Raw genomic sequence first — 229279 nt, forward strand, 5'->3', positions numbered from 1 at the left:
TACACTGGCGTCGCAACCTTTTGCAATGTGCGGAGGCGGCTGCAGGCCAGGCTGCGTCGGTTTCAGCGCGCGCCTGCGAGGTTTCTGAAACATTTGCTCATGCTTAGCCATGGCCTGGCCTGATGCTTGTCGATTCACGGCACTGACGTTAGTGGTGCCTTGGCCGTCCGCGGGCCATAGTTAGGCCAAAGCCCTGATAAGAGACTGGCCATGACCAAGACTCTCCACCACCGTGCCTGCCATCTGTGTGAAGCCATCTGTGGCCTGACGCTGGAAACCACCCAGGCCGAGGACGGCAGCCTGGCGATCACTTCGATCAAGGGCGACGCCCAGGACAGTTTCAGCCGTGGGCATATCTGTCCCAAGGCCGTCGCGCTGCAAGATATCCAGAATGATCCCGACCGCCTGCACCATCCCATGCTGCGGGTGGGCAACGAATGGCAGCCGATTGCCTGGGACGAGGCCTTTGCCCTCGTCGCCGAACGGCTGGCGGGGATTCAGGCGCGGCATGGGCAGAATGCGGTGGCGGTGTATCAGGGCAATCCCAGCGTGCATAACTATGGGCTGATGACCCACAGCAACTATTTTCTGGGGCAGTTGAAGACGCGCAATCGGTTTTCGGCGACCTCGGTGGACCAGTTACCCCATCACCTCACCAGCTACCTGATGTACGGCCATGGCCTGTTGCTGCCAATCCCCGACATCGACCACACCGACTTCATGCTGATCCTGGGGGGCAACCCGCTGGCGTCCAACGGCAGCATCATGACCGTGCCGGATGTGGAAAAGCGCCTCAAGGCGATTCAGGCACGCGGCGGCAAAGTGGTGGTGGTCGATCCTCGGCGCAGCGAGACGGCAGCCATTGCCGATCAGCATCTGTTCGTGCGGCCAGGCGGTGATGCGGCGTTGTTGTTTGGGGTGCTCAACACCTTGTTCAGCGAAAACCTGACCCGCGACAGCCATCTACCCATTGAAGGCCTGGAGGATGTACGCCGCGCCATCGCAGGGTTCAGCGCTGAGGCCATGAGTCGCCAGTGTGCGGTGCCTGCTGAACAGATCCGCCAGCTGGCGCGGGACTTTTCCGCCGCCGACAAGGCGGTGTGTTACGGGCGCATGGGGGTGTCGACCCAGGCGTTCGGCACGCTGTGCCATTGGCTGGTGCAATTGATCAACCTGGTGACGGGCAATCTGGACCGTGTCGGTGGCGCGCTGTGCACCACGCCGGCGGTGGATTTGGTGGCAGCGACCGGCGGCGGGCATTTCAATCGTTGGCAGAGCCGGGTTTCCGGGCGCCCGGAGTACGGCGGGGAGTTGCCGGTGTCGGCCTTGGCTGAGGAAATGCTCACTGAAGGCGAAGGGCAAATCCGGGCATTGGTGACGGTGGCCGGTAATCCGGTGTTGTCGACGCCTAACGGCCGTCAGCTGGAACAGGCGCTGGATGGCCTGGAGTTCATGGTCAGCATCGACCTTTATATCAACGAGACCACACGCTATGCCGACCTGATCCTGCCGTCCACGTCGGCGCTTGAAAACGATCACTACGACACCACTTTCAATATGTTTGCGGTGCGTAACGTTACGCGATTCAATCGCGCGATTTTGCCCAAGCCGGAAGGCGCGCTGCATGACTGGGAGATTTTCGTCGGCCTGGCCAAGGCGTTCGCGGCGCAGACGGGGGTTGCGCTCAAACCCACAATGCCGCCTGCACAGATGATCGACTTTGGCTTGCGTGCCGGGGTGTACGGTGACGCGTCCAGCCATAAGCTGTCCGTGGCAATGCTGGCAGACCATCCCCACGGCGTGGACCTCGGGCCGCTCCAGCCCAATCTTGCCGCTCGTTTGAAGACCGCCGATGGCAAGGTGCAAGCGGCGCCGGCGGTGATCCTCGCCGACCTGGCGCGGTTTGCGGCGCAGCCGGTGCCTGTGGCCGACGAACTGCTGCTGATCGGCCGCCGCCATGTGCGCAGCAATAATTCCTGGATGCATAACTATCACCGGCTCGTGAAGGGCAAGCCGCGCCATCAATTGTTGATGCATCCGGATGACCTGGCCCGTCGGCAACTGAGCGATGGCCAGCGCGTGCGCGTCAGTTCGCGCATCGGCATGATCGAAGTGGAAGTGCTGGCCAGCCTGGACATGATGCCCGGCGTGGTCAGCCTGCCCCACGGTTGGGGGCATGGGCGCCCAGGTGTCCAGATGACGATCGCCAGTGGGCAACCAGGCGCGAGTGCCAATGACTTGACCGACGAGCGGCAGCTGGATGAGTTATCGGGCAATGCTGCGTTGAACGGTGTTCCCGTGCAGGTAGCAGCCGCCTGAGCACCGCGCTGGAATTTTGCGTTACAATGCGCCACCGTGCCGACCTGTGAGTCGCAAAGTTCCAGCCGAGGTGTTCCATGGATATCATCGAAACGATCAAAGAGCAGATTGCCAACAACACCATTCTGCTTTACATGAAGGGCGCGCCCAACGCTCCTCAGTGCGGTTTCTCCGCGAAGGCGTCCCAGGCCATCATGGCGTGTGGCGAGAAATTCGCTTACGTGGATATCCTGCAAAACCCTGAAATCCGCGCCAACCTGCCGAAGTACGCCAACTGGCCTACGTTCCCACAGCTGTGGGTAGCCGGTGAGCTGGTCGGCGGTAGCGACATCATCGTTGAGATGGCCGCTGATGGTTCGCTGCAAACGCTGGTCAAAGAAGCAGCGGCAAACGCTGCAGCCAAGACTAACGCTTGATGCTTCTGTAAAAAGCCGTGCAATAAAAAGCCCCGCGTCTCTAAGAGAGCGGGGCTTTTTTGTACCTGCGTGCTGGGGCTTATTCGCCCATCTGCGATTGCAGGTAGTTTTCCAGGCTGACTTTGTCGATCAGGCCCAGTTGGGTTTCCAGCCAGTCGATGTGTTCTTCCTGGTCTTCCAGGATGTCTTCCAGCAGCTCACGGCTGCCGAAGTCGCCTTTGGTTTCGCAGTGAGCAATGGCGGCCTTGAGGTCGCTGTGGCTCTTGCGCTCAAAACCCAAGTCGCTGCTGATCATTTCTTGGGTGTGCTCGCCGATGTTCAGCTTGCCCAGGTCCTGCACGTTCGGCAGGCCTTCCAAGAACAGGATGCGCTTGATCAGCGCGTCGGCGTCTTTCATGGCCTTGATGGATTCTTTGTATTCACGCTTGCCGAGCTTTTCCAGGCCCCAATCGTCATACATGCGCGCATGCAGGAAGTACTGATTGATCGCGACCAGTTCATTGGCAAGGATTTTGTTGAGTTGCTGGATGACTGAGATGTCGCCTTTCATGACTGGGGTCCTGCCCTGTAATAGCTGTGTATAAGGCGGAGTTTGAGCGGCGAATTCCTTAGTGTCAAACCTAAGTTATTGAATAATAAATGAAAATTAATCGGAATAAGAATGTTTGTGTTCCGCGTCTTGGCGCTAACTAATTGAATTGCGGGCATAAAAAAACCGGACGTTAAGTCCGGTTCTTTAAAACATGCCCAATCAGGCGTGTGTAAATTCTGCTGAATAGGGGAGCGCGGCCTGCGCTGTCTGCAGCTGCGTCAGGGTTTCCCGTACCACTTGCTTGGCGAGGCAAGCACATTTGCCACACTGGCTGGCAACGCCGGTGGTTTCACGCACTTCCTTGTAGCTGCAGCAACCTTCATAGATTGCTTCGCGGATTTGTCCGTCGGTGACGCCAGTACAGAGGCACACATACATAAGGGAGAACCATCGCGGGTTTAAGGCTTAAGTGCGATGGATCTTAATGTTAACGAGAATGATTGTCAAAGTAGATTCGTAGGGTATTGGCTGGCACCGCGCCCGCACTGACGAACGGTTTTTTCAGTGTATGATGGTCGGTCTTCACGAAGCGTGACTGCGTCACAGGGCTGTCGCTTAAACACGGCAGACTCGGGCCGGTCCTTTTACTTCAATCGTCACCCTCACATCAGGAGATATCCAATGAGCGTACTCGTCGGCAAACAAGCCCCGGATTTCGACGTACCCGCCGTCCTCGGCAATGGCGAAATCGTTGACAGCTTCAAACTGTCTGAAGCCATCAAAGGCAAATACGGCCTGGTGTTCTTCTACCCGCTGGACTTCACCTTCGTCTGCCCGTCCGAGCTGATCGCCCTGGACCACCGCATGGACGATTTCAAGGCGCGCAACGTTGAAGTGGTCGCCGTTTCCATCGACTCCCATTTCACTCACAACGCTTGGCGCAACACCGCCATCAATGATGGCGGCATCGGCAAAGTCAAATACACCATGGCTGCCGACATGAAGCACGACATCGCCAAGGCTTACGACGTTGAATCCGAAGGCGGCGTGGCTTTCCGTGGCGCGTTCCTGATCGACGACAAAGGCGTGGTTCGCTCCCAGATCATCAACGACCTGCCACTGGGTCGTAACATGGAAGAGCTGATCCGTCTGGTCGACGCCCTGCAATTCCACGAAGAGCACGGCGAAGTCTGCCCTGCCAACTGGAAAAAAGGCGACAAAGGCATGAACGCTTCGCCGGAAGGTGTTGCGGCTTACCTGACCGAGAACGCTGGCAAGCTGTAAGCCAGAGTCGAGGTACAAAAAAACCGGCCTGAGAGGGCCGGTTTTTTTATGTGGAGGAAAAGCCCCTGGGGCAAGCGTGCTTTTTGTGGTGAGCGGGCTTGGTGTGGTAAGCCCTTTCACCACAGTAAGCCCGCTCACCATAGCGAGTCCGCTCACCACAAAAGCGCTGTTAGTCGTTGAAGTCTTCCCAGCCGCCCATCTGCTTCCAACGGTTGACGATGCCGCAGAACAGCTCGGCAGTCTTCTCGGTGTCGTAGCGGGCCGAGTGCGCCTCGCGACCGTCAAAGTCGATACCCGCCGCTTGGCAGGCCTTCGCCAGTACGGTCTGACCATAAGCCAGGCCAGCGAGGGTCGCGGTGTCGAAGCTGGAGAACGGGTGAAACGGGTTGCGCTTCATGTCCAGCCGCGCCACGGCGGCATTCAGGAAGCCCAGGTCGAAGCTGCTGTTATGGCCGACCAGGATCGCGCGTTTGCAGCCATTGGCCTTCAACGCCTTGCGCACGCCACGGAAGATATCGGTCAGTGCCGCTTCTTCACTCACCGCCATGCGCAGCGGGTGATCGAGCTTGATCCCGGTGAACTCCAGGGCAGCGGCTTCGATGTTGGCGCCTTCGAATGGCTCCACCCTAAAGAAGTGGGTGTGTTCCGGGAACACAAAACCCTGTTCGTCCATGCCGATGGTGGTCGCCGCGATTTCCAGCAGCGCGTCGGTGGCGCAGTTGAAACCACCGGTTTCTACGTCGATGACAACCGGCAGATAGCCGCGGAACCGCTCGGCCATCGGGTGACGGGAACCGCCACCACTGTGCTCGTGTTCGTCATCGTAATGGTCTTCACTCACTTGCTTTCCTCCAGCAGGCGCCAGCGCAGTGTTTCACCGGCGCGCAGCGGGATAACAGTCAGCTCGCCAAACGGCAGGCTGGCAGGGGCGGTCCAGTCTTCACGGACCAGGGTGATGCGGTCGGTATTCGCCGGCAGGCCGTAGAAGCGCGGGCCATTGAGGCTGGCGAAGCCTTCGAGCTTGTCCAGCGCGTTGCGCTGTTCGAATGCTTCGGCATACAGCTCAATGGCGGCAAACGCGGTATAGCAACCGGCACAGCCGCACGCGGCTTCTTTTGCGTGCTGGGCGTGGGGTGCCGAGTCGGTGCCGAGGAAAAACTTCGGATTGCCGCTGGTCGCCGCATCCAGCAAGGCCACCTGGTGGGTGTTGCGCTTGAGGATCGGCAAGCAATAGAAGTGCGGCCGAATCCCGCCCACCAGCATGTGGTTGCGGTTGTACAGCAGGTGATGCGCGGTGATCGTCGCGCCGACGTTGGCCGAGGCCTCGGTAACGAACTGCACGGCATCGGCGGTGGTGATGTGCTCGAACACGACCTTGAGGGTCGGGAACAGCTCGACCACACGGCGCATATGCTCGTCGATGAAGATCTTCTCGCGATCGAACACGTCCACGTCGCCACGGGTGACTTCACCGTGGATCAGCAGCGGCATGCCGACCTCCGCCATGGCTTCGATGGCCGGCAGGATCTTGTCGATACTGGTCACGCCGGAATCGGAGTTGGTGGTCGCGCCGGCCGGGTACAGCTTGGCGGCGTGCACGAAACCGCTGGCCTTGGCCTCACGAATTTCTTCGGGCTGGGTACGGTCGGTGAGGTAGAGCACCATCAACGGTTCGAAGCGGCTGCCGGCCGGCCGCGCAGCGAGGATACGCTGGCGATAGGCGTCGGCTTGCTCGGCGTTACGCACCGGAGGTACCAGGTTAGGCATGATGATGGCGCGGCCAAACGTGCGCGCTACATCGGCCACGGTGTGGGGTAACGCAGCACCATCGCGAAGATGAATATGCCAGTCGTCGGGACGCAGCAGGGTCAGGCGGTCGGACATTGGGGATTCCAGGCGGGTCAATCTGGTGGGAATGCTACCGGAAAAGACTCTTGCAGGCACTCGCTATCAAGTTTTGCAGGATGCAACCGATAGCCTTTCGTATGCCTTATCGATGTATGACGCTTTGAAGTGTTGTAGAAACCAGTGGAGCCTCCCGTGCGCCAGCATTATCTAGCCCTGCTCAGTGTGTTCGCCAGCCTGCCTGCGATGGCCCTCACGTTCCAGACACGTCTGGAGAATATTGAGTGGAAGGTAGAAGGCGATCAGTTCGAGTGCCGCCTGACCCAACCGATCACCGACTTCGGCTCGGGTGAGTTCGTGCGTCGGGCCGGCGAGCAGGCGACGTTTCGCCTGAAAGCCTACAACGGCTCGCTGGGTGTGGGCTCGGCCACGTTGTTGGCGGCTGCCGCCCCTTGGCAGCCGGGCCGAGGTGATATCAACCTCGGCGCCGTGCGTGCCGGCAGTGGCGACGTCTTGTTCAACAGCTCCCAAGCCCAGGCCGGGCGCCTGTTTACGGGGTTGCTGGAAGGGCGCAGCCCGACCGTCCGACACTATGGGCGTGAGGGCGGCTATTCGGAAATCCGCTTATTGCCGGTGAAATTCAACAAGGCCTACAACGACTACCAGCTGTGCACCACCAAGCTGTTGCCGATGAATTACGACCAGGTCAAGCAGACCGAAGTCGGGTTCCCGGGTGGCGGTATCGAACTGGACGCGGCGGCCAAGAAGAAACTCGACGTGATTCTCGCGTTCATGAAGGCCGACCCTACCGTCAACCATATCGAGTTGAACGGCCATTCGGACAACGGCGGCAACCGCCTGACCAACCGTGACGTCTCGCGCCGCCGTGGCTTGGCGGTGATGGACTACTTGAAGGCCAACGGTATTCCGGAATCGCAGATCACCTTGCGTTTCCACGGCGAAAGCTACCCGCTGGCGCCCAATACCAATGCGGCCAATCGCGCGCGCAATCGTCGGGTGAATATTCAGCTCGAACGTGTCGCAGCCCCCGAGAAACCTGCGCCCCAGGCCAGCGGCCCGAGCAACCCTGCACACACGTCATAATGTGCAGCCTAAGGTGCGACCATCGGTCGCCCTCTCGACATAATCTGTCGCTTTATCTTCATTTGCTGTCGCGCCCCTGTAAATCCACGGTTTTGGTCGGTAGAATCGACGCCTTTCCGTACAACCCCGTGGAGTGATGGCATGGCCGACGTAAACAAGGTCGTTCTCGCGTATTCCGGCGGCCTGGACACTTCGGTGATCCTCAAGTGGCTGCAGGATACTTATAACTGTGAAGTGGTGACCTTCACCGCTGACCTGGGTCAGGGCGAAGAGGTCGAACCTGCACGTGCCAAGGCGCAAGCCATGGGCGTGAAAGAGATCTACATTGACGACCTGCGCGAAGAGTTCGTCCGCGATTTCGTCTTCCCGATGTTTCGCGCCAACACCGTCTACGAAGGCGAGTACCTGCTGGGTACCTCCATCGCACGTCCGCTGATCGCCAAGCGCCTGATCGAAATCGCCAACGAAACCGGCGCCGACGCCATTTCCCATGGCGCCACCGGCAAGGGCAACGACCAGGTACGTTTCGAGCTGGGCGCCTACGCGCTCAAGCCAGGCGTGAAAGTGATCGCGCCTTGGCGTGAATGGGACCTGCTGTCCCGTGAAAAGCTGATGGATTACGCTGAAAAGCACGCGATTCCGATCGAGCGTCATGGCAAGAAGAAGTCCCCGTACTCGATGGACGCCAACCTGCTGCACATCTCCTATGAAGGCGGCGTGCTGGAAGACACCTGGACCGAGCACGAAGAAGACATGTGGAAGTGGACCGTCTCCCCGGAGAACGCTCCCGACAAGCCGCAATACCTGGAACTGACCTACCGCAACGGCGACATTGTCGCGCTGGACGGCGTCGAAATGACCCCGGCCACCGTTTTGGCGACGCTGAACCGTATCGGTGGCGAACACGGTATCGGTCGCCTCGACATCGTCGAGAACCGTTACGTGGGCATGAAGTCCCGTGGCTGCTACGAAACCCCAGGCGGCACCATCATGCTGCGCGCTCACCGCGCCATCGAGTCCATCACCCTGGACCGCGAAGTCGCTCACCTCAAAGACGAGCTGATGCCCAAGTACGCCAGCCTGATCTACACCGGCTACTGGTGGAGCCCTGAGCGCCTGATGCTGCAACAGATGATCGACGCGTCCCAGGCCCACGTGAACGGCGTTGTGCGCCTGAAGCTGTACAAGGGCAATGTGATCGTTACCGGTCGCAAATCTGATGACTCCCTGTTCGACGCCAACATCGCCACCTTCGAAGAAGACGGCGGCGCCTACAATCAGGCGGACGCGGCAGGCTTTATCAAGTTGAATGCATTGCGCATGCGCATTGCGGCCAACAAAGGTCGCTCGTTGTTCTAAGTTTCAGCCTGTCGTGAAGAATGGCCCCTTGTTCAAGGGGCCATTTTTTTTGCCGGTGTATTTTATAGAACGTCGCGATGTTTATAGTGATTAAACATATGTTGATATTTTTCATCCCCACCTTTCTCAAACAGAGGATTTGAATTGGCTGTTGTTGGAAGTGTGTAGGGGGAATGAATTTTTTACACCTATGTAGGAACTGGTCTTACAGAAAATTCACTCATGCAGATACAGCGAATATATAAAGCGCTGAATAGTCTGTAGGAATTAAGGATGTAAGTGAATATGTTAAATGGAACTAAAACAGCCGGATCTTTCCTGCTCGTTCACTCGGCCAACGGCGAGAGGCAAGGGGCATTTCCTGAGAGTTACGTGCGGTACGTTTACCCGACCCCTGATATCCCATGGATATTTCACTCAAAATATGTAAGTCCCCAGAAAGGTCTGAAAGGATCCATAAAGCTTGATAAGTCCGAGATGGCGTTTTTTTGTAGGGTAATTCCTTTATCGCTGTGGGGTGGGTCTCTGCTTGCTGTTGCTTGGGGGGGAATGCTATGCCAACTAGGAAACGACTAGGCTATTGTGCTTGCTCTAAATAATTCGAACAGCGAAATTGGACTTTCTCATGAATAAAGTGCTGATCGTGGATGATCATCCCGTCATTCGTCTTGCTGTGCGTATGCTAATGGAACGTCATGGTTATGAGGTCGTTGCCGAGACCGATAACGGTGTCGATGCGTTGCAACTTGCACGGGAGCATATGCCGGACATTGTCATACTGGATATTGGGATACCCAAACTTGATGGCCTGGAAGTTATTTGCCGCCTGTCTTCGACCAAGCAGGCTGCACCGTTCAAGGTGCTGGTGCTGACGTCCCAGGCCCCTGGTCATTTTTCCATGCGCTGCATGCAGGCGGGGGCTGCCGGCTATGTGTGCAAGCAACAGGACCTGACCGAGTTACTGAGTGCGATCAAGGCCGTCTTGTCGGGCTACAGCTACTTCCCGAACCAGGCGCTCAACTCGGTACGCTCCACCATGGGCAATGCCAGTGAGGCCGATATGGTCGAGCGTCTGTCCGGCCGGGAAATGATGGTATTGCAGCAGTTGGCCCGGGGCAGGACCAACAAGGAGATTGCCGACGGCATGTTCCTCAGCAACAAGACCGTCAGCACCTACAAGACGCGTTTGCTGCTCAAGCTCAACGCCCGCTCTCTCGTCGACCTGATCGAACTGGCACAGCGTAACGGCTTGGTATAGAGGAGGGGATGCCACCGCGTGTTGCCCGGGCAACCGGCAGAAAAAAGCCTCCGTCAGGGAGGCTTCCGGCCGTCGACCTCTCAATCAGAGATCGAAGTCGTAATCGGCCAGTTGTTTTTGCAAGCGTCGTTCTTCCAGAAGATTGTCGATGGTACGGCGTTTGCTCAAATTGGTCTTGGCGACCTCTGCCACAGGCGTCTCCGCCCCATCGTCATCCGATTCAACGAGGTCGTCTTCCACTTCCAGTTGTTCTTTGCCAGTGCTCATAAGGTTCACTCCGGGCTAAGACTGCCGTTGGCGCTCCTTATAACGATAATCCATGACCGGGTAAAAAAGATTTTTTCAATCGACCGATCAATAAAACCAATGGTCCCTCAATCGTCGGATGTCTTGTCCTTGTATTCGCACAGGTCTTCTATCCGACAGCTGCCGCAACGCGGCTTGCGCGCCTGGCAAACATAGCGTCCATGAAGGATCAGCCAGTGGTGGGAATCGAGCAAATACGGCTTGGGCACGAATTTCATCAACTGCTTTTCCACCTCGACCACGTTTTTCCCACGGGCAATGCCGGTTCGGTTACTGACCCGGAAAATGTGAGTGTCCACCGCCATCGTCAGTTGACGGAAAGCGGTGTTGAGCACCACGTTGGCAGTTTTACGGCCAACGCCTGGCAGGGCTTCCAGGGCTTCGCGGGTTTGTGGCACTTCACTGCCGTGCAGTTCCACCAGCAGGCGACAGGTTTCGATGACGTTCTTGGCCTTGCTGTTGTACAGGCCGATGGTTTTGATGTATTCCGACAACCCCTCCACACCCAGGGCATAGATTGCCTCCGGCGTGTTCGCCACGGGATAGAGCTTGGCTGTGGCCTTGTTGACGCCAACGTCCGTGGATTGTGCCGACAGGATCACCGCAATCAGCAATTCGAAGGGCGAGGTGTAAGCCAGTTCGGTCTTGGGTTCCGGATTGTCTTCGTGAAGCCTGCGGAAAATTTCCAAGCGTTTTGCGGCGTTCATGGGGCGGTGGTTTCCTTGCAGGCGTTCGGCATCAATGTGAAGAGTGGGTCTAGGCTTGGGTTCTGTGAGCAATTATCTCGAACAGGATAAACGATCGTTACGGCGCCCGGCAGCGCTCGTAGCGGGTCACGCCTCGACGTAGGCGTCTACTTGGCGCTGCGTTTCCTCAAGCCTGTGTTGTGCGGCTTTCAGTTGATCTGCATTTACGCCCGCTTGGCGTTGTAGTTTGCTCACCTCCGCCCGGGCGTACGCCAGGGCGGTTTTCAGCTGGCGCAGTTGAGCGTCGATGGGGCGTTTTTCCACGCGCTGCAAATCGGGCCGAGGCTGCTGACTGTCAGCCTCTGCATCGTGCAAGGCTTGCTCCGCGCTGGACAGCGCAGCGCTCAGGGTTGCCAGTTGCTGTTCGTCAGCGTTCTGGTCCTGGGCTTTTTTCAATTCGGCGCGCCGCATGGCCAATTGGATTTTTGCGCGTTTGAGTGCGGGGTCTTTCGGCGGCGGCAGGGTCGTCGGGGTGATGACTTCCAATGCTGCAAGTGCCTGCTCTGCTGCTTCGAACTGCTGCTGCAGGACGATCAACTGCGACTGCTGCTCAAAGGTCGGCGGGTGGCCGAACGCCTTCAAGGATTTGTGCAGTTGGGCACGGCTCATGGCGAGCGTGATTTTAGCCTGCTTGACCGCTGCCTCTTGGGCCGCCTGAGCCGCATCGGCTGGCACGGGCTGTGTTGGCGCCGAGCGCTTGGCCCGTGCCAGGCGTTCGGCGAGTTTGTGGGCTTCTTCCCGTTGCAGGCGCGCGTTGCGTTGTTCAAAGCGCCGCCTAGCCCGGTCACGTTTCAGGCCGCGTTCATGATGCTCACGATCATTGGTCGCCAAGCCACCCACAATCGGTAGCACGCGGGTCGCTGGGTGCATCTCAATGCAATCGACAGGGCAGGGCGCAACGCACAGGTCACAACCGGTGCACTCATCAATGATGACGGTGTGCATCAGCTTGGCGGCGCCGACAATAGCGTCCACCGGGCAGGCCTGGATGCACTTGGTGCAGCCGATGCACTCGGCCTCGCGGATATACGCAACCTGGGCTGGCGCTTCCCCACGACGGGTATCGAGGTCCAGCACCGGCACGCGCAGCAACAGCGCAAGGCCGGCGATGGTTTCCTGCCCGCCGGGCGGACACTTGTTGATTGCCTCGCCTCGTGCGATGCCCTCGGCGTAAGGCTTGCAGCCCGGGTGCCCGCACTTGCCACATTGGGTCTGCGGTAGCAGCGCGTCGATACGTTGAATCAGGTTCATGCTGTGATCACGGGTATGCCGATTAAGCGAACAGGCGTGTAATGGATTTGTAGGAGCGCGACTTGCCGGCGATAGCGTCCTTGAGATCGCCATTGCCGGCAAGCCGGGCTCCTACAATAGGCCTAATTTACTCGCCACAGGCCCATAGGCTTACTTGATGCGTTGACCCGGCTTGGCACCGCTGTCAGGGCTCAGCAGGTAGATCTCTTCGCCACCAGGGCCGGCCGCCATCACCATGCCTTCGGAGATACCGAACTTCATTTTCCGTGGCTTGAGGTTGGCGATCATCATGGTCAAGCGACCATCGAGCTTGGACGGGTCCGGATAAGCGCTCTTGATCCCGGAGAACACGTTGCGTTGCTCGCCGCCGAGGTCCAGGGTCAGGCGCAGCAACTTGTCGGCACCTTCCACGGCTTCGGCCTTGACGATCAGCGCGACACGCAGGTCGACGGCGGCAAAGGCGTCGAACTCGATTTCCGCAGAAATCGGGTCCTTGGCCAGCTCGCCGTTACCGGCCGGTGCCGATTCGCCGGTGTCAGTCTGGCTGGCGACCAAGTCTTCTTTCGAAGCGTCGGTCATGGCCTGGACTTTCACCGGGTCGATACGGGTCATCAGCGGCTTGAACTCGTTCAACTGATGGTTGCTGAGCAGGGTGGTGTGATCGTTCCAGGTCAGCGGCGCGACGTTGAGGAACGCCTCGGCATCGGCGGCCAGCAACGGCAGCACCGGCTTGAGGAAGATCACCAACTGGCGGAACAGGTTGACGCCCGTGGCGCAGATCGCCTGGACTTCCGCGTGTTTGCCTTCCTGCTTGTTCAGCGACCACGGCGCCTTGTCGGCGATCCAGGCGTTGGCGCGGTCGGCCAGGCCCATGATCTCGCGCATGGCGCGGGCAAAATCGCGAGCTTCATAGGCGTCGGCGATGCTTGGCGCAGCGGCCAGGAACGCGTCGGTCAGTTCCGGCGCGGCATTCTCGGCCACCAATACACCGGCGTTGCCCTTGTGGATAAACCCGGCGCAACGGCTGGCGATGTTGACGACTTTGCCGACCAGGTCCGAGTTGACCTTCTGTACGAAGTCTTCCAGGTTAAGGTCGAGGTCGTCGACGCCACGGCCCAGCTTGGACGCGTAGTAGTAGCGCAGGTATTCCGGCGACAGGTGGTCCAGGTAGGTGCGCGCCTTGATAAAGGTGCCACGGGACTTGGACATTTTCTGGCCGTTGACCGTCAGGTAGCCGTGCACGGCAATGCCGGTGGGCTTGCGGTAGCCCGAACCTTCAAGCATCGCCGGCCAGAACAGGGCATGGAAATTGACGATGTCCTTGCCGATGAAGTGGTACAGCTCGGCGGTGGAATCCTTGGCCCAGAAGGCGTCGAAATCCAGTTCCGGCGTGCGGTCGCACAGGTTCTTGAAGCTGGCCATGTAGCCGATCGGCGCGTCCAGCCACACGTAGAAATACTTGCCCGGCTCGCCCGGGATCTCGAAGCCGAAGTACGGTGCATCGCGGGAAATGTCCCACTGTTGCAGGCCGGCATCCAGCCATTCGGCGATTTTGTTGGCCACGGCGTCCTGCAGGGTGCCGCTGCGCGTCCAGGTTTGCAGCATTTGCTGGAAATCCGGGAGCTTGAAGAAGAAGTGCTGGGAGTCCTTGAGCACCGGGGTGGCGCCGGAGATTGCCGACTTCGGGTTCTTCAGGTCGGTGGGGGCGTAGGTGGCACCGCATTTCTCGCAGTTGTCGCCGTACTGGTCCTCGGTGCCGCATTTCGGGCAGGTGCCCTTGATGAACCGGTCGGCCAGGAACATTTTCTTTTCCGGGTCGAAATACTGGGTGATCGAGCGCGTGGCAATGTGCCCGGCTTCCTTCAACCGCAGGTAGATCTGGCTCGACAGCTCGCGGTTTTCGTCGGAGTGGGTCGAGTGGAAGTTGTCGAAGTCGACCAGGAACTCGGCAAAGTCGGCGCTGTGTTCAGCCTGCACATTGGCGATCAGTTGTTCCGGGGTGATGCCTTCCTTTTCGGCGCGCAGCATGATGGCCGATCCGTGGGCGTCGTCCGCGCAGACATAAATGCATTGATTGCCGCGATGCTTCTGGAAGCGCACCCACATATCGGTCTGGATGTACTCAAGCATATGGCCAAGGTGGATGGAACCATTGGCATAGGGCAGGGCGCTGGTGACGAGGATCTTGCGTGGCTCGGACATGGGGCTCGGCTACTTGATGAAACGGAGGTCGGCCACTATAAAGCGCCGGGAAATTTATTTCACCCCGTGGCGCTGTTTCCGAATCTTCCCAACCTGCGAAAGCATGCCGTTAAGCCGCTGGAACGGTTAGGATAGCCGCCTGTTTCAGTCAGTCTTTTTTCGGGAGTAGCCCATGAGCGCCGTCAATCGCGCAGCGGTGGAAGCCGTCCTTCGCCAGTACACCGACCCCTATTTGAACCAAGACCCGGTCAGCGCCGGCTGTGTACGTGCCATCGAAATCCAGGGCGACCAGGTGTCGGTCCACATGGAGCTGGGCTATGCCGCAGGTCTGTTCAAGAGCGGTTGGGCGCAGATGCTGCAAATGGCCATTGAGGGCCTCGAGGGCGTGCGTTCCGCCAAGGTCGACATCCAATGCGTGATCGCTGCGCATAAGGCCCAGGCGCAGATCCCGGGCCTGGCCAACGTCAAGAACGTGGTCGCGGTGGCGTCTGGCAAGGGCGGTGTGGGTAAGTCCACCACGGCGGCCAACCTGGCCTTGGCCCTGGCCCGCGAGGGCGCGCGCGTGGGCATTCTCGACGCGGATATCTATGGCCCGAGCCAAGGCGTGATGTTCGGCATCGCCGAAGGCACGCGGCCGAAGGTCAAGGACCAGAAGTGGTTCGTGCCTATCGAGTCACTGGGCGTGGAAGTGATGTCCATGGCCTTTCTTACCGATGACAACACGCCAATGGTCTGGCGCGGGCCGATGGTTTCCGGCGCCTTGCTGCAACTGGTCACCCAGACTGCCTGGGGCGACCTGGACTACTTGGTGATCGACATGCCGCCAGGCACCGGTGATATCCAGCTGACCCTGGCGCAAAAGGTGCCGGTGGCCGGCTCGGTGATTGTCACCACGCCCCAGGACCTGGCGCTGCTCGACGCGAAGAAAGGCGTGGAGATGTTCCGCAAGGTCAATATCCCGGTGCTGGGCGTCGTGGAGAATATGGCGGTCCACATCTGCTCCAACTGCGGCCACGCCGAGCATCTGTTCGGCGAAGGCGGCGGCGAGAAGCTGGCGACCCAATACGGCGTGGAGCTGCTGGCTTCACTGCCGCTGTCGATGTCGATCCGCGAGCAGGCTGACGGCGGTAAGCCCACCGTCATGGCTGAGCCGGATAGCCAGATCGCCATGATCTATCAGGAGTTGGCGCGTCATGTGGGCGCGCGGATCGTCCTGCAAGAGGCGGCGACGCCCGCGATGCCGACCATTACCGTCAGCGACGACTGAGGTTAATGAAGGGAAAAAGCCTCGACTGTGTCGGGGCTTTTTCATGTGTGGAGAGTGGTCAAGCAGTCGCGACGGCGCTTTTACGCAGTGGGTGGTGTAAGCATTTGCTTACTTTTCCGTAAGTGTTTGGTTTTTTCATCCGCCATGTACGTCCCAAAATCCTGAGAGATTTTTCTATCTAATTGAAATATAACAATTAATTGTTCTTTGTTTGACACGAAAGGTTGCCGGCCGGCGGCGTGCATCCCGTTGAACTTACTTTGGAACTCTCTAAGATCAGCCCTGTGTCCACGGATTGGCACAGCCATCAAGGAACGATGGTTTGAAGGAATGTCGCAGGATGCGATTCATCAGGATGATGAAAAGGAATACAGGGACTAGGGAAAAATGTGGGCGGGTCATACCGCCCCTTTTTTTTGCCTGTAGAAAAGTGAAACCCGCCCTCCAGAAACGCAAAAAGGCCCGCAAGGGGCCTTTTAGGGGGGCAACGCTATCAGCGTTCGAGGTCTGCAATCTTACCTTTTTTGCCATCCCACTCCGCTGCATCCGGCATCGGGTCTTTGCGTTCAGTGATATTCGGCCAGATTTCCGCCAGCTCGACGTTCAACTGAATAAATTCCTGCATTTCTGCCGGGACTTCGTCCTCGGAGAAAATAGCGACGGCCGGGCATTCAGGCTCACACAGGGCGCAGTCAATGCACTCGTCCGGGTGGATAACCAGGAAGTTCGGGCCTTCGTAGAAGCAGTCCACCGGACACACTTCGACGCAGTCGGTGTACTTGCACTTGATGCAGTTGTCGGTAACGACGAAGGTCATTTCTAATTTTCTCCTCAGGCGGCGGCAGCGAAACCCTTTGTGGCAGGGCTCGCGAGGTTCGGGAGCGATAGTCTGCAGGCCAGGCTAAAAGCCCACAGCATCCCAAACCGCGCGAGAGTCTACCAGCTTGCAAGCGTCTGCGTTATATCCGAACCTGCAGTGCATATAACATTTCGAGCGCTTTACGGGGCGTCAAGCCGTCCAGGTCAAGTTTTGCCAACTCATCCAGCACCGGATGGGGCAGGCTGGCGAACATGTCACTCTGATGCGGTGCGGCCGGTTTGCTGGTGGCTTTGGTTGGGCTGGTGACCACGGTTTCATGGGGCAGGGCCGTGGTTTCCAGGCGGCTGAGATGTTCGCGGGCGCGGGTAATCACATCGTTTGGCACGCCGGCCAGTTGTGCCACGGCCAGGCCGTAACTCTGGCTGGCAGGCCCCGGCAGCACGTGATGCAAGAACACGATGCGCTCGTTGTGCTCGGTGGCATTCAGGTGCACGTTGGCCACCAGTGGCTCACTTTCCGGCAACACTGTCAGCTCGAAGTAGTGTGTGGCGAACAGCGTATAGGCACGCAAGTGCGCCAGGCGCTCGGCCGCCGCCCACGCCAGGGACAGGCCGTCAAAGGTGCTGGTGCCACGGCCCACTTCGTCCATCAGCACCAGGCTGCGCTCGGTGGCGTTGTGCAGGATGTTGGCGGTTTCGCTCATTTCCACCATAAAGGTCGAACGGCCACCGGCGAGGTCATCGCTGGAACCGATGCGGGTGAAAATCCGGTCCACCAGTGACAGCTCGCAGCTGGCCGCCGGCACGAAGCTGCCGATATGCGCCAGCAGCACGATCAAAGCGGTCTGGCGCATGTAGGTGGATTTACCGCCCATGTTCGGACCGGTGATCACCAACATGCGGGTATCGTCGTCCAGCGACAGGTCGTTGGCGACGAACGGCGTGGTCAACACTTGCTCTACCACCGGGTGGCGACCTTGCACGATGCGCATGCACGGCTCGCTGACAAAACGCGGGCAGTTCAAGTCAAGGTTCAGCGCACGCTCGGCCAGGTTGCTCAGCACGTCCAGTTCGGCCAGGGCTGCCGCAGTGTCCTGCAGCGGCGCCAGTTGGCTGATCAAGTCCTCGAGCAACGCCTCGTAAAGCATTTTTTCCCGCGCCAGGGCACGGCTCTTGGCCGACAGGGCCTTGTCTTCGAACGCTTTGAGTTCCGGGGTGATAAAGCGCTCGGCGCCCTTGAGGGTCTGGCGACGTTGATAGTCGATCGGTGCCGATTCAGCCTGCTTGCTCGGCAACTCAATAAAGTAGCCATGCACGCGGTTGTAGCCGACTTTCAAGTTGGCCAGGCCGGTGCGGGCCTTTTCGCGGGCTTCCAGGTCGATCAGGAACTGCCCGGCGTTTTCGCTCAGGGATTGCAGCTCGTCCAGCTCGCTGTCGTAACCGGTCTTGAGTACGCCGCCGTCGCGGATGATCGCCGGCGGGTTGTCGATGATGGCTTTTTCCAGCAGTGCCGCGAGTTCCGGGTAGGTACCAGCGGTAACCGCAAGCTGTTGCAGGTGTGGCGTATCCAGCTCGGTCATCGCCACTTGCAGTTGTGGCAAGGCCCCAAGGGCATCGCGCAGGCGTGCCAGGTCACGCGGGCGCGCGTTACGCAGGCCAATCCGCGCCAGGATGCGCTCGATATCGCCGATTTCCTTCAGCTGTGGCTGCAGCTTTTCAAAGCGATAGCCGTCGAGTAGGCAGGTAATAGAGGTCTGTCGCGCTTGCAGTATAGTCAGGTCGCGCAGTGGACGGTTCAACCAGCGGGTCAGCAAGCGACTGCCCATGGCCGTCTGACAGCGGTCAACCACCGATTGCAGGGTGTTATCGCGCCCACCGGCCAGGTTGGTGTCCAGCTCCAGGTTGCGACGGCTGGCGCCATCGAGCACTACGGTATCGTCGAGACGCTCGTGACGCAGGCTACGCAAATGCGGCAGGGCGGTGCGCTGGGTTTCCTTGGCGTAGCCAAGCAGGCAACCGGCGGCACCGATAGCGAGTGTCAACGTTTCACAACCGAAGCCTTTAAGGTCCTGCACCGAGAACTGTTGGCACAGGCTTTTCAACGCCGAATCACGCTCGAAGTCCCACGGCGCGCGACGCTTTGTCCCACGGCGTTTTTCCGCCGGCAGATCCTTCGGCCAATCATCCGGAATCAACAACTCCACCGGATTGATGCGCTCCAGCTCCGCCAGCAGGTTCTCCCAGCCCTTGATCTCCAGCACAGTAAAGTTGCCACTGGTGATATCCAGCACCGACAGCCCGAACAAACGCTCATCGCCCAGCACCGCGGCGATCAGGTTGTCGCGACGCTCGTCCAGCAGCGCCTCATCACTCACCGTCCCCGGCGTAATAATGCGCACTACCTGACGTTCAACCGGCCCCTTGCTGGTGGCCGGATCGCCGATCTGCTCACAGATCACCACTGACTCGCCCAGCTTGACCAGCTTGACCAGATAACCTTCCAACGAATGGTAAGGAATCCCACACATCGGAATCGACTGCCCCGCCGACTGCCCACGCGCGGTCAGGGTGATGTCCAGCAACTTGGCAGCCTTCTTCGCGTCTTCATAGAAGATCTCGTAGAAGTCGCCCATGCGATAGAACATCAACTGATCAGGGTGCTGGTTTTTCAGGCGCCAGTACTGCTGCATCATTGGCGTGTGGGAGGACAGATCGGACGTATTTTTACTCATTGGGTCGTAGGCAAATTCGTTGAAGGAGTGGGGCAAATGTGGGGCATTCCGCCCTGCGATTTTGCAATGGGCGCAAGGTTAACACGCGAGGTCGGGGCTTCGCAGGTCGCAAACGGGTAGGTAAAACGCAGGCCGAAAGCCAGAGGTGGAGAGCAGGCTCCAGGCGCCGCTACTTCGCCCTGCGGCCACTGGCGGGGAACAAGCCTCGGATAACCCCGAGAAAAGCGGCAAACAAGTTGATGGAGGTTGCGGTGGTGATAGCGATCAACACGTTGTCGGAAAACGGAGCTTTGCCGGAATAGTAAGTTGACCAACCATTCCACACGAGCAAAACCGCCCAAAAGATCACGCCGCAGGCAGCAAACCAGAAAGCACGCCCCGCATACTTCTTGCGCAGCTGCCTTTCGGCCTTCTGATCTTTCAGGTTTTGGTTTCTTTCATCGTCAGTACCCACTGCCTGCTCGCCCCCAGGTTGGGAGTCCTGGTCGGGCCCTGATGCGGGGGGCAGTGTCAGCTCAAGGTTGTCGAGTTCCTCACTCACGGTTGCGGCTCTTTGGGTGAATGAACTCCGCCATTTCCTTCCAGTCAATGGCGGAACCATCCGCTCCCCTGAGTGCCCAGGCGGTACCTTCCTCGTGGGAGAGGTTGGACAGTTGAGTCCCTGACCACTTGCCGTATTTATTGATAATGCGGTCAATCAGACGCTGGGCGTAGGTATCGCTTTCAGGAATTCTCGGTGTCACGAAGACGATGTCTTCGACGTCGGGTTTAAGGTTGCTGAGCAGCGACGTCACAGGGCGGCTGCCGTAGGACTTCAACTCATGATAGAGCGATGGAATGACCGGGCCGTATTGCCAGCGGGCAAAGTGATCATCCATAAGGGGTAGCTCCCTTTCACGCAGATGCCAGGATTGCGTATAAAACAGCAGCTTTTGAAGCTTCATTGGAGTCAAGCCTGAAAGCTTGCCTTCTTTGGCGCGTTCAATGAAGGCGTTAGCAACAGCTAGAGCTGAATAAGCCATGAGCACCTCCGAAATGGCTGGCTACGTTGTTATAGAGTTTCATATATAGGCTCGGGATTGTCGACATGCAATGGCGTCGGTTGACGGGCGCCGTGTCGTATCCCGGGCAGGCTGGAAAAGTTGAATCAAGTGTGGCGGATAATAGTGGGCTGAATACTGTTTGTATAGACAGTGTTTCGTGAGGATTTTAGCGGAATACTGATAAATGCATAGATTATGCAAATTAGCATTTGCCAACCCCAAAATCTCCCGCCATTATCCCCGTTATGCAAAAACGCAACGTTTCTATCGTCTTAAGAGAACTGCTGGACCGCGACCGGATCTCCCCCACGGAGCTTCACCGGCGTACCGGCGTGCCTCAATCCACGTTGTCCCGGATTCTCAGCGGCAAGATCGTTGATCCGTCGGACAAGCACATCTCCCGCATCGCCGAGTACTTTCGCGTCAGCACCGACCAGTTGCGCGGGCGCGCGGCGGTGGGCGCCCTGCGCGATGACGGGCGCGACCCGATGCATTCGGAACTCAAGGACATAAGCCTGTGGGACGACGACACGCCCGTTAATGATGACGAGGTGTCGATCCCCTTTCTGCGCGAGGTTGAATTGGCTGCTGGATCAGGAAGATTCGTCATCGAGGAAAGCGAGAAGGCCAGCCTGCGTTTCGGCAAGCGCAGCCTGCGGCATAACGGTGTGCAGTTTGATCAGGCCAAGTGCGTGACGGTGCGTGGCAACAGTATGTTGCCGGTACTGCGTGATGGCGCGACGGTCGGGGTGAACGCGGGCAAGAGTGGTATTGGTGACATCGTTGATGGCGATTTGTATGCCATCAACCACAATGGCCAATTGCGCGTGAAACAGCTCTATCGCCTGCCTTCCGGGATTCGCTTGCGCAGTTTCAATCGCGACGAACACCCGGATGAGGACTACAGCTTCCAGGATATCCAGGATGAGCAGATCAGCATCCTCGGTCATGTGTTCTGGTGGGGCATGTACGCCCGTTAACCTCCTTGCGTAAGACAAAGCCCGCCCATGAGCGGGCTTTTTTTCGCCTGTGGGAAACCACCGAACCCTCGACCTGCAGGGCTGCAAATGCATTTGTGCAATTCACGGTAAAAAATAAATGCATTTGTGCATTGACTGTATATGCATACATGCATATTCTTCGTCTCAAGCCAGCCAACAAGGTGGTGGAGGCGGCAAGGATGCTGCCAAGGAAGACAAGGAAGGCACGCAACATCGGCAAGGACGCCATCTGAGCGATGGCAGGGATGCCAGGCAACACCGGCAAGGATGCCGACGCTCTTTAGTGTTACCGCTTCAAGAACAGGCAGCGATGAACCGGCCTTAACGGTTCAGAGGGTTGGCAACTGACCCGGGTGTGCAGCGTAAAGCACCAGAAGCAGTTATCCGGCAGACAGGGATCGTGGTCGGAAAAACATTGAGGAAAGGTCCGTACCGCGCCAGTAGCGCCGAAAAACCGAGGACATCATTACTGAAAAGCCCGGGCAACCGGGCTTTTTGGAATGCCTACCTACACATGGATTTACCCAAGAGCCGGCTCTGTGCCGGTAGTGCTCAGCCAGGAGGCGTGACATGACAAACGAGCAGCAAGCGTTAGCGGAAATGCCTATCTGGCTGGTCATCGTACTGGCCCTGATCGGCGGGGTGTCTGGCGAGATGTGGCGCGCCGACAAAGAGGGAGCCCGTGGTTGGTCGCTGGTACGGCGCCTGGCGCTGCGTTCCGGGGCTTGCATGGTCTGCGGCGTGTCGGCATTGATGCTGTGCTACGCCGCCGGCATGTCGATCTGGACCGCCGGGGCCATCGGTTGCCTGACCGCCATGGCCGGTGCGGACGTGGCCATCGGCCTTTATGAACGCTGGGCGGCCAAGCGCATCGGGGTCAACGAGGCCCCGACCTCTCGCCCGGATCAGCAGTAAACGCTGCAAGGATGCAAGCAGATGACACTTCTTGAAAAACCTTCCCAATTGCCCATAGCGATTGGGGACGCACTGAAAAGCGCGTTCCCACAGCTGCGCGTTGGCAATCACCATGATTTTCCCGACACGGGCGATAAAACCGGCATCTTGATCAGCGTGGAGCGCAACGGCCCTGGCGTTCGCTCCTTTGCTGGGCGTAAGGCCCATGCCTTGTCGGTGTCACTCAGGGCCACGGTCGCCAGCGGGTCGGCACCGTTTGACGCGTGCGACCTGGCCAGCCAAATGATGGACCTGGCCCTGGACAACCGCTGGGGCTTGCCGCCAGACCAGTGCGACCTGCCCACCGCGATTGTCGCGGCACCTTCCGCACTCACCGGCGTGGAAACGGACTACGACACCTGGAGCGTGTCCTTCAGCCAAAACCTCTACCTCGGCCCGTCACTGCTCGACGATCCCACAGGCAAACCGCTGTTTGCCTGCACGTGGGAGGTCACGAACATCGACGATCCGGACCAATATCGCCCGCTGCAGGAGTAGCCCATGTTCGATGCACTGCTACGCATGCAACTGGGGCCGATCGTCGAACGCCTGGCGGAAATGGAAGCTCAGTTGGAAGACCTGTATCGACGCGCAGAGAGCTTTTGCCGGATTGGCGTGTGCCAGGAGGTCGACGCCGCCAGCAATACCTGCAAGGTCAGCCACGGTGATTTGCTCAGCCCGGCGATCCGATTTTTCAACCCAAGCGCTGGAGCGCAAACCGAAACGCGCATTCCTTCAGTGGGCGAACAATGCCTGCTGCTCAATTACGGCGGTGGGGAAGGGGGCGCGCAGTCGGTGGCGTTGTTCGGCCTCAACAGCAGTCTCTTTCCGTCGGTGTCCGCCGTTGCGTCGCTGACGCGGCGTCGCTACCAGGACGGCACCCAAAGCGACTACGACGACGCCAGCCACCTGTTCAATTGGGTTAACGGCCCGACCACGTTCAGCGGCTCCCGCGAGCAGGTCGACGTCAAGGTCGGTGCCGCCAGCCTGACCATGAATGCCCAAAGCATCACCCTGCAACTCGGCGCCACCGGCGTGTTGCTGGATGCCGCCGGCGTGCATTTGAGCGGCCCGGTGGTGGATCACCAAGGCCGCGTGATCAGCAGCGCATAAGGATTTGCCATGATCGGAATCGATAGGAACACCGGGGCAGCCGTCGATGACTGGCTGCAATTCGTGCAGCGCGCCACCCGAGCGCTGACCACCCCGCTGGGCACTCGGCAGAAACGCCCACTGTATGGCTCGATGATCCCGCAACTGCTCGGCCAGAACCTCGGCGGCGACCTGTTGATCCTCGCCCAAAGCCACGCCGCGCAGGCGTTCTACAACGCCCAGAACGGCATCGCCGACTTTCAACCCCAGGTCATCGTCGCCACCCGCCAGGGCGCCGGTTTGTTGCTGCGTTTTGCCGGCACCTGGAAAAACCGCCAACAATCCTTCGAGGTCGTGACATGAGCATGTTGATCCCTGGCCAGAACCAACTGGCGGAACCGGCCCTCATCGCTGTCGATGAGTTCGAACCCTTGTTGGCCGAGTTCAAGGCCTTCGTGGTCGACTACGTCGCCATCCGCGCGCCGCAAAGCGCGGCCAAACTCAAGGTTAGCCTCGACAATGAAAGCGAACTGCTGACCCTGGCCCTGGAAGCGTTTTGCGTGCGCCTGCAAACCCACGAGCGCAAGTACAACGCTCGCATCAAACAGATGCTGGCGTGGTGGGCCGCCGGCAGCAACCTGGATGCACGCCTGGCCGACATGGGCCTGGAGCGCCAGGTGCTCGACCCCGGGGACCCGGCCGCCTTCCCGCCGGTGCCGCCGGTGCTGGAAAGCGACGACGACGCCCGCCTGCGTTACTACCTGGCCCCACACGCCCCGGCGGCGGGTTCGCGCATGCAATATCGCCGCGAGGTGTTCACCCTGGGCGAGCGGCCGTCGGTCAAGGTGCAAAGCGCCACGCCGGGTGTGGTCACCGTCAGCTACACCTTTGACCCGGATGGCTATGCGGCTCAGGTCAAGGACGGCAACGGCCGACGCACCGCCCCCGGCGAGGTGATGGTCACTGTGCTTTCAAGAGACGGTGATGGCACCGCGTCCGCCGATTTGCTTGACGGCGTACGGCGACATTTCGCACGACCCGATGTAAGGCCGGAAACCGATCTCGTCACCGTCCAGGGGGCACAGATCCAGCGCTATAAAATTCGTGTGGTCGCCAAGATCAACGCCGGTCCTGATTCGGGGTTGACCCAAGTGGCTGCTCAGAAACTGCTGCAAACCTACGCCGACTCCTGCCATCGCCTGGAAGGCCGAGTCGACCCAAGCTGGATCGACTACGCCATCCACAGCGCCGGCGCCGCGCAACTGCAGATCCTCGAACCGCTGGAGCCGATCATCAGCTCGGCATTCCAGGCTCCGTACTGCACGGGCGTCGAGGTGGAGGTGCGTACGCTATGAGTGAACCCAAAGCGAGCCTGTTGCCTGCCAACAGCTCACCGCTGGAAAAGGCGTTGGACCTGGGCTTCGGCTATTTGCTGGAACGGGTGACGCCACCCTTCCCTCAACTGATGGACCCGGATCACACACCGGCGGCGTTCTTGCCCTACCTGGCAGCGGACCGCGCGGTGAACGAATGGAGCACCACGGCCCCCGAGGCCGAGAAGCGCCTGACCGTCAAACTCGCTTGGCCTACCGCCCGGCAGGCCGGCACCCGCCAAGCCCTGGAAAACGCCGCCAAGGGCCTGCAACTCAGCCCCGAAGTGCGCGCCTGGTACGAGCAAAAACCGCCCGGCGTGCCCTACAGCTTTGCCGTACGCGCCTGGACCGAATTGCCCTACAGCGAAACCATCGACGCCCGACTCGACCGCCGCCTGGCCGACGCCAAAAGCGAGCGCGACATCCTGTCGATCTCCGTGGGCCTGAGCGCCTCCGGTCGCCACAGCATCGGCGCCGCCACGCTGTGCGGCGAACTCACCACGATCTATCCCAACGTGCTGGCAGGGGTCGAGGCCTCAGGGCGCGCCTTTATGGCGGCCGGCCTCTACACCGTCGAAACCACCACCCTTTATCCACAGGAGCACTAAATGGCTGACTATTACACCCTGCTCACCGACGCGGGGATCGCCTACGAAACCGCCTGCAAGGCTGCCGGCGTGCCGATCAAACTGGCGCAGATCTCCGTCGGCGACGGCAACGGCGCTGTCTATAACCCTGATGCCAGCGCAAAAGCGCTGAAACGCGAAGTCTGGCGCGGGCCGTTGAACGCTTTATTCCAGGATGAGAAAAACGCCAACTGGTTGATGGCCGAAGTCACCATCCCGTCGGATGTGGGCGGCTGGTATGTGCGCGAAGCTGGGTTGTGGACGGATACCGGGATTTTGTATGCCATCGTTAAATACCCGGAGTCGTATAAGCCGGTGTTGGCGACGTCGGGATCGGGGAAGGAGTTTTATATTCGCTCGATTTTCGAGACGAGTAATGCGGCGATTGTGACGTTGTTGATCGACGACACGGTGGTGAAGGCGACTCGGGCTTGGGTGATGGATTATCTGGGGAAGGGGACGTATTCCAAGGCTGAGATTGAAACGCTGATTGCTCAATCCTCGGCGTTGCCGGTGGGTTCTATGGTTGCGTTTCCGGTTGATAAAGTCCCGGTTGGGTTCTTGGAAATTGACGGTAGCGTGAAGAGTGTTGCGGCTTATCCGGACTTGGCGAAGTTCTTGGGGGCTGCGTTCAACAAGGGGGACGAAGGTGCTGGGAATTTTCGACTGCCGGAGTCGCGTGGGGAGTTTCTGCGTGGGTGGGATCATGGGCGTGGAGTGGATGCGGGGCGCTCAGTCGGTAGCTTTCAGACTGACGTGTTCAAAACGCATACGCATGAGTACGACACCATGCAGGGCGGCGGTACAGCAAATAGTGTCTCTGACACCATAGCTGCTCAGAATGATGCAACTTCGCAAACAGGTCGTATTACTGGTGCGGCAGGCGGAAGTGAAACGCGACCGCGAAATATCGCTGTGATGTGGTGCATTAAGGCATGGAATGCCCCTATTAATCAGGGACATATTGATATTGCAGCGCTTGTTAATGAGCTCGATGCATTGAAGTCTGCTGTTCCAGTTGGCTCGATTGTTCCATTTCCCAAAGCAGCTGTACCGCCGGGGTATTTGGAGTTGGACGGTAGTGTGCAAAGCATTGCCGCCTATCCAGACCTGGCTAGGTATCTTGGCACCACTTTCAATACAGGTAGCGAGGCAGCGGGGTTCTTTCGCTTGCCTGAGTCACGCGGTGAGTTTCTGAGGGGCTGGGACCATGGACGGGGAGTAGACGCAGGCCGGGTTCCAGGAAGCTGGCAGAGTGACCAGTTCAAAGCCCATAACCACGGCGTTACTGTCAGAGAGGCGGCTGCGGGAGGAGGCTTTACTACGATTTACCCCAACGGTACGCAAACTAAAAGCAGTACCTATATTCAGTCCGAAGGGGGGACGGAGACCCGTCCACGCAACTTGGCTGTCATGTGGTGCATCAAGGCGTGGAACGCGCCAATCAATCAAGGAACGATCGACGTCTCGGTACTCGCCTCACAAGCAACCGAAGTTAATCAAGGCACTGCAAGAACTGCCACCCTACCCCAAGCCGATGCAGGCATTGATGACACTACAATCGTCACCCCGAAGAAAATGCGCTTCGGCTTCGCAATGAACTTCACCGCCGCCAGTGGATACATCCTGTTTCCAACTTGGTTAGGCGGCCTGCTTCTTCAGTACGGTCGTGCATCTCTGGCGGCGGACCAGTTCACCACATTGACTTGGCCACTGGCCTGGCCCGACGCGTGCTATGCCATTTCTGGCGCGGTGCACTCGTCATTTGCGCGTGTCGACGACGGTATCTCCGCCCAGTACCGAAGCCTCACCAAGACTACGGTCATCCTGGATCGCCAGGACATCGGCACGGCAGTTGCCAATAACCGCGACATGTTCGTTATCGGAATCGGAAAATAACCATGAGTATTTTTTATTGCGCAGAAACGGGCGGTTTTTATCTGCCCGGCATGGAGCCGTCTGACAAGGCCTGCCAGGAAATCACCAAGGCGCGTCACGCCGAGCTTCGTGCCGAAAACGCCGCCGGAAAGATCATTGCGACTGATCATCAAGGTTTGCCTGTCGCCATTGATCCGCCAGAGCTAAGCAGCGAGCAAATGGCCACCAAGGAGCGCGCATGGCGTGATCGACAGTTGACGTCCGCGACCGGTATACGAGATAGGCATAGGGATCAGTTGGAGCTGGGTATCCCTACGACGTTGGTTCAAGATCAGTTCGCTGCGCTGTTGAGCTACATACAAGTGTTACGTGACTGGCCGCAGTCAGCAGAGTTTCCCCGTCTGGAAAAACGCCCGGAGCCGCCTGCCTGGCTTGCCGAACAAGCCGAATAAACTCACCCCCAAAACCGCCTCCCGCGGTTTTTTTTCGCCTGGAGATTCCCTCTTATGCCCACCCGCCAAACCTACACCGTCCTCATCCCATTCCCCACCGGCGCCGGCCATTGGTCCACCGTCGGTCAGGAATTGGAGTTGCTGGACGTTGAAGCATCCGCCCTGCGCACCGCTGGCCGTCTGGAACTCACCAGCGTCCTTAACACCACCCCGGCCAAAAAGGCCACTACCAAGAAGGCTGACTAACCATGGCTGAGGTTCTGAACTTCGAGCACAACGGCATCACCGTGAATGCCACTGAATCTCCCGAGGCCATGGGTGGCCTGGGTGACAACGTGATTGGCCTGGTCGGCACTGCGCCGAAGGCCCATGCGTCGATCCCGAAAAACGCGCCGTTCCGTATCAACAGTTTCACCACCCAGGCACTGCTGGACCCCACCGGTACCGAGTCGGGCACGCTGTTCCACGCGGTCTACCAGATCCTCAAGGTGGTCAAGGTGCCGGTCTATGTGGTGATCGTGGAGGAGGGCGCGACCCCGGCGGACACCCTCAACAATGTAATCGGCGGTGACGAGCCGGTTACCGGTCGCAAGCTGGGCCTGGCTGCACTGGCCAGCGTGCCGGAAGACCTGACCATCATCGGGGCTCCGGGCTTTACCGGTACCAAGGCCGTGGCCGGCGAGTTCGCCTCGTTCGGCAAGCGCATCAAGGCCCGCGTGGTGCTGGACGGCAAAGACGCAAGCGTTGCCGACCAAGTGACCTACAGCGGAGAACTGGGCGGTGCCGACCTGGGCTTCGACCGTTGCCTGCTGGTGCACAACATGCCGTCGGTGTACTCCAAGGCGGCGAAGAAGAACGTGTTCCTCGCGCCATCGTCCCTGGCTATCGCGGCGCTGGCCAAGGTCAAGCAATGGGAAAGCCCGGGCAATCAGGTGACGTTCGCCGAGGACGTTTCCCGCGTGGTTGAGTACAACATCCTCGACACTTCGACCGAAGGCGACCTGCTCAACCGTTATGGCGTGAGCTACTACGCCCGCACCATTCTCGGCGGTTTCTCGCTGCTGGGTAACCGCTCCATCACCGGCAAGTTCATCAGTTACGTCGGCCTCGAAGACGCCATCAGCCGCAAGCTGGTCAAGGCCGGCCAGAAAGCCATGGCCAAGAACCTCACCAAGTCCTTCATGGACCAAGAGGTCAAGCGCATCAACGATTGGCTGCAAACCCTGGTCGCCGACGAAACCATCCCTGGCGGCAGCGTGTACCTGCACCCGGAGTTGAACAGTGTCGAGAAGTACAAGAACGGCACCTGGTTCATCGTCATCGACTACGGCCGCTACGCGCCAAACGAACACATGATTTATCAACTCAATGCCCGCGATGAAATCATCGAGCAGTTCCTGGAGGACGTTCTCTAATGTTTACCAACCGAGTCAGACAGGCCATTGCGGCCACCCTTCAAGGCCTGCCGTTGTCCGCGACGGTGGACTCCTTCACGCCGCCGAAGATCGAGTTCGAAATGGAAGCCATGACCGGCGGCCGTTTCATTGCCGAAGAAATGGCCAAAAGTGGCAAGCCTTTGACCGCCACCTTGATCCTGCAAGGTGCCGGCCCGGAAATCATGCTGGCCCTGGGCGTGCGCCTGGGCGATGACATCCTGCTCAACGTGCGTGAAGCCGGCCAGGACCAGGACGGCAAGACCTATTTCACCTACCACACCGTTGGTGGCAAGCTCAAATCCTTGAGCGAGGCGGCGATGGTGATGAATACCAAGGCCACCACCACGCTGGAGCTGTCCTGCCGCACCTACAACCGCCTGGAAAACGGCATTCCGGTGATCGACATCGACGTGCGCACCCAGAAGTTCGTGCTCAACGGCGTCGACATTCTCGGCGATGCCCGCCGCGCCGTGCTGATGCCGTAATCCCCCGGGGGCGGGTTCGCTCGCCCCCCCTACTTCACCAAGGAGCTGCCCCATGGCCTGGATGCCACCGCTGCACCGCCTGCTCTCGCCGATCAACGCCGACACCGGCGCGACGATCGAACAGGTGCAACTCAAGCCGCTGTACTACGCCGCGCAAAAAGAAGCGCTGGCCCGGGCCGGTGATGACGAGGATGACCAGTTCTTCGAACTGGCGAAACTCGCCACCGGCCTGTCGGAAAAAGAGCTCGACCAACTCAAGCGCCCGGACTACGTGACCATTGCCCAATACGTACACGAGATGTCGACACGTCCCGCGTCGTTTTTCCTCGGCACGCCGGCGGAATCGGGCCACGACCAGCCCGTCCACTTGCTGCTGCCCCTCGATGCTGCCGGCCGTACCTTTACCGAGTTATCCTTGGAAATGCCCGCCCTGCGCGCGACCAAGGTGATGAAGAAACTCGCCACCAACAAAGAGCGCGCCGAGTTCATCACCGCTCACTGCAGTGGCTTGATGATCCCTGATCTTGCCGGCTTGACCGTACCCGACTGGACCGAACTGCAGGCGCGCATCGACGATTTTTTAAATCAACCGGCGGCCTTCTTTCGCAACGCGACATCGAAGTGATTCTCGATGTGGTGCCGCTGGTTTACTCGGTAACTGAAGCGGAGATCCTCGACTGGGATGCCGCCAAAGCGTTGCGCCGCTACGACATCGCGATCACTCGCCTTGGGGTTAAACAGGAGTAGAGCGGGATGCAGGAAACTAAATATGGGATCAAGCTCGCCCAGGAGGACTTCCGCTGGATGATCGGCGAGGCCGATCTCGGCAATGTGCTCGCACCGTTTTCCGCCAGTGCCGCGGCACCTGTGAGCCTGGAGGCTGCCTCGCAGCCACAGTTGGAGCTGCGCTCTACGCTGGTCACACTCAGTGTGGACATCAACGCCTTGACCCAAGAGCAAGTGCGACTGCGCGAGACGTTGGAGACGCTTAACAGTACGTTGTTCATCAACAGCGATTCCCTGGCGCCCAGGGCGGCTGATGTCGCCACGAGTGCGTTGAAAGATGAACCCAAGGCGCCCGCTGAGGGGGCTGTGATGGGCATGGTCAAGGCTGTTGGCGGCGAATTGTGGGATGCGCTGAAAGGCAAACTCGCAGAAAAGGCCATTGACGGGCTTCTGGACCCGATCAGCAAGAAGATCAAAGGTCGCAAAAAAATCGGTGGGCGTGGTTCAGGCCTACTTAACCTGTTCGGGCAAACCCGTCAGGCCCTGGGCAGCTCGCCACCCAGCATTCAGCCGGGTGTCGCCTCGCAAGGCGTTCAATCTTTTGCCGGGGCAAACATCGCAGCGCCAAGGCCCAACCTGCCAAACGGCCCCTCGGGGGCCTTGACCGATACCGTTGCCACACTCGGAACCGTCGGCATCCGGCGGCTCGCCCCCTTGAGAACCGCCGAAGCCGCCCTGGACGTGATCCAGGGCGTGCGCCACGGCGATGCCAACGCCATCGGTTCCGGCCTGAGTACCGCCGGTGGAGCCTGGGCCGGCGCCTCTGCCGGCGCAGCCATCGGCACTCTGGTTTTACCCGGCGTAGGCACTGCCGTCGGCGGCGCGATCGGTGGTCTGCTGGGCAGTGAGGCGGGCGCCTGGTTGGGGGACAAACTGTTCGGTTCGAGTGATCGCTTGCCGTCACCGAACGCGGTCAGCAAAGAACTCAACCATGCGCGCCCGGACAACGTTCAAGTCTCGATCGCCCCCAGTATCCAGATCACCGGGGTCAATCCTGCCGACGCCCAGCAGGTGGTCAACCAGGTTATCCAGGCCCTGCAATTCCAATGTGTGCCGATGCTCACCGATGCGTTGGGGATCCGGCGCAACGCGGCTTTGGCCGATCCAGGAGGTGATTGATGCGACAGCAAATGGTACTGGGCGCCTTTATTTTTGGCCTCTCCCGAGGGTTTGCCTATTCCACGTTGGCCCGTAGCAGCGATGGCGGCTGGAGCGACCTGGCGATAATCGCCAGCAAGCCGCAGTCGCGGCAGAGCGGCCAGAAGCTGGAAAAACTTACGTTCAGTGGCACGGCCATGTACGGCATCGGTATGCAGCGACTGGATGAATTGCGCGCGCTGCAAAATCAGCGCACGCCGTTGCCGCTGGTGGATGGGATCGGCCGTAACTGGGGCTTGTGGCGGATCAACTCGGTGATGGAAACCCAGAACAATGTGATCGATGACGGCACCGCCATGGTCATGACCTGGAGCCTTGAGCTGGAGGAATTCGTCAATGCGTAGAGTGCGAAGTATCGCCGGTGATTCGGTCAACCTGCTGCTCTACCGCGAGCTTGGGCGTTGCGATGATGGCGCCGAAGAAACCTTGTGGCGCCTGAACCCGGCCCTTGCCGAGTACGGTCCGGTGCTTCCGGCCGGTGTGTGGGTGAGCGTGCCTGAAATGCAATCGCGGCCGACTGCGTTGCAGCCTGTTCTGGCATGGGATTGAGGAGGTTTTATGGCACAGGGATTTACGCCGATCGTGGAGTTTTACGGCGCCAACGCGGCGTTGCTCAATCAACGCATCATGCGTTGGAGTCACACTGACGCGGCGGGCATAGAGTCTGACCGGCTGGAACTGACGCTCAATATCGAAGGCCTTGAAGGCCTGCCAAGCTTGAGCGGCAAGGTCGGCATGCGCGTGGGTTACTCCGAGTCGGGGCTGGTAGAGAAGGGCGAGTTCGTCATCACCCAGCGAACCCCCGTGCTGTTTCCCATGCGCCTGATGATCGTGGCGACGGCCGCGCCTTTCAGCGTGGGCGACCCACACGGCTACCGTCAGCGTCGTTCCGCCAGTTACGGGCCTACCACCCTGGGGGCGCTGTTTCGGCAATTGGTCGGCCGGCATGGTTTTTCACCGCGTGTGGCGCCGTCGCTGGAGGGCATTCCGATTGCCCACATCGACCAATCCAACGAAAGCGATATGGCGTTTATCACGCGTCTGGCCAGGCGCTATAGCGCGGTGACCAAACCGTTCAACGAGCTGTATGTGCTGGCAGAGGCCGGGCAAGTCAAATCGCTGTCCCTTCAACAACTGCCGGAGGTGAAATTGTCCGTGACCCAGGACAACCGCCCCGGTGACCACGCCTTCATCACCGCCACGCTCAACGACAACGCGCGCTCCAAATACGGGGGCAGCCGTGTCACCTGGTGGGATGTTGCCGGGGGCAAGCAGCACGTGGTTGAGATCGGGGTCGCGCCGTTCAAGACCGTGCGCCAGCGGTGTCAGAACGAAGAAGAAGCGCGTGCCGTCGCCGAAGGTGAGTTGCGCCGTGTGGGGCGGGAGGGGCTGGAGCTGTTGATCGATTGCCCCGGCAACCCGTTGTTGGCCGCCGAAGGGCTGTTGCGCCTGGACGACACCTGGCCGACGTACATGCAGGGGCAATGGTCGATAACCAAGGTCATCAATGTGGGCGACCCGGTGACGGGTTATCGCAGTTCGATCACGGCCGGTGGTTTGTCCACCTAGGGGGCTTTCAAGGTGAGTGTGGTGGTGATAACTCAGCCTCAATTGATTCAAATCATGCCAGGAGCCCGCCGTGTAGCGGGCCTTTTTTTACCCGCGTTGAATGCGGCTTTTATTCGTTACGAAATCAACAGCATGCAGCGTGCCGCTGCTTTTCTCGCGCAGATCGGCCACGAGTCCGGCGAACTGCACTACGTGCGCGAACTCGGCAGTGACGCCTATTTGAGCAAGTACGATACCGGTGCATTGGCTGCGCGCTTGGGCAACACGCCCGAGCCGGATGGCGATGGCCAAAAGTACCGAGGCCGCGGGCTGATCCAGATCACCGGTCGGCGCAATTACCTGGCTTGCAGCCAGGCGCTGTTCGGTGATGAACGATTATTGCGTGAGCCGGTGTTGCTGGAGCAACCCCAATGGGCCGCCGAGTCCGCCGCCTGGTTCTGGCAGAGCAATGGCCTGAACGAGCTGGCGGATAAGGATCAGTTCACCACCATCACGCGGCGTATCAACGGCGGGCTCAATGGCCTGGAAGACCGTTTACGCTTGTGGGCGCGGGCGAAGGCGGTGTTATGCGCTTCTTAGGCGTAAGCCGCCTCATCGGCGCGTGCTTGCTGGTGGCGCTGACCTGGCAGGTGCAGGCCTGGCGCCATGCTGCGCAGCTTGAACATGTGTTAATGACGCAGGCGCAGGCGTTATCTGCGCAAAGCCAGGCAGCCTTGCATCAACAGCAGGCTGAACACGCCAAACGGCTGGCCCTTGAGCAACAGCTCAACGCCAGTGACCAACACCATGCGCGGGAGTTAAGCGATGCCCAACGTCACCAGGCTGCTCTGCGCGACCGCCTGGCCACTGCTGATGTGCGGTTGTCAGTCCTTCTCGACGCCACCGAGTCCACCAGTGGCTGCACAATGCCAGCCTCCGCCCCCGCCAGCAGCGTGGTTCATGCAGCCACGCGAGCCCGACTTGACCCGGCGCATGCTCAGCGAATTATCGGCATCACCGACGACGGAGACAACGCCCTGATTGCCTTGCGCGCCTGCCAGGCCTATGTGCGCGCGGTCGCCCGTTAATCTCTTGTTCCAGTCTGTCGCTTGCATGAGCGATTTGCTCCTGTAGGGTAGGCAAATCCCCGCCCACTTCTGGAGACGACCGTGAAGGAAATCACTCAATTGGCTGCTGAACTGGGTCGCCGCTTGCAGGTGCTCAATGCGCATGTCACCACCGCCGAGTCCTGCACCGGCGGCGGTATCGCGGAAGCCATCACGCGGGTCCCGGGAAGCTCGGCCTGGTTCGAGGCGGGTTACGTCACGTATTCCAACCGCCAGAAGACCCGGCAGTTGAATGTGCCGGAAACGTTGTTTCCAAAAGTCGGCGCGGTCAGCCAGGAAGTGGTGGAGGCGATGGTCCGTGGTGCACAGGAAAAAAGCCTCGCGCGATTTGCGGTGGCGGTCAGCGGCGTGGCGGGGCCGGACGGTGGTTCGCCGGACAAACCGGTGGGCACTGTATGGCTGGCCTTTGGCGTTGGTGACGAGCTGACGGCCGAGCTGCAGCACTTCCCCGGCAACCGCGACGAGGTCCGCCGACAAACGGTAAAGGCCGCGTTAGAGGGCTTGTTGCGACGAGCTGCAGCAGAAATAGAAAATCAGGGGTAGGCGATCTCCGATCTTTGTGGAACAATACTGTCTACTTATACAGGTGTTGGCCGCCCCGGCCTTATTGATTACGTGAGGACTTTAATGGACGACAACAAGAAGAAAGCCTTGGCTGCGGCCCTGGGTCAGATCGAACGTCAATTCGGCAAAGGTGCCGTAATGCGTATGGGCGATCACGACCGTCAGGCGATCCCGGCTATTTCCACTGGCTCTCTGGGTCTGGACATCGCGCTCGGCATTGGCGGTCTGCCAAAAGGCCGTATCGTTGAAATCTACGGTCCTGAATCTTCCGGTAAAACCACCTTGACCCTGTCGGTGATTGCCCAGGCGCAGAAAATGGGCGCCACCTGTGCGTTCGTCGACGCCGAGCACGCCCTCGACCCTGAATACGCCGGCAAACTGGGCGTCAATGTTGACGACCTGCTGGTTTCCCAGCCGGACACCGGTGAGCAAGCTCTGGAAATCACCGACATGCTGGTGCGCTCCAACGCCATCGACGTGATCGTGGTCGACTCAGTGGCAGCCCTGGTACCTAAGGCTGAAATCGAAGGCGAAATGGGTGACATGCATGTGGGCCTGCAAGCCCGTCTGATGTCCCAGGCGCTGCGTAAAATCACCGGTAACATCAAGAACGCCAACTGCCTGGTGATCTTCATCAACCAGATCCGTATGAAAATCGGCGTGATGTTCGGTAGCCCGGAAACCACCACCGGTGGTAACGCGCTGAAGTTCTACGCTTCGGTCCGTCTGGATATCCGCCGTACCGGCGCGGTGAAAGAAGGTGACGAGGTGGTGGGTAGCGAAACCCGCGTTAAAGTCGTGAAGAACAAAGTGGCACCGCCTTTCCGTCAGGCTGAGTTCCAGATTCTCTACGGCAAGGGTATCTACCTGAACGGCGAGATGATCGACCTGGGCGTGCTGCACGGTTTCGTCGAGAAATCCGGTGCCTGGTATGCCTACAACGGCAGCAAGATCGGCCAAGGCAAGGCCAACTCGGCCAAGTTCCTGGCGGACAACCCGGACATCGCTGCCACGCTTGAAAAGCAGATTCGCGACAAGCTGCTGACCGCAGCACCAGACGTGAAAGCTGCCGCCAACCGTGAACCGGTTGCAGAAGTTGAAGAAGCTGACACTGACATCTGAAGCAAACGATGACTGTTGTACTGGATACACTCGTCGCCGTTCGGCGCACCGCAATGGACCTGCTCGCTCGCCGCGAGCATGGTCGAGTCGAGCTGACGCGTAAATTGCGTCAGCGCGGCGCGGAGCCCGAGATGATCGAAACTGCCCTCGACCGCTTGACGGAAGAGGGGCTGCTTTCCGAGTCTCGTTACCTTGAAAGTTTTGTCTCCTACCGAGCCCGCTCCGGCTACGGCCCAGCGCGCATCCGTGAAGAGCTGAGCCAACGTGGTCTGCAACGTGCGGACATCGACCTTGCCCTGCGTGAGTGCGATATCAGTTGGCAGGCGCAGCTTGAAGACACCTGGCGACGCAAGTTCTCTGGCCATCTACCGATTGATGCCAGGGAGCGTGCGAAGCAGGGGCGATTCCTGAGTTATCGCGGGTTTTCGATGGAGATGATCAGCCGCTTGTTGAGCGGTCGAGACATGGACGACTGAGTATCTCGTTGTACAGACTGTTGTGGTGAGCGGGCGTACCGTGGCTAGGGCGCTGGCAAGGGAGCTTGTTGTGGCAAGGGAGCTAGCTGTGGCGAGGGCGCTTGTTGTGGCGAGGGAGCTTGCTCCCGCTGGGCTGCGAAGCAGCCCCATCACCATCACATCCCCCCCACTGAGCCCCCCCAAAAAAAGACCCACTATGAAAATAGTGGGTCTTTTTTTTTGCCCTCAAAAAATCAAGCCGGCTCCGGTGCCACCCGCTGCTGCGCCTTCCCCTGAGCCTGCGCCCAGTTCTCCGGCAAGTTGATGTAATCCACCAGCTCCCGCAACCGCCCTTGATCGCGACCATTGAAGTTGAACACCAACCGCGTCAAATGGCCGAACCTCGGCTCATCATGCTCCTCGCCGGTGTACGCAAGCTGCTGAAACTCCCCGCTCAACCGCAGGCTGGCAAACTCACTCTGCAGATGGGCCAATGCCCGGTCACTGAGTGGGTGATGCATGCGCACCACAAACTCACGCTTCAACCAGCGTGTGGAATGGAAGTTGGCATAAAACTGGTTGATCTCTTCAACCGCCTCTTCGGCGCTGTACACCAGGCGTACCAGCTTGAGGTCGGTGGGCAGGATGTAGCGGTTGGCTTCCAACTGGCTGCGGATAAAGTCCAGGGCGCCTTGCCAGAACCCGCCGCCTGGCGCGTCCAGCAGCACCACCGGCACCAGCGGGCTCTTGCCGGTCTGGATCAGTGTCAGTACTTCCAGCGCTTCATCCAGGGTGCCAAAACCACCCGGGCACAAGACCAATGCATCGGCTTCCTTGACGAAGAACAGCTTGCGGGTAAAGAAGAAGTGGAAAGACAGCAGGTTCTCCGTGCCATCGATGGTCGGGTTGGCATGCTGCTCAAACGGCAGCGTGATATTGAACCCCAAGCTATGTTCCAGGCCCGCGCCTTCGTGGGCGGCGGCCATGATGCCTCCGCCCCCGCCAGTGATCACCATCAGGTCCGAGCGCGCCAGTGCAGCACCAACTTCTCGGGCCAGGGCGTACAGCGGGCTTTCCACCGGAGTGCGTGCCGAACCGAACACGGTGACCTTGCGTCGGCCCTTGAACTGTTCCAGTACGCGGAAGGCGTGGTCGAGTTCGCGGATGGCTTGCAGGGTGATTTTGGCGTTCCAGCGGTTGCGGTCGTCCTGGGCCATGCGCAGCACGGTGAGGATCATGTCGCGATACAGAGGGATATTAGGGCTGTTGGGAGCGATCAGCTGGAGTTGGGCTTCGACCTGCTGGGTAAGGTCGGCGCCGTTTTCTTCAAAATGCCGGAGCAGGCTGTCATTCGGTTCGTAAGGCATTCAACTTCTCCTTCTTCACAGAGGCGGGGCCTGCGGCGAGAAATTCGTCCGGCGGCCGCGACACTGCATGTGTCGCTGCATGCCCAAGGCATTGCACATGTTCGCCAGGCGGCAAACGGGCTCTGTATGTTCCTTGTGATTTAAAAACCTTTGCACTGCACGTCGCAGGAGGGCAACCCTCTTTTGCCCTGAAAATGTTACAGAACGGCGTGAAAACCGTTGTGAACGGGCGGTTGGGATGGCTTGATCATGGGCCGAAAAACCCTTGGCTGGCAACCGCTTATTGGTCACTCATCAGGGAGTTTAGCCGCGTACAGGGCGTTGAAGCGGGGGGAGTGCGCGCCACCGGACAGCAGCGCGCGACGGTCAGGCCAAGGTTACTTTTTCTTCTTCGCCGCAGCCGGTGCCGGGCAATCCGCTTCGACGAACTTTACCGATGCCACAGGACGGTTGGTCTTGTTCTCGGTGATCTCGTAGCGCATTACCGCGCCCTTGGCCATCAGCTCGCGGTAGCCTTTGTTCAGGCACACGCTCTGGCCCAGTTGGAAATACACCGCCTTGGGGTTGGCGCGCATCTGTTCGGCGCGGTCGGGCAAGACGCTGAGGTGATCGATCAGCTGCATGCCTTCTACGGTGTAGGCGACTTCCAGGGTTTTTTCGTCGATTTCCCGGGGCAGGTCCTTGTTGCTCTCCGCCGCGACGCTTTGCAGCTTGCGGTTCATTTGGGCCTCCAGCAGCGAGGCCGCCTGGGCGCACACGGGCAATACCAGCGCGAGGGCGACGGATGGGGCGACAAAACGCAGCATGGAACGCAGCATGAAACTCTCCTGATTCGGTTACTGGTGCATAGACCAGCCACTGCGCTGTGCGTTCAGTGGCGCGCAATTATAGGTGAGCCCCTGCCACTACAGCCAGGCGTATCGCTGGTAAACTGCCGCCACTTCCGCCTACCACGAGTTTTTACCGTGTCGATTTACCCGTTCCCACGGCGCATCCGATGAGCCACGCCGTTTCCCGCCTGCGCACCCAGCGCCTGGCCCGCGCCGTCCGGCCGTTCCTCAACCGTGGTTCGCGTGCCGAACGTTGCCCCGGCTGCCGGGTCATCCCTGAATACTGTCTGTGTGCCTGGCGGCCCAAGGTCGCGGCGAAATCCGCCATGTGCCTGCTGATGCATGACGTTGAGCCGATGAAACCCAGCAACACCGGCTGGCTGATCGCCGATGTCATCGACGACACCACGGCGTTCGCCTGGTCGCGTACCGAAGTTGAGCCTGAATTGCTCACTTTGCTGGCCGACCCACAATGGCAGCCCTATATCGTGTTCCCCGGCGAATTCGTCGCGCCCGAGCGTGTCGTCAGCGAAGTGACGGTGGCAGAGGGCAAGCGCCCATTGTTCATCTTGCTCGATGGCACCTGGAGTGAAGCGCGCAAGATGTTCCGCAAAAGCCCCTACTTGGAGCATCTACCGGTACTCAGCCTGGCGCCGGAACAGCTGTCACGCTACAAACTGCGTCGTTCCAAGCGCGACGACCACTTCTGTACCGCCGAAGTCGCCGCCCTGTGCCTTGAGCTGGCGGATGACCAGGCCGCCTGCGAAGTACTCGACGCCTACCTGGACGTGTTCAGCACCCATTACCTGGCGGCCAAGTTCCAATTACCCCTAGACCCGACGGACATCGTCCATACTCGTCTTGCGCCCTATGTAACGGCGGTATAACCAGACGACGTTTGCATGATGGCACCCTAAACCCGCACGCCGCTAAAATGCCCATGGGCGTAGTGCTTGACCCCCCAGGCTACGCTGGGCATGCTGGGCGCCGATTGGGGTGCAACCGTGAATTTTTCGACGTCGTTCCAGGGGCTTTTGACGTTGAGCGTGCCCTGTGGCGATAGCTGCCTGGCTGTCGCCTTGTGTACTGGCGAACCCTGAACCCATCAGGGCTCCCATAAAAAACAGGATCATTTAATCAATGGCCACATACGAAATCCTGATAGCCGACGACCACCCGCTGTTTCGCAGCGCGCTGCACCAAGCAGTGACCCTGGGCCTTGGCCCGGACGTGCGCCTGGTCGAAGTGGCCAGCATTGCCGAGCTGGAAGCCCGCCTCACCGAAAAATCCGACTGGGACCTGGTGCTGCTCGATCTGAACATGCCCGGCGCCTACGGTTTCTCCGGGCTGGTGCTGTTGCGTGGGCAATACCCGCAGATCCCCGTGGTGATGGTCTCCGCCCAGGAAGACGCCGATGTGGTGGTGCGCTCCAAGGAGTTTGGCGCCAGCGGTTTCATTCCCAAGTCCAGCGCGATGGAAGAGATCCAGAAAGCCGTACGCGCCGTGCTGGATGGCGATCTGTCCTGGCCGCCGCAGGCGTTTGAAGAAATCAATGTGTCCGACGAGGCCAAGGCCGCCCGTGATGGCCTCGCCAGCCTGACGCCCCAGCAGTTCCGGGTGCTGACCATGGTCTGTGAGGGCTTGTTGAACAAGCAGATTGCCTACGAGCTGAGCGTGTCGGAAGCGACGATCAAGGCCCATGTGACGGCGATCTTCCGCAAGCTGGGCGTGCGTACACGCACCCAGGCGGCGCTGCTCTTGCAACAACTTGAGTCAATTTCGCAGCACTAGGCGTTCACCGCTTCACGCTTTTTTGACTTTGCGTGATCTAGTTTCCCCACTCCTTTGGTTCAGTTGCCTATCTCTATGTCGCCTTTCAAGGGTCAAACCGGTATCAAACGTATTTTCAATGCAGGGGGATATTCCCTGGACGGCCTGCGCGCAGCGTTCACCGGCGAGGCGGCGTTCCGCCAACTGGTGCTGCTCAACGTGATCCTGATCCCGGTGAGCTTTTTCCTGAATGTCAGCCGGGTCGAGCGGGCCTTGCTGATCGCCGTGTGCCTGCTGGCGTTGATCGTCGAGTTGCTCAACTCGGCGGTGGAAGCGGCGATCGACCGCATCTCCCTGGACCGCCATCCACTGTCGAAAAACGCCAAGGACATGGGCAGCGCCGCCCAGTTCGTCGCGCTGACCATGATCACTCTGGTGTGGGCCGTGATCCTGGTCTGACCCTCAGGCAATGCTCGGCAGCACGATCTCGTCGCTGCGCTGGACCCCGGCGGTGAAGGCGCGGCACAACTCCAGGAACTCGCGCATGGCCGAGGTCTGGTACTTCTGTTTATGCCAGATGAAGTAGAACTGCCGGGCCAGGTCCAGGTCCGGGGTTTCCACCGGCACCAGGCTGCCACGGCGGAATGCATCGCGCAGCGCCAGCCGCGAAATGCAGCCGATCCCCAGCCCCGACTCCACCGCACGCTTAATCGCCTCGGTGTGTTCCAGCTCCAGGCGGATATTCAGCGTGCTGCGGTGGTGGCGCATGGCTTGGTCGAACGTCAAGCGCGTGCCCGAACCCTGTTCACGCAGGATCCACGCTTCGTGGGTCAACTCATCCATGCTCGCCATGCCACGCTTGGCCAGATGATGCTGCGGCGCACAAAACACCACCAATTCATCCTCGACCCAGGTTTGCACCTCGATATCCGGGTGGCTGCAGTCGCCTTCGATTAGACCCAGGTCAATTTCGTAATGCGCGACCTGGTGCACGATATGGGCAGTGTTCTGCACATGCAGCTTCACCTGGCTCTCGGGGTGCTGTTGCATGAAGCTGCCGATCAGCAGGGTGGCCAAATAGTTGCCGATGGTGAGGGTAGCGCCGACCGCCAGGGAGCCAAAGCCGGACTTGCCGTTCAGCAGGTCCTCGATCTCCTTGGCCTGGTCCAGCAGCGCCACGGCTTGAGGCAGCAACTGGTGGCCGAGGGCGTTGAGGCTCAGGCGTTTACCGGCGCGGTCGAATAATTGGCAGCTGGATTGACGCTCCAGCTCAGTAATTGAAGTGCTGGCGGCGGATTGAGATAAGGCCAGAAGGCCAGCAGCGCGTGAGACGCTTTCCTGCTGGGCGACGGCGACGAAGACTTGCAGTTGACGGAGAGTAAATCGCATATCGATATAACCGATAACCCTTATCTTAATAATCCAGTTAACAGATATTGTCGCCGCCATTAGAATGCTGTGCAATTGCGCATCCACACCTTTGGCGCAGACCCATTTCCAGGAGTCCCCCGTACATGAGCAACATGAACCACGAGCGTGTCCTCAGTGTTCATCACTGGAACGACACTCTGTTCAGCTTCAAGTGCACCCGCGATCCGGGCCTGCGCTTCGAGAACGGTCAGTTCGTGATGATCGGCCTGCAACAGCCCAACGGCCGCCCGCTCATGCGCGCTTACTCCATTGCCAGCCCGAACTGGGAAGAGCATCTGGAGTTCTTCAGCATCAAGGTGCCGGATGGCCCGCTGACTTCCCAATTGCAGCACTTGAAGGAAGGCGACGAGATCATCATCAGCAAAAAACCGACAGGCACCCTGGTGCTTGACGATTTGAAGCCGGGCAAACACCTGTACCTGCTCAGCACCGGTACTGGCCTGGCGCCATTTATGAGCGTGATCCAGGACCCGGAAACCTACGAGCGTTTCGAAAAAGTGATCCTGTGCCACGGCGTGCGTTACGTCAACGAAGTCGCTTACCGCGAATTCATCACCGAGCACCTGCCGCAGAACGAATTCTTCGGCGAGGCCCTGCGTGACAAGTTGATCTACTACCCGACCGTGACCCGCGAGCCGTTCGAAAACGAAGGCCGCCTGACCGACCTGATGCGCAGCGGCAAGTTGTTCAGCGACATCGGCCTGCCGCCGATCAATCCTGAAGATGACCGCGCCATGCTGTGCGGCAGCCCAAGCATGCTGGACGAAACCAGCGAAGTGTTGAACAGCTTCGGTCTGAAGGTTTCGCCGCGCATGCGTGAGCCGGGTGATTACCTCATCGAGCGCGCGTTCGTCGAGAAATAAACACCGGTCAAAAAAATGTGGGAGGGGGGCAATCCCCCTCCCACATTTTGTTTCCGGTTTATTCAGTTAGCTGGCAGCACTTCAAGCACACAAATCACCCCAGCCTCCGGATAGTGCCAACGCACATCCACATCCCAGAATTGCGCACCGTATTCCCGCTCTGGTCCCGGTGTCTGGTACGCCGGCCGTGGATCCTGCGCCAAACACTGATCGATCAATTCCACCAGCGGCTCGCCAAGGCGCTGGGCATGGCCTTGTGCCTGTTGCAGGGCGGTCTTCAGCCACTGCACGGGGATCAACTGCGGCGCACCGCTGGCGATGTCATTGGTGGCCGTGTCGACGATGTCGGCATACGGCACGTACGGCTTGATATCCAGCACCGGCGTGCCATCCAGTAAGTCGATCCCGGAAATCCACAACCGCCCCGGTTCCACCTTGTCCAGCTTCACCACCGACTGGCCAATGCCATTGGGTCGATGGGTCGCGCGCGTGGCAAACACGCCCATGGACGTGTTGCCGCCCAGGCGGGGAGGGCGCACTTTCAGGCGGGGTTTGTCTTCCAGCGCCTGGTGGAACAGGAACAGCAGCCATACATGGCTGACCTGTTCCAGGCCCTGCACCGCGTCACCGCCGTCGAACGGCGCCACCAGCTCCAACACACCACGGGCGGCCGGCGCCAGCTGTGGTTGGCGTGGGATGGCAAACTTCTCCTTGAAGCAGGAGCGCACGAACCCGACGGGCGAGACGTTGTAACTCATGGCTTACGCACGAACCCGCAGCGTCAGGCCCTTGAGGAAGTTGCGCAGCAGCTGGTCGCCACAGGTCCGGTAGTTGGTGTGGCCGAACTTGCGGAACAGCGCGCTCAGCTCAGGCTTGGACACCGGAAACTCGGCGGCCTTGAGGATCGCATGCATGTCGTCTTCCTTCAGTTCGAAGGCCACGCGCAGTTTCTTGAGGATGATGTTGTTGGTCACCGGGGTCTCGATCGGCTGCGGCGGGCGGCTTTCGTCCTTGCCGCGCTTGAAGATCACCAGGCCATCGAGGAAGTGGGCCATGACCTCATCCGGGCAGAACACGAAGCCTTCTTCCTCATCTTTCTTGAGGTAGGTCAGCAGGTCTTCTTTGGTGACTTCCATGCCGCCGAGCTGGGTGATCTCGACCATCTTGTTGTCGCTGATGTCGAGCATGTAGCGCACGCTGCGCAGTACGTCATTGTGAATCATGGTGGGCAATCCTGGTTTTCAACGGTGGACACCGCCCAGGCAGGCGATGTCGATAATAGGGGAGCGGCTTAGAACTTCTCTTTGCCGGACAGGTACCGCCATTGGCCCACTGGCACTTTGCCGATGGACACGCCGCCGATGCGGATGCGGCGAATAGCGATAACCTTGAGGCCAACCGCTTCGCAGAACAGTGCGATGACACCCGGCTGCGGGTTCTTCATCGCAAAGCGCAGGCGGTTCTCGTTCTGCCAGCTGGCTTTGACCGCCGGCAGCTCTTTGCCTTTGTAGGTCAGGCCGTGGTTAAGGCGGTTGAGGCCGTGGGCAACCATGTCGCCTTCGACTTCCACCACATATTCCTGCTCGATCTTGGCGGCATCGGCGGTCAACTTGCGCAGAATCTTCCAGTCCTGGGTAAATACCAGCAGGCCGCTGGCCTTGGCTTGCAGGTCGGCGCTGGCGGTCAGGCGCAGGAAGTGGCCCTTGAGCGGGCGCTTGCTGAAGCGGTGCTCTTCGGACAGGGTTTCGGCGCTGATCGAGGCCATCGCCGTTTCTGCGTCCATACCTGCCGGCGCGTGCAGCAGGATGGTCACCGGCTCGGGCACGGTGGCCTTCGCTTCGGGGTCGAGTTCGACTTTCTGGGTGGTGACCTTGAACTGCGGCTCGTCGATCACTTCACCGTCCACCGAGACCCAGCCGCCTTCAATGAACAGCTCAGCCTCCCGACGGGAGCAACCGACCAGTTCGATAAGGCGTTTGGAGAGGCGTATGGGGTCAGTCATGACAAGGGCCGTAACAAAAGGGGGCGGCTATTGTACCTGCCTGGCGCCGGTTAATCCCGGCCCCATTTCAGTGCTTTGTCTTTTTGTGGGTGCTGCGTTTCGTCAGCCACTGCGCTGTTGCTGCTGGCACAAACGCATACGCAGTAACGGATACGGCTGTCCCAGGCCATCATGCTCCGTGCGTCCGATCACCTCGAACCCCTGTTTGAGGTAAAAGCCCAGCGCCTGCGGGTTCTGCTCGTTCACTTCCAGCTCGTCGGCGTTCATATGCTCGATCGCATAGCGCAGCAATTGCCGGCCAAGGCCCTGGCCCCGGTATTTCGGGTCGATAAACAACATTTCGACTTTACCTGCGGCCACCCCGGCAAACCCGGTGATGCGTTGGTGCGAGTCTTTGGTGCAAATCAGCATCACCGTGTCCAGATAGTGAGTCAGCACCAGGTGCCTCAGGTGCTCGATGTAGCTATCCGGCAAAAAATCATGGGTTGCCCGCACGGAGGACTCCCATATTTCAGTCAGTTTTTGATAATCGCTGGTTTTAGGTGTGTGGATAACCGAATGCCGACGCATGCTCGCTGCCCCTGCCGATGATTGGCGATGGGCAAACGATAGACCTAAAAAAGCCCCACATCTTGATCAGATGCAGGGCTTTTTACGGGGTTACCGATCAGTCGCGCTTTTCAGCCCACAGGTCGTATTCGTCGGCGTCGGTCACGGTGCACCAGACCTTGTCGCCCGGCTTCAGGCCGCTGGCGTCGTCGATAAACACGTTACCGTCGATTTCCGGCGCATCGAAGAAGCAACGGCCGACGGCGCCTTGCTCGTCGACTTCATCGATCAACACTTCGATTTCCTTGCCGATACGCAGCTGCAGACGCGCCGAGCTGATGGCCTGCTGGTGCGCCATGAAGCGCTCCCAGCGGTCCTGCTTGACGTCGTCCGGCACCACGGCCAGGTCCAGCAGGTTGGCCGGGGCACCTTCGACCGGCGAGTACTGGAAGCAGCCGACGCGGTCCAGTTGGGCTTCGGTCAGCCAGTCCAGCAGGTACTGGAAATCTTCTTCGGTTTCGCCGGGGAAGCCGACGATGAAGGTCGAACGGATGATCAGTTCCGGGCAGATCTCGCGCCAGTTCTTGATGCGCGCCAGGGTTTTGTCTTCGAAGGCCGGGCGTTTCATGGCCTTGAGCACCTTCGGGCTGGCGTGCTGGAACGGGATGTCCAGGTACGGCAGGATCTTGCCGGCGGCCATCAGCGGGATCAGTTCGTCCACGTGCGGGTACGGGTAAACGTAGTGCAGGCGCACCCACACACCCAGGCTGCTGAGGGCTTCGCACAGTTCGGTCATGCGGGTTTTCACCGGCGCGCCGTTCCAGAAACCGGTGCGGTACTTCACATCGACGCCGTAGGCGCTGGTGTCCTGGGAGATCACCAACAGCTCTTTGACCCCGGATTTGACCAGCCGCTGGGCCTCATCGAGCACGTCACCGACCGGACGGCTGACCAGCTTGCCGCGCATCGACGGGATGATGCAGAAGCTGCAGCTGTGGTTGCAGCCTTCGGAAATCTTCAGGTACGCATAGTGGCGTGGGGTCAACTTGATGCCTTGCGGCGGCACCAGGTCGATCAGCGGGTTGTGGTCCTGGCGCGGCGGCACTACGTCGTGCACGGCGTTGACCACCTGCTCGTACTGCTGCGGGCCGGTCACCGCCAACACGCTCGGGTGCACGTTGCGGATAGCGCCTTCTTCCACGCCCATGCAGCCGGTCACGATGACCTTGCCGTTTTCTTTGATGGCTTCGCCGATCACTTCCAGGGACTCTGCCTTGGCCGAGTCGATGAAGCCGCAAGTGTTGACCACCACCACGTCGGCGTCCTGGTAGGTGGACACAACGTCATAGCCTTCCATACGCAGTTGCGTGAGGATGCGCTCGGAGTCGACCAGAGCCTTCGGGCAACCCAGGGAAACAAAGCCAACCTTGGGGTTGGCTTTTGCGATGGTGGTGGACATGTCTAACCTCGGTATTGAATGACGCCGCCAGTCGTGCACGACAGGGCTGCGGATGGGCACTTGGTGTGCCTCTGATCAAAAAGTGCGCAATTCTAGCGACGGGCAGCGCACTTGACCAGCTTTATGCAGGGAAATGCGACGAGTGCTGCAGTGGGTCATTCGCGCGGCCCTTACCCCGCTCTTAAACCCGGATGTCTTGCTCCGCGCGGTGCGAGACAACTTTAGACATGCCTACACCTAACGCCTGAAGCACTTTCAGGAGGGTGGAGAGCTTTGGATCGCCGCCCACAGCGATGGATCTGTAGAGATTTGCTCTATTTACCATTCAGTCAAGGGTGAACACTGTCCTGTGGCGAGGGAGCTTGCTCCCGTTGGACTGCGTAGCAGTCCCTGCATTCTCAAACAATGTACTGGGGCCGCTTCGCGCCCAACGGGAGCAAGCTCCCTCGCCACAAGGTACTTTTTACCCTTTCTACCTCCTAACTGACTGGCATTATCAAAAATGCCCTGTTCTCCAAATCACTTCAACAGCGAAATGCGACGAGTGCTGCGCTATGCTTCGCGCCGTTGCGGGTAGGTAAAATCCTAAGGTCAACAAAACGTCTGTTACGAGAAGTAAAACAGCGCATGCTAGGGTCAGCTTAGATGCGTTGTTTATAAAAGACCTCAGGTCAAAGGGCAGGAGTGGTTGATGGGTCAGGCAAGTAATCAGGCAGCAGGTGCCGAGCAGTCAAACGCCAAGCCGATTGGCATGCTGGTGGCAGCGGTCGGGGTGGTGTACGGCGATATCGGGACCAGCCCGCTCTACACCCTTAAAGAGGTGTTCAACGGCGGTTATGGGGTTCAGGTCAACCACGACGGTGTGCTGGGGATTCTGGCGCTGATCTTCTGGTCACTGATCTGGGTGGTCTCGATCAAATACATGCTGTTCGTGCTGCGCGCCGATAACCAGGGTGAGGGCGGGATCATGGCCCTGACTGCACTGGCACGACGGGCAGCGGGGGAGCGCAAGAAGCTGCGCAGTTTCCTGGTGGTGTGTGGCCTGTGCGGCGCGGCGCTGTTCTACGGTGACAGCATGATCACCCCGGCGATTTCCGTGTTGTCCGCGGTTGAGGGCCTGGAGTTGGCCTTCGACGGCCTGGAAAAATGGGTCGTGCCCATCGCCCTGGTGGTTCTGGTGGCGCTGTTCCTGATCCAGAAGCACGGCACCGACCACATCGGCAAGCTGTTCGGGCCGGTGATGGTGACCTGGTTCCTGGTGCTGGGCGGCCTCGGTGTGTATGGGATCACCCTGCACCCTGAGGTGCTCAGTGCCATGAACCCGATGTGGGCCGTGCGATTCTTCGAGGCTCACCCTGGCATCGGCGTGGCCATCCTCGGCGCGGTGGTGCTGGCGTTGACCGGTGCCGAAGCGTTGTACGCCGACATGGGCCACTTCGGCCGCAAACCCATCGCTCGGGCCTGGTTCATCTTGGTGCTGCCGGCGCTGGTGCTCAATTATTTCGGCCAGGGCGCGATGCTGCTCGGCGACCCTGAAGCCGCGCGCAACCCGTTCTACCTGCTGGCGCCGAGCTGGGCGCTGATCCCGCTGGTGGTGTTGTCCACCCTGGCGACGGTGATCGCCTCCCAGGCGGTCATCTCCGGCGCATTCTCGCTGACCCGCCAGGCGATCCAGCTGGGTTACATCCCGCGTATGCATATCCAGCACACCTCCAGTGCCGAGCAAGGCCAGATCTATATCGGCGCGGTGAACTGGTCGCTGATGGTCGGCGTGATCCTGCTGGTGCTGGGCTTCGAGTCCTCCAACGCCCTGGCGTCGGCCTACGGCGTCGCGGTGACCGGCACCATGCTGATGACCACCATCCTGGTGTCGGCGGTGATGCTGCTGCTGTGGAAATGGCCGCCGGTGCTGGCCGTGCCGGTTCTGGTCTGCTGCCTGTTGGTCGACGGGCTGTACTTTGCCGCCAACGTGCCGAAAATCATCCAGGGTGGCGCCTTCCCGGTATTGGCCGGGATCGTGTTGTTCGTGCTGATGACCACCTGGAAGCGCGGCAAGCAATTGCTGGTGGAGCGTCTCGACGAAGGCGGCCTGCCGCTGCCGATCTTCATCAGCAGTATCCGTGTGCAACCGCCCCATCGGGTGCAGGGCACCGCCGTGTTCCTCACCGCGCGCCCGGACGCCGTGCCTCACGCGTTGTTGCACAACCTGCTGCATAACCAGGTATTGCATGAGCAAGTGGTGCTGCTGACCGTGGTCTACGAAGACATTCCGCGCGTTCCGGCCGCGCGGCGGTTTGAGGTGGATGCCTATGGTGAAGGTTTCTTCCGCGTCATCCTGCACTTTGGTTTCACCGACGAGCCGGATGTGCCCCAAGCGCTGAAGTTGTGTCACCTCGATGAGCTGGACTTCAGCCCGATGCGCACCACTTACTTCCTGAGCCGCGAGACGGTCATCGCCTCGCGAATCAAGGGCATGGCCCGTTGGCGCGAAGCTTTATTTGCCTTCATGCTGAAGAACGCCAACGGCAACCTGCGCTTCTTCAAACTCCCGGTAAACCGCGTGATCGAGCTGGGTACCCAGGTCGAAATGTAGGCTTTTGCAGCACGGGAGCCGGCAATCGGCTCCCGCTTTCCTTTCTGAACCCTGTGCAATCCAGCGTTGTCGACTAGGCTCTAAGCACTGTTTGAATAGTGCCCACAGAACCCAGAAGAGGTGCGCCATGAGTCAGCTGCTCGAACCCTACACCCTGCGCCAATTGACCCTGCTCAACCGCATCGCGGTTTCGCCCATGTGCCAATACTCAAGCGTCGATGGCCTGGCCAATGACTGGCACCTCGTCCACCTCGGCAGTCGTGCCGTCGGCGGCGCCGGGTTGATCTTCACCGAAGCCACCGCCGTGACCGCCGATGGCCGCATCACCGCCGAAGACCTCGGCCTGTGGAAAGATGAGCAGATCGAACCGCTGCAACGCATCACGCGTTTCATCGCGGCCCAAGGCGCGGTGGCCGGCATTCAACTGGCCCACGCCGGGCGCAAAGCCAGTACCCATCGGCCCTGGATCGGCAAGCACGGCAGCGTCAAGCCGGAAGACGGCGGCTGGGTGCCGGTAGGGCCATCGCCGATTGCCTTCGACCCTCAGCACACCCAACCCAAGCCTTTGGACGAAGGGCAGATCCAGCAAGTGATCGCCGATTTTGTCGCCGCCGCCAAGCGTGCCCTGACCGCAGGTTTTGAAGTGGTGGAAATCCATGCAGCCCACGGTTACTTGCTGCATCAATTCCTCTCGCCCATCAGCAATCAGCGTCAGGACCAGTACGGTGGCTCGTTTGAAAACCGTATCCGGCTGGTGTTGCAAGTGACCCAGGCCGTGCGCGAAGTCTGGCCCCAGGAACTGCCGCTGTTTGTGCGGGTGTCGGCCACCGACTGGGTGGAGGATGGCTGGAACCCGGATGAAACCGTGGAGCTGGCACGTCGCCTGAAGGACCTGGGGGTCGACCTGATCGACGTCTCGTCCGGGGGCACGGCTGCCAACGCCGAGATCCCCACCGGCCCCGGCTACCAGACCCGCTTCGCCGAGCGCGTGCGCAAAGAGTCGGGGATGGCCACCGGCACCGTGGGCATGATCACCGAACCCGCCCAGGCCGAGCACATCCTGCGCACCTGTCAGGCCGACATCATCTTCCTCGCCCGTGAGCTGCTGCGTGATCCGTATTGGCCGCTGCATGCCGATGATGACCTGGGCGGGCGCAAGGCCACCTGGCCTGCGCAGTATCAGCGCGCCACCCATCGTGACCAGCCGATCCATGAGTCTGACTTGAGGGATTGAGCCGCTGCGCGCTTCACCAGAGCCCACCCTAACCCGGTGGGTTTTTTTACGGCTGTAGCGTGGGAAATGGCTGTAGGTCTTTGTTACCGCGATACTTTTTTAAGTGAATACTCTAAAAAAATCCCACAAATTTCGAGATCGTTTCTACGCTTAGGGTAAAGCTGACTCCTGGCCCAGGAAGTCAGTCGGTTTGCTCACTGAGGCATTGCGCTTCATGGGAGGCGGGTAATGGGCAACAGGAGTTTTTGATGGATATCAGGAGAAGCAGTCCATGGCCAAGTCCTATGGTGTAGCGGGTGTGGTGGTGTGTTTTCTGACGCGCAGGGTGTCTTTACGGGGGCGAAGGTTGAGTTCGGATGAAGTGGAATTGCTGGCGCAGTACCGCGCCCTGACCGAGAACGATCAGGTGGCAATGCGGTATCTGATTGGGGCGATGAAGAGTGTGTCGCGGTTCTGATGCCTGCCTTTGAGCCCTGTGGGAGCGGCGATGCGCCGCTCCCACAGTTGGCATCATGTGTATTTACGCGCCTCGGGTGCCGGCGGGAAATACTGATACAGCCAGGTTTCACTCAAGGTGCGGTCTTGCGTGCGAATAAACAGGCGCAGTTCCACCGGTTCCACGCTGTCGCTGGTCGGGTACCAGTCAAACAGGATGCGGTAGCCCTTGATGTTGTCGAGTACCAGCACGCTGAAGTCCTTCACTTCGCCGTGGGAACAGGTCACCACTGGCTCGATCCCGGTGCCCGCTGGCAGGCGATCCAGGCCGCCCCCCTTGAAGTCCACGGCAAATCGGCGGGCCCAGACTTCCGGGTAGTGCTCACCCGGTGCCCAGCCTTCGGTAAAGCCGCCCATGCCGGAACGGGTGGCATCGACCTGTGCCAGCGGCGTGCTCACCGGTGGCAGCGCGCTCCAGTACAGCTTGTAGCCGTAGTTCAGCGAATCGCCGGCCGCCACGGGTTTTTTCGGGGTCCAGAAGGCCACGATGTTATCGAGGGTCTCGCCGGTGGTAGGAATTTCCAACAGGTCGATCGAGCCTTCGCCCCATGCTGTGGTCGGTTCGACCCACAGGCTCGGGCGCTTGCTGTACCAGTCCACCGTGTCCTGGTAGCTGGCGAACTCATGGTCGGTCTGCACCAGGCCGAAGCCTTTCGGGTCTGTATCGGCAAACGCGTTGAATTGCAGCTTGGCCGGGTTATTCAGCGGACGGCAGATCCACTCGCCGTTACCGCGCCACATCGCCAGGCGGTCCGAGTCGTGGATTTGCGGGTGGATGGTGTCGCACATGCGGCGCTCGTGGGTGCCGCAGCTGAACATGCTGGTCATCGGCGCGATGCCCAGTTGTTCGATGGTGGTGCGCGCATTGATATGGGCGTCGATGGCCATCACCACCTGGTTGGCCTGGCAGTCGATGTCGAAGCGATAGGCGCCGGTCGCGCTGGGCGAGTCGAGCAGGGCGTAGACCACGAAGCGAGTGGCGTTCTTGTCCGGGGTTTCAAACCAGAACTGTGTGAAGTCGGGGAATTCTTCGCGTTTTTTCGCGTAAGTGTCGATGGCCAGGCCACGGGCCGACAGGCCGTACTGGCCGGTTGAATCCACCGCACGGAAGTAACTGGCGCCGAGGAATGACAGCACGTCATGCCGGTCCAGTTCGGGTGCCTTGAACAGCTTGAAGCCGGAGAAACCGAGATCGCCGGTCAGTTGCTTAGTGTCGACCGTGGTTTTTTCATAATTGAACAGCGAAGGGCGGAAATGCACCTCACGCGCTTCACGGGTCTTGGGGTCGACGCTGTGCATGCGCACCGGCGTCTTGAACCCCATGCCGACGTGGAAGAATTGCACGTCGAGTTGGCCGTTCAATTCCTTCCACAGCGAATGGTTGCCGTCGTAGCCGATGGCGTTGAAATTCTGCGGGGTCATGGTCGCCAGGGTCGGCGGCAGCACCTGTCGGGTGTCTTTGTAAGCGGTTCCGGCGAGTTGTTTGGCCTGGGCCTTGAGCGATTCGAAATCGAACGCGACGGCCTTGCCATCGGCGGCACGGTTCCCGGCCCAGGCCTGGGCGGCGAGCAGGCCGCTGGCGGATAAACCGGTGTAAGCCGCAATGGCCATGGACGCTTTGAGCAAATTCCTGCGGTGCATAGAGACAACCTGTCGTGAGCAAATCCCGCGCCGTTCCTGGCACGTGCTGGATCAGAAATTACGGTTCGGACATGCCTTCGGCCAAACGCAACGGACATTAAACAGACGCCGGATAGCTTAAGCGGTTCGATGACGTAGGAAAATTGATTGATAGCGGGGTGATGGCATTGCAAATGCGACAAGACATTTCCGGCGTGGTGAGTGCTCACATTTCCCCCAAATCATGCACATCCAAATGTGGGAGGGGGCTTGCTCCCGATAGCGGTACATCAGACATACATGTGTTGACTGACACACCGTTATCGGGAGCAAGCCCCCTCCCACATTCAGGCTGTATTTCAGGCGATTTCACCCACTGCGCGGTAAGCCTCATCAATCGCTGCATGCGCATACGCACTCCACGCCGCGTCCGAGTTGGCGATGCTCACGTGCCCCACCGGCTTGCGCGCCAGGTTCATCCACGCTTCGCTTTCATCGGCGTCATCAAACAGACTGTTAGAGAAGCTCGCATACCCATGTGACCAGCGGTTGACAGTGATCGCCAGAATATCGGTCTCATGGTTGAACCCTCCCGGCCCCAGCATGCGCTGCAACTGATCACGCAACTGCGCTTCCAACTGTTCGAACGTCTGCCCATACAACTTGCCCCGCCCGGCACGGGCCTGGTCGCGGGCGTTCATGCCGCTGTTCGGGCTGGTGGGCACGTAGACCATGTGCAAGCCAATCGGCTGCGTCGGGTCACGCGGGTGGTCGTAGCCGCCCATGCTCACCGGGTAGTCCAGCTTGATCCGGCTGTAAGGCTGGGTCGCCGCATAAATCTCATGCACGCCGAGTGTCTGGAACGACTGCCAGTTGCGGATCACCACCTTGGTGTACACCAGCGGGTACTTCACGTTCTGGCTCAGCGCGTGGGCTTGCGGCGCCGGCAAATCCTTCAACAGATACGGAATCATCATGTTGTAGCAGGCCAGGATGCAGCGTTTGCCGCGTACTTGTGCGAGTTGTCCGCCACGGCTGTAGCCGATGTGCACGCCATCGCCGACGTTACGCACGCTGACCGCCGTGCTGTTCAGGCGCAACCGCACGGCCGCCTTGGGCTGGTCGAGCTTGGCGTAGTCAAACGCCGCCAGGACGATATCGTCCATGGTGTGCCCCGGCGCCACACCTGGGATCAGGCTGCGCACCAGCAACCGCGCCACCGACGCATTGCCATCCGGGAAGTGGTAGATGTAGGGCTCTTCCATTTCCGCCGCCGCTTCTTCGCTGATCGGCGCCAGGTTCATCCCGGCAAAGCCCGGGAAACCCACGCTGTAGGCATCGGACGAGGCGACTGCATCGATGCTCAGGGCCATGAAGTCATTGGTACGGCTCTGGAAATACTTCACTGCACCTTCCGACAACCCTACGTTCTTGAGCAGGAAATCGCGGTAGCTGGTGGCCGCCAGGTAGTCGGCCTTTTCTTCGGCAGACTTGCCCGCTAGGTAGTCCTTGGGCGCCGTGTGCAGGGCGATCAGGGCCTGGCGGTCTGCAGGCGGCAATGGGAAGTCATTGATGAAATCGCTGATGGCCCGCGCATTCAGTTGGTCCGGCGCGATGTCATCGGCGACCATCGGCGTCGGGTCGCCGGTCACCAGTTTGTCTTCGCCGAAGTTTTCCTGGTCGAAAAACACCCCGCGCGACAGCCCAAGGCTTGGGTAGAACTGGCGGTCAAAGGCGGTTTCGAAGCGCTTGATGTTTACCCCGAGTTTCTTCAACAGCCCGTTCACTTCCTTGCTGTACAGGTGGTTGGGCGACTGGAACGCCTCGCTGCCGCCGTAGCCGATGAGCATGCGGCCACCGGCCTGGAACTCATTGCGCTTGGCATGGCCGCCGAAGTCGTCGTGGTTTTCCAGGATCAGGATCTTCGCCTTGGGGTGCTTCTCACGGTAGAACCACGCCGCCGACAAACCGCTCAAGCCGCCGCCGACGACCACCAGGTCATAGTCCTCGGTGATCGGCAGCTTATCGGTGTCGAACATCTTCTTCTCCCAGCCCATCTGGTGCGCCACTTCAAACGAGCCGACATGGCTGCCGCGCAAGCCGGTGAGGGCGGGTGGGTAGTAGCGGCCGTCGGGGGCGGCGTGCAGGATTTGCAGTGGGGTCATACCGGCGGCAATAGTGACAGCGACGCCGTTGAGGAAGTCGCGGCGGGTGATATCCATGGGGGAGAACCTGAATTTTATTGTTATGAGAGCGGCGTTGTCGGAGCGCATTGTTATGGCGAGGGAGCAAGCGCCCTCGCCACAGTAAGCTCGCTCCTCGTCAGTGCTTGAACATCACATGGCGAACGGTGGTGTAGTCCTCCAACCCGTACATGGACATGTCCTTGCCATACCCCGACAGTTTCTGACCGCCGTGGGGCATTTCGCTGACGAGCATGAAGTGGGTGTTCACCCAGGTGCAGCCGTACTGCAGGCGCGCGGCCAAGCGATGGGCGCGTCCTACGTCGGCGGTCCACACGGATGACGCCAGGCCGTAGTCCGAATCATTGGCCCAGCCCAGCACCTGCGCTTCATCGGTGAACTTGGTCACCGATACCACCGGGCCGAACACCTCGCGGCGCACGATCTCGTCGTCCTGCTGAGCGTCGGCCAGCACGGTCGGTTCAAAGAAGTAGCCATTACCTTCCACCGCCTTGCCGCCGGTGACCAGGCGAATGTGCGGCTGTGCCACGGCGCGCTCGACAAACCCGGCGACACGGTCGCGATGTTGCGCGGTAATCAAAGGGCCCAACTCGGTGGCCGGATCATCCTGCAAGCCATATTTGATGCTGGCGACCGCTGCGCCGAGCTTCTCGACAAACGCATCGTAGATCTGCGCTTGCGCGTAAATCCGGCACGCAGCGGTGCAATCCTGGCCGGCGTTGTAGAAGCCGAAGGTGCGAATGCCTTCCACGGCCGCGTCGATATCCGCGTCGTTGAAGATGATCACCGGCGCCTTGCCGCCCAGTTCCATGTGCATGCGCTTCACGCTGTCGGCGGTGCTGGAGATGATATTCGCGCCGGTGGCGATGGAGCCGGTCAGCGACACCATGCGCACTTTAGGATGAGTCACCAGCGGGTTGCCCACCGTCGGCCCACGGCCGAACACCAGGTTGAGCACGCCGGCCGGGAAAATATCCGCCGCCAGTTCGACCATCCGCAGCGCGGTCAGCGGGGTTTGTTCCGACGGCTTGAGCACCACGGTATTACCGGCGGCCAGGGCCGGGGCGATTTTCCAGGCGACCATCATCAACGGGTAATTCCACGGGGCGATGGACGCGATCACGCCCACCGGGTCGCGGCGGATCATCGAGGTGTGGCCGGGCAAATACTCACCGCCCGCCGAACCGCTCATGCAACGGCTGGCGCCGGCAAAGAAGCGGAACACGTCGGCAATCGCCGGGATTTCATCGTTGAGCGCGGCGCTGTAGGGCTTGCCGCAGTTGTCCGACTCCAGCTTGGCCAACTCTTCACCGTGGGCTTCGATCGCGTCTGCCAATTTCAGCAGCAGCAGCGAGCGATCCTTGGGCGCGGTTTGCGACCAACCTTCGAACGCCGCATCGGCGGCGCGCACGGCCGCGTCCACCTGGGCTTCGCTGGCTTCCTTGATTTCTACCAGTACGCGGCCGAGGGCCGGGTTGAATACGGCTTGGGCCGGGCCTTCGCCTTCGATCAGTTGGCCATTGATCAGTAATTTGGTTTGCATGGTTCAGCTCTCCACAAACTATTGTTATTTCCTTGAATACACTGGCTCTAAATGTGGGAGGGGCTTGCCCCCTCCCTCATTTGAACCGTGTCCCTTCAATGGCAACGTTATTTACCGCCACTACCGGCCACGCTTTCACCGCCGCGCGTCAGGTAATAGGCACCGAGAATCGGGAACATCGTCACCAACATCACCAGCATCGCCACCACGTTGGTCACCGGCACATCCCGTGGGCGGCTTAACTGGTTGAGCAGCCACAGCGGCAAGGTGCGCTCGTGGCCGGCGGTGAAGGTGGTGACGATGATTTCGTCGAACGACAGCGCAAAGGCGAGCATGCCGCCGGCCAGCAGCGCCGAGCCCAGGTTGGGCATGATGATGTAGCGGAAGGTCTGCCAGCCGTCGGCGCCCAGGTCCATCGAGGCTTCGATCAGGCTGTGGGACGTGCGGCGCAAGCGCGCGATGACGTTGTTGTAGACGATCACCACGCAGAAGGTCGCGTGGCCGACGATGATGGTGAACATCCCAGGCTCAATGCCCAGTGTCTTGAAGGTCGCCAGCAGCGCGATACCGGTGATGATCCCCGGCAGTGCAATCGGCAGGATCAGCATCAACGACACGCCTTGCTTGCCGAAGAACTCGCGGCGATACAGCGCCGCCGAGGCCAGGGTGCCGAGCACCATGGCGATCAGGGTGGCGATGGCCGCAATCTGCAACGACAGCTTGATCGCTTCCAGCACGTCCGGTCGGGCGAAGGCCACGCTGAACCACTTCAGGGTGAAGCCCTGGGGCGGAAAGCTGAACGCGGCTTCTTCGGTGTTGAAGGCGTAGAGGAAGATGATCAGGATCGGGAAATGGAGAAAAACCAGTCCACCCCACGCTGCGATCTTCAGACCCATAGACGATTTTTCAGAGTGCATCGAAGGCCCCCAGGCGTTTGACGATGGACAGGTAAACCGCGATCAGCACGATCGGCACCAGGGTGAACGCCGCGGCCATGGGCATATTGCCGATGGCGCCTTGCTGCGCGTAGACCATGCCGCCGACGAAGTAACCCGGCGGGCCGACCAGTTGCGGCACGATGAAATCGCCCAGGGTCAGCGAGAACGTGAAGATCGAACCGGCGGCAATCCCCGGCACCGACAGCGGCAGAATCACCTGCATAAAGGTCTGGCGTGGCTTGGCGCCCAAATCCGCCGAGGCTTGCAGCAACGAGGGCGGCAAGCGTTCCAGGGAGGCCTGGATCGGCAGGATCATGAACGGCAGCCAGATATAGACGAACACCATGAACCGCCCCAGGTGCGAGGTGCTCAAGGTGCTGCCGCCCACACCGGGAATGCCCAGCACGAACTGCAACACCGGCTCCAGCCCCAGGTGTTGCACGAACCACTGCGCCACGCCGCCCTTGGCCAGCAGCAAGGTCCAGGCATAGGCCTTGACGATGTAGCTGGCCCACATCGGCATCATCACCGCGATATAGAAGAACGCCTTGGTCTTGCCCGTGGTGTAGCGCGCCATGTAGTAGGCGATGGGGAAGGCGACGATGGCGCTGGCGATCGACACCACAATCGCCATGCTCAAGGTGCGCACGATGATGTCGAAGTTTGACGGCTGGAACAGCGCGGCGAAGTTGGCCAGGGTCAGGTCCGGCGTGACCGCCATGGTGAAGTCGTCGAAGGTATAGAAACCTTGCCACAGCAGGGTCAGCAGCGAGCCGAGGTAGATGGCACCGAACCAGATCAGCGGCGGCACTAGCAGCATCGCCAGGTAGAGGTTGGGCTTGCGGTACAGCAGGTTGGAAAACCTGCGCATCGGCGGGTGGGAAAGGGCCAGGCTCATGTCACACCTCGCCTGTGCTGTCGGTCAGCGGGGTCATGGCTTCCCGCGCCCAACGGGCGGTGATGGACTGGCCGACCTGATGGCCGCTGCTGATGTCCAGCCACTGATTGTTGGCCTGGCTGATGTTCAACGCCTGGCCGTTCTCCAGCTTCAGTTCATAGCGGGTGGCGCTGCCCTGATATTGAATATCGTGGAGCAGACCGCTGATTTCCACCTCGCCGGCGCCCAGCGGGCCGTCGGCAAAGCGCACGTGTTCCGGGCGGATCGAGAACGGCTGCGCGCTGCCGCTGAGGCGCTGGGCCAGCTCGCCGCGAATCACGTTGGAGGTGCCGACAAACTCGGCGACGAACGCGGTGGCCGGTTTCATGTAGAGGTTGCGCGGGGTGTCGACTTGCTCGATGCGACCTTTGTTGAACACCGCCACACGGTCGGACATCGACAGGGCTTCGGTCTGGTCGTGGGTCACGAAGATAAACGTGATGCCCAGCTGGCGCTGCAGCTTCTTCAGCTCGCTTTGCATCTGCTCGCGCAACTTGAGGTCAAGGGCACCCAGTGGTTCATCCAGCAGCAATACCCGCGGACGATTGACCAGGGCGCGAGCCAGGGCCACCCGTTGGCGTTGGCCGCCGGAGAGCTGCACCGGCTTGCGGTTGCCGTAGCCGCCGAGCGCGACCATGGCCAGGGCTTCCTCGGCACGGTTCAGGCGTTCGGCCTTGCCGACGCCCTTGACCTTGAGGCCGTAGGCGACGTTGTCGCGCACATTCATATGCGGGAACAGCGCGTAATCCTGGAACACGGTGTTTACATCACGCTGATACGGCGGCAAGCCGGCGGCTTCCTCGCCATGAATGCGGATCGAGCCTGCGCTCGGCTGCTCGAACCCGGCGATCAGGCGCAGGCAGGTGGTCTTGCCTGAGCCGGAAGGGCCGAGCATGGAAAAGAACTCGCCGTCCTGGATATCGATGGAAACCCGGTCAACGGCTTTCACTTCGCCGAACTGACGGGAAACGTGGGTGAATTGGACTGCAAGCGTCATGGTGCGGTGCTCCGAAAAGGCGCGGGTCGTCGCAGCGGCCCGGCCTGGACTTCTGAAAAAACAAAACATCTATGAGTGCGGTCAATGTGGGAGGGGGCTTGCCCCCTCCCACTGGGGACCTAGGTCGTTTGGAAGGCCTTACCTGCCGCCCATGATCGCGATGTAATCCTGGGTCCAGCGGCTGTACGGCACGAACTTGCCGCCTTCAGCTTGCGGGGTTTTCCAGAAGGCGATTTTTTCGAACTGGTCGAAACCATTGGTCTTGCAACCCTCGGCGCCGAGCAGTTCACTTTCCTTGCAGGCCGCAGGCACGGCCGGCAACGAACCGAACCAGGCGGCGACATCGCCCTGGACCTTCGGCTGCAGCGACCAGTCCATCCACTTGTAGGCGCAGTTCGGGTGCTTGGCCTCGGTGTGCAACATCGTGGTGTCGGCCCAGCCGGTGGCGCCTTCCTTCGGAATCGTCGAAGCAATCGGCTGCTTCTCGTTCTGCAGGCCGTTGACCTGATACGGCCAAGCGCTGGAGGCCACCACGCCTTCGTTCTTGAAGTCACTCATTTGCACGGTGGTGTCGTGCCAGTAGCGGTGGATCAGCGGTTGCTGGGCGCGCAACAGATCGAGCACGGCCTTGTACTGGGTTTCGGTCAGTTCGTATGGGCTTTGAATGCCCAGTTCCGGCTTGGTCGACTTGAGGTACAGCGCCGCGTCGGCGATGTAGATCGGCCCGTCATACGCCTGCACGCGGCCCTTGTTCGGCTTGCCGTCCGGCAGGTTCTGCGCGTTGAACAACACGTCCCAGCTGGTGGGCGCGGTCTTGAACACGTTGGTGTTGTACATCAACACGTTCGGGCCCCACTGGTACGGGGTGCCGTAGGTTTGCTGGCCGACCACGTACCACGGCGCATCCTTCAGGCGCGGGTCGATATTCTTCCAGTTGGGGATCAGCGCGGTGTTGATCGGCTGCACGCGCTTGCCGACGATCAGGCGCAGCGATGCATCGCCCGACGCGGTGACCAGGTCATACCCGCCCTTGGCCATCAGGCTGACCATTTCGTCCGAGGTGGCGGCGGTTTTCACATTCACCTTGCAGCCGGTTTCCTTCTCGAAACCGCTGACCCAGTCGTAGGCCTTGTCGCTTTCGCCACGTTCTATATAGCCGGGCCACGCGACGATATCCAACTGGCCTTCACCCGCGCCAACGGCTTTAAGCGGTTCGGCGGCCTGGAGGCTGGCGCTGGCCAGCAGCGCTGTGGTCAGGGCACTGAGCAGTGCGGTCTTGTGCGCAGACATGGGGGTTCCCTCTTCTTTAATTATGGTCGGGGCAGTTGTGTGCAACCGGTAACGCAAGAGCTTAGTTGTTGTTTTAAAGATGTTGGCCGTGGCGCGCCATGATGTGACGTACCACGCTGTAGTCCTGCAGCGAATCGCTGGACAGGTCTTTCCCGTACCCCGAGCGCTTCAAGCCGCCGTGGGGCATTTCGCTGACCAGCATGAAATGGCTGTTGATCCAGGTGCAGCCGTATTGCAGGCGCGCGGCCACTTGCATGGCCTTGTCGAGGTTCTGGGTCCACACCGACGAGGCCAGGCCGTATTCGGAGTCGTTGGCCCAGTCCACCGCCTGTTCCAGCTCGTCGAAGCGCGTCACCGTGACGACCGGGCCGAACACTTCGCGCTGCACGATTTCGTCGTTCTGTTTGCAGCCGGCGAGCAGGGTAGGTTGGTAATAGAAGCCCGCACCGGAATGCACGGCGGCGCCGGTGATGCGTTCGATATGCGGCTGGCCGAGGGCACGTTCGACAAAACTGGCGACGCGGTCGCGCTGGCGCGTACTGATCAGCGGGCCGAGTTCGTTATCGGCATCGCGTTTGCCGGCAAAGCGCAGGCTGCTCACGGCCGCGCCCAGTTCGGCGACCAGTTTGTCGTGGATTCCGGCCTGGGCGTAGATGCGGCACGCGGCGGTGCAATCCTGGCCGGCGTTGTAGTAACCATAGGCGCGCACGCCCTCGACCACGGCTTGCAGGTCGGCATCGTTGCATACGATCACGGGGGCTTTGCCGCCGAGTTCCAAGTGCGTGCGTTTTAGGGTTTTGGCGGCGGCCTGCAGGATCTTCTGCCCGGTGACGATATCGCCGGTCAGCGACACCATGCGCACCTTGGGGTGGCTGACCAGATGGCTGCCAACCCCTTCGCCGCCGCCACACAGAATGTTGATCACGCCGCGCGGCAGCAGATCTTTAAGCACCGGGGCGAGGGCCAGGATCGACAGCGGCGTGTGTTCCGACGGCTTGAACACCAAGGTATTACCGGCAGCCAGGGCCGGGGCGATCTTCCACGCGGCCATCATCAGCGGGTAATTCCACGGCGCGATGGAGGCCACCACACCAATCGGATCGCGGCGCACCATGCTGGTGTAGCCCGGCAGGTACTCGCCGCTCAGTTGCCCGGTCTGGCAGCGCACGGCCCCGGCGAAGAAGCGGAACACATCGACGGTGGCGCTCAAGTCATCCTGGCGCGCCAGGTGCAACGGCTTGCCGCAATTCAGTGATTCCAGGCGGGCCAGGTAGTCGGCTTGTTTTTCGATGGCGTCGGCGATGCCCAGCAGGATGTTCGAGCGTTGCTGCGGCGTGGTCCGTGACCAACCGGCAAAGGCGCGGTGGGCGGCGAGGATTGCGCTTTCGACCTGCTCGGTGCTGGCTTCGGCGATCTGGGTGAGCACTTCACCGGTGGCCGGGTTGAGGATCGGCTCGGCAAAACCCTGGCCCTGGACCAGTTCGCCGTCGATCAGCAACGCAGTGAGCAGCGGGGTGGGCGCGCCGGACATTTTTCGCGATCTCTTTTCTTGTGTGGCCATGGGCGTTCTCTTACAAGGCGCCCGGCCTTCTCTTATGGATTAGCTGAGAGTAGTGGCCAGGCGCGAGGTCAACAAATACTAAATACTGAATGCAGCATTCGATTAAATAGATGGCTTGCGCGGGTGCGGCTGTTCGCGTGCCACGGTCAGGAAGGGGTCGACCAGCGCCGGACGCGCGGTGCCACGGCGCCAGGCCAGGCCCACGTCGAGGGTCTGGCTGAGGTCGGCAATCGGCCGTGCTTCAATAATGTCGCCTTCCAGGGACCAGGGCCGGTAGGTCATGTCCGGCTGAATCGACACGCCGAGACCCGCCGCCACCAGGCTTCGCACCGCTTCGGTCGACGCGGTGCGCAAGGTCACCCGAGGTTGTAACCCGGCTCCAGCCCATAGGCGTTGGGCGTTGTGGCCCATTTCATCGACATTCAGCTGGATCAACGGCTCACGCGCCACATCGGCCAGGTTGATGCTGTCGTGTTCCAGCAATGGGTGTTGCGCCGGCAGCCACAAACGGTGGGGCGAGTGGGTCAACACTTCGGTCTGCAGCGCGTGGCGGTCCTCGAGATTGGAGAGGATCAGCACGCCAACGTCGATCTCGCCGCTGACCAGTAAATGCTCGATATACGGACGTTCATCCTCCATCACGCGGATTTCCACGTTGGGGTAGGCGCGTTGGAAGCGCGTCAGCAGATCGGCCAGATAATAACCGGCCACCAGGCTGGTCACGCCGATGATCAACTGGCCCGCCACTTGGTCGGTGCTCTGTTGCAGGCTGCGCTTGGCGTTATCGACGGTGGCGAGGATCAGGTGCGCCTGGCGCAGGAATTGATGGCCCTGGTGGGTGAGGGTCATGCCCTTGGCATGCCGGTTGAACAGGTTGACGCCGATTTCCTGTTCCAGTTGCTGGATGGCCAGGGTCAGTGTCGACTGGGAAATAAACGCGGTCTGCGCGGCGGCGGAGATCGAGCCGGTCTCGGCCACGGCGATAAAGTGCCGGATTTGACGCAAGGTCATCATGCTGGAATTACCAGTGAGGTGTTTTTATAGATTCACTCGAGTGTATATCGGTTTTTGCGAAGGGCGCCCGCGTTACATCTGGAAGCAATCTAGATCGAGGCTTTTTGGCACTTAGTTTTACGCTGGGGGCCTATTGGTCCTATGAACCCAAGTGTCTGGAGGCTACGAATGAATACCCGTGGATTGCTCGATCAACTGCTCAAGTCTGGCCAGGACATGTTGCAAAACAAGGCTGGCGGCCAACGCAAGCAGGATGACAAAGGCGCTCTCGGCGGTTTGCTGGGCGGTGGCGGGCTGGGGAGTTTGCTCGGTGGAGCGGGTGGCGGCGCCCTGGCGGCCGGCGCCATGGGCTTGCTGATGGGCAACAAGAAGGCGCGCAAATTTGGCGGCAAGGCCCTGACTTACGGCGGCTTGGCGGCTTTGGGGGTGATTGCCTATAAAGCCTATGGCAACTGGCAGGCCAATCAAGCCAATGCGCCGCAGGGCGAACCGCAGACCATCGACCGCCTGCCACCGGCCCAGGTCGAGCAACACAGCCAGGGCATTCTCAAGGCGCTGGTCGCCGCCGCCAAGGCCGACGGCCATGTGGATGCGCGCGAACGCGAGCTGATCGAAGGCGAGTTCACCAAGCTGGATAACGACCGCGAGCTGCAAAGCTGGCTGCACGCGGAACTGAACAAGCCCCTGGACCCGGCCGATGTAGCACGGGCGGCCAGTACCCCGGAGATGGCGGCTGAGATGTACATCGCCAGTGTGATGCTGGTGGATGAGGAGAACTTTATGGAGAAAGCGTACCTGGATGAGCTGGCACGCCAACTGAAACTTGAGCCTGGTTTGAAGCAGGAGCTGGAAAAACAGGTTCGTCAGGCGACAGAGTGATGACCGTCCCCATGGCTGGGAACGATCAGGGTCGTGTTCTCGGTATCAGCTGACTCTGTCGACCATAGAGTGGCCGCCGCCTATGTCTATTTCAAAACGGCGATGGAAGGGTAGGTAATAGTCAATGGCGGACTGCTCTGCGAGTGCATCCGCCCTCGGTAAAATGATGCCGGCTCGCGCGTTGTTACCGATCGTTTCGCTGAGCCCGTAGTAGTCGGGCCGGCTTTTCTTCAAGACATCGTTAAAGACGTCAGGCCCCGTTACTTCAAATATCTTGCTCTCATACTCATTGAATTCCCGTATGGCCTCAGGGCTGGGATTGTCCCTCTCAAGGTAAGGTCGGTGTGTGTCCAGCCATGGTTTGTTTTCCCGGAATCGTTTGTAGGATTCCTCACTGATCTCTTTGAGGACCCGGTTGTTGGGATGGCTGGCGAACACGTTAGTGTTGTAGCCCGTGAACGAGAGTTCGGAATGCTTCACATGGGAGTTGAGCAATAGGTCATCGGTACCTGCTTTGAGCTCGATATCTCCAATCTGCTTGGTGATCAAGTCATCACTGTCCAGGTAGATGCCGCCCCGGTGGTTGATCAGCGGATAGCGCAGAGCATCTGAAGCCGCCGCGTAATTGTGGGTTTTGCCCTGACGAAAATACTGGTACATCTCACCGGCTTGCGTGGTCTTGAACTCTTGGAAGAAAGGATCTTCATTCAGATTTCGCACTTCCAGGTTGGGCGTTTTTTTGTCCAAGGCCGCTTTGATCGATGCAAACTTTTCCGGGCTGTCTGCGTCGACATGGACCACTGATTGGAAACCGGGTGTCTTACGTGCATTCTCCAGCATCAGGCTGAGCCGATCATCCGGAATCATGGCGCCAGCCCATATGTAATTGATTTCCTTCTTGATCGGCGTAACGGCCGTGGGAACGGGGGCAAGGGCTGCGTGAACTGTTTCAAAGGTGGTTGGCTTGGGCAGTGTCGCCTTGACCCGCAAGAACTCATCCAGGCTGCCACTTTTCCACTCGTAGGGGCCTGTTCGCCAAAAAGGGGCACCCAGGGTTTTACCGTCGCCTAGCTTGCGCCAAACGTCATTGGCTACATCAAACTCTACTAAAACGCAAAAATTGGCATAAAGCCTTGTCTTGCCATCATCACTAAGTACGCGGTTGACTTCGTCCATGGGGACTTCATAGCTTTTATAAGGCATTCCCTCGACACCGCCCGGCAGCCCCAGGCGTTGCCATTGATCGGCGCCGGTTTTGTTTAATATGAATTCAGTTTGTCGGTAGGTCTTGGGGTTGATGACACGAACCTGCACCGAACTCATGGGGCTACCGCCCGAAGCTTCTCGAACCTGATAGACAGACGCCTTGCCAGACTTGTCGACGTGGCGGATGTATTGACTCTGGCCATCGAGGCTGTGGTAAACCCCTTGGCTATCCGGGCTCAGGCCGACGAGGCGCGAGGGTGAAACTGTGTATTTTTCGACCACTGCGAGTTCACCCGGCAGGCCGGGTGGATGCTTCAACTTGAACGCGCGAGCAGCCGTTGAAAGCATTTGGCGCGTGCCTTGACCCAAACCCTCGGCCAGCGCGCCAAGGCCGTCCGCTGGGTTAAGAGCGCCGACTGCCGCGGCGCCGATTATTTTGGCTCCGGTGAACAGTTTTGTTCCGAGTTTTCCAGTGAGCTTGGTCGCCTGGCTGACCGCCTTGCCCACCGGAATAACAAAACCCAGCAGGTCCAGAGCGAAGTCCCCAACGGCCCCCCATACATCGCCTTTTACTGCCTTTTCAATACCGCTTTTCAGGGGCAGGAAGTCCATGACGGCGCCCAGTTCATCCACCAACTGTTTTTCTTGCTCTTCAACAGCATTGGTTCCACTGGCGTAGGTCTTGAGCGCGTCGCGGCCATAGAGGACAAACTTTTCGATCTCGTTGGCCAGGTGTTGCTCACGCTCACTGGCCCATGGCGCTGTAGGCGAACGGTCTTGCCCGGTCTTTTCTCCCCATGCCTTTGGAAAAGAAAAAGGCACTGGATCAATGGAAAGGCCTGAAGACACGACTTCCTTTGGCGGCGCGCCGGTTTTGTAGGCGTCCAAGTCAATGTCGAGCGACTTGCCTTTGGCCTTTTCAAGAAAGTAATCATCCGGGTCATCGTAGCCACGTAGGGGCGTTTGATGAACGCTGCTGCCCCATAGCTGATGGTTGCGGCGAACGAGCCCCTGCATCGGCAACACTTCGTAAATCCGCACGTCACCTTTGTTTTTTACACACATCAGTAGACCGTGACGTGCTCTGGACGCGTCGACTTGAGCGGGTGTCTCAGTGTCGCCGTTGGCTTCGCGCACAGAGTGGAAGGTGATGTCGCCGACCGCGATATGTTGGCGTTCATCAAGAGGCAGTTGGGAAAACTGGTATTGCATCGCGGTGTTTATGCCTGTCCTCAATCCCTTGATGTAAGCGTCGAACTGCTCATTGAAAATGGCCGTGATGTCCGGAAGGGGTCTGACCCCCGTGCGGCGGGTCGGGCTCAATACGACGCTCTGGTCAACGATACGGTCCATCTTCCCTGCCGTATAAATGTCTACCAGCGCATGCTTGGTCTCACTGCCGTCAAGGTTGACGATGGGGGTCAGCGGCTGCTCGAAGTCATAGTCGCCATATACTTTCTTCAATTCTGCGCAGGCCAATGCCCTGCGCGTAGGCAGAAAGGCGGTGAGGCCTTTATTGGCAGTGCCTAATGTTTCTAGCAATGCGTTGAATTTGTCTCGCGCAACGGTGATCTGTTCGGGCGTAAACGCATCATCGTTAGCCTTATTCAGGACGTCATTGGCGATGGCCCAATCGATGACGGCATGTGTCTGAGCCCCCGCCTCAATGCCAGCATCCTTAAGCGTGACCGGGCTTCTGTTGCCAAAACTCATGACTTGGCCAAACGTCATGTTACGGGTGGCGCCCGGCTCCAGCGCCTCAATGCGCGCGACAGCGGTGCTCAGGCTGGCCCAGGTGTGGGACCCATACACCAAGCCGCCAGGGAGGTCCTTGACCAGGAACGCAGGTGCTGCACTGGCGAGCAATAGCTGTGCCGCCGCAGGGGCCAGGTCGTTATCGACTCGGCCTTGCTGCTTAAGATGCTCGACGAGTCGCGCTGTTATAACGGGAGGTGACAAGCCCCGGTGAGCTGCCTGGGCCAGGTCGTAACCGGCGACGACATTGCGTTGGGTGCCCACGGCGGGGTCCAGGTCGAGCGCCAGCGCGGTCATCGCCCAGTCGCTGGCTGTGCTGGTTGACCAGGTGTCCGCGAACGCGCTTCGCAGGCGCTTACCCAGCGCCTGTGCCTGCGGACTGGCAATCAGAGCCTGCAGGCGTTGCGCGGGGCTATCAGCGTTGATGAGATCGGGAGTTTTTTTAGCCAGGTGGTTGAGAAGGCAGGTGCCCCCCTCCAACCCATTTCGTGCCTCTTCACTGGCGATGTTCTGGACGCGTTCGCGCTCGTCACGTCCGAGTTGGCGCGTGTCCGACAGCAGTCCCCAGTGCCCCGAGTTGTCAGGCGGTTGTGGCAACGGGTCTGACAGAACGGCAATAAGGTTCGACAGCTCGGCCTTGTCCTGGGGAATCATCAAGCCGTGCGCATGCAAAAACGGCTCAAGTTTCAAACCGTTTTCCGGCATGCCTGGATAAGTCTTCGCGAATACGGAATCCGGGTGGACGGGGACACGGTGCGAATCGATGTGTTCGGCCAGCGTCGTGTTTGAATTCGTTGAGGCCAGCACACTGATACGGGTGAGCGTATGGATAAGGCTTAGGCGGTTGCGTCTGTCACCCAGGTTTTGTTTCTGAAGCTCGAGGGCTTCAGGGGTGCGTGTATGGGGAGGTCTTAACCCATCCGATGGGTCGAGTGGTCGGAAACCCTGGCCTTCATTCAATTGTGCAACACGCGTTGCCACCTGGGCCCGGCTGAGGTTGTCGAGGTTTTCCCCATAGAACCGCCCGATAAGCTCAAAGGGCGCGCTGTGTACAGGTAGCATTGCGGGGTTCCTGATACTGAAGGTATCGGGCGCGATCACCTTGCCGGCTTCGAGTATGGGCCCGGCCACCGCCGCCCAGCGCGCATCGTTGTTGAGGGTAAAACTGACCACGCTCTGGTCGGCTTTTCGCCTGGCGTGTAAGGCGCCTTTGGAGGGAATGATCTCGACAGTGCTGCTATCGAGACCCTCCGAAAGCATCCAGGCGGTGAAGTCCGGGCTATTCAACGTCTCCCGAAAGTATTGCCACCATTTTCCGAACGTCGAGTCGGGGGGAATGCCGGCAACAATCACCTCTCGTTGGCTGTCCCCGCCGCGCGCGCGTGCCAGCGCGTCGCCGTAGTAACCCGCCAGGAGCTTGTCCGGGTAACCCATCGCTAAAGCATTGCCTGCGGCGATGCTGGCTTTCGCTCTATTTGAAGGCAGCAGACTCAACGGCAACGGCGACTTTGCTGGCGTCTTGGCGGCCTCGGGCAAGGAGTCTGTGGAGGCTCTGTCGCTGCGATGCTGGCGGAATGCGTTGCCGGTGGTAGGAGGGGCGATCCGTGTGTTTGGCGGCGGGGTAATGGCTAGCGGGGTAGAGGGGGAGGAAATATTCAATGGTTATGCTCCTTGCAGGGATAGGCGCTGAAGCGCCAGGCGTGGGCAGGCAGTTCTACGCCCTCGTCGCTGTCTCGCAGAGTGCGTTTGTTTTTTCGGGTGTTTCCGAGCGGCTCCAGCCTGCGTAAAACCTGGGTGCGTGGGTTGTATCTTCTATTGTCCACTGTAAAAAAAGAGCACGACTTGACGTTGCTGAGGTGGGTCCCCGCCTTCCGATTTCGGATTCGACCCGTCCTGATATTCAGCGAGGAGCACGTCCGTGGAGGCGGTGTTGAGGTAGGTGGGGGCGGCAATCACCCCGCGAGGATTTTTTGCCTGTCGGGCGTTCTATCCGATAACCCATTGATAAACGATGGCACTGCCTCAGCTATACTCCCCTCCATTTGAATGGCCCTTCGAGGAATTACTGTGAAGAACTGGACCTTGCGCCAACGCATCTTGGCAAGTTTTGCGGTCATTATCGCCATCATGCTGTTAATGGTCGTGGTCTCCTATTCACGGTTGCTGAAGATCGAAACCAGCCAGGAAGCCGTCCGGGACGACGCGGTGCCGGGCGTTTACCTCAGTTCGATGATCCGCAGCGCCTGGGTCGACAGCTATTTGCAGACCATCGACATCATCGGCCTGCGCGACGACAAAACCTTCACCAATACCGATAAGAACGACTACAAGTCGTTCGAAGCGCGTATTGAACAGCAGATGGCCAACTACGAAAAAACCATTCATGGCCAAGCTGACCGCATGGAGTTCGATAACTTCAAGGCGGCGCACATCAACTACAACAAAGTGCTGGCCCAGGTGCTGGAACGCGTTGAAGCCAATGACCTGCCGGGCGCGAATCAATTGCTCGAGGAGCAATTGACGCCGATCTGGACCGAAGGGCGCATGAAGCTCAACGACATCATTACTGAAAACAAGAACGTGTCTGACCGGGCGACGGCGGCGATCGACGAGGCGGTACTGTCGGCCAAGATCAGCATGGCCGTATCGCTGCTCATCGCCATCTTGGCTGCCGGGCTGTGCGGCCTGTTGCTGATGCGCGCGATCATGGCGCCGATGCAACGCATCGTCGATATCCTCGAAACCATGCGCGACGGCGACCTGAGCAAACGCCTTAACCTGGAGCGCAAGGACGAGTTCGGCGCCGTCGAAACCGGCTTTAACGACATGATGACCGAGCTCACGGCCCTGGTGTCCCAGGCCCAGCGCTCGTCGGTGCAGGTCACCACCTCGGTGACCGAAATTGCCGCCACGTCCAAGCAGCAACAGGCCACCGCGACTGAAACGGCCGCGACGACCACTGAGATCGGTGCCACGTCGCGCGAAATCGCAGCCACCTCCAAGGACTTGGTTCGCACCATGACCGAAGTGTCCACCGCCGCCGACCAGGCGTCGGTGGCTGCCGGCTCCGGCCAGCAAGGACTGGCGCGCATGGAAGAGACCATGCACTCGGTGATGGGCGCGGCCGACCTGGTCAACGCCAAGCTGGCGATCCTCAATGAGAAGGCCGGCAATATCAACCAGGTGGTGGTGACCATCGTCAAGGTGGCCGACCAGACCAACCTGCTGTCGCTCAACGCCGCCATCGAAGCGGAAAAAGCCGGCGAGTACGGTCGCGGTTTTGCCGTGGTCGCCACCGAAGTACGCCGCCTCGCGGACCAGACCGCCGTGGCCACCTATGACATCGAGCAGATGGTGCGCGAGATCCAGTCCGCAGTGTCTGCGGGGGTGATGGGCATGGACAAGTTCTCCGAAGAAGTGCGCCGCGGCATGTTCGAAGTGCAGCAAGTGGGCGAGCAGTTGTCGCAGATCATCCACCAAGTACAGGCGCTGGCGCCGCGGGTGTTGATGGTCAACGAAGGCATGCAGGCCCAGGCCACCGGCGCCGAGCAGATCAACCACGCCCTCGTGCAACTGGGCGATGCCAGCAGCCAGACGGTGGAGTCCCTGCGCCAGGCCAGCTTTGCCATTGATGAACTGAGCCAGGTTGCGGTGGGTCTGCGCAGCGGCGTGTCGCGTTTCAAAGTCTGATGAGCGAACTCGCGGCTAAACGCGGCGCCGTCCCGGCAGCGAAAAAGGCGTTGTTCCTGGTGTTCCATATCGGCCAGGAACGCTATGCCCTCAAGGCTACGGAAGTGGCCGAAGTGCTGCCGCGCCTGCCTTTGAAACCCATTGCCCATGCACCGCAGTGGGTCGCCGGGATCTTTGCCCATCGTGGGGCGCTGGTGCCGGTCATTGACCTCAGCGCCTTGACCTTCGGCAACCCGGCCCAGGCCCGCACCAGCACGCGGCTGGTGCTGGTCAATTACCAACCCGACGCCGGGTCCCAAGCGCGTTGGCTGGGACTGATCCTGGAGCAGGCCACCGACACCCTGCGTTGCGACCCCGCCGAGTTCCAGCCCTACGGCCTGGCCAACCGCCAGGCACCCTACCTGGGGCCGGTGCGCGAAGATGCGCTGGGCCTGATGCAATGGATCGGTGTGAACGACCTGCTGACCGATGACGTGCGCGCCGTGCTGTTTTCTGCCGAGCTGAGCGTATGAGCAACGACCCGCGTTTTTTTGCCTTTCTTAAAGAGCGCATCGGCCTGGACGTTGCGTCGGTGGGCGAAGCCATCATCGAGCGCGCCGTGCGCCAGCGCAGCCAGATCGTCCAGGCACCCACGCCGGGCGAATACTGGCAGCACCTGCAAAGCTCCCAGGACGAACAGCAAGCGCTGATCGAAGCAGTGATCGTCCCCGAAACCTGGTTTTTCCGTTACCCCGAATCCTTTGCGACCCTGGCGCGCCTGGCCAAGGCCCGCCTGGTCGATATCAAGCAGATGCGCGCATTGCGCATCCTCAGCCTGCCGTGCTCCACCGGCGAAGAACCCTATTCGATTGCCATGGCGCTGCTCGATGCGGGCCTCGCGCCGCATCAGTTCAAGGTACAGGGGATGGACGTCAGCCCGCTGTCGGTGGAGCGTGCGCGACGCGGGGTGTACGGCAAGAACTCCTTTCGCGGCGGTGACATTGCCTTCCGTGACCGCCACTTCACTGAATACGGCGACGGCTTCCACATCGCCGATCGGGTGCGCGAACAAGTGCGCCTGCAAGTCGGCAACCTGCTTGACCCGGCGCTGCTGGTTAATGAGGCCGCCTATGACTTCGTGTTCTGCCGCAACCTGCTGATCTACTTCGACCAGCCCACCCAGAAACAAGTCTTCGACGTGCTCAAAGGCCTCACCCACGTGGACGGTGTGCTGTTTATCGGCCCGGCCGAAGGCAGCCTGCTGGGGCGCCACGGCATGCGTTCGATTGGGGTGCCGCAGTCCTTTGCGTTCAGCCGGCAGGGCTCGCCGCAGCTGCCCGAGCCAACGTTTATACCGACGCCGGCTCCCACGCCTCCGCGCAGCACTGCGCCGATTTCAGCTAAACCACGGCCGTTCAGCACCGTCAGCGCCCAAGTTTTACCGATCAAGGCTACGCCCTCCGATGCAGGCACCTTGCTCAGCCGGATCGCCACCCTGGCCAACGAAGGCAAAAGTGCTGAGGCTCGGGCCGCGTGTGAAGGCTATTTGAACAGCCACCCGCCGGCCGCCCAGGTGTTTTACTGGCTGGGGCTGCTCAGCGACGTGGCCGGCAGTGCCCTGGAAGCCCAGGGCTATTATCGAAAAGCCTTGTACCTGGAACCCCAGCACCCGCAGGCCTTGATGCACTTGGCCGCGTTGCTCGAGTCCCGGGGCGACAGTGCGGGCGCGCGCCGTCTGCAGGCGCGAGCCGCCCGTAGCGAGCGAGCCGACAGTGAGTCCAAACCATGAGTAACACCGAGGCGCTCGACACCACCGGCCTGGACCTGACCCTGGCCGACACGCAAGCCATCGACGACTGCTGGAACCGCATCGGCATCCATGGCGATAAGTCCTGCCCATTATTGGCTGACCATATCCATTGCCGTAACTGCTCGGTGTATTCCGCCGCCGCCACGCGTCTGCTGGACCGCTACGCCTTGCAGCAGGACGACCGACGCCCGCAGACGGCGGCCGAAGTCGACACGGAGGTGGTCACCCGTTCGCTCTTGATGTTCCGCCTCGGCGAAGAGTGGCTGGGCATCGCTACACGCTGCCTGGTGGAAGTCGCGCCGTTGCAACCGATCCATTCCCTGCCGCATCAACGTTCCCGCGCCTTGCTCGGCGTGGCCAACGTGCGCGGCGCGCTGGTGGCGTGCTTGTCGCTGGTGGAACTGTTGGGCCTGGACGCCACCAGCAGCGGTGCCACCGGCGGGCGCATCATGCCGCGCATGTTGATCATTGCCGCACAGGATGGCCCGGTGGTGGTGCCGGTGGATGAAGTCGACGGCATCCATGCCATCGATGAGCGCACCTTGAAGGCCGCATCGGCGTCCGGCACCCAGGCCAGCGCGCGCTTTACCCAGGGTGTATTGCCGTGGAAAGGCCGGAGTCTGCGCTGGCTGGACGAGGCGCAATTGTTGTCCGCCGTGACCCGGAGCCTCTCATGACCCCCGACCAGATGCGTGATGCCTCGCTGCTGGAATTGTTCAGCCTGGAAGCCGATGCGCAGACCCAGGTGTTGAGCGCGGGCCTGCTCGCCCTGGAACGCAACCCGACCCAGGCGGACCAGCTCGAAGCCTGCATGCGCGCGGCGCACTCGCTCAAGGGCGCCGCGCGCATCGTGGGGGTGGATGCCGGGGTCAGCGTGTCCCACGTCATGGAGGATTGCCTGGTCAGCGCCCAGGAAAACCGCCTGTACCTGCAACCCGAACATATCGATGCGCTGCTGCAAGGCACTGATCTGCTGATGCGCATCGCCACGCCAGGCAATGACGTCGGGCCGGCTGATGTCGAGGCCTACGTCGCGTTGATGGAGCGTCTGCTGGATCCGTCCCAGGCGCCTGTCAACGTCGCGCCGCCACCGCCGGAGCCAGCGCCCGTCGTCGAAGAACTGCCGCCGGAACCCGAACCCGCGCCGCCGGTGACCAGCGAGCCGCCGCGTCAAGGCAAGCGCATGACCGAAGGCGGCGAACGCGTACTGCGCGTCACCGCCGAGCGCTTGAACAGCCTGCTGGACCTGTCGAGCAAATCCCTGGTGGAAACCCAGCGGCTCAAGCCGTACCTGGCCAGCCTGCAACGCCTCAAGCGCATTCAAAGCCAGGGGATACGGGCGCTGGATACGCTGGACGGGCAACTCAAGACCCAGGTCCTGAGCCTCGAGGCCCAGGAAGCCCTGGCCGACACGCGCCGTTTGTTGAGCGAAGCCCAGGCCTTGCTGGCGGAAAAGCACGCCGAGCTGGACGAGTTCGGCTGGCAGGCCGGGCAGCGCGCCCAAGTGTTGTATGACACCGCACTGGCCTGCCGCATGCGCCCGTTTGCCGATGTATTGGCTGGGCAAGTGCGCATGGTGCGCGACCTCGGCCGCAGCCTCGGCAAGCAAGTGCGCCTGGAGATCGAGGGCGAAAAGACCCAGGTCGACCGTGACGTATTGGAAAAACTTGAGGCGCCGCTCACCCATTTGTTGCGCAATGCCGTCGACCACGGCATCGAAATGCCTGAGCAACGCCTGCTGGCGGGCAAGCCGGCTGAAGGCTTGATCCGCCTGCGTGCCTCCCATCAGGCCGGTTTGCTGGTGCTGGAGCTCAGTGATGACGGCAATGGCGTCGACCTGGAGCGCCTGCGCGGTACCATCGTCGATCGGCACCTGTCACCGGTCGAAACCGCCCTGCGCCTGAGCGAAGAAGAGTTGCTGACGTTCCTGTTCCTGCCGGGGTTCAGCCTGCGTGACACGGTCACCGAAGTGTCCGGGCGCGGCGTGGGCCTGGACGCGGTGCAGCACATGGTCCGCCAACTGCGCGGCGCGGTGGTGCTGGAGCAGACGGCGGGGCAGGGCAGTCGTTTCCACCTTGAGGTGCCGTTGACCCTGTCGGTGGTACGCAGCTTGGTGGTGGAAGTCGGTGAGGAAGCCTATGCGTTCCCGCTGGCGCATATCGAACGCATGTGTGACCTCGCGCCCGATGACATCGTGCAATTGGAAGGTCGCCAGCATTTCTGGCACGAGGGCCGGCATGTGGGCCTGGTCGCTGCCAGCCAGTTGTTGCAGCGCCCGGCGGGGCAGAGTCCGTCAGAAACGCTGAAAGTGGTGGTGATCCGCGAGCGCGATACGGTGTACGGGATTGCCGTGGAGCGCTTTATCGGTGAGCGTACGCTGGTGGTGTTGCCGCTCGATGATCGCCTGGGCAAGGTCCAGGATATCTCCGCGGGTGCCCTGCTGGATGATGGCTCGGTGGTGTTGATCGTCGACGTTGAAGACATGTTGCGTTCGGTGGACAAACTGCTTAACACCGGCCGATTGGAACGTATTGCGCGGCGCAGCCAACAAACCACCGAGGCCCCGCGTAAGCGCGTGCTGGTGGTCGACGACTCGCTGACCGTGCGTGAGCTGCAACGCAAATTGCTCCTTAATCGTGGTTATGAAGTGGCCGTGGCGGTCGATGGCATGGACGGCTGGAACGCCTTGCGCTCCGAAGACTTTGACCTGTTGATCACTGATATTGATATGCCCCGCATGGACGGTATTGAATTGGTCACACTCTTGCGCCGTGACAGTCGCCTGCAATCGTTGCCGGTGATGGTGGTGTCCTACAAAGATCGCGAAGAAGACCGACGTCGAGGACTCGACGCCGGTGCGGACTATTATTTAGCCAAAGCCAGTTTCCACGATGACGCCCTGCTGGACGCCGTGGTGGAACTGATCGGAGGCGCACGGGCATGAGGATTGCGATCGTCAATGACATGCCCCTGGCAGTGGAGGCCTTGCGCCGCGCCTTGAGCTTCGAGCCAGCGCACCAAGTGGTGTGGGTGGCCAGCAATGGGCTGGAAGCGGTGCAACGCTGCGCCGAACTGACGCCGGACCTGATCCTGATGGACCTGATCATGCCGGTGATGGACGGCGTGGAAGCCACTCGCCAGATCATGGCCGAGACGCCGTGCGCCATCGTTATCGTGACCGTCGACCGCCAGGCCAACGTGAGCCGGGTGTTCGAGGCCATGGGCCACGGCGCCCTGGACGTGGTGGACACCCCGCCCCTCGGCGTGGGCAACCCCAAGGATGCGGCGGCGCCGTTACTGCGCAAGATCCTCAATATCGGCTGGCTGATCGGCCAGCGCGGCAGCCGCGTGCGCGCCGAAACCGTGCCGGCGCGCGCATCCGGCAAACGTCAAAGCCTGGTGGCTATCGGCTCCTCGGCAGGTGGTCCGGCTGCCCTGGAAATCCTGCTCAAGGGTTTACCTCGCGACTTTCCAGCCGCCATCGTGCTGGTGCAGCATGTGGACCAAGTGTTCGCGGCGGGCATGGCCGAGTGGTTGAGCAGCGCCTCGGGCCTGCCGGTACGCCTGGCCCGCGAAGGCGAGCCACCGCAAAGCGGCGTGGTGCTGCTGGCCGGCACCAACCACCACATTCGTTTATTGAAGAATGGCACGCTAGCCTATACGGCAGAGCCGGTGAACGAGATTTACCGGCCGTCGATCGATGTGTTTTTCGAAAGCGTGGCCAGCCACTGGAATGGCGATGCCGTCGGTGTGCTGCTGACCGGCATGGGGCGCGACGGGGCCCAGGGCCTCAAATTGCTACGTGAACAAGGTTATTTGACCATCGCCCAGGATCAGCAAAGCTCGGCGGTGTATGGCATGCCCAAAGCGGCGGCGGCGATCGATGCTGCTGTTGAAATTCGCCCACTGGATAGAATTGCGCCCCGGTTGCTGGAGGTCTTTGCCAAATGAACATGACCTCTCGCGGCTGGCTTGCAGGCAGTAATTCAGGTGACTGCACATGAATGATTTACAGATCGACGACATCAAGACCGACGAAAACGCCGCCATGGTGTTGCTGGTCGACGACCAGGCCATGATCGGTGAAGCCGTGCGGCGTGGCCTGGCCCATGAAGAAAATATCGACTTCCACTTCTGCGCCGACCCACACCAGGCGATTGCCCAGGCAATCCGTATCAAGCCGACCGTTATCCTGCAGGATCTGGTGATGCCAGGTCTGGACGGCCTGACACTGGTGCGCGAGTACCGTAACCACCCGGCCACGCAGAACATCCCGATCATCGTGCTTTCCACCAAGGAAGACCCGCTGATCAAGAGCGCAGCGTTCTCGGCCGGGGCCAATGATTATTTGGTCAAGCTGCCGGACAACATCGAGCTGGTGGCGCGCATCCGCTATCACTCGCGCTCCTACATGACCCTATTGCAACGGGATGCGGCTTATCGCGCGTTGCGGGTCAGCCAGCAGCAGCTGTTGGACACCAACTTGGTGCTGCAACGGCTGATGAACTCCGATGGCCTCACGGGGCTGTCCAACCGTCGCCATTTCGACGAGTACCTGGAACTGGAATGGCGCCGTGCCATGCGTGATCAGACTCAGCTGTCGTTGTTGATGATTGATGTGGATTTCTTCAAGACCTACAACGATAGTTTTGGGCATGTCGAAGGTGACGAGGCGTTGCGCAAGGTTGCGGCGACCATTCGTGAGGCCAGCAGTCGGCCTTCGGACCTGCCGGCGCGTTATGGGGGGGAAGAGTTTGCACTGGTATTGCCTAATACCTCGCCGGGCGGGGCGCGGTTGGTGGCTGAGAAGCTGCGGATGGCGGTTGCCGCGCTGAAAATTCCGCATATCGCGCCGACTGAGGGGTCGAGTCTGACCATCAGTATTGGGCTGTCGACCATGACGCCGCAGCAGGGGACGGATTGTCGGCAGGTGATTGTGGCGGCGGATAAGGGGTTGTATACGGCTAAGCATAATGGGCGCAATCAGGTGGGGATTGAGTAGGGCTGAGTGCTTCTGTGTACATATCCGTTGCTGCGGTCACGGCCACTAATGGTTCCGCTCTTACAGCGGGTCACTTTTTGAAAAGCGCAAAAAGTAACCAAAAAACGCTTCGCCCCAACACTCGGCACCTCGCCTAGGCTCGGTGTACCCTCACTCCGGCTTGAATCCGTGGGCCGCCGCGATGGGCCATCCTTGGCCCAGCGCGGCTAACCCGGCGTCCTGCCGGGTTACCCACGGATTCAAGCCTGCGTTCGGCCAGCGTGTTTGACGGGGCGCCTCAGATCAAAAGCAAAAGCGCGGCGGCCTTAGAGCCGACCGGGGTTGGGGGTGCGTTACTGGGTTAAAAATGTGGGAGGGGGCTTGCCCCCGATGGCGGTGTGTCAGTTGATGCATCTGTGGCTGTCACACTGCCATCGGGGGCAAGCCCCCTCCCACAGTTTGAACTGCATACATCAGGTAGATATCAGCCTGCTTTGCCCTACTTTTGCCCTGCTTTTGATCTGGCTTTTGATCTTGATCTTAGGCGCCCCGTCAAACACGCTGGCCGGAATTCGGCAGGGATTTGGGGGGTAAACCGGCAGGGATGCCGGTTTAGCCGCCCCGCGCCATGGATGGCGCGTGGCGGCGGCCCCCAAATCGCTGTCGGATTACGGGTACACCGAGCCTAAGCGAGGTGCCGAGTGTTGGGGCAAGAGCGTTTTGCTTACTTTTGCGCTCTTCAAAAGTGAGCCGCTGTGAGAGCGGAACCAATAGTGGCCGTTACCGCAGGAATGGATATGTACTCCAATGATCCAGCCCCGCGCCTTTTCGCCCAGCGGACTGCCGCTCCCCCCCGTTTGCCGTTATACTCGCCGGCTTTCAAAAGTTCGCCAACGAGTGCTGCCCGCCATGGAAATCAACCCGATCCTTAACACCATCAAGGACCTGTCCGAGCGCTCCGAAACTATTCGGGGGTATCTTTGACTACGATCAAAAGCATGAGCGTCTGACCGAAGTCAATCGCGAGCTTGAAGATCCGGCTGTCTGGAACAAACCTGAATACGCCCAGGAGCTGGGCCGCGAGCGTGCTGCGCTGGCACAGATCGTCGACACCCTCGATGAGCTGAACACCGGCCTGGGTGATTGCCGTGACCTGCTGGACATGGCCGTCGAAGAAAACGACGAAGGCGCAGTGGGCGATGTCGTCGCCGAGCTGGCCCGTCTCGAGGAACACCTCGCCAAGCTTGAATTCCGTCGCATGTTCAGCCATGAAATGGACCCGAACAACGCATATCTGGACATCCAGGCCGGTTCCGGCGGCACCGAGGCCCAAGACTGGGCCAACATCCTGCTGCGCATGTACCTGCGCTGGGCCGACAAGCGCGGTTTCGACGCAACCATCATGGAGCTGTCGGCCGGTGAAGTCGCGGGTATCAAAGGCGCGACCGTGCACATCAAGGGTGAGTACGCCTTTGGTTGGCTGCGGACCGAGATCGGCGTTCACCGTCTGGTGCGCAAGAGCCCGTTCGACTCCGGCAACCGTCGCCATACCTCGTTCTCCGCCGTGTTCGTCTCGCCAGAGATCGACGATAAGGTGGAAATCGAGATCAACCCGGCCGACTTGCGTATCGACACCTACCGCTCCTCCGGTGCCGGTGGTCAGCACGTAAACACCACCGACTCGGCCGTACGGATTACCCACGTACCGACCAACACCGTGGTCAGCTGCCAGAACGAACGTTCCCAGCACGCCAACAAGGACACCGCCATGAAAATGCTGCGGGCCAAGTTGTACGAGCAGGAAATGCAGAAGCGCAACGCCGCTTCCCAGGCGCTGGAAGACACCAAGTCGGATATCGGCTGGGGTCACCAGATCCGTTCTTATGTGCTCGATGCGTCGCGGATCAAGGATCTGCGCACTAACATCGAACGCAGCGACTGTGACAAAGTGCTCGACGGCGATATCGACGAATACCTGGAAGCCAGCCTGAAATCGGGCCTGTAAAAGACTGTAGGAGCCGGGGGGACGCAGCGTCCTTGCCCGGCGATCCCCAGCCGAAGGCTGGGGGCAACGAACCTGTGATGGAATTTCAAAAGACATGAGCGACCAACAACTCGACCCGCAAGCCCTGCAACAGGAAGAAAACTCCCTGATCGCCCTGCGCAAGGAAAAGCTGGCTGCCGAGCGCGCCAAGGGCAATGCCTTCCCCAACGACTTCCGCCGCGAAAACTACTGCGATGCCTTGCAGAAGCAATACGTGGACAAGACCAAGGAAGAGCTGGCAGAGGCTGCGATTCCGGTCAAGGTGGCAGGTCGCATCATGCTTAACCGTGGCTCGTTCATGGTGATCCAGGACATGACCGGGCGTATCCAGGTCTACGTCAACCGCAAGACCCTGTCCGAAGACACCCTGGCCTCGGTGAAAACCTGGGACATGGGCGACATCATCGCCGCCGAAGGCACCCTGGCCCGTTCCGGCAAGGGCGACCTGTACGTGGAAATGACCAGCGTGCGCCTGCTGACCAAATCCCTGCGCCCGCTGCCGGACAAGCACCACGGCCTGACCGACACCGAACAGCGCTATCGCCAGCGCTACGTTGACCTGATCGTCAACGAAGACGTGCGCCAGACCTTCCGCGTGCGTTCGCAAGTCATCGCCCACATCCGCAGCTTCCTGATGCAGCGTGACTTCCTGGAAGTGGAAACCCCGATGCTGCAAACCATCCCCGGTGGTGCCGCAGCCAAGCCGTTCGAAACCCACCACAACGCGCTGGACCTGGAAATGTTCCTGCGTATTGCGCCTGAGTTGTACCTCAAGCGCCTTGTGGTTGGCGGCTTCGAGAAGGTGTTCGAGATCAACCGCAACTTCCGTAACGAAGGCGTCTCGACCCGTCACAACCCAGAATTCACCATGTTGGAGTTCTACCAGGCCTACGCCGACTACGAAGACAACATGGACCTCACCGAAGAACTGTTCCGCGAATTGGCGCAGCTGGTTCTGGGCAGCACCGACGTGCCTTACGGCGACAAGGTGTTCCACTTCGGCGAGCCGTTCGTGCGTCTGTCGGTATTCGATTCGATCCTCAAGTACAACCCTGAGCTGACCGCCGACGACCTGAACGACATCGACAAGGCTCGTGCAATCGCCAAGAAAGCCGGCGCCAAGGTGCTGGGCTTCGAAGGCCTGGGCAAATTGCAGGTGATGATTTTCGAAGAGCTGGTGGAGCACAAGCTCGAGCAGCCGCACTTCATTACTCAGTACCCGTTCGAAGTGTCGCCGCTGGCCCGTCGCAACGATGACAACCCGAACGTCACCGACCGTTTCGAGCTGTTCATCGGCGGCCGCGAAATCGCCAACGCCTACTCCGAGCTCAACGACGCGGAAGACCAGGCCGAGCGCTTCATGGCCCAGGTGGCCGATAAGGACGCCGGCGATGACGAAGCCATGCACTACGATGCTGACTTCGTACGCGCCCTGGAATACGGCATGCCGCCCACCGCCGGTGAAGGTATCGGCATCGACCGCCTGGTGATGCTGCTGACCAACTCGCCGTCGATCCGTGACGTGATCTTGTTCCCGCACATGCGGCCGCAAGCGTAACCGTAGCGAAATCCGAAGCCGCCTTTTATAAGGCGGCTTTTTTATGTGGCGTTTATAAGCGTCAAGCAAACAGCGCCAGGTTTTGATCTATTCAAGGATGTGTGTCGTGAACCGCGTAATGGCTCAAGAAGGTGCCGCCGGCATTGCTGCTGCCGTGGCTGAAAGCGTCCAGTACCAGGGCCGCAAGGCCAGCCGTCGGGGCAGCGAGCAGCGCAGGCAAGACATTCTCGATGCCGCCATGCGCATCGTGGTGCGTGACGGCGTACGGGCTGTGCGCCATCGGGCAGTGGCGGCGGAGGCGGGGGTGCCGTTGTCGGCCACCACCTACTATTTCAAGGATATCGATGACCTGCTCACCGATACGTTTGCCCAATACGTTGAACGCAGTGCCGCGTTCATGGGCAAGCTGTGGGTGCGTAACGAAGGCCTGCTGCGTGAAATGGTCGCCTATGGTGACGGCAGCCCCGCCTCGCGCTCGCAGTTGGCCGATGACATTGCGCGGCTGACCGCCGACTATGTGCTACGCCAATTGACCAACCGTCGCGAACACCTGATGGCCGAACAGGCTTTTCGCCAGGAAGCCTTGCTCAACCCGCGCCTGGCGGAACTGGTGCGCTCCCATCAGCAAATTCTGTTGCAGGGCACCGGGCAGTTTTTCCAGGTGTTGGGCTCCCGCGAGCCGCAACAGGATGCCAAAGTGTTGACGGCGATAATCAGTCGGATGGAATATCAGGGCCTGTTGGGCGGCGCAGAGCCTCTGACCGGTGAAGAAATGCTTGAGATCCTCAAGCGTTACATGCATTTGGTGTTGGCCTCGGTCTGACACCGGGGGATGTCCAATGAAAACCTGGCGTTTGGTTGTAATCGCCTTGTCGTTCCTGCTGCTCAGCGGTTGCCTGGTCGCCTTCAAGGAGCCGCTGCCGGCCCATGAAGCCGCGCCGCCGGCCCTGCTGGGCCAATGGACCAGCAAAAACGCCTGGGGCGAGCCGCTCAACCTGCACATCACCCGCGTCGGCGAGCACCGTTATAAGGCCGTGAGCTACCCTACAGCCAAGCCAGGCCAGCGTGACGAGTACCTGTTCAGTGTGTCGCGCCATGGCAACCGCTGGTACCTGTCAGCGCCGTTGCCGGCCAAACTGGGCGGGCATTTCATCCTGGCGGGTTTTGAAATCAGCGAAAAGCACGAATTGGTGGTCTACACCCTCGACCTTGAGCAGATTCATCAAGCGATAGGCCAAAAAAACTTGCATGGCAGTACTGTGGAAACCGTCGAAGGCGCCGGGGTGCTGGTCGACAGCCCCTTGGACCAGGTGTTTGCCTACCTGGATGACCCGGCCAATGCCGATGTATTCGTAGAGGCCGTGCGCTACCGGCGCGCGGGCAAATAACGTTTAAAGAGGAAGCACCGGGTGGACGATTACCAGCAGACGATACGCACCTTGTCTGATCGCATTGTGCTGGCGCAAACACCGATTCGCGTCCTCGACGCCGTGAAGTGGGACGAGAACATTCGTCAGGGGTTCCTCAAGGCCAAAGGCAAGGAAATGCCGGCGGTTGACCGTGATTACTATCTCAACCGGCCACTGGCGTTCGACTCCAGCGCGGTGAAGCTGGAGTTCCAGAACATCGAGCGCGACATCACCCGCCGGCTCGGCCAGTTCAGCCCGGTGGGGCAGATCATGCGCCGCATGTGCCGGGAATATCGCATGGTGGTGCGCATGCTCGAAGCGCGTGGCACCGAGGATTTCGGCCTGATTTCCCAGGAACTGTACGGCGCCGCCTCTGATGCGTTCCACGCCGGCGACCCGACCCTGGCCGACCTGGGCCTGATGCTGTCCGACTACCTGAACAATATCGACGGCCGTGGCGACCTCAAGGACGAAGCCAAGACGCTCACCGCCAAGGACGCCGTCGCTCTGCTGCAAACACGCCTGAATAAAGTATTCGGCGAGGCTGAAGAAACCATCCGCGTGTTCGAGTCCGACGGTATCGTCGCCGACGCGGCGGCGGGCGCGGACTACATCAAGATCCGCGCCGACGCGATGTTCAACGACCGCGACGTGCGTGCCCTGGAAGTGCATGAAGGCCTGGTGCACGTGGGCACCACCCTCAATGGCCAGAACCAGCCCATCTGCACCTTCCTGTCCAAGGGCCCGCCGTCGTCCACCGTGACCCAGGAAGGCTTGGCGATCCTGATGGAAATCATCACGTTTGCCTCCTACCCGAGTCGCCTGCGCAAGCTGACCAACCGCACCCGCGCGATCCATATGGTGGAGGAGGGTGCCGATTTCCTGCAGGTGTTCGAGTTCTTCCGCGAGCAAGGCTTTGAGATGGCCGAAAGCTACGGCAATGCCAGTCGCGTATTCCGAGGGTCGGTGCCGACCGGTCTGCCGTTTACCAAAGATCTGTCCTACCTCAAGGGCTTTATCATGGTCTACAACTACATCCAGCTGGCCGTGCGCAAAGGCAAGCTGGAACAAGTGCCGCTGCTGTTCTGCGGCAAGACCACCCTGGAAGACATGCGCACCCTGCGCCAACTGGTCGACGAAGGCCTGGTGGTGCCGCCCAAGTACCTGCCCGAGCAGTTTCGCGACATGAACGCGCTGGCGGCGTGGATGTGTTTCTCCAACTTCCTCAACCACCTGAGCCTGGATCGGATCGAGGCGGATTACTCCAATATCCTTTAAACCGTGGTATTCGCGAGGCTTCAACGGATGAGAATCCTCGGCATTCTATGCCTGCTACTCACATTGAACGGCTGCAGCTCATTGCTGTTCTATCCCGAACCCGGCCTGCCGTTCACGCCGGAAAAAGCGCACCTGCAATACCGCGACGTCACCCTCACCACCGCCGACGGCGTGAAGCTCCACGCCTGGTGGCTGCCGGCCAAGCCTGGTGTGCCGCTCAAGGGCACGGTGCTGCACCTGCACGGTAACGGTGGCAATCTGGCCTGGCACTTGGGTGGCAGTTGGTGGCTGCCCGAACAGGGCTACCAGGTGCTGCTGCTGGATTATCGCGGTTACGGCTTGTCGCAAGGCAAGCCCTCGCTGCCCGCGATCTATCAGGATGTGGATGCGGCCTTCACCTGGATCGACAAAGCGCCTGAAACCCAAGGCCAGCCGCTGATCGTGCTGGGCCAAAGCCTGGGCGGTGCGCTGGCGGTGCACTACCTGGCCGCGCACCCGGAGCGCCAATCCCGGCTCAAGGCGCTGGTGCTGGACGGCGTGCCTGCCAGTTATCGTGACGTAGGACAATTCGCCCTGAGCACCTCCTGGTTAACATGGCCGTTTCAGGTGCCGTTGTCCTGGCTGGTACCGGACGCCGACAGCGCGATCCATGCCATGCCTCAGCTGACCGGCGTGCCGAAGCTGTTGTTCCACAGCCTGGATGACCCGATCGTGCCCGTGGCCAATGGCATTCGCCTGTACCAGGCCGCACCGCCGCCCAGGGTGCTGCAGTTGACCCGAGGCGGTCATGTACAGACCTTTGCCGACAAGACTTGGCAAACCGTGATGCTGCGTTACCTCGATGACCCGCAGCACTTCAACGGCCTGCGGCGGCTGGGCGAAATTCCGAACTACCCCACTTCTAACGTTGATTCATCAGAGAGCCCGCAATGAGCGAAGAACGCAACATGATCCCGCTGATCCTCACCGGTATCGGCACCATCATCGGTACCGTCGGTTGCCTGTGGTACTACGGTTACCTGCACTTCGCCAAACCGGAAGATGCGCTGTTGCTCAGCGATTTCACCCTGCTCAAGACGGTGCCGGGCGAGGACTACAAGATCTCGCTGACGCCGGCCGCGCAAGTGGCGCAGTGCGTCGATGGGGTGCTGGTCATGTTCGATACCGAGCAGAAAGGCCTGAGCGGCGTGCTGGTCAACAACAAGAAGCAGGCCGTGCGTTGCCTGGGTCAGGAGACCCCACAGTTACAGCAGTAATCTATGCCTCGGCCGCCGCTGCCTGGCCATAAATCCTGGAACCGTTTCGTGTAAGAAGCCACTGAATGAGCTGTCAGCCTTGCTGACAAAAATTACGAATGATTCCAGGAGAATGATATGGCGATTGGTGCAATCGACAGAGCAATGGGCATGGTCAATGGCCAGAACAGCCTTGATCAGGGTGGCGCCAAAGGTCCTGAGGAGCCGAAAGCTAAGGGCGGCGTAGACCAGGAACTGCTCAAGAAGCTGATGGCAATGCTGGGGGGCAGTGGGGGTGCCCAAGGCAGTGGTGGCTCTTCTGGTTCCGGTGGTTCGGAGGGTTCCGGCGGTGAGATGGACCCTGAGCAACTTCGCAAGATGATGAGCGGGCGCCAGGGCATGGAAGCGATGATGCCGGACAGTGACAACGGTCGTAAGGTCGGTGGCTGACAGGCAAAAAAAACCCCACCGTCCGGTGGGGTTCTTTTATTCCAGCATCAATCAGTTAGCAACGGAAGACCGTGGCTTGACCGGCTGGTTGTCGTTGGAGATGGTCACTTCAACGCGGCGGTTCATGGCACGGCCCGATACGCTGCCGTTGTCGGCAACCGGGTATTCCTTGCCATAGCCCTGGGTCACGATGCGCGAGATATCCACGCCCTGTTGGGCCAGTGCGCGTTGTACCGAAGCCGCACGGCGCTCGGACAGGCTCTGGTTGTACGAGTCGGAACCGGTGCTGTCGGTGTAGCCTTCGACGATCACTTTACGGTCCGGGTTGTCGCGCAGGAACTGAGCCAGTTTGGTGATGTTCACCAGGCCGCTGGATTTCAGGTCGGACTTGTTGGTAGCGAACAGCACGTCACCGAACGTTACCAGGGTGCCGCGATCAGTCTGCTTGGCATTCAGGCTGTCTTGCAGTTGCTTGATCTGTGCATCACGGGCGTCCAGCAGGGCGCGGGCGCGTTCGTCACCGGCGTTTTTCAGCTTGGCTTCGGATTCGCGCAGCACGATGGTGTCTTTGGCCACTTCAACGCGCTGGTTGGTCAGGTAGGCCAACTGGTCGACTTTCTTCTCGTCTTCCTTATCGCGGTAGGCCTTGTCAGCCTTGTCCAGCCATTCGCTGGCGTCCTTGGTTTCCAGCGCCGCCAGCTTGGTGGCTTGCGGGTTGGTTTGCAGGGCCGAGAAGTTGGTCCGTGCGTTTTCCAGGTTCGCGTTCGGCGGGGTGGAGCAGGCCGCCAGTGCAACGCTCATCGCCAGCAGGGCAGGGATCATCAATTGTTTACGCATAGTCGTGTCGTCCTTTCAATTCGATATCAGGTGCGATGCGGTCAAGGGGGGCGTCTTACTTCTGCTGGATAGCAGCCGGGCGCATGCCTTCCTTACGCAACTCATCAACAGCCTTCTGGGAATCCTTCACAGCCTGTTCAGCCTTGGCGGCCTGGGACTTACGCTCGGCGACGCGAGCATCCCACTCGGCTTGTTCAGCCAGGCGACGGGCTTCGTCGTAGTTCTTGTCGTGCATGGCAATCTCGGCTTGCTTGAGCTTGTCCTGGGCCGACTTCATTTCTACAGCTGCGTACTCGGTGCCGCCGGCGCTGACAGCGCTGTTGACTGCGGACTGGGTCACCGCGTACTGCTCGGTCGGAGGATTGCCGGCGCAACCCGCCAGAACGAAGCTGGTGCCGATTGCCAGCGCGGCCAATTTGAGCCCGCGCAGGTGGTTAAACGAGGATTTGGCAGTGCTGGTCTTCATCGTCTTCAACTCCATTGGATAACTCCTGAAAAACATTTAAATCCATGTCACTGGAGTGCGGCTGAGGACCTGGCGATAAAGCAGCAGAAGCCCTTTCAAACGGCCGTTCCAAGTGATGGCTTACTGGCTGTGACCGGAGGCTTTTTTCAAAAGTTCAGAGAAGATGGCGATTTGCCTAAAAAAATATCTGACTGATCGGTCAGCATAAAAAACTTGGAACTTCTGCGTTGCGCAGCGGTACGCCGGGCGCGTGAAGTGCCCGGCGTACAAGGGTTTGGCGGGGTCGTATCAGTGCTTCTGTTCGTCGCTGCTGGCGGACATATCATGCAGATAACGCCGCGACAGCGTCAGGAAGCGAGGGGTAGGACCGACGTCTTCATACAACGGATCGCCCTCTTCATCGGTGGCAATCACCTGCTGGCCCTTGATGTACGGAAAGCTGGCTTCCAGCTCTTCGAGGGCGGCGCCGATCAGCTCGCCGAGCAGTTCTTCAGTGTTGCGCTTGGGGTACATTTCGGCGATGGCCGCCAGCCTCGCGGCAGACTCCACATCCAAGTGGATGGCGTACTCGGTCTTGGTCAAGCGACCCTTGGCGTTCTCTTCCCAATGCTGGGCCAGTTCTCGGATTTTCATGGCAACCTCAATAAAGCCCGTGATGGCAGGCGGTGATGAGTGACCAGTCGCTGCATGGATAAACGCAGGCGACTCAGTGTTGAGACTAGCTGCAACTCACAAGGTTTAAAGTCTTGTCATAAATCGACGCCAGCGGCACTCTGACAGACCTGCGCGTCCCGGATTTCTGGCTGGAGATTGGCTGATGAGTGATATCGATGCACGCTTGCGTGAGGATGTTCACCTGCTGGGTGAGCTGTTGGGCAACACCATTCGAGAGCAGTACGGCGATGCTTTTCTCGACAAAATCGAGCAGATCCGCAAAGGCGCCAAGGCCGACCGACGCGGGGCCGGCGATGAATTGAGCGCGAGCCTCAATCAGTTGCAGGAAAACGAACTGCTGCCGGTCGCCCGGGCGTTCAACCAGTTCCTCAACCTGGCCAATATCGCCGAGCAATACCAACTGATTCACCGGCGCGATGAGTCGCAACCGGCACCCTTTGAGTCCCGCGTATTGCCGGAATTGCTCGCCCGCCTGCAAAGCGAAGGGCACAGCAACGAGTCCCTGGCCCGCCAGTTGGGGCGCCTGGAAATTGAATTGGTCCTCACCGCGCACCCGACCGAGGTGGCGCGCCGCACCTTGATCCAGAAATACGATGCCATTGCCGCCCAACTGGCGCTGCAGGATCACCGTGACCTTACCACCGCAGAGCGCGAGCAGATTCGCCAGCGCCTGCAACGCTTGATCGCCGAAGCCTGGCACACCGAAGAAATCCGCCGCACCCGGCCCACCCCGGTAGACGAGGCCAAGTGGGGCTTTGCGGTGATCGAACATTCCCTGTGGCACGCCATTCCCAATTACCTGCGCAAGGCCGACCAGGCCCTGCACGCCGCCACTGGACTGCGCTTGCCGCTCGAGGCGGCGCCGATCCGCTTCGCTTCGTGGATGGGCGGCGACCGTGACGGCAACCCGAATGTCACCGCGCCGGTCACCCGTGAAGTGCTGTTGCTGGCACGCTGGATGGCGGCCGACCTGTACCTGCGTGATATCGATCACCTGGCGTCCGAGCTGTCGATGCAGCAAGCCAGCCCGGCATTGCAAGCCAAGGTCGGCGACAGCGTCGAACCCTATCGCGCTCTGCTCAAGCAACTGCGCGAACGCCTGCGGGCCACGCGCCAGTGGGCACACACGGCGTTGAGCAGCAGCACGCCAGCGCCCGCCGAGGTGCTGCAAAACAATCGCGACCTGCTGGAGCCGCTGGAGTTGTGCTACCAGTCGTTGCACGAGTGCGGCATGGGCGTGATCGCCGACGGGCCGCTGCTCGACTGCCTGCGGCGTGCGGTGACGTTCGGTTTGTTCCTAGTGCGCCTGGATGTGCGCCAGGACTCCAGCCGTCATTCGGCGGCCATGACTGAAATCACCGATTACCTCGGCCTGGGGCGTTACGAAGACTGGGATGAAGAGGTGCGCATCAGCTTCTTGATGAAAGAGCTGGCCAATCGTCGACCGCTGCTGCCGGGGTATTTCAAGCCGTCGGCGGATACTGCCGAAGTGCTCAACACCTGCAAGGAAGTCGCCGCCGCACCCGCCGCATCGTTGGGCTCGTACGTCATCTCCATGGCCGGCGCTGCGTCGGACGTGTTGGCGGTGCAACTGCTGCTTAAAGAGTCGGGCGTGCAACGGCCGAGGCGCGTGGTGCCGCTGTTCGAAACCCTGGCCGACTTGGATAACGCCGGCCCGGTGATCGAGCAACTGTTGCTGCTGCCTGGCTATCGCACGCGTTTGCAGGGCCCGCAGGAAGTGATGATCGGCTACTCGGACTCGGCCAAGGACGCCGGCACCACCGCCGCCGCCTGGGCGCAGTACCGGGCGCAGGAGCGGCTGGTGGATATCTGCCGCGAGCAGCAAGTGGAACTGTTGTTGTTCCACGGTCGCGGTGGCACCGTCGGTCGTGGCGGTGGCCCGGCCCACGCGGCGATCCTGTCGCAGCCGCCGGGTTCGGTGGCAGGACGGTTCCGGACCACTGAACAGGGCGAGATGATCCGCTTCAAGTTCGGTTTGCCGGATATCGCCGAGCAGAACCTCAACCTCTATTTGGCGGCGGTACTGGAAGCGACGCTGTTGCCACCACCGCCTCCTGAACCGGCCTGGCGCCATTTGATGGACGAATTGGCGGCAGACGGTGTCAGTGCTTACCGCGCCGTGGTGCGGGAAAATCCGCAGTTCGTCGAGTATTTCCGTCAGTCCACGCCGGAACAGGAGCTGGGCCGCTTGCCGCTGGGCAGTCGCCCGGCCAAGCGACGTGCGGGCGGGATTGAAAGCCTGCGCGCGATCCCGTGGATCTTCGGCTGGACCCAGACCCGCCTGATGCTGCCGGCCTGGCTTGGCTGGGAGGCCGCGCTGAGCAAGGCCCTGGAGCGCGGCGAAGGCGAACTGCTGGGGCAGATGCGCGAGCAGTGGCCATTCTTCCGTACCCGCATCGACATGCTGGAAATGGTGCTGGCCAAGGCCGACGCCGATATCGCCCGCCTGTATGACGAGCGCCTGGTGCAGCCAGACTTACTGCCCTTGGGGACGCATTTGCGCGACCTATTGTCGCAGGCGTGCAGCGTGGTGCTTGGCCTGACTGGCCAGTCGCAACTGCTGGCGCACAGTCCGGACACCCTGGAGTTCATCCGCCTGCGCAACACCTATCTCGACCCCTTGCACTTGTTGCAGGCCGAGTTGCTGGCGCGCTCCCGTCAGCAGGAAGCGGCACAAGACAGCCCTCTGGAACAGGCGCTGCTGGTCTCCGTGGCCGGTATTGCTGCCGGTTTGCGTAACACCGGCTAAGGTTTTTTGCGTGTTCTCAACGGCTTGCAGATAAACCACGACGGCCGCCCTGAAAAGGGCGGTCGGCGTTTACGAGGCCGGGTTGCACTCAGGCACACCCTACCTATGACGCATGCACGGCGCGGGTTCCTGCGACTTTTGGCGGCTTGTGTGGTTAAGGCCTGCTGTGTATCTTGATCAGCCTTTGGCCGTTTGGGCGGCCCGAATTCTATTTTTACGCGATTGGCCCCCCGCGGCGAATCCGAGCGTCATCTCTATAAAAAAATTGAGGAGCACATCGATGCGCGTCATTCTGCTGGGAGCTCCCGGGGCCGGTAAAGGTACTCAGGCAAAGTTCATCACTGAAAAATTCGGCATTCCGCAAATCTCCACCGGCGACATGCTGCGTGCGGCCGTCAAGGCGGGCACCGAGCTGGGCCTGATCGCCAAGAGCGTGATGGACAGCGGTGGCCTGGTGTCCGATGACTTGATCATCAACCTGGTCAAGGAACGCATCAGCCAGGAAGACTGCAAGAACGGTTTCCTGTTCGACGGCTTCCCGCGCACCATTCCCCAGGCTGAAGCCCTGGTGAAGGCCGGCGTCGAGCTGGACGCCGTGGTTGAAATCGCGGTTGAAGATGAAGAGATCGTCCAGCGCATTGCCGGTCGTCGTGTTCACGAAGCCTCGGGCCGCGTGTACCACACCGTCTACAACCCGCCAAAAGTTGAAGGCAAGGACGATGTGACCGGCGACGACCTGGTGCAGCGCAAAGACGACACTGAAGAAACTGTGCGTCATCGTCTGTCGGTCTACCACTCCCAGACCAAGCCGCTGGTGGATTTCTACCAGAAGCTGTCCGCTGCCCAGGGCAAGCCGAAGTACAGCCACATTCCTGGCGTCGGCTCGGTCGAAGCGATCACTGCCAAAGTGCTGCAAGCACTGAGCTGATCCCTCGACGGCTTCACGGATAACGGCCCGCTTGCGGGCCGTTGTTGTTTATACTGGCGCACTTTTTTTCGACTTGGACACCTACACCGATGAGCACCCTGCTGGCCCTGGACACCGCGACTGAAGCTTGCTCGGTTGCCCTGCTGCACGATGGCAAGGTAACGAGCCACTACGAGGTGATCCCGCGCCTGCACGCGCAAAAGCTGTTGCCGATGATCAAGCAACTGCTCGAAGACGCCGGTACTACGCTGGCTGCGGTCGATGCCATTGCCTTCGGCCGTGGGCCGGGTGCCTTTACCGGCGTGCGTATCGCCATCGGCGTGGTGCAGGGCCTGGCATTTGCGCTGGAGCGTCCGGTGTTGCCGGTGTCCAACCTCGCCGTGCTGGCCCAGCGCGCCTTGCGTGAACATGGCGCCCAGCAGGTTGCGGCGGCCATCGATGCGCGCATGGATGAAGTGTATTGGGGTTGCTACCGCGAAACAGCGGGAGAGATGCGCCTGGTCGGTGTTGAAGCCGTGCAGCCGCCGGAGTCATCGGTGCTGCCTGCCGACGCCAGCGGCGACTGGTTCGGTGCGGGCACCGGTTGGGGTTATGGTGAGCGCATCGCGGTGCCGTTGGTGGGCCAGGACGCAGCGATGTTGCCTCATGCCGAGGACCTGCTGACGTTGGCTCGTTTTGCTTTTGAGCGTGGCGAGGCGATTCCCGCAGATCAGGCCGCACCTGTGTACCTGCGCGATAAAGTGGCGCAGACCAAGGCCGAACGCGGCCTGTAACTGTAATGAGCGGGCTTGCCCCGCGCCGGGCTGCGAAGCAGCCCTAAAAATCCCGAACACGCCTCTAATCTGCACCAATCGTCAGAATTTTCCCCCCGTTTTAAACCTTTTTCAAATTATGTGTTCTAGTTATCACCAGAGCATTTGCGCGTTACGGATTGCGCCACTAAAATGCCATCACCGATACTGAGTTCGCATCGATGCGTATAGACGGCTTTTCCTCACAGTCCTACCCCATCAAGCGTAAGCCGCGTAAGGCCAACGTCACGGTAGACGAGTCCGTCGAAGATTCACCGGACTTCATCGAAGTCCAGCCCGATGCGCAGTCCAACGCTCAATCACGTATCAGCGGTCTTCCCGCCCGTCAGCAAGACATGGTCTTCCCACGCTCAATGAGCAGAAGTGTCGCCACCGCCCTGGCCAGCTACCTGACCACCGCCGGCTTTGTCGAATGGGATATGGAAGTGCTGGGCCTCGACATCCACATCTGATGCGTCTGCCTTACTACCTGGGTTGCCCGTCCTGGAGTGAAAACGCCTGGCGCGAGTACCTGTACCCCGCCGATGCCCGTTCCAGCGACTACCTTGCGCTCTACTCCCAGGTTTTCAACGCCGTTGAAGGCAACACCACGTTTTATGCTCGCCCGTCGGCCGCCACCGTGCAACGCTGGGCCGAGATCATGCCCGAGGATTTTCGCTTCACGGCCAAGTTTCCCGGTGATATCAGCCACAGCGGCAACCTGATTGAGCAGCTCCCGGCAGCGGAAAGCTTTGTGGGCTTGATGAGTCCGTTGGGTGAGCGGGTATCGCCGCTGTGGTTGCAGCTGCCCGCGACGTTCACACCGCAGCGTCTGGGGGAATTGGCCGGTTTCATTGATGGCCTGGAGCGGCCAATGGCCGTAGAAGTACGCCATCAGGAATTCTTCGCCAAGGGCGATGCCGAGCGCATGCTCAACCGCTTGTTGCGTGACCGGGGCGTGGAACGCATCTGCCTGGACCCTCGTGCACTCTTCAGTTGCACGTCGACTTCAGCCGCCGTGCTGCACGCCCAATCGAAAAAGCCCAAGGTGCCACCACGGCCGGCGGCGCTGACGCAGTTCCCCCAAGTGCGTTTTATCGGCCATCCCGAACTCGAAGCCAACGATCCGTTTTTGGTCCCGTGGGTGGAAAAAGTCGCCGGCTGGATCGAAGAAGGCCGTACGCCCTATGTGTTCCTGCACACCTCGGATAACCGTCTCGCCGCGCAGTTGGCCCTGCGTTTCCACGACCAGTTGATGGCGCGCCTACCTGGGCTGCCGCCACTGCCCACGTTGGATCGTACCCCCGAAGTGGAGCAACTGGGGTTACTCTAGGGCTCCTTTTCCCGCCAGGAGCCAGACATGGATGCGCAAACCCTTCGCGCCGAAACCTTCAAGGCCTTGCATGAGCGTGACCGCGCCTTCGTAATGCCTAACCCGTGGGATGCAGGCTCCGCCGTGATGCTGGCCAGCCTGGGTTTTGAAGCGCTGGCCACCACCAGTGCGGGCTACGCGTTCAGCTTGGCGCGCCCGGATGCGGAAGGGGCGCTGTCCCTGGAAGACACGTTGATCAATGCCGGCATGATCGCCAAGGCCACGGCGCTGCCGGTGGCGGCTGACCTCGAAAACGGCTTCAGCGACACCCCCGAAGGTTGCGCCCAGACCATCCTGCGTGCCGCCGCCACGGGGATCGTCGGTGGCTCCATCGAAGATGCCACGGGCGTCGCCGTCGACCCGATCTATCCCTTTGACCTTTCCGTAGAACGTGTGGAAGCGGCCGTTGCCGCCGCCCGTAGCCTGCCATTCCCCTTCACCCTGACGGCCCGTGCGGAAAACCTCCTGCACGGCCGCCTGGATCTGCCCGACACCATCCGCCGCCTGCAGGCCTACGCCGAGGCCGGTGCCGACGTGCTGTATGCGCCGGCCTTGCGCAGTGCCGAGGAAGTGCTGGCGGTGGTCAAGGCAGTGGCGCCCAAGCCGGTGAATGTGTTGATGTCCGGCGGCTTGAGCCTGAGCGTTGCGCAGCTCAGCGAGATGGGCGTGCGACGGATCAGCGTCGGCTCGGCCCTGGCGTTGGCGGCCTACGGTGAGTTCTATCGTGCAGCCCAGGAAGTGTATGAGCTGGGCACATTCACCTTTACCGAGCGCAAGATGCCGTTCAGCCAGGCCAACCAGTTCTTCAAGGACTAAGCCGTGCGTTTTTTCAACGTGATGGGCTTGCTGCTGATCCTGGCGGGCGCCGTTGCCGTGGGCGTCTGGCGTGGCTGGGTGCCAATACCGGCCGATTGGAACCCCTGGGCACCGCTGGACGTACGTGCCAGCCCCAACCTGCTGACCCGTTACAAGCTGGGGCGCCTGCAGGATGACCCGGCGCTGTGCGATCAAGTGCTGGAAACCTCGGGCCTGCGCGTCAGCCATCAGGCGGACTCGCCCGCCGATGCCGCTTGCCCCTTGCGTAATAGCTTGCGCGTCCAGGGCGCAGCGGTCGGGCTGAGCAGCAGCTTCCTCGCCAGTTGCCCACTGGCGGTGGCCTTCGCCCTGTTCGAGCGGCACAGCCTGCAACCGGCGGCCCAGGCGGTATTCGGTCAGGCGGTGACACGGGTCGATCACCTGGGCAGCTTTGCCTGCCGCAATATGTATAACCGTGCCGAGGGGCGACTGAGCCAGCATGCGTCGGCCAATGCGCTGGACATTGCCGGCTTTCGTCTGGCGGATGGGCGCAGTATCAGCGTGCTCAAGGATTGGCCGGGGGAGGGCGATAATGCGCGGTTCTTGCGCCAGGTACGCGATAGCGCCTGTGATGATTTCAATGTGGTGCTGAGCCCGGACTACAACGCCGCGCACCGCAACCATTTCCATCTGGATATGGGGCGTTGGTGGGTGTGTCGCTGAGTGTCAGGCGGCCAGGCGCAGGTTGTGGGTGACCAGCGGGCGTGCCCAGTAGTAATCGAAGTCCAGGGCTTTCTGTTGCGCGACCAGTTCTTCGGTCGGATACGGCGTGGCGGCCGGTGGCAGCAGGTCCAACTCGAATTCGGCGATGGGCAGGTGCAGTGGGCGTGGCTCCGGTGCCGGGCCTGGCTCCGGCAGCGCTTGGCCAGCGGTCAGTACGATTGGGCGGACCCAACCGCTTTCGAAGTTCTGCTGGCGTTGCTGGGCGACGATTTCTTCTTCCGGGAACGGTGTGGCGGCGGGTGGCAGCAAGTCGGTCTCGAACTCGGCGATCGGCAGGAACAGCGGCTCCGGCGGCGCGATTTCGGTGTCTTTCACGTCACACCCACGCTGCGTGAGGATCTGCGACAACAGGTCGGCGCCAGCACTCGGTTCTACCGCGGGGTCTGCCGGCGCAGACGCCTGCACCGCGAGCGCGTCCGGCGTATCGCCAAGCTGTTCGGCCAATGCCCGGGCGAAGAAGTCCTGCCACACATGGCTCACCCCGGCCAGCGCTTGGGTATTGCGCAGGCCGTAGTGGTTGTGGGTCGGCAGTACACCGATGGTTAGGGGAAGAATGTCTGACATTTTTCTCGGTCGACGCTCAGCTCTGGCAAAATACCTGACTGTTGTTTTTATCGGCCGGTAGTTGCCGATCCTTAATATTTTTGAGCGTAGCGATTGATGAGCGAACAACCAGCGGCCAGCCGCATCCAGGTCGAGGCCTTGGGCGACGGTTTCAAGGCCCGTGCCGAGCAGTGGGCGTCACTGTTGGGGCTGCCGTTGCAGGTGGCGGATGCGGACTTTTCCCTGCAAGTCGGCGAACATGGCCTGCAGTTGCAACAGCTTGGGCCTGACGCGCCTGGGCCGGTGCGGGTGGACTTTGTCGAAGGCGGAGCGGCGCATCGGCGCCTGTACGGTGGTGGCAGCGGGCAGATGATCGCCAAGGCCGTGGGCATTGCCCAAGGCGTGCGTCCACGGGTGCTGGACGCCACGGCCGGCCTGGGCAAGGACGCGTTCGTGCTGGCCAGCCTGGGCTGCGAGATGAGTTTGATCGAGCGCCAGCCGCTGATCGGCGCGTTGCTTGAAGATGGGTTGGCGCGTGGCGCGGATGATTTTGAGGTGGCGCCGATCGTGGCGCGCATGCAGTTGCTCAAGGGCAACTCCATCGACGTGATGCGCAATTGGGAAGGTGAGCCGCCCCAGGTGATCTACCTTGACCCGATGTTCCCGCACCGTGAGAAAACTGCGCTGGTGAAGAAGGAGATGCGCCTGTTCCGGCCGTTGGTGGGGGATGATCCGGACGCCCCGGCGCTGTTGGCTGCCGCGTTGGCCCTGGCCAGCCACCGTGTGGTGGTCAAGCGCCCGCGCAAAGCGCCGTGCATTGACGGGCCCAAGCCAAGTCATGCGCTGGATGGCAAGTCCAGTCGGTATGACATCTACCCGAAGAAAGCGCTCAAGCCTTGATCGTGGACCTGTGGCGAGGGAGCTTGCTCCCGCTGGCGGCCTTACAGCCGACCGCTATTTACCTGTTGCCCAGCGATCAAAATGTGGGAGCTGGATTGCCAGCGATGAGGCCCGTCCATGCAACGAGGCTTTAAGGCCTGTACGCCCGCATAAACAACCCCACCACCTCCTGTACATGTTCTTCGGCGGCTTCTTCGCTCAGTTGACCGCCGCAGCCATACAGCAAGCAAAAGTTCGCCGTGCCTTTGAGCAGGCAGAAGAAGTGCTCGGCTGCGGTAAACGGTTTGTCGATGCTCAGCGCGCCGCTCTGGTCGATCTTGCTCAGCAAGCGCTCCATGCCTTGCAACATGCGCATGGGGCCGGCCTCGAAGAAAATCTGTGAGAGTTTCACGTCTTGATTGCCGGTGGTCATCATCAGGCGATGCAGGTTGACCGACTCTTCGCTGTTGATCAGGCGATGGAACCCTCGCGCGATGTTCAGCAACACAGTCTCTACGGGCACACCCACGGGCAGCTCGAAGTACATCACCGGCAGTTGTTCTTCGCACTTGGCCACTACGGCGGCGGTGAATAACGTCTCTTTATCGTTGAAATGACTGTAGACGGTCAGTTTCGACACGCCCGCTTCCAGTGCAACGGCATCCATGCTGGTACTGGCGTAGCCATTGCTCAAAAACAGGATTTTCGCGGCTTCAAGGATTGCCTGGCGTTTTGCCATGTCCTTGGGACGCCCGGGGCTATTGGTGTTTACAGGATTGTCGGACATTTTCACCTTTAATACTGGACTGGTGAGTTTGGTATTAATAACATACCCGCCAGTATAATTATTCCTAGCTCCATTAGCGAAAAGGTCCTACAGCATGCGCAGCATTTTCCTGCCCTTTGCGTTGCCTGCCAGTCTGGTCCTCCTATTGGCCGCCTGTGGCCATGAAGAAGCGACCCAGACCACCATCCGGCCGGCCATGGTGGTGCAGCCACAGCCTTCTGCGCAGTCGATGGACAGCTACCCCGGCGAAGTGCGCGCACGCTATGAGCCGGACCTGGCGTTTCGCATTGGCGGCAAAGTCAGTAAGCGGCTGGTGGAGGAGGGCGAACGGGTCAAGGCCAACCAGGCGCTGGCGGAGCTCGACCCTCAGGACGTGCGCCTGCAACTCGAAGCGACCCGTGCCCAAGTCGCCGCCGCCGAGGCCAACCTGAGCCTGGTGCGTGCCGAGCGCGATCGCTACAAGACCCTGATGGACCGTCAGATGGTCAGCCGTTCCCAGTACGACAATTCTGAAAACCTCTATAGATCCGGTGAAGCACGCCTCAAGCAGATCAAGGCCGAGTTTGACGTGGCCAGCAACCAGGCTGGCTACGCCGTGCTGCGCGCACCCCAGGACGGTGTGGTAGCCAAGCGCGCGGTCGAAGTCGGCCAGGTGGTGTCTGCCGGCCAGACGGTGTTCACCCTGGCCACCGATGGCGAGCGCGAAGTGCTGATCAGCCTGCCCGAGCAAGGTTTTGGTCGCTTCAAGATCGGCCAGCCGGTGTCGGTCGAGCTGTGGAGCCAGCCCGACCAGCGCTTCAGCGGGCGTATTCGCGAGCTGTCACCGGCGGCCGATCCGAAGTCGCGCACATTCGCGGCCCGCGTGGCGTTTACCGGCGGCAAGGTGCCGGCGGAACTGGGCCAGAGCGCCCGCGTATTCATACAGGCTGACGGCGTTATTCCGTTGTCGGTGCCGCTCTCTGCCCTCAGTGCGGAGAACGGTGCGTCCTACGTCTGGCGCGTACAGCCCGACAACACCCTCAAACGCGTGCCGGTCCGTATTGGCGCCTTTGGTGAAAAAACCGTCCCGGTACTGGAAGGCTTGAGCCCGACCGATTGGGTCATTGCCGCCGGTGTGCATGTGCTCCACGAAGGCCAGCAAGTGCGCCCGGTGGATCGCGCCAACCGCGTGGTGAATCTGGCGGCCAAGGAGTAGTCCCCGATGGGTTTCAATCTTTCCGAATGGGCGTTGCGTAATCGCCAGATCGTACTGTTCCTGATGATTCTGCTGGCAGTGGTCGGTACTTTGTCCTACTCCAAGTTGGGGCAAAGCGAAGACCCGCCGTTCACCTTCAAGGCCATGGTGATCAAGACCAATTGGCCGGGCGCTACAGCCCAGGAAGTCTCGCGGCAAGTCACCGAGCGTATTGAAAAGAAACTGATGGAGACCGGTGAGTACGAGCGCATCGTCTCTTTCTCGCGCCCCGGTGAATCCCAGGTGACCTTTATAGCGCGCGACTCCCTGCATTCGGCGCAGATCCCCGAGCTGTGGTACCAGGTGCGCAAGAAGATCAGCGACATCCGCCAGACGTTGCCGCCGGACATCCAGGGGCCGTTTTTCAATGATGAATTCGGCACCACCTTCGGCAACATCTACGCGCTGACCGGCGATGGCTTTGACTACGCCGTGCTCAAGGACTACGCCGACCGTATCCAGATTCAACTGCAGCGGGTGCCGGATGTGGGCAAGGTCGAGTTGCTCGGCCTGCAGGATGAGAAGATCTGGATCGAACTGTCCAACCTCAAGCTCGCCACCCTCGGTTTACCCCTGGCGGCGGTGCAGCAGGCTTTGCAGGAACAGAATGCGGTCTCGACGGCGGGTTTCTTTGAAACCCCGAGCGAGCGTGTGCAACTTCGGGTATCGGGCAATTTCAAGACCGTTGAAGAGATCCGCAGCTTTCCGATTCGTGTGGGTGACCGCACCTTCCGTATCGGCGATGTGGCCGACATCCACCGTGGCTTCAACGACCCACCGGCCCCGCGCATGCGCTACATGGGCGAAGACGCCATCGGCCTGGCCGTCGCCATGCGTGACGGCGGCGATATCCTGGTCTTGGGCAAAGCCTTGGAAGTCGAATTCGCACGCTTGCAGAAGAACCTTCCTGCGGGCATGGAGCTGCGCAAGGTCTCGGACCAGCCGGCGGCAGTGAAAACCAGCGTCGGTGAATTTGTGCAGGTACTGGCCGAAGCGCTGGCCATCGTGTTGCTGGTGAGTTTCTTCTCCCTCGGCGTGCGCACCGGCATGGTGGTAGCCCTGGCGATTCCGCTGGTGCTGGCGATGACCTTTGCCACCATGTATTACCTCGGGATCGGCCTGCACAAGATTTCCCTCGGCGCCCTGGTGTTGGCGTTAGGCCTGCTGGTGGACGATGCCATCATTGCAGTGGAAATGATGGCGATCAAAATGGAGCAGGGTTACGACCGACTCAAAGCCGCGAGTTTCGCCTGGACCAGCACGGCGTTCCCGATGCTCACCGGTACATTGATCACCGCCGCCGGATTCCTGCCGATTGCCACTGCGCAATCGAGCACCGGTGAATACACGCGTTCGATCTTCCAGGTAGTAACCATCGCGTTGTTGGCCTCGTGGGTCGCCGCCGTGGTGTTTGTGCCTTATCTGGGGGAAAAACTCCTGCCGGACCTGGCGAAAATTCATGCGGCCAAGCACGGCACTGATGGCCCTGATCCCTACGGAACACCGTTCTATCAACGTGTAAGACGCTGGGTGGAGTGGTGCGTACGGCGACGCAAAACCGTAATCGTCCTGACGCTGCTGCTGTTTATCGGCTCGGTCGCGCTGTTTCGTTTTGTGCCACAGCAGTTCTTCCCGGCTTCCGGCCGCCTGGAGTTGATGGTCGACCTGAAGCTGGCCGAGGGCGCCTCCCTGAGCAATACCGCCGACCAGGTCAAGCGCCTGGAAGCCTTGCTCAAGGATCACGCCGGTATCGATAACTACGTGGCCTACGTCGGCACAGGCTCGCCGCGTTTCTACCTGCCGCTGGATCAACAGCTGCCGGCCACCAGCTTCGCCCAGTTTGTGGTATTGGCCAAAACCATCGAGGAGCGCGAAACCCTGCGCACCTGGTTGATCGAAACGCTCAACGAACAATTCCCCGACCTGCGTTCACGTGTCACACGCCTGGAAAACGGCCCACCTGTAGGCTATCCAGTGCAGTTTCGCGTGACCGGCGAACATATCGAAGAGGTCCGCGCCCTCGCACGTAAGGTTGCGGCCAAGGTTCGCGAAAATACCCATGTGGTCAACGTGCACCTGGACTGGGAAGAACCGAGCAAGATCGTCTACCTCAACATCGACCAGGACCGCGCCCGTGCCCTCGGTGTGAGCACCGCCAACCTGTCGAAATTCCTGCAGAGTTCGTTGACCGGTTCCACCGTCAGCCAATACCGCGAGGACAACGAGTTGATCGAAATCCTCTTGCGCGGCACCGTGCACGAGCGCACTGAACTGTCGCTGCTGCCAAGCCTGGCCGTGCCTACCGACAATGGTAAAAGCGTAGCGCTGTCGCAGATCGCCACCCTCGAATACGGCTTCGAAGAGGGCGTCATCTGGCACCGCAACCGCTTGCCCACCGTGACGGTTCGCGCGGATATCTATGGCAAGGAACAACCGGCGACGTTAGTCCAACAGATCCTGCCGACCCTCGAAGGCGTACGCGCGGAGCTACCGGATGGCTACTTGCTGGATGTCGGCGGTACGGTCGAGGACTCTGCCCGTGGCCAGAATTCGGTCAAGGCCGGTGTGCCCTTGTTCATTGTGGTGGTGCTGACCCTGCTGATGCTGCAACTGCGCAGTTTCTCGCGCACCGCCATGGTGTTTCTGACTGCCCCGCTGGGACTGATCGGTGTGACATTGTTCCTGCTGGTATTCCGTCAGCCTTTCGGCTTCGTGGCCATGCTGGGAACCATCGCACTGTCGGGGATGATCATGCGTAACTCGGTGATCCTGGTTGACCAGATCGAACAGGACATCAAGGCGGGACTGGCACCCTGGCAGGCGATTATTGAAGCCACCGTCCGACGTTTCCGCCCGATTGTGCTGACAGCCCTGGCGGCCGTACTGGCGATGATTCCGTTGTCGCGCAGCGTGTTTTTCGGGCCAATGGCCGTGGCGATCATGGGCGGGTTGATTGTGGCCACGGCGTTGACGCTGTTGTTTTTGCCGGCGTTGTACGCGGCATGGTTCCGGGTCAAACCGCAGGTCGTGTAAAACCTTGTCGTAGGGATATTCACAAAGGTATTACGGAGCCAGGAACGTTTATTCGGCGAGGGGCCACTCATGAATTACCTGATTGCCAGGTCTTTTGCCGCCAGGGTTTTATCCTTGTCGGCGGAAGCATAAATCTGATGATTCAAGGAGTATTTATGAAAATAGGTATTAATTTTAATGCTTGGAAGCCCGGCTGCGGCAGCAACTCCTGTGCGCCTGCCAAGCCTAAACCCCCTTGCTCCAAACCCCCTTCCTGCAATAAGCCTGAAGACCCTTGCAAGCCCAAGAGCGGCGCGGCAATAGGCTTCGGTGTCATGCCCTTGGGCATGATCGCCTTCGGTGGTCTTGGTATAGGGAAGTTCTTCTAATTACGCCAGAACTGCTTGAATCCGGGCAGGTGAGCCTCCCCCACCTGTCCGGGCTCAGAGCGCGAGCTTACAGGGCGCCGAAGACTTTCTTCGCCAGGCTGGTCGCGGCAGCCGCTGGGTTCTCACGGATGGTTTCTTCCTGCTTCGCAATCATCTTGAACAACCCGTCCAGCGCCTGCTCGGTCACGTAGTTTTCGACGTTGGCGCTCTTGGCATCCACCGCACCAAAGGCTGCGGCTTTACCGGCCAGGGCATTGTACTGCTGAGCCACGCCGACCTTGTCGGTAGCGGCCTTGACGATCGGCAGGAACTTGGCGCGGATGGCCTCGCGACTGCTTTTGTTCAGGTACTGGGTGGCGGAATCCTGGCCGCCGCTGAGGATGCCCTTGGCGTCAGTCACACTCATGTTCTTGACGGCGTTGACCAGGATCGGCTGGGCCTGGGTCACGGCGGTTTCGGCGGCCTTGTTCATACTGGTTTCCAGCTGGGTGACCTGGTCACCCATGCCGAACATTTTCAGTTTGTCGGCCACTTTGCCCAGCTTGCCAGGCAGGCCGATCTTCACTTCCGGGTTGTTGCTGAAACCACCGGGTACGCCCAGTTGCTTCACGGCGATCTGCGCGCCTTGCGTCAGGGCGTCCTTGAGGCCGCCGCTGGCGTCACCCTGGGACAGGCTGCTCAAGTCCAGGGCCATGGCGTTGGCACCGAGCAACAAACCAGCACACAGGGCAGTAAAGCGAAGGGAGTTACGGAGCATGGGCGCTTCCTTTTAATAGGGCTTATGTTCTAGAGACGACTCAGTGGGCTACAGCGTCGACGCGCAGGCGCAGGGGGTGTGGGTCCTGGCCATTGAGCTGCACGGAGTACCGTTCGGTGGTGATAAACAGTAGCTTGCCATCCAGTTCGATGCGAGCGCTCACCGAATAACTGTGGCCGGGTTTGACTTGCGCGGGGTCGTAGCTCAGGTGGAAGGGCAGCGGCACTTGGCCTTTGACCGGGCCTTTCTGCTCGGCGAGGGTCACGGCGGGTGCATCCGCCAGGGACACGTCTTGCAGGCTGACGCTCAAGGTCGCGGCCGGCGGCAGGGCGATACGTTGCAGGTAGAAGACTTCGCCGTCGAGGCTGGCCTTGGGCGCGGGCGTCATGGATTGGCAGGCTCCGAGCAGGGCGGTAAGGCCCAGGAGGATGATCTTTTTCAAGGTGCAGCTCCTTTTCAACGGCGCCGGATTCCATCCGGCGCCTGCTTAAATCTAGCGGCTTTCTTCAGGTTTTGGCGGTTGCGGTTCGACCGAGGCTTCGGCGGCCCCATCCACGCGATGCAAGGCGACCTGACGGATCGACAGGCGAATCTCCGCCGGTAACACGCGCTTGGCCGCGCCTTCGGCCAGTTCGCCGAGCAGGTCGTGGTAGCTCAACTTACCGGCTTCGTCGCGGCGCAGCACATCTTGCTCCAGTAAGGTCTGGATGAAATGTCGGAAAAGGCTCTTGTCGAAGAATTCCGGGGCGTTGAGGCCATGCAGGATCGACAGGCGTTGGGCCATGATCGTGCACAGGTCTTCCAACTCTTCGGCGCTGATGCTGTTCTGGCCGCTGTTGAGCAGCAGCGAAATCGCCATGTAGAAGCGTTGCAGGGTCTGGGCGACAGTCTTGGACAGCAGCGTCAGCAGCACAAAGTGCCGCGAGCTCGGCGCGGGGCGCAGGTACACGTTGTTCTCGAAACGCAGCAGGCCTTGCTCGACAAAGGCTTCCAGCCATTGGTCGACCACGGTGTCCAGCTCGTCCAGCGACCAGCGGATAAACAGCTCCGATTGCAGGTACGGGTACAGCGCATGGGTATAGCGCAGGATCTGATCGCGGCTCATCCGCGAGCTGCTTTGGAAGAAACTGGCCAGCAGCGCCGGCAGCGCAAAAATGTGCAGCACGTTGTTACGGTAGTAGGTCATGAGGACGGCATTCTGCTCGTCCAGGTACAAAATCTTACCCAGCGCATCACTCTGTTCCGACAGCAGGTCCATGTCCTTGACGTGCTTGATCAGCGCCAGGCCATCGCCCTCGGGCAAGGTGGTGTGGGGCGAGTAGGGCACGCGGCGCAGCAGCGCCAGGTACAAATCCAACTGGCGCGCCATGGCTTGTTCGTCGAGGGCCAGGCGCGTGGTGGACAGCAATGCCAGCGCCACCAGGTTCACCGGGTTCACTGCCGCAGCTTCGTTCAAGTGGCGCGCCACCTGTTCGCCGAGGCGGTTGGTGGTTTCATTCAGCCAGGCGGGTTTGTAGTTCGGGCCCAGCTCCTGGGAGCGCCAGTCCGGTTGCTCGGCGTCGAGGAATTCAGCCAGCTTGATCGGCTCGCCGAAATTGACGGCGACCTGGCCGAAGCGCTGCTTGAGCGCGCTAACCACTTTGAAAATATCGAAGATCGACTCTTTCTTCTTGCTTGCGCCACGTAGCTCGCCCAGGTAGGTGCGGCCTTCGAGTACGCGCTCGTAGCCGATGTACACCGGCACAAACACGATGGGCATGCGCGAAGAGCGCAGGAAACTGCGCAGTGTAATCGCCAGCATCCCGGTCTTCGGCTGCAGCATGCGCCCGGTGCGTGAGCGTCCGCCTTCGACGAAGTACTCCACCGGGAAGCCTTTGGTGAACAAGGTGTGCAGGTACTCGTTGAACACCGAGGTGTACAGCGGGTTGCCCTTGAAGGTGCGGCGCATGAAAAACGCACCGCCACGGCGCAGCAGGCTGCCGATCACCGGCATGTTCAGGTTGATCCCGGCGGCGATGTGCGGTGGGGTCAGGCCATTCTTGAACAGCAAATACGAGAGCAACAGGTAATCGATATGGCTGCGGTGGCAGGGCACGTAGATCACCTCGTAGCCCTGGGCAACCTTTTGCACACCCTCGATGTTATTGACCTTGATGCCGTCGTAGATCTTGTTCCAGAACCAGCTCAGCACCACTTCGAGGAAGCGGATCGCCGTGTAGGTGTAGTCCGAGGCGATTTCGTTGCCGTAGCGCAGGGCCTGGGCCTTGGCTTTTTCCGGGGTGATCTTTTCCCGTTCGGCTTCGTCGGCAATGGCCTGGCGCACCAGCGGCATGTTGACCAGGCCCTTCACCAGGTTGCGCCGGTGTGACAAGTCGGGGCCGATCACGGCGGTCTTCAGGTTACGAAAGTGCACACGCAAGATGCGCTGGGCCATGCGCACGGTGCGTTCGTGCCCTTTATTGTGCTCGATCAATTCACGCAGGTTGATAGGCGCGGAGAATTGCACGCGGGTCTTGCGGCCCAGGATCAGGATGCTCAACAGGCGGCGTAGACGCCCGGTGACCGCCCAGCTGTCGGCAAACAGCAGCTTCCACGGGCTGGACTCGCTCTCCGGCGACTGCCCCCAGAACACGCTGACCGGAATGATTTGTGCATTCTCTTCGGCGTGCTCGCTGAGGGTATTGACCAGGCGGGTCAGGGTCGGTGGTGCGCCGCGCTTGTCCTGGCGTCCGAGCCAGTCCGGTTCCGGCGTGAGGTAGAAGAACGCCGCCGGTTCCATCAACGGGCCGACCGATACCGGCAGCACCGGGCGCGGCAGGCCGGCCTTGGTGCACTCGGCATCGACCACGGCCAATTCGCTTAGGGAGGGCGATTGCAGGACGTAGAACACCGGCCGGCTGCGGTCCAGGTTAAGGGTTAAGGACGACTGGTTGATCGTCTCTGAGCGAACCCAGAGGTACAACAGTCGGCGCAAGGTGCCAAACACTAGACGGCGGAACGGAGAGCGGGTCATAGGCGTGCTGCTTCAAGTGGAAAAAACCGAGCAGGCGCTCGGGCGGGTAGTGTGCCGTATTCACCGAAAATCGGCAAAAAAGCAGCGATGTAAACTTGAGTTGAACGTTTTTGAGCCTGTCTTATACTCGGCAGTTCAACGCGACCGACTCAACAATAACAATCAGGTGGGAGTGAACAGATGGCAACGCGCGAAACCGGTAATGTGAAGTGGTTCAATGACGCAAAGGGCTATGGCTTTATCCAGCGTGAAGACGGCAAGGATGTGTTTGTGCACTACCGCGCCATTCGCGGTGAGGGCCATCGTTCCCTGGCCGAGGGCCAGCAGGTGGAGTACGCCGTGGTGACTGGCGAGAAGGGGTTGCAGGCGGAGGATGTGGTGGGGCTGTAAGCCCACCGCTGTGCAGATGTGGCAAGGGGCTTGCTGTGGTGAGCGGGCTTGCCCCGCGCTGGGCTGCGAAGCGGCCCTAAAACATTACGCCGCGGAGTGCGTGACACGACGCGGCGTTCTTGTTGGGGCTGCTACGCAGCCCAGCGCGGGGCAAGCCCGCTCACCACACAAGCACTTCCCACCTATTTTCAGGATTATGCGGTTTTCCAGGTGATCTGCTCTTCACCGTCTTCACTGATGCGAATCCAGGTGTCAGCGCTTTCTTCACCTTCTTCCTCAACCCAGGTGCCCGGTGCGCAACGCACTTCGACGTTCAGCGCGGCAAAGGCTGCGCGGGCACAGGCGATGTCGTCGTCCCACGGCGTCTGGTCGCTTTCCAGGTACAGGCTGTTCCATTTGCCTACAGCTTTCGGCAGCCAGGTAACGGGTACGTTGCCGGCCTTGCACTTGTAGGTCTGGCCCTTCTGGACCCAGTCGGTGCAGGGGCCCAGGGCGGCGCCGAGCCAGGCCGCGATGGCCTTGTAGTCGACGTCGGCGTCCTTCAGGTAAATCTCTATATCGGGTTGGCGCATGGATGTTCCTCGTTGCGGGATTCGAAAATCCATTCGCGGATACTGGAAAGTCTGTTATTGAAGCACGAAATAGTCGTAGCGCATCGATACCGTGACCAGCAGCGGCTCGGCCGCCTCGATCACGTCGGCGCGGCGATCGGCACTGGCGCGCCAGCCGTGGGGTGTCATCGCCAGCAGGTTGGCACGGTCCTGGGGTTCGGCCAGGCTCAGGGCGAATTCCAGTGTTTCGCTGTGCGCCAGGCTCATGCCGTCCGGCACCAGGGCCAGGTGCTTGTCGTCGGTGTAGTCGCGCACTTCGTCGTACAAACGCTCGCGCAGTTCCATCAGGTGGCCGGCGGTAGGGCCGACCTTCATCAAACCGCCGCCGGGGCTGAGCAGGCGCTTGGCCTCTTCCCAATCCAATGGGCTGAAAACGCTGGCGAGAAACTGGCAACTGCCTGAGGCCAACGGCACACGGGCCATGCTGGCGATCAACCAAGTCAGTGCCGGGTTGCGCTTGCAAGCGCGTTTGACCGCTTCCTTGGAGATATCCAGCGCGTAGCCATCGGCGTGAGGCAGGGCTTCGGCGATTTGCGCGGTGTAGTAACCCTCGCCACAACCGATGTCCACCCAGCGCTGCGGCGCACGTTCGGCGGCCAGTTCAGCCAGACGCTTGGCCACCGGGGCGTAGTGCCCGGCGTTGAGAAAGTCGCGGCGCGCCTCGACCATGGCTAGGTTATCGCCGGGGTCGCGGCTGTTCTTGTGTTGTACCGGCAACAGGTTCAGGTAACCCTGGCGCGCGCGGTCGAAACGGTGTCCGGCCGGGCACGCCACGCCATTGTCCACCGCATTGAGCGGCGCGCTGCAAATGGGGCAGGCCAGCATCAGGCGAGCAACTTGATCAGGGTCTGGTAGTAGATTTCGGTCAGCACATCGAGATCGCTGGCCAGGATGCGCTCATTGACCTGATGGATCGTTGCGTTGACCGGGCCCAGCTCGACCACCTGGGTGCCGAGGGTCGCGATGAAACGTCCATCGGAGGTACCGCCGCTGGTGGACGCCTGGGTCTCACGCCCGGTGATCGCCTTGATGCTCGCCGACACCGCATCCAGCAACGCGCCCGGTTCGGTGAGGAAGGGCAGGCCCGACAACGCCCACTCCACGTGCCAGTCCAGGCCATGTTTGTCGAGAATCTCGGCCACCCGTTGTTGCAAGCCTTCAACGGTGGATTCGGTGGAAAAGCGGAAGTTGAACACCGCTGTCAGGTCGCCGGGGATCACGTTGGTCGCGCCGGTGCCGGAATTGAGGTTGGAGATCTGGAAACTGGTGGGCGGGAAGAAGCTGTTGCCGTCATCCCAGTGCTCGGCAGCCAGTTCCGCCAGGGCCGGTGCAGCCAAGTGGATCGGGTTCTTCGCCAGGTGCGGGTACGCCACGTGGCCCTGTACACCGCGTACGGTCAGGGTCGCGCCGAGGGAACCACGACGGCCGTTCTTGACCACATCCCCCACCAGGGTGGTGCTTGACGGCTCGCCGACGATGCACCAGTCCAGACGCTCCTTGCGTGCGGCCAGGCGTTCGATCACGGCTTTGGTGCCGTGGTGCGCCGGGCCTTCTTCATCGCTGGTGATCAGGAAGGCGACCGAGCCCTTGTGGTCCGGGTAGTCGCTGACAAAGCGCTCGGCCGCCACCAGCATCGCCGCCAGGCTGCCTTTCATGTCCGCCGCGCCACGCCCGCAGAGCATGCCGTTTTCGTCGATCAACGCGTCGAACGGGTCGTTCTGCCAGGCTTGCACCGGGCCGGTCGGCACCACGTCGGTGTGGCCGGCGAAGCACAGCACCGGACCTTCATGCTTGCCATGGGTGGCCCAGAAGTTGTCCACGTCTTCGATGCGCATCGGCTCGAGCGCAAAACCGGCGTCGCCCAGGCGCTGCATCATCAGCTTCTGGCAATCGGCGTCGATCGGCGTCACTGAGGGGCGACGGATCAGGTCGATAGCGAGTTGAAGGGTCGGCGAAAGGTCGGCATGGGCCGTCATGGGAAACTCCGGAAGCATGTGATGGGCGCAGGACGTAAGGGGCGTAGATTCAGTGTGGGAGGGGGCTTGCCCTCGATGGCTGAGTGTCAGTCACTGCATCTGTTGACTGGCCCACCGCCATCGGGGGCAAGCCACCTCCCACACAAAGCATTGGCCTGGGCCAAGACTCATAAAACGGCCGTTATCTTATAGCAAAACGGCGGCCAGAGGCCGCCGTTTAGTGCATTGCGCAAGTTTTTACTCAGCGGTTGCCAGCTCGACCTTCGGCGCCGGTTTCGGCAGCGACGACAGGAAAGCCATGACCAGCGCCGCCACATACGGCAGCGACTGGACCAGCAGCATCACCACCCAGAAGCGGATGTCATTGCTGGGCAGGCCCTGCACCAGGTAGATCCCCAGCGCCGCGCCCCACAACAGCAGCATGATGAACATCTCTTCGCGGGCTTCGGAAATCGCGACCCAGAAGCCGTGGTTATCCGCGTTTTTCGGTGTACGAAAGAACGGAATGCTGGTGGTGAAGAAGCCATACAGCACCGCTTTGGCGATGGTGTGGGATAACGCCAGACCGGCCAGGGCTGCGCAGAAGGCATCCTTCAAGTTCACGCCTACCGCACGGCGGTAGAGGAAGATGATTTTGCCGACCTTGAACACAAACAGCGCCAATGGCGGAATCGCGAAAATCAGCAACGGCGGGTCCACCCGCGTCGGCACGATGATCATCGCCGCCGACCACAACAGGGCGCCCACGGTGAAGAAGATGTTCATGCCGTCCGCCACCCACGGCAACCAGCCCGCGAGGAAGTGGTAGCGCTGGCCACGGGTCAGCTCGGTGCCCTTGCCACGCAACAGGCTCGCGGTGTGGCGCTTGATGATCTGGATCGCCCCGTAGGCCCAGCGGAAACGCTGTTTCTTGAAGTCGATAAAGGTATCCGGCATCAGGCCCTTGCCGTAGCTGTCGTGGTAATACGCCGCCGACAGGCCTTTCTCGAACACGCGTAGGCCCAGTTCGGCATCTTCGCAGATGCACCAGTCGGCCCAGCCCAGTTCTTCGAGCACCGAGCGACGGGTCATGGTCATGGTGCCGTGCTGGATGATCGCGTCACGGTCATTGCGCGTCACCATGCCGATATGGAAGAAGCCTTTGTATTCCGCGTAGCAGAGCTTCTTGAAGGTGCTTTCGTTCTGGTCGCGGTAATCCTGCGGCGACTGCACCACGGCGATTTTCGGGTCGGCGAAGTGCGGCACCATGTGTTTGAGCCAGTTCGGCGACACGCAGTAATCCGAGTCGATCACCGCGATCACTTCGGCGTCCTTGGCGGTGTGCGGGATCAGGTAGTTCAATGCACCACCCTTGAAACCCGCCAGCGGCGCGACGTGGAAGAACTTGAAGCGCGGGCCGAGGGTTTCGCAGTAGTCGCGTACCGGCTCCCACACGGCCGGGTCCTTGGTGTTGTTGTCGATAATCAGGACTTCGTAATCCGGGTAATCGAGGGCGGCCAAGGCGTCGAGGGTCTGTTTGACCATCTCCGGCGGCTCGTTGTAGCACGGCACATGGATCGACACTTTCGGGCGGTAGTCCGAATCTCCCTCCACGGGTAGGAATTCACGCCGGCGCTTGTGGGTCCATACCGCTTCCGCCAGTTCGTGGGCTTCGGTCAGCAACACGATAAACACGCCGAGGGCGCCAAGGGCCAGGAGGATCCCCACGGTGACACTGAACCAGGTGCTGTATTGCTGGCTGTAGTCGTAGCCGATCCACACCAGCACCGAACCGCAGAGAAACGCGATAAAGGTCAGGAAGGTGCGGCCACGCTGGCGCAGGGATGAGCCATCGATCATCAGCAGGGTCAGGGACAGCAGCGCGAGCACCACCGAACCGATGGCCAGCACGCGCCATTGCGGAATCGCCACCACCGGCCCGTCAAAGTTGAATTTCTGCTGGCGCGCAGCGTTGTATACACCCCAATAAGCGCCGGCCGAGCCTTCGTCACTGACTTTCCACGGCTGATCGAACGCCTCGATCACGAAGTAGTTGAAACCCTGGCGATTGAGCTTGTTCACCAGTGTGCGCAGATAAATCGCCTGGTCGGCAGGCGACGTTTCATTGCCACCGCGCATGCGGCCATTACTCGGCCAGCCCACTTCCGACAGCAGCAACGGCTTTTTCGGGAACAGTTTCTTCAGGTCCCTGGCGCGGTCGAGTACGTACTGGCCGGCCTTGTCCATCGGAATGTATTCCCAGAACGGCAGGATGTGCGCGGCGATCAGGTCGACGTGCTTGGCCAGTTGCGGGTTCTTTTCCCAGATGTGCCATTGCTCGGACGTCGTCACCGGCACTTTCACGGCGGCGCGGACCCTGTCGAGCAGCACAATCAGCGCTTCAGGGGTGATTTCCTCACGGAACAGGGCTTCGTTACCGACCACTACCCGCACCACACTGCGCGAGCTGTTGGCGATTTCGATGGCGCGCTGGATTTCTCGCTCGTTGCGCTCAAGATCCGGGCTGATCCAGATCCCTAGCGTCACACGCAGGCCGAACTCCTCGGCCAGCTTGGGGATATCCCCCAGCGTGCCGTCGACCGAGTAGGTACGGATGTTGTCCGTCAGCTTGCTCATGATCTCGAGGTCGCGACGCATCTGGTCGTCGGTCGGGTACTGGTCTTTCTGTGGGTACTGGCCTTGCTGGAACGGCGAGTAGGAAAAACCGGAGATCTGTTCAGGCCAGTTGGGGGCAGTGACCGGGCGGTTGATCAGCGCCCAGAAACCGCTGAATAGCGCGGCAATTGCCAGCACTATCACTAGGTTGAGTCCAAATTTACGCGATGCCATGGCTATTTCGGGTTCCAAAGGGTGTGGAACGAAAAGAGGTGTCGGCCTACGCCGAACGGCGCGCATCCTACACCGGCCCTTCCCTGACCGTACAGCAAGCCGAGAAAAACCGGACATTGGGCAGCGAAAGTACATCTAAGTTCTTTACTTGTAACTTGTAGCTTAAAACTTGCCGCTGCGTAGCCCATAATGCGCGCCGGTTTTTGGGGTAATGGTCATGAGTACAGAAGATCCGCGGTTTGCAGGCGTCGCCCGCTTGTATGGCATTGAAGGCTTGGAACGCTTGAAAGCGGCCCATGTGGCGATTGTCGGCGTCGGCGGCGTGGGCTCGTGGGCGGCGGAAGCCATGGCCCGTTGCGGGGTGGGCGAGATTTCGCTGTTTGACCTGGATGACGTCTGCGTCAGCAACAGCAACCGCCAGTTGCACGCGCTGGACAGCACCGTCGGTAAACCCAAGGTCGAAGTGATGGCTGAGCGCCTGCGCGCGATCAACCCGGATTGCACGGTGCATGCGGTGGCGGACTTCGTGACCCGCGACACTATGGCCGAGTACATCACCCCCAACATCGACTGCGTGATCGACTGCATCGACGCGGTCAACGCCAAGGCGGCACTGATCGCCTGGTGCAAGCGCCGCAAGATCCAGATCATCACCACCGGCGGCGCGGGCGGGCAGATCGACCCGACGCTGATCCAGGTCTGCGACCTGAACCGTACCTTCAACGACCCGCTGGCGTCGAAAGTGCGCTCCACTTTGCGCCGCGACTATGGTTTCTCCCGCACCGTGACCCGCCATTACAGCGTGCCGTGCGTGTTTTCCACCGAACAACTGCGCTATCCCAAGCCGGATGGCAGCATTTGTTTGCAGAAGAGTTTCGTCGGGGACGGGGTGAAGCTGGACTGCGCCGGTGGGTTTGGCGCGGTGATGATGGTGACCGCCACGTTCGGCATGGTGGCGGCGACCAAGGCGGTGGACAAGATTGTTGCCGGAGTGCGCCGGCCGTCGGAGCGGGTCAAGCCCACTTAAATCTCGGAACCCTACACAATTCAAATGTGGGAGGGGGCTTGCCCCCTCCCACATTTAGCTCTGTGTATGGCTGAGTTCGCGCATGCGTTGCAGGACCGCGTTGAGGCCATTGCTGCGCGAGGGTGAGAGTTGACTGGAAAGCCCCAATTGATTGAACCAGTCGGGCAGGTCCACGGCCAGTAGCTCGGCAGCAGAAAGCCCATTGACCCGCGCCAGCAGCAGCGCCACCAATCCGCGAATCATCCGTGCATCGCTGCTCGCAGCAAACCGCCAACGACCGTCCTCCAAACGCCCCACCAACCACACCAGGCTTTCACAGCCCTGCACCAGGTTGGCCTCGGTCTTATCTTCATCCGCCAATGCTGGCAGCCGCTCGCCCCATTGCATCAGCATCCGCGCGCGCTGCTCCCAACTGCCCACGGCCTGAAAAGCCTCCAGCGCGGCAACGGCCTCTACCGGCAGGCTCATCGCAGCATTTCCAGCGCCTGGTCCAGCGCTTCAAAGAAGCGCTCCAGGTCATCGGAGTCGTTATACAGCGCCAGGGACACACGGATCGCCCCCGATAAGTGCATCGCCTTGAGCAGCGGCATTGCGCAGTGATGACCGGCGCGTACGGCAATGCCTTGCTCGGTGAGCAGGTGCGCGAGGTCCGCGTTGTGCACGCCATCGACGACAAAACTGACCAGCGCGACCTGCGGTGACCCCAGCACGCGCACGCCATTGCGCGCTTTGAGGCCACGCAACAGGTAGTCATGCAGCGCCGCTTCATGGGCGACGATCGCGGGCTGGTCCAGCGAACCCAGGTAATCCAGGCTGGCGCCCAGGCCGATCACACTGGCAATCGGCGGGGTGCCCGCCTCGAAACCCAACGGTGCCGGGCGGAAGCTGGCGCTGTGGTAGTCCGCCTGTTGCACCATCTCGCCGCCAAACTGCCAGTGGCGCAGGTGATGCAAGGCTTCGTTGCGCCCGAACAGCACGCCGACGCCATCCGGGCCATACAGCTTGTGGCTGGAAAACACATAGAAATCGCAGCCCAAAGCCTGCACGTCGTGACGGCCATGGACGATGCCCTGGGCGCCATCGACCACCGTCAGGGTGCCGTGTGGCTGGGCGAGCGCCAGCAGGGCCTCCAGCGGCTGCCAGGCGCCGAGCACGTTGGACAACTGGCTCACCGCCAGCAGGCGTGTGCGTGGGCCGATCAGCTCGGCGGCGGCCGGCAGGTCGATCACGCCATCATCGTTCAGCGGCAGCACCACCAGCGTGGCGGCGCGACGTTTGGCCAGTTGCTGCCAGGGCAGCAGGTTGGCGTGGTGTTCCAGGGCACTGATGACAATCTCATCGCCCGCATTGAATAAGTGCTCTAGGCCATAGGCCAAGAGGTTCAGCGCTGAGGTCGCGCCGTGGGTGAACACGATCTGCCCGCTGTCGCCTGCATTCAACCACTGCGCGACCTTGCTGCGACTGTCTTCGAAGGCTTGCGTCGCATGGGCGCCTGGCAAATGCTGGGCACGGTGCACATTGGCTGCGCCATTGGCGTAGTAATGGCTGATGGCATCCAACAGGGCCTGGGGTTTTTGCGTGGTGGCGGCGTTGTCCAGGTAAGTCTGGTCTTGCCGTTGCAGCGTGGCGATGGCCGGGAAATCGGCGCGCCAGGGGGAGGGCACTAGCATGGTGTTCAAGACTCGTATAAGCGAGCCCCAGGGGCGGGGCCCGCTAGTGGCATCGAGTGGCTGCTTAGTTGTGAGCGTGCAGCGCTTCGTTCAGTTCGATGGCCGATTTGTGGGTTTTGCACTCCACCGCACCGGTCTCCGAGTTGCGGCGGAACAGCAGGTCCGGCTGGCCGGCCAGCTCACGTGCCTTGACCACTTTGACCAGTTGGTTTTGTTCGTCCAGCAGCGCAACCTTCGTGCCGGCAGTGACGTACAAGCCCGACTCCACGGTGTTGCGGTCGCCCAACGGGATACCGATACCGGCGTTGGCGCCGATCAGGCAGCCTTCGCCCACCTTGATCACGATGTTGCCGCCGCCCGACAGGGTGCCCATGGTTGAGCAACCGCCGCCCAGGTCCGAGCCCTTGCCGACGAACACGCCCGCCGATACACGGCCTTCGATCATGCCCGGACCTTCGGTGCCGGCGTTGAAGTTGACGAAGCCTTCGTGCATCACGGTGGTGCCTTCGCCCACGTAGGCGCCCAGGCGGATACGCGCGGCGTCAGCGATACGTACGCCGCTTGGCACGACGTAGTCGGTCATTTTCGGGAACTTGTCCACCGAGAACACTTCCAGCAGCTCGCCGCGCAGGCGGGCTTCCAGCTGGCGCTCGGCCAATTCCGCGATGTCGATCGCGCCCTGGCTGGTCCAGGCCACGTTCGGCAACTGCGGGAACACACCGGCCAGGCTCAGACCGTGCGGCTTGACCAGGCGGTGGGACAGCAGGTGCAGCTTGAGGTAGGCCTCGGGGGTGGAGGTCAGTGCCGCGTCTTCGGCCAGCACGGTGGCGACCAGCGGGGTGTGGCTTTCAGCCAGGCGGCTCAGCAGCGCGGCTTGGGTGGCATCAACACCTTTGAGCGCGTCTGCCAATTGCAGGGCCTGGGTGACGGTGAACGTAATCGCCTGGTTGCCTTCGCTGTAACCGAGGATCGGTGCGATGGCGGCGACAATTTCAGCCGATGGGTTGAGCAACGGTTGTGCGTAAAACACTTCCAGCCAAGCACCTTGGCGGTTCTGAGTGCCGACGCCGAAGCCCAGGCTGAACAGGGAATTGGACATGCTGTTACCTCTACAAAATGGAAAGGGCTGACCTACTTGAGGGCCGCCGAATAACTATCTGGCTTGAAGCCAATCAGGGTTCTGTCACCGAGATCGAGCACTGGGCGCTTGATCATCGAGGGTTGTGCGAGCATCAATTCAATGGCTTTCGACTGATCGAGATCGGCTTTGCGTTCGTCTTCGAGTTTGCGAAAGGTGGTGCCCGCACGGTTCAAAACCACCTGCCAACCGTGCTCGTTGCACCATTGGGTCAAGTGTTCGCGGTCGATACCGGCCGTTTTGTAGTCGTGAAACTCATAGTTGACGCCGTGCTCATCGAGCCAGGTACGCGCCTTTTTCATGGTGTCGCAGGCTTTGATGCCGAAAAGGTGCAACGTTTTGCTTGAAGCGGTCAAGGAATTGCCCCCCTTTGGGCTGCTTAAAACGAAAGATCACGGATTATGCCACGCCAATTCGCTTGGCGCCGCGACAGTCTGTATACGGGTAGGTGATGACGATTGCGCGACGACAAGAGAGGGTTGCGCCGCCAAAGTCTCAGAGGCGCGGGCATAAAAAGCCCGGCGCTTGGCCGGGCTGTCTCTAGTGAGGCGTCTGTGGGACGCCTCGCGCTATTTCCTGGAGTTTTTGCGCGTTGGGGATGTGCGCACTGATAACCCTTACACCGTCGAATTCAGCCAGTGCCTGGGTTACCTCGTGATAAGCCTTTAAAAGCTTAGCCTTTCCCGCAGCAGGTGGTTCGGCAATGAATAAAGTGTCTTTGGCCAATTTGTCAGCTTTGTTCAGGCGCATGACTTTTGAAAGCCACGCGTCACCATGCTCAAGTATTTTTGCTGGCTCAGCCTGGCCAAAGAAAATCGGTTTTATGGCCTGTTCGGCAACCTGGTCGGCGAGCAGGACAAATGGAAACCTGACATCGTAATCTTTCGTGCCTAAGCGTTGTTCCTTGTAGCGTTGCTTCAAATTCGACGACGCCAAAAGGCTGCCGAGCTGTCGCTCCAGGACTTTTTCCTGGTATTCCTTGTTTGCAAAACTATGGTTCACATAGTGCTCGAACAGCTCGTCCAGAGCCTGTGCAACGTTTTCGGCCGCCATAGATCCAGGTTGACTGAAGCGCATCATCGTTTCGCGTGGGTGGATGAGGTGCTTGAAGGTGCTCGTCAGCAGGCTTGTCTCATTTTTATGGCGGGCGAAGAAATCAGCCAGGCGATTGAACTCGTCTTCAACTTCACTCTTGGCACGAAGATAAACTTTGTGCTCGAGGGTCTCGAAGAATCGGGTAACGCGCTGACGTTTTGCAGCGATTTTGAATCTGAACTCCCCGGTATTTGCGAGCAGTACGATTCCAATATTCACGAACTCGCCCGTTTCCGGGTAAGGCAGGAACCTGAGAATCGAGTAATTACAGATAAATTTCATAGTTGCCCCCAGAATTGCTCATCCTTGAACCTTTCCAGTATTTGAAGCCTTTGCTGAAGGGTTGGTTCGTACTCGTCGTCCGGATCATGGTCGCGCCACAGCCATTCCTCCGGTAGAAGGGAGATGATCCTACCCCAGTCGGCAATGGCAGCGTCAAGCATTGGCAAGTAATCCAGACGAGCGAGCAGGTTGCCCTCAAACGATCCTAGCTGCTCTCTGAAGACATGGTATGTCCTGAACTCTTCGAGGCTAAGGTGTGGATCAAACGCTACATTATGATCAATCACGACGAGATCACCTTTTGGATCAAGAATCAGGTTGACGTTGCCACCAACCTCTCCGAGTCCACGGTCACCGTTGAGAATCCACCAGTCAAAAAGCAGGACAGTTCTTTTCAAGCCGTCTGGCAGAGCATTGAGGTTTGCCCACATGAGATCGGACGCATTTTCGATTTGAAGTGAGGCGAAGGCGGGGCCGCCACTCAGGTCGTCTACACCGTCGATAACGCTGAAGTCGATCAGGCTTTGTGGGATATCCATTACCCTCCAAGGAGGGATGGGCAAGCCCAAATGTTTACCCAGTTCGGCACTTAATGCCTCTGAAACCAGACCATTGCCAAGCGCTCTGGATAGCCCTTTCACGAAGTAGGTTTGATTGTCCTCGGCCCTGATCAGGAATGGCTGAACAGAGATGCCTTGCTGACTCTGCCTGATGATTTCCTTCGCGGTAATGCGTTCTAGCATGTGCATTCCTGGCTGATTTTCGACGGCAGATACAAAAGGGTCACGGATTATGCCACGACCAGCGGGTTTGGGTGCCGCTCGTCAGCGCTGTGCGACTTTTGTGCAAAAGCCACTGCGCGGCATAGCCGCTAACATAGCCGGGTAATATGGCACTTCAACGGCCACTTGTTGCCTGATGTGTGTCGTTGCAAGTCGATTGTCCGGGAAACCTGTTTTATGCAAACCGCCTACACCGTTCTTATCCTGCTGATGCTGGTCAGCGTTTCGCGTCTGGTCGGGCGTATCATCCCTCTGCCGTTACCGCTGGTGCAAATTGCCGCCGGTGCCCTGCTGGCCTGGCCGACGCTAGGGTTGCATGTGGCGTTGGACCCGGAGCTGTTCCTGTTTCTGTTCCTGCCGCCCCTACTGTTTTCTGATGGCTGGCGCATGCCCAAGCGCGAGTTATGGCGCCTGCGCGGGCCGATCCTGACGCTGGCGGTGGGGTTGGTGCTGTTTACGGTGGTCGGTGCCGGCTACTTCATTCACTGGCTGTTGCCTGCGATCCCGTTGCCGGTGGCCTTCGCCCTGGCGGCCGTGTTGTCGCCGACGGACGCCGTGGCGGTGTCGGCCATTGCCCAGAACCGCTTGCCGACGCCGTTGATGCATATGCTCCAAGGCGAGGCGCTGATGAACGATGCCTCGGGCCTGGTGACCTTCAAGTTCGCCCTGGCGGCGGCGCTGACCGGGGTGTTTTCCCTGGCCGATGCGAGCCTGACCTTTGTCCTGGTGGCGGTCGGCGGCCTGGCGGTCGGTGTGGCGCTCAGTTGGCTGGTCGGCCGGCTGCGCGCCTGGATGATTGCGCGGGGCTGGGATGATCCGGCCACCCACGTGGTCTTCATGTTGCTGCTGCCGTTTGCGGCCTATGTGCTGGCCGAACGCCTGGGCGCATCGGGCATCCTGTCGGCGGTGGCGGCAGGCATGATGCAAAGCTGGCTCGACCTGCTGCCACGCCAGACCAGTACGCGCTTGCTCAATCGCAGCGTGTGGTCGTTGCTGGAGTTTGCCTTCAACGGCCTGATTTTCCTGCTGCTGGGCCTGCAACTGCCGGACATCATCAAGGCCGTGGTCAGTCATGAGCCGACGCTGTGGCCCACGCTGTTTTATCGCTGCCTGGATGTGATCGCGATCTTCCTGGTGCTGGTGGTGCTGCGGTTCATCTGGGTACAGAGCATCTGGCGGCTGTCGGGTTTACTGCGGCGGTTACGTGGGAAAAGCGAGCTGACCCTGGTGCCCACAGCCCGTTCGTGCTGGCTGTTGACGGTGGGGGGTGTGCGTGGTGCGGTCACTCTGGCCGGTGTGATGTCGGTGCCCTTGCTGCTGGCGCCGGGCCAGGATTTCCCCGAGCGTGACCTGCTGATCTTCATCGCCGCCGGGGTGATCCTCCTGTCGTTGATCGCCGCTTGCATCGCGTTGCCGCTGTTGTTGCGCGGCATTGAGAAAAGCCCGGATGAGAAGCGTCATAACGAAGTCCGCGAAGCCTGGAAGAAAACAGCCGTTGCCGCGATTCATGCCCTGGAGGCCGAGGAACCTGTTGAAACCGAAACCCAGGACGCTGCCCAAGCCGCACTCGCCGCCGAGTTGAAGGCACGGTTGATGTCTGAGTATCGCCATCAACTGGACGTGTTCAACGACTCGGCGGAAGCCCAGGCGCTGGCGCGGCAAATGGATCTGCTTGAACGAAAGCTGCGTCTCAAGGCGCTGCGGGCGCAGCGGTTGGAGTTGTATAGCTTGAGCCGTCATCACCAGATTGGTGATGATGTCTTGAGGGAGGTATTGGCGGAGTTGGATATGAGTGAGGCGAATCTGGGACACATTAAGTAAGGTCTGTTTGTACCTGGCGGCGCTGGGCTCTCCATCTATCGGGACGTTGTCGCTCAGGGGCTTTTATAGTGTTAAATGCCCTCCTCGTGATCAATAGTGTTCTACATTGATCCTAAGGTCGTTCAGTGTATTTCAGTGATTGACTCGCTTCAGGCTTGAGCGAATAAATAACTGGATGAAATTAAAGAAAATTTTAAGGAGAGAGGTCATGTCTAAAGGCAATGTCGTCTCGTTTACTGAAAAAAAAGCCGAGTTACAGGCAGGTGCCGGTTTCTTGGAGTTGCTTGATGACGACATCAAAGCAAACCCCGACAGTGTCCTGCCTCTACCACGTGGTTTGGTGAAACGAATTGAAACCCTTCGTGCTCAAGCCGATGCTAATCGGCGTCGTGAGCTACAAGAAGGTTGAGCGTGACCGAAAGTACCGTTCATATCGAAAACGGGTGGGCTCTTTATGCTCACCCGTTTTTCGTTCTGCGCCTTGAGGAGCTCACTGTTGAAATAGAGCGGGCCGCTGCCAGTGATCCAGCTGGTTTTCATCATCACCCTGCGTATAAATTGTTTGATGCTGTGACCTGCAATATTCTGCGTAACGTACCCGCCGATCCTGCGCACCCTTGTTATCGTCAGGGTAAGACCCTCGGTCGTGATTTTCTACATTGGTTCCGGGTTAAAAAGCAGGGCATGCTGCCGCGTTATCGGTTGTTCTTCCAGTTCAGGTCGGATGCGCCAAAGACCATCATTTACGCATGGCTCAATGATGAGCGAACACTGCGAAAGGCGGGTGATAAAAACGACGTTTACGCTGTTTTCACTGCGATGTTGAAAAGCGGAAAGATGCCTAACTCCTTCGCTGAACTTAACGCAGCGTGCGAGGGATTGAACCTTGGCAGCGCGGCGTCAGGTACCGAGATAGAGTAGGGCGCTGTGAAAGTAAGAAGCCCAGCGTGATGCGCTGGGCTTTTTTGTATCTGGCTTATCAGCGCCGCTGAATGAAATCCCGAATCCGCTCAGCTGCTTCCACGCATTCCCCCAGCGGCGCAACCAAGGCCAGGCGCACGCGCCCCGCGCCTGGATTGACACCGTCCACCTCCCGCGACAGGTACGAGCCCGGCACCACGGTCACGTGTTCTTCGACGAACAAGTCGCGGCAGAAGGCCGCATCGTCGCCCTTTACCTTTGGCCACAGGTAGAACCCGCCATCCGGGCTTTGTACGTCCAGCACCGGCTTGAGGATCGCCAGTACGGCGTCGAATTTTTCCCGGTACAGGTCACGGTTGGCCTGCACGTGGGCTTCATCTTGCCAGGCCGCGATGCTGGCCAGCTGGGTTTGCACCGGCATCGCGCAGCCGTGGTAGGTGCGGTACAGCAGGAACCCCTTGAGGATGTCGGCGTCGCCGGCCACGAACCCGGAGCGCAGGCCTGGCAGGTTGGAGCGCTTGGACAGGCTGTGGAACACCACGCAACGCTTGAAGTCCTGGCGGCCCAGCTCGACGCAGGCGCTGAGCAGGCCCGGTGGCGGGGTTTGCTCGTCGAAGTACAGCTCGCTGTAGCACTCGTCGGCAGCAATAACGAAGTCGTATTCGTCGGCCAGGGCGATGAGTTTTTTCAGGGTGTCGACCGGGATCAACGCGCCGGTCGGGTTGCCGGGGGAGCACAGGAACAGGATCTGGCAGCGTTTCCAGATGTCCGGCGTCACGGCGTCGAAGTCCGGATTGAAGCCATTGGCGTCCAGGCACGGCAGGTAATGCGGCTTGGCCCCGGCCAGGAACGCTGCGCCTTCGTAGATCTGGTAGAACGGGTTCGGGCTGACCACGAGCGCGTCGTCACCGCGATTGACCACGGTCTGGGTGAAGGCGAACAGCGCCTCGCGGGTGCCGTTGACCGGCAGGATATTGCGCGCCGGGTCGAGCCAGCCCTTGGGCACGTCAAAGCGGCGTTCGCACCAGGCGCCGATGGCCTCGCGCAGGGCCGGGATGCCCAGGGTGGTGGGGTACACCGCCATTTGATCGAGGTTGTTGCTCAGCGCTTCGGCGACAAACGTCGGGGACTTATGCTTGGGCTCACCGATGGACAGCGCGATTGGGCGTTTGTCCGGGTTCGGGGTGACGCTGCCGAGCAGGGCGCGCAGTTTCTCGAACGGATAGGGCTGCAGCTGGTTCAGGGCGTTGTTCATGGAAGTCTCGTTCAATTCGGTTGAAAACATGCGGTCTGCTGGGCTAAGTCATTTAAATGTGGGAGGGGGCTCGCCCCCGATTGCAGTGTGACAGCCAACGCATTTTTATCTGATCCACCGCTATCGGGGGCAAGCCCCCTCCCACACGGGCCCTGTTTTTTAGATAGTCAGGCGTGTCAGTTCCACGCCAGGTTCCTGGGTCACGCTCAATTGCTGGACGATAGCGTCCTGCAGGCGGCGACACAGTTCCGGGTCGGACAGCGGCTGGTTATCGGCATCGGTAATGAAGAACACGTCTTCCACCCGCTCGCCCAAGGTCGCAATCTTGGCATTCTGTAGTGACAAATCGAACTCCAGGAAAATCCCGCCGATCCGCGCCAGCAGGCCAGGGCGGTCCGGTGCGCTGAGCTCCAGCACGGTTACCGGGCGCTGGGCGTCGTTGGAAATGGTCACTTGGGGCGCAAACGCAAAGTGCTTGAGCTGGCGCGGGACCCGGCGCTGGATGATGGTCGGGTAGTCGTCCGGGTTGCGCAGGGCCTCGGTCAGGCCTTCGCGGATCTTCTTCACCCGCACCGGGTTATCGCCGATGGATTCGCCTTCGGTGTCGAGCACGATGTAGGTGTCGAGGGTGAACTGGCTGCTGGAGGTGATGACCCGAGCGTCATGGATGTTCAGGTTGAGTTGGTCCATGGCCGCCACGGTAACGGCGAAGAAGTCGTGCTGGTCGGGGGCATAGATGAAGATCTGCGTGCCGCCTTCGAATTCGCGCTGGGTGGTTTCCTTGATCAGCACCAGCGGGCCCCCATCGGCGGGCTGTTGCAGGATCGCGTCACTGTGCCAGGCCACGTCGCCGGCGGTGTGGCGCAGGAAGTAGTCGTCACCCAGTTGCGACCACAGTTGCTCGACATCATCCGGGTCGTTGCCGCCGCGCACGAGGATATCCAGGGCGGCGCTCTGGGTGCGGCGGATCTGCTCTTCGCGGTCCACCGGGTTTTCCAGGCCGCGGCGCAGGGCACGCTTGGTCTCGGTGTAGAGCTGGCGCAGCAGGCTGGCGCGCCACGAGTTCCATAACGTCGGGTTGGTAGCGTTGATGTCGGAAACGGTCAGTACGTACAGGTAGTCCAGGCGTGTTTCATCCTCGACTATTCCGGCGAAGTCATGGATCACCTGCGGGTCGGACAAGTCCTTGCGCTGGGCGGTAGTCGACATCACCAGGTGGTTTTGCACCAGCCAGACGATCAGGCGGCTGTCCCACAGCGGCAGTTGGTGACGTTGGCAGAACGCTTCAGCGTCGACCGCGCCGATCTCCGAGTGGTCGCCATGCCGGCCTTTGCCGATATCGTGGTAGAGGCCGGCGAGGTAGATCAGCTCGGGCTTGGGCAGCTTGGCCATGAGTTTGCTGGCCAGCGGGAATTTCTCTGACACCTGGGTGTACTGCAGCTTACGCAGGTGTTTGATCAGGTTCAGGGTGTGGGCGTCCACGGTATAGATGTGGAACAGGTCGTGCTGCATCTGCCCGACGATAAAACCGAACTCCGGCAAGTAGCGCCCGAGGATGCCGTAACGGTTCATGCGCCGCAGGTTGCGGTGGATGCCGATCTTGCACTTGAACAGCTCGATGAACAGGCTGGTGTTACGGATATCGTTGCGGAAATCGTCGTCGATCAGGTGACGGTTTTCCCGCAGCAGGCGGATGGTGTCGGCGCGCACGCCTTTGATTTCCGGCTGCTGGGCCATCAGCACGAAGATCTCCAGCATGGCGAACGGTGTGCGGCGGAATACATTGTCGTTGCGCGCCTCGATATAACCGTCGTGCAACTGGAAGCGCGAATTGATCGGTTGCGGCGGCGCCTCGTCTTCGGGGGCCAGGATCACTTCTTCGAAGTGCTGGATGATCAGGTCGCTGAGCTGGGCAATGCTCATGACCACCCGGTAGTACTGCTGCATGAAGCTTTCGATGCTGGTCTTCGCGTCCTCGCCCTCAAAGCCCAGCAGGGTGGCGATGGAGCGCTGGTGGTCGAACAGCAGGCGGTCTTCGGAGCGCCCGGCGAGCATGTGCAGGGCGTAGCGCACTTTCCAGAGGAACTCCTGGGACGAGGCCAGCAGGGCGTTTTCGCTCTCCACCAGGAAGCCTTCGCCAGCCAGGGCGCGAAGGTTCAGGGTGCCGTACTGGCGACGCGCTACCCACAGAATCGTCTGGATATCCCGCAGCCCGCCCGGCGAGCCCTTGACGTTGGGTTCCAGGTTGTATTCGGTGTCGTTGTATTTGTGGTGCCGGGCCTTTTGCTCGGCACGCTTGGCCAGGAAGAAGTCTTTGCTCGGCCACATGTGTGCGGTGCTGGTGACTTCAAGCATGCGCTGGCGCAGGCGCTCGGGGCCGGCGATGGTGCGGCTTTCCATCAGGTTGGTGATCACCGTGAGGTCGGCACGGGCTTCTTCGGCGCATTCATCCACCGAGCGCACGCTCTGGCCGACTTCCAGGCCGATGTCCCACAGCAACGTCAGAAAACGCTCGATGGAATCGCGAAAGATCTCATGATCGGCGCTGTCCAGTAGGATCAGCAGGTCGATGTCGGAGTAGGGGTGCAACTCACCACGACCGTAGCCGCCGACCGCCACCAGGGCGATGTCGGCGTCTTCGCTCCAACTGAACTGTTCCCAGGCTTTTTGCAGGATGTTATCGACGAACCATGCGCGGTCCTCGATCAGCCGGCGGATGTCCCGGCCACTGCGAAAGCGCCCATCGAGCACCTCGCGGGCCTGGCGGATAGCTTTCTTGAACGCAGCGATAGGGCTCGCCTTCAGGGCGAGTTCGGCCTGGAACTGGCCGCGGTCGAAGAGTTCGGGATCCACCTGGGGCATCGATCGGCTTTCCTTTCTATCTATCAGTCAGTCACAACACGGTTGGGGAAAACCTGGGTGATCCTTACGCGGAAACGCGCGGGATCGTGTCGTCCGCACGCAGGGTGAAGATCTCATAGCCGGTTTCGGTGACCAGCAGGGTGTGTTCCCACTGGGCCGAGAGCTTGCGGTCCTTGGTGATGGCGGTCCAGCCGTCGCCCAGTACCTTGGTGTCGGCCTTGCCCTGGTTGATCATCGGCTCGATGGTGAAGGTCATGCCTGCCTTGAGCTCCATGCCGGTGCCGGCACGGCCGTAGTGCAGGATCTGTGGCTCTTCGTGGAAAACGGTGCCGATGCCGTGGCCGCAGAATTCGCGCACCACCGAGAAACCGTTCTTTTCCGCGTGCTTCTGGATCACTTCGCCGATGTCGCCCAGGCGGCAGCCGGGCTTGACGATTTCGATGGCCTTGTACATGCACTCCTGGGTCACCTGCGACAGGCGCTCGGCCCAGACCGGTACGGTGCCAACGTGGAACATGCGGCTGGTGTCGCCGAAATAGCGGTCCTTGATGACGGTGACGTCGATGTTCAGGGTGTCGCCGTCTTTCAACGGCTTGTCACCCGGAATCCCGTGGCAGACCACGTGATTGACCGAGGTGCAGATCGACTTGGGGAAGCCTTTGTAGTTCAGCGGCGCAGGAATGGCGCCCTGCACATTGACGATATAGTCATGGCAGATCTGGTTCAGGGTTTCGGTGGTTACGCCAGGCTTGACGTGCTCGGCGATCATTTCCAGCACGTCGGCAGCCAGTTTGCCGGCGATGCGCATGCCAGCGATGTCTTCGGCGGTTTTCAAGCTAACGGTCATACAGGCTCTCTCTAGCGCGACGCGCTGAAATCAATACGGTTTACGGGCGTGCGACAAAAGGTTACAGAATTCGCACAAGCCTCAAAAAACGCGATTCTAACAGACCATGGCGTCAAATCATGAGCCTCTGATGATCGCTTCTCTCTATAAGGTGGGGGGGTGTTGGCTCTATTCAAAGGGTCGCATGAAAGAGGCTCACGGCAAATGTGATTGCGGGTTCCGTTTTCGCCCTTGCTGTGGTATAAAATGCGCCGCTTTCCGGGGATACCCCGCAAAGCTTAAATCCACACACGTGTCGACACGATGACCTGGGTGCCGGAGGCCTTGATGCCGCTGGTTGGTCATTGGGATACGTGGAGGCCAAACCCGACTTATTAAGGAACTATCATGTCCCAAGTCAACATGCGCGATATGCTGAAGGCCGGTGTGCACTTCGGTCACCAGACCCGTTACTGGAACCCGAAAATGGGTAAATACATTTTCGGCGCGCGTAACAAGATCCACATTATCAACCTTGAAAAAACCCTGCCGATGTTCAACGAAGCACTGACTTTCGTAGAGCGCCTGGCCCAGGGCAAAAACAAGATCCTGTTCGTCGGCACCAAGCGCTCCGCTGGCAAGATCGTTGCTGAAGAAGCAGCACGTTGCGGTTCGCCGTACGTCGATCACCGCTGGTTGGGCGGCATGCTGACCAACTTCAAAACCATCCGTGCTTCCATCAAGCGTCTGCGTGACCTTGAAGTGCAAGCCGAAGACGGTACTTTCGCCAAGCTGACCAAGAAAGAAGCGCTGATGCGCTCCCGTGACTTGGAAAAGCTCGATCGTTCCCTGGGTGGTATCAAGGACATGGGCGGTCTGCCTGACGCACTGTTCGTTATCGACGTTGATCACGAGCGCATCGCGATCACCGAAGCCAACAAGCTGGGCATCCCGGTTATCGGCGTAGTCGATACCAACAGCAGCCCGGAAGGCGTTGACTACATCATCCCAGGCAACGATGACGCAATCCGCGCTATCCAGCTGTACATGGGTTCGATGGCTGACGCTGTAATCCGTGGTCGCAACCACGTTGCTGGTGGTACCGAGCAGTTCGTTGAAGAAGCTCCGGTAGCTGCCGCTGAGTAATTGACGCCCTGGCGTTGACTCAGTAAGCAAAAAGGGGGCTTGGCCCCCTTTTTGCCACCTCGAAAACCATTTGTCGGCTCCCACTTGTGGCAGCGCAACCTAGCGACTGTAACGTGCAGCAGCCTACAAGGGTTATTCGGGAAGAATTGATCGCCCGTTTGATCGGGTGGAATGGTTGAAAACCTATCCAAGAGGATTTTGAAATGGCAGAGATTACTGCAGCGTTGGTTAAAGAACTGCGTGAGCGTACCGGCGAAGGCATGATGGATTGCAAAAAGGCCTTGACCAAGGCCGGCGGCGACATCGAAAAAGCCATCGACGACATGCGTGCCTCCGGCGCCATCAAGGCTGCCAAGAAAGCAGGCAACGTAGCTGCTGAAGGCGCAATCGCTCTGAAAGAAGACGGTAAGTCCGCTGTTCTGCTGGAAGTGAACTCGCAGACCGACTTCCTGGCTCTGCAGGACGACTTCAAGGCATTCGTTGCTGCCAGCGTTGAAAAAGCATTCGCTGACAAGCTGACTGACGCCGCTCCGCTGATCGAAGCTCAAGAAGCTGATCGCCTGGTACTGGTCGGCAAGGTTGGCGAAAACGTCAACATCCGTCGCCTGGTTCGCGTTGAAGGTGATGTTGTCGGCGGTTACCTGCACGGCAACAAAATCGGTGTAGCGGTTGTTCTGAAAGGCGGCAACGTTGAGCTGGCCAAAGACATCGCTATGCACGTAGCGGCCAGCAACCCTGAGTTCCTGCTGCCATCGGAAGTGTCTGCTGACGCAATCGAACGTGAAAAAGCGGTGTTCCTGAGCCTCAACGCTGACAAAATCGCTGGCAAGCCAGAGAACATCGTTGAAAACATGATCAAGGGCCGTATCAGCAAGTTCCTGGCTGAAGCAAGCCTGGTTGAGCAGGCGTTCGTCAAGAACCCTGAAATCAAGGTCGGCGAACTGGCCAAGAAAGCCGGTGCTGAAATCGTTTCCTTCACTTACTTCAAAGTAGGCGAAGGCATCGAGAAGCCGGTCGACAACTTCGCTGAAGAAGTTGCTGCCCAGCTGGCTGCCGCCAAGCAATAAGACAGTCTTCAACTGTCGCCCGAAAGAGGCTGCCCGCTCACGCGCGCAGCCTCTTTTCAAATGGGAAGGTCGATTTTATTTGGCTTCCCCTCGGAACTGGCTTACAAAGCCGTGTTCCGATGGCGCTGTGACAGCGTCCAGCTAGAGTGAACGCAAGCCGTAAAACGGCTCGCCAAGAATTTTTAAAAATACGCCGCAGGAGAGATTCGCAATGGCTCAGCAGGGCAGTGGTTATCAGGCTCGCTATAAACGCATTCTACTCAAGCTTAGCGGCGAGGCCCTGATGGGCTCGGAAGAGTTCGGGATCGATCCCAAAGTGCTCGACCGCATGGCGCTGGAAGTCGGCCAACTGGTCGGTATCGGCGTACAGGTCGGCCTGGTGATCGGCGGCGGTAACCTGTTCCGCGGCGCGGCACTGAGTGCGGCCGGCATGGACCGGGTCACCGGCGATCACATGGGCATGCTGGCCACTGTGATGAACGCCCTGGCCATGCGCGACGCCCTGGAGCGCGCTAATATCTCGGCTATCGTGATGTCGGCTATTTCCATGGTCGGCGTGACCGATCACTATGATCGCCGCAAAGCCATGCGCCACCTGAACGCCAAGGAAGTGGTGATCTTCGCCGCCGGCACGGGTAACCCGTTCTTCACCACCGACTCGGCAGCGTGCCTGCGCGCCATCGAGATCGATGCTGACGTGGTGCTCAAGGCGACCAAGGTAGACGGCGTGTACACCGCAGACCCATTCAAAGACCCGCATGCCGAGAAGTTCGATCATCTGACCTACGATGAAGTCCTGGATCGCAAGCTGGGCGTGATGGACCTGACGGCTATTTGCCTGTGCCGCGACCACAAGATGCCGCTGCGCGTATTTAACATGAACAAGCCCGGCGCCCTGCTGAACATCGTACACGGCGGCGCAGAAGGGACTCTGATCGAGGAAGGCCAACAATGATCAACGAAATCAAGAAAGACGCTCAAGAGCGTATGCAGAAATCCCTGGAGTCTCTGGCGCACGCATTCGGCCAGATTCGTACCGGCAAGGCGCACCCGAGCATCCTGGGTAGCGTGATGGTGCCTTACTACGGCGCAGATACTTCCATCACCCAGGTTGCCAACATCACGGTCAAGGACTCGCGCACCCTGCAGGTCGTGGCCTTCGAGCGCAACATGCTCGGTGCCGTCGACAAGGCGATCCAGAGCGCCGGCCTGAACCTCAACCCTACCAACCTGGGTGAGTTGCTGCTGATCTCCATGCCGGCCCTGACTGAAGAAACCCGTAAGGGCTTCACCAAGCAGGCGCGCAGCGCTGCCGAAGATGCGCGCGTCGCCGTGCGTAACATTCGTCGCGATGCCCTGGGTGACCTGAAGAAACTGGTCAAGGACAAGGAAATCAGTGAAGACGAAGAGCGTCGTGCCACTGCTGATATCGATAAGCTGACCAAGGATGCCGAGGCCCAGATCACTAAGGCCACGGAAGAAAAAGAAAAGGACCTGATGGCCGTATAAGGGGTCAGGACGCCTTCATGGAAAAGACCAAGCAGACTGTACCCTCTGTGGTGCCGCGCCATGTCGCGATCATCATGGATGGGAATAATCGCTGGGCGAAAAAACGCTTTATGCCGGGTGTCGCCGGGCATAAAGCGGGTGTCGATGCGGTACGGGCGGTGATCGAGGTGTGCGCCGAAGCCAAGGTCGAAGTGTTGACCTTGTTCGCGTTCTCCAGTGAAAACTGGCAGCGGCCCGCCGAAGAAGTCAGCGCCTTGATGGACTTGTTCTTCCGGGCGTTGCGTCGTGAGGCCAAGCGCCTCAATGACAACAACATCTGCCTGCGCATCATTGGTGATCGCTCGCGCTTCCATCCGGAACTGCAGGCTGCCATGCGCGAAGCTGAGGCCATTACTGCCGGCGCCAACCGCTTTGTGCTGCAGATCGCAGCCAACTACGGTGGCCAGTGGGATATCGCCCAGGCCGCGCAGCGGCTGGCCCGCGAAGTGCAGGCCGGCCATCTGCGACCCGACGACATCACGCCCGAACTCTTGCAAACCTGCCTGGTAACCGGTGATCTGCCGTTGCCTGACTTGTGCATACGTACCGGTGGTGAGCACCGCATCAGTAATTTCCTGTTGTGGCAGCTGGCCTACACCGAGCTGTACTTCTCCGACCTGTTCTGGCCGGACTTCAAACACGATGCCATGCGTACAGCGCTGGCCGATTTCGCTTCCCGTCAGCGTCGCTTCGGTAAAACGAGTGAGCAGATCGAAGCTGGAGCCCGGGTTTAAATGCTTAAACAACGAATCATCACAGCACTGATCCTGTTGCCGATCGCCTTGTGTGGGTTTTTCCTGCTCGAGGGTTCCGGCTTTGCGCTGTTTATCGGCCTGGTCGTCACCCTGGGTGCCTGGGAATGGGCGCGCCTGGCAGGTTTCAACGCACAGTTGCCGCGGGTGGCCTATGCCGCCGTGGTGGCCGCCTTGGCGTTTCTCTTGTACATCCTGCCCGACATTGCACCTTGGGTGTTGGGTGCGGCAGTACTGTGGTGGGCGCTGGCGACATTCCTGGTGTTGACTTACCCGCGCACCAGCAGTCAATGGTCGAGCGTGGCCTGCAAGTTGGTGATTGGTTTATTGATCCTGCTGCCGGCGTGGCAGGGGCTGATTGAGATCAAGCGTTACCCGATGGGTAACTGGCTGATCCTGGCGGTCATGGTGCTGGTCTGGGGGGCGGATATTGGTGCCTACTTCTCAGGTCGGGCCTTTGGCAAGCGCAAGCTGGCACCGGCGGTCAGTCCGGGCAAGAGCTGGGAGGGTGTATACGGTGGTTTGGCGTTGACGCTGGTGATCGCACTGGTCGTCGGCGTTGTGCGTGGCTGGGCGGTGAAGGACATCTTCCTGGCGCTGGTGGCTACAGCCATTGTCGTGTTTATCTCTGTGGTAGGTGACCTCACCGAAAGCATGTTCAAGCGCCAGGCCGGGATCAAGGACAGCAGCAACCTGCTGCCGGGTCACGGCGGTGTGCTGGACCGCATCGACAGCCTGACCGCTGCCATTCCGATCTTTGCCGTGCTGTTGTGGATGACGGCGTCGTGAGCCGCCTGCAACAAGTGACCGTGCTGGGTGCAACCGGCTCGGTAGGGTTGAGCAGCCTGGATGTGATTGCGCGCCATCCTGATCGCTACCAGGTTTTCGCCCTCACCGGGTTTACCCGCATGAGCGAGCTGCTGGCCTTGTGCGTACGCCATGCGCCGCGATTTGCGGTAGTGCCTGAAGCTGCTGCGGCGCGGACGCTGCAGGATGACCTGCGGGCTGCCGGGCTTGCGACTCAGGTGTTGGTCGGGGAGGAGGGGTTGTGCCAAGTCTCGGCCGATGCCGAAGTTGACACGGTGGTCGCCGCTATTGTCGGTGCTGCGGGGTTGCGTCCAACCCTGGCGGCCGTCGACGCTGGCAAGAAGATCCTGTTGGCCAATAAAGAAGCGCTGGTCATGTCCGGCGCGCTCTTCATGCAGGCGGTGCGCAAAAGTGGCGCGGTACTGCTGCCACTCGATAGCGAACACAATGCGATCTTCCAGTGCATGCCCGGCGACTATGCCCGTGGCCTGAGTCAGGTGGGTGTGCGTCGGATCCTGCTGACCGCCTCCGGGGGGCCGTTCCGGAAAACCCCGCTCGCGGAGCTGGAACAGGTGTCGCCCGACCAGGCGTGCGCTCATCCGAACTGGTCCATGGGGCGCAAAATCTCTGTGGATTCGGCGAGCATGATGAACAAGGGGTTGGAACTGATCGAGGCGTGCTGGCTGTTCGATGCGCGGCCTGATCAGGTCGAGGTGGTGATTCACCCGCAAAGTGTGATTCATTCCCTGGTCGACTACGTGGACGGTTCGGTCCTGGCGCAGTTGGGCAACCCCGATATGCGCACCCCGATCGCCAATGCCCTGGCCTGGCCCGAACGGATCGATTCCGGCGTGGCGCCTTTGGACCTGTTTGCCGTGGCCCGTCTGGACTTCGAAGCGCCCGACGAGCAGCGCTTTCCTTGTCTGCGTCTTGCCCGGCAAGCTGCCGAAGCGGGCAATAGCGCGCCGGCGATGCTGAATGCGGCCAATGAGGTGGCGGTGGCGGCGTTTCTCGAACGGCGCATCCGCTTTCCGCAGATCGCGAGTATCATCGAGGACGTCCTGGCGCTTGAGCCTGTTGTGACGGTGAGCGATCTGGGGGCAGTATTCGAGGCCGATACCAAGGCCCGGGCCCTGGCGGAACAATGGTTGAACCGCAACGTGCGTTAGCCTGTGGGCAGGTTTGAGTCTTGAGGCACTGGATAGGAATGCGGAGAACTTAGATGAGTGCGCTTTACATGATTGTCGGCACCCTGGTTGCTCTGGGTGTGCTGGTTACCTTCCACGAATTCGGCCACTTCTGGGTGGCGCGTCGTTGCGGCGTCAAGGTATTGCGCTTTTCCGTCGGTTTCGGCATGCCGCTGTTGCGCTGGCACGACCGCCGTGGCACCGAGTTCGTGATCGCGGCCATCCCGTTGGGTGGCTACGTCAAGATGCTCGATGAGCGCGAAGGTGAAGTGCCGGCAGACCAACTGGACCAATCCTTCAATCGCAAGACCGTTCGTCAGCGTATCGCCATTGTTGCCGCCGGTCCGATCGCCAACTTCCTGTTGGCGATGGTGTTCTTCTGGGTCTTGGCCATGCTGGGCAGCCAGCAGGTGCGTCCGGTCATCGGCGCGGTCGAGTCGGACAGTATCGCTGCCAAGGCTGGGTTGGTTGCTGGGCAAGAAATTGTTTCCATTGATGGCGAACCCACCACGGGGTGGGGCGCGGTCAATTTGCAGTTGGTACGTCGCCTGGGTGAAAGCGGCACCGTCAACGTGGTGGTGCGCGAGCAGGATTCCACCACCGAAACCCCGCGCGAGCTGGCTCTTGACCACTGGCTCAAGGGCGCTGATGAGCCTGATCCGATCAAGTCTCTGGGCATACGCCCCTGGCGTCCGGCCTTGCCGCCGGTGCTCGCGGAGCTGGACCCGAAAGGCCCTGCCCAGGCTGCAGGCCTGAAAACGGGCGACCGCTTGTTGGCCCTCGATGGCCAGCCGCTGGGTGACTGGCAGCAAGTGGTTGACTTGGTGCGTGTACGTCCTGATACCAAAATTGTGCTGAAAGTTGAGCGCGATGGTGCTCAAATCGACGTCCCTGTGACGCTGTCGGTTCGCGGGGAAGCCAAGGCGGCCGGGGGTTACCTGGGTGCCGGGGTCAAAGGTGTCGATTGGCCGCCATCGATGGTGCGCGAAATCAGCTTCGGGCCGTTGGCTGCCATTGGCGAGGGTGCAAAACGCACTTGGACCATGAGTGTACTGACCCTCGAATCGCTCAAGAAAATGTTGTTCGGCGAGCTCTCGGTAAAAAACTTGAGTGGGCCGATAACCATTGCTAAAGTGGCGGGCGCTTCTGCCCAGTCGGGTGTCGCGGATTTCCTGAATTTCCTGGCTTATCTGAGTATTAGCCTGGGTGTTCTGAATTTGCTGCCCATTCCGGTATTGGATGGGGGGCATCTGTTGTTTTATCTGGTCGAGTGGGCGCGTGGTCGCCCCTTGTCGGATCGGGTGCAGGGTTGGGGGATACAGATCGGTATCAGTTTGGTGGTCGGGGTGATGTTATTAGCCTTGGTCAACGATCTGGGTCGACTGTAACGCTTCGCTGAATTGCGAATCTGCCGCATTTTGCGGCAGTTTGTTTATTGCCAGTTGGAATAAGAAAGGACTTCATGAAACGTCTGCTGCTAACTGCGGTTCTCACCGTATTGATGATCGCCGAAGTTCACGCCGAGTCCTTCACCATCTCCGATATTCGCGTCAACGGCCTCCAGCGGGTTTCCGCGGGTAGCGTCTTTGGTGCCTTGCCGTTGAACGTTGGGGAACAGGCTGATGACCGTCGCCTGGTGGAATCCACTCGTGCGTTGTTCAAAACCGGTTTCTTTCAAGACATCCAACTGGGTCGCGAAGGCAACGTCCTGGTCATCACCGTCGTCGAGCGACCCTCCGTCGCCAGTATCGAGATCGAAGGCAACAAGGCGATCTCGACTGAAGACCTGATGAAGGGCCTCAAGCAATCCGGCCTGGCCGAGGGCGAGATCTTCCAGCGTGCCACCCTTGAAGGTGTGCGTAACGAACTGCAACGCCAGTACGTTGCCCAGGGCCGCTACTCCGCGACCGTGGAAACGGAAGTGGTGCCGCAGCCGCGCAACCGTGTTGGCCTCAAGGTCAACATCAACGAAGGCACCGTGGCCGCGATTCAGCACATCAACGTGGTGGGCAATACCAAGTTTGCTGATGAAGACCTGATCGACCTGTTCGAACTCAAGACCACCAACTGGTTGTCGTTCTTCAAGAACGATGACAAGTACGCCCGTGAAAAACTTTCCGGTGACCTGGAACGCCTGCGTTCCTACTACCTGGACCGTGGCTATATCAACATGGATATCGCTTCGACCCAGGTGTCCATCACCCCGGACAAGAAACACGTCTACATCACTGTCAACGTCAACGAAGGCGAGAAGTACAAGGTTCGTGACGTGAAGCTGAGTGGCGACCTGAAAGTGCCTGAAGACCAGGTCAAGGCGCTGCTGCTGGTGCAGAAAGACCAAGTGTTCTCGCGCAAGCTGATGACCACCACGTCCGAACTGATCACCCGTCGCCTGGGTAACGAAGGCTATACCTTCGCCAACGTCAACGGTGTGCCGACCCCGCATGATGATGACCACACGGTGGACATCACCTTCGTCGTCGATCCAGGCAAGCGTGCCTACGTGAACCGTATCAACTTCCGTGGCAACACCAAGTCTGCGGACGAAGTGCTGCGTCGTGAAATGCGCCAGATGGAAGGTGGCTGGGCGTCGACTTACCTGATCGACCAGTCCAAGACCCGTCTTGAACGCCTGGGCTTCTTCAAGGAAGTCAACGTCGAAACCCCGGCCGTACCGGGCGTGGATGACCAGGTTGACGTGAACTACGCCGTTGAAGAACAAGCGTCGGGCTCCATCACCGCGAGCGTCGGCTTCGCACAGAGTGCCGGCTTGATCCTTGGTGGTTCGATCACCCAGAACAACTTCCTCGGTACCGGTAACCGAGTGTCCATCGGCCTGACCCGAAGCGAATACCAGAGCCGATATAACTTCAGTTATACCGACCCTTACTGGACTGCCGACGGTGTGAGCCTGGGCTACAACGCCTTCTACCGCACCACCGACTACAAAGACCTCGACGTTGACGTAGCAAGCTACGCAATCGACAGCCTCGGTGCCGGTGTCAACGTGGGTTACCCGATCAGTGAGACCTCGCGTCTGACCTTCGGCCTGACCGCGCAGCAGGATGAAATCAAGACCGGTGTGTACACCGTGGACGAGATCTTCGACTTTACCCGTCGCGAAGGCGACAAGTTCCTGAACTTCAAGGCGTCTGCCGGCTGGTCCGAGTCGACCCTGAACAAAGGCGTACTGGCGACCCGTGGCCACTCCCAGAGCCTGACCCTGGAAACCACTACGCCGGGCAGCGACCTGTCGTTCTTCAAACTCGACTACCGTGGCCAGCTGTTCCAGCCATTGAGCGACAACTACACCATGCGCCTGCACACTGAGCTGGGCTATGGCGATGGTTATGGTTCTACCAATGGCTTGCCGTTCTATGAAAACTACTATGCTGGTGGTTTCAACTCGGTACGTGGCTTCAAGGACAGCACCTTGGGTCCGCGTGGTACGCCAAGCCGTGGTGTGGGTGTGACCGGTAACCAAGGCACTGTGGCCGACTCCGACAACGACCCGCTGCCGTTCGGTGGTAACGTCTTGATCCAGGGTGGCGCGGAAATCCTGTTCCCACTGCCGTTCGTGAAAGATCAGCGTTCACTGCGTACGTCGGTCTTCTGGGACGTGGGTAACGTGTTCGATTCCAAGTGCGAGCAGATCAAAAACCCGAGTGGTGTGAAGTCCAACACTCAGTGCAACGACGTGAGCCTCAGCAACCTGGCAAGCTCCGTGGGTGTGGGTGTGACTTGGGTGACTGCACTTGGCCCATTGAGCTTTGCTCTGGCCATGCCGATCAAGAAACCGGACAACGCTGAAACCCAGATTTTCCAATTCTCCCTCGGCCAGACGTTCTAAGCGTCTGACCCAAGATAACGACAACGGATTCTGTAGGAGTGCATCGTGCGTAAGTTGACTCAATTGGTTCTGCTGGCAACCGTGCTGGTAGCGACCCCGGCCTTCGCCGAAATGAAAATCGCCGTCCTGAACTATCAGATGGCCCTGCTGGAATCGGACGCGGCCAAGAAGTACGCCGTGGATGCCGAGAAAAAATTCGGTCCGCAACTGACCAAGCTCAAGACTCTGGAAAGCAGCGCCAAGGGCATCCAGGACCGCCTGGTAGCCGGTGGCGACAAGATGCAACAAGGCGAGCGCGAGCGTCTGGAGCTTGAATTCAAGCAAAAGGCCCGTGACTACCAGTTCCAGTCCAAAGAGCTGAACGAAGCCAAAGCGGTTGCTGACCGTGAAATGCTGAAACAGTTGAAGCCGAAACTCGACAGCGCTGTGGAAGAAGTCATCAAGAAAGGTGCCTTTGACCTGGTGTTCGAGCGTGGCGCGGTAATCGACGTCAAGCCTCAATACGACATCACCCGCCAGGTGATCGAGCGCATGAACCAGCTGAAGTAAGCCATGACCGCGACTATCAAGCTCGGCGAGTTGGCCGAGTTCCTGGGGGCCACCTTGCGTGGCTCCCCGGAGAAGGAAATCACTGGGCTAGCCACCTTGCAGGAGGCTGGCCCAGCTCAGTTGAGCTTCCTCGCAAACCCCCAATACCGTAAATACCTGGTCGACAGCCAAGCCGCCGCCGTATTGCTGAAAGCGGCTGACGCCGAAGGGTTTGCCGGGGATGCGCTGGTGGTGGCTGACCCGTACCTGGCGTATGCCCGGGTGTCGCACCTGTTCGATCCTAAGCCCAAGGCAGCGGCCGGTGTTCATCCGTCTGCGGTGATCGCCGATGATGCCCAGGTTGACCCTGCGGCCAGCATCGGTGCCTTTGCGGTGGTCGAGAGCGGCGCGCGCATTGCGGCGGGTGTCACCGTTGGGGCCCATTGCTTTATCGGTGCGCGCTGCGAGATCGGCGCCGACGGTTGGCTGGCACCGCGCGTGACCCTGTACCACGATGTGCGTATCGGCGAACGTGTGGTCATCCAGTCGGGTGCCGTGATCGGCGGTGAAGGCTTTGGCTTTGCCAACGCCAAGGGCATCTGGAACAAGATTGCCCAGGTCGGCGGCGTATTGATCGGCGACGACGTGGAAATTGGCGTGAACACCGCTGTCGATCGCGGGGCCCTGGCCGATACCGTGATCGGTAACGGCGTGAAGCTCGACAACCAGATCCAGATCGCCCACAACGTGCAGATTGGCGATCACACCGCCATGGCCGCGTGCGTGGGCATCTCCGGCAGCACCAAAATCGGTAAGCATTGCATGCTCGCCGGTGGCGTAGGGTTAGTGGGGCATATTGATATTTGCGACAACGTCTTCATCACCGGGATGACCATGGTGACCCACTCGATTACCGAGCCAGGTGCCTATTCTTCCGGTACCGCCATGCAGCCTGCGGCTGAATGGCGCAAGAGTGCAGCGCGGTTGAGGCAGCTCGACGACATGGCTCGGCGTCTCAAACAGCTGGAAAAGCGTGTTGGGGACGTGACCCCTGGCGGTAATGCTTCATCAGAAGGCTGATACCATTTCCATATCAAGTGTGCACAGCCGCTAGACTGCCTCCTTGATTTGCTAGCGGGGCGTGCGTTTAGTTCGCCCGCCCCCAATCTTTATTACAGGCTTCCCCCCGAAATGATGGACATCAACGAGATTCGCGAATACCTGCCTCACCGTTACCCGTTCCTGCTGGTGGACCGCGTAGTGGACCTCAATGTCGAGGAAAAGCGCATTCGTGCCTACAAGAATGTCAGCATCAACGAACCGTTCTTCAATGGTCACTTTCCTGCACACCCCATCATGCCGGGCGTGTTGATCATCGAAGCGATGGCCCAGGCTGCCGGTATCCTTGGTTTCAAAATGCTTGACCTCAAGCCTGCCGACGGCACGCTTTACTATTTCGTGGGCTCCGACAAGTTGCGTTTCCGCAACCCGGTTACCCCGGGTGACCAGTTGATCCTGGAAGCCAAGTTCATCAGCTGCAAGCGCCAGATCTGGAAGTTCGAATGCCAGGCCTCGGTGGACGGCAAGCCGGTGTGCTCCGCTGAGATCATCTGTGCGGAACGCAAACTATGAGTTTGATTGACCCTCGCGCAATCATCGATCCGTCGGCCGTACTGGCCGCCGACGTTGAGGTCGGCCCTTGGTCGATCATCGGCGCAGGTGTGGAAATCGGCGAGGGGACTGTCATCGGGCCGCACGTGATCCTCAAAGGTCCGACCCGCATTGGCAAACACAATCGCATCTACCAGTTCTCCTCGGTAGGCGAAGACACCCCGGACATGAAGTACAAGGGTGAAGAGACGCGCCTGGTAATCGGTGATCACAACATCATCCGTGAAGGCGTGACCATTCACCGTGGCACCGTGCAGGATCGGGCCGAAACCACGCTGGGTGATCACAACCTGGTCATGGCCTATGCCCATATCGGCCACGACAGCGTCATCGGCAACCACTGCATCCTGGTCAACAACACCGCGTTGGCGGGCCATGTGCACGTTGACGATTGGGCGATCCTGTCCGGGTTCACCCTGGTGCATCAGTATTGCCATATCGGCGCCCACAGCTTTTCCGGTATGGGCACCGCTATCGGTAAGGATGTTCCGGCGTTCGTCACGGTATTCGGCAACCCGGCCGAAGCCCGCAGCATGAATTTCGAAGGCATGCGCCGTCGCGGTTTCAGCGAAGAAGCCATCCACGCCCTGCGCCGCGCCTACAAGGTGGTTTACCGCCAAGGGCTCACGGTCGACCAGGCATTGACCCAACTGCTCGAGCCGGCAGCGTTGTTCCCGGAAGTCGCGGTGTTCCGTGACTCGATCCAGGCGTCGACTCGCGGCATCACCCGCTAATCATGGCTAATCTGCGTATCGCGCTGGTGGCCGGGGAAGCTTCCGGCGACATTCTGGGCGCAGGTCTTATGCGGGCCCTCAAGGCCCAGCATCCGGCGGTGCAATTTATCGGTGTCGGCGGCCCGCTGATGCAGGCTGAAGGGCTTACGTCCTACTTCCCCATGGAGCGCTTGTCGGTCATGGGGTTGGTTGAAGTGCTGGGGCGCCTGCGCGAACTGTTGGCCCGTCGCAAGCTGCTGATCCAGACCCTGATCGAAGAAAAGCCTGATGTGTTCATCGGGATCGACGCGCCGGACTTCACCCTCACTCTCGAACTCAAGTTGCGTCAGGCCGGCATCAAGACCGTGCACTACGTCAGCCCCTCCGTTTGGGCGTGGCGGCAGAAGCGCGTGCTCAAGATCCGTGAGGGCTGCGACCTGATGCTGACCCTGCTGCCGTTCGAAGCCCGGTTCTACGAAGAAAAGGGCGTGCCGGTAAGGTTTGTCGGGCATACCCTGGCCGACACCATTCCCTTGGAGGCTGACCGCACGGCAGCACGTGCCGAGCTGGGCTTGCCAGACGGCCCGTTGGTAGCGTTGATGCCAGGCAGCCGTGGCGGTGAAGTCGGCCGCCTGGCCTCGGTGTTTTTCGACGCCGCCGAGCGTCTGCAGGCGCTGAAGCCAGGCGTACGTTTCGTGCTGCCCTGCGCCAGCCCGCAACGTCGTGTGCAGATCGAAACACTGCTGGAAGGTCGCAACCTGCCGTTGACCTTGCTCGATGGCCAGTCGCACCTGGCCCTGGCGGCCTGCGATGCGGTACTGATCGCTTCGGGCACGGCCACCCTCGAGGCCTTGCTGTACAAGCGCCCGATGGTCGTGGCCTACCGCCTGGCGCCGCTGACTTTCTGGATTCTCAAGCGCATGGTCAAAAGCCCCTACATCTCCTTGCCCAACCTGCTGGCCCAACGCCTGTTGGTGCCGGAGTTGTTGCAGGACGATGCAACGCCGGAGGCCCTCGCGCAAACCCTACTACCCTTGATCGACGGTGGCGAAGAGCAGACCCGTGGTTTCGACGACATCCACCGCACCCTGCGTCGTGATGCGTCGAACCAGGCGGCCGACGCCGTGTTGAGCTTGATCGGCCAGAAACAGGAAGCCTTATGAAGACGCAAATGGGCCTGGATTTCAGCCTGGTTGCCCAAGCCCACGAGCTGGTGGCCGGTGTTGACGAAGTAGGGCGCGGGCCTTTGTGTGGTGCCGTGGTCACGGCGGCGGTGATCCTTGACCCGAACCGTCCGATCCTCGGCCTCAACGACTCGAAGAAGCTCACTGAAGCGCGCCGCGAAAAGCTCTACGACGAGATCTGTGAGAAAGCACTGAGCTGGCATATCGCCCGCGCCGAAGTCGAAGAAATCGACGAACTGAACATTCTGCACGCCACCATGCTGGCCATGCAGCGTGCGGTCGAGGGGCTGCACATCACCCCGAAAATGGCGATGATCGACGGCAACCGCTGCCCCAAGCTGGCCATGCCTTCCGAAGCGGTGGTCAAGGGTGATAGCAAGGTGCCGGCCATCGCCGCTGCCTCGATCCTGGCCAAAGTCAGCCGTGACCGGGAAATGGCCGCGTTCGAATTGATCTACCCCGGCTACGGCATTGGCGGTCATAAAGGCTACCCGACGCCCGTTCATCTGGAAGCCCTGGCTCGCCTTGGCCCGACGCCGATCCACCGACGCTCGTTTGCCCCTGTGCGCCAGGCCTACGAGCTGCGCGAGAGCCTCAGCGAGGTGTAGTCGCGTAGGCTGATGTTTTGCTCAAGGCCCGGTACAATCCCGGGCCTTGTTGTTTCTAAGTTTCTAGACAGGATCACTATGCCGGCTTCATTCGTTCACCTACGCCTGCACACTGAATACTCCCTGGTCGACGGCCTGGTACGGATCAAACCGCTGGTCAAAACCCTGGTGGGCATGAACATGCCTGCGGTCGCGGTTACCGATCAGAACAACATGTGTTCCCTGGTCAAGTTCTACAAGAACGCCATGGGCGCCGGCATCAAGCCGATCTGTGGCGCCGACCTGTGGCTGTCCAACAAAGACCCGGATAACCCCCTGAGCCGCATCAGCCTGTTGGCGATGAACGGCGTGGGCTATCGCAACCTCACCGAACTGATTTCCCGTGGTTTCATCGACGGCCAGCGCAATGGCTCGATCATCATCGAGCGTGAATGGGTCGCCGAGGCCAGCGAAGGCCTGATCATGCTGTCGGCCGCCAAAGAGGGCGAGATCGGTATCGCGCTACTGGGTGGCAACCCGCAGGAAGCCGAAGTGCTGGCGCGTGAATGGATGCAGGTCTTCCCGGACCGTTTCTACCTGGAAATCCAGCGCACCAATCGTCCCAACGACGAAGAACACCTGCACGCCGCGGTAGCCCTGGCCGACAAGCTGGGCGCGCCGCTGGTGGCGACCAACGATGTGCGCTTCATCAAGAAGGAAGACTTCGAAGCCCACGAAACCCGCGTGTGCATCGGCGAAGGCCGGGCCCTGGATGACCCGCGTCGCTCGAAGAACTACAGCGAGGAGCAATACCTCAAAAGCGCCGACGAGATGGCCGAGCTGTTCAGCGACCTGCCCGAAGCCCTGGAAAACTCGGTCGAGATCGCCAAGCGCTGCAACATCGAGGTCAAGTTGGGCAAGCACTTCCTGCCCAACTTCCCGATTCCCGATGGCATGACCATCGATGAGTACTTCCGCAAGGTCTCGTTCGATGGCCTGGAAGAGCGTTTGTCTGTCCTGCTGCCCAAGGACACCACCGAGGATTACGACGCCAAGCGCCAGGTTTATGTCGACCGGCTGAATTTCGAGCTGGATATCATCATCCAGATGGGATTCCCCGGTTACTTCCTGATCGTAATGGACTTTATCCAGTGGGCCAAAAGCAACGGCGTACCGGTTGGTCCGGGGCGGGGGTCAGGTGCCGGCTCGCTGGTCGCCTATGTGCAGAAGATCACCGACCTTGACCCGCTGGAATATGACCTGCTGTTCGAACGGTTCCTGAACCCGGAACGGGTCTCCATGCCCGACTTCGACGTCGACTTCTGCATGGACGGCCGTGACCGCGTGATCGAATACGTGGCCGAGAAATATGGCCGCAACGCGGTCAGCCAGATCATCACCTTCGGTTCCATGGCGGCCAAGGCTGTAATCCGCGACGTAGCGCGGGTGCAGGGCAAGTCCTACGGCCTGGCGGATCGCCTGTCGAAGATGATCCCGTTCGAAGTCGGCATGACCCTGGAGAAAGCCTACGAGCAGGAAGAAATCCTGCGCGACTTCATCAAGGTCGATGAAGAAGCCGCCGAAATCTGGGACATGGCGCGCAAGCTCGAAGGTGTGGTGCGTAACGTCGGTAAACACGCCGGTGGCGTGGTTATTGCGCCGACCAAGCTCACGGACTTTTCGCCGATCTATTGCGACGAAGAGGGCGGTGGCCTGGTTACCCAGTTCGACAAAGACGACGTGGAGGCGGCCGGCCTGGTGAAGTTCGACTTCCTCGGCCTGCGGACCCTGACGATCATCGATTGGGCGCTCAAGACCATCAACCGTGACCGCGCCAAGGTCAATGAAGAGCCGCTGGATATCGCATTTATCCCGCTGGACGACAAGCCAACCTACAGCCTGCTGCAAAAAGCCGAAACCACGGCCGTGTTCCAGCTTGAATCACGGGGTATGAAAGAGCTGATCAAAAAGCTCAAGCCCGACTGCCTGGAAGACTTGATCGCGCTGGTGGCCCTGTTCCGTCCGGGCCCGCTGCAATCGGGCATGGTGGATGACTTCATCAACCGTAAGCACGGTCGCGCCGAACTGGCCTACCCGCACTCGGACTACCAGTACGAAGGTCTCAAGCCGGTACTGGCGCCGACCTACGGCATCATCCTGTATCAGGAACAGGTGATGCAGATCGCCCAGGTGATGGCCGGTTATACCCTGGGCGGTGCGGACATGCTGCGTCGCGCCATGGGTAAGAAAAAACCCGAGGAAATGGCCAAGCAACGTGGCGGTTTCATCGAAGGTTGCGCGACCAACAATATCGACGCCGATCTCGCGGGTAACATCTTCGACCTGGTAGAAAAATTCGCCGGTTACGGTTTCAACAAATCCCACTCCGCCGCCTACGGCTTGGTGTCGTACCAGACCGCCTGGCTGAAAGCCCACTACCCGGCGCCGTTCATGGCCGCGGTACTCTCGGCGGATATGCACAACACCGATAAGGTCGTGACCTTGATCGAGGAAGTGCGCACCATGAAGCTGCGCCTCGACGCGCCGGACGTGAACGCCTCGGAGTTCAAGTTCACCGTGAACGACGAAGGCCGCATCATTTACGGTCTGGGTGCGATCAAAGGCGTGGGCGAAGGCCCGGTGGAAGCCATCACCGAAGCGCGTCAGGACGGGCCGTTCAAGGACCTGTTCGACTTCTGCGCACGGGTTGACCTCAAGCGCATCAACAAGCGGACACTCGATGGCCTGATCCGCAGCGGTGCACTCGACCGTCTCGGTCCGTATTTCCATGATGAGCCCAAGGCTTACCAGGCGAATATCGACCGTAACCGCGCAGTGCTGCTCGCCGCCATGGAAGAAGCGATCAAGGCCGCCGAGCAAACCGCCCGAACCCACGACAGCGGCCACGCCGACCTGTTTGGCGGTTTGTTCGTCGAAGAAGATGCGGACGTATACGGCAACCATCGCAAGGCCAAGGACCTGACCCTCAAGGAGCGCCTCAAGGGCGAGAAAGACACCTTGGGCCTGTACCTCACCGGTCACCCGATTGACGAATACGAAGGGGAAATCCGCCGGTTCGCCCGTCAACGCATCATCGACCTGAAGCCGGCGCGAGACACTCAGACCGTTGCCGGCATGATCATCGCCCTGCGGGTGATGAAGAATAAAAAGGGCGACAAGATGGGCTTTATCACCCTCGATGACCGTTCGGGCCGTATCGAAGCGTCGCTGTTTGCCGACGCGTTCCACTCCGCGCAGTCGCTGCTGCAGACCGACGCGATGGTGGTGGTGGAAGGGGAGGTCAGCAACGATGACTTCTCCGGCGGCCTGCGCCTGCGCATCAAGCGGGTGATGAGCATGGAAGATGCGCGCACCAATTTGGCCGAAAGCCTGCGTTTGAAGGTGAAAACCGAAGCGCTCAAGGGCGATCAGCTACGCTGGTTGGGCGACCTGCTCAAACGCCACCGTGGCGCGTGCCCGGTGACCATGGAGTACACCGGCAATGACGCCAAGGCCATGTTGCAGTTCGGCGAGAGCTGGCGAATTGATCCCGCTGACGGCTTGATTCAAGCTTTGCGTGACCAGTTCGGGCGAGACAACGTCTTCCTCCAATACCGTTGACGGTCAGATGTGTCTGATCTCGACTAAACATTTAATCTCGACCTAAACGCGCCTCTCCCTTAAGGTAGGGCGCGAATAGACAACCGGCTGGCCAGGCACGCCCTGGCCGTCGACCCAAGACGGACGCTTATGAACCCGAATTTTCTTGATTTCGAACAGCCGATCGCTGACCTGCAAGCCAAGATCGAAGAACTGCGCCTGGTCGGCAATGACAATTCGCTGAACATCGGCGATGAGATCGCTCGCCTGCAAGACAAGAGCAGCACGCTCACCGAAGACATCTTCGGCAAGCTGACCAGCTGGCAGATCGCGCGCCTGGCCCGCCACCCGCGCCGTCCGTACACCCTGGACTACATTCAGCACATCTTCACCGAGTTCGACGAGCTGCATGGCGATCGCCACTTCTCCGACGACGCCGCCATCGTGGGCGGTATCGCTCGCCTGGACGACCAGCCGGTGATGGTGATTGGTCACCAGAAAGGCCGTGAAGTGCGTGAGAAAGTCCGCCGTAATTTCGGCATGCCGCGCCCGGAAGGCTACCGCAAGGCGTGCCGTCTGATGGAAATGGCCGAGCGCTTCAAGATGCCGATCCTGACCTTCATCGACACCCCGGGAGCCTACCCAGGTATCGACGCCGAAGAGCGCAACCAGAGCGAGGCTATCGCCTGGAACCTGCGCGTCATGTCACGCCTGAAAACCCCGATCATTGCCACCGTAATCGGCGAAGGTGGTTCCGGCGGCGCCCTGGCCATTGGTGTTTGTGACCAACTGAACATGCTGCAATATTCGACCTACGCGGTGATTTCGCCGGAAGGTTGCGCTTCGATCCTGTGGAAAACCGCCGAAAAGGCGCCGGACGCTGCCGAAGCCATGGGGATCACCGCCGATCGCCTCAAGGGCCTGGGCATCGTCGATAAAGTCATCGCCGAGCCATTGGGTGGCGCACACCGCGACCCGGCTGCCGCTGCCGCAACTATCCGTGGTGAGCTGGCTTCGCAACTGGCGATGCTCAAGAAGCTGGATAACGAAGCCTTGCTGGCCCGTCGTTATGAGCGCCTGATGAGCTACGGTCTCTAAGACCAACGCACTACCAAAATGTGGGAGGGGGCTTGCCCCCGATTGCTGAGTGTCAGTCAATGTATCCAGTGACTGACCCACCGCTATCGGGAGCAAGCCCCCTCCCACATTTGCTTTGTGTATGCTTGGTCAACGTATTCCAGATTTGCGGCGGTAATGTTTGATGAAGCCAACCCTGCCCGCCAAGCTCCTGCAAGCCCTGGCCCCCTGGCGCAGCGCCCCGGCCTGGCACATCGCATTCTCCGGTGGCCTTGATTCCACCGTCCTGCTGCACCTCCTCGCCAATCTGGCCAACACCGACACCCTGCCGCCCCTCAGCGCTGTCCATGTCCACCATGGCCTGCAAGCCGCCGCCGACGCGTGGCCTGCTCACTGCCAGTCGATATGCGACAACTTGGGTGTGCCTCTGCGCGTGATGCGCGTGCAGGTGCAACCCGGCGCCAGCCTTGAGCGGGCCGCCCGTGACGCGCGTTACCAGGCTTTTATCGAGGTGACCGGGGCAGGGCAGGTGTTGCTGACGGGCCAGCATCGCGACGATCAAGCGGAAACCCTGTTATTCCGCCTGCTGCGTGGGGCTGGGGTGCGCGGGCTGTCGGCGATGCCGGCGCAGCGCCCATTGGCGGCCGGCTATCTGGTGCGGCCCTTGTTGGAGGTCTCGCGGGCAGAGCTGGAAGCCTATGCCGAGGAGCATCAGCTCGAATGGATCGAAGACCCTTCCAACGCTGATTCGCGGTTTTCCCGTAATTACCTGCGTCACCGGGTGTTGCCGACGCTGACGGAGCGCTGGCCTCAAGCTGTCTCAAGCCTGGCCCGCACCGCTGAGCACTTGAGCGAAGCCCAGGGCCTGCTTGACGAGTTGGCAGTCATGGACCTGCAGGCCGCCGACCAACCGTCACCGTTTCCCTGGCTGAGATTGCCGTCATTGACCCTCGCCCCCTTACGCGAGCTTTCCGACGCTCGCCAGCGCAATGCCCTGCGCCATTGGCTGACGCCACTGACCCGTCTGCCTGACAGCGACCACTGGGCCGGCTGGCATTCGCTACGTGATGCCAAGGCCGATGCACAGCCCCTGTGGCGCCTGGCCGATGGCGAGCTGCACCGTTGTGGTCAGCGCATCTGGTGGCTGCCCTCGACAGGGTCGGAATTTTCCGACGCAACGGTGAGCTGGCCCGATCCGCAAAAACCACTAGAGTTAGCCGGCAATGGTCAGTTGATACTCAGTGGTGAGGCGCCTGAGGGTCCGTTGCAGGTCCGTTACCGCCAAGGCGGCGAAATCATCGAAGTGCCAGGTCGCGGTCGACGTGACTTGAAGCGCCTGCTTAACGAAAGTGGCTTGCCGGGCTTCGTCCGTGGCAGATTGCCGCTGCTGTATCAGGGCGAGCAATTGCTGGGTGTGCCCAGCCTTGCGGGACTTTGGCCAGCACCGAGCCATGACTGGCAATTACATTGGATGCCACAGACCTGCGATCAAGGTTTGAGCTGATAGAGCCTTTCCGGTAGACTACGCTCCCTTCTTGATACAACTTCTGTGGATTCGACTGAATCGCAGCAGTTGCCGATTACCAAGCAGTCTTTGCTGGGCGATTCCAAAAAATGTGTAGCGATCAACGTACCGGTGTTTCATTGCTGGTCTGTCACCACGCGGCGGTTTTTTTGAAAGGTGCACTGTGATTAATGCAGGTGATCGGGGGCTTCGGCCTTCCTTCGCTTTCCCCGGCGGCTCGGACCGCTTTAACGCAGACTTCTAGGGTTTTTCATGACGCGCTACATATTCGTCACGGGCGGTGTTGTTTCTTCATTGGGGAAAGGCATTGCCTCCGCTTCATTGGCGGCCATCCTGGAGGCGCGGGGACTTAAGGTCACCATGCTCAAGCTGGACCCGTACATCAACGTTGACCCGGGCACCATGAGCCCGTTCCAGCACGGTGAAGTGTTCGTCACCCACGACGGCGCCGAAACCGACCTGGACCTGGGCCACTACGAGCGGTTCATCCGCACGACCATGACCCAGAACAACAACTTCACCACCGGCCGTGTCTACGAGCACGTGCTGCGCAAAGAGCGTCGTGGTGACTACCTGGGTGCAACCATCCAGGTGATCCCGCACATCACCGACGAAATCAAGCGCCGCATCATCAAGGGTGCTGGCGATGCCGACGTGGCAATGGTCGAGATTGGTGGCACCGTGGGTGACATCGAGTCCCAACCGTTCCTCGAAGCCATCCGCCAGTTGCGTTTCGAAGTCGGCGCCAAACGCGCGATGCTGATGCACCTGACCCTGGTACCGTACATCGCCACCGCCGGCGAGACCAAGACCAAGCCTACCCAGCACTCGGTCAAGGAACTGCGTTCCATCGGCCTGCAACCGGACGTGCTGGTGTGCCGCTCCGATCACCCGATCGACATTTCCTCGCGTCGCAAGATCGCGCAATTCACCAACGTTGAAGAACGTGCGGTGATCGCGCTGGAAGACGCCGACACCATCTACAAGATCCCGGGCATCCTGCACTCGCAAGGCCTGGACGATTTTGTCGTCGAGCGTTTCGGCCTGCAATGCAATGGCGCGGACCTGTCCGAGTGGGAAGCCGTGGTCGACGCCAAGCTCAACCCTGAGCACGAAGTCACCATCGCCATGGTCGGCAAGTACATGGAACTGCTGGACGCGTACAAATCGCTGATTGAAGCGATGAGCCACGCCGGTATCAGCAACCGTACCAAGGTCAACCTGCGCTACATCGACTCAGAAGACATCGAGAACCAGGGCACCGCGCTGCTCGAAGGGGTTGATGCGATCCTCGTGCCTGGCGGTTTCGGCCTGCGTGGCGTGGAAGGCAAGATCACGGCCGTGCAATACGCTCGCGAGAACAAGGTGCCGTACCTGGGCATCTGCCTGGGTATGCAAGTGGCCGTTATCGAGTTCGCCCGTAACGTGCTGGGCTGGAAAGACGCCAACTCCACCGAATTCGACAGCAAGAGCGGCCACCCGGTCGTCGGCCTGATCACCGAGTGGGAAGATGCCACCGGTGCCGTCGAGACCCGTACCGAAGCTTCCGACCTGGGCGGCACCATGCGCCTCGGCGCGCAGGACTGCCTGCTGGAGCAAGGCTCGCTGGTTCACGATTGCTACGGCAAGGACGTGATCGTCGAGCGTCACCGCCACCGCTACGAAGTGAACAACAACCTGCTGCCGCAAATCAAAGAGGCTGGCCTGAAAGTCTCCGGTCGCTCCGGTGATGGCGCGCTGGTGGAAGTGGTCGAGGCGCCGGATCATCCATGGTTCGTCGCGTGCCAGTTCCACCCTGAGTTCACCTCGACGCCGCGTGACGGTCACCCGTTGTTCAGCGGCTTCGTCAAAGCAGCACTGACGCAACATCAGAAGAAGGCGTAACCCTGATGGCCCAGAAGATCATTCGCGTAGGCGACATCGAGATTGCCAACGACAAGCCCATGGTGCTGTTCGGTGGCATGAACGTGCTGGAAAGCCGTGACATGGCGATGCAGGTCTGTGAAGAGTACGTAAAGGTCACCGAGAAACTCGGTATCCCTTACGTGTTCAAGGCCAGCTTCGACAAGGCCAACCGTTCGTCCGTGACCTCCTATCGCGGCCCGGGTCTTGAAGAAGGCATGCGGATCTTCCAGGACATCAAGCAAGCCTTCGGCGTGCCGATCATCACCGACGTCCACGAGCCTGAGCAGGCTGCCGTGGTCGCCGAGGTGTGCGACATCATCCAGTTGCCGGCCTTCCTGTCGCGCCAGACTGACCTGGTCGTCGCGATGGCCAAGACCGGCGCTGTGATCAACATCAAGAAAGCCCAGTTCCTCGCACCCCAGGAGATGAAACACATCCTGAACAAGTGCGTGGAAGCGGGTAACGACCAGTTGATTCTCTGCGAGCGTGGTTCTAGCTTCGGCTACAACAACCTCGTGGTGGACATGCTCGGTTTCGGCATCATGAAACAGTTCGAATACCCGGTGTTCTTCGACGTGACCCACGCGCTGCAAATGCCGGGTGGCCGTGCCGATTCCGCTGGTGGGCGCCGTGCCCAGGTGCTGGACCTGGCCAAGGCGGGCATCAGCCAGTCCCTGGCGGGCTTGTTCCTGGAAGCCCACCCGGACCCGGACAACGCCAAATGCGACGGCCCATGCGCCCTGCGCCTGGACAAACTGGAGCCATTCCTGGCCCAGCTCAAGCAGTTGGACGAACTGGTCAAGAGTTTTCCGACGGTAGAGACCGCGTAAGCGCCATTTCTCCGGTAAAGTATTCCACGCTAAAAGCTCAGGCCCTCGGGCCTGGGCCTTGTCGCCTGCAAGCCTGCCCCGTTGTTCCACCCTTGCGGTCGGTCAAAAGATTTCCTTCAGCTGCGTCGTTTTCGTCAACTTTGGAGTGTTTACAACAATGGCAAAAATCGTCGACATCAAAGGTCGTGAAGTTCTCGACTCCCGTGGCAACCCCACCGTCGAAGCCGACGTGCTTCTCGATAACGGCATCATCGGCAGCGCCTGCGCGCCGTCCGGTGCTTCCACCGGTTCGCGCGAAGCGCTGGAACTGCGTGATGGCGACAAGAGCCGTTACCTGGGCAAGGGTGTTCTCAAGGCTGTAGCCAACATCAATGGCCCGATCCGTGACCTGTTGCTGGGCAAGGACCCGCTGGACCAGAAAGCCCTGGACCACGCGATGATCAAGCTCGACGGCACCGAAAACAAAGGCAGCCTGGGTGCCAACGCTATCCTCGCCGTGTCCCTGGCCGCCGCCAAGGCCGCTGCTCAGGACCAGGACCTGCCGCTGTACGCTCACATCGCCAACCTGAACGGTACCCCGGGTGTCTACTCGATGCCGGTGCCAATGATGAACATCATCAACGGTGGCGAGCACGCCGATAACAACGTCGACATCCAGGAATTCATGGTGCAGCCGGTGGGCGCCAAGTCCTTCTCCGAAGGCCTGCGCATGGGCACCGAGATTTTCCACCACCTCAAGGCTGTTCTGAAGGCCCGTGGCCTGAGCACTGCGGTGGGTGACGAAGGTGGTTTCGCTCCGAACCTGGCGTCCAACGAAGACGCACTGAAAGTGATCTCCGAAGCCGTGGCCAACGCAGGCTACAAGCTGGGCACCGACGTTACCCTGGCCCTGGACTGCGCGGCCAGCGAGTTCTACGAGGACGGTAAATACAACCTGTCCGGCGAAGGCCAGGTGTTCAACTCCGAAGGTTTCGCTGAATACCTGAAGGGCTTGACCCAGCGCTACCCGATCATCTCGATCGAAGATGGCCTGGACGAGTCCGACTGGGACGGCTGGAAAATCCTCACCGACAAGATCGGCGAGAAAATCCAACTGGTGGGCGACGACTTGTTCGTGACCAACACCAAGATCCTGAAAGAAGGCATCGATAAAAAGATCGCCAACTCGATCCTGATCAAGTTCAACCAGATCGGCACCCTGACCGAAACCCTGGAAGCCATCCAGATGGCCAAGGCGGCGGGCTATACGGCCGTGATTTCGCACCGCTCCGGCGAAACCGAAGATTCGACCATTGCCGACCTGGCCGTGGGCACTTCGGCGGGCCAGATCAAGACCGGTTCCCTGTGCCGTTCCGATCGCGTTTCCAAGTACAACCAATTGCTGCGTATCGAAGAGCAACTGGCTGGCAAGGCCAAGTACAACGGTCGCGGCGAGTTTCGCGGCTGATCGCTACATGGTAAAAATGGTAAAAGGTCGGCGGATTGCGTCGGAAAACTCACGACAGTGTGTATTTCGACGCTAATCTGATGGCTATCAAGCACAAGCCTGGTTCTTCCAGGCTTCGTGCTATCAGTTGCTGCAAAAGTTTTGCATGGCTGTTTTTTTTCACTGGATACCCGATATTCGATGCGCAGTCCCAATTGGTTGTTCCTCGTCTTGCTCTTGTTGCTGGCTGGCCTGCAATACCGCCTATGGGTGGGTAATGGCAGCTTTGCGCAGGTGAAAGACCTGACCGAGCAAATTGCTGCACAGCACGCCGAAAACGAGATCTTGCTGGAGCGCAACCGCGTCCTCGATGCCGAAGTGCTTGAGCTGAAAAAAGGCACGGAGACCGTTGAAGAGCGGGCTCGTCATGAATTGGGCATGGTCAAGGAGGGCGAGACCCTCTACCAGTTGGCCCAATGAGTGAGCGTTTGCCGGCCTTCTGGGCCGTGATTCCTGCCGCGGGCGTCGGTGCCCGTATGGCTGCGGACCGTCCCAAGCAGTACCTGCAATTGGGCGGGCGCACTATTCTCGAACACAGCCTCGGCTGTTTTCTCGACCATCCATCGCTCAAGGGCCTGGTGGTCAGTCTTGCTGCTGATGATCCCTACTGGCCCAGCCTGGCCTGTGCTGCCGACCCGCGTATCCAGCGTGCGGAGGGTGGTTCTGAGCGCTCTGGTTCAGTACTTAATGCACTGCTGCAACTCAATGCCTTGGGTGCCGGCGATGACGACTGGGTGTTGGTGCACGATGCTGCACGACCGAACCTGAGTCGCGATGATCTGGACAAGTTGCTCGCCGAACTGGCGGACGACCCGGTCGGCGGCTTGCTGGCCGTGCCGGCCCGCGACACCCTCAAGCGCGTCGACAAATATGGCCGTGTGATCGAAACCGTCGATCGCAGCCTGATCTGGCAGGCCTATACCCCGCAGATGTTCCGCCTCGGCGCCTTGCATCGCGCGTTGGCCGATAGCCTGGTGGCGGATGCGGTCATTACCGATGAAGCTTCGGCGATGGAATGGTCTGGTCAGGCGCCACGATTGATCGAAGGGCGCTCGGACAACATCAAGGTGACCCGGCCCGAAGATCTGGAATGGTTACGGCTGCGGTGGGCGAATCGCAGGTAGTCGCCTGTATCGTGTCGACTTCATCGGGGGCAAGCCCCCTCCCACATTTTGACCTGTGAACATATTCAAAGGTGGGAGGGGGCTACACCCCGATGAGGTCCGCCCAAACAACAATACAGTCAACTGCTGTACTCCGGCCGCCCAGCCAGCCCCTCCTTCAAGAAATCCACCAGCTTCCTGACCTTCGGCGACAAATGCCGTTGCTGCGGATACAGCGCCCACACCGCCGTATTCGGCGGTTGATGTGCCTCCAGCAACGACACCAGCGCGCCACCGTGCAGATGCTCCAGCACATAATAGTCCGGCAATTGGCACAACCCGACGCCCTGTAGCGCTGCATCCAGCACCGCTTGACCGCTGTTGCAGCGCCAGTTTCCCTGCACACGCTGGGAAAATTCCCGCCCGTCCTGGGCCAGTTGCCAGATATCCGAGCTGCCGATCAGGCAGTTATGCCGACTCAACTCCGACAAACTATGTGGCCGACCATACCGCGCCAGGTAGGACGGCGACGCGCACAGGTACATGCGTCTCGGCGCCAGCCGGCTGGCAACCATGCGCGAATCCTGCAGGCGCCCCAGGCGAATCGCGAGGTCGAGGCCTTCGTGCACTAAGTCCAATGGGCGGTTGCTCAGCTCGATATCCACCCGCAGTTGGGGGTAGAGCGCCATGAAGCGTGTGACCAGCGGCACGATAAAGCGCTCGCCGTACGCCACGGCGCAGGTCATGCGTAACATGCCTTTGGGTTCGCTGGTGAGGTCGCCGACCGCGCGCAGAGCTTCTTCGCGACCATCCTGCAGGCGCTGGCAATGCTGCAGAAAGGTCTGGCCCGCTTCGGTCAGGGTGACCTTGCGCGTACTGCGATACAGCAGGCGCGTTTGCAGGCGCTCTTCCAGGCGTGCCACCTGCCGGCTGATATGGGAGGACGACACGCCTAAGCGCTCGGCCGCCGCCGTAAATTGGCTGCATTCAGCCACGGCGACAAACTCATCGATGCCTTCCCAGCGGTTTTCCAGCATGGCAATTATCCCTGTACAGCAATAAAGTTTTGCTTTTGTCTGGATTATTAATCAGATGGCCATGTTTTACACTCTACGTCTCAGTTTTTAACTCCCTGGAGAAACCCGGATGATCAAGTCCCGCGCTGCCGTAGCCTTCGAAGCCAAGAAGCCCCTTGAGATCGTAGAAGTGGATGTCGCCATGCCCAAGGCTGGCGAAGTGCTGTTGCGGGTGGTCGCGTCCGGTGTGTGCCATACCGACGCCTACACCCTGTCGGGTGCCGACCCGGAAGGCATCTTCCCGTCGATCCTCGGCCATGAAGGCGGTGCCGTGGTTGAAGCCATCGGCGAGGGTGTGACTTCCGTTGCGGTGGGTGATCATGTAATTCCGCTGTACACCCCGGAGTGCGGCAAGTGCAAATTCTGCCTGTCGGGCAAGACCAACCTCTGCCAGGCCATCCGCGCCACGCAGGGCAAAGGCCTGATGCCGGACGGCACTACACGCTTTTCCTACAAAGGTCAGCCGATTTTCCACTACATGGGCACCTCGACCTTCTCCGAATACACCGTGCTGCCGGAAATTTCCGTGGCCAAGATTCCTAAAGAAGCGCCGCTGGAAAAAGTCTGCCTGCTGGGCTGTGGCGTTACCACCGGTATCGGTGCGGTGATCAACACCGCCAAGGTCAAGCCGGGCGATACCGTGGCCATTTTCGGCCTCGGCGGTATCGGTCTGTCGGCCATTATTGGCGCGGTCAAAGCCAAGGCTGGCCGCATCATTGCCATCGATATCAACCCGGCCAAGTTCGAGATCGCCAAGCAACTCGGCGCCACTGACTGCATCAACCCGAAAGACTACGATCGCCCGATCCAGGACGTGATCGTCGACCTGACTGACGGTGGCGTGGACTTTTCCTTCGAATGTATCGGTAACGTGCAGTTGATGCGCGCTGCCCTCGAGTGCTGCCACAAAGGTTGGGGCGAGTCGGTGATCATCGGCGTGGCCGGTGCCGGCCAGGAAATCGCCACCCGTCCATTCCAGCTGGTGACCGGTCGCGTCTGGCGCGGTTCGGCATTCGGTGGCGTGCGCGGCCGGACCGAGCTGCCAAGCTACGTGGAAATGGCTCAGACCGGCGAGATCCCGCTGGACACCTTCATCACCCACACCATGGGCCTGGAAGACATCAACAAAGCGTTTGACCTGATGCATGAAGGCAAGAGCATTCGTACCGTCATCCACTTCTGAGGTCGGCCATGAGTCTGGAAAACCTGTCGTGCCAGAAAAGCTTCGGCGGCTGGCATAAACGCTACAAGCATCATTCCGATGTGCTCGACTGCGACATGACGTTTGCCGTCTACCTGCCGCCGCAAGCGGAGCAGGGCGGCAAGCTGCCGGTGCTGTACTGGTTGTCCGGTCTCACCTGCACCGATGAGAACTTCATGCAGAAGGCCGGCGCCCAGCGCATGGCAGCCGAGCTGGGGTTGATCATTGTTGCACCGGACACCAGCCCGCGTGGGCCGGGTGTGCCGGGTGACCCGGATAACGCCTGGGATTTCGGCCTCGGCGCCGGTTTCTATCTAAATGCCACCCAGCAACCTTGGGCCAAGCACTATCGGATGCATGACTACGTGGTGCAGGAATTGCCGGCATTGGTTGAAGCGCATTTCCCGGCTTCGACTAAACGGGGCATCAGCGGCCACTCCATGGGCGGCCACGGTGCGTTGGTGTGTGCATTGCGCAACCCAGGGCGTTACCAATCGGTGTCGGCATTTTCGCCGATCAACAACCCGATGGATTGCCCCTGGGGTCAGAAAGCGTTCTCCCGTTACCTGGGTGAGGAGCGTTCGAAATGGCGTGAGTGGGACGCCTGCGTGCTGATCAGCGAAGCGTCCGAAAAGCTGCCACTGCTGGTGGACCAGGGTGACCGCGACGATTTCCTCGCCGTGCAACTCAAGCCTGAAGCCTTGCAGCAAGCGGCCAAGGCGGCCAACCATCCGTTGGAACTGCGCCTGCAACCCGGCTACGACCACAGCTACTTCTTTATCGCCAGCTTCATCGAAGATCATTTGCGACACCATGGCCGTGCTTTGCTCGGTTAATGTGAGGCAAAAGTAGGTAGAATCACGCCCTGAATTAAATCGGGGCGTTTTTTTATGCGTATTGGCCACGGCTACGATGTGCACCGTTTCGCTGAAGGCGATTTCATCACCCTGGGCGGCGTGCGCATTGCGCACCACCATGGGTTGCTGGCTCATTCCGACGGCGACGTTGTGTTGCATGCCTTGAGCGATGCCTTGCTCGGCGCGGCGGCGTTGGGCGATATCGGCAAGCACTTTCCGGACACAGACCCGACCTTCAAAGGCGCGGACAGCCGTGTATTGCTGCGCCACGTTGTGGGCTTGATCCATGCCAAGGGCTGGAAAGTCGGTAACGTCGACAACACCATCGTGGCCCAGGCGCCGAAGATGGCGCCCCATATCGAATCGATGCGCGCACTGATTGCCGCTGACCTGCAAATTGAACTGGATCAAGTCAACGTGAAAGCCACCACTACCGAAAAACTCGGGTTTACCGGTCGTGAAGAGGGCATTGCGGTGCACTCCGTTGCCTTGTTGCTGCGCGCATGAACGACTTGGAACTGCTGGGCCCACGGGCGTATGGCGAGGCGTTGGGCAGCGCGGTGCTGAAGGCCACGGCTGAAGACTTCCAAGTCGACGAAGTGTTGGATATTCCGTTGACCGGCGAAGGCGAGCACCTGTGGTTATGGGTCGAGAAGCGCGGTCTCAATACCGAGGAAGCAGCACGTCGGATCGCCAAGGCGGCCGGTGTGCCGTTGCGCACCGTCAGCTATGCCGGGCTCAAGGATCGCCAAGCGTTGACCCGCCAATGGTTCAGCGTGCAGCTACCGGGCAAGGCTGACCCGGACATGAGCGCGGCAGAAAACGACACGCTCAGGATCCTCAAGACCGGCCGCCACAAGCGCAAGCTGCAGCGCGGCGCGCATTCGGCCAATGGTTTCACCTTGCGCCTGACGCAGTTGGTCGGCGATACCGCAGCCATCGACGCGCGGTTGCAGCTGATCGCCCAGCATGGCATTCCGAACTACTTCGGCACCCAGCGCTTTGGCCATAACGGCGGCAACGTCGTCGACGCCCGCGAGTGGGCCGTGCGCAAGGCGTTGCCGGAGCAGCGCAATGTGCGTTCGCGCTTGTTGTCGACTGCGCGCAGTTATCTCTTCAACAAAGTGCTGGCGGCGCGGGTTGCCGAGGGTTCCTGGCAGCGCGCCCAGGTCGGCGACTTGCTGGCGTTTACCGACAGCCGCAGTTTTTTTCCGGCGGGGGAGGCTGAATGCAGCGACCCGCGCCTGGCGATTCTGGACCTGCACCCCACCGGTCCGCAGTGGGGCGAAGGCGATTCACCTGCCAGTGGTGCAACCTTTGAGCTGGAACAGGCCATTGCCGCCGGCGAGGCCGACCTGCGCGATTGGCTGGTGAATGCCGGCATGAGCCAGGAACGTCGCATTCTGCGACTGCCCATTGGCGGTTTGACGTGGCATTATCCCTCGCTGGACATTCTGCAATTGGAATTCGTCCTGCCGGCCGGATGCTTCGCCACTGTCTTGGTGCGCGAGCTTGTTGATCTGGTGCCGGTGGGGCAGACGGACAACCCATGCGTATTCTGATATCAAACGATGACGGTGCCACCGCACCCGGTCTTGCCGCGCTCTATGCTGCGCTGGAAGATTATGCCGAGTGCGTGGTGGTCGCCCCCGACCAGGACAAGAGCGGCGCCAGCAGTTCGCTGACGCTCGACCGTCCGCTGCACCCGAAGGTCCTGGCCAATGGCTTTATCAGCGTGAACGGCACCCCCACCGACTGCGTCCACCTCGCCATCAACAGCCTGCTGGATCACGAGCCGGACCTGGTGGTGTCGGGTATCAATCTGGGCGCCAACCTGGGCGATGATGTGCTGTATTCCGGCACCGTGGCGGCGGCCCTTGAAGGGCGCTTCCTGGGGCGTACCGCATTCGCTTTTTCGTTTGCTTCGCGCCAACTGGATAACCTGCCCACTGCGGCGTATTTCGCGCGCAAGCTGGTGGAGGCCCATGCCACCCTGGACTTGCCGCCGCGCACGGTGCTCAACGTCAATATCCCCAATTTGCCCCTCGATCATATTCGCGGCATCCAGCTGACGCGCCTGGGTCATCGTGCCCGTGCGGCGGCGCCGTTGAAGGTAGTCGACCCGCGTGGCAAGGAAGGCTATTGGATCGCCGCAGCGGGTGATGCCGAAGATGGCGGTGAGGGCACGGACTTTCATGCGGTGATGCAGGGTTATGTGTCGATTACTCCATTGCAATTTGATCGCACCTTCAGTGATGCCTTCAGTGGTCTCGATGGCTGGCTGGAGGGGCTGCGCTGATGGGCCGTGAACAAGACGACTTGCTGCGCCGGGGTATCGGGATGACGTCCCAGCGTACCCGTGAACGCTTGATCCAGCGCTTGTACGAAGAGGGTCTGTCCAACGCCCAAGTGCTGGAAGTGATCCGGCGTACGCCTCGGCACTTGTTTGTCGATGAGGCCCTGGCCCACCGCGCTTATGAAGACACGGCGCTGCCCATCGGCCATAACCAGACCATTTCCCAGCCGTACATGGTGGCACGCATGAGCGAGCTGCTGCTGGCGGCGGGGCCGTTGGACAAGGTGCTCGAAATCGGCACCGGCTCCGGCTACCAGACCGCCGTGCTTGCGCAGTTGGTCGAGCGGGTGTTCTCGGTGGAGCGCATCAAGGTGTTGCAAGACCGCGCCAAGGAGCGCCTGGTGGAATTGAACCTGCGCAACGTGGTGTTCCGCTGGGGCGATGGCTGGGAAGGTTGGCCGGCGCTGGCGCCGTACAACGGCATCATCGTGACTGCGGTGGCCACCGATGTGCCGCAAGCATTGCTCGATCAACTCGCTCCCGGCGGACGGCTGGTGATCCCGGTAGGCTCCGGTGAAGTGCAACAATTGATGCTCATTATTCGTGAGGACGAAGGTTTTTCCCGGCATGTGCTGGGGGCCGTGCGTTTTGTGCCGTTGCTCAATGGCCCGCTGGCGTGATCAATTTTTGCCGGCGGTGAATTCTGCTGGCGGGGATGTGTCTTACGGCGGGGTCTATTGAGTCAACATGACTGGCACGACGTTTAAACACGCTGAATGATTCGTTTCAGTCGTGTGCCGGTAAAACTTCAATGCCCAGTTATACTTGCGACATATTTCAAGCCTGATACAGGCATTCATGTTCAGCCACCACAAAGGGAGCGGCGGGTGAGTCTCACAGGTCTTGCGCAGCGTATGAGTAAAACAAGCTTTCATCGACTGGTGCTTGGCCTCGTCTTCAGTTCCGTGTTGGTAGGGTGCTCAAGCTCGCCAAGCAGCGGGGCGCGGGTGGTAGACCGTAATAACGCCGCACCGCAAAAGCCGACGGTAACCACCGGGCAGTATGTGGTGCGCAAGGGCGATACGATGTTCTCGATCGCCTTCCGTTATGGCTGGGACTACAAGGCGCTTGCAGCTCGTAACAATATTCCTGTGCCCTACACGATACATCCGGGTCAGACGATCCGTTTCGATGGACGTACCGGTTCAGCGCCTACGGCAGTTGTGACAAATACCGGATCTTCGCCCTCGTCCTCGAGCAAGACCACCATCATTACCCGGCCTGCCGGCACCGCCGCGCCGACGGTTGCGAACAAGCCCGCACCTGCGCCTTTACCGCCTGCCGGGCCCGCGCCGACCGGCTGGGGATGGCCTTCAAATGGAGTGCTGATTGGAAAATTCTCTTCAAACGGTAGTTTGAATAAAGGCATTGATATCGCCGGGGATTTGGGACAGCCTGTTTTAGCTGCGTCTGATGGGACGGTGGTGTACGCCGGGAGTGGTTTACGGGGCTACGGCGAGCTGGTCATCATCAAACACAGCGATACCTACGTCAGTGCTTACGGTCACAACCGTAGGCTGTTGGTTCGGGAGGGGCAGCAGGTCAAAGTCGGACAGACAATTGCCGAAATGGGGTCAACGGGTACAGACCGGGTGAAACTGCACTTTGAGATTCGCCGTCAAGGGAAGCCTGTAGATCCGCTGCAATTCCTACCCCGTCGTTGATGTGTTGCACAGCCTGTTCCCTCGCGTAGAAGGAACAGGCTCCAGCGTTGCCAAGGATAAAGGCGCCGCTTGAGCTTGAGGTCGAACTCACCAAAGGACTATAACAATGGCTCTCAGTAAAGAAGCGCCGGAGTTTGACATCGACGATGAGGTTCTCCTTATGGAGACCGGCATCGCTACGGAATCGATGTCGAATGAGGGACCTGCTGTACCTTCAGTTCGAACCAAATCCAAGAACTCCACCGCGTTAAAGCAACACAAGTACATTGACTATACGCGGGCGCTCGATGCGACCCAGCTGTACCTCAATGAGATCGGCTTTTCCCCTCTGCTGACCCCCGAAGAAGAAGTCCATTTTGCGCGCTTGTCGCAAAAGGGCGATCCGGCTGGGCGCAAGCGCATGATTGAAAGCAACCTGCGCCTGGTGGTGAAAATCGCCCGACGCTATGTCAATCGTGGGCTGTCCCTGTTGGACTTGATCGAGGAAGGCAACCTGGGCCTGATCCGGGCCGTGGAGAAGTTCGACCCTGAGCGGGGCTTCCGCTTTTCAACCTATGCGACCTGGTGGATCCGCCAGACCATCGAACGGGCGATCATGAATCAGACCCGTACGATCCGGTTGCCGATCCATGTGGTCAAAGAGCTTAACGTCTACCTGCGGGCAGCACGTGAGCTGACCCAAAAACTCGATCACGAACCCTCGCCCGAAGAAATCGCCAACCTGCTGGAGAAACCGGTAGCGGAGGTGAAACGCATGCTCGGCTTGAACGAGCGCGTGTCTTCGGTTGACGTCTCGCTGGGTCCGGATTCGGATAAAACCCTGCTGGACACCCTGACGGATGATCGCCCTACAGATCCTTGCGAGCTGTTGCAGGACGATGATCTTTCCCAAAGTATTGACCAGTGGCTGTCGGAGCTTACGGACAAGCAGCGTGAAGTGGTGATTCGCCGCTTCGGCCTGCGTGGCCATGAGAGCAGCACCCTGGAGGATGTAGGCCTGGAAATCGGTCTGACCCGTGAGCGGGTGCGACAAATCCAGGTGGAAGGGCTCAAGCGCTTGCGTGAGATCCTGGAGAAGAATGGCTTGTCGAGTGAGTCGTTGTTCCAGTAAGCAGCGCAGCTTGAATGCTTGAATGTGGGAGGGGGCTTGCTCCCGATGGCAATCGTTCAGTCACTGGATGTATCGACTGACCCACCGCCATCGGGAGCAAGCCCCCTCCCACATTTTTTGTGCCCGGTGTTACCAAATCCCAGGCATAAAAAAACCCCGCTTTTAAGGGCGGGGTCTTTTCGACTAAGTCAGTACAAGTTAGATAACTTGAACTTCTTCAGCTTGCATGCCTTTCTGACCGCGGGTAGCGATGAAAGAAACCTGTTGGCCTTCTTTCAGGCTTTTGAAGCCGTCGGATTGGATAGCTTTGAAGTGAACGAACAGGTCGTCACCGGATTGTGGAGTGATGAAGCCGAAGCCTTTTTCATCGTTGAACCACTTAACGGTACCAGTTTGGCGATTAGACATGGTGTATCTCCTTGGACAAAGTTAACTGCGACTCAGGAAAAGCCCTGGCCGAGACTGAGTGCAAAGAGCAGGAAAAATTCTTGGAGATGGTTGGATCGAAATTCAACATATCGTGTAGAGATTCTCAGTGACACAAGCAGCACAGTGGCGCCACCTTAACCCTTTTTCCGGAACGTGCCAATGGTATTTCCGAAGGTTTCTCTAAATTCGTGACTGACGGTGGTATCCACGGTCGCCCTGCGCGGCAATATTAACCCCGGCCCCGCTGGCTGCGGCTTATAGCCGCCGGCGCATTCATCAAGAAAAGCCTTGTGACCTTTGAACCCCAACGCCGGCCCCGGTAAGATGCCCCACAGTATTTTTCCACCTCGCTATTCAGGACACCCGCCATGAGCATCAAATCGGACAAGTGGATTCGCCGCATGGCGCAAGAGCACGGCATGATCGAACCGTTTGTTGAGCGGCAGATTCGTGGCGAAGGCGACGAACGTGTGATTTCGTATGGGGTTTCCAGCTACGGTTACGACGTACGCTGCGCCGATGAATTCAAGGTGTTCACCAACATCAACTCGGCGATCGTCGATCCGAAGAACTTCGACGAGAAGAGCTTCGTCGACGTTAAGAGCGACGTGTGCATCATTCCGCCCAACTCCTTCGCCCTGGCGCGCACCGTGGAATTCTTCCGTATTCCCCGTGACGTGCTGACCATCTGCCTGGGTAAGAGCACCTACGCGCGTTGCGGCATCATCGTCAACGTGACGCCACTTGAACCCGAGTGGGAAGGCCATGTGACCCTGGAGTTCTCCAACACCACCACCTTGCCGGCGAAGATCTATGCCAACGAAGGTGTGGCGCAGATGCTGTTCCTGCAGTCCGATGAGGCGTGTGAAGTGTCCTATAAGGACCGAGCAGGCAAGTATCAGGGCCAGCGCGGCGTCACCCTCCCACGCGCTTGATCGAAAGGTCTTACGCGTAAAGGGAATTAGTCTGCGGAAAGTGACTCTATCTAGGTGTACTGCCTCGGTGCGTGTAAAACGCACCGAGCCACGCTTGAGGAGTACCTTATGAAGATCGACCCGCGAATCAGCGCAGAACTTGCCCGGCTTGAACCCAACCAGATTGGCGTTCTGGCCTGGTCCTTGATGGCAAACCCTGCATTTGAAGGTGGCGTCCCTGGACAACCGGATCCAGACCCTGCGCCCGGCCAGCCCGAGCAGCCCGACGAGCAAGGGGTGCCAACCCTTCCAGACGAGCCACCACCCGCTCCCGTTGCTTGATGCCAGGCAGCAGGTTGGGAAATGGTCAGTCCCTCAGCGTACTGGCCATACTTCCTGATCGCCGATTACAAAAAGTTGGTGATCTTCTCGCTGTTCCACCGCATACCCCCCTGTAAATGCCCCAAACGCCGGCAGCAAGCTGACCCGCGTACCGATCTGAAAGCACGGCAGCCGCAAACTCTGCCGGCCTTTGCCGCGCAAGCGATACACCGGATGCACATGCCCCGCCAAGACATGATGGCTGGGATGGGCGTGCGGTTCATGCTGCAGGGCGAAAGGGCCCATCAGCAACGGCTCCGGGACAACCTCAATCCTCAAGTCGACAGGCGGGTCACCCGCGCGCTTATCGTGATTGCCACGAATCAACGTCATCGGCAGGTCAGGGATAAGCGCTCGCCAGGCTCTCAGCGCGCTCAGCGTGCCACTGGCGTGAGACCCTGGGCCGTGCAGGAAATCGCCGAGAAAGATCACCTGCGCGCACGGTAGGGCCGAGAGCAATCGGTCCAGGCGCTGTAAGTTCTCACTCGTGGTGCCTTGCGGCACCGGCTGGCCCAGGCTGCGATACGCCGACGCCTTGCCGAAATGCGCATCGGCAATCAACAGGCAGCGGCGCGCCGGCCAATACACCGCCTTGTCTGGCAGCAACAACAATTCTTCTCCCTCAAGCATCACCGAACACACCATCAGCGCTTCCCGTTATCCGCGACTTTTTCCAAATCCTTGACCATTCGCGCAATACGCTCCGAGAGTTTTTCCGAGCTCATGCTTTCGCGCATCCGCTCAACCAGCAACGGAAAGGCCAAAGGCGTAGGCCGTTCGATCACGTGCACGTCCAATTGCAGCGTCGCCATGTGCAGCAATGTCTCCTCCAGCCGACGAATATCCAGTTCATCACGCAAGACTTCTTCCCCGGCCTGCGTCAGCAGCAGGTTCTGTGGGTCATATTGCTTGAATACCTCGAAGAACAATCCGCTGGAGGCCTGTACCTGTCGCGTACTTTTCGGCGCGCCGGGGTAGCCGGCAAACACCAGCCCGGCGATCCGTGCGATTTCACGAAAACGCCGCAGGGCCAGCTCTCCGGCATTCAGGCTGGCCGCCACATCGTGCAGCAGATGTTCTGGCCCCAACAGTGTCGGGTCCAGCAACTCCGGCCACTCCACCTCGGTGGCACTCAGTAGCTCCAGCCCATAATCGTTGACCGCAATCGAGAAAGTCACAGGCTGCCGCTGGCTGACCCGCCACGCCAGCAGGCTCGCCAGGCCCAAGTGCACCTGGCGCCCGGCGAACGGATAAAGAAACAGGTGCCACCCCTCCCGCGATTTCAGGGCTTCGGCCAGCAAGTGCTTGCGCGTCGGCAAGCCGGACCAGCGCAACTGCGTCTGCAACAGGGGTTGCACCGCCTGCATCTCCGGGCCGTCGTAGTGCCCATGCGCCGCCGCATCAAAACGTTCCACCACCGCCTGGGCCAGCTCATTGGAAAGGGGCATGCGCCCGCCATTCCAGCGCGGTACGGCGGCCTTTTTCGCGGTGCTGCGCCGTACATAAGCGGTCATGTTTTCCACGCGCACCAGTTCCAGCAAACGTCCGGCAAACAGGAAGCCGTCGCCGGGTTTGAGCCGGGCGATAAACCCTTCCTCGACACTGCCCAGATTCTTGCCGCCACCGCCCTTGCTCCAGTATTTCAAATGGATACTCGCGTCACTGACGATAGTGCCCACGCTCATCCGATGACGGCGCGCCAGCCGCGCATCGGGTACGCGCCAGATACCGTGCTCGTCCGGCTCCACGCGGCGGTAATCCGGGTAAGCGGTCAGCGACAGACCGCCATGGCGCACAAACCCCAGCGCCCAGGCCCAGTCTGCATCCGTCAGCTCGCGATACGCCCAGGCGCCACGTACTTCCGTCAGCAGCGCATCCGGCGTAAAGCCACCGCCCAGGGCCATGCTCACCAAATGTTGTACGAGCACATCCAAGGGTTTGTGAGGCGATTCCCGCGCTTCGATACGCCGCTGGGCAATCGCATCCTGGGCGGCGGCGGCTTCCACCAGTTCCAGGCTGTGGGTCGGCACCAGCGTCACCCGCGACGGCCGTCCCGGTGCATGCCCTGAACGTCCGGCACGCTGCATCAGGCGCGCCACACCCTTGGCCGAGCCAATCTGCAGCACCCGCTCCACCGGCAGAAAATCCACCCCCAGGTCCAGGCTGGACGTACACACCACCGCCTTGAGCTGGCCGTCTTTGAGCGCCCGCTCCACCCAGTCGCGGGTCTCGCGTGACAGCGAGCCATGGTGCAGGGCGATCACCCCGGCCCAATCGGGGCGGGCGTCCAGCAGCGCCTGGTACCAGATTTCCGATTGCGCCCGTGTATTGGTAAACACCAGGCAACTGCGGCTGGCGTCGACCTCGGCCACCACTTGGGGCAACATTTTCAAGCCGATATGCCCGGCCCAGGGAAAGCGCTCGGCGACGGGCGGCAGCAAGGTGTCGACTTCCAGCCGCTTGACCGTTTGCCCCTGCACATTGATCCCACCGCCTTGTGGGACCAAAACTTCCAGGGCGTGGGATTGGTTGCCCAAGGTCGCCGAAATGCCCCACACCATCAATTCCGGATGCCAACGCCGCAGCCGCGCCAGCGCCAGTTGCAACTGCACGCCGCGCTTGTTGCCTATCAATTCATGCCATTCATCCACGACCACCATGCGCAGGTGCGCAAGGCTCGCTTCGCTGTCGGCGCGGGCGAGCATCAAGGTCAGGCTTTCCGGGGTGGTGACCAGTGCGGTGGGTTGGCGACGGGTCTGACGGGCGCGCTCGCTGCTGCTGGTATCGCCGGTACGCAGGCCGATGCTCCAGGGGATCTGTAAAGCCTCAAGCGGTGCTTCGAGGGCGCGCGCAGTGTCGGCCGCAAGGGCTCGCATGGGCGTGATCCACAGCACCGTCAGCGGTTCGGCGGCTGGTTTGCGCTTACCCGTCACAGGCGGGCGAGTGAGGGCGAAGCGATTAAGCGCCGCAAACCACAGCGCGTAGGTTTTACCCGCGCCGGTACTGGCATGCAGCAATCCTGACCGGCCGTCCTTGACCGCCGCCCACACGTCTTTTTGAAAGGCGAACGGCTTCCAGCCTTTGGCGGCAAACCATTGTTTGGCGAAGTCGATGGGTTTTGCCATACGGCGGCTGACACTCTGGAAGGCCTATTCCACAGACCTTCCAGAGCGGGCAAAGGTTTACTTCAAGTTGCCACTCAGGAACTGTTGCAGGCGTTCGCTCTTCGGATTGCCCAGCACGTCTTCCGGCGCGCCTTGCTCTTCCACCAGGCCCTTGTGCAGGAACAGCACCTGGCTCGACACCTTGCGCGCGAAGCTCATCTCGTGGGTCACCATGATCATGGTGCGGCCTTCCTCGGCCAGTCCCTGGATCACCTTCAACACTTCGCCCACCAACTCCGGGTCGAGGGCCGACGTGGGTTCGTCGAACAGCATCACCTCCGGTTCCATCGCCAACGCCCGGGCGATGGCCACCCGTTGCTGCTGGCCGCCGGACAGGAACGCCGGGTATTGATCGGCCACGCGCGCTGGCAACCCCACCTTGTCCAAGTAGCGACGGGCGCGGTCTTCGGCGTCCTTCTTGCTGCAACCCAATACCCGGCGCGGGGCCATGGTGATGTTTTCCAGCACGCTCATGTGGCTCCACAGGTTGAAGTGCTGGAACACCATTGCCAGCCGCGTGCGCAGGCGCTGCAATTCGGCGTCATCGGCCACGCGCATGCCGTGGCGGTCGCTGACCATGCGGATCGGCTGCCCGTCGAGGGTCATCGCGCCGTCGTTGGGGGTTTCCAGGAAGTTGATACAGCGCAAAAAAGTGCTTTTACCCGAGCCGCTGGCGCCGATCAGGCTGATCACGTCGCCGGTCTTGGCCTTGAGCGAAACACCTTTGAGCACCTCATTGTCGCCATAGCTTTTATGCAGGCCTTCAACGGTCAATTTGTACATGGGGCGTGCATCCTCAAGGCGAAAGTAGGTAGCCGCTGCGGTAGGCTTCGGCGCCTGCGACATGGCCGATGACCATCCCGGCAGTGGCCATGCGGCGCAGCGAACGGGCGTAAAGCAGGCCGGCCTGTCGGCAGTGCACGGGCGTTACGCGGTCGGAAATGGGGTCGATGATTTCGGCGATCAGTTGCCCGGCTTCCAGGTATTCACCGGGCAGGGCGCTGAACACCAGCAGGCCGCCCACCGGCGTTGCCACCGGTTCGACGCCGGCCAGCGGCGTGGCCGGGTAGGGCAGGTCGGGCAGCGGTGCTGCATCGCCCGCAATGGCGCCGAAGTGAATCAGGTAATCGATGATCGCCTGGCAGTCGAGCGCCGCCAAACCGTGGTTGACGTCGCCCTGGCCGCGCAGTTCGACGGTTACCGAAAAACTGCCCATGGGGATCGGGAAGCGCTTGCCGAAGCGTTGCTGCAACTGCCACCACACCAAGGTGAAACACTCATCGAAGGACTGCCCACCGGAATCGGTCGCGAGCAAATTCGCTTCCGAACCGATGTACCGCGCCAGCGGCTCCACCTGCGGCCACGCCTCGGGCGTGGTGTACAGGTGCGCCACGGCTTCGAAGTCGCAATGCAGGTCCAGCACCATATCGGCGTCGCAGGCCAGGCGTTGCAGCACCAGGCGCTGGGATTGCAACTGGGTGTCGGCACTTTGCGCGGCGAGCGCGGTGGACAGCGCCGCGCGGATCAGTTCGGTGTTGTGCCGGGGATCATCCCCGAGCAAGTCTTCGATCTGGTTGCCGACGGCTTCACTGAGGTCGACAAACAGGCGATTGAAGTTCTGCCCGCTCTCCAGCTCATAGCGACCCAACGGGATATCCATCAACACCTGTTCCAGGCCCACTGGATTGGCGATGGGCACCAGCACGATCTCGCTGCGCAGGCGGCCGGCCGCTGCCAGCTTCGCCAGCTGCACCTTGAGCTGCCACGCCACCAGCATGCCCGGTAGCTCGTCGGCATGCAGCGATGACTGGATGTAGATCTTGCCCTCGGCCTGCTCCGGGCCGAAGTGAAAACTGTGAATCTGCCGCGCCGTGCCTGGCACCGGCGCAATCAGCTCATGGACGTGATGCCGCATGAATGCTCCTTAATGGCTCGGCCCGAGGAAAGCCAGCCAGCGGCGTTCCGCCAGACGAAACAGACCGACCAGCGCAAAGGTCACGGTCAGGTAGATCAGCGCAGCGATACCGAATGATTGAAAGGTCATGAAGGTAGCCGAGTTGGCATCCCGTGCCACTTTCAGGATGTCCGGAATCGTCGCGGTAAAGGCTACCGTGGTCGAGTGCAGCATCAGAATCACTTCATTGCTGTAGTACGGCAACGAGCGGCGCAACGCCGATGGCATGATCACGTAGGCGTACAACTTCCAGCCGCTCAAGCCGTAGGCCTTGGCCGCTTCGACTTCACCGTGGGCCATGCTGCGTATGGAACCGGCGAAAATCTCGGTGGTGTAGGCGCATGTGTTGAGGGCGAACGCCAGGATGGTGCAGTTCATCGCATCGCGAAAGAACGCATCCAACACCGGTTGCGCCCGCACGGCGGCGATGCTGTAGATGCCGGTGTAGCAGATCAGCAACTGGATATAGAGCGGCGTGCCCCGGAACAGGTAGGTGTAGAACTGCACCGGCCAACGTACCAGCGGGTTGCGCGATACCCGGGCGATGGACAGCGGGATCGACACCACGAAGCCGATGACGAGTGCGGCCGTGAGCAACCACATCGTCATGGCCAGGCCGGTGATGTGCTGGCCGTCGCTATAAAGGAAGGGGCGCCAGTATTCTTGCAAGAGTTCAATCATCGCACTGCCTCCCGGGAGCCTGCGGAGTAGCGACGTTCAAGACGGCGCAGGACAAAGTTGGACGCGCTGGTGATCAGCAAATAGATGAGTGCAGCGAGCACCAGGAAATAGAACAGTTGGTAAGTGCTCTTGCCCGCGTCCTGGGCGGCCTTGACCAGGTCGGCCAGGCCGATGATCGACACCAGTGCCGTGGCCTTGAGCATCACCATCCAGTTATTGCCGATACCCGGCAAGGCAAAGCGCATCATCTGCGGGAAGGTCACGTAGCGAAACCGTTGCCCGCGCTTGAGGCCGTAGGCCGTGGCGGCTTCCAGTTGGCCGCGCGGCACGGCAAGGATGGCGCCACGGAAGGTCTCGGTGAAATACGCACCGTAGATAAAGCCCAGGGTGATCACCCCGGCGCTGAATGGGTCAATCTCGATGTATTCCCATTCCATGAAATCAGTCAGGCCGGTGAGCCAGGTTTGCAGGCTGTAGAAAATCAGCAGCATCAGCACCAGGTCGGGCACGCCGCGGATCAACGTGGTGTAGAGCTGGGCGGGGATACGCAGCAGTCGCAGGCTGGACAATTTGGCGCTGGCGCCGAGCAGGCCCAGCAACACGCTGACGGCCAGGGACAGCACCGATAACTTGATGGTCATCCAGGTGCCTTGCAGCAACAGTGGGCCGAAACCCTTCAAGCTGAGCGCGCTCAACCCGAGGGTTTGCAACAATTCTTCGAACATAAATCAGGACCTATGGCGATAAAAAAGCGCCCCTCCAATGGAAGGGCGCTCCAGGCATTATTTGCCGCTGTACAGGTTCAGATCGCCAAAGTGTTTCTTCTGGATAGTGGCGTAGGTGCCATCATCGTGTAACGCTTTGATACCTTTATCCAAAAGCGCCTTCAGTTCAGTGTTACCTTTTTTGATACCGATGGCGGTTTTCGACGGCAGCAATGGGTCGTCGATGGCTGCGCTGACTTCATAACCAGCACCGGCCGGCGACTTCAGGAAGCCCAGTTCGGCTTGCAGCATGTCCTGCACGGAAGCGTCGAGGCGCCCGGAAGTCAGGTCGGCATACACCTGGTCCTGGTTGGCGTAGGCCTTGGTGGTCACACCGGCTTTATCCAGTACGGCCTTGGCGTAGGCTTCCTGGATGGTGCCTTGCTCGTAGCCCACGGATTTGCCCTTGAGGGACTCAGGCGTCGAGTAGCCAGCGCCTTTCTTGAACACCAGCGACGTCGGGCCGGAGAACAGCTCGTTGGAGAAGTCGATAGCCTTTTCGCGCACCGGGGTCACGGTCATGGACGAAATCACGCCGTCGAACTTGTTGGCTTTCAAGCCTGGAATCATGCCGTCGAAATCACTTTCGACCCATTTGCACTTCACTTTCAGCTCAGCGCAGATCGCATTGCCCAGGTCGATATCGAAGCCTACCAGGCTGCCGTCGGCGGCCTTGGATTCGAACGGCGCGTAAGACGGATCGACACCAAAACGCAATTCCTTGTATTCCTTGGCCAGCGCGGAACCGGCGGCCATGCACAGAGCCAGTGCAGAAAGGGTCAGCAATGCTTTTTTCATTATGTAATCCCTGGAAACCAAGATAAGCGCTTGTGGCGCGTTTAGGACTGTTACTGAACGGTGTCAGACGGATCACAAGTAGCAATTTCTGCACCATAGTTCCGAATGTAGTTCCGAATGATCGTTTTAAAAGGTGGGACAAGGGCGTTCTGAGTGTAGGTGATGCCCGAAAATGGGCATTGAAAATTCAGTGCATCATTTAAGGTCATGTTGGTCGGTGTCAGGTCAGGAGGTCTTGCAGGGTGGCGAGGTTGTCAGCGTCTTCCACGGATTTATCCTGCCGCCAGCGCAACATCCGTGGAAACCGCACCGCAATCCCGCTCTTATGCCGCTTGGACAGGGCAATCCCTTCAAACCCCAATTCAAACACCATGCTCGGCGTCACGCTGCTCACCGGGCCGAACTTTTCCACCGTGGTCTTGCGCACAATCGCGTCGACCTTGCGCATCTCTTCGTCGGTCAGCCCTGAGTAGGCCTTGGCAAAGGGCACCAGCGTACGTTCGCTGCCGGACGGGCCGTCCCACACCGCGAAGGTGTAATCGCTGTAGAGACTGGCGCGTCGGCCGTGGCCGCGTTGGGCGTAGATCAACACCGCGTCGACGCTGAACGGGTCGACCTTCCACTTCCACCACACGCCCATGTCCTTGGTGCGGCCCACGCCGTACAGGCCATCACGCGCCTTGAGCATCATGCCTTCCACGCCGAGGCTGCGGGAGGCTTCGCGCTGTTCTGCCAGGTCCTGCCAACTGTTTGCCGTCAGCAGAGGGGACGCCAGCAATACAGGCTGGTTGCACCCGGCAATCACCTGCTCAAGCTGGGCGCGGCGCTCGGCCTGGGTGTGGTTGCGCCAATCGTCGCCCTGATGTTCCAACAGGTCGTAGGCCAGGACCGCGACCGGGGCATCTTCCAGTACCTTTTTGCTCAGGGTTTTGCGGCCGATGCGCTGTTGCAACTGAGCGAAGGGTTGCACCGCGTCTTTCCACACCACGATCTCGCCGTCGATCACCGTGCCGTCGGGCAAGCCGCTCACCAGGCTGTGGAGTTCGGGGAAGCGCTCGGTCACCAGCTCTTCACCCCGTGACCAGATCCACAGACGGCCGTCACGCTTGACCAACTGCGCACGGATACCATCCCACTTCCACTCGACCTGCCAATCGGCGGGAGAACCCAGCATGGTGTCGAACTGCTCCACCGGTTGCGCCAAGCCGTGAGCGAGGAAAAACGGATAAGGCTGCCCGCCCCGTTGCGCATGTTCGTCGGACGATTCAGGGGCGATCAGCTTGAGGTAGCCCTCAGGCGTAGGGTGATTGGACAGATCGGTGTAGCCCACCAACCGCTGGGCCACGCGCTTGCTGTCGAGCTCTGCCATCGCGGCAAGGGCGCGGGTGACCAGCAACTTCGACACGCCCACACGAAAACTGCCGGTGATCAACTTGATGCACACCATCAGGCTCGGCTGATCCAGTTGCGCCCATAACGCAGGGAGCCGCTCTGCCAAGTCCAGCGGAGGCAGGCCACGCAGAGGCAAGAGTTTTTCCTCCAGCCACACCGCCAGACCGTCCTCCGAGGTGTAGGGGGATTCCGGCAGCAGCAGGGAAATGGTTTCCGCCAGGTCGCCCACCGACTGGTAGCTCTCTTCAAACAGCCACGGCTCGATGCCGGACGCTTCGGTGGCCATGTCCCTCAACAGACGCGTGGGTACCAATTGCCGCGGCCGTCCGCCGGACAGAAAGTACACCGCCCAGGCTGCATCTTCCGGCGCGGCATGGCGAAAGTACGCCTGCAGCGCCGCCAGCTTGGCGTTGCTCGAGGTGGTGGCGTCGAGGTTGGCGTACAGCTCGGCGAAGGCCTTCATGCGCTGGCCTCCTCTTCGTCATCGCCGTATTCAGTGGTGAAACCCATGGCATCCAGGCCTTTTTCCCGCAGATGGCGTACCAATACGCCGACAGAACCGTGGGTCACCATCACCCGTTCCGCGCCGGTTTGCTCGATGGCCCACAACAGGCCCGGCCAGTCGGCGTGGTCCGACAGCACAAAACCACGGTCGACCCCGCGTCGTCGGCGGGTGCCGCGCAAGCGCATCCAGCCGCTGGCGAAGGCGTCGCTGTAGTCGCCGAAGCGCTTAATCCAACTGCTGCCGCCCGCAGACGGGGGGGCAATGATCAGGGCCTGGCGTAACAGCGGATCGGTCTTCTTGAAGTCACCGGCGTAAAGCGTTTCAGGGATGTAGATGCCAGCCTCGCGGTACACCCGGTTCAACGGCTCGACCGCGCCGTGGCTGAGGATCGGGCCGATGCTGGCGTCGATGCCATGCAGGATGCGCTGGGCCTTGCCGAAGGAATAACAGAACAACACGCTGGCTTTGCCGGCGGCGATGTTCGCCTGCCACCAGTCGTTGATCCCGGCGAAGATCTGCGCCTGGGGCTGCCAGCGGTAGATCGGCAGGCCGAAGGTGGATTCGGTGATAAACGTGTGGCAACGCACCGGTTCGAAGGGCGCGCAGGTACCGTCGGGCTCGACCTTGTAGTCGCCGGACGCGACCCAGACTTCACCCTGGTATTCCAGGCGCACCTGGGCCGAGCCAAGCACATGCCCGGCCGGGTGGAAGCTTAGGGTGACGCCATGGTGTAGAAGTTTTTCGCCATAGGCCAGGGTCTGCAGGTTGATGTCCTGGCCCAGGCGTGAACGCAGGATGCCTTCGCCGGGAGCGGCCGCCAGATAGTGCTGGTTGCCGGTGCGAGCATGGTCGCCGTGGGCGTGGGTGATGACCGAGCGTTCCACCGGTCGCCAGGGGTCGATGTAGAAATCTCCGGCGGGGCAGTAGAGGCCTTCGGGGCGAGCGATGACGAGGTCCATGGGGTGACCGGGGGAGGTGGGCTTGTTACTTATGAGGCGGGGCTGAGCGCAGAAGTTCTATCGGAGTGCATGCGGTCAAAATGTGGGAGGGGGCTTGCTCCCGATGGCGGTGGATCAGACAAATTTGCATTGACTGACGGAGGAGGAGAAGTTCGATTAACTATTTGGGGTGAGCGGGCTTGTGTGGTGAGCGGGCTTGCCCCGCGCTGGGCTGCGAAGCAGCCCTAAAACCAGGCGACCTGTTTCTGACTGGAAACACGTGGTAACTGGGTTGGGGCCGCTTCGCGCCCCAGCGCGGGGCAAGCCCGCTCACCACAACAAGCCACCCCACACGTTGACCCGGTTATTTACCGGGCGTCAGCGTCAGCCTCGCCTTCCCATACACCTTCTCGAAGTTCTGCGGTTGCATCGGGAAGCTCAGGTATTGCGCCTTGAGCGACGGGTCGATGCCAGTGGCATAGTTCGGGCTGGCCGGGTTGCCGGACTGGCCGATGCCGCCCTGGCCCATCATCGGTTCCGCCTGGCCGAAGTCGACAATCATGCGCAGCGCGGGCACTTGGGTGGTGGTGAAGTCCTGGCCCCAGCTGTAGGGCGCCGGGTTCAAGGTGTTGTGGTCGCCACCGGACGCCAATGGGCCGCGAATCACCTGGCCATTGATGTTTTTCCAGGTGGTGGTGTGCAGTTTGCCCCACTGCCAGGCCTTGTGGTCGGCACCCAACTGGCTGTCACCGACGCTGATCGCGGCGGCGAGGCTGCGGGCTAGAATGGCCGGTTTGTCTTCTTTCTGTGGGGTGCGCACGTCATCCCAGAACGGGCTGTCTTCACGGCCCAGCAAGTGATCGGCCTGGGCGGCGTAGGACAGGCTGGCGTTGCTGACAAATGCCTTCCAGCTGGCGCTGTTTTCCGGGCCGAGTTCGTCGAGGAAGATCTGCTTGGTGCTTTCCTGCAGGAACAGTTCGTAAAGCGCGGCGTCGGCGGAAGTGGCCACCAGGCGACCGTCAAAAGCCATCAGGCGGCCCAGCGCTTCACGGGCCTTGGCCTGTTCGGCCGCTGGCAGCGCATCAATCGCCTGTTTCAGCGGCTGGGCCATGCCGGGCGCCTGGAACATAGTCTTGAGCTTGGCGGCGAACGTGGTGGTCTGGTCGTACTGCATGGCGATCATACTGCGGCTGTCATGCTTACCGGCATTGGCCAGTTGCGCCAGGCGCTCGCTGCGCTCCGGAGCATCCCAGGAGTTGGACAACTGCATGCCGTAACCGCGCGGCGCTGTGCGCTGGTTGGCGGTGCCGATCCAGCCTTGCGGTGGGTCCTGGTCATAGGGGTGCAGCATCGCGTCGGCGTAACCGTCCCAGTCGAAGCGTGTGTCCCAGCCCGGTGACGGCAACAGGCCTTCGCCTTCGCGGCGGTTGGGGAAGCGGCCGGTGACTTGCCAGCCAATGTTGCTGGCGTCGGCGAACACCATGTTCAGCGCGATGGCGCGAATCTCGCGGGTCGCGTCCGAGGCTTTACCAGCGTTTTGTGCGCGGGACAGGTCGAAGAACGCGTCCAGGCTCTTGTCGTCCTTGAAGTCGGCGGTTTGCAGGGCCAGGCCCAGGCCGGTGGTCAGCGCTTGGCTGCTGTTGAGCAGGGCACCGTGGCGGGTTTCGTACACCACTTCGCGAATCGAGCGTTGGCCTTTGACGAAGAAGGTTTCGTTGCGCACGCCCGCCGGTAGCCATTTACCGTTGTTCTCGTAGTACAACGCGCTGCCCTGGCGTCTGACTTTTTCCAGGAACAGGTCCTGGGTGTCGCCCTTGACGGTGCTCATGCTCCACGCGACTTTGCCGTTGAAGCCGGACAACAGCGTCGGCAGGCCGGCAATCGAGGCGCCCACGGCCTGGTACTTCGGTGCGCGGATCTGCACGTAGCTCCAGGGCGACGGCGCTTGCGGCTGGGCGGCGAGGTCGCCCGCCAGCAGGCTTTTACCGCTGCGGCTGCGTTGCGGGCCGATCGCCCAATTGCTCGAGGTGGTGACCGCCAGTGAATTGAGACTGCTCAGTTGCTGGCCAACCGCGTCCAGCCCGGCGAGCCCGGTGACCTGGCCCAGGTTGACGCCCTTGAGTTTCTCGGCCTCGGCCAGCGGGATCGCTTCATCCGGCGCGCTTGGCGTGAGCCAGGCCAGCTTGTCGACGCCGACTTTCTGCGCCAGCACCAGCGATGAAATTTCTTCCTGCAGGTTGGCCGATTCGCTGAAATTCAGCAGGCAGAACAGCAGCGCCGAATCTTCCGGCTTCCAGTACTCGGGCTTGTAGCCGGTCTGGGCCAGGTCCGGCGGCAGCTTGTCGCGGTAGCGGAACAGGTAGGCGTTGACGCCACGCGCATACACTTCAAAGAAGCGCTTGAGGCGTGGGCTGGAGGCGTTATACAGCTCGCCGGCGCTTTTCTTAAGGTTGACCGCCCGCATGAAGCGGTCGACATCCAGTACGTCGGGTCCGGACATTTCCGCCAGGCGACCCTGGGCCAACAGGCGCAGGGTGACCATTTGGGTGATGCGGTCGCTGGCGTGCACGTAACCGAGGCTGAACAGCGCGTCATGGAAGGTGTTGCTTTCGATCAGCGGCATGCCTTGGGCATTGCGGCGTACCGATACGTTCTGCGCCAGGCCTTTGATCGGCTGTACGCCGGCAACAGGGGGCAGGGTGTCCTGGGTGCTCTGGAGCTGGCAACCGGCCAGGCTTAATGCACTGGCCACTGCCGCGGCAACGCCGAACCGGGGAAGAAAATGTGAGAGGGCTGGCGAGGCCATGGCAAAGCTCCTGCGGGGGTAGCGTCAGTAAAGGCGCTACGTTAGTGAGCGCGGCGGGACGACGCAAGCGGGAGTTTTGGCAATTGCGTGAGATCGTGAGACGGACACACAACAATGTGGGAGAGGGCAAGCCTCCTCCCACATTTGAACGAGTGGAATGTAAAAATGGTGATCAGGCCTTTGGCGGGTTCACTTTCTGCACCAGTTCATATGCCCGAACCGTCGCCGGCCGTTCCTTGATGCTGTTGAACCAGCGCTGCACGTGTGGGAAATCTTCCAGGCGCTGGCTCTGCCACTTGTGGGAAACAATCCATGGGTAGATCGCCATGTCGGCAATGCTGTAGTCCTCGCCCGCCACGAACGCACGACCGGCCATACGCCGGTCCAGCACGCCGTAAAGACGCGCGGTTTCCTCCACATAGCGCTTGATCGCGTAAGGAATCTTCTCCGGCGCGAACTGGCTGAAGTGATGATTCTGGCCCGCCATCGGCCCCAGGCCGCCCATTTGCCAGAACAGCCATTGCAGCGCTTCCTGGCGACCGCGCAGGTCTTTTGGGATGAACTGGCCGGTTTTTTCCGCGAGGTACAAAAGGATCGCGCCGGATTCAAACAGCGAAATCGGCGCGCCGCCGTCGGTCGGGTTCTGATCGACGATGGCGGGAATGCGGTTGTTGGGAGCGATCTTCAGGAAGTCAGGCTTGAACTGGTCGCCCTGGCCAATATTGATCGGGTGCACCTTATAGGGCAGGCCGGCTTCTTCCAGGAACAACGATACTTTGTGGCCGTTGGGGGTGGTCCAGTAATACAAGTCGATCATGAAGCTCTCCAAAAGTGGTGATGCTTGAGCGGATGCCTGTAGGTATAGGTAATGTTGGGTGTGCGAAAATTCAATGAAACATTTGCGCATACCCTTAGAAGCCAATCACACGGCGCCATCCACCAACACCTGCAGCGACCGCTGCGAGCACCGCTCGATACGCACCTGCACGCTATACACCTCGGCAAACAGCGCCGGGTCCGGCAGCATCACCTGGGAGCGACGCGCAAGGCCGCGCACTGCTGGCTGAACGTTCGGCTAGTGGGGGGGAAGTGGGGTTGTTTTTGCGGCGAGCGGGCTTGCCCCGCGCTGGGGCGCGAAGCGGCCCTAAAACCTGAGGTTGGGTTGTGTCTGAGAGACCGCGTTGAATGTGTTGGGGCTGCTGCGCAGCCCAGCGCGGGCAAGCCCGCTCACCACAGGAAGCCCGCTCACCACAGCAAGCCCGCTCCTACAGGGTCAGGGCATTAAGCCCCGTGGCACTTCTTGAATTTCTTCTCGCTGCCGCAGGGGCAAGGATCGTTGCGACCAACGTCCTTCAAGGCATTGCGCACCGGCTCCTGGTGGGCGTGGCCGCAGTTCGGGCCGTGGACATGGCCGTGGTCGTGATCATGGTGATCGTGATCGTGGTTGCAGTCAGGACCATGGACATGGGGTTGCTGAGTCATCGATGTCGCTCCGGAATAAAATCGCCGGGGATTATCTCGCCATTGTGGTTCACCTGCACGTCATAACCGATGAATAAGCCGGTTTTCAGCTCACCCTCCAGGCGATAGGGCACGGGCCGGTCGGGTTTTTTCAACATCTGCACCACATCACGGATCTGCGGCCAGAGGTTAGTGCGCACCGACACCCGGAAAAACTTATGACTGCGCGGCGGTACGGTCAGCCATTCGTCAGACTCGCCTTCGGTGAGCACGAAGTCGCCCAGGGTGACCTTGTAGATCAGGCCGCGCACGGTCAGGTCGGCGTCGTCGCGGTTGTCCACGCGAAAGTACAGCTTGAACTTCTGCTCCAGCAGCTTGGCGCGCACCACCTCGACTTTCACCAGGGAGACGTGAGGGGGGGGCGAATCGTCTTCGAACCACGACGCGCAGCCGGTGAGGGTGAGGGTTAACGCCAGCATCAAGCTGTACATCCGAAGCATGGCGTGAGTCCTGTCGTGGTTAGAGGTAGCTGGAGCAACACTTCTTGAATTTCTGCCCACTGCCGCACAGGCAGGCATCGTTGCGCCCGACCTTCACTTCCACCGTCGGGTCGATGAAGTACCAGCGCCCGTCATTCTGTACGAAAGAGGACTGCTCGCGGTGGCTATGTTCACCGGTGCTGTCATGCCAGCGCGCGGTGAAGGTCACGAACGCGTGTTCCGGCTGGCCGCCGAACACCTCGGAGCTTTCCACCTCAAGGCCGAGCCAGGTGCTCTGGGCACTCCAGGCACCGATGGCATGGCGGTCCAGGCCCGCCTGTTGCGCGGGCAAAGTAGTAGCCACTAGATAGTCGACCAGGCCCAGCACATAGGCGCTGTAGCGCGAGCGCATCAACGCGGTGGCGCAGGGCGCCGGGTGCCCGGCGTGATAATGGCCGCAGCAGGCATCCAGCAGGTTGCCACTGCCGCAGGGGCAAATGGATGTACTCATCGGGTTACCACCAATACTTTCCAAAGTTTTCCGGGTTGGCCCAGAAGCGGGCGTTGAGCCAGTCCGGCACCTGTTTGTAGTCAAGCAGATCGTAGGTAAACAGCGTCAGAACCTGCTCGTCACGCTGGAAACGCTCGCCGGCCTGCAGGGCCAGGGAAAAGAAGTCGGTGTCCTTCCAGTCGCAGGCGCCCAGGTCCACCAGCACCGCAATGCGGCTGGCGTTGAGGTTACGGATGCCGCCCAGCAGGGTCAGCCCTTGCGGTTTTGACAGGTGCTCAAGGCAATCGACCACCAGTGCCAGGTCAAAACGCTGCGCCGCCAGCTCCGCCGGCAGTGGCCCGGGTGGGGCGAGGGCTACTTGGGTGTCGGGGTGCGCCGCTTGAAAAGCCTCCAGCGCCGGGAACTGGCTGGCGCCCAACAGCAGCAGGCGTTTGGGCTGGTGCAAGTCGAGCAAGGCGGCCAGGGCTTGCTGGGGTGTACGGGCAGAAATACCGGCGGTCATCAGAGATCCTCACATCAGGACCGTAGAGACTAGCGCGGCTGAGCGTGTGGGCCTAGAGCGGGTGGCAGTGAAAAGTCCTACAAAAGCGACGAGCCTCAATGAATACGGGGCCGCGGCGTAGTGGCGCAGATGAAAAGAGCCGTCTTTACTCCACCCATCGGCCCCCGCCGATCCCCTCAGGAGAAATCAGATGAGCATCATGCGGACAGCTCTACCCTTGGTTCTGCTAACCGGAGTATTGACAGGTTGCGCAGGCTTGCAAAAAACCGATTGGCCCACCTGCGCCGCGGTTGGCGGCGTGACCGGCGCGGCGATCGGTGCCACTGAAAGCTCGGCCTACGCAGGCTACGGCGCGTTGCTGGTCGGCGGCATGGCCGGTGCCTATTGCTGGGTGCACGGCGATGGCGACGAGGACGGCGATGGCGTGCCGGACAGCCGCGATAAGTGCCCGGGCACGCCGAAAGGTGTGCAGGTGGATGCCGACGGTTGCCCACCCGCACCGCCACCGGTGGTGGTTGAGGAAGTCGTGGTGGTCAAGGAGGAAACCATCGTGATTCGTGATGTGCACTTCCAGTTTGATTCGGCCCAGTTGACGGCGGCGGATAAAACCAAGCTCGATACCGTCGCCACGCGCTTGAAACAGGAAGCCCCTAGCGCACAACTGCGGGTCAGTGGCCACACCGACAGCGTCGGCAAAGATGCCTACAACCAAAGGCTCTCGGAAAAACGCGCCCATTCGGTCACCGATTACCTGATCGGCGCCGGTGTGCCGCGCAGCAACTTTGTCTCGGTGACCGGCGCGGGCGAGAGCCATCCGGTAGCCGACAACAAAACCGCTGAAGGCCGCGCCTTGAACCGCCGCACTGAAATCCAGATCAACCGCTGACGGCCCTTGCCCCTGTGGGATCCACAGGGGCATTGCTGCCAATCCTCCCGCTTTATTAACTTTTTTGATCCTTCACTGGCAAAGCGCCCGTGGAAGTCGTTACTGTGCGTCCAAAGAAAAAATCAGAAATAAGTCAGGAGCCCCATGATGCGTAAGGTTTTTCTGTTGGCCCTGTTGGTCAGCCCCGTTGCCCTGGCCCAGAGCGTCAGTGTTGAAACCAACTCGCTGATGCGCCTGCCCAGCAGCACCAGTGTGTTGCAGCTGGAGCGCCTGGACGTGGCGGACTACGGCACCTTGCTGATTCCGGCCACCATCAGCCAGGTCACGGTGGATGAGCTGCATTTGGGCCGCGACGCCCGCATCGCCATTGTGCCCGGCAACACCGCACTGCAATTGCAGGTGCGCCATGCGCAGTTGGAGCACGGCAGCCAGATCACCTCACGCGGCGCTCCCGGTACCCATGAAAAACCTGCCAAGGCCGGGCGTGACCTGACCTTGCGCATCAATTCCCTGGCCGCTGAAGAACTCTCGGTAGACGCCCGTGGCGGTGCCGGTGCCCAAGGTTATGCCGGTCTGGATGGCGCCAATGGCGAAGATCCGGGTTGCACGTGGGGCTCGGCCGGTCGTGGTGCCAATGGTGATAACGGCGGCGATGGTTTGCCCGGCGCGGCCGGTGCGCAGGTGCGGGTTGAGTTGCCGCAGGACTTCCCCGCGCAGCAGATCAAGGTGTGGGTGGACGGTGGCCCCGGTGGCCTGGCGGGCACGGCGGGTAAACCGGGTCGCGGCGGCGAGTCCAAGGGCTGCCTGGTGTACCGCGCCGACGGTGGCGAGAAAGGCCGCCCAGGGTTGGAAGGGCAACCGGGGCCTGCTGGGCCAGCGGGCACTGTGACTATCCAGCGGCTCTAAATCGGCTGGCCTGGCGCTATCGGGAGCAAGCCCCCTCCCACATTGGAATGCATTCCAAATGTGGGAGGGGGCTTGCTCCCGATAGCGGACTCATGGTTGCCTCAGAACATCGGCCGGGCCGAAGCAATTGCCACCACCAACAACCCCACGATCAGATTGATTCCCACCAGCTTGCGAATCTGCCCCAACGCAGCGGCACCCGCCGGCCAATCTTCAGCCGCCACCGCCTTGCGCAGTTCCGGGAATTTCAACGCCTGAATGCGGATAAACAGCGCCGTCATCACAAGATACAAACCCATCATCACCTGCACATAACGCGGTGCCGTCTCAAAACCGCTGAAACGCAGTTGCAGCAGGCCCACACCGCTGATCGGCAAAACCAGCACCGCCACCCACACCCACACGAAAAAACGTTGAAACACATTCGCCCACAGTTTGAGCCGGGCAGGGCCTTCAAGTGCCGCCACTGCGGCGGGGCGCAGGATCATCCAGGCGAAAAACATACCGCCGACCCACACCAGGGCGGCCAATACATGCAGGGTGTAAGCGAGGCTAAACGCGGTCATTGTGGTACTCCGTTCTGCGCGGGATTAATTAGCGGGGTATGATAGCGGCCGATCCGAACCACTGAAAATTTATCCAGCGTTTTTTGCGCCCGACTATCCATGATCAGCACTGAACTCAAAACCACGATCCAGGGCGCCTATTCGCGTTTTCTCGAAGCCAAGAGCTTGAAACCGCGTTATGGCCAACGCCTGATGATCGCCGAAGTGGCCAAGGTCCTCGGGGATATCGACACCGACGACGAAGGTCGCCGCGAGGGTGAGCCCGCGGTCGTGGCCGTCGAGGCCGGCACCGGTACCGGCAAGACCGTGGCCTACAGCCTGGCCGCGATCCCGACCGCCAAGGCCGCCGGCAAGCGGCTGGTGATCGCCACCGCCACCGTCGCCCTGCAAGAGCAGATTGTCTACAAAGACTTGCCCGACCTGATGCGCAACAGCGGCCTCAACTTCACCTTCGCCCTGGCCAAGGGTCGTGGGCGCTATATGTGCCTGTCCAAGCTTGACGTGCTGTTGCAGGAAGGCCAAGCGCAAACCGCTACGGCGTCGCTGTTTGAAGAAGAAGGCTTCAAGATCGAGGTGGATGAAGTCAGCCAGAAGCTGTTCACCAGCATGATTGAGAAACTGGCCGGTAATAAATGGGACGGTGACCGCGACAGCTGGCCCACCGCCCTGGAAGACACCGATTGGGCGCGCTTGACCACCGACCACAGCCAATGCACCAACCGCCACTGCCCCAACTTCGGTCAATGCGCTTTTTATAAAGCCCGCGAAGGCATGGGCAAGGTCGATGTGATCGTCACCAACCACGACATGGTCCTGGCCGACCTGGCCCTGGGCGGCGGCGCTGTACTGCCCGACCCGCGCGATACCCTCTACGTCTTCGACGAAGGGCATCACCTTCCCGACAAGGCCATCGGCCACTTCGCCCACTACACACGCCTGCGCTCCACCGCCGACTGGCTGGAAACCACCGCCAAGAACCTCACCAAGTTGCTGGCCCAGCACCCGCTGCCCGGCGACCTGGGCAAGCTGATCGAACAGGTGCCGGAACTGGCGCGGGAGATCAAGACCCAGCAGCAGTTCATGTTCAGCGCCTGCGAGCAGGTAGCCGACTTCAAGCCCGGCGAAGACGTCGAGGGCCGTGAGCGGCCACGTCACCGTTTCGTCGGCGGGTTGATCCCCGAGCATATGCGCGAAATGGGCATTGAGCTGAAGAAGGGCTTTTCACGCCTGACCGACTTGTTCACCCGCCTCACTGACCTGCTCAAAGAGGGCATGGACGGCGAGGTCAACATTGGTATCGCCAGCAACCAGGCCGAAGAATGGTATCCGCTGTTCGGCAGCCTGTTGTCGCGTTCCCAAGGTAACTGGGAGTTGTGGACCGCCTTCACCGTCGAAGACCCGGAAGACAACCCACCCATGGCGCGCTGGCTGACCCTGTCGGAAAGCGGCGCGTTGTTCGACATCGAGGTCAACGCCAGCCCGATCCTCGCGGCCGAAATGCTGCGGCGCAACCTGTGGAACGTAGCCTACGGCTGCCTGGTGACCTCGGCCACGCTGACCGCACTGGGTACCTTCGACCGTTTCCGCATGCGCGCCGGCCTGCCGAAAAAGGCCGTCACCGCGGTGGTGCCGAGCCCGTTCCATCACGCCGATGCGGGTGTGCTGCGGGTGCCGGACCTCAAGGCCGACCCACGGGACGCACCAGCGCACACGGCGGCAATCATTCGTGACCTGCCGGGATTGGTGGAGGGTTCGCGCGGCACCCTGGTGCTGTTCTCTTCACGCAAACAGATGCAGGACGTGTTCGACGGCCTTGACCGTGACTGGCGCAAGCAGGTGTTTATCCAGGGCAACCTGTCCAAGCAGGAGACCCTGAACAAACACAAGGCGCGCGTGGACGGTGGGGACTCCAGCGTATTGTTCGGCCTTGCGAGTTTCGCCGAAGGTGTCGACTTGCCCGGCGCCTACTGCGAACACGTGGTGATCGCCAAGATCCCGTTCTCGGTACCGGATGACCCGGTCGAGGCGGCCTTGGCCGAGTGGATCGAGGCTCGGGGCGGTAATCCGTTCATGGAAATCTCGGTGCCGGATGCTTCCTTGAAGCTAGTCCAGGCCTGCGGTCGCTTGCTGCGTACCGAAGAAGACCGGGGCACCATCACCTTGCTCGACCGCCGCCTGGTCACCCAACGCTATGGCAAGGCTATCCTCAATGCCTTGCCGCCGTTCAGGCGCGAAATTTCTTAAGCCACCGTGGGCGGATTCGCCCACTTCGTGGTCTATCTCAATTATGTCATCAGGCCATTCACCGGCCGTCTGGGAGAACCTTGTTCGTATGATTCGCACGCTGCCCGCCCTTTTTGCCTTGCTGTTCGCCGCGCCCTTGATGGCCGCGCCTGCCGGGCAACAGACCTTGTTCAACTTCGTCCGGCCTGCCGATGTGGTCAAGGTGGCGACCCAGGACGCCAGCCTGCCGCAGTACAACGCCGAACAAACGCCCGAAGGCGAAGTGCTGCGCCGCATCACCTTCAACGCGGCCGCCGAACCGAGCCTGGTCCTCAGCCCGCAAACCGGTACCTGGGACTGGTCCCAGTCGGGGGCCATGAGCCTGCGCATCCAGAGTGCGATGGACTGGGCGCTGACGCTCTACGTCAAGGTGCAGAGCAGTGATGGCCGTACCTTGGTCAGTCGCGTCGACCTGCCCGCCGGCCCGGCGCAGACGCTGTTGGTACCGTTGCAGGCCAACTCGCCGCTGAGCCAGGGCATGAAGGCCGGTCCGCCGATGCCGATCACCGTGGACGGCCAGCGCGTGTTGCTCGCCAGCAGCGCGGGTGAGATCGACCGCAGCCAGGTGGTTTCGGTGACGTTGTCGATGATCAAGCCCAACGCCGCTCAAAGCATCCTGCTGGAGCGTTTCGGCGTGCAGGACAGCGAGCCGGTGCTGAAGGCCGCCTACAGCGAACTGGTGGATGCCTACGGTCAATCCACCCGTGCGCGCTGGCCGGAAAAAGTCAGCAGCGACGAGCAACTCAAGGCCGCCGCCGCCAAGGAGCAACAGCAACTGCAGGGCTGGCTGGCCACGCGGGATAAATCCGCCCTGGACCAATATGGCGGCTGGAGCAAAGGCCCGGCGTTCGACGCCAGCGGGTTTTTCCGCACTGAGAAGCGCGATGGGCGCTGGTACTTGGTGACGCCGGAGGGGCATCCGTTCTACTCCCTGGGCGTCAATACCGTGGCCCCGGACAACAGCCAGACCTACGTCGCCGGCCGTGAATGGATGTTCGGCGCGCTGCCTAAAGGCGGCGAACCCTTCGACAAGTATTACGGCAGCAGCGACAACCGCACCGGCAACGGCGCGGGCGAAGGGCGCAGCTTTGGTGCCGGGCGTTGGTATGACTTTTACGGCGCCAACCTGCAGCGCACTTATGGCGGTGAAGGGTTTGACCAGAAACGCTGGATGACGCACACCCTCGACCGCCTGCAAGCCTGGGGTTTCAACACCGTCGGCAACTGGAGCGACGAGAGCCTGGCCAGCGCTGACCGTGTGCCGTACACCTTGCCGCTGTCGATTGTCGGCGACTACGCCAGCATCAGTACCGGCACCGACTGGTGGGGCGGCATGCCCGACCCGTTCGACCCGCGCTTTGCCATGGCCACCGAACGCGCCGTGGCCATTGCGGCCCGCGATCATCGTGATGACCCGTGGTTGATTGGCTTCTTTGCCGACAACGAACTGGCCTGGGCCGGCCCTGGTGATGATCCCAAGTCCCGTTACGCCTTGGCCTACGGCACCCTGCGCATGACCACCGATGTGCCGGCCAAGCGTGCGTTCCTCAAGCAGCTGCGCGACAAGTACCGCAACGAAGAAGGCCTGTCGAAAGCCTGGGGCATCGAATTGAAGGGCTGGGAGCTAATGGAAGACCCGGGCTTCGAACCGCCGGTACCCAACCCTGAGCACCCGGAAATCGAAGCTGACTTCAAATACTTCCAGAAGACGTTCGCGGATGCTTACTTCAAGACCCTCTCCGACTCGCTGAAATGGCACGCGCCCAACCACCTGCTGTTGGGCGGGCGGTATGCGGTCAGCACGCCGGAAGCCGTGGCCTCCTGCGCGCAGTACTGCGATGTGTTGAGCTTCAACATGTACACCCTCAAACCCCAGGACGGTTATGACTTCGCCGCGTTGCGGGCGTTGGACAAACCCGTGCTGATCACCGAATTCAACTTCGGCTCGGCCGATCGTGGGCCGTTCTGGGGCGGCGTGACGCAGTTGGCCAAGGAAGAAGACCGCGGCGCGGCCTATGGCAATTTCCTCAAGCAGGCCATGGCCGAACCCTCGATTGTCGGTGTGCACTGGTTCCAGTACCTGGACCAGCCGGTGACCGGGCGTTTGCTCGACGGCGAAAATGGCCACTTCGGCCTGGTGGGCATCACCGATGTACCGTTCCAGGGGTTTGTCGACAGTGTGCGCAAAAGCAATCTGGCGGCGGTTGATCAACTGGGCAAGGAAGCGGAAAAGGCCAAGGCGGCCGGCGCCGTGCGTGAAAACGAAGGCGGCAGGGACGGGCACGACGGCAAAGGCGCGGGGCAGGGCGCCGGACATGCAGGCGGACACGCTGGGAATGGCCATTGATTGAGGGGTGACGGGTTCACAAAACCCGCCGGGGCTGGAACAATGTCGGCCACTTTTTGCTGTGTTTTCCGAGGGTGTTCAGGTGCAGATCCAGGGTCATTACGAACTCCAGTTCGAAGCGGTACGTGAAGCTTTCGCCGCGTTGTTCGAAGACCCGCAGGAGCGTGGTGCCGCGCTTTGCATCCAGATCGGCGGTGAAACCGTTGTCGACCTGTGGGCCGGCACCGCCGACAAGGACGGTGCCGAGGCCTGGCACAGCGACACCATCGTCAACCTGTTCTCCTGCACCAAGACCTTCACCGCCGTCACGGCCCTGCAATTGGTGGCCGAAGGCAAATTGCAACTTGATGCACCGGTCGCCCACTACTGGCCGGAATTTGCTGCGGCCGGGAAAGAGGCGATCACGCTGCGCCAGTTGCTCTGCCACCAGGCCGGGTTGCCGGCGATCCGCGAGATGCTGCCCACCGAAGCGCTCTACGACTGGCAACTGATGGTCGATACCCTGGCGGCCGAAGCCCCGTGGTGGGCGCCGGGTCAAGGCCATGGCTACGAGGCGATCACCTACGGCTGGCTGGTCGGTGAGTTGCTGCGTCGTGCCGATGGGCGCGGGCCGGGAGAATCCATCGTTGCGCGGGTTGCGCGGCCATTGGGACTGGACTTCCATGTGGGCCTGGCGGATGAAGAGTTTTATCGCGTCGCCCATATAGCGCGCAGTAAAGGCAACATGGGCGATGAAGCCGCGCAACGTTTACTGCAAGTAATGATGCGTGAACCTGCGTCCATGACGACGCGTGCTTTCGCCAATCCCCCGTCTATTCTGACCAGCACTAATAAACCTGAATGGCGTCGCATGCAGCAGCCGGCGGCAAATGGTCACGGTAATGCGCGCAGCCTGGCGGGTTTTTATAGCGGATTGTTGGACGGTAGTTTGCTCGAAGCCGACATGCTTGAACAATTGACCCGCGAACACAGTATCGGGCCGGATAAAACATTATTGACCCAGACCCGTTTTGGCCTGGGCTGCATGTTGGACCAACCGCAACTGCCCAACGCCACCTTCGGCCTTGGCCCGCGTGCTTTCGGGCATCCCGGTGCCGGTGGTTCGGTCGGCTTTGCCGACCCTGAGCATGATGTAGCATTTGGTTTCGTGACTAATACATTGGGACCTTACGTACTTATGGACCCACGGGCACAGAAGTTGGTCGGAATATTGGCCGGTTGTCTGTAAACCCCTTGCTGTTTCACGTTTTTTTGTTACAAAGGCGAGTATAAGAAGGCGCTGAACGAAATGATGTAACTTTAATGTTCTGTAAGCGTCTGTTTAATGGGTCATACAGACCCCCGTTTCTTTTCTCATTTTGTGGATATCTCATGTTATCGAACAAGTCCTTGGCACTGGCGCTATGCCTCACTATTACCGGCTGCGCACAAACTCCACAAAATGATGCCGAGGGCGGGCATTGGTGGTCATTTGGGTCTGATAAGGCCGCGACCAAAGATACAGTGACCCAAACCGACGCCAAGCCGGATGCCAAACCGGACGCCAAGCCAGCTGCTGGCGCCAAGCCTGCCGCACCGGTAGCGGCTGCCGCTGCTGCGCCGGCTCCGGCGCCTACTGCCAAGGCCGATACCGGCTCCAGTTGGTGGCCGTTCTCTTCCAAGACCGCCGACGAAAAGGCCGCCGATGCCAAGGCCGACCTGAAAGCCGACCTCAAGGCCGCGGAGCCTGCCCCTGCGGTCGCTAAGAACGACACTGAAACCCACTGGTGGTGGCCGTTCGAAAGCAAGCCCAAGCCACTGGCCAAGGTCGATGTGACCAACGTGCCGATGCCCGATCCGAAAATCACCCAAGCCTGGCTGGACGATTATGAGCCGCGTCTGCGCGCCGCCATCAAGGACAGCAACCTGCAACTTGAGCGTCGCGACAACGTGCTGGTGGTGATTGCCCCGGTAGACGGTTCCTACAACCCGAAACGTCCAGCGATGTTGCTGCCGGTCACCCTCGGTCCCTTCACTCGCGTCGCCAAGGCCGTTGAAGCCGATCCGAAGACCGCTGTACTCGTATTGGGCCACGTCGATGCCACCGGCACCGCCCCGGCCAGTCAGGCGTTGACCAAGGAACGTGCGCAATCCATCGCCTCGATCTTCAGCCTCAGCGGCTTGAAGCAGGATCGTCTGATGCTGCGTGGCATGGGCGACCTGATGCCACGTGCCGCCAACGACAGCAACCAGGGCCGTGCCCTGAACCGTCGTATGGAAATCATGTTCACCCAACGCACCACCATGCTGGCGCTGCTGAGCAAGTATCAATCGGGCAAGACCCCGCCTGCCGCCGAAATGGTTGCCGTGCAGGACGTTCCAGCCCCGGCCCCAGCCGCCAAGACATCGGCCAAAAAGGCGCCGGCCAAGAAAGCCGCCGCCAAGCCAGCCGCTAAAAAAGCCCCGGCCAAGCCCGCTGCGAAAAAAACGGCCCCAGCCAAAGCCAAGGCCGCTGCACCTGCCAATGACCAGGCAAAAAACTGAGCCGCTGAACCACAAGGATAAAGCCGCATGACCCAGGCACTGGCCGATATGCGCCGTGACTACACACGGGATGGTTTGAGCGAGGCCCAGGCCCCGGGCGAGCCGTTTGCCTTATTCCACCAGTGGTTTGCTGACGCGGTGAAAACCGAGCAGCCACCGGTGGAGGCCAATGCCATGACCTTGGCCACGGTGGACCAGGACGGTCGCCCGCACTGTCGCATCCTGTTGCTCAAGGGCCTGGACGCGCAGGGCTTTACCTTCTTCACCAACTATCAGAGTGCCAAGGGCCAACAGCTCGCGGCACGGCCGTTTGCGGCCATGACGTTTTTCTGGCCGACCCTGGAGCGCCAAGTGCGCATCGAGGGTCGGGTGGTCAAGGTCACCCCTGAGGAGTCGGACGCTTATTATCAGGTCCGTCCGCTGGGCAGCCGCCTGGGGGCATGGGCTTCTCCGCAGAGCCAGGTTATTCGTGACCGGGAAGAGCTGCAGGACCTGCTTAAGGCCACCGAGCAACGTTTCAGCGATACCCAGCCCGATTGCCCGGAGCATTGGGGTGGCTATCGCTTGTTGCCCGAGCGCATCGAGTTCTGGCAAGGCCGCGCCAGCCGCCTGCATGATCGCCTGAACTACCGCCTGCAAGACTCCCAGTGGACGCGCGAGCGTCTGGCACCCTGAGCTGCACCTTTCGTCACTTCGCTTGAATGTTGCCCATCACCCTGAAGTCTCTTGGACAGAGACTTCTGGCGTGTATTGCTGTGCGGCATTTTTCAACCAGTGCGGCAAGTCTGCCCGTTTGATCTTCAATGCGCGGGCCCTCTCCAGCTGCTTGAGCATGAAGGCACGCTTGTGTAGATCATTGCCTGCCATGGACAGTGCGAGATCACGGTCCATCCAGCGCTTGATGCGCAGGTACAACCAGCCGTGGAAATACAGGCCGGCAAGGGTTGTGACTACAATGATGAAGTAATCCATGAAGGTCCTGGCTACGAGAGAAGTGCTACCGTTCGTCGAGTTTTCTGGTGCGGGCAGTCTGTACTAAGGCTGAATGAAAGCAATTTTCTGTGGGGCTTGCCGTGACAGGCGTCAAGCCGCAGCGTTTAATGAACACCTGTCCTTTGGAGTTGATGCTATGCGTAAGTCCGTTTTACTGGTTGCCTGCTTTACCACCCTGTCGTTGCTGCTGGGTGGCTGCGCCTCGAGTCTGACCGGCGACTCGTACTCCCGTGACGAAGCGCGTCGTGTGCAGACCGTGCGCATGGGCACCATCGAATCCCTGCGTCCGGTGAAAATCGAAGGCACCAAGACCCCAATCGGCGGCGCTGCAGGCGCAGTCATCGGCGGCGTTGGCGGCAGCGCCATCGGCGGTGGCCGTGGCAGCATCGTGACCGCCGTGATCGGCGCCGTCGCCGGTGGCCTGCTGGGTTCGGCCACCGAAGAAGGCCTGACCCGCACCCAAGGTGTGGAAATCACCGTTCGCGAAGACGATGGCAGCATGCGCGCCTACGTGCAGGCCGTGCAGGAGAATGAAATCTTCCGCATTGGTGACCGCGTACGCATCATGACCGTTGATGGTACCAGCCGCGTTACGCGTTAAACGCTGGTTGTAGAAACACAAAACCCCAGCCGGGTGACCGGTTGGGGTTTTTGGTTTTATGGGGTGTGGCCGGGTTGAACTGCAAAAAATGCAGGCAATAAAAAACCGCCTTAGTAGGGCGGTTTTTTGCGAACCCCATTATTGACGGGGCTGCGACTTCAAAGATGCATTGACCTGCATCCAAGGGCTCACGTGTTCCGGTAAGTGCGCTGGAGGTAAGGCCCAGCGTTAGGAGGGCCGAGTATGTCGAAGTTTGCACGACCTGTGGCGAGGCAGCTTGCTCCCGCTGGGGCGCGAAGCGGCCCTGGGTAAGCGATATAGCACCACAATCGCGGTAAACGCTCTGGGGCCGCTGCGCAGCCCAGCGGGAGCAAGCTCCCTAGCCACAGTGAGTCTTCGTCGGGCGTATCAGGCCTTCTTGCGACTCGCCATTGCCGTCACCGCATAACCAATACACGCCGCCAGGATCGATCCCGTCAGAATCCCCATCCGGTCCTCACCCGCGAACTCACTGGCACCCGGCACAAATGCCAGCGAACCCACAAACAGGCTCATGGTAAAGCCGATACCGCACAGGATCGCCACACCAAACACCTGGCCCCAATTTGCGCCGTTGGGCAGGGCGGCGATGCCGGTCTTGATGGCCAGCCAAGTGAGCCCGAACACACCAACGGTCTTGCCGATCAACAGGCCCGCGGCGATGCCCATAGGCACATGGTGAGTGAAGCTTTCCAGGCTGACGCCGGTCAGGGACACCCCGGCGTTGGCGAAGGCGAACAGCGGCAGGATGGCGTAGGCCACCCACGGGTGCAGGGCGTGCTCCAGCGTGAGCAATGGCGACGGCTCGGCGTTCTTGGTGCGCATCGGGATGCAGAATGCCAACGTCACACCGGCGAGCGTCGCGTGCACGCCGCTCTTGAGTACGCACACCCACAGGATCAGCCCAATAATCAGGTACGGTCCGAGCTTGATCACACCCAGGCGGTTCATCGCGATCAAGGCAATCAAGCAAGCACCTGCACCTGCCAGGGCTGCACCGGACAGGTCGGCGGAATAGAAAATGGCGATCACGATGATCGCGCCCAGGTCGTCAATGATCGCCAGGGTCATCAGGAACAGCTTCAGCGACACCGGCACGCGCTTGCCCAGCAGGGCGAGCACGCCGAGGGCAAATGCAATGTCGGTGGCCATGGGAATCGCCCAGCCGGAAAGCGCAGCCGGGTAGTCCTTGTTGATCGCCCAGTAGATCAGGGCCGGCACGACCATGCCGCCGATGGCCGCTGCGCCTGGCAACACCACTTGCGAGGGTTTCGACAGGTGGCCGTCGAGCAACTCGCGCTTGACCTCCAGGCCGATCAACAGGAAAAACAAGGCCATCAGGCCATCGTTGATCCATAGCAGCGCCGGCTTGGCGATTTTCAACGCGCCAATCTGTGCCACCACCGGTACATCGAGAAACGCGTTGTACAGGTGTGACAAAGGCGAATTGTTAATAATCAGGGCCAGCGCCGCAGCCGCGATCAATAACAGGCCACTGGCGGCTTCCAGCTGGAAGAAACGGGTGAAAGTGCTACGCAGAGCCAAGGGATGCTCTCCAATCCAGATTCAATAGGTGGGTACCCTAACCCGTACCGTTAGTTGTTAAAACAAAAGTTATATTCTTATTTGTTATAAGCGGCGCGCTGGGATGAGGTTGTGCTTAAGCCTAGCAATTGTGTGTCCAAACGTGCCGTTACTGTACCTGTGTGGCGTGTAGGAAACCCCCTAGAATCAAAGCCGAAATCCTTAGAGAAAACCTCCATGAGCGACCACCGTCCCTGGGCCCGCGAAGCCATTCGCATCATTGAAGCCGACTTCCAGCGCAGCGCCGACACGCACCTGATCCCCTTGCCGTTGCCGGGATTGCCGGGTATCGAGTTGTATTTCAAGGACGAGTCCAGCCACCCCACCGGCAGCCTCAAGCATCGACTCGCGCGCTCGCTGTTCCTGTATGCACTGTGCAATGGCTGGCTCAAGCCGGGGGCGCCGGTGATTGAGGCGTCCAGCGGGTCGACGGCGATTTCCGAAGCCTACTTTGCGCGCCTGCTTGGTTTGCCGTTTATTGCGGTGATGCCGGCCACCACCTCCCAGGAAAAAATCGCGCAGATTGCCTTCTATGGCGGCAAGAGCCACCTGGTGCAGGATCCGACGCAGATCTACGCAGAGTCCGAACGCCTGGCCCAGGAAAGCGGCGGGCATTTCATGGACCAGTTCACCTACGCCGAGCGCGCCACCGACTGGCGAGCGAACAACAATATCGCCGAGTCGATCTTCCAGCAGATGCGCTTCGAGCAGCATCCGGAACCGAGCTGGTTGATCTCCAGCCCCGGCACTGGCGGCACCACCGCGACCCTCGGTCGCTACGTGCGCTACCGCCAGCATTGCACCCGCGTGCTGTGCGCCGATGCCGAGCGATCGGTGTTTTTTGATTTTTATCAGAGTGGCGATGCGAGCTTGCGCCTGGACTGCGGTTCGCGAATCGAAGGCATTGGCCGGCCACGGGTCGAGGCGTCGTTTTTGCCCAAGGTGATTGATGCGATGGTCAAGGTGCCGGATGCGTTGTCGCTGGCGGCCATGCATTACCTGGCCGAGCGGCTGGGGCGACGGGTCGGCGGTTCCAGTGGGACCAACCTGATTGGCGCGCTGGTGGCGGCGCTGCAAATGAAAGCGGCAGGGGAGTCGGGTTCGATCGTGGCGATCTTGTGCGATGGGGGCGAGCGCTACGCCACGACCTACTACGCCCCGGCGTGGCTGGCGGGGCAGGGGTATGAATTGGACGGTTTGATTGCGGCTGTTGCGGCCAGTGTTGAGCGGGGTGAGCCGTTGCCCGACACGATCTTGCGCGCAAATATCTGACCCGACACAAAGCAAAATATGGGAGGGGCTTGCCCCCTCCCATATTTGGATCGCGGTGTTTTAGGCTTCGATGCCCAACATATCCCGGGCCAATGCCTCGGCAATCCGAATCCCATCCACACCCGCCGACAGAATCCCACCGGCATAACCCGCACCTTCACCGGCCGGGAACAGGCCTTTCACGTTCAAGCTCTGCATCGATTCGTTGCGGGTAATCCGCAGCGGCGATGAGGTACGCGTCTCGATACCGGTCAACACCGCATCGTGCAGCGAGTAGCCCTTGATCTGCTTCTCGAACGCAGGCAACGCTTCGCGGATCGCCTCGATGGCGAAGTCCGGCAAGGCCAGGGCGAGGTCACCCAGGGACACGCCGGGTTTGTAGGACGGTTCCACACTGCCAATCGCCGTGGACGGCTTGCCGGCGATGAAATCACCGACCAACTGCGCGGGCGCCTCATAGTTGCTGCCGCCGAGAATGTAGGCGTGGGACTCCAGGCGCTCCTGCAATTCGATACCTGCCAGCGGGCCACCCGGATAATCCACCTCAGGCGTGATGCCGACCACGATGCCGGAGTTGGCATTGCGCTCGTTACGCGAGTACTGGCTCATGCCATTGGTCACGACGCGGTTCGGCTCTGACGTGGCTGCGACCACGGTACCGCCTGGGCACATGCAAAAACTGTAGACCGAGCGGCCGTTCTTGGCGTGGTGCACCAGCTTGTAGTCGGCGGCGCCGAGCTTCGGGTGCCCGGCATACTTACCCAGGCGTGCGGCGTCGATCAGCGATTGCGGGTGTTCAATGCGGAAGCCCACCGAGAACGGCTTGGCTTCCATGTACACGCCACGACCATGGAGCATGCGGAAGGTGTCGCGGGCGCTGTGGCCCAGGGCCAGGATCACGTGCTTGGAGAGGATTTGCTCGCCGCCATCGACGACCACGCCGTTCAATTGGCCGTCTTCGATCAGTACGTCGGTCACCCGCTGTTCGAAGCGCACTTCACCGCCGAGGGCGATGATTTGCTCGCGCATGTTTTCTACCACGCCGGTCAGGCGGAACGTGCCGATGTGTGGTTTGCTGACGTAGAGGATTTCTTCCGGCGCGCCGGCCTTGACGAACTCGTGCAGGACTTTGCGACCGTGGAATTTCGGGTCCTTGATCTGGCTGTACAGCTTGCCGTCGGAAAAGGTCCCGGCGCCGCCTTCACCGAACTGCACGTTGGACTCGGGGTTGAGCACACTTTTGCGCCACAGGCCCCAGGTGTCCTTGGTGCGCTGGCGCACTTCCTTGCCGCGCTCGAGGATGATCGGCTTGAAGCCCATTTGCGCCAGCAACAGCCCGGCGAAGATCCCGCAGGGGCCGAAGCCGACGACGATAGGGCGTTCTGTCAGGCCTTGCGGTGCATGGCCCACGACTTTGTAGCTGACGTCCGGTGCGGTGTTGACGTTGCGGTCATCGGCGAACTTGAGCAGCAGGGCGGCTTCGCCTTTCACGTTCAAGTCGATGGTGTAGATGAAGCACAACTCCGACGACTTCTTGCGGGCGTCGTAGCTGCGCTTGAACAGGGTGAAGTCGAGCAGGTCATCGCTGGCGATGCCCAGGCGTTGCACGATGGCAGGCCGCAGGTCCTCTTCAGGATGGTCGATGGGCAGCTTGAGTTCGGTGATTCGTAACATGACAGGATCCGGTGGGCGGCGGGCAATGAGGCCGGCTGTTTTGCAAACCGGCGATTATAAGCCCCAAAGGCCGTTTCCCGTCAGGTTAAAAAAGCACAGGGGTCCAGTCAGTCGTCGCGCGAACCCCCAAACGCTGCGCAACCCCGTTGCACCTTGCCGTTGACGCGCAACTCGGCGCTCATGTGCTGCAGGCTGCCGCTGACCGGGTCGACGCAACGCTGCGGGGCCACCCACAGTTCGACTTTCTGGTTGTTGGCTTCGGTCATGAGGTTGAAGCGGCCTTCGCCGATTTGCTCTTCCACATAAGGCACCGCCAGTGGCGGCTGGCCTTCGCGCTGCAGCACCATGCCCTTGGCGGTGACGTTCATCGACCAGGCCGGGTTGTGGCCATTGGCACGCAGGATCGTGCGTTTGAAGTCCGGGTCGTTGCAGGCCGAGGTCGAGCGCTCCATGCGGTAGAGCTGTTGCAGGTCCACGCTGCCCTGGGTGCCGCTGGCAACGCCGGAAAACTGGCCACGCAGGTCAGCGAACAGCGCACCTTGCTGGCCGGCCAGGGAGGCCGCCTCCTGCAGGATGCTGGTGCCGCTGGTGTCGTTGACCACATAGTTGCGTTTGTCGTTGCACGGCTGGAACAACAGTTTGCCGCCGACCGCCGTGAGTTCGCCCTGCATACGGGTCAGTCCCGCGAGAGAGGGCTTTGCCGGCTCGCTGTCGAACATCTGGCAGGCGGCGAACAGGGGAAGCAAGGCAAACAGGGCAAGGCTATGGGCGGCACGCATTATCGGGTCTCCAGACAAGTGCCGCCACGTTACGCAGACCTGCGTTGCATCACAACCCCGGTCGCCAGCTTCAGTCAATTCCGACAGGCATCCGATTTAACCAACGATAAAGGTCTGACCCGTCTGCAAGCCTTCGACACTTTTCGCGTAGGCCAATGCCACCTCGGCGCCGGGCGCCGGTTTGTAGCCACGAAAGTACGGCGCATAGCTGCCCATGGCTTCCAACAGTACGGTCGGGCTGACGGAGTTGACGCGCAGGCCGCGCGGCAATTCGATTGCGGCGGCTTTTACGAAGGCGTCAATGGCGCCATTGACCAACGAAGCCGAAGCGCCGGTGCGGATCGGGTCGCGGTTGAGAATGCCGCTGGTGAAGGTAAACGAGGCGCCGTCGTTGGCATATTCACGCCCGATCAGCAGCAGGTTGACTTGGCCCATCAGCTTGTCACGCAGGCCCAGCTCGAAGTCGCTTTCGCGCATGTCGCCCAGCGGCACGAAGTTCACGCTGCCGGCTGCGCAGATCAGGGCATCGAACTTGCCGGTCTGTTCGAACAGTGTGCGGATCGAGGCGCTGTCGCTGATATCCACCCGGAAGTCGCCGCCGCTGCGGCCGATGCTGAGCACTTCGTGACGCTGAGACAGTTCGGTCTTGACCGCCGAGCCAATCGTGCCGCTGGCGCCAATCAATAGGATTTTCATGGTGCTGTTCCTCCAGGGGTTAAGTGAAGGGTCAGTCTAGAGTGGCTTTTTGGGTGGATAAACGCGCTAATAGGCAACCTTTGGTTTTCAAATGGAAACAATCCATGAGCGAGATGGATGACCTGGCGGCCTTTGCCGTACTGATAGAAGCCGGTAGTTTCACCTTGGCCGCCGAGCAACTGGGCTGCAGCAAAGGGCAGTTGTCAAAGCGGATCAGCCAGTTGGAGGCGCAGTTTTCCGTGGTATTGCTGCACCGCACCACGCGCAAACTCAGCCTGACTGCCGCGGGTGCGGCGTTGCTGCCCCAGGCCCAGGCATTGGTGGTGCAAGTGGATCGCGCCCGCCAGGCACTGGCTCGGCTTAAGGATGACCTGGCCGGGCCTGTGCGTATGACGGTTCCGGTATCGCTGGGCGAAACCTTTTTCGATGGCTTGTTACTGGAGTTTTCCAAACAGTACCCGCAGGTGCAGATCGAGCTGGAGCTCAACAACCGCTACCGTGATCTGGCCCGGGACGGCTTTGACCTGGGCGTACGCTCAGGCGCGATTGAAAACGAGCGCCTGGTGGCCAAGCCGTTGCTGGCCTGGCATGAGATGACCTGCGCCAGCCCGGCCTACCTCGAGCAATATGGCGAACCCGAGACGCCGGCTGACCTGGCCGCCCATATTTGCTTGCTCAACAGTCACTACAGCGGTCGCGAGGAGTGGTTGTACCACCAGCAGCACGAATTGTTGCGGGTGCGGGTCAGTGGCACCTTTGCCTCCAATCACTACAACCTGTTGAAAAAGGCCGCGCTGGTGGGCGCGGGTATCGCGCGCCTGCCATCCTATGTACTGCCGGCGGAATTGGCTGACGGCCGATTGCGTTGGCTCCTGCGCGATTATCAGACGCGGAGCATGCCGATGTATCTGGTGCACCCCTATCAGGGCGGCCTGCCGCGTCGCACCCAGGTGTTGGCCGACTACCTGGTGGATTGGTTCAAGCGCAGTGGTGAGGCGCTGGATCGGCTTTAAGCGTAGCGACGGGCGATCAGGTGATCGATGGACACACGTCCCGGCCCTTTGGCCACCAGCAGTAACAGCAGCGCAATCCAGGTGCCATGCGTCGGGTAGGCGTCCGGGTAGACAAACAGCTGAATCACCAGGGTCATGCCGATCAGGGCCAAGGCCGAAAAGCGCGTGGCGAACCCGACGAGGATCAGCACCGGGAAAAAGTGCTCGGCAAACGCAGCCATAGGCGCCGCCACTTCAGGCGAAAGCAGTGGCACATGGTATTCACTGCGAAACAGCGGCAGTGTCGAAGCCGCCAGTTTCGGTGTGCCGAGCTGGAAGGTACCGCTGATCAAATCAATGGCAAAGCCTTCGACTTTGGTTTGCCCGGATTTCCAGAACACCGCGGCAATGGAAAAGCGCGCGACAAAGGCAATCAGGCTGTAGGGGATTTGCTCGAAGAGTTGTATGACCCGTTTGATCAAGTATGAAGGGTGAGTGTTCATGGCGATACCTTGTGTTTTAGATGCAAATGAGTGATGGCGCTGTGGCTGATCAGCAGCGTGAGGCATCGGTGCAGATCGAAGTCGGGTGACGCATCGAGCGCGTGTTCCACGGCTTTTTCTAAGGTCAGGCCTTGGGCAAGGCTGTTGATAAACGCCACTGAACTTCGATTGATGGCGAAAACCTTGACCTCCAGCCCGTGGCGCAATACCAGCGCACTCTGGGCGTTCCACGGGTCCAGGGTCGCCAGGCCGCCCTCGGTCTGGTGCGCCGCCCACACCGTCACGACCGCATACGCGGAGTCCAGGGTGCCCACGGACGGGTGCAGTTGCAGGCGCAGCGCTCCCAGGTCTGCTTGATCTTGCAATGCCAGCAGCACGGCCTGTTGATCCAAGGGGTGGCTGTCGCTCGCGTGATACGCGCAAACCCGCAAGCGCTCCAGACGGGCAATATCTGCCAGGTAGGGCACGCTGGCCGCCGGTTCGAAGCCCTGGATGAAATCGGCGAGCGTGCTGCCGTACTCACTGATCAATGGACTGGTCGGCGCGTGCCCCTGGACGTAGACGCCGGCCATTGCGCGAAAGAATTCATCGCCCACCAGTTGCAGCGTCACCGGGTATGCTGTCACCAATGCGTTGATCAACGCGCTGTGCACATTGTTGCGGTATACCGCGAAGCGGCTGGCTGGATCGGCACCGTTACTGCTGAACAAGCCATCTGGACACGCCTGTTCCGGCGCCAGCAAGGCCGCGGTGAAGTCGTCATGAAGGCTCATGGGATCACCTGCGAAAGATGCCAGTCGGCCTGTTCAGCTTCCGTCAGCAGCACGCCGAACGCCGGCAACTGATTGTCCCGTTCGATCAGCGTCGCCATCGGGCCGATGCGTGCCAGTACTTGTTCGTAGAGCTGCCACACGGCGTTATCGATGGGCGAACCGTGGTCATCGATCAACAGGCGGTCGCCCAGGCTGTCAGCGTCTTCGGCGAAACCGGCCAGATGAATTTCACCCACGGCGTGCAACGGCAGGGCATCGATGTAGGCGAGTGGGTTGAGCTGGTGGTTGATGCACGACACGTAGACGTTGTTCACATCCAGCAACAGGCCGCACCCGGTACGGCGAATGATCTCGCTTATGAAATCGGTCTCGTCCAGGGTTGAGCGTTGGAACTGCAGGTAGGTCGACGGGTTCTCCAGCAGCATCGGCCGCTTGAGGGTGCTCTGTACCTGGTCCACGTGTTCGCACACCCGTTGCAGGGTGGCGCTGTCGTAGGCCAGGGGCAACAGGTCATTGAGGAACACCGGGCCGTGGCTGGACCACGCCAGGTGTTCGGAAAAGGAGTGGGGTTGATAGCGCTCGATCAGCGTGGCCAACCGCGCCAAGTGCTCACGGTTCAGCGGGCCTTCGCCACCGATGGACAGGCCCACGCCGTGCAATGACAGCGGGTACTGCTCGCGGATCAGCCCCAGGTAGTGATGAAACGGGCCGCCGGCCACCATGTAGTTTTCGGCATGCACTTCAAAAAAACCGATATCGGGTGCGGTTTCGAGCACTTCAACGAAGTGCTCGTGCTTGAGCCCTAGCCCGGCCCTGCGTGGGAGGCCGGGCGCCTGAGCCTGGGAGACGGCTTGCAGGGATGAAAGAGTCATCATCAGTACTCAGGTTTCGCGAGGGATCAGGACTTGGCGGTAAAGGCTGCTTCCTGGCCGAAGCCGGTCGGCGAGGTGGAGCTTGGGGTCTTGAGGCAGGTGCCGGCTGGGACCAGTTTCCAGGCGTTGGCCTGGTCTTTGGTTTTCGAGGTGCCGGCGCAGGAAGTGCCGGCGCCGGCGGCGCAATCGTTTTTGCCCGCTTCGGCGACACCGAAGCATTTCTGCATGTCGTCGGCTGCGTGGGCGGTGGTGGTCAGGGCGGACAGGCTCAAGGCCGAACCGAGTGCCAGTACCAGGGTAGCGGCGGACAGTTTGGTAGTCATGGTGTATCTCCAGCAGTGGGTTGAGGTGGCAGGCATGGGTGCCTGCGTACACCTCTAGAGACGGTACGGAGAAAATCGTTACAAGCCTGTAGGGAAAATCTTTTGTTTTTCCGCAAAAAAAAAGAGGAGCGGGTTTCCCGGCTCCTCTCATGGTTTTTTCCGATCGGCTTTATCAGCCGCCCAGGTACGCCTCACGCACTTTCGGATCCGTCAGCAACTGCTCGCCCGTACCCTGCATCACCACCCGGCCGTTTTCCAGCACATAGGCACGGTCAGCGATTTTCAGCGCCTGGTTGGCGTTCTGCTCCACCAGGAACACCGTCACACCGTCCTTGCGCAGTTGTTCGATGATGTCGAAGATCTGCTGGATGATGATCGGCGCCAGGCCCAGTGAAGGTTCGTCCAGCAGCAGCAGCTTGGGCTTGCTCATCAGCGCACGGCCGATGGCGAGCATTTGCTGCTCGCCGCCGGACATGGTGCCACCGCGCTGGCTGAAGCGTTCCTTGAGGCGTGGGAACAGGTGCAGCACCTTGTCCATCTGCTCCTGGTAGTCGCCCTTGTCGGTAAAGAACCCGCCCATGGCCAGGTTCTCTTCCACGGTCAGGCGCGAGAACACCCGACGGCCTTCCGGCACCACCGCAATGCTCTTGCGCATGATCTGCGACGACTGCTGGCCCACCAGCTCTTCACCCATGTAGCGGATGCTGCCGCTGTGGGCCTGGGGCGAACCGCACAGGGTCATCAGCAAGGTCGACTTGCCGGCGCCGTTGGCGCCGATCAGCGTAACGATCTCGCCTTGGCGCACTTCCACGTTGACGCTGTGCAGGGCCTGGATCTTGCCGTAGAAAGTGGAAACGTTTTCGAATTGCAGCATTTTACGCTTCCCCCAAATAGGCTTTGATCACTTCAGGATTGTCGCGGATCTGCTCCGGCGTCCCGTCGGCCAGCGGCGTGCCCTGGTTGATCACCACGATGTGGTCGGAAATGCTCATGACCAGTTTCATGTCGTGTTCGATCAACAACACCGTGGCGTTGTTTTCCTCACGCAACACGCCGATCAGCGCCTTGAGGTCTTCGGTTTCCTTGGGGTTCAGACCGGCGGCCGGTTCGTCGAGCATGAGGATCCGCGGACGGGTCATCATGCAACGGGCGATTTCCAAGCGGCGTTGCTGACCGTAGGCCAGGGTGCCGGCCGGGCGGTTGGCAAACTCGGTCAGGTTGACCTTGTCCAGCCAGTACTCGGCGTACTCCATGGCCTCGCGCTCGCTTTTGCGGAACGCGGGGGTCTTGAACAGGCCGGCGAAGAAGTTGGTGTTCAAGTGACGGTGCTGGGCGATCAGCAGGTTCTCGACCGCCGTCATGTCCTTGAACAAGCGCACGTTCTGGAAGGTCCGCACCACGCCCTTGCGGGCGATCTCGTGACCGGCCAGGCCCTGGATCGGCTGGCCGTCGAGCAGGATGCTGCCACCGCTCGGCTTGTAGAAACCGGTAAGGCAGTTGAACACCGTGGTCTTGCCGGCGCCGTTCGGGCCGATCAACGCAACCACTTGTTTCTCTTTCACGGTCAGGGCCACGCCATTGACCGCCAGCAAGCCGCCGAAGCGCATGCTCAAGTTTTCGACTTTCAGGATCTCGCGGCTCATTTGCGCAGCTCCATGTGTGGACGTTGCATGGGCAGCAGGCCTTGAGGACGCCAGATCATCATGAGCACCATCATGGCGCCGAACATCAACATGCGGTATTCGCTGAACTCACGCATCATTTCCGGCAGCAGGATCATCACGATCGCGGCCAGGATCACGCCCAGTTGCGAGCCCATGCCACCCAGTACCACGATGGCGAGGATGATCGCCGACTCGATAAAGGTGAACGACTCCGGCGTGACCAGACCTTGCCGAGCGGCGAAGAAGCTGCCGGCGAAACCGGCGAACGCAGCACCCAGGGTAAAGGCGGAGAGCTTGATGATGGTTGGGTTCAGGCCCAGGGCGCGGCAGGCGATTTCATCTTCGCGCAGTGCTTCCCAGGCGCGGCCGATTGGCATGCGCAGCAGGCGGTTGATCACGAACAAGGCGGCCAGCGCCAGCAACAGGGCGACCAGGTAGAGGAACACCACCTTGCTGACCGGGTTGTAGGCAATCCCGAAATACTCGTGAAAGGTCTGCATGCCTTCAGCGGCGGTACGGTCGAACGACAGCCCGAAAAACGTCGGCTTGGGAATGCTGCTGATACCGTTCGGCCCACCGGTGATATCGGTGAGGTTACGCAGGAACAGCCGGATGATTTCACCGAAGCCCAGGGTCACGATCGCCAGGTAGTCACCGCGCAGGCGCAGTACCGGGAAGCCCAGCAGGAAGCCGAACGTGGCCGCCGCCATGCCTGCCAGCGGCAGACAGATCCAGAAGCTCCAACCCAGGTAGTGCGACAGCAGTGCGTAGGTGTAGGCACCCACGGCGTAGAAGCCGACATAACCGAGGTCAAGCAGACCGGCCAGGCCCACCACGATGTTCAGGCCCAGGCCCAGCAATACGTAGATCAGGATCAGGGTGGCGATATCAACCGCACCGCGCGAGCCGAAGAATGGCCAGATCAACGCGGCGACGATCAGGCCGATGATGATGTAGCGCTGGGTGCGTGGCAGCGTCAGGAATTGGCTGACCTTGGGCGACACCAGTGGGCCACGGTTGGACTTGAACAGTGCACCGACCTGCTGGGTGAACAGCACGCGCAGGAACATCAACACCGAGCACAGGGCGATGATGGTCAGGGTCACGGGACCGGTGCCATGCACTTCCAGGTTGATGCCGACAATGCTCAGCTTGAGGCCCAGTACCGGGAACGCCACGGCCCAGACCAGCAAGGCGCTGAAAAACGCCGATTTAAGATATCTGCTCATACTTTCTCAACCTCCGGACGGCCCAGGATGCCGGTCGGACGGAACAACAGCACCAGAACCAACAGGCCGAACGCCACGACGTCCTTGTACTGGTCGCCGAAGATATCGGCACCAAAGGCTTCGGCCACACCCAGCACCAGGCCACCGAGCATGGCGCCCGGAATGCTGCCGATGCCGCCCAATACCGCTGCGGTGAAGGCCTTGAGGCCCACCAGGAAACCGGCGTTGGGGTTGATCACGCCGTACTGCATGCTCAGCAGCACCGCCGCAACGGCTGCCAGCGCAGCGCCGATCACGAAGGTCAGGGCGATGATGTTGTTGGTGTTGATGCCCAGCAGGTTGGCCATCTTGATGTCTTCGGCACAGGCCCGGCAGGCGCGCCCCAGACGGGAGCGGGAGATGAACAGGGTCAGGCCCAGCATGGCCACCAGGGTGACGACGAAGACCAGGATCTGCATGTAGGAAATCAGGACTTCTTCCGCACCGCCCGGGCCGAAGGAGAAGCTCCCCGGAATCAGGTTGGGAATGGATTTGTCCTTGGAGTCCTGGGACAGCAATACGGTGTTCTGCAGGAAAATCGACATGCCGATGGCGGAAATCAGCGGGATCAAACGGTTGCTGCCACGCAAGGGGCGGTAGGCAACGCGCTCGATACTGTAGCCATAGGCACTGGTTACGACGATCGACGCAAGGAACGCAGCGGTCATCAACAGCGGCAGGGAGTGGATACCCATCATGGCCAGCCCGGCAAGGGCGATGAAGGCCACGTAGGAACCAATCATGTACACCTCGCCATGGGCGAAGTTGATCATTCCAATGATGCCGTAAACCATTGTGTAGCCAATGGCTATCAAGGCATAGGTGCTGCCAATGGTCAGGCCATTAACCAGCTGTTGGAAAAAATGATAGATCTCAGGCATTACAGCGCTCCTAAAAACCCGATACGCATTTCACTGGTGGAGTCATGTTCCGGCCCCGTGCTGTGTTCTGTGAGCACATTTGCACAAAGCGTTTGCCAGCGAACCGCTGGTGACGGTTTTAAGATTTTCAGGTGAGCCAGCGCCCGGATCGCGGGTGTCAGGCCCATAAACCTCGTAAAACAAAGCCCACTGCTCTCACAGTGGGCTTGTTGGACCAGTAACGCCTGGCTTACTGAGGGGAAACTTCGGTTTTTGGTTTACCGAAGTGCCATTCGTAGACCACGAATTTGAAGTCCTTCAGGTCGCCCTTGGCGTCGAAGCTCAGCTCGCCGGTAGGGGTCTTGAAGGTGCCCGCGTGGATGGCTTCGGCCACTTTGGCGGTGTCTTCGCTTTTCGCGGCGGTGATGCCTGCCGCGATCACTTCAACGGCCGAGTAGGCCGGGAACACGAACGGACCGGTTGGGTCCTGCTTGTTCTTGGCGAACTCTTCAACGATGGCCTTGTTGGCCGGGTCGGTGTCGAAGGATTTCGGCAGGGTCACCAGCAGGCCTTCGGAAGCGCCCTGGGCGATTTGCGAGATGGAGTCGTTACCGACACCTTCTGGGCCCATGAACTTGGCGTTCAGGCCTTTTTCCTTGGCTTGGCGCAGGATCAGGCCCAGCTCAGGGTGGTAGCCGCCGTAGTAGACGAAGTCGACGTTGGCTTGCTTGAGTTTCTGGATGATCGAGGAGAAGTCTTTGTCGCCGGCGTTCAGGCCTTCGAAGACGGCAACCTTGGTGCCTTTTTTCTCGAGGGTCTGTTTGACGGCAGTGGCGATGCCTTCACCGTATTGCTGTTTGTCGTGCAGGACGGCGACGATTTTCGGCTTCACGTGGTCGGCGATATAGTTGCCGGCCGCTGGGCCTTGCGCGCTGTCCAGGCCGATGGTGCGGAAGATCAGCTTGTAGCCACGGGCGGTGATTTCCGGGCTGGTAGCCGCCGGGGTAATCATGATCACGCCTTCATCTTCATAGATGTCGGAGGCTGGCTGAGTGGAGCTGGAGCACAGGTGACCGACCACGAACTTGACGCCGTCGTTGACTACTTTGTTGGCGACGGCCACGGCTTGTTTTGGATCGCAAGCGTCGTCGTATTCCTTGGCTTCAAGCATTTTGCCGTCGACGCCGCCCTTGGCGTTGATGTCGGCGATGGCTTGCTTGGCACCCATGAATTGCATGTCGCCGTATTGCGTCACTGGGCCGGTCTTAGGCCCGGCGATGCCGATCTTGATGGTGTCGGCTGCGAACGAATGGCCGGCAACCCCAGCCAGGACCATAGCGGCAAACAGTTTGGAAATCTGCTTAGTAGCCTTATTCATAGTGCTCCACTCTTGCTGTTGTCTTTTTTATAGTTCTAGCGGCCTTGTGAGCTGCAGAACCGGATCAGATATCTCGGATATCCCCCCGGCAGTGCTCTGGCAACTGTACCGGTACAGTGTAGAGCGCCGGTTGATCGGTTGAAAAGCTGGCTGCTGGGGGCAAAAGCCGGGTGTGTCGCTTAAATGAAAGAAAAAGACAGAATTGCGGCGGGGTGATGCCAGAGTTTCGGGCAATCCTTGGCGTTCCTGACACTTTCTCTCGATGACTCATTTGCAACTGGGTTTTTCTGCTTGAGGCGTGACGCTATGATTGCGCCGATTTTTCCCCAAGGTGAACACCCATGACGCAAGAACCTAGCACCCTCTATGCCAAGCTGCTCGGAGAAACCGCCGAAATTTCCTGGAAGGAGCTTGAGCCGTTCTTTGCCAAGGGTGCCCTATTGTGGGTCGATGCCGGGCTGGATTTGATCGAGGCTGCCGAGGGAATGGCTGAGGACAACCGCGACAAAGTCGCTGCCTGGCTGGCCGCAGGGAGCCTTGGCGAGGTGTCTGCGACGCGGGCATTGGACCTGGTTGAACGTGATCCTAGCCTATGGGCGGTGGTGGTATCGCCGTGGATTCTGATCCAGGAAAGGGCAGTGTAAGAAAGGGTTGCACGAAAAAGGTGCGTGTTTTTTGCTGTGGCAAGTGTGTAGCGGAGTAACTGCTGACGCCGTGATGGCATGTTGCCGTGAAGAAAGGTCACAGGTGAGGGTGACGTGCACGGCATGGGAACAGTTAGGGCGCTGGCGGAATCGCTGCGCAATTGTTTCCAAGTGTGCCGGGACTGTAGATAGCTGTTGTTTGGACTGCCGCATTCGCGAGCAAGCCCGCTCCCACCGTTGACCGTGCGCATCCTGCGGAAATGCGGTCAACTGCGGGCTTGCTCGCGAAGAGGGCAACGCGGCCTAGGCGGTTTTACCGGTGTGGTTATTCAACGAAATAACCTTGGTCTTGCCGATGCGGTGACGATAAATCTCGCGCAGGTACTTGATCGCTTTCTTCACGCAGTCCCGTGACAGGCGAATGTCATTGATCGACACGAACTTGTCTTTGTCGTTGATCAGCTCGCGGTACTTCTTCTCATACATCGGCTTGATCGCGTACCAGTTGGTATCGAGGATCTTTGCCGGGTTTTCGAACTCGTTGAGCAACTCGTCGATGCGGTCTTCATCGAAGTCTTCGTGGATGATGAAGTCCAGGATCGAGTTGTCCAGCGTGTCATCGAAGCGGTACGGGTTACGTGCAAAGCAGCGCTTGATAAAGGCCACGATCAACGTGAGGAAGTCATCCGACAGGCACGGGCTTTTCGCGATCAGGGTGGTCAACGACAGGTTGGCCGAGGCACCGATCACCAGTGCGTAGCGCTTGAGGGTGGTGTTGGGGAACAAGCTGTTGAGGTGGGTCTTGAGCCGGTTCAGGTCCATGTAGGACAGCTTGTAGTCCTTGGGCAGCGACACGATGGACACCACCGACGAGCAGTTCTTGAAGAAGTGCAGGTCATGCAGCGCGGCCGCGTCGTAGCCGGAGTTCTTGTACTGCTCCAGGGAGGCCTTGTAGCGCTTGGATTCGATCGGCAGCAAGCTGATGCCTTCGATGGCCTGGGTGACCTTGTTGAAGTGCGGCAGGTCGATGGAGCGGAAGAACAGGTCGTCGATGTTCAGGCGCTGGGGCTCTTTCTCGAAGACCTTGAATTTGTCATTCGACGGTGCCGGCGTTTCCGGGACCACGGACTCGGCGTAGGCAATCGCCACCGGGCCGGCCAGGCTCATGAACAGGTCGTTGGCATCCAGGCGAATGGTTTCGCCGATGTCGATACCGGCGCGGCGGAAGTAGTTCTGGTCGTAGTCGGTGGTCACGGCCTGGGCCGTGAGGATGTTGAAGATCTGCTGGGAAATGTACTGGTTGGCGTGTTTTTCCATGGCATTGACGTCAATGTTCTGGATATTGCCGTCATCGCTTTCTTCGGCATAACGCATGATGTCGTTGGAGATCAGCATCATCGCGTTCCACGGCCGGATACGGCCCTTCACACTGGCTTCGCTGCTGTCTTCATTGGCGAAGTTGTACGAGAAATCCCATTCTTCCGACAGGTATTTGCACAGCAGCCGTCCGGCGTTGATGTGCAGCGCCTCGGACATTTCGCTGCGGTGGTCGGAGATATTCGGTAGCACGCAAATGCCGCTGGTGAAGATCGGCTCGAACACAAAGGCGTGGCCGCTCTTGCTGTCGTGCTCGTCGGCGGGCTTGGTGTCGAACGTCTTGTTCATGTACGAGTGCTGCTGGGCCAGGCCGAACTCCGAGGCCATGCCCGAGCCGGTACCGCCGCCGGCGCTGAAGATTGAGAAGTACAGGCGCGACTGGTTGGCCTTGATGCCGCAGGAGTCGATCAAATACGAGTGGATCATCTTCCAGTCGGGGCTGGAAAAACGCTGGGTGTCTTTGTTGAGGATGATCTTGGCCAGGTACTGGCCGAGGATCGGCGCGTTACCGGCGCCACCGGCGTGGACCTCCGACAGGTCCATGATTTTCATCTTGCTGTAGTCACGCAGGAAACCGCTTTTCTCGCCCTTGCGCGAAAAACGGATGCGCCCGGCGATGTCCTTGTCCAGGTCGCCGAGCATCACCAGCGGTTCTACCAGGAACACCGGTTTGCTGGCCTTGCCGCTGCCCAGGCGCAGGTTGTTGCGGATCCACTGGGCCGGGCTGTAACCCTTGTCCTGTGATTTATCTTCGTTGCTGAACTCGTTCAAGTAGAACTTGCGGGCGTTGTACACCAGCTCCGCTACATCCAGCGCGATGTTCGAACCGCAACGGCCCAGGCCGATCAGGCACACCGACGGGAATTCCTGCTCGGTGCGCGGATCGCTGTCGCCTTCCAGATGGGGCGGGCGAGGGAACACCATGTCGCGCAGGCCATCGAGGTTGTCGAGGATGCGGTCGGTATTGGTTTCGGTGAAATACAGGTATTGCTGAGTGGCCAGCGGGCGGGCGGTGCTCAATGACTTTGAACCTGAGGGTTTTTCCGCAGGAGCTGGGAGCAACACGTCGGATACCACGGTGGCAGAGTTATTTTTAGAAGTCATTGTGCGCCATGTGCCTGGGCGGATGGCTGAAGAGTATCAAATGGCCATCACGGAATGGGAGTTCGCGACTTTGCAGTGCGTCCTTGTCCGGGACGATCGGGCTTGACCCTGTTGTGCTCAGGGAAAACCTGGCCGGACTCTGATGAATCGGCCGTTCGTCGGCGTTCTTTAGGCAAATGATGGCGAAATGCCAAAGTTTAGGCGTCAGCGAATTGGCCTGACGATGGACGTGTTGCCTGTGCGCGTGGGGCCAGGCTCTTTCGGTGCGCTGCTGTCTTTGGCGCCCACCAGGCTGTGCGGATAGAGTGGGTTGCGCAGGTTGATACCCTGCATGACACCGATGATGTCGCTGACGGGCACTGCCGGGCTCAAGAGGTAGCCTTGGACGAAATCACAGCCATGCTTGAGCAACAGCTCGAACTGCGCCTGGGTTTCCACGCCTTCGGCGACGACCTCCAGGTGCAGGGTATGGGCCATGCCAATAATCGCCTGGACAATCTCGATATCGGCGGTGGACTTGGGAATGTCCTGGATAAACGAGCGGTCGATCTTCAAGGTGTTGAGGGGAAGGCGCTTGAGGTAGGCTAGGGACGAATAGCCGGTACCAAAGTCGTCGATGGCCAGCGACACGCCTAGCGCGCGGATTTGCCGCAGCAGCGCCAGGGTGCTGCTGATGTTGCCCATCAGCGCGTTTTCGGTGACTTCCAGTTCCAGGCGGTTGGCGGCAATTGCACTGAAACGCAGCGCATCCTCGATTTCGTCCGCCAGTTCATCCCGGGCCAGGTTAAGGGCCGAGCAGTTCACCGCCATGGTCAATTCGGTATAGCCCCGGTCAGACAGCAGGCTCAGGTCATGACAGGCTTGGCGCAGCACCCAGTGGTCCAATTCGGCAATCAGCCCGTTGCTTTCGGCGATACCGATAAACCGGTCCGGCGCCAGCAGCCCATGCTGTGGGTGTTGCCAGCGCACCAGGGCTTCCAGCCGTGTGACCTTGCCCAGTTTCATGTCAAAGATCGGTTGGTAGAACAGCACCAGTTGGTTACGGGTGCGCAGGGCGCCGCGCAGTTCTTCTTCCAGTTGCAGTTCGAGGAAGGCTCGGGTTTTCAGGTTGGAACTGAAGAAGTTCAGGCTGTTGCGCCCCGCGTCCTTGGACTGGTACAGCGCCAGGTCGGCGGTTTTGAGCAACTCTTCGCAGGTCAGGCCGTCATCGGGATACAGGCTGATGCCGATGCTGGTGGTCATCACCATACGGCGGCCGGCCAGTTCGATGGGCTCCTTCATCTGTTGCATGATGCGCTGGGCCAGGTGCCGGGCTTCGTCGCGGTGATGAATGCTGATCAGAATGCAGAATTCATCACCGCCAAACCGCGCCACCACATCCGCATGGCTGCGCACCGAGCCCTTGATATGCCCGGCCAGCACGGTGAGTAATTGGTCACCGGCGTCATGCCCGAGGCTGTCATTGATGCGCTTGAAGTGGTCGATATCGAGGAAGATCACCGCCATCATCCCGTTTGACGCGGCTTTTTCGGCGAGTTTTTCCGCGAAGATCTGATTGAAACCCCGCCGATTGAGCAGGCTGGTCAAGGCATCGTAATGGGCTACCTGTTGCAGCGAGGCGCGGGCCTGGTCCAGTTCGCTGAGCAGGGCATTGACCCGGCGCAGGTCGCGTTCTTTGTGTTGCAGCTTCTTGTCGGCCAGGGCGGCGCTGATGCTGCTGCCAATGACCAGCAGGGTGATGACCGCCACCGACAAGCCCAGTTGAATGGGGTTGTTATCCGAAGGCAGTGAGAGGTCAGCGCCGGCGGGGACGATCAACTGCAGGGCCGCCATGCCCGTAAAATGCATGCTCAGGATTCCCGCGCCCAGGACCAGGCTGGCGGCGTATTTGAGCAGTTGATGAAACACGCCGGTGCCCGTGCGCAAGTAACTCGACAGCAACAACGCGGCCAGGCTCGCCCCCATGGCGATGCCCACCGAGGCCAGGAACAATCCCGAGTCGAAATACAGTTGGGCCTGGGAACGCATGGCCGACATGCCCACGTAGTGCATCAAGGCGATGCCGATCCCCATCCATATAGACGCCAGCACATACTGGTGAAAGCGTAGGCTGGAATGACTGAGCGTTTGCATGGCAAACAGCGACGCGATCAGGGCGATCATCAAGGACGCGAACGTCATCGACAGTTCGTAGTGAATCGCGATTGGCGCCTGGAAGGCCAGCATGCTGATGAAGTGAGTGGACCAGATCCCGCCGGCCAGGCAGCCAGCGCCGAGCCAGCGCCAGTGGCGTCTTGCGGTAGGGTCCTCGACGTGGCCGACGCGCTCGGCCATGTCCAGCGTGCCGAAACCCGCCGCGCAAGCGACCAGGTAGGCCAGCAGTACCAGGAAGGGGTTATGACTGCAATTGAGTAATAAGTGCCCGCTCTCTGGAAGTGCGGTAAAAAAATGCAGACCTAGCCATTCCATAGCATGTCCCGTCATAGAGTCACGTCACTGCCTACGGCGATGACCTATGAGGTCCAGTATAGAAGCCTCGCGGAATTTGCCACGAATAATGGCATTTTGCTGTGAACCATTTTGGCATGCCGCCCATAGCGTTTGATGCTAAGCGCTGATGGGCAGTGTCAACTCGAAGGGGGCTTCCAGGGGGGGCAGGCCAAACGCCGCACGTGCGGCATCGCAATCGACGTTTTGTACGCCTTGGTACCACGAGGACTCGAATTCGCGGCATACGCTCGAACGCTGCTCGTAGATCGTGCAACGGGTGGCCTGGCCCACGTCACCCTCAAGGCTGCAGCAGCGCGCAGGTTTCTGGTCGGTGCCGATCATTGCCACGCGGGTCGGGTTGATCTGCACCACCAAGTCATCGGGCACCGTGCCTCCCGACGAGGCGCATTCACCCCAGAAGAACGACACACGAAAGTGTGAACAACAGGCACCGCAATTCAGACACGGACTGGCTTCGGACATGGGCGTCATCGATAAGAAAGTAGAATGGGGTGTTACAGGAAGGCTCGCCATTCTATCCGTGCCATGGCCATTGGGAAGAGGGGGCAGAACTTATATTTTCCGTAGGGAAAGTCCCAGGATGCCGGGTGAAATCATGCCCTATCAGCTTTACGAATCATTACAGACAAGCCTCGCCCGCCTGACTATGTTGCAGGTACCGGGCAGGATGCATCGGGCATCGCAGCTCTCATAACAATAAAAGAGACGGACCCATGCAGAACTCGACCCAAGCGGCGAATGCCTGGCGCATTCTGTTCCTGCTGTTCCTCGCCAACCTGTTCAACTTCTTCGATCGGACCATTCCCGCGATCATCATCGAGCCAATCCGCATGGAATGGCACCTGAGTGACTTCCAGCTCGGCATCATCGGCACCGCTTTCACCATCGTCTACGCCATTGCTGGCCTGCCGCTCGGGCGACTGGCCGATACCGGCTCGCGCAGCAAACTGATGGGGTGGGGCCTGTTCGCCTGGAGCGGGCTGACGGCGGTGAACGGTCTGGTCGGCAGTTTCTGGACGTTTTTGCTGGTGCGCATGGGCATTGGCATTGGCGAAGCCAGCTATGCGCCAGCCGCCAACTCATTGATTGGCGACCTGTTCCCGGCGCACCGCCGCGCGCGGGCCATGGGGATTTTCATGCTGGGGCTGCCCTTGGGGCTGTTGCTGGCGTTCTTTACCATCGGTTGGATGGTCAAGGCGTTCGACAGCTGGCGAGCGCCGTTCTTTATCGCGGCCGTGCCGGGGATGATCCTTGCTGTGTTCATGTTCTATATCAAGGAGCCCAAGCGCGGCGCGGCGGAAACCGTGCAGGTCTCCCAGCAACGCGTCGACCGCCCGATCCGTCGCGTGCTGGCGGTGCCGACCTTCCTGTGGCTGGTGCTGGCCGGGTTGTGCTTCAACTTCGCGACCTATGCCTGCAACTCATTCCTGGTGCCGATGTTGCAGCGTTATTTCCTGATGCCGTTGCAGGATGCCGCCGTGGCAACCGGGGTGATCGTCGGCCTGACCGGCCTGGTGGGCCTGACCCTGGGTGGCTGGATCGCCGACAAGATCCATCAGCGTGTCGCCAACGGCCGGCTGCTGTTCGCCGCGTTCAGCCTGATCATCTCCACCGTGACCACGGCCTGGGCGTTGCACGCCGGGCGCATTGAGATTGGTGTGTTTGTGGCGCTGTTCAGTGTGGGCTGGCTGTTCGCCTATAACTTCTACACCTGCGTGTACACGGCGATCCAGGACGTGGTCGAACCGCGCCTGCGGGCCACGGCGATGGCGCTGTTTTTTGCCGGGCTGTATTTGTTGGGTGGCGGCATGGGGCCGATCGTTGTAGGGGGCTTGTCCGACCATTTTGCTCATTCGGCGATGTATGCGGCGGGGGCGGAGCAGATGACCGAGGCTTACAAGGCGGTGGGGTTGCATGACGCCATGTACCTGATTCCGGTGGCGTTGTTCCTGACCATGCTGTTTCTGTTCCAGGCGTCGCGCAGCTTTGTGCGGGATGCCAAGAAGATGAAAGAGGGGTTGAGCGGGGTGGAGGTACCTGCTGCGGCGGTTGCTGTTTGAGACCGCAATGACGCCATCGGGAGCAAGCCCCCTCCCACATTTGACTGCGTTCACAAATCAACGTGTGGGAGGGGGCTTGCCCCCGATGAGGCCCTCAAGACAAAGAAAGAAGGCAGCTATTAACCGGCGACCAGAACCCGAATCGCTTCCAAGCGCAGCGCCGCCTTATCCAGCATGGCCAGGCCTTGCTCGCGTTGGGTGCGCAGGGCAACCAGCTCGCTGTCGCGTACGGTCGGGTTGACCGCTTGCAACGCGGTCAGGCGCGCCAGTTCTTCGTCGGTGTCTGCCGCCAGGCGGCGTTTGGCCTCGGCTACGCGCTCGGCATGGCGTGGGGTGATCTTCTCTTCACCGGCGTTGATCCGCGGCGTCAGCTGGTCGCGCTGGGCCTGGATGAACTTGTTAGCGCTGGCACGTGGCACGCTTTCCAACTGGTCGTTGAGGGTTTCGAAGGTCACACGGCCGGACAGGTCGTTGCCATTGGCATCCAGCAGGCAGCGCAGGGCGGCCGGTGGCAGGTAGCGGCCCAGTTGCAGCGAGCGCGGGGCAACCACTTCGCTGACGTAGAGCAGTTCCAGCAACACGGTGCCCGGCTTGAGCGCCTTGTTCTTGATCAATGCCACGGCGGTGTTGCCCATGGAACCGGACAGCACCAGGTCCATGCCGCCCTGCACCATCGGGTGTTCCCAGGTGATGAACTGCATGTCTTCGCGTGACAGTGCCTGGTTACGGTCGTAGGTGATGGTCACGCCTTCGTCGTCGCCCAGGGGGAAGCTGGCGTCGAGCATTTTTTCGCTGGGCTTGAGGATCAGCGCGTTTTCCGAATGGTCTTCGCTGTCGATGCCGAATGCGTCGAACAGGGTTTCCATGTAGATCGGCAGGGCGAACTGATCGTCTTGCTCGAGGATGTCTTCCACCAGCGCATCACCTTCGCCTGCGCCGCCTGAGTTGAGCTCCAGCAGACGGTCGCGGCCGGTGTGCAGCTCCTGTTCCAGACGCTCGCGCTCGGCACGGGCCTCGTCGATCAGGGCTTGCCACTCGCCGTCGTCGGCGTTTTCCAGCAGCGGCAGCAGGCGTGGGCCGAACTGATGCTGCAAGGCGTTGCCGGTCGGGCAGGTGTTGAGGAACGCGTTCAGCGCTTCGTGGTACCACTGGAACAGGCGCTCTTGCGGGCTGGTTTCCAGGTATGGCACGTGCAGTTCGATCACGTGTTTCTGACCGATCCGGTCCAGACGGCCGATCCGCTGTTCCAGCAGGTCGGGGTGGGACGGCAGGTCGAACAGCACCAAGTGGTGGGAGAACTGGAAGTTGCGGCCTTCACTGCCGATTTCCGAGCAGATCAGCACCTGGGCGCCGAACTCTTCATCGGCGAAGTAGGCGGCGGCGCGGTCACGCTCGAGGATGTTCATGCCCTCGTGGAACACCGTGGCCGGGATGCCGGAGCGCACGCGCAGGGCGTCTTCCAGGTCCATGGCGGTTTCGGCGTGGGCGCAGATCACCAGGACCTTGGTGCGCTTGAGCATTTTCAGCTGGTCGATCAGCCACTCGACCCGTGGGTCGAAGCGCCACCAGCGGTGTTCTTCTTCAACGTCCGGCTGCGACTGGAAGCTGACTTCCGGGTACAGCTCGGCGTGTTCGCCCAGCGGCAACTCCATGTACTCGTCCGGGTTCGGCAACGGGTAGGCGTGCAGCTTGCGCTCCGGGAAGCCTTGCACGGCGGCGCGGGTGTTGCGGAACAGCACGCGGCCGGTGCCGTGGCGGTCGAGCAGCTCACGCACCAGGCGTGCGCTGGCTTCGGTGTCGCCATCGTTGACGGCGGTCAGCAGTGCTTCGCCTTCATTGCCGAGGAAACCCTGGATAGTCTCGTGGGCCTTGGGGGACAAGCGGCCCTTGTCGAGCAACTCCTGCACGGCTTCGGCCACCGGGCGATAGTTCTCGCTCTCGGCGCGGAAGGCGTGCAGGTCGTGGAAACGGTTCGGGTCGAGCAGGCGCAGGCGCGCGAAGTGGCTGTCCTGGCCGAGTTGCTCGGGGGTAGCGGTGAGCAGCAGCACGCCGGGAATTACTTCGGCGAGTTGTTCGACCAGCGAATATTCGGCGCTGGCTTTGTCTTCATGCCACACCAAGTGGTGGGCTTCGTCGACCACCAACAGGTCCCAACCGGCCGCGAACAGTGCGTCCTGGGCCTTTTCGTCGTCGACCAGCCATTCCAGGGCCACCAGAGCCAACTGGGTGTCTTCGAACGGGTTGGTCGCATCGCTTTCGATAAAGCGCTCTTCATCGAACAGCGCGACCTGCAGGTTGAAGCGGCGGCGCATTTCCACCAGCCACTGGTGCTGCAGGTTTTCCGGTACCAGGATCAACACGCGGCTGGCGCGGCCCGACAGCAGTTGGCGATGGATCACCAGGCCGGCTTCGATGGTCTTGCCCAAGCCGACTTCGTCAGCCAGCAATACCCGTGGCGCGATACGGTCAGCGACTTCACGGGCGATGTGCAATTGGTGAGCGATAGGTTGCGCACGCACGCCACCCAGGCCCCACAACGAAGACTGCAATTGGCGGCTGGTGTGTTCCAGCGTGTGGTAACGCAGCGAGAACCAGGCCAGCGGGTCGATCTGCCCGGCGAACAGGCGGTCGCTGGCCAGGCGGAACTGAATGAAGTTGGACAGTTGGGTTTCCGGCAGGGTGACCTGCTCGTGCTGCCCATTGAGGCCGTGGTACACCAGCAGGCCGTCGACATCGTCGACTTCCTGCACGGTCATTTTCCAGCCTTCGAAATGGGTGATGGAGTCACCCGGCGAGAACCTCACGCGGGTGAGGGGCGCATTCCGTAGCGCATACTGGCGGGTGTCGCCAGTGGCCGGATAGAGCACGGTCAACAAGCGGCCGTCCTGTGCCAGAACGGTGCCTAACCCCAGCTCTGCTTCGCTGTCACTAATCCAGCGTTGCCCCGGTTGATACTGCTGCGCCATGCTGCCTGACTCCCGCCGTGAAAAAGCCGACTATCTTAACGGAACAAGCCCCCACGCCCAAGGACTCTGACAAAAACTACTCCCTGGGGGTGGCACATCGGAAGCTGAATCGACGGGTGGCGGGCACTTGCGAGTGTCGACTGGGTCACAGGTTGGCGAGCTTGTGCTCAAGTCACCCTGCAACCCGCCGACAGCCTGTTGATCAGGAGAATAATCACTATGCTGCCACCCATGCTGCCCGTCAGCGTTGTGCCGGTCACGTCACAACTCGATCCGGTACGTCAGAAGCCGGATATCCCGCCCGTGGTGCCAGTGCAACCGGGCTCCAACGAAAGCACCATCGACCTGAAAAAGGGCGATGCCGAGACGTCGACGTTTTTGCTGCGCGAAGAACAACGTCGCCAGCAGGAACAACAGAAACGCCGGCGTGAAGCCGAGGACGACCCGGAGCAGCACCTGGCCATTCCGGGGGATGTGCTCAACGCCGACAATACGGTGCCGGTGATACCGCTGATCGAAGATGCGCCACGCCAAGGCCTGTGGGTGGACGTCGAGGTTTAGTCATGCAGTGCCCGCAGGGCCGTTATCAGCACCTCGATCTCGTGTTCGGTATTGAGCGGGCTGACAGAAATCCGCGCCACGCTTTCAAGGCCCCGCGCCTGCATATCCAGCGGCGTATAGGCGACACCGTTGGCCCCGATGTTGATGCGCTTCAACCCCAGGCGCCGCTTGAGTTCAAAGGCGTCCCAACCCGCCAGGTTGAAGGCGATCAAGCCTGACTGGCGAGTGCCCAGGTTATGCAGGGTAATGCCCGGAACCCCACGCAACGCTTCGCGGATTCGCTCGCTGGTCTGCGAAACCCTTTCCCATAGGCGCTCGATTCCGAGCCTGTTCATCTCTTGCAACGCATTGCCCAGCCCCGCCAGCAAGGCGAAGGATGTTTCGCTGGTTTCAAAGCGCCGTGCGTCATGGCGCAGGTCGAACCCCTGGGCGGTCCAGGGCGCTGAAAACACGTCACGCTGAACAGGGTTCAAGCGCTCTAGAAACGCCGGTCGCACATACAACAGCGCGGTGCCTCGTGGCCCACGCAGGTGTTTGCGTCCGGCTGACTTGAGCACGTCACAGTGCAGCGCTTGCACATCCACCGGCAGTTGGCCGACGGCTTGGCCGGCGTCGATGAAGTAGGGGATTGCGTGACGCCTGGCCACTTCGCCGATGGCCTGGGCGGGGTTGATCAGGCCGCCGTTGGCCGGGAGCCAGGTGAGGTCGATCAACTTCACGCGAGCGTCGATCATCGACTCCAGCGCCATTGGGCAGACTGCGCCGCTGTCGTCGCAGGGGATAACCTCCACCCGAGCGCCTGCTTGCACCGCCCCTTCCATGCTGGCCAGGTTACCGCCCCATTCGTGGCGGCCGACCAGAATGCGATCGCCCGGCTGCCACGGCCCCAAGGCTTGGAACGCCATGCTCCAGGCGGTCGAGCCACTGCCGGCAAACGCGATGGATGAGACCGGGGCGTTAAGCAGTTGCGCGGCGGCACGGCGGGCTTTTTCCACCAAGACGGCGCCATGCTCGCCGGCTTCCATTGGACCCTCGCGGGCTTCCCGTTGCAGGTGTTCGATGATCGCATCGAGGGTCGCCTGGCTCGGCAGCGAGGCACCGGCGTGGTTGAAGTGCACGATGCCGGACTGGCAACCAGGCGTGTTGTCCCGCAAGTGCTGAACGTCGAGCGGGCTCATGGGCGCAGCTCGAAAATGGCATCGACCTCCACCGCCACGCCGGCCGGCAGGCTGGAAACGCCTACGGCGGTGCGCACATGCCGGCCCTTTTCGCCAAGGGCGTTGACCAGCAAGTTGGAGGCGCCGTTGGCGACCACGCTCTGTTGTTTGAAGTCAGCGCCGCTGGCGATAAACACCCCCAGGCGCACGGTGCGTACCAGTCGTGAGAGGTCATCACCGAGGGCATCGCTCAACTGCCCCAGCAGGCCCAGGGCCGCGAGTTCTGCCGCGTGTGCGCCTTCCTCATCGCTGATGGACTCGCCCAACCGGCCGACGTAGGCCGGTTTGCCGTCCACCAGCGGAATCTGACCGGAGACAAACAGGTGGTTCTGGCTGACGACGTGGTTGATGTAATTGGCAATCGGCTGGCTGGGCGTAGGCAGTGCGAGGCCGAGGGCGTGCACGCGTTGGTGGAGGGAGTCGCTCATGATCAATCCTCTGGGGTCAGGAGGTTTCAGCATGTTGGCTGTATCGAAGGGCGACAAACGGATAGATCTCACGCGACCTATCGAAATAACTCACGCGTCGGCGCAGGCTTCCTTCAACCACTGGCTGAAACACGCGGCAGCTTCACTGGCGGGACCTTGAGGGGCGATGAGCCAGTAACCGATGTCACTGTGGTAGGGCGGCCAATCGAACGCTTCTACCAGGCTGCCGTCCTGCAGCCTGCGTTCGATCAGGCGATGACGGCCCATGGCGATGCCTTGGCCGGCCACGGCGGCTTCGACCACGATGTTGTAGTCGTGCAGCATCACGCGGGGATGGTGGGCGAGGTCGACCTGATAGTGCTCGGCCCAATCGGTCCATTCAAAGGGGCGGTGTGACGTCGCCATCAGCAGCGGGCTGTCCTGCCGTACCTTGAACGCAGGGCTGCACACCGGGGAGATGACTTCCGGCATCAGTCGCGTGGCCTGCACGTCGGGCCAATCACCCTTGCCGTAGCGGATGGCCAGGTCGACCTCGGCGCCAGCGACGTTCGCGAGTTGAATGGCCGGCAATAGCTCCACCTGGATAGGGGGATAGCGATTGAGGAACCCAGCCAGACGCGGCGCCAGCCACAGGGTGGCGAAGGACGCCAGCAAGCCGATGCGTAACACGCTGGCGCTGGGGGTGGCCCGTTGGGCGCGGGTGGCCGCGGCGATGGCGTCGAGCGCCGGGCGGATTTCGTCGTAGTACTGTTGGCCGTCGGCGGTCAGGTCGATCGCGCGCGTGCGTCGGATAAACAGCGGTTTATCCAAGTACTGCTCAAGTTTTTGCACCTGGTGACTCAGGGCACTTTGGGTCACCGACAACTCGTTCGCGGCCTTGATAAAACTCAAATGCCGCGCCACGGCTTCGAAGGCGCGCAGGGCCAGCAACGGCGGAAGGTCCTTGTGCAGTGCCACCTGGGTGCGTCTCCGGGTCTGGAAAAGTAGCGATTTTGGGCGATGGCCTGCCTTTTGTCGCTGGCTGATTTGCCGTTGGGCGGGGGAGGCCGCATTATTGGACCATTCCCTCCACGACGTAAGCCAAGCCATGAGTGAAGACGACAAGCTGATCGACCTGAATGCCGAACGCGCCAAGCGCGTGCATGACCTCAATGACAAGCGCCTGAATGAAGTGCGCCAGGCCTTCGAACAGGCAATGCCGCTGGGTAAAGTGAAGAAAAAACCGAAGAACAAACCGAAAAAGCGTTGAAACAGCCTGCATCCATTGATGCAGGTCAGTTATTGCCCTTCTTTACGCTCCGTCGTGGGCGACATTGATCCCCGTCAATTTTCCAATCCGCCTTCTGCATTAACTTAGCCCTATCGCAACAGGGCAAGTGCAGGAGGCCGGTCATGTTTATCGATAATGTGGTGTTTGCCGGAGTGCTGACTGTGAGCCTCATGGTGATGTTTTTTGTAGGGTTTGGAATTTTTATCTGGAAAGACGCGAACAAGCGTAAAAAACCATAGGTTTTTCCGGGTTACATGAGCACGCAAGGCATTTTGGGCGACTTCGGTCGCCCTTTTTTTTGCCTGCGATTTGATAATCAACACAGGGACAACAGGTGGGTTTGGAATTGGGCAATAAAAAAGGTGCGAGCCTCACGGATCGCACCTTTTTTAGTGCAAGCGGCTATCAGCTGCCGAGTGCCTTGGACGCCAACCAGAACAACCCGGCCGATAGGGCCACGGTGGCTGGCAGGGTCAGCACCCAGGCCATCAGGATCGTTTTAACGGTGCCGCCTTGCAGGCCGCTTTTATTGGCGACCATGGTACCAGCCACACCCGACGACAGCACGTGGGTGGTGGACACCGGCAGTGCGAAGATATTGGCAAAGCCAATCATGGTCGCGGTGGTGATCTGCGCCGACATGCCTTGGGCATAGGTCATGCCCTGCTTGCCGATCTTCTCGCCGATGGTCAGTACCACACGCTTCCAGCCCACCATGGTGCCCAGGCCCAAGGCCAGTGCGACGGCGAGGATTACCCAGAACGGTGCGTATTCGGTGGTGGCGGTCAGGTCTTTGCGCAACTTGTCGAGGTCGGACTTCTCACGTGCCGGCAGGCCTGGCAATTTGCCGACTTTCTTCGCGGTGTCGTCCAGGCAGAGCAGGTAGCGGCGTACTTCGATACGGTGATCGGCCGTCAGCGAATGGTAGTCGGAGACACCTTTCAACGTACCCAGCAACGCATTGATGGTCGGCTCGGTCTGTTGCGGGTTGCAACGGAACTTGCCCGGCAGGTCGTCCTTCACGCTTTTGCCCAAGGCCAGGAATTCACCCAGGGTCTCATGGTTGCGCTGGTAGAACTGGTTCAGGTGCAAGGTGGCGTCGCGGGTACGCTCGATCTGGTAGGTGGTGCTGCCCAGGTCGAGTACGAACTGCGCCGGCACGATACCGATCAGCACCAGCATGATCAGGCCGATGCCTTTCTGACCGTCGTTGGAGCCGTGCACGAAACTCACGGCCATGGCGGAAATCACCAGGACCAGGCGGTTCCAGAACGGTGGATGCTTCTTGTCATCAAGCTTGCGGCGCTGGTCCGGGGTCTTGTGCATCTTGGACAGCGGACGCCACCACTTCAGGCCGAGCAGCACCAGGGCTGCGACCAGGAAGCCGGCCATCGGCGAGAACACCAGCGATGCGCCGATATCCACCGCTTTCTGCCAGTTCACACCGTCAGCCAGGGGGATGTCGTTGATCAGGGCATTGGCCAGGCCGACACCGAGGATCGAGCCGATCAGGGTGTGGGAACTGGAGGCTGGGATGCCGAAGTACCAGGTGCCCAGGTTCCAGGTGATCGCTGCAGCCAATAAAGAGAAGACCATCGCCAAGCCATGGCCGGTGTTCACATTGATCAGCAGCTCCACCGGCAGCAAATGCACGATGGCGTAGGCGACACCGACACCACCGAGCAATACGCCGAGGAAGTTGAACACCCCGGAGAAGAACACGGCCAGGTGCGGCGGCATGGCTTTGGTATAGATGACTGTGGCCACCGCGTTAGCGGTGTCATGAAAGCCATTGATGAACTCGAAGGCGAGGACAAAGGCCAGGGCGAGCAGCAGGCTCACGAGAACCCAAGCATCCAGTCCGCTGAATAAATCGATCATGAAGGTTTTCTGACCCGGTCGTAAGGGGGCGCGATTATGCCAGAAAACCTCAGTAATCGATGCACTAGCTGCTCATCGGTAAGCATCTTCCCTGAAAAAAACCTCGGTAAAGGGGTGCATCCCAGGGTTTTCGGGGCTTTGGCAAGTCTTTGATTTATAAAGCAGAGGGGCCGCAGGGCGGGTGATTGTCACAAAATCGTCACGCCAGAAACATTTGTATGAAATTTTACTGTTAGTGGTGGGATGCAGGCTTGCTGACTGCTAGCTATGTGCCAGCAGTCAAGGCCAGAACCTTGAGGGTCAAACCGAATCGCTTATGGCTCTTCGGTTTTGAGTTCCTGTTCAATCTTTTGGATTTCCTGGGCAAATGCCTGGTCGAGCAGGCTGGCTCGTTTGCGCCATGGTTTGCGTTCAGGTTCAGGCTGGGCGGCGTAGGTGGTGACTTCCCCGCCGTAAACGTCCTTGTAACGTTGCTCCTGGCGCTCAAGTTCCGCGCGCAGTTCATCTTTCGTCACATTGTTACCTAATTGAGTTGAGTGTAAATACGTTGCAGCGTTATGCCGGAATGCGCCCTCGGGGTGTTTCAAGTTGACCCGTGGAAACGTTCAACTTTGGACCCTGCAGGGGCGGCACTTGTTTAGTGCAGACATTCGAGACAGATAGTTGCGACCAATAATGCACGGCCTGCGCATCATCGAGTGGGCGCCGGTTCCGATACTGCAAACCGGGCGAACCTGCGCATAGAGTGCATTATAGCGATGCATTTGAATAACACTATCGGCATAAAGTTAAAAACCGTCAACTTTGTGTGAGCGTTTTGTTACACGGATGCGCCGGTAATTGCACAAATTCTGGCGTCATAAATTCCACCTAACTTCAGGCATTATGTTAGCCGCTCTTTTAATGTCACTGCAGTCGTGCAGCCTGGCATGGCTGGGTGCCAGAAAATTGCGATAATCGAATGATCGTCCGATAATCGCACAATGTTATCGGCACTGTCTTGTGCAGGCCGGCTGACGCGGCTTGTAATAGCCATCTAACCTCCCCAGCGGTCGACAATAAGAGAAAGGATCCCGACATGAACGATCAATTGCGCAACTCTTTCGCGTCAGCGGCGCCGCCGATCGTTGCCTCTCCGGCCAAGCGTATCCAAGCGTTTACCGGTGATCCGGACTTCATGACCTCCCTGGCCCGTGGCCTGGCCGTGGTGCAGGCGTTCCAGGAACGCAAGCGCCACCTCACCATCGCCCAGATCAGCCACCGAACGGAAATCCCCCGCGCCGCCGTGCGCCGTTGCCTGCACACCTTGATCAAGCTCGGTTACGCCACCACCGACGGGCGGACCTATTCGCTATTGCCCAAAGTCCTGACCCTGGGCCATGCCTACCTGTCGTCCACACCGCTGGCGGTGTCGGCCCAGCCCTACCTGGATCGCATGAGCGAGCAACTCCACGAAGCCTGCAACATGGCGACACTCGAAGGTGACGACATCCTCTATATCGCCCGTTCGGCCACCACCCAGCGCCTGATTTCCGTGGACCTGTCGGTGGGAGGGCGGTTGCCGGCCTATTGCACCTCCATGGGCCGCATTTTGCTCGCGGCGTTGGACGATGCCTCGCTGCAGGACTACCTCGACCACGCCGACCTGCAAACCAAGACCAGCCGCACCCTCACGACGCCCGAGGCGCTGTTCGAATGCCTGCAACAAGTGCGTCAACAGGGCTGGTGCATCGTCGACCAGGAACTGGAGCAGGGCCTGCGTTCCATTGCGGTGCCGGTCTACGACGCGTCGGGCCAGGTGTTGGCCGCGCTGAACGTCAGCACCCATGCCGGGCGTGTCAGCCGCAGTGAGCTGGAACAGCGCTTCCTGCCGAGCATGCTCAGTGCCAGCCGCGAGTTGAGTGCGCAGCTGTTTGCCTAAGCTGTTCGGTGACCGCACAGAACCCGGGTTGATGAATTGACGGTGTTTCCCCTGGCTTATTAATGTGCGGCAGCGCTCGAAGGGGCGCCGAATAATAACGACGGCCCCAGGTCGTCAGCCCGCCATCGGTGTGGAAATAAAAATAATGAATCAGCCCTCTGTCGGTACTCCGTTGGACGTCCAGTCCTTCATCAATACCCAGCCTCTGTCACGTTATCAGTGGCGCGTGGTGATCCTGTGTTTCCTGATTGTTTTCCTCGATGGCCTCGACACCGCCGCCATGGGCTTTATCGCGCCTGCATTGTCCCAGGACTGGGGCATCGACCGCGCCAGCCTCGGTCCGGTGATGAGCGCCGCATTGATCGGCATGGTGTTCGGCGCGCTGGGCTCCGGCCCGCTGGCGGATCGTTTCGGGCGCAAAGTGGTGCTGGTGGGGGCGGTGCTGGTGTTTGGCGCGTTCAGCCTGGCGTCGGCCTACAGCAGTAACGTCGATCAGTTGCTGGTGCTGCGCTTTCTCACCGGGCTGGGCCTGGGCGCCGGCATGCCGAATGCCACGACCCTGCTGTCCGAATACACCCCGGAACGTCACAAGTCGTTGCTGGTGACCAGCATGTTCTGCGGCTTCAACCTGGGCATGGCCGGCGGCGGGTTCATCTCGGCCAAGCTGATCCCGGCGTTCGGCTGGCACAGCCTGCTGCTGATCGGCGGCGTCCTGCCATTGATCCTGGCGTTGGTGTTGCTGGTGTGGTTGCCCGAATCGGCGCGTTACCTGGTGGTGCGCAATCGGGGGACCGACAAGGTGCGCAAAACCCTGTCACCCATCGAGCCCTCCATCGTCGCCCAGGCCACCCATTTCAGCGTGCCCGAGCAGAAAACCGTCAAGGCCCGTAACGTATTCGCGGTGATCTTTTCCGGTACCTACAGTGCCGGCACCTTGCTGTTGTGGCTGACCTACTTCATGGGCCTGGTGATCGTTTACCTGCTCACCAGCTGGCTGCCGACCCTGATGCGCGACAGCGGCGCCAGCATGGAGCAGGCGGCATTTATCGGTGCATTGTTCCAGTTCGGTGGTGTGTTGAGTGCGGTGGGTGTGGGGTGGGCGATGGACCGATTCAACCCGCACAAGGTCATCGGCACGTTCTACCTGTTGGCCGGGGTGTTTGCCTATGCGGTGGGGCAGAGCCTGGGCAATATCACCTTGCTTGCCACCCTGGTGCTGATCGCCGGCATGTGTGTCAACGGTGCGCAATCGGCGATGCCGTCCCTGGCCGCACGCTTCTACCCGACCCAAGGCCGCGCCACCGGCGTGTCGTGGATGCTCGGCATCGGTCGCTTCGGCGCGATCCTGGGGGCATGGATGGGCGCGACCTTGCTGGGGCTGGGCTGGAACTTCGAGCAGGTGCTGACGGCGTTGGTGATTCCCGCCGCGTTGGCCACGGCCGCTGTCGTGATCAAAGGCATGGTCAGCCACGCTGACGCCACCTGAGGCCTGTGGGAGGGGGGCAAGCCCCCTCCCACATTGATTGAGCGTTGTCTGAATGATTAGCGAGATAACAATTCGTTCGATAATCGAACGCTGAGTCGATTATCGGATTGTTTGGCCCGTTTCCCCGGCTTAATCTTCAAGCACTTCGGCGCCACCTCAGCGCCTTTTTCGATCCACACCGGGAGCCCGAACCCCATGGCTGAAATCCTCGCGCTGCGTGACGCGGTGAAGCAATTTGTGAACGACGGCGATACCGTCGCTCTGGAAGGCTTTACCCATCTGATCCCTACGGCAGCGGGTCATGAAATCATTCGTCAGGGCAAGAAAGACCTGACGCTGGTGCGTATGACGCCTGACCTGATCTACGACCAGTTGATCGGTGCCGGCTGCGCCCGCAAGCTGATTTTCTCCTGGGGCGGCAACCCGGGTGTGGGCTCCCTGCATCGCCTGCGCGACGCGGTCGAGAAGCAATGGCCGCAACCGTTGGAAATTGAAGAGCACAGCCATGCCGACCTGGCCAATGCCTATGTCGCGGGTGCCTCGGGCCTGCCGTTCGCGGTACTGCGCGCCTACGCCGGTTCCGACCTGCCCAAGGTCAACCCGCTGATCAAGACCGTGACCTGCCCGTTCACCGGTGAAGTGCTGGCGGCGGTGCCGTCGGTGCGTCCGGACGTCACCGTGATCCACGCACAAAAGGCCGACCGCAAAGGCAACGTGTTGCTCTGGGGCATCCTCGGCGTACAGAAGGAGGCGGCCCTGGCGGCAAAGCGCTGCATCGTCACCGTCGAAGAAATCGTCGATGACCTCAATGCACCGATGAACAGCTGCGTGCTGCCGACCTGGGCCCTGACTGCGGTGTGCCATGTACCGGGTGGCGCGCATCCGTCTTACGCCCACGGCTACAACGAACGCGACAATCGGTTCTACCAGGCGTGGGACCCGATCGCCCGCGACCGTGGGACCTTTACCGCGTGGATCAATGAATACATCCACGGCACTGCCGACTTCACCGAATTCCAGGCCAAGCTGGCCACCGCGCAGGAGGCCAAGTGATGGCTTACTCGACCAATGAAATGATGACCGTCGCCGCCGCGCGCCGCCTGAAGAACGGCTCCGTCTGCTTCGTCGGCATCGGCCTGCCGTCCAAGGCGGCCAACTTGGCGCGCCTGACCTCGTCGCCGGATGTGGTACTGATCTATGAGTCCGGCCCGATTGGCGCCAAGCCCTCGGTGCTGCCGCTGTCCATCGGCGATGGCGAGTTGGCGGAAACTGCGGACACCGTAGTGCCCACCGGTGAGATCTTTCGCTACTGGCTGCAGGGTGGACGCATTGACGTCGGCTTTCTCGGCGCGGCCCAGGTCGATCGTTTCGGCAACATCAACACCACGGTGGTCGGTGACTATCACCAACCCAAAGTGCGCCTGCCGGGTGCTGGCGGTGCGCCGGAGATCGCCGGTTCGGCCAAGAGCGTGCTGATCATCCTCAAGCAGTCGTCGCGTTCGTTTGTCGACAAGCTGGACTTCATCACCTCAGTCGGTCACGGCGAAGGCGGCGACTCGCGTAAACGCCTGGGTCTGCCGGGCGCCGGGCCTGTAGGGATTATTACCGATCTGTGCATCATGGAGCCGGAAGCGGGCACCCATGAGTTCGTGGTCACCGCGCTGCACCCTGGGGTCACCCGTGAGCAAGTGGTGGCTGCCACCGGTTGGGCCATTCGTTTTGCCGATCAGGTCGACACCACCGCCGAACCGACGGATGTTGAGCTGACTGCACTGCGTGACCTTGAAGCACGCACCGCGGCCGCCCATGGCCAAGCACCGGGAGAAGCGTGATGCGCGATGTCTTTATCTGTGATGCCATTCGTACCCCCATCGGCCGTTTCGGGGGGGGGCTGTCCAGCGTGCGTGCCGATGACTTGGCCGCGCTGCCGATCAAGGCGCTGATCGAACGCAACCCGTCGGTGGACTGGAATGCGGTCGATGAAGTGTTCCTCGGCTGCGCCAACCAGGCCGGTGAAGACAACCGCAACGTGGCGCGCATGGCGCTGTTGCTGGCGGGCCTGCCGGACAGCGTTCCGGGCGTGACCCTCAACCGCTTGTGCGCCTCGGGCATGGACGCGATCGGCACGGCTTTCCGGGCGATTGCCAGCGGCGAAATGGAACTGGCGATTGCCGGTGGCGTCGAGTCGATGTCCCGTGCGCCCTTCGTCATGGGCAAGGCCGATGCGGCGTTCTCGCGCAACATGAAGCTGGAAGACACCACCATCGGCTGGCGTTTTATCAACCCCTTGATGAAAGAGCAGTACGGCGTGGATGCGATGCCGCAGACCGCTGACAATGTCGCCGACGATTACAAGGTGTCTCGCGCCGACCAGGACGCTTTTGCCCTGCGCAGCCAGCAACGCACCGCTGCGGCCCAGGCCGCCGGCTTTTTCGCCGAAGAAATCGTACCGGTGCGGGTCGCCCATAAAAAAGGCGAAACCGTGGTGGAACACGATGAGCACCCACGGGACACCACCCTGGAAGCCCTGGCCAAACTCAAACCGGTCAATGGCCCGGACAAGACCGTCACCGCCGGCAACGCTTCGGGTGTGAATGACGGTGCGGCAGCGCTGATCCTGGCCTCCGCCGAGGCCGTCAAGAAACACGGGCTGACCGCCCGCGCCCGCGTATTGGGCATGGCCAGCGCCGGTGTTGCACCGCGTGTGATGGGCATCGGTCCGGTGCCCGCGGTGCGCAAACTGGTGGAGCGTCTGGGCCTGGCGGTCACTGATTTTGACGTCATCGAACTGAACGAAGCCTTCGCCAGCCAAGGCCTGGCGGTACTGCGCGAACTGGGCATCGCCGACGACGCTCCCCAGGTCAACCCGAACGGCGGCGCCATCGCCCTCGGCCACCCGCTGGGCATGAGCGGCGCGCGGCTGGTGCTGACGGCCCTGCATCAACTTGAGAAAACCGGCGGCCGTAAAGGCCTGGCGACCATGTGCGTGGGGGTAGGCCAAGGCCTGGCCCTGGCGATTGAACGCATCTAATAAGAGAGGATTGCTCCATGAGTGACAAGCCCGGATACCGGCGCCCGCAAGCGGGCACTCAACCGGATTACCTGCACCCGGCCTATCAGTCGACGAACCTGCGTTCGCCGTCCAAACCGTTGGTGTTCCTGCCCCATTCATTGTCGGAAATCACCGGCCCGACCATCGGCGCCGAACGTGTCGATCCGAAGGACAACGACCTCACCGCCCAGCATGAAGGCGAGCCCCAGGGCGAGCGCATCATCATTCATGGCCGTGTGCTCGATGAAAACGGCCTGCCGGTGCCTGGCATCCTCGTGGAAATCTGGCAGGCCAACGCCGCCGGCCGCTACAACCACAAGCGCGACCTGCACGACGCGCCGCTGGACCCGAACTTCACCGGCACCGGCCGCACCGTCACCGACGCCGAGGGCTGGTACCAGTTCCAGACCATCAAGCCCGGCGCCTACCCGTGGGGCAACCACCACAATGCGTGGCGCCCGGCGCATATCCACTTTTCGCTGTTCGGCCCGAGCGTGCTGACGCGGTTGGTGACGCAGATGTACTTCCCCGGCGACCCGCTGCTGGAATACGACCCGATCTACAACTGCGTACCCGATACCCGCGCCAAGGAACGCTTGATCGCCCGTTTCGACTTGGAAAAAACCATTCCTTCCTATGCGCTCGGCTACCGCTGGGACATCGTCCTGCGCGGCCGCGACGCCACGCCGATGGAGAAATGAGATGACACTCAACGCGACCACGTCCCACACCGTCGGGCCGTATTACCACATCGGCCTGACTTGGCTGAACCGTGAAGACCTGACCGTCGCCGCCACCCTCGGCGAGCGCGTGGCGATCAGCGGGCAGGTGGTGGATGGCAACGGCGATGTCGTCAACGACGCCATGCTCGAAGTCTGGCAGGCCAACGCCGCCGGCAAGTACGACCATCCGGAAGACGACCAGGACAAAGCGCTGGACCCCAATTTCGAAGGTTTCGGACGGGTGCCGGTGGACGCTGAAGGGCGGTTTCGCTTTACCACCATCAAGCCGGGTGCCGTGCCGGGGCTGAAAGGCACCACCCAGGCGCCGCACTTGGTGGTGCTGGTGTTCGCCCGTGGGTTGGTGAAGCACCTGCTGACGCGGATTTATTTCGAGGGCGAGGCATTGAATGGCGATGACCCGTTGCTGGCGTGTGTGCCTGCAGAGCGGCGGGGTACTTTGATTGCCAAGACTGATGCGGACGGTGTGTATCAGTGGAATGTGATTTTGCAAGGGACAGACAAGGAAACGGTGTTCTTCGATTACTGAGTCGTTTGTCAGGGCCCCATCGGGGCAAGCCCCTCCCACACCGCCGATCAAATGTGGGAGGGGGCTTGCCCCCGATGGGGGCGGTTCAGGCACTACCTACCCAAAAGTCTGCTTGCGGAACGAGGTTATTGCAAAGTATGTCTAGGCTATAACCGTTCCCACTGAGTGAAAACACATGACAACAACGACCAGTCACTACACCGGAGAAGAACGCAGCAAACGGATTTTCGCGATTGTCGGGGCTTCTTCCGGCAACCTCGTCGAATGGTTCGACTTCTACGTCTACGCCTTCTGCGCCATTTACTTTGCCCCGGCGTTCTTCCCGTCGGATGACCCTACGGTGCAACTGCTCAACACCGCCGGCGTGTTCGCCGCCGGATTCCTCATGCGCCCCATCGGCGGCTGGCTGTTTGGCCGTGTGGCTGACAAGCACGGGCGAAAGAACTCCATGATGATCTCGGTGCTGATGATGTGCGCCGGTTCCCTGGTCATCGCCTTCCTGCCCACCTACAAAGACATTGGCGCCTGGGCCCCGGCATTGCTGCTGGTGGCGCGGTTGTTCCAGGGTTTGTCGGTAGGGGGCGAATACGGCACCACCGCGACCTACATGAGCGAAGTTGCGCTCAAGGGCCAGCGTGGTTTCTTCGCGTCGTTCCAGTACGTGACGCTGATCGGCGGGCAACTGTTGGCGGTGCTGGTGGTGGTGATCCTGCAACAGATCCTCACCGAAGAAGAATTGCGCGCCTGGGGCTGGCGGATCCCGTTCGTGATCGGCGCGATTGCGGCGGTCATCTCCCTGCTGCTGCGTCGCACCTTGAAGGAAACCACCAGCAAGGAAATGCGCCAGGACAAGGATGCCGGCAGCATTGCCGCGCTGTTCCGCAACCATAAGGCCGCGTTCATCACCGTGCTCGGCTACACCGCCGGCGGCTCGCTGATTTTCTACACCTTCACCACTTACATGCAGAAGTACCTGGTGAACACCGCCGGGATGCACGCCAAGACCGCCAGCTACATCATGACCGGCGCGCTGTTTGTGTACATGTGCATGCAGCCGCTGTTCGGCATGCTCTCGGACAAGATCGGCCGCCGTAACTCGATGCTCTGGTTCGGCGCTCTCGGCACCCTGTGCACCGTACCGATCCTGCTCACCCTGAAAACTGTGACCAGCCCGTTCCTGGCCTTTGTGTTGATCTCCCTGGCCCTGGCCATCGTGAGTTTCTACACCTCGATCAGCGGCCTGGTGAAAGCGGAAATGTTCCCGCCTCATGTACGCGCCCTGGGCGTGGGCCTGGCGTACGCGGTGGCCAACGCGATCTTCGGCGGTTCGGCGGAATACGTGGCCTTGGGCCTCAAGTCCATGGGCATGGAAAACACCTTTTATTGGTACGTCACCGGCATGATGGCGGTGGCCTTCCTGTTCAGCTTGCGTCTGCCGAAACAGGCGGAGTACTTGCACCACGATCTGTAAGGGATGAGCTATGACACTGCGCACGAGCAATCAATTGTTCGACGCTTACTTCACGGCAGGCAGCATGGCCGAGGTGTTCTGCGACCAGGGCCGCTTGCAGGGCATGCTGGATTTTGAAGCCGGGTTGGCCCGGGCCCAGGCCCGGGTCGGGTTGATTCCCCAGGCCGCCGTCGCACCGATTGCCCAGGCGTGCCTGGCCTCGTTGTATGACGTGGATGCCCTCGGCGTGGCGATTGCCACGGCGGGCAATTCGGCGATTCCACTGGTGAAGGCGCTGGGCAAGTTGATTGCCAGTGAAGATGCCGGGGCCGAACGCTATGTGCACCTGGGCGCGACCAGCCAGGATGTGATGGACACCGGCCTGGTACTGCAACTGCGGCGAGCGGTGGCGCTGATCGACGCGGACCTGGCGCACCTCGGCGACATTCTTGCCGCCCAGGCCCAGCGTTATGCGGGTGTGCCGTTGGCTGGGCGTACCTGGCTGCAACATGCGACGCCGGTCACCCTGGGGATGAAAATCGCCGGGTGGCTGGGGGCGGTAACCCGCAGTCGCCAGCGTCTGGCAGAGCTGAAACCGCGCCTGCTGGTGCTGCAATTCGGCGGTGCCTCCGGCACCCTGGCAGCGCTGGGCGAGCAGGCCATGCCGGTGGCTGAAGCGCTGGCAGCGGAGTTGCAACTGAACCTGCCCGAGCAACCCTGGCACACCCAGCGCGATCGCCTGGTGGAGTTCGCCAGTGTGCTC

General features: G+C 60.4%; 217 protein-coding genes and 2 pseudogenes (1 of these 219 only partly in view). 125 read left to right on the forward strand and 94 right to left on the reverse strand.

The genetic code is table 11. The annotated features are described in order from the left end of the window. Positions 1-210 precede the first annotated feature (210 nt). Both ACI512_RS09695 and grxD read left to right on the forward strand, forming a co-directional pair. Positions 211-2319 (forward strand): molybdopterin oxidoreductase family protein, encoded by a 2109-nt coding sequence (locus tag ACI512_RS09695; RefSeq protein WP_236382383.1) that lies wholly within the window; start codon positions 211-213, stop codon positions 2317-2319. Between the two features lie 77 nt (positions 2320-2396). Continuing rightward, entirely contained in the window at positions 2397-2735 is a 339-nt protein-coding gene (gene grxD / locus ACI512_RS09700; RefSeq protein WP_012722486.1) for a Grx4 family monothiol glutaredoxin, read from the forward strand. Between the two features lie 79 nt (positions 2736-2814). Here grxD and bfr read toward each other — a convergent pair whose 3' ends face one another. After that, the gene (gene bfr / locus ACI512_RS09705; RefSeq protein WP_012722487.1) at positions 2815-3285 is read right to left on the reverse strand and encodes a bacterioferritin; all 471 of its coding nucleotides are present in this window, start codon (positions 3283-3285) and stop codon (positions 2815-2817) included. 201 nt (positions 3286-3486) lie between these two features. Further along, on the reverse strand, positions 3487-3705 hold the full coding sequence (locus tag ACI512_RS09710; protein ID WP_010564137.1) for a bacterioferritin-associated ferredoxin: 219 nt from the start codon (positions 3703-3705) through the stop codon (positions 3487-3489). Between the two features lie 243 nt (positions 3706-3948). Between ACI512_RS09710 and ACI512_RS09715 the strand changes: the two genes are divergently transcribed. Then, entirely contained in the window at positions 3949-4551 is a 603-nt protein-coding gene (locus tag ACI512_RS09715) for a peroxiredoxin (protein WP_003172097.1), read from the forward strand. A 169-nt stretch (positions 4552-4720) separates the two neighbouring features. Here the strand turns inward: ACI512_RS09715 and rnt are convergent, their stop codons facing one another. Both rnt and pyrC read right to left on the reverse strand, forming a co-directional pair. Beyond that, a complete protein-coding gene (gene rnt, locus ACI512_RS09720) occupies positions 4721-5392 on the reverse strand; it encodes a ribonuclease T (RefSeq protein WP_010564138.1) in 672 nt (223 codons plus the stop codon). After that, complete coding sequence (pyrC, locus tag ACI512_RS09725; RefSeq protein WP_046034441.1) at positions 5389-6435, reverse strand: dihydroorotase; 1047 nt, start codon at positions 6433-6435, stop codon at positions 5389-5391. The genes rnt and pyrC overlap by 4 nt, the downstream gene beginning before the upstream one ends. Before the next feature lie 156 nt (positions 6436-6591). Between pyrC and ACI512_RS09730 the strand changes: the two genes are divergently transcribed. From ACI512_RS09730 to ACI512_RS09740, 3 genes are all read left to right on the forward strand, one after another. Beyond that, positions 6592-7500, forward strand: coding sequence for an OmpA family protein (locus ACI512_RS09730; RefSeq protein WP_012722489.1), 909 nt, complete (start codon positions 6592-6594; stop codon positions 7498-7500). 141 nt (positions 7501-7641) lie between these two features. Beyond that, complete coding sequence (locus ACI512_RS09735; protein WP_012722490.1) at positions 7642-8859, forward strand: argininosuccinate synthase; 1218 nt, start codon at positions 7642-7644, stop codon at positions 8857-8859. 625 nt (positions 8860-9484) lie between these two features. Then, complete coding sequence (locus ACI512_RS09740; RefSeq protein ID WP_012722491.1) at positions 9485-10117, forward strand: response regulator transcription factor; 633 nt, start codon at positions 9485-9487, stop codon at positions 10115-10117. A gap of 84 nt (positions 10118-10201) precedes the next feature. Here the strand turns inward: ACI512_RS09740 and ACI512_RS09745 are convergent, their stop codons facing one another. The 4 genes from ACI512_RS09745 to metG form a co-directional block, all read right to left on the reverse strand. Continuing rightward, on the reverse strand, positions 10202-10384 hold the full coding sequence (locus ACI512_RS09745; protein WP_012722492.1) for a PA3496 family putative envelope integrity protein: 183 nt from the start codon (positions 10382-10384) through the stop codon (positions 10202-10204). A 107-nt stretch (positions 10385-10491) separates the two neighbouring features. Further along, positions 10492-11130: an endonuclease III gene (gene nth / locus ACI512_RS09750; protein WP_102061671.1), complete on the reverse strand. Its 639-nt coding sequence runs from the start codon at positions 11128-11130 to the stop codon at positions 10492-10494. 126 nt (positions 11131-11256) lie between these two features. Further along, positions 11257-12513 carry an electron transport complex subunit RsxB gene (gene rsxB, locus ACI512_RS09755; RefSeq protein ID WP_268947365.1) on the reverse strand — a complete coding sequence of 419 codons (1257 nt, stop codon included), beginning with the start codon at positions 12511-12513 and terminating at the stop codon, positions 11257-11259. A 57-nt stretch (positions 12514-12570) separates the two neighbouring features. Then, entirely contained in the window at positions 12571-14622 is a 2052-nt protein-coding gene (metG, locus tag ACI512_RS09760) for a methionine--tRNA ligase (RefSeq protein WP_236381318.1), read from the reverse strand. A gap of 172 nt (positions 14623-14794) precedes the next feature. Here metG and apbC point away from each other — a divergent pair, with 172 nt between their 5' ends. Further along, positions 14795-15889: an iron-sulfur cluster carrier protein ApbC gene (gene apbC, locus ACI512_RS09765; RefSeq protein WP_012722496.1), complete on the forward strand. Its 1095-nt coding sequence runs from the start codon at positions 14795-14797 to the stop codon at positions 15887-15889. Positions 15890-16382: 493 nt separating this feature from the next. Here the strand turns inward: apbC and fdxA are convergent, their stop codons facing one another. From fdxA to ACI512_RS09785, 4 genes are all read right to left on the reverse strand, one after another. Further along, positions 16383-16706: a ferredoxin FdxA gene (gene fdxA / locus ACI512_RS09770; RefSeq protein ID WP_003208688.1), complete on the reverse strand. Its 324-nt coding sequence runs from the start codon at positions 16704-16706 to the stop codon at positions 16383-16385. Positions 16707-16848: 142 nt separating this feature from the next. Further along, positions 16849-19440 carry a DNA mismatch repair protein MutS gene (mutS, locus tag ACI512_RS09775; protein ID WP_236381317.1) on the reverse strand — a complete coding sequence of 864 codons (2592 nt, stop codon included), beginning with the start codon at positions 19438-19440 and terminating at the stop codon, positions 16849-16851. Positions 19441-19609: 169 nt separating this feature from the next. Further along, a complete protein-coding gene (locus tag ACI512_RS09780; RefSeq protein ID WP_064054909.1) occupies positions 19610-19981 on the reverse strand; it encodes a hypothetical protein in 372 nt (123 codons plus the stop codon). Then, a complete protein-coding gene (locus tag ACI512_RS09785) occupies positions 19974-20462 on the reverse strand; it encodes a Panacea domain-containing protein (RefSeq protein WP_043204860.1) in 489 nt (162 codons plus the stop codon). The genes ACI512_RS09780 and ACI512_RS09785 overlap by 8 nt, the downstream gene beginning before the upstream one ends. Positions 20463-20728: 266 nt before the next feature. Between ACI512_RS09785 and ACI512_RS09790 the strand changes: the two genes are divergently transcribed. The 23 genes from ACI512_RS09790 to recX all read left to right on the forward strand — a co-directional run bounded on the left by ACI512_RS09790 (position 20729) and on the right by recX (position 36561). Continuing rightward, positions 20729-21463, forward strand: coding sequence for an XRE family transcriptional regulator (locus ACI512_RS09790; RefSeq protein WP_005785382.1), 735 nt, complete (start codon positions 20729-20731; stop codon positions 21461-21463). Between the two features lie 591 nt (positions 21464-22054). Beyond that, positions 22055-22399: a phage holin family protein gene (locus ACI512_RS09795; RefSeq protein ID WP_012722501.1), complete on the forward strand. Its 345-nt coding sequence runs from the start codon at positions 22055-22057 to the stop codon at positions 22397-22399. Between the two features lie 21 nt (positions 22400-22420). Then, a complete protein-coding gene (locus tag ACI512_RS09800) occupies positions 22421-22936 on the forward strand; it encodes a hypothetical protein (protein WP_236381316.1) in 516 nt (171 codons plus the stop codon). Between the two features lie 3 nt (positions 22937-22939). Next, a complete protein-coding gene (locus ACI512_RS09805) occupies positions 22940-23551 on the forward strand; it encodes a phage baseplate assembly protein V (RefSeq protein ID WP_250947540.1) in 612 nt (203 codons plus the stop codon). 9 nt (positions 23552-23560) lie between these two features. Further along, complete coding sequence (locus ACI512_RS09810) at positions 23561-23893, forward strand: phage baseplate protein (protein WP_236381939.1); 333 nt, start codon at positions 23561-23563, stop codon at positions 23891-23893. Beyond that, on the forward strand, positions 23890-24885 hold the full coding sequence (locus ACI512_RS09815) for a baseplate J/gp47 family protein (protein WP_405121752.1): 996 nt from the start codon (positions 23890-23892) through the stop codon (positions 24883-24885). Before ACI512_RS09810 ends, ACI512_RS09815 begins: the two co-directional genes overlap by 4 nt. Then, positions 24882-25511: a phage tail protein I gene (locus tag ACI512_RS09820; RefSeq protein WP_012722506.1), complete on the forward strand. Its 630-nt coding sequence runs from the start codon at positions 24882-24884 to the stop codon at positions 25509-25511. The genes ACI512_RS09815 and ACI512_RS09820 overlap by 4 nt, the downstream gene beginning before the upstream one ends. Continuing rightward, complete coding sequence (locus ACI512_RS09825) at positions 25512-27428, forward strand: phage tail protein (protein WP_405121753.1); 1917 nt, start codon at positions 25512-25514, stop codon at positions 27426-27428. A gap of 2 nt (positions 27429-27430) precedes the next feature. After that, on the forward strand, positions 27431-27859 hold the full coding sequence (locus ACI512_RS09830; protein WP_236381927.1) for a phage tail assembly chaperone: 429 nt from the start codon (positions 27431-27433) through the stop codon (positions 27857-27859). 54 nt (positions 27860-27913) lie between these two features. Beyond that, positions 27914-28105 (forward strand): hypothetical protein, encoded by a 192-nt coding sequence (locus ACI512_RS09835; protein ID WP_064054914.1) that lies wholly within the window; start codon positions 27914-27916, stop codon positions 28103-28105. A gap of 2 nt (positions 28106-28107) precedes the next feature. After that, a complete protein-coding gene (locus ACI512_RS09840; protein ID WP_012722510.1) occupies positions 28108-29274 on the forward strand; it encodes a tail protein in 1167 nt (388 codons plus the stop codon). Continuing rightward, positions 29274-29780 (forward strand): phage major tail tube protein, encoded by a 507-nt coding sequence (locus ACI512_RS09845; RefSeq protein ID WP_012722511.1) that lies wholly within the window; start codon positions 29274-29276, stop codon positions 29778-29780. Before ACI512_RS09840 ends, ACI512_RS09845 begins: the two co-directional genes overlap by 1 nt. A 52-nt stretch (positions 29781-29832) precedes the next feature. Then, positions 29833-30405: a phage tail assembly protein gene (locus ACI512_RS09850; RefSeq protein WP_046034451.1), complete on the forward strand. Its 573-nt coding sequence runs from the start codon at positions 29833-29835 to the stop codon at positions 30403-30405. Beyond that, positions 30402-30527: a hypothetical protein gene (locus ACI512_RS09855; RefSeq protein WP_012722513.1), complete on the forward strand. Its 126-nt coding sequence runs from the start codon at positions 30402-30404 to the stop codon at positions 30525-30527. The genes ACI512_RS09850 and ACI512_RS09855 overlap by 4 nt, the downstream gene beginning before the upstream one ends. A gap of 6 nt (positions 30528-30533) precedes the next feature. Then, positions 30534-31685 (forward strand): glycine zipper domain-containing protein, encoded by a 1152-nt coding sequence (locus ACI512_RS09860; protein ID WP_236381925.1) that lies wholly within the window; start codon positions 30534-30536, stop codon positions 31683-31685. Then, positions 31685-32068 (forward strand): phage tail protein, encoded by a 384-nt coding sequence (locus ACI512_RS09865; protein ID WP_046034453.1) that lies wholly within the window; start codon positions 31685-31687, stop codon positions 32066-32068. Before ACI512_RS09860 ends, ACI512_RS09865 begins: the two co-directional genes overlap by 1 nt. Beyond that, positions 32061-32273 carry a tail protein X gene (locus ACI512_RS09870; protein ID WP_231809605.1) on the forward strand — a complete coding sequence of 71 codons (213 nt, stop codon included), beginning with the start codon at positions 32061-32063 and terminating at the stop codon, positions 32271-32273. The genes ACI512_RS09865 and ACI512_RS09870 overlap by 8 nt, the downstream gene beginning before the upstream one ends. A gap of 9 nt (positions 32274-32282) precedes the next feature. Further along, the gene (locus tag ACI512_RS09875; protein WP_236381923.1) at positions 32283-33293 is read left to right on the forward strand and encodes a contractile injection system protein, VgrG/Pvc8 family; all 1011 of its coding nucleotides are present in this window, start codon (positions 32283-32285) and stop codon (positions 33291-33293) included. Between the two features lie 21 nt (positions 33294-33314). Then, positions 33315-33872 carry a glycoside hydrolase family 19 protein gene (locus tag ACI512_RS09880; protein WP_236381921.1) on the forward strand — a complete coding sequence of 186 codons (558 nt, stop codon included), beginning with the start codon at positions 33315-33317 and terminating at the stop codon, positions 33870-33872. After that, the gene (locus ACI512_RS09885; protein ID WP_236381919.1) at positions 33860-34360 is read left to right on the forward strand and encodes a lysis system i-spanin subunit Rz; all 501 of its coding nucleotides are present in this window, start codon (positions 33860-33862) and stop codon (positions 34358-34360) included. Before ACI512_RS09880 ends, ACI512_RS09885 begins: the two co-directional genes overlap by 13 nt. 81 nt (positions 34361-34441) lie before the next feature. Further along, positions 34442-34942 (forward strand): CinA family protein, encoded by a 501-nt coding sequence (locus ACI512_RS09890; RefSeq protein ID WP_012722520.1) that lies wholly within the window; start codon positions 34442-34444, stop codon positions 34940-34942. Positions 34943-35026: 84 nt separating this feature from the next. After that, positions 35027-36085 (forward strand): recombinase RecA, encoded by a 1059-nt coding sequence (gene recA, locus ACI512_RS09895; RefSeq protein ID WP_012722521.1) that lies wholly within the window; start codon positions 35027-35029, stop codon positions 36083-36085. A gap of 8 nt (positions 36086-36093) precedes the next feature. Beyond that, complete coding sequence (gene recX, locus ACI512_RS09900; protein WP_236381916.1) at positions 36094-36561, forward strand: recombination regulator RecX; 468 nt, start codon at positions 36094-36096, stop codon at positions 36559-36561. A gap of 233 nt (positions 36562-36794) precedes the next feature. Here recX and ACI512_RS09905 read toward each other — a convergent pair whose 3' ends face one another. Beyond that, positions 36795-37907, reverse strand: coding sequence for a TIGR00730 family Rossman fold protein (locus ACI512_RS09905; protein ID WP_012722523.1), 1113 nt, complete (start codon positions 37905-37907; stop codon positions 36795-36797). 377 nt (positions 37908-38284) lie between these two features. Beyond that, positions 38285-38725: a PA3611 family quorum-sensing-regulated virulence factor gene (locus ACI512_RS09910; protein ID WP_034102440.1), complete on the reverse strand. Its 441-nt coding sequence runs from the start codon at positions 38723-38725 to the stop codon at positions 38285-38287. A 179-nt stretch (positions 38726-38904) separates the two neighbouring features. On the opposite strand from ACI512_RS09910, the gene ACI512_RS09915 reads away from it, so the two are divergent. From ACI512_RS09915 to ACI512_RS09925, 3 genes are all read left to right on the forward strand, one after another. After that, entirely contained in the window at positions 38905-39624 is a 720-nt protein-coding gene (locus ACI512_RS09915; RefSeq protein ID WP_236381915.1) for a tRNA-uridine aminocarboxypropyltransferase, read from the forward strand. A gap of 253 nt (positions 39625-39877) precedes the next feature. Next, positions 39878-40528, forward strand: a complete 651-nt coding sequence (erdR, locus tag ACI512_RS09920) for a response regulator transcription factor ErdR (RefSeq protein ID WP_405121754.1) — start codon at positions 39878-39880, stop codon at positions 40526-40528. A 69-nt stretch (positions 40529-40597) separates the two neighbouring features. After that, positions 40598-40966: a diacylglycerol kinase gene (locus tag ACI512_RS09925; RefSeq protein WP_173390397.1), complete on the forward strand. Its 369-nt coding sequence runs from the start codon at positions 40598-40600 to the stop codon at positions 40964-40966. A gap of 3 nt (positions 40967-40969) precedes the next feature. On the opposite strand, the gene ACI512_RS09930 is transcribed toward ACI512_RS09925, so the two are convergent. Beyond that, on the reverse strand, positions 40970-41896 hold the full coding sequence (locus ACI512_RS09930) for a LysR family transcriptional regulator (RefSeq protein ID WP_012722528.1): 927 nt from the start codon (positions 41894-41896) through the stop codon (positions 40970-40972). A 125-nt stretch (positions 41897-42021) separates the two neighbouring features. On the opposite strand from ACI512_RS09930, the gene fpr reads away from it, so the two are divergent. Further along, positions 42022-42801 carry a ferredoxin-NADP reductase gene (gene fpr, locus ACI512_RS09935; protein WP_003189055.1) on the forward strand — a complete coding sequence of 260 codons (780 nt, stop codon included), beginning with the start codon at positions 42022-42024 and terminating at the stop codon, positions 42799-42801. 62 nt (positions 42802-42863) lie between these two features. On the opposite strand, the gene tsaA is transcribed toward fpr, so the two are convergent. The 6 genes and pseudogenes from tsaA to ACI512_RS09965 all read right to left on the reverse strand — a co-directional run. Continuing rightward, the gene (gene tsaA / locus ACI512_RS09940; RefSeq protein WP_012722529.1) at positions 42864-43559 is read right to left on the reverse strand and encodes a tRNA (N6-threonylcarbamoyladenosine(37)-N6)-methyltransferase TrmO; all 696 of its coding nucleotides are present in this window, start codon (positions 43557-43559) and stop codon (positions 42864-42866) included. 3 nt (positions 43560-43562) lie between these two features. After that, on the reverse strand, positions 43563-44024 hold the full coding sequence (locus tag ACI512_RS09945) for a DUF1456 family protein (RefSeq protein ID WP_012722530.1): 462 nt from the start codon (positions 44022-44024) through the stop codon (positions 43563-43565). Positions 44025-44092: 68 nt separating this feature from the next. Further along, the gene (locus ACI512_RS09950; protein ID WP_236381657.1) at positions 44093-44803 is read right to left on the reverse strand and encodes an rRNA pseudouridine synthase; all 711 of its coding nucleotides are present in this window, start codon (positions 44801-44803) and stop codon (positions 44093-44095) included. Between the two features lie 102 nt (positions 44804-44905). Next, complete coding sequence (locus ACI512_RS09955) at positions 44906-45373, reverse strand: GNAT family N-acetyltransferase (RefSeq protein WP_064054925.1); 468 nt, start codon at positions 45371-45373, stop codon at positions 44906-44908. Between the two features lie 97 nt (positions 45374-45470). Then, the gene (rimO, locus tag ACI512_RS09960; RefSeq protein WP_046034459.1) at positions 45471-46811 is read right to left on the reverse strand and encodes a 30S ribosomal protein S12 methylthiotransferase RimO; all 1341 of its coding nucleotides are present in this window, start codon (positions 46809-46811) and stop codon (positions 45471-45473) included. A 181-nt stretch (positions 46812-46992) separates the two neighbouring features. Beyond that, positions 46993-47127 (reverse strand): annotated as a pseudogene (locus tag ACI512_RS09965) (DNA-binding protein); the annotation flags it as partial. A gap of 375 nt (positions 47128-47502) precedes the next feature. Between ACI512_RS09965 and ACI512_RS09970 the strand changes: the two are divergent. From ACI512_RS09970 to ACI512_RS09980, 3 genes are all read left to right on the forward strand, one after another. After that, on the forward strand, positions 47503-49404 hold the full coding sequence (locus ACI512_RS09970; protein WP_012722534.1) for a potassium transporter Kup: 1902 nt from the start codon (positions 47503-47505) through the stop codon (positions 49402-49404). 127 nt (positions 49405-49531) lie between these two features. After that, positions 49532-50638, forward strand: a complete 1107-nt coding sequence (locus ACI512_RS09975) for an NADH:flavin oxidoreductase/NADH oxidase (protein WP_012722535.1) — start codon at positions 49532-49534, stop codon at positions 50636-50638. A gap of 271 nt (positions 50639-50909) precedes the next feature. Continuing rightward, positions 50910-51095: a hypothetical protein gene (locus tag ACI512_RS09980; protein ID WP_012722536.1), complete on the forward strand. Its 186-nt coding sequence runs from the start codon at positions 50910-50912 to the stop codon at positions 51093-51095. A 53-nt stretch (positions 51096-51148) separates the two neighbouring features. Here ACI512_RS09980 and ACI512_RS09985 read toward each other — a convergent pair whose 3' ends face one another. The 9 genes from ACI512_RS09985 to ACI512_RS10025 form a co-directional block, all read right to left on the reverse strand. Then, positions 51149-52774 carry a glucan biosynthesis protein D gene (locus tag ACI512_RS09985; protein ID WP_012722537.1) on the reverse strand — a complete coding sequence of 542 codons (1626 nt, stop codon included), beginning with the start codon at positions 52772-52774 and terminating at the stop codon, positions 51149-51151. 338 nt (positions 52775-53112) lie between these two features. Further along, a complete protein-coding gene (locus ACI512_RS09990; RefSeq protein ID WP_236381655.1) occupies positions 53113-54975 on the reverse strand; it encodes an FAD/NAD(P)-binding protein in 1863 nt (620 codons plus the stop codon). A gap of 100 nt (positions 54976-55075) precedes the next feature. Then, positions 55076-56500 (reverse strand): gamma-aminobutyraldehyde dehydrogenase, encoded by a 1425-nt coding sequence (locus ACI512_RS09995; protein WP_012722539.1) that lies wholly within the window; start codon positions 56498-56500, stop codon positions 55076-55078. Between the two features lie 107 nt (positions 56501-56607). Continuing rightward, the gene (locus ACI512_RS10000) at positions 56608-57417 is read right to left on the reverse strand and encodes an ABC transporter permease (protein ID WP_012722540.1); all 810 of its coding nucleotides are present in this window, start codon (positions 57415-57417) and stop codon (positions 56608-56610) included. Then, complete coding sequence (locus tag ACI512_RS10005; protein WP_012722541.1) at positions 57407-58336, reverse strand: ABC transporter permease; 930 nt, start codon at positions 58334-58336, stop codon at positions 57407-57409. Before ACI512_RS10005 ends, ACI512_RS10000 begins: the two co-directional genes overlap by 11 nt. Position 58337: 1 nt before the next feature. After that, positions 58338-59372: an ABC transporter ATP-binding protein gene (locus ACI512_RS10010; RefSeq protein WP_064054930.1), complete on the reverse strand. Its 1035-nt coding sequence runs from the start codon at positions 59370-59372 to the stop codon at positions 58338-58340. A gap of 138 nt (positions 59373-59510) precedes the next feature. Then, on the reverse strand, positions 59511-60662 hold the full coding sequence (gene ydcS, locus ACI512_RS10015; RefSeq protein WP_064054931.1) for a putative ABC transporter substrate-binding protein YdcS: 1152 nt from the start codon (positions 60660-60662) through the stop codon (positions 59511-59513). Between the two features lie 73 nt (positions 60663-60735). After that, positions 60736-62193 (reverse strand): gamma-aminobutyraldehyde dehydrogenase, encoded by a 1458-nt coding sequence (locus ACI512_RS10020; RefSeq protein WP_012722544.1) that lies wholly within the window; start codon positions 62191-62193, stop codon positions 60736-60738. A 132-nt stretch (positions 62194-62325) separates the two neighbouring features. After that, entirely contained in the window at positions 62326-63237 is a 912-nt protein-coding gene (locus ACI512_RS10025; protein ID WP_012722545.1) for a LysR family transcriptional regulator, read from the reverse strand. A gap of 168 nt (positions 63238-63405) precedes the next feature. On the opposite strand from ACI512_RS10025, the gene ACI512_RS10030 reads away from it, so the two are divergent. After that, complete coding sequence (locus ACI512_RS10030) at positions 63406-64116, forward strand: tellurite resistance TerB family protein (RefSeq protein WP_012722546.1); 711 nt, start codon at positions 63406-63408, stop codon at positions 64114-64116. Between the two features lie 45 nt (positions 64117-64161). Here the strand turns inward: ACI512_RS10030 and ACI512_RS10035 are convergent, their stop codons facing one another. Then, the gene (locus ACI512_RS10035; protein ID WP_236381401.1) at positions 64162-68736 is read right to left on the reverse strand and encodes a glycosyltransferase; all 4575 of its coding nucleotides are present in this window, start codon (positions 68734-68736) and stop codon (positions 64162-64164) included. Between the two features lie 408 nt (positions 68737-69144). Here ACI512_RS10035 and ACI512_RS10040 point away from each other — a divergent pair, with 408 nt between their 5' ends. The 15 genes from ACI512_RS10040 to ACI512_RS10110 all read left to right on the forward strand — a co-directional run bounded on the left by ACI512_RS10040 (position 69145) and on the right by ACI512_RS10110 (position 85511). Next, on the forward strand, positions 69145-70767 hold the full coding sequence (locus ACI512_RS10040) for a methyl-accepting chemotaxis protein (RefSeq protein ID WP_012722548.1): 1623 nt from the start codon (positions 69145-69147) through the stop codon (positions 70765-70767). Then, positions 70767-71279, forward strand: a complete 513-nt coding sequence (locus ACI512_RS10045) for a chemotaxis protein CheW (protein ID WP_236381404.1) — start codon at positions 70767-70769, stop codon at positions 71277-71279. Before ACI512_RS10040 ends, ACI512_RS10045 begins: the two co-directional genes overlap by 1 nt. Further along, positions 71276-72535 carry a protein-glutamate O-methyltransferase CheR gene (locus tag ACI512_RS10050; RefSeq protein WP_236381407.1) on the forward strand — a complete coding sequence of 420 codons (1260 nt, stop codon included), beginning with the start codon at positions 71276-71278 and terminating at the stop codon, positions 72533-72535. The genes ACI512_RS10045 and ACI512_RS10050 overlap by 4 nt, the downstream gene beginning before the upstream one ends. Next, a complete protein-coding gene (locus ACI512_RS10055; RefSeq protein ID WP_236381408.1) occupies positions 72532-73233 on the forward strand; it encodes a chemotaxis protein CheW in 702 nt (233 codons plus the stop codon). Before ACI512_RS10050 ends, ACI512_RS10055 begins: the two co-directional genes overlap by 4 nt. Further along, complete coding sequence (locus ACI512_RS10060; RefSeq protein WP_236381410.1) at positions 73230-75500, forward strand: hybrid sensor histidine kinase/response regulator; 2271 nt, start codon at positions 73230-73232, stop codon at positions 75498-75500. Before ACI512_RS10055 ends, ACI512_RS10060 begins: the two co-directional genes overlap by 4 nt. Continuing rightward, the gene (locus ACI512_RS10065; RefSeq protein ID WP_064054940.1) at positions 75497-76507 is read left to right on the forward strand and encodes a chemotaxis response regulator protein-glutamate methylesterase; all 1011 of its coding nucleotides are present in this window, start codon (positions 75497-75499) and stop codon (positions 76505-76507) included. Before ACI512_RS10060 ends, ACI512_RS10065 begins: the two co-directional genes overlap by 4 nt. 49 nt (positions 76508-76556) lie before the next feature. Continuing rightward, the gene (locus ACI512_RS10070; RefSeq protein WP_012722554.1) at positions 76557-77558 is read left to right on the forward strand and encodes a diguanylate cyclase; all 1002 of its coding nucleotides are present in this window, start codon (positions 76557-76559) and stop codon (positions 77556-77558) included. Positions 77559-78446: 888 nt separating this feature from the next. Further along, positions 78447-79542, forward strand: a protein-coding gene (prfB, locus tag ACI512_RS10075) for a peptide chain release factor 2 (RefSeq protein ID WP_236378888.1) whose coding sequence is annotated in 2 segments (ribosomal slippage) — positions 78447-78518 and positions 78520-79542 — 1095 coding nt in all. Because the reading frame shifts where the segments join, the coding sequence is not laid out codon by codon here. Positions 79543-79636: 94 nt separating this feature from the next. After that, complete coding sequence (lysS, locus tag ACI512_RS10080; RefSeq protein WP_231809241.1) at positions 79637-81139, forward strand: lysine--tRNA ligase; 1503 nt, start codon at positions 79637-79639, stop codon at positions 81137-81139. Between the two features lie 106 nt (positions 81140-81245). Further along, positions 81246-81962, forward strand: coding sequence for a TetR/AcrR family transcriptional regulator (locus ACI512_RS10085; RefSeq protein WP_080567166.1), 717 nt, complete (start codon positions 81246-81248; stop codon positions 81960-81962). Positions 81963-81978: 16 nt separating this feature from the next. Beyond that, a complete protein-coding gene (locus ACI512_RS10090; protein ID WP_236378890.1) occupies positions 81979-82527 on the forward strand; it encodes a hypothetical protein in 549 nt (182 codons plus the stop codon). A 21-nt stretch (positions 82528-82548) separates the two neighbouring features. Further along, complete coding sequence (locus tag ACI512_RS10095; protein ID WP_012722558.1) at positions 82549-83826, forward strand: flavohemoglobin expression-modulating QEGLA motif protein; 1278 nt, start codon at positions 82549-82551, stop codon at positions 83824-83826. Between the two features lie 27 nt (positions 83827-83853). Then, on the forward strand, positions 83854-84759 hold the full coding sequence (locus ACI512_RS10100; RefSeq protein ID WP_236378892.1) for an alpha/beta hydrolase: 906 nt from the start codon (positions 83854-83856) through the stop codon (positions 84757-84759). Beyond that, positions 84756-85082: a hypothetical protein gene (locus tag ACI512_RS10105; protein WP_064054946.1), complete on the forward strand. Its 327-nt coding sequence runs from the start codon at positions 84756-84758 to the stop codon at positions 85080-85082. The genes ACI512_RS10100 and ACI512_RS10105 overlap by 4 nt, the downstream gene beginning before the upstream one ends. A 117-nt stretch (positions 85083-85199) precedes the next feature. Next, positions 85200-85511, forward strand: a complete 312-nt coding sequence (locus tag ACI512_RS10110) for a hypothetical protein (protein ID WP_064054947.1) — start codon at positions 85200-85202, stop codon at positions 85509-85511. Between the two features lie 51 nt (positions 85512-85562). Here the strand turns inward: ACI512_RS10110 and ACI512_RS10115 are convergent, their stop codons facing one another. From ACI512_RS10115 to ACI512_RS10125, 3 genes are all read right to left on the reverse strand, one after another. Continuing rightward, positions 85563-86348 (reverse strand): OmpA family protein, encoded by a 786-nt coding sequence (locus tag ACI512_RS10115; RefSeq protein ID WP_012722563.1) that lies wholly within the window; start codon positions 86346-86348, stop codon positions 85563-85565. Between the two features lie 55 nt (positions 86349-86403). Further along, a complete protein-coding gene (locus ACI512_RS10120; protein ID WP_173390380.1) occupies positions 86404-86814 on the reverse strand; it encodes a DUF4398 domain-containing protein in 411 nt (136 codons plus the stop codon). Between the two features lie 288 nt (positions 86815-87102). Beyond that, on the reverse strand, positions 87103-87447 hold the full coding sequence (locus ACI512_RS10125) for a pilin assembly protein (RefSeq protein WP_236378902.1): 345 nt from the start codon (positions 87445-87447) through the stop codon (positions 87103-87105). A gap of 184 nt (positions 87448-87631) precedes the next feature. Here ACI512_RS10125 and ppc point away from each other — a divergent pair, with 184 nt between their 5' ends. The 7 genes from ppc (at position 87632) to ACI512_RS10160 (ending at position 94868) form a co-directional block, all read left to right on the forward strand. Further along, positions 87632-90259: a phosphoenolpyruvate carboxylase gene (ppc, locus tag ACI512_RS10130; RefSeq protein ID WP_236378904.1), complete on the forward strand. Its 2628-nt coding sequence runs from the start codon at positions 87632-87634 to the stop codon at positions 90257-90259. 280 nt (positions 90260-90539) lie between these two features. Beyond that, positions 90540-91187: an adenylate kinase gene (adk, locus tag ACI512_RS10135; protein WP_012722567.1), complete on the forward strand. Its 648-nt coding sequence runs from the start codon at positions 90540-90542 to the stop codon at positions 91185-91187. 89 nt (positions 91188-91276) lie between these two features. Next, entirely contained in the window at positions 91277-91960 is a 684-nt protein-coding gene (gene tsaB / locus ACI512_RS10140) for a tRNA (adenosine(37)-N6)-threonylcarbamoyltransferase complex dimerization subunit type 1 TsaB (protein ID WP_064054949.1), read from the forward strand. Between the two features lie 200 nt (positions 91961-92160). Further along, positions 92161-92451 carry a hypothetical protein gene (locus tag ACI512_RS10145; protein ID WP_012722569.1) on the forward strand — a complete coding sequence of 97 codons (291 nt, stop codon included), beginning with the start codon at positions 92161-92163 and terminating at the stop codon, positions 92449-92451. Continuing rightward, positions 92451-93311, forward strand: a complete 861-nt coding sequence (locus tag ACI512_RS10150) for a DUF72 domain-containing protein (protein ID WP_012722570.1) — start codon at positions 92451-92453, stop codon at positions 93309-93311. Before ACI512_RS10145 ends, ACI512_RS10150 begins: the two co-directional genes overlap by 1 nt. 27 nt (positions 93312-93338) lie before the next feature. Then, positions 93339-94166: an oxaloacetate decarboxylase gene (locus ACI512_RS10155; protein ID WP_236378906.1), complete on the forward strand. Its 828-nt coding sequence runs from the start codon at positions 93339-93341 to the stop codon at positions 94164-94166. Positions 94167-94169: 3 nt separating this feature from the next. Beyond that, complete coding sequence (locus tag ACI512_RS10160) at positions 94170-94868, forward strand: extensin family protein (RefSeq protein ID WP_064054951.1); 699 nt, start codon at positions 94170-94172, stop codon at positions 94866-94868. Between the two features lie 3 nt (positions 94869-94871). On the opposite strand, the gene ACI512_RS10165 is transcribed toward ACI512_RS10160, so the two are convergent. Then, positions 94872-95492, reverse strand: a complete 621-nt coding sequence (locus tag ACI512_RS10165; RefSeq protein WP_231809247.1) for an energy transducer TonB — start codon at positions 95490-95492, stop codon at positions 94872-94874. A gap of 96 nt (positions 95493-95588) precedes the next feature. Here ACI512_RS10165 and ACI512_RS10170 point away from each other — a divergent pair, with 96 nt between their 5' ends. Continuing rightward, a complete protein-coding gene (locus ACI512_RS10170) occupies positions 95589-96371 on the forward strand; it encodes a class I SAM-dependent methyltransferase (RefSeq protein WP_236378908.1) in 783 nt (260 codons plus the stop codon). Positions 96372-96501: 130 nt separating this feature from the next. On the opposite strand, the gene ACI512_RS10175 is transcribed toward ACI512_RS10170, so the two are convergent. Beyond that, the gene (locus ACI512_RS10175) at positions 96502-97137 is read right to left on the reverse strand and encodes a TetR/AcrR family transcriptional regulator (protein ID WP_231809249.1); all 636 of its coding nucleotides are present in this window, start codon (positions 97135-97137) and stop codon (positions 96502-96504) included. Between the two features lie 94 nt (positions 97138-97231). Here ACI512_RS10175 and ACI512_RS10180 point away from each other — a divergent pair, with 94 nt between their 5' ends. Both ACI512_RS10180 and ACI512_RS10185 read left to right on the forward strand, forming a co-directional pair. After that, complete coding sequence (locus ACI512_RS10180) at positions 97232-98332, forward strand: efflux RND transporter periplasmic adaptor subunit (protein ID WP_231809250.1); 1101 nt, start codon at positions 97232-97234, stop codon at positions 98330-98332. A 6-nt stretch (positions 98333-98338) separates the two neighbouring features. Continuing rightward, complete coding sequence (locus ACI512_RS10185) at positions 98339-101404, forward strand: efflux RND transporter permease subunit (protein WP_012722577.1); 3066 nt, start codon at positions 98339-98341, stop codon at positions 101402-101404. Positions 101405-101839: 435 nt separating this feature from the next. Here ACI512_RS10185 and ACI512_RS10190 read toward each other — a convergent pair whose 3' ends face one another. The 3 genes from ACI512_RS10190 to plsB are packed head-to-tail and all read right to left on the reverse strand — an operon-like array spanning position 101840 to position 105542. Then, on the reverse strand, positions 101840-102529 hold the full coding sequence (locus ACI512_RS10190) for a DUF4197 domain-containing protein (protein WP_012722579.1): 690 nt from the start codon (positions 102527-102529) through the stop codon (positions 101840-101842). A gap of 40 nt (positions 102530-102569) precedes the next feature. Continuing rightward, entirely contained in the window at positions 102570-102971 is a 402-nt protein-coding gene (locus ACI512_RS10195; protein WP_043204895.1) for a YbaY family lipoprotein, read from the reverse strand. 51 nt (positions 102972-103022) lie between these two features. Next, positions 103023-105542, reverse strand: coding sequence for a glycerol-3-phosphate 1-O-acyltransferase PlsB (plsB, locus tag ACI512_RS10200; protein WP_236378910.1), 2520 nt, complete (start codon positions 105540-105542; stop codon positions 103023-103025). Between the two features lie 180 nt (positions 105543-105722). On the opposite strand from plsB, the gene ACI512_RS10205 reads away from it, so the two are divergent. Next, positions 105723-105932, forward strand: a complete 210-nt coding sequence (locus ACI512_RS10205) for a cold-shock protein (protein WP_003219353.1) — start codon at positions 105723-105725, stop codon at positions 105930-105932. Between the two features lie 194 nt (positions 105933-106126). Here ACI512_RS10205 and ACI512_RS10210 read toward each other — a convergent pair whose 3' ends face one another. The 4 genes from ACI512_RS10210 to ACI512_RS10225 form a co-directional block, all read right to left on the reverse strand. Next, positions 106127-106504, reverse strand: a complete 378-nt coding sequence (locus tag ACI512_RS10210) for a hypothetical protein (protein WP_012722582.1) — start codon at positions 106502-106504, stop codon at positions 106127-106129. Between the two features lie 54 nt (positions 106505-106558). Next, on the reverse strand, positions 106559-107368 hold the full coding sequence (locus ACI512_RS10215) for a putative RNA methyltransferase (RefSeq protein ID WP_236378912.1): 810 nt from the start codon (positions 107366-107368) through the stop codon (positions 106559-106561). Further along, positions 107368-108519, reverse strand: coding sequence for a succinyl-diaminopimelate desuccinylase (gene dapE / locus ACI512_RS10220; RefSeq protein ID WP_046036633.1), 1152 nt, complete (start codon positions 108517-108519; stop codon positions 107368-107370). Before dapE ends, ACI512_RS10215 begins: the two co-directional genes overlap by 1 nt. A 237-nt stretch (positions 108520-108756) precedes the next feature. Beyond that, positions 108757-111348 (reverse strand): glycosyltransferase, encoded by a 2592-nt coding sequence (locus tag ACI512_RS10225; RefSeq protein WP_012722585.1) that lies wholly within the window; start codon positions 111346-111348, stop codon positions 108757-108759. Positions 111349-111565: 217 nt separating this feature from the next. On the opposite strand from ACI512_RS10225, the gene tcdA reads away from it, so the two are divergent. Then, a complete protein-coding gene (gene tcdA, locus ACI512_RS10230) occupies positions 111566-112375 on the forward strand; it encodes a tRNA cyclic N6-threonylcarbamoyladenosine(37) synthase TcdA (protein WP_046036662.1) in 810 nt (269 codons plus the stop codon). A gap of 54 nt (positions 112376-112429) precedes the next feature. Here tcdA and ACI512_RS10235 read toward each other — a convergent pair whose 3' ends face one another. The 6 genes from ACI512_RS10235 to ACI512_RS10260 all read right to left on the reverse strand — a co-directional run bounded on the left by ACI512_RS10235 (position 112430) and on the right by ACI512_RS10260 (position 117303). After that, positions 112430-112843: a SufE family protein gene (locus ACI512_RS10235; RefSeq protein ID WP_236378934.1), complete on the reverse strand. Its 414-nt coding sequence runs from the start codon at positions 112841-112843 to the stop codon at positions 112430-112432. Next, the gene (locus ACI512_RS10240; RefSeq protein ID WP_064054958.1) at positions 112840-114045 is read right to left on the reverse strand and encodes an aminotransferase class V-fold PLP-dependent enzyme; all 1206 of its coding nucleotides are present in this window, start codon (positions 114043-114045) and stop codon (positions 112840-112842) included. Before ACI512_RS10240 ends, ACI512_RS10235 begins: the two co-directional genes overlap by 4 nt. Positions 114046-114109: 64 nt before the next feature. Next, the gene (gene dapD, locus ACI512_RS10245; protein ID WP_012722589.1) at positions 114110-115144 is read right to left on the reverse strand and encodes a 2,3,4,5-tetrahydropyridine-2,6-dicarboxylate N-succinyltransferase; all 1035 of its coding nucleotides are present in this window, start codon (positions 115142-115144) and stop codon (positions 114110-114112) included. A gap of 32 nt (positions 115145-115176) precedes the next feature. Next, positions 115177-115485 (reverse strand): arsenate reductase, encoded by a 309-nt coding sequence (locus ACI512_RS10250; RefSeq protein WP_231501198.1) that lies wholly within the window; start codon positions 115483-115485, stop codon positions 115177-115179. 238 nt (positions 115486-115723) lie between these two features. Next, complete coding sequence (locus tag ACI512_RS10255) at positions 115724-116560, reverse strand: DUF3037 domain-containing protein (protein ID WP_236378936.1); 837 nt, start codon at positions 116558-116560, stop codon at positions 115724-115726. Beyond that, positions 116557-117303 (reverse strand): HipA family kinase, encoded by a 747-nt coding sequence (locus tag ACI512_RS10260; protein WP_231809178.1) that lies wholly within the window; start codon positions 117301-117303, stop codon positions 116557-116559. Before ACI512_RS10260 ends, ACI512_RS10255 begins: the two co-directional genes overlap by 4 nt. Positions 117304-117519: 216 nt before the next feature. Between ACI512_RS10260 and ACI512_RS10265 the strand changes: the two genes are divergently transcribed. From ACI512_RS10265 to ACI512_RS10275, 3 genes are all read left to right on the forward strand, one after another. Next, entirely contained in the window at positions 117520-119163 is a 1644-nt protein-coding gene (locus tag ACI512_RS10265) for a Na+/H+ antiporter (protein ID WP_064054959.1), read from the forward strand. A 208-nt stretch (positions 119164-119371) separates the two neighbouring features. Then, entirely contained in the window at positions 119372-119572 is a 201-nt protein-coding gene (locus ACI512_RS10270; protein WP_064054960.1) for a hypothetical protein, read from the forward strand. 2 nt (positions 119573-119574) lie between these two features. Beyond that, a complete protein-coding gene (locus ACI512_RS10275) occupies positions 119575-120084 on the forward strand; it encodes a type II toxin-antitoxin system YhaV family toxin (RefSeq protein ID WP_236378939.1) in 510 nt (169 codons plus the stop codon). Between the two features lie 58 nt (positions 120085-120142). Here ACI512_RS10275 and dapC read toward each other — a convergent pair whose 3' ends face one another. The 3 genes from dapC to map all read right to left on the reverse strand — a co-directional run bounded on the left by dapC (position 120143) and on the right by map (position 125048). Continuing rightward, entirely contained in the window at positions 120143-121339 is a 1197-nt protein-coding gene (gene dapC / locus ACI512_RS10280) for a succinyldiaminopimelate transaminase (protein WP_012722592.1), read from the reverse strand. A 159-nt stretch (positions 121340-121498) separates the two neighbouring features. Next, on the reverse strand, positions 121499-124201 hold the full coding sequence (locus ACI512_RS10285) for a [protein-PII] uridylyltransferase (protein WP_012722593.1): 2703 nt from the start codon (positions 124199-124201) through the stop codon (positions 121499-121501). 64 nt (positions 124202-124265) lie between these two features. Beyond that, entirely contained in the window at positions 124266-125048 is a 783-nt protein-coding gene (map, locus tag ACI512_RS10290; RefSeq protein ID WP_012722594.1) for a type I methionyl aminopeptidase, read from the reverse strand. Between the two features lie 387 nt (positions 125049-125435). Between map and rpsB the strand changes: the two genes are divergently transcribed. The 23 genes from rpsB (at position 125436) to ispD (ending at position 151614) form a co-directional block, all read left to right on the forward strand. Then, positions 125436-126173 (forward strand): 30S ribosomal protein S2, encoded by a 738-nt coding sequence (rpsB, locus tag ACI512_RS10295; RefSeq protein WP_003189158.1) that lies wholly within the window; start codon positions 125436-125438, stop codon positions 126171-126173. Positions 126174-126376: 203 nt separating this feature from the next. Further along, positions 126377-127240: a translation elongation factor Ts gene (tsf, locus tag ACI512_RS10300; RefSeq protein WP_012722595.1), complete on the forward strand. Its 864-nt coding sequence runs from the start codon at positions 126377-126379 to the stop codon at positions 127238-127240. 211 nt (positions 127241-127451) lie between these two features. After that, entirely contained in the window at positions 127452-128195 is a 744-nt protein-coding gene (gene pyrH, locus ACI512_RS10305; protein WP_003172271.1) for a UMP kinase, read from the forward strand. Beyond that, the gene (gene frr / locus ACI512_RS10310; protein ID WP_064054962.1) at positions 128192-128749 is read left to right on the forward strand and encodes a ribosome recycling factor; all 558 of its coding nucleotides are present in this window, start codon (positions 128192-128194) and stop codon (positions 128747-128749) included. Before pyrH ends, frr begins: the two co-directional genes overlap by 4 nt. Before the next feature lie 17 nt (positions 128750-128766). Next, positions 128767-129522 carry a polyprenyl diphosphate synthase gene (uppS, locus tag ACI512_RS10315; RefSeq protein ID WP_012722597.1) on the forward strand — a complete coding sequence of 252 codons (756 nt, stop codon included), beginning with the start codon at positions 128767-128769 and terminating at the stop codon, positions 129520-129522. Continuing rightward, complete coding sequence (locus ACI512_RS10320) at positions 129523-130329, forward strand: phosphatidate cytidylyltransferase (RefSeq protein WP_012722598.1); 807 nt, start codon at positions 129523-129525, stop codon at positions 130327-130329. It abuts the gene before it with no gap. Next, positions 130326-131516, forward strand: coding sequence for a 1-deoxy-D-xylulose-5-phosphate reductoisomerase (gene ispC / locus ACI512_RS10325; protein ID WP_012722599.1), 1191 nt, complete (start codon positions 130326-130328; stop codon positions 131514-131516). The genes ACI512_RS10320 and ispC overlap by 4 nt, the downstream gene beginning before the upstream one ends. Before the next feature lie 53 nt (positions 131517-131569). After that, positions 131570-132922, forward strand: a complete 1353-nt coding sequence (gene rseP, locus ACI512_RS10330; RefSeq protein ID WP_231809166.1) for a sigma E protease regulator RseP — start codon at positions 131570-131572, stop codon at positions 132920-132922. A gap of 74 nt (positions 132923-132996) precedes the next feature. Further along, entirely contained in the window at positions 132997-135384 is a 2388-nt protein-coding gene (gene bamA, locus ACI512_RS10335) for an outer membrane protein assembly factor BamA (protein ID WP_012722601.1), read from the forward strand. Positions 135385-135429: 45 nt separating this feature from the next. After that, positions 135430-135933 carry an OmpH family outer membrane protein gene (locus ACI512_RS10340; protein WP_003219314.1) on the forward strand — a complete coding sequence of 168 codons (504 nt, stop codon included), beginning with the start codon at positions 135430-135432 and terminating at the stop codon, positions 135931-135933. 3 nt (positions 135934-135936) lie between these two features. Then, complete coding sequence (gene lpxD, locus ACI512_RS10345; RefSeq protein ID WP_012722602.1) at positions 135937-136992, forward strand: UDP-3-O-(3-hydroxymyristoyl)glucosamine N-acyltransferase; 1056 nt, start codon at positions 135937-135939, stop codon at positions 136990-136992. Between the two features lie 111 nt (positions 136993-137103). After that, entirely contained in the window at positions 137104-137544 is a 441-nt protein-coding gene (gene fabZ, locus ACI512_RS10350) for a 3-hydroxyacyl-ACP dehydratase FabZ (RefSeq protein WP_003172281.1), read from the forward strand. Continuing rightward, positions 137541-138317 (forward strand): acyl-ACP--UDP-N-acetylglucosamine O-acyltransferase, encoded by a 777-nt coding sequence (gene lpxA / locus ACI512_RS10355; protein ID WP_012722603.1) that lies wholly within the window; start codon positions 137541-137543, stop codon positions 138315-138317. Before fabZ ends, lpxA begins: the two co-directional genes overlap by 4 nt. A gap of 2 nt (positions 138318-138319) precedes the next feature. Beyond that, positions 138320-139459, forward strand: a complete 1140-nt coding sequence (gene lpxB / locus ACI512_RS10360) for a lipid-A-disaccharide synthase (protein WP_236378945.1) — start codon at positions 138320-138322, stop codon at positions 139457-139459. After that, the gene (gene rnhB, locus ACI512_RS10365; protein WP_046036637.1) at positions 139456-140088 is read left to right on the forward strand and encodes a ribonuclease HII; all 633 of its coding nucleotides are present in this window, start codon (positions 139456-139458) and stop codon (positions 140086-140088) included. Before lpxB ends, rnhB begins: the two co-directional genes overlap by 4 nt. 78 nt (positions 140089-140166) lie before the next feature. Further along, positions 140167-143688, forward strand: coding sequence for a DNA polymerase III subunit alpha (gene dnaE / locus ACI512_RS10370; RefSeq protein ID WP_046036638.1), 3522 nt, complete (start codon positions 140167-140169; stop codon positions 143686-143688). Positions 143689-143817: 129 nt separating this feature from the next. After that, positions 143818-144765, forward strand: a complete 948-nt coding sequence (locus ACI512_RS10375) for an acetyl-CoA carboxylase carboxyltransferase subunit alpha (protein WP_012722607.1) — start codon at positions 143818-143820, stop codon at positions 144763-144765. Between the two features lie 163 nt (positions 144766-144928). Further along, entirely contained in the window at positions 144929-146248 is a 1320-nt protein-coding gene (tilS, locus tag ACI512_RS10380) for a tRNA lysidine(34) synthetase TilS (protein ID WP_236378955.1), read from the forward strand. Positions 146249-146521: 273 nt separating this feature from the next. Then, positions 146522-148153: a CTP synthase gene (locus tag ACI512_RS10385; protein WP_236378963.1), complete on the forward strand. Its 1632-nt coding sequence runs from the start codon at positions 146522-146524 to the stop codon at positions 148151-148153. Between the two features lie 5 nt (positions 148154-148158). Continuing rightward, positions 148159-149004 carry a 3-deoxy-8-phosphooctulonate synthase gene (gene kdsA, locus ACI512_RS10390; protein ID WP_010212442.1) on the forward strand — a complete coding sequence of 282 codons (846 nt, stop codon included), beginning with the start codon at positions 148159-148161 and terminating at the stop codon, positions 149002-149004. Between the two features lie 157 nt (positions 149005-149161). Further along, the gene (gene eno, locus ACI512_RS10395; RefSeq protein ID WP_003189193.1) at positions 149162-150451 is read left to right on the forward strand and encodes a phosphopyruvate hydratase; all 1290 of its coding nucleotides are present in this window, start codon (positions 149162-149164) and stop codon (positions 150449-150451) included. 180 nt (positions 150452-150631) lie between these two features. Beyond that, positions 150632-150910 (forward strand): cell division protein FtsB, encoded by a 279-nt coding sequence (gene ftsB / locus ACI512_RS10400; protein WP_003231201.1) that lies wholly within the window; start codon positions 150632-150634, stop codon positions 150908-150910. Beyond that, positions 150907-151614 (forward strand): 2-C-methyl-D-erythritol 4-phosphate cytidylyltransferase, encoded by a 708-nt coding sequence (ispD, locus tag ACI512_RS10405; RefSeq protein ID WP_012722610.1) that lies wholly within the window; start codon positions 150907-150909, stop codon positions 151612-151614. The genes ftsB and ispD overlap by 4 nt, the downstream gene beginning before the upstream one ends. 119 nt (positions 151615-151733) lie before the next feature. On the opposite strand, the gene ACI512_RS10410 is transcribed toward ispD, so the two are convergent. After that, positions 151734-152630: a LysR substrate-binding domain-containing protein gene (locus ACI512_RS10410; RefSeq protein ID WP_064054968.1), complete on the reverse strand. Its 897-nt coding sequence runs from the start codon at positions 152628-152630 to the stop codon at positions 151734-151736. A 109-nt stretch (positions 152631-152739) separates the two neighbouring features. Between ACI512_RS10410 and ACI512_RS10415 the strand changes: the two genes are divergently transcribed. The 8 genes from ACI512_RS10415 (at position 152740) to rpoS (ending at position 159858) form a co-directional block, all read left to right on the forward strand. Then, entirely contained in the window at positions 152740-153852 is a 1113-nt protein-coding gene (locus ACI512_RS10415; RefSeq protein ID WP_012722612.1) for an S-(hydroxymethyl)glutathione dehydrogenase/class III alcohol dehydrogenase, read from the forward strand. Positions 153853-153860: 8 nt separating this feature from the next. Then, the gene (fghA, locus tag ACI512_RS10420; RefSeq protein WP_236378813.1) at positions 153861-154706 is read left to right on the forward strand and encodes an S-formylglutathione hydrolase; all 846 of its coding nucleotides are present in this window, start codon (positions 153861-153863) and stop codon (positions 154704-154706) included. A gap of 54 nt (positions 154707-154760) precedes the next feature. Further along, positions 154761-155234 (forward strand): 2-C-methyl-D-erythritol 2,4-cyclodiphosphate synthase, encoded by a 474-nt coding sequence (gene ispF, locus ACI512_RS10425; protein ID WP_012722614.1) that lies wholly within the window; start codon positions 154761-154763, stop codon positions 155232-155234. Next, positions 155231-156289, forward strand: coding sequence for a tRNA pseudouridine(13) synthase TruD (truD, locus tag ACI512_RS10430; RefSeq protein ID WP_064054970.1), 1059 nt, complete (start codon positions 155231-155233; stop codon positions 156287-156289). The genes ispF and truD overlap by 4 nt, the downstream gene beginning before the upstream one ends. Further along, complete coding sequence (gene surE, locus ACI512_RS10435; RefSeq protein WP_012722616.1) at positions 156277-157026, forward strand: 5'/3'-nucleotidase SurE; 750 nt, start codon at positions 156277-156279, stop codon at positions 157024-157026. Before truD ends, surE begins: the two co-directional genes overlap by 13 nt. A gap of 41 nt (positions 157027-157067) precedes the next feature. Further along, complete coding sequence (locus ACI512_RS10440) at positions 157068-157703, forward strand: protein-L-isoaspartate(D-aspartate) O-methyltransferase (protein ID WP_010563544.1); 636 nt, start codon at positions 157068-157070, stop codon at positions 157701-157703. Positions 157704-157910: 207 nt separating this feature from the next. Beyond that, the gene (locus ACI512_RS10445; RefSeq protein WP_012722617.1) at positions 157911-158747 is read left to right on the forward strand and encodes a peptidoglycan DD-metalloendopeptidase family protein; all 837 of its coding nucleotides are present in this window, start codon (positions 157911-157913) and stop codon (positions 158745-158747) included. A gap of 106 nt (positions 158748-158853) precedes the next feature. Next, entirely contained in the window at positions 158854-159858 is a 1005-nt protein-coding gene (gene rpoS, locus ACI512_RS10450; RefSeq protein WP_046036642.1) for an RNA polymerase sigma factor RpoS, read from the forward strand. A gap of 198 nt (positions 159859-160056) precedes the next feature. Here rpoS and ACI512_RS10455 read toward each other — a convergent pair whose 3' ends face one another. Continuing rightward, complete coding sequence (locus ACI512_RS10455; RefSeq protein WP_002554837.1) at positions 160057-160266, reverse strand: cold-shock protein; 210 nt, start codon at positions 160264-160266, stop codon at positions 160057-160059. Between the two features lie 389 nt (positions 160267-160655). Here ACI512_RS10455 and dcd point away from each other — a divergent pair, with 389 nt between their 5' ends. Both dcd and ACI512_RS10465 read left to right on the forward strand, forming a co-directional pair. Next, the gene (gene dcd / locus ACI512_RS10460; RefSeq protein WP_003189215.1) at positions 160656-161222 is read left to right on the forward strand and encodes a dCTP deaminase; all 567 of its coding nucleotides are present in this window, start codon (positions 160656-160658) and stop codon (positions 161220-161222) included. Between the two features lie 108 nt (positions 161223-161330). Beyond that, on the forward strand, positions 161331-161543 hold the full coding sequence (locus tag ACI512_RS10465) for a hypothetical protein (RefSeq protein ID WP_043204916.1): 213 nt from the start codon (positions 161331-161333) through the stop codon (positions 161541-161543). A 33-nt stretch (positions 161544-161576) separates the two neighbouring features. Here the strand turns inward: ACI512_RS10465 and pdeM are convergent, their stop codons facing one another. From pdeM to ACI512_RS10545, 16 genes and pseudogenes are all read right to left on the reverse strand, one after another. Further along, positions 161577-162227, reverse strand: coding sequence for a ligase-associated DNA damage response endonuclease PdeM (gene pdeM / locus ACI512_RS10470; protein ID WP_236378810.1), 651 nt, complete (start codon positions 162225-162227; stop codon positions 161577-161579). Beyond that, positions 162227-164707, reverse strand: coding sequence for a ligase-associated DNA damage response DEXH box helicase (locus tag ACI512_RS10475; protein WP_236378804.1), 2481 nt, complete (start codon positions 164705-164707; stop codon positions 162227-162229). The genes pdeM and ACI512_RS10475 overlap by 1 nt, the downstream gene beginning before the upstream one ends. 57 nt (positions 164708-164764) lie before the next feature. Next, positions 164765-165529 (reverse strand): ABC transporter ATP-binding protein, encoded by a 765-nt coding sequence (locus ACI512_RS10480; RefSeq protein WP_012722621.1) that lies wholly within the window; start codon positions 165527-165529, stop codon positions 164765-164767. A gap of 13 nt (positions 165530-165542) precedes the next feature. After that, a complete protein-coding gene (locus ACI512_RS10485; RefSeq protein WP_236378803.1) occupies positions 165543-166661 on the reverse strand; it encodes a succinylglutamate desuccinylase/aspartoacylase family protein in 1119 nt (372 codons plus the stop codon). Positions 166662-166670: 9 nt separating this feature from the next. Continuing rightward, positions 166671-167381, reverse strand: a complete 711-nt coding sequence (locus ACI512_RS10490) for an ABC transporter permease (RefSeq protein ID WP_046036646.1) — start codon at positions 167379-167381, stop codon at positions 166671-166673. Continuing rightward, a complete protein-coding gene (locus tag ACI512_RS10495; RefSeq protein ID WP_012722624.1) occupies positions 167378-168106 on the reverse strand; it encodes an ABC transporter permease in 729 nt (242 codons plus the stop codon). Before ACI512_RS10495 ends, ACI512_RS10490 begins: the two co-directional genes overlap by 4 nt. Before the next feature lie 57 nt (positions 168107-168163). Beyond that, positions 168164-168943, reverse strand: coding sequence for a transporter substrate-binding domain-containing protein (locus ACI512_RS10500; protein WP_012722625.1), 780 nt, complete (start codon positions 168941-168943; stop codon positions 168164-168166). Positions 168944-169163: 220 nt separating this feature from the next. After that, positions 169164-170798, reverse strand: coding sequence for an ATP-dependent DNA ligase (locus tag ACI512_RS10505; protein WP_236378800.1), 1635 nt, complete (start codon positions 170796-170798; stop codon positions 169164-169166). Continuing rightward, the gene (locus ACI512_RS10510; RefSeq protein WP_012722627.1) at positions 170795-171799 is read right to left on the reverse strand and encodes a ligase-associated DNA damage response exonuclease; all 1005 of its coding nucleotides are present in this window, start codon (positions 171797-171799) and stop codon (positions 170795-170797) included. Before ACI512_RS10510 ends, ACI512_RS10505 begins: the two co-directional genes overlap by 4 nt. A 343-nt stretch (positions 171800-172142) precedes the next feature. Continuing rightward, complete coding sequence (locus ACI512_RS10515; protein WP_236378797.1) at positions 172143-174584, reverse strand: penicillin acylase family protein; 2442 nt, start codon at positions 174582-174584, stop codon at positions 172143-172145. A 172-nt stretch (positions 174585-174756) separates the two neighbouring features. Beyond that, positions 174757-175401, reverse strand: a complete 645-nt coding sequence (locus ACI512_RS10520; protein ID WP_236378795.1) for a glutathione S-transferase N-terminal domain-containing protein — start codon at positions 175399-175401, stop codon at positions 174757-174759. A 105-nt stretch (positions 175402-175506) separates the two neighbouring features. Next, positions 175507-175602 (reverse strand): annotated as a pseudogene (locus ACI512_RS10525) (ABC transporter ATP-binding protein); the annotation flags it as partial. Between the two features lie 263 nt (positions 175603-175865). Next, complete coding sequence (locus tag ACI512_RS10530; RefSeq protein ID WP_003189235.1) at positions 175866-176066, reverse strand: SEC-C metal-binding domain-containing protein; 201 nt, start codon at positions 176064-176066, stop codon at positions 175866-175868. Further along, a complete protein-coding gene (locus ACI512_RS10535) occupies positions 176063-176545 on the reverse strand; it encodes an LEA type 2 family protein (protein ID WP_064054977.1) in 483 nt (160 codons plus the stop codon). Before ACI512_RS10535 ends, ACI512_RS10530 begins: the two co-directional genes overlap by 4 nt. Before the next feature lie 19 nt (positions 176546-176564). Beyond that, positions 176565-177035 carry a YchJ family protein gene (locus tag ACI512_RS10540; RefSeq protein ID WP_012722631.1) on the reverse strand — a complete coding sequence of 157 codons (471 nt, stop codon included), beginning with the start codon at positions 177033-177035 and terminating at the stop codon, positions 176565-176567. A 4-nt stretch (positions 177036-177039) separates the two neighbouring features. Next, the gene (locus tag ACI512_RS10545; RefSeq protein ID WP_012722632.1) at positions 177040-177537 is read right to left on the reverse strand and encodes a DUF6231 family protein; all 498 of its coding nucleotides are present in this window, start codon (positions 177535-177537) and stop codon (positions 177040-177042) included. Between the two features lie 190 nt (positions 177538-177727). Here ACI512_RS10545 and ACI512_RS10550 point away from each other — a divergent pair, with 190 nt between their 5' ends. Together ACI512_RS10550 and ACI512_RS10555 are read left to right on the forward strand one after the other, a co-directional pair. After that, on the forward strand, positions 177728-178423 hold the full coding sequence (locus ACI512_RS10550; RefSeq protein ID WP_012722633.1) for an OmpA family protein: 696 nt from the start codon (positions 177728-177730) through the stop codon (positions 178421-178423). Positions 178424-178570: 147 nt separating this feature from the next. Then, entirely contained in the window at positions 178571-179329 is a 759-nt protein-coding gene (locus ACI512_RS10555; RefSeq protein WP_064054980.1) for a collagen-like protein, read from the forward strand. A gap of 101 nt (positions 179330-179430) precedes the next feature. Here ACI512_RS10555 and ACI512_RS10560 read toward each other — a convergent pair whose 3' ends face one another. After that, the gene (locus tag ACI512_RS10560) at positions 179431-179895 is read right to left on the reverse strand and encodes a CopD family protein (protein WP_046036647.1); all 465 of its coding nucleotides are present in this window, start codon (positions 179893-179895) and stop codon (positions 179431-179433) included. 99 nt (positions 179896-179994) lie between these two features. Here ACI512_RS10560 and dinG point away from each other — a divergent pair, with 99 nt between their 5' ends. From dinG to pdxH, 5 genes are all read left to right on the forward strand, one after another. After that, the gene (gene dinG, locus ACI512_RS10565) at positions 179995-182139 is read left to right on the forward strand and encodes an ATP-dependent DNA helicase DinG (RefSeq protein WP_236378793.1); all 2145 of its coding nucleotides are present in this window, start codon (positions 179995-179997) and stop codon (positions 182137-182139) included. Between the two features lie 88 nt (positions 182140-182227). Then, positions 182228-184525, forward strand: a complete 2298-nt coding sequence (locus ACI512_RS10570) for a beta-galactosidase (protein WP_012722637.1) — start codon at positions 182228-182230, stop codon at positions 184523-184525. 82 nt (positions 184526-184607) lie between these two features. Then, the gene (locus ACI512_RS10575; RefSeq protein ID WP_405121758.1) at positions 184608-185753 is read left to right on the forward strand and encodes a serine hydrolase domain-containing protein; all 1146 of its coding nucleotides are present in this window, start codon (positions 184608-184610) and stop codon (positions 185751-185753) included. Positions 185754-185896: 143 nt separating this feature from the next. After that, a complete protein-coding gene (locus tag ACI512_RS10580) occupies positions 185897-187048 on the forward strand; it encodes an OmpA family protein (RefSeq protein ID WP_236378790.1) in 1152 nt (383 codons plus the stop codon). A 27-nt stretch (positions 187049-187075) separates the two neighbouring features. Next, entirely contained in the window at positions 187076-187723 is a 648-nt protein-coding gene (gene pdxH / locus ACI512_RS10585; protein WP_236378788.1) for a pyridoxamine 5'-phosphate oxidase, read from the forward strand. Between the two features lie 36 nt (positions 187724-187759). Here the strand turns inward: pdxH and ACI512_RS10590 are convergent, their stop codons facing one another. Beyond that, positions 187760-188020 carry a hypothetical protein gene (locus ACI512_RS10590; protein ID WP_231808041.1) on the reverse strand — a complete coding sequence of 87 codons (261 nt, stop codon included), beginning with the start codon at positions 188018-188020 and terminating at the stop codon, positions 187760-187762. 157 nt (positions 188021-188177) lie between these two features. Between ACI512_RS10590 and ACI512_RS10595 the strand changes: the two genes are divergently transcribed. Next, positions 188178-188642, forward strand: a complete 465-nt coding sequence (locus ACI512_RS10595; RefSeq protein ID WP_003189251.1) for a glycine zipper 2TM domain-containing protein — start codon at positions 188178-188180, stop codon at positions 188640-188642. A 408-nt stretch (positions 188643-189050) separates the two neighbouring features. On the opposite strand, the gene nhaA is transcribed toward ACI512_RS10595, so the two are convergent. Continuing rightward, a complete protein-coding gene (gene nhaA / locus ACI512_RS10600; RefSeq protein ID WP_064054985.1) occupies positions 189051-190226 on the reverse strand; it encodes a Na+/H+ antiporter NhaA in 1176 nt (391 codons plus the stop codon). A gap of 216 nt (positions 190227-190442) precedes the next feature. On the opposite strand from nhaA, the gene ACI512_RS10605 reads away from it, so the two are divergent. Further along, positions 190443-191537 (forward strand): PLP-dependent cysteine synthase family protein, encoded by a 1095-nt coding sequence (locus tag ACI512_RS10605; protein WP_236378786.1) that lies wholly within the window; start codon positions 190443-190445, stop codon positions 191535-191537. 60 nt (positions 191538-191597) lie between these two features. On the opposite strand, the gene ACI512_RS10610 is transcribed toward ACI512_RS10605, so the two are convergent. The 3 genes from ACI512_RS10610 to ACI512_RS10620 form a co-directional block, all read right to left on the reverse strand. Beyond that, entirely contained in the window at positions 191598-193211 is a 1614-nt protein-coding gene (locus tag ACI512_RS10610; RefSeq protein ID WP_012722644.1) for an NAD(P)/FAD-dependent oxidoreductase, read from the reverse strand. Positions 193212-193318: 107 nt separating this feature from the next. Continuing rightward, positions 193319-193990 (reverse strand): COG3650 family protein, encoded by a 672-nt coding sequence (locus ACI512_RS10615; RefSeq protein ID WP_046036654.1) that lies wholly within the window; start codon positions 193988-193990, stop codon positions 193319-193321. A 96-nt stretch (positions 193991-194086) separates the two neighbouring features. Then, a complete protein-coding gene (locus tag ACI512_RS10620; protein WP_236378784.1) occupies positions 194087-194686 on the reverse strand; it encodes a short chain dehydrogenase in 600 nt (199 codons plus the stop codon). A 104-nt stretch (positions 194687-194790) separates the two neighbouring features. Here ACI512_RS10620 and ACI512_RS10625 point away from each other — a divergent pair, with 104 nt between their 5' ends. Then, complete coding sequence (locus ACI512_RS10625) at positions 194791-195699, forward strand: LysR family transcriptional regulator (protein ID WP_064054988.1); 909 nt, start codon at positions 194791-194793, stop codon at positions 195697-195699. Here ACI512_RS10625 and ACI512_RS10630 read toward each other — a convergent pair. The 9 genes from ACI512_RS10630 to ACI512_RS10670 form a co-directional block, all read right to left on the reverse strand. Continuing rightward, complete coding sequence (locus ACI512_RS10630) at positions 195696-196181, reverse strand: DoxX family protein (RefSeq protein WP_012722648.1); 486 nt, start codon at positions 196179-196181, stop codon at positions 195696-195698. The two genes, ACI512_RS10625 and ACI512_RS10630, sit on opposite strands and share 4 nt — an antisense overlap. After that, positions 196178-196954, reverse strand: coding sequence for a DUF2063 domain-containing protein (locus ACI512_RS10635; RefSeq protein WP_046036655.1), 777 nt, complete (start codon positions 196952-196954; stop codon positions 196178-196180). Before ACI512_RS10635 ends, ACI512_RS10630 begins: the two co-directional genes overlap by 4 nt. Continuing rightward, positions 196951-197829, reverse strand: a complete 879-nt coding sequence (locus tag ACI512_RS10640) for a DUF692 domain-containing protein (protein WP_236378782.1) — start codon at positions 197827-197829, stop codon at positions 196951-196953. Before ACI512_RS10640 ends, ACI512_RS10635 begins: the two co-directional genes overlap by 4 nt. Before the next feature lie 23 nt (positions 197830-197852). Beyond that, positions 197853-198149, reverse strand: coding sequence for a DUF2282 domain-containing protein (locus ACI512_RS10645; RefSeq protein ID WP_012722651.1), 297 nt, complete (start codon positions 198147-198149; stop codon positions 197853-197855). 172 nt (positions 198150-198321) lie between these two features. Further along, a complete protein-coding gene (locus ACI512_RS10650; RefSeq protein ID WP_010212366.1) occupies positions 198322-199023 on the reverse strand; it encodes an ABC transporter ATP-binding protein in 702 nt (233 codons plus the stop codon). A gap of 1 nt (position 199024) precedes the next feature. Beyond that, the gene (gene livG, locus ACI512_RS10655) at positions 199025-199792 is read right to left on the reverse strand and encodes a high-affinity branched-chain amino acid ABC transporter ATP-binding protein LivG (protein ID WP_012722652.1); all 768 of its coding nucleotides are present in this window, start codon (positions 199790-199792) and stop codon (positions 199025-199027) included. Next, the gene (locus ACI512_RS10660) at positions 199789-201042 is read right to left on the reverse strand and encodes a high-affinity branched-chain amino acid ABC transporter permease LivM (RefSeq protein WP_095184031.1); all 1254 of its coding nucleotides are present in this window, start codon (positions 201040-201042) and stop codon (positions 199789-199791) included. Before ACI512_RS10660 ends, livG begins: the two co-directional genes overlap by 4 nt. Then, a complete protein-coding gene (livH, locus tag ACI512_RS10665; protein ID WP_003172375.1) occupies positions 201039-201962 on the reverse strand; it encodes a high-affinity branched-chain amino acid ABC transporter permease LivH in 924 nt (307 codons plus the stop codon). The genes ACI512_RS10660 and livH overlap by 4 nt, the downstream gene beginning before the upstream one ends. A gap of 229 nt (positions 201963-202191) precedes the next feature. Beyond that, entirely contained in the window at positions 202192-203319 is a 1128-nt protein-coding gene (locus ACI512_RS10670) for a branched-chain amino acid ABC transporter substrate-binding protein (protein WP_116628313.1), read from the reverse strand. Between the two features lie 341 nt (positions 203320-203660). On the opposite strand from ACI512_RS10670, the gene ACI512_RS10675 reads away from it, so the two are divergent. Continuing rightward, entirely contained in the window at positions 203661-203963 is a 303-nt protein-coding gene (locus ACI512_RS10675) for a DUF2288 domain-containing protein (protein WP_010212359.1), read from the forward strand. Positions 203964-204266: 303 nt separating this feature from the next. On the opposite strand, the gene ACI512_RS10680 is transcribed toward ACI512_RS10675, so the two are convergent. The 3 genes from ACI512_RS10680 to ACI512_RS10690 all read right to left on the reverse strand — a co-directional run bounded on the left by ACI512_RS10680 (position 204267) and on the right by ACI512_RS10690 (position 209417). Beyond that, positions 204267-206444: a hypothetical protein gene (locus ACI512_RS10680; RefSeq protein WP_012722655.1), complete on the reverse strand. Its 2178-nt coding sequence runs from the start codon at positions 206442-206444 to the stop codon at positions 204267-204269. A gap of 204 nt (positions 206445-206648) precedes the next feature. Beyond that, positions 206649-208913 (reverse strand): putative bifunctional diguanylate cyclase/phosphodiesterase, encoded by a 2265-nt coding sequence (locus ACI512_RS10685; protein ID WP_405121759.1) that lies wholly within the window; start codon positions 208911-208913, stop codon positions 206649-206651. Positions 208914-209051: 138 nt separating this feature from the next. Beyond that, positions 209052-209417 (reverse strand): YkgJ family cysteine cluster protein, encoded by a 366-nt coding sequence (locus ACI512_RS10690; RefSeq protein WP_231808033.1) that lies wholly within the window; start codon positions 209415-209417, stop codon positions 209052-209054. A 251-nt stretch (positions 209418-209668) separates the two neighbouring features. On the opposite strand from ACI512_RS10690, the gene ACI512_RS10695 reads away from it, so the two are divergent. Beyond that, a complete protein-coding gene (locus ACI512_RS10695; RefSeq protein WP_405121760.1) occupies positions 209669-211015 on the forward strand; it encodes a spinster family MFS transporter in 1347 nt (448 codons plus the stop codon). Between the two features lie 119 nt (positions 211016-211134). Here the strand turns inward: ACI512_RS10695 and rapA are convergent, their stop codons facing one another. Further along, a complete protein-coding gene (gene rapA, locus ACI512_RS10700; protein ID WP_012722659.1) occupies positions 211135-213981 on the reverse strand; it encodes an RNA polymerase-associated protein RapA in 2847 nt (948 codons plus the stop codon). Positions 213982-214200: 219 nt separating this feature from the next. Here rapA and ACI512_RS10705 point away from each other — a divergent pair, with 219 nt between their 5' ends. After that, positions 214201-214542 carry a hypothetical protein gene (locus ACI512_RS10705; RefSeq protein ID WP_043204931.1) on the forward strand — a complete coding sequence of 114 codons (342 nt, stop codon included), beginning with the start codon at positions 214201-214203 and terminating at the stop codon, positions 214540-214542. Here the strand turns inward: ACI512_RS10705 and ACI512_RS10710 are convergent. The 3 genes from ACI512_RS10710 to ACI512_RS10720 form a co-directional block, all read right to left on the reverse strand. Next, positions 214539-215720, reverse strand: coding sequence for an aminotransferase class V-fold PLP-dependent enzyme (locus ACI512_RS10710; RefSeq protein ID WP_236378773.1), 1182 nt, complete (start codon positions 215718-215720; stop codon positions 214539-214541). The genes ACI512_RS10705 and ACI512_RS10710 overlap by 4 nt on opposite strands. After that, a complete protein-coding gene (locus ACI512_RS10715) occupies positions 215717-216187 on the reverse strand; it encodes a RidA family protein (RefSeq protein ID WP_064055000.1) in 471 nt (156 codons plus the stop codon). The genes ACI512_RS10710 and ACI512_RS10715 overlap by 4 nt, the downstream gene beginning before the upstream one ends. 90 nt (positions 216188-216277) lie before the next feature. Further along, positions 216278-217144, reverse strand: coding sequence for a LysR substrate-binding domain-containing protein (locus ACI512_RS10720; protein ID WP_236378770.1), 867 nt, complete (start codon positions 217142-217144; stop codon positions 216278-216280). A gap of 97 nt (positions 217145-217241) precedes the next feature. On the opposite strand from ACI512_RS10720, the gene ACI512_RS10725 reads away from it, so the two are divergent. After that, on the forward strand, positions 217242-217436 hold the full coding sequence (locus ACI512_RS10725) for a hypothetical protein (RefSeq protein WP_134434970.1): 195 nt from the start codon (positions 217242-217244) through the stop codon (positions 217434-217436). A gap of 143 nt (positions 217437-217579) precedes the next feature. Continuing rightward, positions 217580-217696 carry a cytochrome c oxidase subunit CcoM gene (ccoM, locus tag ACI512_RS10730; RefSeq protein WP_010212341.1) on the forward strand — a complete coding sequence of 39 codons (117 nt, stop codon included), beginning with the start codon at positions 217580-217582 and terminating at the stop codon, positions 217694-217696. A gap of 166 nt (positions 217697-217862) precedes the next feature. Here ccoM and ACI512_RS10735 read toward each other — a convergent pair whose 3' ends face one another. Together ACI512_RS10735 and ACI512_RS10740 are read right to left on the reverse strand one after the other, a co-directional pair. Then, positions 217863-219338 carry an inorganic phosphate transporter gene (locus ACI512_RS10735; RefSeq protein WP_012722665.1) on the reverse strand — a complete coding sequence of 492 codons (1476 nt, stop codon included), beginning with the start codon at positions 219336-219338 and terminating at the stop codon, positions 217863-217865. 314 nt (positions 219339-219652) lie between these two features. Beyond that, on the reverse strand, positions 219653-219853 hold the full coding sequence (locus ACI512_RS10740; RefSeq protein WP_003189295.1) for a hypothetical protein: 201 nt from the start codon (positions 219851-219853) through the stop codon (positions 219653-219655). 563 nt (positions 219854-220416) lie between these two features. Between ACI512_RS10740 and pcaR the strand changes: the two genes are divergently transcribed. The 9 genes from pcaR to ACI512_RS10785 all read left to right on the forward strand — a co-directional run. Then, positions 220417-221259 carry a pca regulon transcriptional regulator PcaR gene (pcaR, locus tag ACI512_RS10745; protein WP_012722667.1) on the forward strand — a complete coding sequence of 281 codons (843 nt, stop codon included), beginning with the start codon at positions 220417-220419 and terminating at the stop codon, positions 221257-221259. Positions 221260-221404: 145 nt separating this feature from the next. Continuing rightward, positions 221405-222745 (forward strand): MFS transporter, encoded by a 1341-nt coding sequence (locus tag ACI512_RS10750; protein ID WP_012722668.1) that lies wholly within the window; start codon positions 221405-221407, stop codon positions 222743-222745. Positions 222746-222940: 195 nt separating this feature from the next. Beyond that, the gene (locus tag ACI512_RS10755) at positions 222941-223798 is read left to right on the forward strand and encodes a CoA transferase subunit A (RefSeq protein ID WP_010212331.1); all 858 of its coding nucleotides are present in this window, start codon (positions 222941-222943) and stop codon (positions 223796-223798) included. Continuing rightward, positions 223795-224577 carry a CoA-transferase subunit beta gene (locus ACI512_RS10760; RefSeq protein ID WP_012722669.1) on the forward strand — a complete coding sequence of 261 codons (783 nt, stop codon included), beginning with the start codon at positions 223795-223797 and terminating at the stop codon, positions 224575-224577. Before ACI512_RS10755 ends, ACI512_RS10760 begins: the two co-directional genes overlap by 4 nt. After that, on the forward strand, positions 224574-225776 hold the full coding sequence (gene pcaF / locus ACI512_RS10765; protein ID WP_173390398.1) for a 3-oxoadipyl-CoA thiolase: 1203 nt from the start codon (positions 224574-224576) through the stop codon (positions 225774-225776). Before ACI512_RS10760 ends, pcaF begins: the two co-directional genes overlap by 4 nt. Positions 225777-225793: 17 nt before the next feature. Next, complete coding sequence (pcaH, locus tag ACI512_RS10770; protein ID WP_012722671.1) at positions 225794-226498, forward strand: protocatechuate 3,4-dioxygenase subunit beta; 705 nt, start codon at positions 225794-225796, stop codon at positions 226496-226498. Position 226499: 1 nt separating this feature from the next. After that, positions 226500-227066, forward strand: a complete 567-nt coding sequence (gene pcaG / locus ACI512_RS10775; protein WP_064055003.1) for a protocatechuate 3,4-dioxygenase subunit alpha — start codon at positions 226500-226502, stop codon at positions 227064-227066. 175 nt (positions 227067-227241) lie between these two features. Beyond that, positions 227242-228537 carry an MFS family transporter gene (locus ACI512_RS10780; protein WP_012722673.1) on the forward strand — a complete coding sequence of 432 codons (1296 nt, stop codon included), beginning with the start codon at positions 227242-227244 and terminating at the stop codon, positions 228535-228537. A gap of 10 nt (positions 228538-228547) precedes the next feature. Continuing rightward, on the forward strand, positions 228548-229279 hold the 5' portion of the coding sequence (locus ACI512_RS10785) for a 3-carboxy-cis,cis-muconate cycloisomerase (protein ID WP_236378759.1). 633 nt of this gene lie beyond the right edge of the window; 732 of the gene's 1365 nt are visible here — the first part of the coding sequence; its start codon is at positions 228548-228550; the stop codon falls past the right edge of the window.

This window comes from Pseudomonas petroselini, from assembly GCF_045037875.1.
GTDB lineage: Bacteria > Pseudomonadota > Gammaproteobacteria > Pseudomonadales > Pseudomonadaceae > Aquipseudomonas > Aquipseudomonas petroselini.

Coding starts and splice junctions, on each gene's coding strand:
- ACI512_RS10125 (WP_236378902.1), bottom strand. CDS start 87,447: ATGAAAATCCGAGAACTGGCCCAGCATTGGGAAGAGAACGCCAAGGGT.
- dapD (WP_012722589.1), bottom strand. CDS start 115,144: ATGTCCAATTCCCTGTTCAGCCTGGGCTTCGGCGTCGGCACTCAGAAC.
- kdsA (WP_010212442.1), top strand. CDS start 148,159: ATGGCCCAGAAGATCATTCGCGTAGGCGACATCGAGATTGCCAACGAC.
- ACI512_RS09740 (WP_012722491.1), top strand. CDS start 9,485: ATGAATAAAGTGCTGATCGTGGATGATCATCCCGTCATTCGTCTTGCT.
- ACI512_RS10660 (WP_095184031.1), bottom strand. CDS start 201,042: ATGAGCAGATATCTTAAATCGGCGTTTTTCAGCGCCTTGCTGGTCTGG.
- ACI512_RS09735 (WP_012722490.1), top strand. CDS start 7,642: ATGGCCGACGTAAACAAGGTCGTTCTCGCGTATTCCGGCGGCCTGGAC.
- ACI512_RS10000 (WP_012722540.1), bottom strand. CDS start 57,417: ATGCACTCTGAAAAATCGTCTATGGGTCTGAAGATCGCAGCGTGGGGT.
- tsf (WP_012722595.1), top strand. CDS start 126,377: ATGGCAGAGATTACTGCAGCGTTGGTTAAAGAACTGCGTGAGCGTACC.
- ACI512_RS09785 (WP_043204860.1), bottom strand. CDS start 20,462: ATGGCTTATTCAGCTCTAGCTGTTGCTAACGCCTTCATTGAACGCGCC.
- ACI512_RS09985 (WP_012722537.1), bottom strand. CDS start 52,774: ATGCACCGCAGGAATTTGCTCAAAGCGTCCATGGCCATTGCGGCTTAC.
- ACI512_RS09695 (WP_236382383.1), top strand. CDS start 211: ATGACCAAGACTCTCCACCACCGTGCCTGCCATCTGTGTGAAGCCATC.
- ACI512_RS10185 (WP_012722577.1), top strand. CDS start 98,339: ATGGGTTTCAATCTTTCCGAATGGGCGTTGCGTAATCGCCAGATCGTA.
- ACI512_RS09840 (WP_012722510.1), top strand. CDS start 28,108: ATGGCTGAGGTTCTGAACTTCGAGCACAACGGCATCACCGTGAATGCC.
- uppS (WP_012722597.1), top strand. CDS start 128,767: ATGGAAAAGACCAAGCAGACTGTACCCTCTGTGGTGCCGCGCCATGTC.
- dinG (WP_236378793.1), top strand. CDS start 179,995: ATGATCAGCACTGAACTCAAAACCACGATCCAGGGCGCCTATTCGCGT.
- recX (WP_236381916.1), top strand. CDS start 36,094: ATGACTGTTGTACTGGATACACTCGTCGCCGTTCGGCGCACCGCAATG.
- ACI512_RS10255 (WP_236378936.1), bottom strand. CDS start 116,560: ATGAAATTTATCTGTAATTACTCGATTCTCAGGTTCCTGCCTTACCCG.
- ispD (WP_012722610.1), top strand. CDS start 150,907: ATGAGTGAGCGTTTGCCGGCCTTCTGGGCCGTGATTCCTGCCGCGGGC.
- ACI512_RS09810 (WP_236381939.1), top strand. CDS start 23,561: ATGATCGGAATCGATAGGAACACCGGGGCAGCCGTCGATGACTGGCTG.
- ACI512_RS10260 (WP_231809178.1), bottom strand. CDS start 117,303: ATGCTAGAACGCATTACCGCGAAGGAAATCATCAGGCAGAGTCAGCAA.
- ACI512_RS09850 (WP_046034451.1), top strand. CDS start 29,833: ATGGCCTGGATGCCACCGCTGCACCGCCTGCTCTCGCCGATCAACGCC.
- rapA (WP_012722659.1), bottom strand. CDS start 213,981: ATGGCGCAGCAGTATCAACCGGGGCAACGCTGGATTAGTGACAGCGAA.
- ACI512_RS10635 (WP_046036655.1), bottom strand. CDS start 196,954: ATGAGCCTTCATGACGACTTCACCGCGGCCTTGCTGGCGCCGGAACAG.
- lpxA (WP_012722603.1), top strand. CDS start 137,541: ATGAGTTTGATTGACCCTCGCGCAATCATCGATCCGTCGGCCGTACTG.
- ACI512_RS10175 (WP_231809249.1), bottom strand. CDS start 97,137: ATGTCCGACAATCCTGTAAACACCAATAGCCCCGGGCGTCCCAAGGAC.
- ACI512_RS10120 (WP_173390380.1), bottom strand. CDS start 86,814: ATGAAGACCAGCACTGCCAAATCCTCGTTTAACCACCTGCGCGGGCTC.
- ACI512_RS10570 (WP_012722637.1), top strand. CDS start 182,228: ATGATTCGCACGCTGCCCGCCCTTTTTGCCTTGCTGTTCGCCGCGCCC.
- ACI512_RS10510 (WP_012722627.1), bottom strand. CDS start 171,799: ATGGACCTCGTCATCGCTCGCCCCGAAGGCCTCTACTGCCCCGCCGGA.
- ACI512_RS09805 (WP_250947540.1), top strand. CDS start 22,940: ATGTTCGATGCACTGCTACGCATGCAACTGGGGCCGATCGTCGAACGC.
- frr (WP_064054962.1), top strand. CDS start 128,192: ATGATCAACGAAATCAAGAAAGACGCTCAAGAGCGTATGCAGAAATCC.
- rseP (WP_231809166.1), top strand. CDS start 131,570: ATGAGTGCGCTTTACATGATTGTCGGCACCCTGGTTGCTCTGGGTGTG.
- bamA (WP_012722601.1), top strand. CDS start 132,997: ATGAAACGTCTGCTGCTAACTGCGGTTCTCACCGTATTGATGATCGCC.
- ACI512_RS10155 (WP_236378906.1), top strand. CDS start 93,339: ATGGATGCGCAAACCCTTCGCGCCGAAACCTTCAAGGCCTTGCATGAG.
- rpsB (WP_003189158.1), top strand. CDS start 125,436: ATGTCCCAAGTCAACATGCGCGATATGCTGAAGGCCGGTGTGCACTTC.
- ACI512_RS10045 (WP_236381404.1), top strand. CDS start 70,767: ATGAGCGAACTCGCGGCTAAACGCGGCGCCGTCCCGGCAGCGAAAAAG.
- pdxH (WP_236378788.1), top strand. CDS start 187,076: ATGACCCAGGCACTGGCCGATATGCGCCGTGACTACACACGGGATGGT.
- ACI512_RS10625 (WP_064054988.1), top strand. CDS start 194,791: ATGAGCGAGATGGATGACCTGGCGGCCTTTGCCGTACTGATAGAAGCC.
- tsaA (WP_012722529.1), bottom strand. CDS start 43,559: ATGAGTTACAACGTCTCGCCCGTCGGGTTCGTGCGCTCCTGCTTCAAG.
- ACI512_RS10705 (WP_043204931.1), top strand. CDS start 214,201: ATGCTGCCACCCATGCTGCCCGTCAGCGTTGTGCCGGTCACGTCACAA.
- ACI512_RS10605 (WP_236378786.1), top strand. CDS start 190,443: ATGAGCGACCACCGTCCCTGGGCCCGCGAAGCCATTCGCATCATTGAA.
- rsxB (WP_268947365.1), bottom strand. CDS start 12,513: ATGGCGATCTCAAGGACGCTATCGCCGGCAAGTCGCGCTCCTACAAAT.
- ACI512_RS10145 (WP_012722569.1), top strand. CDS start 92,161: ATGCGTATAGACGGCTTTTCCTCACAGTCCTACCCCATCAAGCGTAAG.
- pcaR (WP_012722667.1), top strand. CDS start 220,417: ATGAACGATCAATTGCGCAACTCTTTCGCGTCAGCGGCGCCGCCGATC.
- dcd (WP_003189215.1), top strand. CDS start 160,656: ATGAGCATCAAATCGGACAAGTGGATTCGCCGCATGGCGCAAGAGCAC.
- tsaB (WP_064054949.1), top strand. CDS start 91,277: ATGAGCACCCTGCTGGCCCTGGACACCGCGACTGAAGCTTGCTCGGTT.
- ACI512_RS09860 (WP_236381925.1), top strand. CDS start 30,534: ATGCAGGAAACTAAATATGGGATCAAGCTCGCCCAGGAGGACTTCCGC.
- fpr (WP_003189055.1), top strand. CDS start 42,022: ATGAGCAACATGAACCACGAGCGTGTCCTCAGTGTTCATCACTGGAAC.
- ACI512_RS10500 (WP_012722625.1), bottom strand. CDS start 168,943: ATGAAAAAAGCATTGCTGACCCTTTCTGCACTGGCTCTGTGCATGGCC.
- livH (WP_003172375.1), bottom strand. CDS start 201,962: ATGCCTGAGATCTATCATTTTTTCCAACAGCTGGTTAATGGCCTGACC.
- mutS (WP_236381317.1), bottom strand. CDS start 19,440: ATGAGTAAAAATACGTCCGATCTGTCCTCCCACACGCCAATGATGCAG.
- rpoS (WP_046036642.1), top strand. CDS start 158,854: ATGGCTCTCAGTAAAGAAGCGCCGGAGTTTGACATCGACGATGAGGTT.
- ACI512_RS09870 (WP_231809605.1), top strand. CDS start 32,061: ATGCGTAGAGTGCGAAGTATCGCCGGTGATTCGGTCAACCTGCTGCTC.
- ACI512_RS10005 (WP_012722541.1), bottom strand. CDS start 58,336: ATGAGCCTGGCCCTTTCCCACCCGCCGATGCGCAGGTTTTCCAACCTG.
- ACI512_RS10205 (WP_003219353.1), top strand. CDS start 105,723: ATGGCAACGCGCGAAACCGGTAATGTGAAGTGGTTCAATGACGCAAAG.
- lysS (WP_231809241.1), top strand. CDS start 79,637: ATGAGCGACCAACAACTCGACCCGCAAGCCCTGCAACAGGAAGAAAAC.
- ACI512_RS10150 (WP_012722570.1), top strand. CDS start 92,451: ATGCGTCTGCCTTACTACCTGGGTTGCCCGTCCTGGAGTGAAAACGCC.
- dnaE (WP_046036638.1), top strand. CDS start 140,167: ATGCCGGCTTCATTCGTTCACCTACGCCTGCACACTGAATACTCCCTG.
- ACI512_RS10535 (WP_064054977.1), bottom strand. CDS start 176,545: ATGCTTCGGATGTACAGCTTGATGCTGGCGTTAACCCTCACCCTCACC.
- ACI512_RS10645 (WP_012722651.1), bottom strand. CDS start 198,149: ATGACTACCAAACTGTCCGCCGCTACCCTGGTACTGGCACTCGGTTCG.
- pyrH (WP_003172271.1), top strand. CDS start 127,452: ATGGCTCAGCAGGGCAGTGGTTATCAGGCTCGCTATAAACGCATTCTA.
- ACI512_RS10240 (WP_064054958.1), bottom strand. CDS start 114,045: ATGCTAGTGCCCTCCCCCTGGCGCGCCGATTTCCCGGCCATCGCCACG.
- ACI512_RS10505 (WP_236378800.1), bottom strand. CDS start 170,798: ATGAAGGCCTTCGCCGAGCTGTACGCCAACCTCGACGCCACCACCTCG.
- ACI512_RS10520 (WP_236378795.1), bottom strand. CDS start 175,401: ATGATCGACTTGTATTACTGGACCACCCCCAACGGCCACAAAGTATCG.
- ispF (WP_012722614.1), top strand. CDS start 154,761: ATGCGTATTGGCCACGGCTACGATGTGCACCGTTTCGCTGAAGGCGAT.
- ACI512_RS10050 (WP_236381407.1), top strand. CDS start 71,276: ATGAGCAACGACCCGCGTTTTTTTGCCTTTCTTAAAGAGCGCATCGGC.
- ACI512_RS09815 (WP_405121752.1), top strand. CDS start 23,890: ATGAGCATGTTGATCCCTGGCCAGAACCAACTGGCGGAACCGGCCCTC.
- ACI512_RS10100 (WP_236378892.1), top strand. CDS start 83,854: ATGAGAATCCTCGGCATTCTATGCCTGCTACTCACATTGAACGGCTGC.
- plsB (WP_236378910.1), bottom strand. CDS start 105,542: ATGACCCGCTCTCCGTTCCGCCGTCTAGTGTTTGGCACCTTGCGCCGA.
- ACI512_RS10070 (WP_012722554.1), top strand. CDS start 76,557: ATGAATGATTTACAGATCGACGACATCAAGACCGACGAAAACGCCGCC.
- ACI512_RS10060 (WP_236381410.1), top strand. CDS start 73,230: ATGACCCCCGACCAGATGCGTGATGCCTCGCTGCTGGAATTGTTCAGC.
- ACI512_RS09990 (WP_236381655.1), bottom strand. CDS start 54,975: ATGGATATCACCCGCCGCGACTTCCTCAACGGCGTCGCTGTCACTATT.
- ACI512_RS10495 (WP_012722624.1), bottom strand. CDS start 168,106: ATGTTCGAAGAATTGTTGCAAACCCTCGGGTTGAGCGCGCTCAGCTTG.
- eno (WP_003189193.1), top strand. CDS start 149,162: ATGGCAAAAATCGTCGACATCAAAGGTCGTGAAGTTCTCGACTCCCGT.
- ACI512_RS10480 (WP_012722621.1), bottom strand. CDS start 165,529: ATGTACAAATTGACCGTTGAAGGCCTGCATAAAAGCTATGGCGACAAT.
- ACI512_RS09845 (WP_012722511.1), top strand. CDS start 29,274: ATGTTTACCAACCGAGTCAGACAGGCCATTGCGGCCACCCTTCAAGGC.
- bfr (WP_012722487.1), bottom strand. CDS start 3,285: ATGAAAGGCGACATCTCAGTCATCCAGCAACTCAACAAAATCCTTGCC.
- ACI512_RS10170 (WP_236378908.1), top strand. CDS start 95,589: ATGAGCGAACAACCAGCGGCCAGCCGCATCCAGGTCGAGGCCTTGGGC.
- ACI512_RS10640 (WP_236378782.1), bottom strand. CDS start 197,829: ATGATGACTCTTTCATCCCTGCAAGCCGTCTCCCAGGCTCAGGCGCCC.
- fdxA (WP_003208688.1), bottom strand. CDS start 16,706: ATGACCTTCGTCGTTACCGACAACTGCATCAAGTGCAAGTACACCGAC.
- ACI512_RS09710 (WP_010564137.1), bottom strand. CDS start 3,705: ATGTATGTGTGCCTCTGTACTGGCGTCACCGACGGACAAATCCGCGAA.
- ACI512_RS10685 (WP_405121759.1), bottom strand. CDS start 208,913: ATGGAATGGCTAGGTCTGCATTTTTTTACCGCACTTCCAGAGAGCGGG.
- pcaG (WP_064055003.1), top strand. CDS start 226,500: ATGACACTCAACGCGACCACGTCCCACACCGTCGGGCCGTATTACCAC.
- ydcS (WP_064054931.1), bottom strand. CDS start 60,662: ATGTCTGCGCACAAGACCGCACTGCTCAGTGCCCTGACCACAGCGCTG.
- ACI512_RS10560 (WP_046036647.1), bottom strand. CDS start 179,895: ATGACCGCGTTTAGCCTCGCTTACACCCTGCATGTATTGGCCGCCCTG.
- ACI512_RS10780 (WP_012722673.1), top strand. CDS start 227,242: ATGACAACAACGACCAGTCACTACACCGGAGAAGAACGCAGCAAACGG.
- ACI512_RS10650 (WP_010212366.1), bottom strand. CDS start 199,023: ATGCTGCAATTCGAAAACGTTTCCACTTTCTACGGCAAGATCCAGGCC.
- ACI512_RS10415 (WP_012722612.1), top strand. CDS start 152,740: ATGATCAAGTCCCGCGCTGCCGTAGCCTTCGAAGCCAAGAAGCCCCTT.
- ACI512_RS10115 (WP_012722563.1), bottom strand. CDS start 86,348: ATGCGTAAACAATTGATGATCCCTGCCCTGCTGGCGATGAGCGTTGCA.
- ACI512_RS09970 (WP_012722534.1), top strand. CDS start 47,503: ATGGGTCAGGCAAGTAATCAGGCAGCAGGTGCCGAGCAGTCAAACGCC.
- ccoM (WP_010212341.1), top strand. CDS start 217,580: ATGTTTATCGATAATGTGGTGTTTGCCGGAGTGCTGACTGTGAGCCTC.
- ACI512_RS09980 (WP_012722536.1), top strand. CDS start 50,910: ATGGCCAAGTCCTATGGTGTAGCGGGTGTGGTGGTGTGTTTTCTGACG.
- surE (WP_012722616.1), top strand. CDS start 156,277: ATGCGTATTCTGATATCAAACGATGACGGTGCCACCGCACCCGGTCTT.
- pyrC (WP_046034441.1), bottom strand. CDS start 6,435: ATGTCCGACCGCCTGACCCTGCTGCGTCCCGACGACTGGCATATTCAT.
- ACI512_RS10090 (WP_236378890.1), top strand. CDS start 81,979: ATGAAAACCTGGCGTTTGGTTGTAATCGCCTTGTCGTTCCTGCTGCTC.
- ACI512_RS10555 (WP_064054980.1), top strand. CDS start 178,571: ATGCGTAAGGTTTTTCTGTTGGCCCTGTTGGTCAGCCCCGTTGCCCTG.
- truD (WP_064054970.1), top strand. CDS start 155,231: ATGAACGACTTGGAACTGCTGGGCCCACGGGCGTATGGCGAGGCGTTG.
- ACI512_RS10385 (WP_236378963.1), top strand. CDS start 146,522: ATGACGCGCTACATATTCGTCACGGGCGGTGTTGTTTCTTCATTGGGG.
- ACI512_RS09950 (WP_236381657.1), bottom strand. CDS start 44,803: ATGACTGACCCCATACGCCTCTCCAAACGCCTTATCGAACTGGTCGGT.
- ACI512_RS10320 (WP_012722598.1), top strand. CDS start 129,523: ATGCTTAAACAACGAATCATCACAGCACTGATCCTGTTGCCGATCGCC.
- ACI512_RS09955 (WP_064054925.1), bottom strand. CDS start 45,373: ATGCGTCGGCATTCGGTTATCCACACACCTAAAACCAGCGATTATCAA.
- ACI512_RS10530 (WP_003189235.1), bottom strand. CDS start 176,066: ATGACTCAGCAACCCCATGTCCATGGTCCTGACTGCAACCACGATCAC.
- ACI512_RS10615 (WP_046036654.1), bottom strand. CDS start 193,990: ATGCGTGCCGCCCATAGCCTTGCCCTGTTTGCCTTGCTTCCCCTGTTC.
- apbC (WP_012722496.1), top strand. CDS start 14,795: ATGAGCGCCGTCAATCGCGCAGCGGTGGAAGCCGTCCTTCGCCAGTAC.
- ACI512_RS09835 (WP_064054914.1), top strand. CDS start 27,914: ATGCCCACCCGCCAAACCTACACCGTCCTCATCCCATTCCCCACCGGC.
- ACI512_RS10690 (WP_231808033.1), bottom strand. CDS start 209,417: ATGTCCGAAGCCAGTCCGTGTCTGAATTGCGGTGCCTGTTGTTCACAC.
- livG (WP_012722652.1), bottom strand. CDS start 199,792: ATGAGCCGCGAGATCCTGAAAGTCGAAAACTTGAGCATGCGCTTCGGC.
- ACI512_RS10485 (WP_236378803.1), bottom strand. CDS start 166,661: ATGCGGCATCACGTCCATGAGCTGATTGCGCCGGTGCCAGGCACGGCG.
- ACI512_RS09885 (WP_236381919.1), top strand. CDS start 33,860: ATGCGCTTCTTAGGCGTAAGCCGCCTCATCGGCGCGTGCTTGCTGGTG.
- ppc (WP_236378904.1), top strand. CDS start 87,632: ATGAGTGATATCGATGCACGCTTGCGTGAGGATGTTCACCTGCTGGGT.
- tcdA (WP_046036662.1), top strand. CDS start 111,566: ATGAGTACAGAAGATCCGCGGTTTGCAGGCGTCGCCCGCTTGTATGGC.
- ACI512_RS10475 (WP_236378804.1), bottom strand. CDS start 164,707: ATGGCAAAACCCATCGACTTCGCCAAACAATGGTTTGCCGCCAAAGGC.
- ACI512_RS10110 (WP_064054947.1), top strand. CDS start 85,200: ATGGCGATTGGTGCAATCGACAGAGCAATGGGCATGGTCAATGGCCAG.
- ACI512_RS10440 (WP_010563544.1), top strand. CDS start 157,068: ATGACGTCCCAGCGTACCCGTGAACGCTTGATCCAGCGCTTGTACGAA.
- ACI512_RS10750 (WP_012722668.1), top strand. CDS start 221,405: ATGAATCAGCCCTCTGTCGGTACTCCGTTGGACGTCCAGTCCTTCATC.
- ACI512_RS10550 (WP_012722633.1), top strand. CDS start 177,728: ATGAGCATCATGCGGACAGCTCTACCCTTGGTTCTGCTAACCGGAGTA.
- ACI512_RS09910 (WP_034102440.1), bottom strand. CDS start 38,725: ATGCTGCGTTCCATGCTGCGTTTTGTCGCCCCATCCGTCGCCCTCGCG.
- ACI512_RS10210 (WP_012722582.1), bottom strand. CDS start 106,504: ATGCGCCAACCCGATATAGAGATTTACCTGAAGGACGCCGACGTCGAC.
- tilS (WP_236378955.1), top strand. CDS start 144,929: ATGAAGCCAACCCTGCCCGCCAAGCTCCTGCAAGCCCTGGCCCCCTGG.
- ACI512_RS10695 (WP_405121760.1), top strand. CDS start 209,669: ATGCAGAACTCGACCCAAGCGGCGAATGCCTGGCGCATTCTGTTCCTG.
- ACI512_RS10670 (WP_116628313.1), bottom strand. CDS start 203,319: ATGAATAAGGCTACTAAGCAGATTTCCAAACTGTTTGCCGCTATGGTC.
- ACI512_RS10580 (WP_236378790.1), top strand. CDS start 185,897: ATGTTATCGAACAAGTCCTTGGCACTGGCGCTATGCCTCACTATTACC.
- pdeM (WP_236378810.1), bottom strand. CDS start 162,227: ATGGTGTGTTCGGTGATGCTTGAGGGAGAAGAATTGTTGTTGCTGCCA.
- ACI512_RS10055 (WP_236381408.1), top strand. CDS start 72,532: ATGAGTAACACCGAGGCGCTCGACACCACCGGCCTGGACCTGACCCTG.
- ACI512_RS10165 (WP_231809247.1), bottom strand. CDS start 95,492: ATGTCAGACATTCTTCCCCTAACCATCGGTGTACTGCCGACCCACAAC.
- ACI512_RS10190 (WP_012722579.1), bottom strand. CDS start 102,529: ATGCTCCGTAACTCCCTTCGCTTTACTGCCCTGTGTGCTGGTTTGTTG.
- ACI512_RS09975 (WP_012722535.1), top strand. CDS start 49,532: ATGAGTCAGCTGCTCGAACCCTACACCCTGCGCCAATTGACCCTGCTC.
- erdR (WP_405121754.1), top strand. CDS start 39,878: ATGGCCACATACGAAATCCTGATAGCCGACGACCACCCGCTGTTTCGC.
- ACI512_RS10710 (WP_236378773.1), bottom strand. CDS start 215,720: ATGAGCCCGCTCGACGTTCAGCACTTGCGGGACAACACGCCTGGTTGC.
- ACI512_RS10030 (WP_012722546.1), top strand. CDS start 63,406: ATGAATACCCGTGGATTGCTCGATCAACTGCTCAAGTCTGGCCAGGAC.
- ACI512_RS09795 (WP_012722501.1), top strand. CDS start 22,055: ATGACAAACGAGCAGCAAGCGTTAGCGGAAATGCCTATCTGGCTGGTC.
- ACI512_RS10455 (WP_002554837.1), bottom strand. CDS start 160,266: ATGTCTAATCGCCAAACTGGTACCGTTAAGTGGTTCAACGATGAAAAA.
- ACI512_RS10490 (WP_046036646.1), bottom strand. CDS start 167,381: ATGATTGAACTCTTGCAAGAATACTGGCGCCCCTTCCTTTATAGCGAC.
- ACI512_RS10265 (WP_064054959.1), top strand. CDS start 117,520: ATGCAAACCGCCTACACCGTTCTTATCCTGCTGATGCTGGTCAGCGTT.
- fabZ (WP_003172281.1), top strand. CDS start 137,104: ATGATGGACATCAACGAGATTCGCGAATACCTGCCTCACCGTTACCCG.
- ACI512_RS09865 (WP_046034453.1), top strand. CDS start 31,685: ATGCGACAGCAAATGGTACTGGGCGCCTTTATTTTTGGCCTCTCCCGA.
- map (WP_012722594.1), bottom strand. CDS start 125,048: ATGACCGTTAGCTTGAAAACCGCCGAAGACATCGCTGGCATGCGCATC.
- ACI512_RS10675 (WP_010212359.1), top strand. CDS start 203,661: ATGACGCAAGAACCTAGCACCCTCTATGCCAAGCTGCTCGGAGAAACC.
- ACI512_RS10065 (WP_064054940.1), top strand. CDS start 75,497: ATGAGGATTGCGATCGTCAATGACATGCCCCTGGCAGTGGAGGCCTTG.
- lpxD (WP_012722602.1), top strand. CDS start 135,937: ATGACCGCGACTATCAAGCTCGGCGAGTTGGCCGAGTTCCTGGGGGCC.
- ACI512_RS09945 (WP_012722530.1), bottom strand. CDS start 44,024: ATGATTCACAATGACGTACTGCGCAGCGTGCGCTACATGCTCGACATC.
- ACI512_RS10610 (WP_012722644.1), bottom strand. CDS start 193,211: ATGTTACGAATCACCGAACTCAAGCTGCCCATCGACCATCCTGAAGAG.
- ACI512_RS10620 (WP_236378784.1), bottom strand. CDS start 194,686: ATGAAAATCCTATTGATTGGCGCCAGCGGCACGATTGGCTCGGCGGTC.
- ACI512_RS09905 (WP_012722523.1), bottom strand. CDS start 37,907: ATGCCTTACGAACCGAATGACAGCCTGCTCCGGCATTTTGAAGAAAAC.
- ACI512_RS10540 (WP_012722631.1), bottom strand. CDS start 177,035: ATGAGTACATCCATTTGCCCCTGCGGCAGTGGCAACCTGCTGGATGCC.
- ACI512_RS10410 (WP_064054968.1), bottom strand. CDS start 152,630: ATGCTGGAAAACCGCTGGGAAGGCATCGATGAGTTTGTCGCCGTGGCT.
- ACI512_RS09995 (WP_012722539.1), bottom strand. CDS start 56,500: ATGCAAACCAAATTACTGATCAATGGCCAACTGATCGAAGGCGAAGGC.
- ACI512_RS10010 (WP_064054930.1), bottom strand. CDS start 59,372: ATGACGCTTGCAGTCCAATTCACCCACGTTTCCCGTCAGTTCGGCGAA.
- pcaH (WP_012722671.1), top strand. CDS start 225,794: ATGAGTGACAAGCCCGGATACCGGCGCCCGCAAGCGGGCACTCAACCG.
- rnhB (WP_046036637.1), top strand. CDS start 139,456: ATGAAGACGCAAATGGGCCTGGATTTCAGCCTGGTTGCCCAAGCCCAC.
- ACI512_RS10465 (WP_043204916.1), top strand. CDS start 161,331: ATGAAGATCGACCCGCGAATCAGCGCAGAACTTGCCCGGCTTGAACCC.
- ACI512_RS10595 (WP_003189251.1), top strand. CDS start 188,178: ATGCGTAAGTCCGTTTTACTGGTTGCCTGCTTTACCACCCTGTCGTTG.
- ACI512_RS09875 (WP_236381923.1), top strand. CDS start 32,283: ATGGCACAGGGATTTACGCCGATCGTGGAGTTTTACGGCGCCAACGCG.
- grxD (WP_012722486.1), top strand. CDS start 2,397: ATGGATATCATCGAAACGATCAAAGAGCAGATTGCCAACAACACCATT.
- recA (WP_012722521.1), top strand. CDS start 35,027: ATGGACGACAACAAGAAGAAAGCCTTGGCTGCGGCCCTGGGTCAGATC.
- ACI512_RS10735 (WP_012722665.1), bottom strand. CDS start 219,338: ATGATCGATTTATTCAGCGGACTGGATGCTTGGGTTCTCGTGAGCCTG.
- ACI512_RS09715 (WP_003172097.1), top strand. CDS start 3,949: ATGAGCGTACTCGTCGGCAAACAAGCCCCGGATTTCGACGTACCCGCC.
- ACI512_RS09820 (WP_012722506.1), top strand. CDS start 24,882: ATGAGTGAACCCAAAGCGAGCCTGTTGCCTGCCAACAGCTCACCGCTG.
- adk (WP_012722567.1), top strand. CDS start 90,540: ATGCGCGTCATTCTGCTGGGAGCTCCCGGGGCCGGTAAAGGTACTCAG.
- ACI512_RS09930 (WP_012722528.1), bottom strand. CDS start 41,896: ATGCGATTTACTCTCCGTCAACTGCAAGTCTTCGTCGCCGTCGCCCAG.
- ACI512_RS10025 (WP_012722545.1), bottom strand. CDS start 63,237: ATGATGACCTTGCGTCAAATCCGGCACTTTATCGCCGTGGCCGAGACC.
- ACI512_RS10545 (WP_012722632.1), bottom strand. CDS start 177,537: ATGACCGCCGGTATTTCTGCCCGTACACCCCAGCAAGCCCTGGCCGCC.
- ACI512_RS10225 (WP_012722585.1), bottom strand. CDS start 111,348: ATGGCATCGCGTAAATTTGGACTCAACCTAGTGATAGTGCTGGCAATT.
- ACI512_RS09745 (WP_012722492.1), bottom strand. CDS start 10,384: ATGAGCACTGGCAAAGAACAACTGGAAGTGGAAGACGACCTCGTTGAA.
- ACI512_RS10590 (WP_231808041.1), bottom strand. CDS start 188,020: ATGGATTACTTCATCATTGTAGTCACAACCCTTGCCGGCCTGTATTTC.
- dapE (WP_046036633.1), bottom strand. CDS start 108,519: ATGACGGCCCATGCCGACCTTTCGCCGACCCTTCAACTCGCTATCGAC.
- ACI512_RS10515 (WP_236378797.1), bottom strand. CDS start 174,584: ATGGCCTCGCCAGCCCTCTCACATTTTCTTCCCCGGTTCGGCGTTGCC.
- dapC (WP_012722592.1), bottom strand. CDS start 121,339: ATGAACAACGCCCTGAACCAGCTGCAGCCCTATCCGTTCGAGAAACTG.
- ACI512_RS10270 (WP_064054960.1), top strand. CDS start 119,372: ATGTCTAAAGGCAATGTCGTCTCGTTTACTGAAAAAAAAGCCGAGTTA.
- ACI512_RS10180 (WP_231809250.1), top strand. CDS start 97,232: ATGCGCAGCATTTTCCTGCCCTTTGCGTTGCCTGCCAGTCTGGTCCTC.
- ACI512_RS10630 (WP_012722648.1), bottom strand. CDS start 196,181: ATGAACACTCACCCTTCATACTTGATCAAACGGGTCATACAACTCTTC.
- lpxB (WP_236378945.1), top strand. CDS start 138,320: ATGGCTAATCTGCGTATCGCGCTGGTGGCCGGGGAAGCTTCCGGCGAC.
- ACI512_RS10715 (WP_064055000.1), bottom strand. CDS start 216,187: ATGAGCGACTCCCTCCACCAACGCGTGCACGCCCTCGGCCTCGCACTG.
- ACI512_RS10235 (WP_236378934.1), bottom strand. CDS start 112,843: ATGAGCCTGCCGGTAGAGGCCGTTGCCGCGCTGGAGGCTTTTCAGGCC.
- rimO (WP_046034459.1), bottom strand. CDS start 46,811: ATGTCCACCACCATCGCAAAAGCCAACCCCAAGGTTGGCTTTGTTTCC.
- ACI512_RS09825 (WP_405121753.1), top strand. CDS start 25,512: ATGGCTGACTATTACACCCTGCTCACCGACGCGGGGATCGCCTACGAA.
- ACI512_RS10105 (WP_064054946.1), top strand. CDS start 84,756: ATGAGCGAAGAACGCAACATGATCCCGCTGATCCTCACCGGTATCGGC.
- fghA (WP_236378813.1), top strand. CDS start 153,861: ATGAGTCTGGAAAACCTGTCGTGCCAGAAAAGCTTCGGCGGCTGGCAT.
- metG (WP_236381318.1), bottom strand. CDS start 14,622: ATGTCCGAGCCACGCAAGATCCTCGTCACCAGCGCCCTGCCCTATGCC.
- ftsB (WP_003231201.1), top strand. CDS start 150,632: ATGCGCAGTCCCAATTGGTTGTTCCTCGTCTTGCTCTTGTTGCTGGCT.
- ACI512_RS10375 (WP_012722607.1), top strand. CDS start 143,818: ATGAACCCGAATTTTCTTGATTTCGAACAGCCGATCGCTGACCTGCAA.
- ACI512_RS10285 (WP_012722593.1), bottom strand. CDS start 124,201: ATGCCCCAGGTGGATCCCGAACTCTTCGACCGCGGCCAGTTCCAGGCC.
- ACI512_RS09830 (WP_236381927.1), top strand. CDS start 27,431: ATGAGTATTTTTTATTGCGCAGAAACGGGCGGTTTTTATCTGCCCGGC.
- ACI512_RS10680 (WP_012722655.1), bottom strand. CDS start 206,444: ATGACTTCTAAAAATAACTCTGCCACCGTGGTATCCGACGTGTTGCTC.
- ACI512_RS10215 (WP_236378912.1), bottom strand. CDS start 107,368: ATGCTGGCCTGCCCCATTTGCAGCGCGCCGCTCAATGCGGTGGACAAT.
- ACI512_RS10020 (WP_012722544.1), bottom strand. CDS start 62,193: ATGTCCGGCGCGCCCACCCCGCTGCTCACTGCGTTGCTGATCGACGGC.
- ACI512_RS09790 (WP_005785382.1), top strand. CDS start 20,729: ATGCAAAAACGCAACGTTTCTATCGTCTTAAGAGAACTGCTGGACCGC.
- ACI512_RS10250 (WP_231501198.1), bottom strand. CDS start 115,485: ATGAAAAAGGCGCGTACCTGGCTCGATGAGCACGGCGTCAACTATGAG.
- ACI512_RS09800 (WP_236381316.1), top strand. CDS start 22,421: ATGACACTTCTTGAAAAACCTTCCCAATTGCCCATAGCGATTGGGGAC.
- nth (WP_102061671.1), bottom strand. CDS start 11,130: ATGAACGCCGCAAAACGCTTGGAAATTTTCCGCAGGCTTCACGAAGAC.
- ACI512_RS09915 (WP_236381915.1), top strand. CDS start 38,905: ATGAGCCACGCCGTTTCCCGCCTGCGCACCCAGCGCCTGGCCCGCGCC.
- ACI512_RS10755 (WP_010212331.1), top strand. CDS start 222,941: ATGGCTGAAATCCTCGCGCTGCGTGACGCGGTGAAGCAATTTGTGAAC.